The sequence below is a fragment of the Pseudomonas sp. FEN genome (assembly GCF_904067045.1).
Taxonomy (GTDB): Bacteria; Pseudomonadota; Gammaproteobacteria; order Pseudomonadales; family Pseudomonadaceae; genus Aquipseudomonas.
Genome location: NZ_CAJFDC010000001.1, coordinates 56,880 through 284,777 on the forward strand (window position 1 = coordinate 56,880; position 227,898 = coordinate 284,777).

Consider the following 227,898-nt stretch of genomic DNA (forward strand, 5'->3'; position numbering starts at 1 on the left):
CCGCCGCCGCGTTGGCGCGCCGCGCCGCTTCGGCGGCATCCAGCCCCGCCGCCAGCCCGGCCAGGAACACCCCGGCATGGGCATCGCCGGCGCCATTGCTGTCCACCGCTCGCACTTTGAAACCGGGAATGTGCCGGTGCCGCCCTGCCCGGCTGATCCAGCAGCCGCCCGGGCCGTCGCGCACCACCAGCAGCGCGTCGTCGGCCAGGCGCTCGGCCAGGCTGTCGAGGGAACCGACGATATCCGTCGCGCCGGTAAAGCACAGGGCTTCAACGCTGTTACTGGTCCAGATATCGATGCGCGGCAGCAAGGCCGCCATGGGCGCGGCCGCCGACGAGTTCACCAGCGGTCCCGGATCGAACACCACGGTCACCGCCTTCGGCAAGGCCAGCAGCCATTCCAGCAAGGCTTGCGCCTTGTCCGGATACTGCAGGCTGTAGCCGCTGACATAGACGTAGTCATCGTCCCGCACCGGCACCCGCGCCAGGTCTTCGGCCGAGAGGCCAGCTTCCGCGCCGATATGGGAAATGAAGGTGCGCTCGGTGCTGGCTTCGGTCAGGGCCACGCAGAGCCCGGTATCCTTCTCAGCATTGCGCTCGAGGACCACCTTGATCTCCTCCCGCGCCATCGCCTCGCGAGCCAGATCGCCAAAGCGGCCGTTACCGTGCCGACCGAGGTAGAGCACCGGCAAACCGTTGCGCCGGGCGGCGGCCATGACATTGAAACCACCGCCGGCTTCGAAGCTGGCGGAGTTCGCCAGCACGTCACCACCGCTGGCCGGCAGTTGCTCGAGAGACATGACCAGGTCAACCATGACCTGGCCGGTATGCAGCAATCTAGCCATTGGCATTCTCGACATCCGCGAAGGCCGCACGGCGATCCGCCGCGCCGCCGAGCAGGCCGTAGACACCGCCGGCAACCAGGAAGGTAACGATCCAGCCCAGGCCGTTGTGACCCAGCCAGGAGTCGGACAGGAAACCGCGGAACCAGATGGTCTCGGTGGTGGTGCCGATGGTGGTGAAGCTGAAACCCAGGACAATGGCCAGGGCCCAAGCCCCGAAGGCGCGCCATTCGATGCCGCCGCGATACCAGTAGGCACTGCTCGGGCTGACATCCAGCAGGTCCCTGGGACTGTAGTACTGGCGATGCAGCAGATCGACCACGAAGATCCCGACCCAGGCGGTGATCGGTACGGCCAGCAGCGAGATGAAGGTGATGAACGGACCGTAGAAGCTGTCGGCGATCAACATGAAGTAGATGGAGCCGACGAAGATCGCGACGATATCGACGATCACCGCATGCACGCGCTTGACCTTCAGGCCGAGGGTCAAGGTAGTCAGGCCCGCCGAGTACACCGACAGGTTGTTCGACAGCAGCAGGCCGCCGAACGCCGTGATCAGGTATGGCACGGCCATCCAGGTCGGCAGCATGTCGCGGATCGCGACGATCGGGTCGGTCGCCTGGGCCAGATCATGATTGCCCACCGACAGCAGGCCACCCAGAGTGATCAGCAGCACCAGCGGAATACCCGCGCCGAAAGCCGCCGAGGCCACCAGGCGGAGCGCCTTGACGCTCTTGTGCTGGTAGCGTGACATGTCGGCGCCGGCGTTGGCCCAACCGATCCCGGTGCCCGCCGCCATGGTGCCGATGCCGATGATCATCGCGCTCATCGGTGCCGGGGTGGCATTGAACACCGCGCTCCAGTCGATGGTCGCGCAGAGGAAACCGCCCACCAGCAGGTTCAGGGCACCGAAAACATAGGTCGCCCACTTCTGGATCACCAGCAAAGTGGCATGGCCCAAGCCCGAGACCGACAGGGTCAACAGCACGAAAATGGCGATGAACAGCAGCGTCAGCAGCGGCGCGCTCTTGGCCTCCACCGGCGAGTGGAACAGGATCGAGCACAGCGACAGCAACACGAACGCCGCCGTGGTGGTGTTGACGGTTTCCCAGCCAAGACGCGACATCAGCGAAACGACGGTCGGACCGATATTGCCGCGCACGCCGAAGATCGCTCGTGACAGCGTCAAGCTCGGCGCGTGCCCGCGACGCCCGGCGATGGAGATGATCCCCACCACGGCAAAGGAACCCGCCGCGCCGAGAATCGCGACGATGATTGCCTGCCAGATCGCCAGTCCGCGAAAGGCCACCAGGGTCGCCCCCAGCGGCAGGCCGAGAATACTGATGTTGGCCGCGAACCAGACCCAGAACAGTTGCAGCGGATGGCCGTTGCACTCGCCTTCCGGGACCGGTTCTATGCCGCGGGTTTCCAGTTGACCGGCGCTTTGCCCGGTGGTTGATGAGGTCATGGTGTTCAGCTCCTGATGCCATTTGTTGTGGTTGTTAGGCAGTACGGAAGGTTTAGAAACCCCCTTCGTCTGCAGTCCATTGCATGTGTTGTGGTGTGTCAGGCGTTGCGCAGGGCGATCAGCCCTTGGACCAATGGCACCAGCTCCAGCCCATTGACCTCGATGATTTTTGCAATCAGTTCGACAGGCCAGCAGTCCAGGCCGTCACAGGCGCCGAGCATGGCACCGAGGATACCGGCGATGGTGTCCGTGTCGCCACCGATGCTGGCGGCCAGACAGAGTGCGTCGAAAGCCTTGAGCTTGCCGAGTGCGACCCGTTGGGCCAGCGCGAAGGCGACGACCACCGACTCCTGGGACGCCACCGAGGTGCCGACCACGTCATACAGCAGGTCCACCAGCTCGGCCTCCGGGCAATCGCGACTGAGCTCACGCGCCCAGCAAATGCGTGGCCCCAGGCGCCCGCCGGCGACCCAGTGGCCACGCAGTTCGGCGGTAAAAGCCATCTCCGTACCGATATCCAGCGCCTGCTCCAGGCCCTGGCGGTTGATGCCACTGGAAATCACCGCGGCAACGGCGGCGGCACTGGAGATCCCCAGGCTGGTGTTGTGGGTGACCTGGCAGGCCTGGACCACCGCGTCGAGAAAGCGTCGCGGCTGGGCGATATCGGCGGCGATGCCCACCGGCGTGATACGCATGGCCGCACCGTTGGTGGTGCCGTAGCGCCCGGCTTCCTCGGGGCTGTGGCCGGCGAGGATCATTTCAATGGCGCGCTTGGTCGACGGTCCGAGCAAATCCTGCGAGCCCTTGGCCTGCATCGCCGCCTCCCAGGCGATCAAGCGTTCAGCCAGCAGCGCCGGCTCGATACGACCATTGCCGTCGATCAGCAACTGCGCCACCAGGATCGCCTGTTCGGTGTCATCGGTGATGGAACCGGCGGGCATGTTCGGGGCGATCGGCTGGTCGGGACCGGCGTCGAGCAGCGTGGTGATGCTGCCGAAGCGGGCCTGGATCTCGGCGCGGCTCAGGGATTGGGTCGGCATGCCCAGCGCGTCACCCAGGGCAAGGCCGTAGAAGGCGCCCAGGGCTCGATGGGTCGGGGTCATGTCGGCGTTCCAAACACCAGGTGCAGGCGGAAATGCAGGGGATCAAGCCAGCTTTCGACCTGCTCCATGAACCGTCCCTGTTTGTCGTAGGTGGTGCGCAGGGCCTTGAGAAAGACCGTGCCCGGCGGACGCCCGAGCAGTTCGGCATCTTCGGCGGACAAGGGCTCGGCGCCGATCCATTGATCGCCGCGCTCGCCGACGAAGCCGTAGGCCGCCAGGGTGATAGTCAGGGAATTGTCGATCAGACCAACATCGGGCAGGCCTTCCAGACCGCCGCTGGCCGGCATCAGCGAATGTTCGAGGGAGACCACGGTGCCTTCGGTATTGCGCCGACGCCGATCGAGGGCGATGAATTGCTCGGTACCATAGCGACTGAACAGGTCCGGACGCACCACCGCTTCCAGGCGCAACACCTCGGTATTGATCAGCGCGCCGCTATCCGCCAGGGCCTGGGCCCAGCCGGCGCGCTGGTCGAGGGCAATGCCATCGTAGGTGACGATGGAGCCCACGCCGCTCTGGGTGGCGATATAGTTGCGCCGCTTGAGCTCGGCCAGGGCCTCGCGCAGCGTGCCACGGCTCACCGAGAATTCTTCGGCCAACTGATGTTCACCCGGCAACAGCAAACCGTCTTCGAGAAGACCGCTTTCGATGCGCCGGATCAGCTCATCGACCACTCTTTTTTTCTTATCAAATCGGACATGTTTAATCATGTACAAGTTGATAACCGAAGCAGGCTCGGAGGTGCAAGGAGTTTATTTTCGGAGAGACGAGTGGTGGTGTTCTTCAGCACACCATCGCCGGCAAGCCAGCACCTACACAGGATCCGGGTACGACGACAATTCCATGGCGAGCCCGCCCGGTAGATATCGTCTTGGCGATCCGCCGGCAAGCGGAGATTCCTACAGGTTTTGGATTCGGCGATACTTTGCGCAGAGACATCAGACTTTGTAGGAGCAAGCTTGCTCGCGATCCGCCGGCAGGCGGAAACGACTCAGGGTTCCAGGCCAATGGGAAAGAACACTCCCCCACTCCAGACCCCCAGCCACGATTGCCCGTCGATCTCACGGCTGACCGCCAGTTCCACCATCTGATAGAACACATTGCGGTGAATCAGCGCCTCAAGGTTGACCCGCACATGCAGGTAAGGCGCCGGCTCCTGGGTCAGCGGATCGATGACCACGCGAATCGGGTGTTCGGCGCCGGCCACCACGGGTTCGTCGACATTGCTGGTGAAATGCAACAGTTGCCCCTCGCCCTCGCCCTCCACGGTCAAGGTCACGGCCACGAACGGCGCATCGTCGACCTTGATGCCGACCTTTTCCACTGGTGTGATCAGGAAATAATCATCGCCGTCACGGCGGATAATGGTGGAGAACAACCTGACCATCGGCTTGCGCCCAATCGGCGTGCCCAGGTAATACCAGGTGCCATCCCGGGCAATGCGCATATCAATATCGCCGCAGAATTGCGGATTCCACAGGTGAACCGGCGGCAGGCCCTTTTCCGTCTTGGGGATTTGCGCCAACAGGTCGTTGGCCTTGCCCGGCTCATTCATACTCAATTCGACATCCACTGATCACCCATGCCCAACAGACTACGCGCATATTCGGCCAAAGGCGCGGCGATCAGGTCTTCGGGCTTGTTGTTGTGGAACGTCAGCAAGCCGCCACGGCTTTTGATCCGCGCACTGTCGATCAGGTATTGGCTACCGGTTTCGATCAGCATGATCTGGATCACGCCGGTATCCACGCCCAGACGGTCGACGGCTTCCTGGTCAGCCCATTCGTCGGAGTTGCCGATGCGGTCATCAGCCTTGGCGAAGCGCGTGTACAGCAGGTAGTGCGCGCCGGCGGAACGGGCTTCGGCCATGGCCTGGTCCAGACCGAGGGGCGCGCGGGCACGGCGCACCATGGGGAAATACTCGATGAAGCCGTTGAAGGCTTCCTCGGCCACCACGTTGGGACGCGGGTAGGCACTGCCTGGCGGCGTGAAGGCGCCCTGGGCAATATAGATAAAGGAATCCGGCTGGATGCGGAACGAGCGGATCCGGCGCGTATCGCTATGGTCGAGCAGCCCCGCGTCACTCATCTGATAGCGAGCACCTTCTCCCATATCACTGACACTCATGCAGCCGCTCAGCGCCAACAACGCCAGCAGCACAACCAGGCTACGCATCCTACCCTCCAGAGGCCGGTGACGGAAAACCGGCGAATAATCGCGAGGATGCAGCTTCCGCGCCAGATCAGGCCAGAAGATGATGTCGGCACGGTGCTTGTGTGGGAGCGGTGCTTGCTCGCGAAGCTTTTGGCGGTCTCAAGGGCCTCTTCGCGGCGGTGCGGCGACCCGACAAGCTCCGCTCCCACACAAGCACCGCCCCCACACCCCAGTGTTCCCACACAAAAAACCTGCTGTGCTCTCGGAGGCAAGGTCACCCGCCGATGATTTTCATCACCGTCGCACCGCCCGAGAAAGCCACTTCCTGTTTGTCGCCCAAGGCTTTGACCAGCAGCCGCTGCAACGCCGGCAGTGCCTCGTGACGGGGCTTATCGAGCAGATCACCGACATAATGCCGGTTGCTTGACGACAGGCAACCATGCAGCCAGCCGGTGGACGACAGCCGCAAGCGCGAACAGGTCCGGCAGAACGGCACGCTTTCATTGGCGATCACCCCGAAGTGACCGCGCCCCGGAATGGCGTAGCGGACGGCGGTGGCATCCACCGGCGCATCGGCCTGCAGGTATTCGTAGCGCTCGCCGATCAGGTCGAGCAACTGCTGAAGACTGACGAACTGCTGGAGAAAGGCATTGCCATCACTGGCCAGGTGGCCCATGCGCATCAGCTCGATAAAGCGCAACTCGTAGCCGCGTTCAAGACAGTAATCCAACAGCGGTAGCACCTGATCCAGGTTCTGCCCGCGCAACGGCACCATGTTGACCTTGATCTTCAAGCCTGCCGCCCGCGCCTGCTGCATGCCGTCGAGCACGCTGGCCAGATCGCCACCACGGGCAATACGGCGAAAAGCGCCGGCATCCAGGGTATCGAGGGAAACGTTGATCCGCTTGATCCCGGCGTCCACCAGTAACGGTAGTTTGCGCGCCAGTAACTGACCATTGGTGGTCAGACTGATATCTTCCAACCCCATCTTGCCGATCGCGTCCATGAAGGCTTCCAGCTTGGGGCTGACCAGTGGCTCGCCGCCGGTAATGCGCAAACGCTCGATCCCCGCCGCCTCGATCAGGTAGGCCACGCCGCGCGCCATGGCTTGCGCCGACAATTCGTCCTGGGCCGCCACCAACCGCTTACCATTGGGCACGCAGTAGGTACAGGCATAGTTGCAGGCGGATGTCAGACTGATGCGCAGGTTGCGAAAACGCCTGCCTTGACGGTCAACGATCATGGAGCACTCCGGCAATGGACTGTGGAACGCGCAAAACCTGATCCACAAATCAAGTTTTGACAAGTCCTATTCCCGAGTATAAGCCCGAGGTCCCGCGCCATATAGTGGAACATGGCCTGATCAATCCGCCGAATGCCTTAAGTGACGGGCGTCTCGGGATCGCGCTTGCGCTTGTTGCCCATGCGCACGCCGATGTCCATCAGGAACTGGAAGAACCCTTCCTGATCCTCCAGCACATTACTCCAGAACGGCGAGTGGTACAGCGCCACGGCGCCATGCACCAGGGCCCAGGCCGCGCAGTAGTGGAAGTACGGGGGCACGTCCTCGAGCTTGCCTTCGCTGATACGGCCCTTGATCAGCAAGGTCAGGCGTTCGAAGTTGGAAGCACGGATCTTGTGCAGCTCCTCGACCATCTCCGGCACCTGGTGGCCCTTGACCACTTTCTCTTCCAGGCGGTCGAACAGCCGATAGCGCTGTGGATCGCGCATGCGGAACTCGAAGTAGGCCCGGGACAGGGCTTCCTTGTCTTTGTCGACATCCGCCGAATGCAACAGCTCGTTCAAGTCACGCTCGTAGTCGAGCATCAGGCGCAGGTAGATTTCCGCCTTGGATTTGAAATGCTTGTAGATGGTGCCTTTGCCGATACCGACGGCATCCGCGATCATCTCGACGGTGACACTGTCTTCACCTTGTTCGAGGAACAGCTTTAGCGCGGTATCGAGAATTTCTTGCTCGCGGCGACGAAACTCACGGACCTTACGGGGTTCTTTGTGCATAAGAAAAGGTCTGTAGGGGCAAAATCGAAGCCAAGTATTATGCCTGACTCGCGCCAAATTGCACGAATCATCCGAGGCCTTTCGTTTTCACTGTCGACGAATCAGCCCACCTTGGTCAGAAAGGCTTCGTCCGGGTCACGGATCGTCGCGGCAGACAGCTGGGGGAAAACGGTCTAACGCGAAGAGAACTCAACAGAAGCGCCTGTATTCCAAATCTGTTTAAAAAATGAGCAATAGTGACTGGACTCCGGGCGATCCTGACCAATACTTGAACTGTCGGCGCGACATCTCCCCCAAGTGGCGCGCTGATAAAGGTGCCAACGGACCGTGTACCTTTGTTTTACTCCTAATGGTCTTAACCCGGATTCACCCCCCAGAACCCGGGTTTTTTTTGCCCGCGATTTGCAGGAGCCCCACAAACTGTGGGAGCCGGCGTGTATGGGAGCGGAACTTGTCGCGATCAGGCTGAGCGCACACGGGCCAGCGGAAACAGGCGCTTGAAGTTCTCGGTGGTCTGTTCGGCGAACTGCTCATACGGCACCCCGCGCAACATCGCCAGGTAGTCGGCGACATCACGCACGTACTGTGGCAGGTTCGGCTTGCCGCGATGCGGAATCGGCGCCAGGTACGGCGAGTCGGTTTCCACCAGCAGGCGATCGGCCGGTACTTGTCGCGCCACGTCGCGCAAGGCGTCGGCATTGCGGAAGGTGACGATGCCCGACAGGGAAATATAGAAACCCAGGTCCAGCACGGCCTTGGCCATCGGCCAATCTTCGGTGAAACAATGCAGCACACCGGCCTGGGGCAGTTGCGCCTCGCGCAACAACGCCAAGGTATCGGCGCGCGCCCCCCGGGTGTGGACGATCAGCGGCTTGCCGGTCTGCCCGGCCGCCTGCAGGTGCAAGCGAAAGGACGCCTGCTGCAACTCGGCCGCTTCGGGCTCGTAGTGGTAGTCAAGGCCGGTTTCGCCAATGGCCACGACCCGCGGATGATTGAGCTCGCGCAGCAACCAATCGAGCGCCGGCGCGGCATCGGGCTTGACGTCCAACGGGTGCACACCGACCGAACAATCGACATCGGCATAGCGCTCGGCCAGGGCCTTCACGTCGGCCGCATTCTCGGCACTCACGCCGATACACAGGAAGTGCCCGACCCCGCGCTGACGCGCAGCGTCGAGCGCCGCATCGAGGGAACCCGAGTGCTCGGCGAGATCAAGACGGTCGAGGTGGCAATGGGAATCTACAAGCATAAAAAGGTGGCAACTACATCGTATGGGTGGGACGGTCGGACTTCAGGGCGCCGGCCAGATGGGTTTCGATCTTGCTGCGAGCGGTGTTGTCGCCATCGTTGAATTGCACGCCGACACCCGCCGCACGGTTGCCTTGGGCGCCCTTCGGGGTGATCCAGGCAACCTTGCCGGCGACCGGGATCTTTTCCGGCTCATCCATCAGGTTGAGCAACATGAACACCTCGTCGCCCAACTTGTAGCTCTTGCTGGTGGGGATGAACAGCCCACCGTTCTTGATAAAAGGCATATAGGCCGCGTACAGCACGGACTTGTCCTTGATGGTCAGGGACAGGATGCCGTTGCGCGGGCCGGGCCCAATGGGTTCGTTCATACTCGCTCCGGTCATGCAGATAGCCGATTCTAGGCCCATCGCCTCAGTGTTGGGTAGGTAAAGCTGCCCATTGCACCAACAGCGCCTCGAGCAACAACACCCGATTGAGGTTGGCCTTGCCCAGGACTTTCTGGCGCTGGGCGAGAATCCAGTCCTGGATCGACAAAACCTTGGCCCGAGCGGTTTTCTGCGCCAGGTACTGCACCACCTTGCGCATGTCAGCCAGGCCCAGGCCGCTTTCGTCCTCGGTCAGTTGATAGCGCAGGATCAGACTCGACCAATCGCAGAACCAGTCGAACAGCAGCAACAACGGAATCGCGTTCCAAGCTTCGGCCAGTTGGGTGGCCGACTGCTGTTGCTTGAGCAATTTCTTCACCCCGTCGACCACCAGCGCGCGCTGCTCGCGCACACCCTGGGCCCGGAGACTGACCGCGGCCAGGGGCGAGCCCGCCGCCAGGGTCAACAATTCGACACGTTCCTCTTCGCTGCTGTCCGGCAAGGCGGCGGCCAGCCATTGCAGGCTCATGGCCTCGCTCGGCAGCGGGCAGGCCTGCTGCACGCAACGGCTGCGGATGGTCGGCAGCAAACGGCTGGACTGGTGGCTGACCAGCAACAGCACGGTATCGCCGGAGGGCTCCTCAAGGCTCTTGAGCAAGGCGTTGGCGGCGTTGATATTCATCGACTCCACCGGTTCGATCAGCACCACCTTGCGCCCGCCCAGTTGCGCGGTCTGGACCACGAAGCCGACCAGATCACGGACCTGGTCGACCTTGATCGCCTTGTCGGCCTCTTCCGGCTCCAGGATGTAGTTATCCGGATGGCTGCCCGCAGCCAGCAACAGGCAGGACTTGCAGTGCCCACAGGCGTTGAGGTTGTCCGGGCTCCGGCACAACAACAACGCCATCAGGCGTTCGGCCAGGGCCCGCTTGCCAATGCCCTGCGGCCCGTGGAGCAGATAGGCATGAGCGTGCTGGGCACGTCCGGCCAGGTGCTGCCAGAGGCTGTCCTGCCACGGATAGGCTTCAGCCACGGTGCCGCTCCAGGATTTCCGGCAACAGGCGGTCGAGCGACTGTTGCACCTGGTCCAGCGGCAAGGCCGCATCCACCAACCGATAACGCGATGGATCGGCTTCGGCGCGCTTCAGGTAGGTGCTACGCACGGCGTCGAAAAACACCCGGCCTTCCTGCTCGAAACGATCCAGCCGACCACGGGCACTGGCGCGGGCCAGACCGACTTCCACCGGCAGGTCGAAGACCAGGATCAGGTCCGGGCGCAGTTCGCCCTGGACAAAATGCTCCAGGGTGGCGATACGCTCCGAGGACAGGCCGCGCCCCCCGCCCTGATAGGCATAGGTGGCATCGGTAAAGCGGTCGCAGAGCACCACCGCGCCGCGGGCCAGGGCCGGGCGGATCACCGTGGCCAGGTGCTGGGCGCGCGCGGCGAACACCAGCAGCAGTTCGGTGTCGGCACACATGGCTTCATCGCTGGTCGCCAGCAGCAGTTCGCGGATCCGTTCGGCCAGTGGCGTGCCGCCAGGCTCGCGGGTCAGCAACACATCGATGCCACGGGCCCGCAGGCACTCGGCCAGGTAGTCACGGTTGGTGCTCTTGCCGGCGCCTTCCGGGCCTTCCAGGGTGATAAACAAGCCAGTCACGGGCAGTCCTTAATCAGGGTCATTGCGAGTCTTTCGCCTCGGCGTCGGGTGCCGTCGGTGCCGCCGGTACAGGTTCGACAGCCGGCTCCGCCGCGCGCGCTGGCGCCGACTCCGGAGAGTCGGGCACCGGGCTCTGCGGCGGGGCATTCGCTGGCGCGGGACTGGAACGGTAGTCGGCCCGGCGCTTGAGCTGAAACTCGCGCACGGCGTTGTTATGGGAGTCCAGGTCGTCGGAGAAAACATGGCTGCCATCGCCACGCGCCACAAAGTACAGGCTGTTGCCCGGCGCCGGGTTCAACGCGGCATGGAGCGCCTCGCGCCCGACCATGGCAATCGGGGTCGGCGGCAGGCCGGCGTTCAGGTAGGTATTGTACGGGTTTGCCTCACGCAGGTGCGCGCGGGTCAGCTTGCCGGTATAGCGCTCGCCCAGGCCGTAGATCACCGTCGGATCGGTCTGCAGCAGCATGCCCTGCTGCATGCGCCGGACAAACACCCCGGCGATCTGGCCACGCTCCTGGGGCACGCCGGTTTCCTTTTCCACCAGCGAGGCCATGATCAGGGCCTGGTAAGGTTCGGTATAGGGCGCATCGGCGGAACGCTTCTGCCATTCCTGGGCCAGGACGCTATCCAGCCGGTCGTAGGCTTTCTCCAGCAGCTCGGCGTCGGTCATGCCACGCACGAAGCGGTAGGTGTCCGGGAAAAAGCGGCCTTCGGCGAACACATCCTTGTGCCCCAGCTTGGTCATGACCTCGCTGTCACTGAGACCGGTCAGGGTTTGCTGGAGCTTTTCATTCTTGGCCAGGGCATTGCGCACCTGACGGAAATTCCAGCCTTCGACCAGGGTCAGGCTGTACTGCACCACTTCGCCGCGCTGCCACAGGCCCAATAACGCACGCACATTCATGCCCGGCGTGAGCCGGTACTCACCGCTGTGCAATGGCACACCGGCGAGATTGAAGCGCCAGTAAAGGCGCAACCAGAAGGCATCCTTGAGCAAGCCGTCGGACTCGAGGCGATTGAAGGTGCCAGTCGGTGTCGCGCCGGCCGGTACGTCCAGCAGTTGTTCCTGCGTCAGGTTGAGGGGCTGCTCCAGTGCCGAATGCAACTTCCAGGCAGAGCCGCCCAGCAGCAAACCGGCCAGCACCAGAACGGCTTGCAGCAGCAGCAAGAATTTACGTCTCAATTCAAACTTCCAATAGCGCGCGGGCAATACCTTGCAGTTTACGGGTGAGCGGGCCAACCGACCAGCTCAGGTCGGCAAAAGCCCGAACGGGCCAGACGCCATAGACGCTATTACAGAGAAAGACCTCATCGGCCTGTCGGAACTGCTCCAGGCTGATGTCGGAAATATTGACAGGGACTGCCAGCGCCTTGGCCTCTTCCAACAGTTGCGCACGCATCACACCCGCCACGCCGCAACGGCTGAGATCGGCGGTGAAGAGCTCTCCCCGATGCACCAGGAACAGGTTGCTGAACACCCCTTCGATCACCCGGCCATGGGTATCGAGCATCAAGCCCTCGGCATGTTCGGCATCCTGCCACTCGGCACGGGCCAGGACCTGCTCCAGCCGATTGAGATGCTTGAGCCCGGCGAGCAAGGGCTGCTCGGCCAAACGCGTGGTACAAGGAAAAAGACCGATACCTTGTTGCTGGTAGGCCTGTGGATAAGTCGGCAGCGGACTGCCTTGCAGGATACGTCGTGGCAGTGCCTGCGCCGACGCCGCGTAGCCGCGCAGGCCATCACCGCGGGTGAGGATCAGCTTGAGCACGCCCTCGCCCAATGCCGCGGCGTAGGCGAGCAATTCGCGGCGAACCAACTCGGGATCCGCCGCGATGCCCAGGCGCCGACATCCCTCGGCCAGGCGTTGCAGGTGCCGCTCCAGCAGCACCGGCTGGCCGCCCTTCACGGCGAAGGTCTCGAACAGACCGTCGCCATAGGCCAGGCCACGGTCCCTGATGGACAACGAATCGCCCGGCTGACCGTCGACCCAGCTGTCCATCACTCGGCGAACCGGCGGAACACCAGGGAGCCGTTGGTACCGCCAAAGCCGAAGGAGTTGGACAGCACCACATCGATAGGCATGCGCCGGGCTTCGTGGGGCACGAAATCCAGGTCGCAACGTTCATCGGGCTCGTCGAGGTTGATGGTCGGCGGCGCCACCTGGTCGGCGATGGCCAGCACGCTGAAAATCGCCTCGATGGCACCGGCAGCGCCCAACAGGTGACCGGTCATCGATTTGGTGGAGCTGACCGCCAGCTTGTAGGCATGTTCGCCGAACACCCGCTTGATCGCCTCGACCTCGGCCAGGTCACCGGCCTGGGTCGAGGTGCCGTGGGCATTGATGTACTGCACCTGATCCACGTTCAGTTTCGCATCGCGCATCGCATTGGCAATGCAGCGCGCGGCACCGGCACCGTCCTCGGGTGGCGAGGTCATGTGGTAGGCATCGCCACTCATGCCGAAGCCGATCAGTTCGGCGTGGATGGTTGCGCCCCGGGCCTTGGCATGCTCCAGCTCTTCGAGTACCAGCGCGCCGGCACCGTCGGACAGCACGAAGCCGTCACGGCCCTTGTCCCACGGGCGGCTGGCGCGAGCCGGCTCGTCGTTGCGCGTGGACAAGGCACGAGATGCGCCGAAACCGCCCATGCCCAGGCCGCAGGCGGCCATCTCGGCGCCGCCGGCGATCATCACATCGGCTTCATCGTAGGCAATGTTGCGCGCCGCCATACCGATGCTGTGGGTGCCCGTGGTGCACGCCGTCGCGATGGCATAGTTCGGTCCCTGGGCCCCCAGATGGATGGACAGGAAACCGGAAATCATATTGATGATCGAACCGGGCACGAAGAACGGCGAAATGCGCCGTGGGCCCTGCTCGTGCAGCGTGCGGCAGGTTTCCTCGATATTGGTCAGACCGCCAATCCCCGAGCCCATGGCCACGCCGATGCGTTCACGGTTGGCATCGGTGACCTCAAGGCCGGCATTACGCACCGCCTGGAAACCGGCTGCCAGCCCGTATTGAATGAACAGGTCGAGTTTGCGGGCTTCTTTGGCCGACAAATATTCTTCGACATTGAAGCCTTTTACCGAGCCGCCAAAACGGGTGGTATAGGCAGAAAGGTCCGTGTGTTCGATCAGACCAATGCCACTGCGGCCAGCCAGAATACCCTGCCAGGTACTCGGAACATCGGTACCCAATGGCGACAACATCCCCATACCGGTGACTACGACGCGTCTACGCGACACAGCACTCTCCTTTATCCTGTTGACGACACTTTGTCTCACACCTAAAGAAAAAACCGCACGCCGTAATGGCAGTGCGGTTTTTCCATGACAGCAGGCAACGATTACAAACTATTACGCCTGATGGCTGGTAACGTAATCGATAGCGGCTTGTACGGTAGTGATTTTTTCAGCTTCTTCGTCAGGGATTTCGGTCTCGAATTCCTCTTCCAGAGCCATCACAAGCTCAACAGTGTCAAGGGAGTCGGCACCCAGGTCTTCAACGAACGAAGCAGTGTTGACCACTTCTTCTTCCTTGACGCCCAGTTGCTCGGCAACGATTTTCTTGACGCGCTCTTCGATGTTGCTCATACCTTGTTTTCACTCCTAATGGAAAAATTCAGGCAGCTGGCCGGTGGGTAAGTGTATAGAAAGGCTTTTCAGCTTTTCAACCGAAAGCTTCAGCCTTCGTCCCCCTTTTGCCCCCTGCCCGTGAATAAGTTGCAGCTTTATAACGGATTTTAGACAGCTGGTATGACATTTTTTTGAAGCAATCCGTCACATTTGAATTACATGTACATCCCGCCGTTCACCGGGATTGTAGCCCCAGTCACGTAAGCCGCACCGTCCGAGGCCAGAAAAGCGACCACTTGCGCGATCTCCTGAGCCTGGCCCAGACGGCCCAGCGGAATCTGCGTCAGCAAGGCTTCACGCTGCGCTTCAGGCAATTCGCGGGTCATATCGGTGTCGATGAACCCTGGAGCCACCGAGTTTACCGTAATCGAGCGCGAACCGACTTCACGCGCCAGCGCGCGACCGAAACCTTCGAGGCCGGCCTTGGCTGCCGCATAGTTTACTTGGCCTGCGTTGCCCATGGCACCCACAACCGAACCAATATTGATGATTCGGCCCCAACGGGCCTTGGTCATGCCGCGTAGAACGCCCTTGGACAGGCGGAACAGGCTGTTGAGGTTGGTATCGACCACGTCGTACCACTCGTCGTCTTTCATCCGCATCATCAGATTATCGCGGGTGATACCGGCATTATTGACCAGGATCGCCGGCGCTCCGAACTGCTCGCCAATGCTGGCCAATACCGCGGCAACCGATTCATCGTTGGTTACATTGAGCTCCAGGCCGGTGCCTTGAATCCCGTGTTCCTTGAGGGTTGCGGCAATCCGTTCGGCGCCCGCGGCCGAGGTCGCGGTGCCCACCACCACGGCACCGAGACGCCCCAGCTCGAGGGCGATGGCTTGGCCGATGCCACGGCTGGCGCCGGTGACCAGTGCAACTTTACCTTGCAGACTCATGCAGGCTTCTCCTGATTCAGGCCCGCGCCGCGCGCGTGGCGGCGAAGGCATCCGGGGTATTGAGGTTGGACGTGTTGACGCCGTCGGCGCAACGCTTGTTCAGGCCGGCCAGCACCTTGCCAGGGCCGCACTCGACCAGTTCGGTGGCACCGTTGGCCGCCAGGCACTGGACCGACTCGACCCAGCGTACGGGCTTGTAGAGTTGCTCCAGCAAGTCGCGCTTGAGGGTCGCCAGGTCAGCGGCCACCTGGGCGCTGACGTTCTGTACCAACGGGATTTGCGGAGCCTGCCAGTCGATGGCGGCGACGGACTCGGCGAAGCGCTCGGCGGCCGGGCGCATCAGTTCGCAATGCGACGGCACGCTGACCGGCAACGGCAGGGCGCGCTTGGCGCCCCTGGCCTTGCAGGCTTCCATGGCGCGCTCGACGGCCGCCTTGGCCCCGGCGATCACCACTTGGCCCGGGGAGTTGAAGTTCACCGCGCTCACCACTTCGCCCTGGGCGGATTCGGCGCACGCGGCAATCACATCGGCATCGTCCAGCCCAAGGATCGCCGCCATGGCGCCCTGCCCGGCCGGAACCGCCTCTTGCATCAACTGGCCGCGCCGCTCCACCAGCTTCACCGCATCGCCCAGGCTCAGGCTGCCAGCGGCGACCAGCGCGCTGTACTCGCCCAGGCTATGGCCGGCGACATAGGCCGGACGCGCACCGCCTTCGGCCAGCCACAAGCGCCACAAGGCAATGGAGGCGGTCAGGATGGCCGGTTGGGTCTTGTCGGTCTGGTTGAGCAGTTCTTCAGGACCCTGCTGGGTCAGGGCCCAGAGGTCATAGCCCAGGGCAGCGGAGGCTTCTTTGAAAGTCTCCAGGATCAGTGGGTATTGCGCGCCCAACTCGGCCAGCATGCCGAGGGACTGCGAACCCTGTCCTGGAAAGACGAATGCGAGGGATGTAGACATGTAACAAGCCCCTAATGATCTGGTCGTCGGAGAATTGACGTCCCGCCTTGGCGGACGCAAGAAACTGTCAGTTTGGATGGCTGATTGAACTGAGCGGTCACATTTAAGCATTCCCGCGGGAAAACGCCTAAAGCAATAGATCCTCCAGGCGACCGCGCAGGCGCTCGGGGAGGTTTTCCTGGATCTCGATCAAGGCCCGCGCAATCGCGCTCTGGAAGCCCTCGACCCCGGCGGAGCCGTGACTCTTGACAACAATGCCCTGCAGACCGAGAAAACTCGCGCCGTTGTGCCGCGCCGGGGCAAGATCGGCCTGCAGCCGCTTGAGCAACGGCATGGCCAGGGCACCGACCAGCCGCGATGCCAGGCCCTGCCTGAACAGCGCCTCGATCCGCGCGGCGATCATGGTCGCCAGGCCCTCGCTGGACTTGAGCAGGATATTGCCGACAAAACCGTCGCACACCACCACATCAGCCTCGCCGCGATACAGCCCGTCGCCCTCGATGAAGCCAATGTAGTTCAGCCCGCGCGCCTGTTGCAGCAGATTCGCCGCCAGCTTGACCTGCTGGTTGCCCTTGATGTCCTCGGTGCCGACATTGAGCAAGGCGACACGCGGCCGGACCACACCGAGAGCCTCGGCCGCCACCGCGCCCATCACGGCGAACTGGAACAGATGCTCGGCACTGCAATCGACATTCGCCCCCAGGTCCAGCAACTGGCAATAGCCGCGCTGGGTCGGAATGGCTGCGACCATGGCCGGGCGATCGATCCCCGGCAACGTCTTGAGCACATACCGCGACAGCGCCATCAAGGCACCGGTATTACCGGCGCTGACACAGGCCTGGACCTTGTTGTCACGCAACAACTGCAAGGCCACGCGCATCGACGAGTCCGGCTTGCCGCGCAGGGCCTGGGATGGACGCTCGTCCATGGTGATGACTTCGCTTGCAGGAGTAATGGTCAGGCGCGCGCGATCCGCAGCCGGGTAGCTGGCGATCAGGGGTTCAAGCTGGGAAGGTTGGCCGACAAGGGTCAGGTGCAGCGAAGGCGTGGCGGACAGGCAAGCAATACTGGCCTGGACAATGCTGCGGGGACCGAAGTCCCCGCCCATTGCGTCGATCGCGATGATCTGAGCGGACAAGATTTACTCGTCAGCGCCCTTGTCGATCACTTTACGGCCACGGTATACGCCTTCTGGCGATACGTGGTGACGCAGGTGAACTTCACCGGTGGTCTTTTCCACGGACAGGGTGCTAGCCTCGAGAGCATCGTGGGAACGACGCATGTCACGGGCGGAGCGGGATTTTTTGTTCTGCTGAACAGCCATAATTGATTAACTCCTAAACGTTTGGGTCACGCTTTAACTGCGCCAATACACTGAACGGGTTGGACCGCGTTACCTCGTCCTCGCTCGGTTCGGGCTCATCGAGCCCCGCCGGCTGCTGGCATTCTTCCGGATGATGAGCAGGCACAATGGGCAAGGCGAGCAGAAGCTCTTCCTCGATCAATGCCTGCAGATCCAAAGGATCTTCGCCCAGTTCCAGCACGTCATAACCTTTCGGCAACGACTGGGTATTCGCACCCTCCTTCACCACAGCATAACTGCATTCGCTATGGATCGGCAGGGTGACCAGCTCAAGACAACGCTGGCAAACCATTTTGACTTCAGTGTCGATAAAACTGTGAATCATCACGGCTTTACGTTCATCTCGCTCAAAAACGAATTTAGCCTGCACCGTACCGACAGTGTCGGAAAGCGAGTCGCAGAGTCTCTCCAAATCGGCCAGCAGCAGCTCACCTTGAAGGGTGGTGCCACGATCAGCCAATTTGCGCGGGTCAACGTGAGGTGGAATCGGGTCATTCAACATAGGCGCAGCATTCTAGGGATGCCCCCCGCCACTGTCAAAGGAAATTAGGCTCTGTCCGTCAGCTGACGGGCCGACTAGAATCGACGACCATCGTCAGGAGAAGCGCATGTTGCCTTTGTTACTTGCCTCAAGCTCGGCTTATCGCCGGGAATTGCTGACCCGCCTGCGCCTGCCCTTCACCTGCGCGGCGCCGGATATCGACGAAAGTCAGCGCCCTGGCGAAGCCGCCATCGAGCTGGTCAAACGTCTCGCCGAGGAGAAGGCCCGGGCCCTGGCCGTGCGTCATCCGGCACACCTGATTATCGGCTCCGACCAGGTCGCGGTACTCGACGGACGGATACTCGGCAAACCCCACTGCTTCGAGAAGGCCCGCGAGCAGCTGCTGGCCGCCAGCGGCGCGCGCGTCAGCTTCCTCACCGGGCTGGCCCTGCTCAATAGCCGGACCGGCGCCTGCCAGGTGGATTGCATCCCCTTCACCGTGCAGATGCGCCACCTGGAGATCGAGCGCGTCGAACGCTACCTTCACGCCGAACAACCCTACGACTGCGCCGGCAGTTTCAAAGCCGAGGGACTGGGCGTGAGCCTGTTCCAGAGCACCGAAGGGGCGGATGCCACCAGCCTGATCGGTTTGCCGCTGATCCGCCTGGTGGACATGCTGCTGGCCGAAGGCGTGCAGATCCCATAAGTCCTTTCAGCACAAAATACCGGCTCGACGCCCCAATAAAAAACCGGTCGTTCGCGACCGGTTTTTTATTGCCGCACGAATATCAGCGCAAGGTCGGCCCCTGGAAGCCCATCCACATCGCCAACTGCTCCGCGACACTGGCACCGAGCTTTTTCGAGAAGCGATCGAAAGGTGACTCCTGAACGGTAAAGTCCACCAGTTCCTTCTCACCAATCACATCCCGCGCCACCGAACTGGCACTGCCCAGGCCGTCTATCAAGCCCAACGGCAACGCCTGCTCGCCAGACCAGACCAGCCCGGAGAACAACTCGGGATGCTCCTTGTCCTTCAGGCGCTCACCACGCCCCTTCTTCACACTGGCGATGAACTGGTTATGAGTGGTATCCAGCACCCCCTGCCAGAACCGGGTCTCATCGGCCTTCTGCGGCTGGAACGGATCGAGAAACGCCTTGTGCTCGCCCGAAGAGTAGGCACGACGCTCCACCCCCAGCTTCTCCATGGTACCGACAAAGCCGTAACCGGCCGCCGTCACACCGATAGAGCCGACCAGACTGGACTTGTCGGCATAGATCTCGTCCGCCGCACTGGCAATGTAATAAGCCCCGGAAGCACCGATATCGGAAATCACCGCATAGACCTTGGTGTCCGGGTGCAGGCCACGCAGGCGACGAATCTCGTCATACACATAACCCGACTGTACCGGACTGCCGCCCGGGCTGTTGATGCGCAGGATGATCGCCTTGACCTTGGCATCCTCGAAGGCACTGCGCAGGCTGCCGACAATATTGTCGGCACTCGCCGACTCCTTGTCCGCAATCACCCCACGCACCTCGATCAGCGCGGTGTAGTGGGCACCACGACCGGCGCTCTTCTCGATATTGATCAGCGGCGAAAACATCACCAGCGCGCCAAACAGATACACAAAGGTCAACAACTTGAAGAAAATCCCCCAGCGCCGTGAGCGACGCTGCTCCTGCACACCGGCCAGCAAGGTCTTTTCCAGCAGCTTCCAGCTCTTGTCATCAGCCGAATCGGCATTTGCCTTGGGCGGCGCGCCCCACTCATCAGACATGCTTGCTCACCCCAACGAATTCAATTGACCCGGCCATCCAGCCAGGCGTGCAACTGTGGAAAACTGTCAATCGCCAAGCGCGGCTCGAATACCCGCAACTCATCCAGCGACAAGGCACCATAACCCACCGCCACCGAATCCATGCCAGCATTGCGCGCCATTTGCAAATCGAACGCCGAATCCCCGACCATCAAGGCCTGGGAAGCCGGGACAGCGCAATGGGCGAGAATCTGCTCGAGCATCAGCGGGTGCGGCTTGCTCGCGGTTTCATCGGCGGCGCGGGTGATATCGAAATAATCCAGCCAGCCATGGGCCTTCAACACCCGATCCAATCCGCGCCGGGCCTTGCCGGTCGCGACCGCCAGCTGGTAGCCGGCGGCGCGAAACGCCTCCATGGACTGCACAACGCCCGGAAACAGCGGCGAGGGTTCCGCCTCGAGGGCAATGTAGCTGTCGGCATAGTGCTGACGAAAGACGATCAATTCAGCATCGCCGATCGCCGGGTAGAGCGTGCGAATCGCCTCTGGCAAGCCAAGGCCGATAATGCCCTTGACCGCCGACTCATCGCGCGGGGCGAACCCCGAACGAGCAGCCGCCACTCCCATTGCCTCGACAATCCGACCAATGGAATCGGCCAAGGTGCCGTCCCAATCGAAAATCAGCAGCTTGTATTCAGACCGCACTCAGTCGCTCCACTGTCTTGGCCCACATTTCATCCACCGGCGCCTGCAACTTCAGCTCGCCGCCATCGGGCAACGGCACGGTCAGCATGTAGGCGTGCAGAAACAGGCGCTTGCCACCCAGGTCACGAATTTCCTTGGTGAAATCATCGTCGCCGTACTTGCTGTCACCGGCAATACAGTGCCCGGCATGCAGGGTATGCACGCGAATCTGGTGGGTACGACCAGTGACCGGCTTGGCTTCGATCATCGTCGCGAAATCACCGAAACGGCGCAGCACCTTGAACACGGTGAGCGCTTCCTTGCCCTCTTCGTTGACCTCGACCATGCGCTCGCCGGAACGCAGGTTGCTCTTGAGCAAGGGCGCGCGTACCTGCTTGATCGAGGCCGCCCAATTACCGCGGACCAGAGCCATATAGCGCTTGTCGACGCCATCACCGCGCAGCGCTTCGTGCAGATGACGCAACATGCTGCGCTTCTTGGCGATCATCAACAGCCCGGAGGTGTCGCGATCCAGGCGATGGACCAGCTCCAGCTCCTTGGTGTCCGGACGCAACTGGCGAAAGGCCTCGATCACGCCGAAATTCAGGCCACTGCCACCGTGTACGGCAATACCGGCCGGCTTGTTGATCACGATCAGCGCCTTGTCCTCGAACACAATCGAGGCTTCAAGGCGCTGCAACAGACCCTGGGCCAGGGGCACCGGCTCGTCGCGCTCGGGGACGCGCACGGGCGGGACCCGCACGATATCGCCGGCCTGGAGTTTGTACTCGGGCTTGATGCGCCCCTTGTTCACCCGCACTTCGCCTTTGCGCAAAATGCGGTAAATCAAGGTCTTGGGCACACCCTTGAGCCGGGCGAGAAGGAAATTGTCAATGCGCTGGCCGGCATATTCCGGCGAGACCTCAAGCAGTTGTACGCTTGGAGTCGGGGGGGTAGTCGTCGTCATGTCGGCGATGATAACAATTTTTTATGGAATTGAAGCACTTAATCATTACTGCTATAGTCGCGAACGCCGCCAAAAGCGGCTGGACAGAGGACCAACGGCCAACAGCCGGCCCTGACCAACGCAATTCATCAGGATGCGAGGCCGTCCTACGGGGCTTTCGCCGTTCGAGGAAAGGTTCGCGATCGTAACGAGCGCAGGTGACATGAGGCCTGAAGCGCGCCGGTAAACTGAGTCAACACTCGTTTCCCGAGCCGGTATTAACGGCCAGTTCACAAAGTGCAGTCGATCACGAATCACACCTGGGCGAAGGCTTCGGAAACAACGCCTAATTAGCCATGAGCGTGCTTTCCCCTTTCGGAGAACACGGTAAATGCCAACCCGCTGCGGATTCTGCGCGCGGCCGCACCCGAATTATCAGGGATACGTGTAGGGTGGAGATGCACAACCGTCGGACTGTGTAGCATTAGGCTTTATCAAGACGCTTCATATCGTCCACAGCCGCGGTTGATTCCTCCTCCTGACAGAGCTTTTGCTTGTGAGGTGTCTTTTGTCACCCCAAGAAGCAGGACGCGTGAGTCGCGACTTCGTCCCCTCTGGACGAACCTCGCCCGACACAGGAATGGCCAACCACTCCTGACGCACCTGACACCGACCGTGAGAAGTCGTGTGTGCCGAACGCCGTTTCCGGCAGCCCGGAAACCGACGGTACTACATGAAAAGAATGCTGATTAACGCAACTCAACCCGAAGAGTTGCGTGTTGCCCTGGTAGACGGCCAGCGCCTCTACGACCTGGACATCGAGTCCGGTGCCCGCGAGCAGAAGAAGGCCAACATCTATAAAGGCCGGATTACTCGCATCGAGCCAAGCCTTGAGGCTGCCTTTGTCGATTTCGGCTCCGAGCGCCATGGCTTCCTGCCGCTGAAAGAAATCTCCCGCGAATACTTCAAGAAAGCCCCCGAAGGCCGCGTCAATATCAAGGACGTCCTGAGCGAAGGCCAGGAAGTCATCGTCCAGGTCGAGAAAGAAGAACGTGGCAACAAGGGCGCCGCCCTGACCACCTTCATCAGCCTGGCCGGTCGTTACCTGGTACTGATGCCGAACAACCCGCGAGCCGGCGGTATTTCCCGGCGCATCGAAGGCGAAGAGCGCAACGAACTGCGTGAAGCGCTGAACGGCCTGGTTGCCCCGGCCGACATGGGCCTGATCGTGCGCACCGCCGGCCTTGGCCGCAGCAGCGAAGAAATGCAGTGGGACCTCGACTACCTGCTGCAACTCTGGACCGCGATCAAGGAAGCCTCCCTGGACCGTTCCGCGCCTTTCCTGATCTACCAGGAAAGCAACGTGATCATCCGCGCCATCCGCGACTACCTGCGCCAGGACATCGGCGAAGTGCTGATCGACAGCGTTGAAGCCCAGGACGAAGCCCTGACCTTCATCCGCCAGGTGATGCCGCAGTACGCCAGCAAGATCAAGCTGTACGAAGACAGCGTGCCGCTGTTCAACCGTTTCCAGATCGAAAGCCAGATCGAAACCGCCTTCCAGCGCGTCGTCGAACTGCCTTCCGGCGGCTCCATCGTCATCGATCCGACCGAAGCCCTGGTGTCCATCGACATCAACTCGGCCCGCGCCACCAAAGGCAGCGACATCGAAGAAACCGCGCTGCAGACCAACCTGGAAGCCGCCGAGGAAATCGCCCGTCAGTTGCGCCTGCGCGACATCGGCGGCCTGATCGTCATCGACTTCATCGACATGACCCCGGCCAAGAACCAGCGCGCCGTGGAAGAAAAAGTCCGCGAATGCCTGGAAGCCGACCGTGCCCGCGTGCAAGTCGGCCGTATCTCGCGCTTCGGCCTGCTGGAAATGTCCCGTCAGCGCCTGCGTCCATCCCTGGGCGAAAGCAGCGGCATCGTCTGCCCGCGTTGCAACGGCACCGGCATCATCCGTGACGTCGAATCCTTGTCCCTGGCGATCCTGCGCCTGATCGAGGAAGAGGCCCTGAAGGACCGCACCGCCGAAGTCCGCGCCCAGGTGCCGATCCCGGTCGCCGCGTTCCTGCTCAACGAAAAACGCAACTCGATCACCAAGATCGAACTGCGCACCCGCGCCCGTATCGTGATCCTGCCGAACGATCACCTGGAGACGCCGCACTTCGAAGTGCAACGTCTGCGCGACGACAGCCCGGAAGCCCACACCAACCAGTCCAGCTACGAAATCGCCGCGGCCGCCGCCGAAGTCGAAGATGTCCAGCCGGCCGCGGCCACCCGCACCCTGGTTCGCCAGGAAGCGGCGGTCAAGACCGCGCCGGTCCGCGCCAACGCGCCGGTTCCGACCGAAGAAGTGGCTGCGCCTGTCGCCGCCCCGGCACCGGTCGTGGCCGAACCAAGCCTGTTCAAGGGCCTGGTGAAGTCCCTGGTCAGCCTGTTTGCCAGCAAGGAAGAGCCGGTTGCCCCTGCCGTGGTTGAAAAACCGGCGGCCGAGCGTCCTGCCCGTAACGAAGAGCGTCGCAACGGTCGCCAGCAGAGCCGCAACCGTAACGGTCGCCGTGATGAAGAGCGCAAGCCGCGCGAAGAGCGTGCGCCACGGGAAGAACGCGCGCCGCGCGAGCCGCGTGAAGAACGCGCGCCACGGGAAGAGCGTGCACCGCGTGAAGAACGTGCGCCACGTGAAGTCCGCGAAGTGCGTGACGAAGCACCGGCCGTAGCTCGTGAGGAACGTGCCCCACGTGCCCCGCGTGAAGAACGCGCACCACGCGCCCCGCGTGAAGATCGCAAGCCACGTGGCGAACGTGAAGAACGCGTGCGTGAACTGCGCGAGCCGCTGGATGCCGCACCGGCTGTCGCCGCTGCCGCGACGGCTGGCGTAGTCGCCGAAGAACGTCCGGCCCGTGCGCCACGTGAAGAACGTCAGCCGCGTCCACCGCGTGAAGAACGCCAACCACGTGCCGAGCAGGCTGCCGTCGCCGCTGAAGAAGAAGTATTGCAGGGCGAAGAGCAACTGCAGGACGAAGGCCAGGACAACGCCGAAGGTGGCGATCGTCCCCGTCGTCGCTCCCGTGGTCAACGTCGCCGCAGCAACCGTCGCGAGCGTCAGCGTGACGCCAACGGCAATGTGATCGAAGGCTCGGAAGAAGGCAGCGAAGAACCTCACGAACCGGCTACCGCTGCCGAACTGGCTGCCGGCCTGGCCGTGACCGCCGCCGTCGCCAGCAGCGTGATCAGTGCTCCAGCCGAAGCCCAGGCGCATCAGCAGGCCGAACTGGCCACTGCCGCGACCCAGGAAGCACCCGCGGTTGAAGCTCCGGTCGTTGAAGCCACTACCCCGGTAGAAGCCCCGGCGGTACCGGAAGTGGAAGTTGCTCCGGTTCACGCGGTCGAGCCTGCGGTTGAAGCCCCTGCCGAACCGGTCGTTGTCGCGGAGCCGCCAGTATTCGTGGCGCCTGAACCGGCCATCGAAACATCGGCTGTCGCAGCGCCAGTGGTTGAAGAGCCAGCCGCTCAAGCGCCTGTCGCCGAAGCAGCTCCGGTCGCGCAAACAGCGCCAGAGCCGGCCCAGGAAGTCCAGGCCGCGTTCCAATGGTCCGAGCCCGCGGTCGCGCAACAGGCGCCCGTGACTGAACCTGTCGTGGCTGAAGAGCCAGCCGTGGTTGCCCAACCAGAGCCTGCTCCAGTGGCTGCCCCGGTAGTGGCTGAAGCCGCTGCGGTAGTTGTCGAGGCGGCTCCAGCCAGCGCCCTGACCAGCAACGGCCGCGCACCGAACGATCCACGTGAAGTGCGTCGTCGCAAGCGTGAGGAAGAGCGTCTGGCTCAGGAAGCCGCCGAGCGTGCCGCTGCCGCCCCGGCAGTAGAGGCCGTGGTCGCCGCCGAACCGGCCCCCGCGCCTGAAGCTGCTCCGGCGGCGCTGGCGCACAACGAAAGCGAAGCGGTTGCGCCGACCATCGACGAAAACCTGCAGTCCGCCGAAGAAGTGGTTGAACACAACCACAAAGCCCTGGAAGAAGCCCACGAGCCTAAACCCCTCGCCTGACTCTGACGGCTGTTGAAAAGCCCCGCCTGCAGTGATGCAGGCGGGGTTTTTTTGTCCGTTATTCAGGAGGCCCAGCGGATTTTTCCTGCCTATGGATAAAGCCGCCATACAACAAAGAAAAGTCCCACGCCACAAATTGAATCCAGCTGACTGAACTCAGCTTTTCACCAGTGCACAGTCGAGCCTCTCAGGGACAGGTGAGAGGGCAATGTTCATGACGGACGCAAACAAGAGACTAACCTGGTGCTTTCCTTTCAAGACAGCCGGCGCTCGCAGCCGGGAAGTCACTGATCCGCAAACCTGCTACGACGCCCTGGCCAAAGCCGTGGGCGGCACCTATCCGCTGGGGCAAGGCGGGCTCTGGCATGGTGGGGTACATTTCGACAAGAACACCGCCGCCCTCCTCGACCAGGAAGCCGTGCGCTGCATCGCCGATGGCGAAGTCATCGCCTACCGCATCGATCAGGCCTATCCGACCGCCCTCGGGGCCAACCGTGAGCCCGCGACCTATTCAACGGCGTTCGCATTGGTCAAGCACCGCCTGAGCCTGCCTGGCGAGCCACATGGCGCGATCCCCCTGCTGCCGTCACCGTCTCTGACCTTCTACAGCCTGTACATGCATTTGCTCAGCTGGGAGCACTACCAGCGCGAGCCCGACAGAGCCAGACCCTCGTTCTGGAGGGGCGCGCCTGAAGCCAAGGGCCAGGTCATCCTTCTCGACACCCCGCACGCCATCAAGGCCGGGGCCTTGATCGGCCATCCCGGCGCCTTCAGTACGCCCCGTCATCCGAATGGCGATGACCTGCTGCATCTGGAAATCTTCAGTTGCGACGACGTTCCAGCCTTTATCGAAAAGAGCCGGGCCCATGCCGTTCAGCTTCCCGCCAGTGAAAGAGGCCTGGTCAGCATCAGCAATATCGCCAGCGCGCTGGCCCCTCACACAGCACAGATCAACGCCGCCAATCCCCCGAGAATGGCCATGCGCAGCCTGCGAACGCTCCCCGGCCTGATCCTGCCCCGGGTGGTCCTCGACAACCTGCCTTCCGATCAGCGGATCCGCGATACCTTTGCCCCTCCTGGCCTGAAGCCCTACACCCAGAACTGGTGGCACCTCAAGAAGCGCATGGCCGACGCCAGCGGCCAGCGCGTCAGTGGCTGGCTGGGCGAGAGCGCGTTGTTCTTCGACGACTACAGCCCGTGGGATTGGGCGGGCTTTGATTGCCTGCGCGAAACCAGCTGCCATGGCGAACAGCTGGCCTGCCACTTCCAGGCGCTGGAGTTGCTGAGCAAGGCGCAGCAGGCCGACTACGACTTGCTGGTGCACAAGGCGAACAATGGCCCAATCAGGACCCGATTGCGCCAGATCATCCAGGGCAACGCCGACTCCATCGCGGTCAGCCCGCTGCTGACGCCGGCGCGAATTCGCACCGCGCTGGACAATCCCCATCACGCCCAGGCCATTTCGCAGTTGATTGTTCATTACGAAAGCGAGTGGTTCTGGAACCCCGCAAAATGGAATGAGCTGGATCACCTGCTGCGACATGGCGACAGCAGGCCCAATGAACGCTGGGAGGAAGAGAAAAAGCGTATTCGGAAACTGTCCTGGTGGGCCGAGCTGGCAGGTAAACATGGGATCAATCCGGACGGAAAAGCCTGGCATTTCCATCCCATTGGGTTACTGGCGAACTTTGTTGCCATCGAAGATGAAAACGACCTCAAGTGGCTCAAGGTGGAGCGAGGACAACTGACGTTTGATGTGGAAGGCAATGATATTGATGATCCGGCACATCCGCTGCATATCTACTTCAGTCGTAAAGTACATTGGCCGGGTGGTGCTTCGGGAATAACCATTGGTCGTGGATATGACTTAGGGCAGAACAAAAATGCCGAAGCCGATCTGCTAGCAGCCGATATTCCTGAGCCGTTGTATAGCTGGTTGATTGGGGCCAAAGGGCTTCGTGGTCAGGCGGCAAAAAACTATTTCAAGGCTGCCAGCCCGGAGATCAAGACGTTTTCCATTTCCAGAAAGCAACAGTACGAACTATTCCAACCGGTCTATGACTTTATGGAAAGCGAGGTCCTTCGAATTTCAGAAAAAATCGACACCACAGACAATTATGGGAAATTGAACTGGCATTCAACCCACAAAGCGATTAAAGATCTAATAGTCGACTTAAGGTACCGAGGCGACTACGACGCCCGATCCAGAGCACTGCTGCAACGGCACCTCATAAACAATGACATCGACAAATTGTATTCAATCATCAGCGCCCCAAAAAACTGGCCAAACGTACCCAACGACCGCTTCAACAGGCGCATAAGCTACCTAGATAAATCCAGGTGAAAAAATGAAGAGCAAAATCATTCTATTACTCATTTCCGCCGCCACCAACGCCAACGCAGCCAGTGAGAAAGCAAACTACAACACCATATACGAGGCTCACTCGAGAAGAATCGGCGAAGTAGTAGCCCGCTACATTAAAACCCATGACGACCCCTGCCTGACCATAGAAGTGCTAGATCCAGACAAAAAATGGAACATTCTATCCAGAAAGAAAATATGTTCTATAAACGGAAAATCCTTTATGAACCAGGTTTCCTACTCAGATTTCGAAAACATAACTTTTTCGGACAAAGGAATAGCTAGCAGCCTACTGGTGTTCCCTCTATTGCCCGCTGCACGTGAGAGATACGATTGCCTGATTCCAATCAAAGGCCCAAAAATAGGAGCGCTTGCCTGCTCAGAACCGACGTACGAGTATGATTAAACCCACGCCAATACCAACTAATAGCGAGGTCGCGTTGGTCTCGGAGGCAGCGTCTAACTAAAAAACTTCTACAAAAATATCAAGTGCTCAGGTCTATCAACATCCCAAAGCACACCCGGGTCTTCGACAGACGCCTCTCGTACGTTGCCGCCCACAAACAACGGCCTGGCCCCGCGATCCCCCGACAAGCCCATCAGAGCCGGCCCAAACGCACGCCCGAACCCCACCGGATGCCCATGTTCACCTTGAAAAACCGGCACACAAATGGCGTCGTCTTCAATCCCCGCCGTCACCCGCACAACCGTCTCCGGCAGGATAAACGGCATATCTCCCAGCAGCACCAGCCACCCCGCCTGATCGGCCGTCGCCGCCACGGCGGCGGCGAGGCTGTCGCCCATGCCCGTCGACTCGATCAGCAATACCCGACAGCCATACGCCCGTGCCAAGCGGATCACCTCCAAGCGATCCGCAGTCGTCACCAATAACCGGGTTGCAAGCCGCTGCGGTAAACTCAGCAGCACATGTTCCAACACCGCTCGCTCGACACCATCGCGGCCAACGCACGGCGCCAACAACTTGTCCTGATCGGCCCCGGCCGCCTGCCGGAAGCGGCTGCCCCGCCCCGCCGCCAGGACAATGGCCGCAACCGACTCACTCACGGGTCGCCAACTCCGGCTTTTTCTGCCGCAACCCAACACCGTTCTTGATCGCCACGACTTCCGCCATCAAGGACAAGGCAATCTCCGCGGGTGTATGGCTACCGATATGCAAACCAATCGGGCCATGCAACCGAGCGATGGCATTCGGGGCCAAGCCCAGCATTGCCAGATTGTCCCGGCGCTTCTGGCTGTTGACCCGCGAGCCCAATGCACCGATATAGAACGCCCTGGAACTCAATGCCGTGAGCAACGCCATGTCGTCCAGCCGCGGGTCGTGGGTCAGGGCGATGATGGCCGTGCGCTCGTCGGTCTGGATATTCAGCACGGCCTCATCGGGCATGCCCGGCACAAAACGCCCATGTTGCTCTTCCCAGCCATGGACGAATTCCTTGCGTGGATCGCAGATCAGTACTTCGAAATCCAGCAACCGGGCCATTTCCGCCACGTAGCGCGACAATTGGCCGGCACCGATCAACAACAAGCGCCAACGAGGACCGTAGATCGCCCGCAAGCGCTCACCGTCGAAGCTCAGGGTGTCGGTTTTGCCCGCGTCGCTCAAGGTCACTTCGCCAGTGGCCAGGTTCAGCTCCCGGGCGACAATCTCATGGGCCTCGCAGCGCGCCAGCAATTGCGCGACCCAACCTGGATCGGCGACCCGCTCCTCGGTCAGGCGCAAGGTGCCACCACAAGGCAGGCCAAAACGCGCGGCCTCGTCACGAGTCACGCCATAAGTCACCAGTCGCACCGGAGGCCCGTCTTCCGGCAAACGTCCATCCTGCATACGCTGGATCAGGTCATCCTCGATACAGCCACCGGACACCGAACCGATCACCATGCCGTCCCCGCGCAAGGCCAGCATCGCCCCCGGCGGACGCGGCGCGCTGCCCCAGGTCTGGACCACGCTGTACAGCACCACCCGCTGTCCCGCGCGGCGCCATTGCAGGACACTGCGCAGGACATTCAGATCAACGCTGTCCATCAGGCTTGCACCTGGTTCCAGCCTTTTAGCTGGTAACGCACCGGCAGGTTGCGAATACGCTTGCCGGTGGCGGCAAAGATCGCGTTGCACAGCGCCGGCGCGATCGGCGGCACGCCCGGCTCACCGACACCGCCCAAAGGCACTTCGCCCGGCGGCGTGACCAGATGCACCGCCACCTCCTTCGGCGCCAGGGACATGCGCGCCACTTCGTACATATGGAAATTGTCTTGCTGGACCTTGCCCTCCTTGAAGCTGATCTCGCCCAGCACAGCGTTGCCCAGGCCCATGACGCAAGCCCCTTCGAACTGCGAGCGAATCCGTTCCGGGTTGATCTGCGGACCGCAGTCCACGGCGATATCGGCCTTGTGCACGATCAGGCTGCCATCCTCCTTGACCTCCACCTCGATCACCGCCGCCACGTAGGTGACAAAACTGTAATGCACCGCCAGCCCCAGGCCGCGCCCTGGCGGTAGTTCGCGCCCCCAGCCGGCAGCCTTGGCCGCGGTTTCCAGGACCGCGCGCATCCGCCCGGTATCAATGGGATAGCGCTCGGGGGACTCACCGTAGTTCCACTGCTCGCTCAGGGTTCGCGGGTCGATCCGACGATCCGGCCCCAGCAACTTGAGCTGATAGGCCAAGGGGTCCTGGCCAGCCTTGTGCGCCAGCTCGTCGACAAAACTCTGGATGGCGAAACCATGGGGGATATTCGACACCGAGCGGTACCAGCCCACTCGCGTATGCACCTTTGCAGACGGATTTTCCAGGCGCACATTGGGAATGTTGTAGGCCATATTGGTAAAGCCCATGCCCAGCTCGAAAGCGCCCTCGTTGTTCATGTTGGGCGCGAACAGCGCGGTGATACTCGGCGCCACGGTACGGTGCAGCCAACCGGATGGCGTGCCGTCCTTGTTCAGGCTGGCCCGCAGGTATTCCGCCGACACGGTATGGAAATAGGAATAGTGGATGTCATCCTCGCGGGTCCACTGCACGCGCACCGCCTGGCCCGGCATCGCCTTGGCGAGAATGGCCGCCTCGATGATGTAGTCCGGCTTGGATTTGCGCCCGAAACCGCCGCCGAGCAAGGTCACGTTGACGGTCACCTGGTCGAAGCCGATCCCCAGGCGCTCGGCGATCCGCTCGCGGGTCACCTGGGGCGCCTGGGTCGGTGCCCAGGCTTCGCAGTGGCCATCGTTGAAGCGGGCGATAGCGACCATCGGTTCCATCGGCGACTGGGCCAGGTGCGGCAGGTAATAACCGGCTTCGAACTGGCTGTCGGCGCGTTTCAAGGCTTCGTCGACATTACCGGTATCGCGTACCACCTTGCCGGGCTGGCGCGCCGAAGCTTCCAGTTCCTGGCGGTAGGCAACGGAGTCATAACCGGCGTTGACACCGTCATCCCAGACGATCGTCAGCGCCTCACGGCCCTTGATCGCCGCCCAGGTGTTGCTGGCGATTACCGCCACCCCGCCCAGCGGCTGGAACTCGGAAGGCAACGGGCGACTTTCGATTTCCAGGACCTTGAGCACTCCCGGGACTTTCAGCGCGGCACCGGCATCGAAGGATCTGACCTTGCCGCCATACACCGGTGGCCGGGCCACGGTGGCGTAGAGCGTGCCCTCGAAATGCACATCGGCCCCGTACAACGCGCGGCCATTGACGATATCCGCGCCGTCGATGGCCCGGGAAGACTCCTTGCCGATATAGCGGAATTCCGAGGGTTGCTTGAGCTTCAGGCTGTCGCGGGCCGGAACGGCCAATGCCGCGGCCGCGGCCGCCAGGGCCGCGTAACCGAGCTCACGCCCGCTCGGGCTGTGGATAACCTTGTGCAACCGCGCCCGACACTCCGCCAGCGGGACTTTCCACTGCGCGGCGGCCGCCTGTTCGAGCATGCTCCGGGCCGCCGCGCCGCAACGCCGCATGGGTTCATACCAGTGCCGCATGCTGCGTGAGCCGTCGGTGTCCTGGTTGCCGAAACGCGCCTCGTCGCCCGGCGCCTGCTTGACCTTGACCCGCGCCCAATCGGCCTCGAGCTCATCCGCCACCACCATGCTCAGGCTGGTGCGCACGCCCTGGCCCATCTCGGCACGGTTGCAGATCACCGTCACGCTGCCATCGGTATCGATGCTCACATAGACCTTGGGATCATCGACCCAGCCATGGGGCATATGGTCGGCACCGTATTTCTGCTCACCTTCGGCAAAAGCCTCGGGCAGGCCCCAACTCGCCGCCAGGACCAGCGCGCCGGTGGCGCCGACGCCCTTGAGAAAGCCACGCCGGCTGAGATTGCTCAGGACGAAATCGTTCAAGGACGTATTCATGCCTTGGCCTCCTGCAGATGGGCGGCGGCCTGATGAATGGCGCTCTTGATGCGGTTATAGGTTCCGCAGCGACAAATATTGCCGAGCATGGCTTCTTCGATCTGGGCATCGCTGGGTTTGGGATTGACCTTGAGCAAGGCCGTGGCCGACATGATCTGCCCGCCCTGGCAGAAGCCGCACTGGGCGACGCCAGCGTCCAGCCAGGCTTGCTGCACCACCTGGCCGACCGGATCGCCGTGCAGGTTGTCGATCGTCGTGATGCCCTGCCCCGCCACTGAGCCAACGGGGGTGATGCAGGAGCGCACCGGTAACCCGTCGATGTGCACGGTACAGGTGCCGCACAGGCCCATGCCGCAGCCGAATTTGGTCCCGGTATAACCCGCCACGTCGCGGATGGCCCAAAGCAGCGGCATATCCTCGGTGACGTCCAGTTGATGGTCTTGACCGTTGAGTTTCAGAGTAATCATGGGCACGCCCGCATAGTTCAAGGTTATGGGGTCGAGCCATCCGTCATTGAGTGCCACGGTTCGACACGGGGCGGATCGACTCAGGCTAATAGGCTCTCTCATGAAGCGAACGCTTCATCGGGCCTTTCTTGGAATTTGTTTTTACGCCGTTGGCCGGCGCTGGAAAAGCCGTATTCGGAAAAATCCGTGTGTACGCTGGAGTGCTCTGAATCGGGCTTGTCCGTGATAACGGCGCTGAGCGCCGCATCGCCATCGGCGGCAAACCAGCGCCTGCAAGGTTTCACTGACGACGATAGAGGGCGGCGAAACACCGAGCAATGGCGATAGTGAATGTGGCAGCGCTATCGCCAAGAGCATAGCTTCAGTAGAGGTTCGGCTCCATTTCCAGCTCAACGCAAAAGCGTTGCAAAATGTCAGCCTGGATCCGCCGCGCCAACGCCAGCAATTGCCCGCCGCTCGCCGCGCCGTAGTTGACCAGCACCAGCGACTGCAAGCGATGCACCCCTGCGTCCCCGTCGCGAAAGCCCTTCCAGCCCGCCGCCTCGATCAGCCAGCCCGCCGCCAGCTTCACTTGCCCGTCAGGCTGTGGATAACTCACCAGGCCGGGATGAGCCAGCTTCAATTCACCAGCCAGGGCAGCCGACACCAGCGGGTTCTTGAAGAAACTCCCGGCATTGCCCAGCACCGCCGGATCGGGCAGCTTTTCACTGCGAATACTGCAAATGGCCCGGCTGACATCGCGGGCGCTGGGTTGGCTGACGCCCTGCTCGGTCAGGCGCTGGGCCACCGGGCCATAACCCAGGTGCAGGTGCTCGACACGACTCAAGGCAAAGCGCACCCGCAGGATCAGCCAACGCCCGGCGGCGTGCTTGAACAGGCTGTCGCGATAGCCGAACCGGCACTCTTCCAGGGAAAACTCGCGCAGCTCGCCGCTCTCACGATCCAGCGCGGTCAGTCCGGCGAACACGTCCTTGATCTCGACCCCGTAGGCACCGATGTTTTGCATCGGCGCCGCGCCCACGGTGCCGGGAATCAGGCTGAGGTTTTCCAGGCCGCTCCAGCCCTGGGCCAGGGTCGACAGCACAAAAGGATGCCAGGGCTCGCCGGCCTCGGCTTCGATCACGACATTGACACCGTCATCGCTCACCAACCGTATGCCCCGGGTGCCCATGCGCAACACCAGCGCCGGGATTTCCGCCGTCAACAGCAGGTTGCTGCCGCCCCCGATCACCAGCAACGGCAGTTGCTGGCGCGCCGCATAGGCCAGGGCCTCACGGACATCGGCATCGCTGTGGGCCTCGGCGAACCACTGCGCGCGGACATCGACGCCGAAGCTGTTATAGGGTTTGAGGGAGACCCCGGCTTGCAGTTGCAGGGTCATAGACGCCCCTTGAGTTCGATCACCAGCCGATCACTGGCCTGTTCGATCAGGTCCAGCACCTGCTCGAAACCCTGTTCTTCGTCGTAATACGGATCCGGCACTTCCTCCACCGCGCCGTCATAACGGCGCAGGAACAGGTCCAGTTCAGCCTTGCCCCGGGCTGGTTGCAGCAACTTGAGGTTACGCAGGTTGCTCTGATCCATGGCCAGGATCAGGTCGTAACGGTTGAAATCCGCCGCGCCGACCTGCCGCGCGCGCTGGGCCGACAGGTCATAACCCCGGATCCGCGCCGCCCGCTGGCTACGGCTGTCCGGCGGCTTGCCGACATGCCAGGGGCCGGTGCCGGCGGAGGCCACTTCGATCCGCTCGGCCAATCCGGCCTCGCGCAACTTGTGCCGCAGCACACCTTCGGCCGTGGGCGAACGACAGATATTGCCCAGGCAGACAAACAGAACCCGCATCAGGCCTCCAGCAAACGACGAACGCGATCGAGGTCTTCAGCCGTATCGACGCCGCCAGGTGGCGCCTCCAGGGCATCGGCGACGTGGATCCGCACGCCGTGCCACAGCGCCCGCAATTGCTCCAGGCGTTCGGTGGTTTCCAGCCAGCACGGGCCCCAACCGACGAAGTCATGCAGGAAGCCGGCACGATAGGCGTAGATGCCGATATGGCGGCGGAACGGCACGCCTTGCGGCATCTGCTCACGACTGATGGCAAAGTCATCCCGAGCCCAGGGCAGGGTCGCGCGGCTGAAGGTCAGGGCCAGACCGTTGATATCGCTGACCACCTTGACCACATTCGGATTGAACAGGGTTTCCAGGTCATGGATCGGCTCGGCCAGGGTCGCCATGCGCGCTTCGCCATGGGCCGCGAGGTTGGCCGCGACCTGATCGATCAGCAGCGGCGGAATCAGCGGCTCGTCGCCCTGGACGTTGACAACGATGGCATCCGCCGTCAGGCCCAGCAAGGTGGCAACTTCGGCCAAGCGATCGGTGCCGGACTCATGATCCTCGCGGGTCAGCAACACTTCGGCGCCAAAAGCCCGGCAGGCCTCGACGATGCGTGCATCGTCGGTGGCCACCAGCACCCGCTCGGCGCTACTTTTGCACGCCTGCTCCCAGGTGTGCTGGATCATCGGCTTGCCGGCAATCAATTGCAGCGGCTTGGCCGGCAGGCGGGTGGAGGAAAAGCGCGCCGGAATGACGACGACGAACGGGGTGGTCATTTGTCCAGGCGCTCATCGGTGCTCAGGGTACGGGCTTCGCTTTCCAGCATCACCGGGATGCCATCGCGGATCGGATAGGCCAGGCCGGCGCCCTTGCTGATCAGCTCGGTCTTGTCGGCGCTGAGTTTGAGGGGCCCCTTGCAGATCGGGCAGGCGAGGATGTCGAGCAGTTTGGTGTCCATGAAGGTTCCCTGGATAAAAACGGGTTTAGGGCAAGAGACGGTCGGGCAACAGACGCAGCAGCTGGGTGTCGAACCAGGCCACGAAGGCCTCGGACGGCGACGCATCCACCGCCAGGTACCACCAGTCCGGCGCCGCGAAGGCCCGGCATTTCACCGCATCCTTTTCGGTCATCACCAGCGGCAGCACCGGTTCGAAACTCAAGGCCCCGGCGCTGTACTCGGCATGGTCGGCAAAGGCATGGGGCACAGGCTGCCAGTGTAGCGTTTCAAGGGTGTCGAAGAAACGTTGCGGGTTACCGATGCCGGCGACCGCGTGTAGCACCTGCCCGGGTGGAAAGTGATCGACCGGCTGGCGTTCGCCGCTCAGCAGGTTGACCAGGGCCGTCGGCCGCAGGCGAAAGGCAAAGCCGTTGTCACGGTCCTCGTGGGCGCCGTTGTAGAGCACGCCATCGACGCTTTGCAGGCGTTCGACCGGTTCGCGCAGAGGCCCGGCGGGCAAACAGCGGCCATTGCCCAGGCCGCGGGCAGCGTCGATCAGCACCAGTTCCAGATCCCGGGCCAGGCGGTAGTGCTGCAGGCCATCGTCGGAGAGGATCAGGTCGAGTTTTTCCGTTGCCAGCAAGGCCTGGACCGCGCGACTGCGGTCCGGATCGATCATCAGTGGTACACCGCTGCGCCGGACGATCAACAACGGCTCGTCACCGGCCAGCGCCGCCGCCTGGTCGGGCTGCACCCGCCAGGGCAATTGCGGCGGCTTGGCGCCGTAGCCGCGACTGACCACGCCGACCCGCAGGCCGCGTCGCCGGCAATGCTCGATCAGCCAGAGAATCATGGGGGTCTTGCCGGTGCCGCCGACGGTGATATTGCCCACCACGATCAATGGCACCGGCGGCTGGTAGATCGGCCCCTGGCCCGCGACGAAGCGCGCGCGCTTGCCGTCGACCACCCGGCGATACAGCCACTCCAGCGGACGCAGCAGGGTCAGCGCCGGATGACCGTCGTACCAGGCGGCGAGCAGACGCTCGGAAAAACTCATCAGGGTGCCGGCGCCGCTTCGACAGTGGTCATGCGCAGATGGCTGAAGCCCAGCTTGCCGGCGGCATCCATCGCGGTGATCACGGCCTGGTGCTGGGTCTTGCCATCGGCGCTGATCGACAGCGGCAGGCTGGTATCGCCGCCGGACTCTTTCTGCACCGCTTCCATCAGGCTGGCCAGGTCATTGCTCGGCAGGCGCTGATTGTTCACCGTGTAGACGCCATCGGCGCTGATGGCGATATCCAACTGCTTGGGAATATGGTCTTCGGCCGGCGAACCGCTGACCGCCTGCGGCAGGTCGACCCGCAACTCGGTCTGGCGGGTAAAGGTGGTGGTGGTGACGAAAAACAGCAGCAGGACGAACACCACGTCGATCAACGACGTCACGTTGATATCCACGGGCTCCAGGGGCTTGCGGCGGAATTTCACGCTTTACCCTCTGGCATGTCGACGTCGCGATCGCCCTGCACCACCTCGACCAGCTTGATCGCTTCCTGCTCCATGCCCACCACCAGCTCATCGACCCGACGCAACAGGAAACGATGGAAGAACACCGCCGGAATCCCGACCATCAGACCCGAAGCCGTAGTGACCAGCGCCTTGGAGATCCCGCCGGCGAGCACCGTGGCATTGGTGGTCATGCCCGTGCTCATGAACGAACTGAAGATGTCGATCATGCCCAGCACCGTGCCCAGCAGCCCGAGCAAGGGCGACATGGCGGCGATGGTGCCGAGGGCGCTGAGGTAGCGCTCCAGTTCGTGGATGACCCGGGCGGCGGCTTCCTGAATACACTCCTTCATGATCTCGCGACCATGCTTGGAGTTCGCCAGGCCCGCGGCGAGGATCTCGCCCAGGGGGGAATCGGCGCGCAGCTGCTTGAGTTTTTCCTTGTCCAGTTGCTTGTCCCTGATCCAGAGCCAGACCTGCCCGAGCAGATGTTCCGGGGTCACGCGGCTGGTCCGCAGCGTCCACAGGCGCTCGGCGACGATGCCCGTTGCGGCGATGGAACTCAAAATGATCGGCAGCATCATCCAGCCGCCGGACTTGACCAATTCCCACACAGTGACAGTCCCCTCGAAAAAGTGCGCCACTCTAACATAGGGGTTGCGCGGGTCGAAGATCGTGATGTCGCAACCCGCAGCACTTTAATAACCCTGGGTTATTGAAAAATCCCAAGCTATTGCCGCCAGAAACGCCGCTCGGCTTGCAGGGCCCGCGGTTCGTCGAAACGTCCCAGCAGCAGGCGCAGCGCGCCCTGTTCCGCGCTGTCGAAGATCGCCATGTCCAAGGCTTTGTAACGTGCAATGACCTGCGGGTGCGGATGCCCGAAGGCATTGCCGCGCCCACGGGAAATCAGCACGCCACGGGGAGCCAGACGTTGCAGGAAGACCCGCGACGACGAGCTGCGGCTACCGTGATGGGGCGACTGCAGCCAGTCGCTGGCCATCGCCAGCGGGCTATCGAGGAAGGCCTGCTCGGCCTCGACATCGATATCGCCGGTCAGCAGCAGACGCTCGCCATTGGCCTCGATCCGCAGGACGCAAGAGGACTGATTGCTGTCCCGGGCCTGGGGCCAGCGCCACAGGGCAAAACGCACCCCATCCCACTGCCAGTGCCGGCCACTGACACAGGGTTGGGCCCGCAACGCCGTGGGCAAGCCCTCGACATCGCCGCCGAGCACCTCGCCCACCGGCAAGCCGCGCCGCACGGCCAGCGCCCCACCGGCATGATCGGCGTCGGCATGGCTGAGCAGCAGCGTATCGAGTCGCCGCACGCCCAGCTTGCGCAAGGATGGCAGCACCACCCGCTCGCCCTGATCGAACTCGCCAAAGCGCGGTCCGGCGTCGTACAACAGACTGTGCCGATGGGTACGCACGAGAATCGCCAGGCCCTGGCCGACATCCAGTTGCCAGACCTCGGCCTCGCCCGGCGCCACCTGTGCTGACGGCGCGAACAGTGCAAACAGCGCCAGCGGCCAGCCCAAGGGGCGCAGGGGGATACCGGCGGGCAGCAACAACAGCAGGACACCCAGGGCACTCAATGCCCAAGCCCATAAAGGAACGGCCGCCGGTACCCAGGCCGGCACTTGCGCGGCCAGCCATTCGAGACCTTGAAACAAGTAACCCAGCAGGCCGCCGGCCAACCACAGCAGCGCCTCTCCCAGCCAGGGCAGCGGCAACAGTAGTGTGCCGAGCAAGGCCAAGGGCAATACCAGCAGGCTGATCAGCGGAACGGCGACCCAGTTGGCCAGCGGCGCACTGAGACTGATCGGCAGGCCCAGGACCAGCAACCCGGGAAACAATCCGCAGGCGATCACCCATTGCGCACGGCTCCAGGTCTGCCAGAGGCTCCAGGCGCCCAGGCGAGCGCTGAACGTGAAGATCAGCACCGCCACGGCGGCAAAGGACAACCAGAGCCCCGCTTGCAGACTCGCCAGCGGGTCGGATAGCAGCACCAAGTCCAGGGCCGCCAACAACGGCAACATGGCCCCCAGGTGGCGATAACGCAGGCGCCACAGCAGCACCATGGCGAGCATCACACAGGCCCTGCGCACCGGTACGCCAAAACCGGCCAGCAGCGCGTAACCCAGCGCCGCCGCAAACGCCAGGCCACAGGCCCAGGGCAGCCAGGGCAACCGGCCCGGCCACAGGCCATAACGCGCCAACGCCACGATCAGGGCATAGACCAGCCCGGCGAACAAGCCGATGTGCTGGCCGGAGATCACCAGCAGATGCAGTGTCCCGGTGTCCTGCAGCACCCGCCAGGTCTGCGCCGACAGCCCCGAACCATCACCGAGGACCAGCGCCACCAGGGTTGCCGAGTGCCCTTGGGCATCGACTTGCAGCAAGCGACGCCTGAGCGCATCGCGCCAGGCAGCGCTGGCCGGCGCCAGCAACTGCCCGTCCTTGATCGTGCCGGTGGCGCCAATACCTCGGGCCAGCAACCAGGCTTCATAATCGAATCCAGCGGGATTGAGCAAGCCCTGGCCGCGCTTGAGCTTGACCGCCAGGCGCCAGCGCTCGCCGCTGCGCAGATCCGGCCCGCCGAACCAGGACAAGCGCAGACGTGCCGGCAGCCGTGCGCGGCGCGAGGTCGCGCCCTCCAGCTCGAAGCGCAGCACCCGTTCGTCACGTTGTGGCAACCCGGCCACCCGACCTTCCACCCACAGCGTCTGACCGTCCAGCCACGGCGCCAGCCGATCGTCCAGCGCCCGTTGCGCCTGGAAACAGGCCCAACTGAAGCCGAACAGAAACAAGGCCAGCGGATAAGTGCGGAACGGCAACAACATCAGCCCGATCACCGGCAGCAGCACCAGCAACCAGCCGGGTGGCAGCTGCGGCAAGAAACGCAAGGTCACAAGCCCCGCCGCCAGCGCCAACATCCCTGTACGCATAAAGCCCTCCTTGAGCCCGTTCAGCTCTTGGAATAGCCGGGGCCCGCGGACGGTGCTTTATTTATTGTCACAAAGTCTGAATCGGCTGCCCGTAGAATCCGGGCATACTGCCCGCCTGAACTGCCCGAGAAGCCTTATGCCGCGTCGCTTATTCAAACGCTACATGCCGGACCCGACCCGCATCAGGGAACACAAACACTTACGCTTTTTCGGTCCCCTGCTCCACGATCCGAACCTCTGGCACCTCAATCGGCACTCAGTGGCGCGGACCATGGCGGTGGGCTTGTTCGCGGCCTTGATGCCAATGCCCCTGCAAATGCTGCTGGCGGCATTCCTGGCGATTCTCGTGCGCGGCAATCTGCCGATTGCCGTCAGCCTGGTGTGGCTGACCAACCCGCTGACAATTCCGCCGATTTTCTATAGTGCCTACCAGCTCGGGGCCTGGTTGCTGCACGTGCCACCCCGCAGCCTGCCGGACGAACTGAGCTGGGAATGGATCAGCGGACAGCTGTCGACGCTCTGGCAACCGCTGTTGCTGGGTTCGCTGGTATTGGGAGTGGCGCTGGGCGCCTTGGGCTATTACCTGACCATGAGCTACTGGCGCTGGTGGGTGACCCGGCAGTGGAAACGGCGCCAGGAACAGCGCCGTCGTCCATGAAAGCGCTTACTGGCGCATACCGCGACCGCTGACCAGCAGCCGCGCGCAACCGATGTACAGCACCACCGTGGCAACGATCATGAAGGTGATGGCCACGCTGATACGGATGTCCGACACCCCGAGAATGCCGTAGCGGAAGGCGTTGACCATGTGCAGCACCGGGTTGGCCAGCGATACGGTCTGCCAGAACGGTGGCAGCAGGGTAATCGAATAGAACACCCCACCGAGGTAGGTCAGCGGAGTCAGCACAAAGGTCGGGATAATCGAGATATCATCGAAGTTGCGTGCAAATACCGCGTTGATGAACCCCAGCAGCGAGAAGATCGTCGCCGTCAGTATCACCACCAGCAGGGTCACGCCCAGGTGATGGACCTGCAAGTGGGTGAAGAACAGCGAGAGCAGGGTCACGATGATCCCCACCATCAACCCGCGCAGGACGCCGCCCAGGGTGTAGCCGATCAGGATGGTATGCGGCGAGACCGGCGACACCATCAGCTCTTCGATGGAACGCTGGAACTTGCTGCCGAAGAAACTCGACACCACGTTGCCATAGGAGTTGGTGATCACCGACATCATGATCAGGCCCGGAACGATGTACTCCATGTAGGTGAAACCGCCCATGCCGCCGATCTGCCGGCCGATCAGGTTACCGAAGATCACGAAGTACAGGACCATGGTGATGGCCGGCGGCAGCAAGGTCTGCGGCCAGATCCGGGTAAACCGCCGGACCTCGCGGTAGACGATGGTATTGAGGGCGACCAGGTTGGGTTGCAGTTCCGAACTCATACCGCCACCTTCGACAGGTTTTTTTCCACCAGGGACACGAACAGTTCCTCCAGGCGATTGGTTTTGTTGCGCAGACTCTGGACTTCGATCTGCTGCGTGGCCAGTTGCGCGAACAGCGCCGTGATCCCCACCGCCTTGTCGACCTGCACTTCCAGCGTGCGGCTATCCAGCAGCTTGCTCGGATAGCCGATCAACTGCGGTGCCTGGTACAGATCGTTCTTCAGGTCCAGAAGGAAGGTCTCCACATGCAGTTGGCTGAGCAACTGGCGCATGCTGGTGTTCTCGACGATGGTGCCGTGATCGATGATGCCGATATTGCGGCACAACTGCTCAGCCTCCTCCAGGTAGTGGGTGGTGAGGATGATCGTGATGCCTTTCTGGTTCAGTTCGGTGAGAAAGGTCCACATCGAACGACGCAGTTCGATATCGACCCCCGCGGTCGGCTCGTCGAGGATCAGCAGGCGTGGCTCATGCACCAGCGCCCGGGCAATCATCAGACGCCGCTTCATGCCGCCGGACAACGACCGCGATGGCACGTCGCGCTTGTCCCACAGGCCCAGCTGGGTCAGGTACTGCTCGGCGCGTTCCTTGGCGATTTTCGCCGGAATGCCGTAGTAGCCGGCCTGGGTCACGACGATATCGAAGGTCTTCTCGAACTGGTTGAAGTTGAACTCCTGCGGCACCACGCCAATGCAGCGCTTGAGCGCGGCGGGCTCGCGATCCAGATCGTGGCCGAAGACCTGCACCGTGCCGCTGGTCTTGTTCACCAGGGTCGAGAGAATGCCGATGGTGGTGGATTTGCCGGCACCGTTGGGGCCGAGCAAGGCGAAGAAATCACCTTCGGCGACATCCAGATCGATACCACTCAGGGCCTGGAAACCGTTGCCGTAGGTTTTGGTTAGCTGCCGGATGGACAGAGCGGAACTCATATCGGATTCATGCACCAAGAAGGGAGGAAAGAGCTAAATAAGGGCACGCCGTTTTGAACACAACGGCGGCGAACCGGGTTCATGTTGCTTGGGCTCGCCGCACAAGTACAGCAACCAGCGTTAATAGTGGCTATTAAGTCAACGCGGTCATCACCGCACGCTGGTAGGCCGGCCGCTGTTTCAGGCGCTCGTACCAGGCACTCAAATGGGGCATCGGCGGACGTTCGATGGGCATTTCGAACCAGGCATAGATGAAGCTGCCCAGGGGAATATCGCCCATGCCGATCTCGTCACCCGACAGGTAGGGTTTTTCCGCCAGCGCCGCATCGACCATCAGCAACAGCTCGACACAAGTATTCCGCGAAGCGTTGATCAGCGCCCAATCCCGTTGCTCGGCGGGCGTGCGCAACACGCCCCAGAAAACATCGCGAAACGGTATCGCCAAGGACGACGTGGTCCAGTCCATCCACTTGTCGGCGTTGGCCCGCACCTGCGGATCGCTGGGATACCAGTTGGAGCCGGGCGCATGCTTGGCGGTCAGGTAACGCACGATGGCGTTCGACTCCCAGAGGATGAAATCGCCGTCCTCGATCATCGGCACCCGTTTGTTAGGGTTTTTCGCACGAAACTCAGGAGTATCGACTACGCCAAACGCTCCCCCGGCATTCACGGACTCGTAAGGCAGGCCAAGCTCCTCGGCACACCATAAGGCTTTTCTGACGTTCGTCGAATTCTTCCTACCCCAGATTTTCAGCATGGCAGCCTCTCCATGGATAAATGTCGAAGCAGTCTACGCCCGAACCGAACCGACTCAAATCCTTGCGCCCGCGCAAGGTACCGGAGCGGATAGCGACTAAGCTCTGGTAGAACTTTGTCTGGGGTTTCACGGAGGATTGAATATGCTGTTGTTGTGGATACTGCTACTGGTGATCGGTATCGCCTGGCTCGCGCATCGCCGCGTCGCCGCGCTTCCCGTACTCGGCATCGTGGCCGTCTACCTCATCGCGATGCGCACCCTGGGCCACGCGCCGGGTAAACCGATGCTGGTGCTGTGGCTGCTGTTGGCGGCCGCCACCGCCACCCTGCTGCTAGCCGATCTGCGGCGCAAGCTGTTCAGCGCCCCGCTGTTCGCCTGGTTCCGCAAAGCGCTGCCGCCGATGTCCGAGACCGAGCGCGACGCCATCGATGCCGGCACCGTCTGGTGGGATGGCGAGCTGTTCAGCGGGCGTCCGGACTGGAGCAAGCTGCTGGCCTATCCCAAGGCCCAACTGAGCGAGGAGGAACAGGCGTTCATCGATGGGCCGACCGAAGAACTCTGCGCCATGGTCAGCGACTGGCGGATCGGCCAGGCCATGGATCTGCCGCCCGAGGCCTGGGCACACATCAAGCAGCACGGTTTCTTTGCCCTGATCATTCCCAAGGAATTCGGCGGCAAGGGCTTTTCCGCCTATGCCCACTCCCAGGTGGCGATGAAACTGGCCACCCGCAGCGGCGACCTCGCCTCCACGGTGATGGTGCCCAACTCCCTGGGGCCCGCGGAACTGCTGCTGCATTACGGTACCGATGAGCAACGCAATCACTACCTGCCACGCCTGGCCCGGGGCGACGATATTCCGTGCTTTGCCCTGACCGGTCCACTGGCCGGCTCCGATGCCGGCTCCATGCCGGACACCGGGGTCATCTGCAAGGGTCAATGGCAAGGCGAGGAAGTCCTTGGCCTGCGCCTGAACTGGGAAAAACGCTACATCACCCTGGGCCCGGTGGCGACCTTGCTCGGGCTGGCCTTCAAGGCCCATGACCCGGAGCACCTGCTGGGCGACGAGGAAGACCTGGGCATCAGCCTCGCGCTGATTCCCACCGACACCCCGGGGGTCGAGATCGGTCGGCGTCACCTGCCCCTCGGCGCGGCCTTCATGAACGGCCCGAACTCGGGCAAGGACGTGTTCATCCCGCTGTCGTTCCTGATCGGCGGCCAGGACATGCTCGGCAAGGGCTGGATGATGCTGATGAACTGCCTGTCGGTGGGCCGTTCGATCTCGCTGCCGGCGGTCGGCACCGGCGCGGCCAAGTTCACCAGCCTGGTGACCGGCCAGTACAGCCAGGTTCGCGAACAGTTCAACGTACCACTGGCCGCCTTCGAGGGCGTCCAGGAAGCCCTCGCCCGTATCGGCGGCAACGCCTGGCTGATGGACAGTGCGCGGATGCTCACGGCCAATGCCGTGGACCTGGGCGAAAAACCTTCGGTCCTCTCGGCGATTCTCAAGTACCACCTGACCGAACGCGGTCGCGAGTGCATCGCGCACGCCATGGACGTCCATGGTGGCAAGGGCATCATCATGGGCCCGAACAACTACCTGGGGCGCAGTTGGCAAGGCGCGCCGATCTTCATCACCGTGGAAGGCGCGAACATCCTCTCGCGCAACCTGATGATCTTCGGCCAGGGCGCGATTCGCTGCCACCCTTTCGTCCTCAAGGAAATGGCTTTGGCCGCACGCGAGGATCACGATCAGGCGCTGCTGGAGTTCGACAAGCTGCTGCTCGAACATATCGGCTTTGCCATCGGCAATGCCGCCAGCACCCTGGTCCTGAACCTCGGGCTCGGGCATTTCGAAGCCGCGCCGGGCAATCGCCTGAGCCAGGGCTATTTCCGCGCGCTGAACCGCCAGGCGGCGGCGTTCGCCCTGCTGGCGGACCTGTGCATGATGCTGCTGGGCGGCGAACTGAAGCGTCGCGAGCGGCTGTCGGCGCGCCTGGGCGATGTGCTCAGCCATCTGTACCTGGCGTCGGCGGCGCTCAAGCGTTACCACGATCTGGACTCCCCGACGTATTTGGAGCCGCTGCTCAGTTGGGCCATGGAGGAAAGTCTCGGACATTCGGAACGAGCGCTGGACGAGTTACTGAAAAACTTCCCGAACCGCGTGCTCGGCTGCCTGCTGCGGGTGGTGGTATTCCCCTTCGGTCGTCGGCACACCGGCCCTTCCGACGCACTGGATGCCGAAGTGGCCGCCGTGCTCGGTCGGGCCAAGGGCGATCCGGCGCTGGAAGCCGTGCTCGAAGGCTGCTATCGCCCGCTCTCGGCAAGCGATCCGGTCGGCGCCCTGCAACAGGCCCGCGACCTGTTGGGTGCCAGTCATGAGCTGCGGAAAAAGCTGCACACCGCGCTCAAGAGCGGCCAACTCAAGCCACGTGCCGAGGAGTCGGCCATCGATGCCGCCCTGGAAGCCGGCGTACTGCAACCGGCCGAAGCCGAGACCCTGCGCCAGGCCGAGGCGGCCCGGCGCAGGGTCATCGACGTGGATGATTTCAGCAAGACGGAACTGAGCCTTGGCAAAGGCAAGGTTCGCTAGGAAGCGGGCGCCGCTCGGGCAACCTGACACGACAACGGGCGCCGAGAGCCTTATACTCTCGCGCCCGTTTTACCCTTGAGGCCCCCTGTCATGTCCAACGTCGTTGCCGATCACCTGGTCCTGCTCGACCACCTGCGCAGCATCCTGGTTGCCGTCGGCGAAGCCGACCAGGTACCCGAAGAAAGTCACGCGCTGTTCCTTGAGCGTTTCGATGAGCTGCGTGCGCAACTACCGGTCGAGCCGGTCGAAAGCCAGTACCTGGGCCAGGACATGCTGTGCCAGGTCATTCAGCGTTATCCACAAATTGCTCACCTGGTGCCGCGCGACCTGCTGTGGTTCTTTGGCGGTGACTGTCTGCATTACATGCCGGATGAGGAGCTGGAACTGTACCAGGCGCTGGAAGAGCGCCGCTATGAAGCCGAACAGAACGACGAACCGTTCGACTGGAACCAGGAAAAGCAGTTGCTGGCGCTCTCGACCCAGGACAGCAAACACTGATCAAAACTTGCGCTTCAGGCTCGACGCCGCCCTTGTAGGCGCCAGCTTGCTGGCGCCTACAGAGTTCGTTCCGCATGCAGGCTTCCATGTCTACAGCCCCTTGCGCAACGTCGGCTCGCGGGCCAGGCACGCCACCAGGAAGTCGATAAACACCCGCAGCTTCGGCGACAGGTAGGGGGTCGGCGCATGCAGCAGCCAAAGGCCGCCGTGATAGGACGCCAGGAAGGTCCAGGCTGGCAACACCTGGACGATCAATCCCTGTTCCAGGGCATGCCGCGCGGTGAAATACGGCAGGCTGCCGATGCCGATATGCTGTAACACCGCATCCAGCCGCACCCCCGTGTGATTGGCCGCATAGCGCCCGCGCACACCGACGGTCACCGACTTGCTGCCTTGCCGGAACTTCCAGCGCGCGTCATTGGGCGTATCCCCCAGATAGATGCAACTGTGCTCCAGCAGATCATGGGGGTGCCGCGGCGTGCCATGCGCGGCCAGGTACTGCGGAGTCGCGCAGAGCAGATGCTCGATCGGCATCAACTGGCGCCCCACCAGCCCGACCGGCGGATGGTCGGTGATGCGCAGGATCAAGTCGACATTGTCCTCGATCAGGTCCACTGGACGGTCTTCGAGAATCATCTGCACATCCACCCGCGGATAGCACCGCAGAAACTCCGGCATGTGCGGATGCACGACAAAGCGTCCCACCGCCTTCGGCACGCTGACCCGCACCAACCCCTGGGCCTCATGAGTGTACTGACCGCTGATCTCCATCACCGAACGGGCCGCGCTGACCATTTCCCGGCAACGCTTGAAGGTCTCTTCACCACTGTCGCTCAAGCGTAATTTGCGCGTGGTGCGCTGCAGCAGCCGGGTCGCCAGGGCCTTTTCCAAGCGGGAAATCGACCGACTCACCGCTGACGGCGATGAGCCGAGCTGGCGCGCGGCTTCCGAGAAGCTGCCGGACTCGACCACCTTGACGAAAATCGCCATTTCGCCCAGCAACGCCAGGGGCGGATTTATGCTCATGACGCACAGGTCCATTGAGATTTGATCGGATTATCACAGGCTAACAGCCTTTTTATACTGGCAACACCCACTCGATCCGAACCTGAATCCGATCATTGATCCCTGGAACCCGCATGAATTCCCAATACCTGAACGAATTTATCGCCCTGGCGAGCATTCACTTTCTCGCCGTGGTCGCCCCCGGCCCGGATTTCGCCGTGAGCATCCGCCAGAGCGTGCGCTTCGGCCGGCTCATCGGTGTGATCACCGCCCTCGGCATCGGCGCCGGGATCTCGGTACACGTGCTCTACACGCTGCTCGGGGTCGGCGCGCTGATGCACAGCGCGCCCTGGCTGTTGAACGTCGCCAAGCTGATCGGTGGCGGCTATATCCTGTACCTGGGCATCAACCTGCTGCGCAGCAAAGCACAAACGGCGCGCGCGGATTTCGGCCAAGCCGCCGCCGGCCTCCCGCGGCAGAGCATTGCCAAGGCATTCATGATGGGTTTTCTGACCAACGCCACCAACCCCAAGGCCACGTTGTTCTTCCTGGCGATCTTCACCACCGTGGTCAGCGCCTCGACTCCACTGAAAATCCAGGCGCTGTATGGCCTGTGGATGTGTGGCGTGAATGCACTGTGGTTCATCCTGGTCAGCCTGCTGTTTTCCAGCGAACGGGTACGCCAGGCGTTTCTGAAGATGGGCCACTGGTTCGAACGCAGCATGGGCGTAGTGCTGATTCTGTTTGCCGGACGCCTGATGATGTCGCTATAAGAGGCACGACAAATCGCGCGCAAACAAAAACGCCGCTCGATTGAGCGGCGTTTTTGTTAAATATGGAGCGGGAAACGAGACTCGAACTCGCGACCCCGACCTTGGCAAGGTCGTGCTCTACCAACTGAGCTATTCCCGCAAATGGCGTCCCCTAGGGGACTCGAACCCCTGTTACCGCCGTGAAAGGGCGGTGTCCTAGGCCACTAGACGAAGGGGACACGCTAACTGAAACACATGGTGTGTGTTCCAGCGTCCAAATCCGTATCCGAAGATATCGGTTCTGGTTTCACTCAGCCCTGCCCGGAAGCAGTGCTGTTTAAAATTGGAGCGGGAAACGAGACTCGAACTCGCGACCCCGACCTTGGCAAGGTCGTGCTCTACCAACTGAGCTATTCCCGCAATGGCGTCCCCTAGGGGACTCGAACCCCTGTTACCGCCGTGAAAGGGCGGTGTCCTAGGCCACTAGACGAAGGGGACACACTACAACATTCACTCCCTGCCGCGCTTCGCTGTGTGCTTTACGCTGCAAGTGGCGCGCATTCTATGGATGGATCGAAGGGTCGTCAACCCCCAAGGATAAATTTATTTAAATCAATGACTTCGCCACCCTTTCCGGGCCTTTCCCAGGCTTCCTCGCGTCTGGCCCTTGGCGCCTATATTCTGGCGCCCAACAAGACGCTATAGTGACCTTGGGAAATAGTGGCGATGTGCTCTATCCCTGGCGCCGTGCAGCGCGTCGATCAATGCTATCGGCGAAAACGCCAAGCCACTACACTCGTTAGCATTACACCTTGAAGAGGTCTTAACGGTGACACCATTCATGATCACCCTGCTGGTCGCAGCCGGGATCTTTCTCTTGATCGCCATTGGCTTCCTCAATCATATGGCGGAAAACAGCAAATTGGAGAAGGCCCGATTCAAGGTCGAACTCAATGAGCGCCTGCGCCGCTGCGGCGAAATCACCGAGACCTTCCCTGGCCAACTGATGAGCCCGGCCCTCAAGCTGCTGCTGACACGCCTGGAACTCAACGTGACCCAGCGCCTGTTGAACATTGAAAAGACCAACGCCAAGCTCAAGACCCGTGTGGCCGAGCTCACGGGGCTGATCAGTCAGGGGCAGTCGATCCCGGTCAACAACCCGCCAAGCCCGATCCAGACCGAAGCCAAGGCCAAGGATGTGCGTTTCCTCCTCGAAGCCCTGCACAACCAGATCACCCGGGCGGCCCAGGACGGCTTCCTCCCCACCAACGAAGCCAAGCAGTGGATCCGCGAAGTGCGGCATATCCTGGTGTTGCTGCATATCGAGTTCTTCAACAACCTCGGTCAACATGCCCTGCAACAGGAACAACCGGGGCAGGCGCGCCTGGCCTTCGAACGCGGCGTGCAATACCTGCGCAAGCAACCGGAACCGGCGGTGTACAACGAACAGCTGATATTCATGGAGAAGCTGCTGGCCCGGGCCAACTCCATGGTGCTGACCAACATCAAGCCGACCGAGGAAGATGTCAACGCACTGACCCAGGGCCTGAAGGACGTCGAGGCCGACGCCGACTGGAAGAAGAAAGCCATCTACGATTGATGCAATCGCAGGCATAAAAAAACGGACAAGCCAGGCTTGTCCGTTTTTTTATCCGCTGGCAGGAAATCAGGCGACCGGATTGATCGGCTTTTCCGGGTACCAGACGTCCATCAGCGGGCTGACTTCAACGGAAGTCAGTTCACTGCGGGCCTTGAGCCAGGCTTCAACGTTGGCACGTTGTTCAGCGCTGACCGAGCCACGTTTCTGCAGGCAAACCAGACCGTAGTCGTCGCCGCCGACATAGCCCAAACCGTTGGCTTCCATCGCTTCTTTCAGGAATGCGTCGAGGAAAGCGTCGATAGCCTCTTCACTCAGGTCTTCTTTGAAATCCAGGTTCAGCTCGAAACCCAACTCCTGAAATTCATCGACGCACAGCTTTTTGCGCAGACGCTGGGAACGGTTAGTCGCCATGAAACAATCCTCAAAAGTAATAACGGGCGGCACTTTATCAGTTTAAGACTGCAATTGCCCGGTTCCGTGGCGACGCCTGGTCGATCCACGGAAAAAAATCAGGAATAGGCAGTCGCCCCAAGGCCAAAGCCTCCTTACCTTGGGGCATAATGCCGTCAATTTCACGACCATTGAGGGCTTTTTGTCGACATGCCCTCGTATTCCCCCCTCGACGGTAGGGTTCTACTTCATATGATCAAATCTTTACGTCCGCTGCTGCTCACCGGCCTTCTTCTTCCCCTGGCCCTCCCCACCTACGCGGCCCCCGTCAACAATACCCTCCCGCCCAAAGTCCAGAAGGCCCTCAGCGCCAGCAAGCTGCAAAACGATGCGCTGTCCCTGGTGATGCTGCCGCTCGACGGCCCCGGCACCCCCACCGTGGTCAATGGCGACGTGTCGGTGAACCCGGCCTCGACCATGAAACTGATCACCACCTACGCCGCCCTGGAAATGCTCGGCCCCAACCACCAATGGAAAACCGAGTTCTACACCGATGGCACCCTGAGCAACGGCGTCCTGCAAGGCAACCTGTATCTCAAGGGCGGCGGCGACCCGAAGCTGAACATGGAAAAGCTCTGGCTGCTGATGCGTGACCTGCGGGCCAACGGCGTCACCCAGGTCACCGGCGACCTGGTCCTCGACCGCAGCTTCTTCATCCAGCCGCAACTGCCGGAATTCAACGACGATGGCAACGACGAGAACAAACCGTTCCTGGTCAAGCCCGATGCGCTGATGGTCAACCTCAAGGCCCTGCGTTTCGTCGCGCGCAACGATTCGGGCAAGGTGCTGGTGTCGGTGGAACCGCCGATTGCCAGTATCCGCATCGACAACCAGATCAAAGTGCTCAATACCAAGCAGTGCGCCGGCGACGTGCGTTACAACCCGGTGGCCCAGGACGATGGCACGACCGTGGTCACCGTCAGCGGCCAGTTGGCCGAGGGCTGCAGCTCGCAGACCTACCTGTCGCTGCTCGACCACCCGACCTACGCCGCCGGTGCCGTGCGCGCCATCTGGCAGGAGCTGGGGGGCAGCATCCATGGCAAGGATCGCGCCGATGTGGTGCCCAAGAGCGCCAAGCTCCTGGCCCGGGCCTACTCGCCAGACCTGACGGAAATCATCCGCGACATCAACAAATACAGTAACAACACCATGGCCCAGCAACTGTTCTTGAGCCTGGGCGCGCAGTTTCGCAACGATGCCGACGGCGATGACGCCAAGGCGGCGCAACGGGTGGTCCGCCAGTGGCTGGCGAAAAAAGGCATCATCGCGCCGCACCTGGTGATGGAAAACGGCTCCGGCCTGTCCCGCGACGAGCGAGTCAGCGCGCGGGAAATGGCGAGCATGCTGCAATCGGCCTGGAAAAGCCCGTATGCCGCGGAGTTCATCAGTTCGCTGCCGATCGTCGGCACCGACGGCACCATGCGTAAACGCCTGAAGCAGACGGCCATGCGGGGCGAGGCGCATATCAAGACCGGAACCCTGAACACCGTACGCGCCATCGCCGGCTTCAGCCGCGACGATAACGGTACGACCTGGGCGGTGGTGGCGATTCTCAACGACCCCAAGCCTTGGGGCGCTTCATCGGTGCTCGATCAGGTCCTGCTGGACTTGTATCGCCAGCCCAGCGTGGCCGGCTCGGAAGAATAACCCCGGCCCCTGAAATCAGGGGCCGGGATCCGTTGTGATCAGCGGGCGCTGATTTTCCAGGCACGGTGGATCTTGCTGTTGCGGGCAAAATCCGGGTCCAGGGTCTGGGCGCTGATTTCCTCCACCGCATAACGTGTCGCCAAGTGCTCATCCAACTGGAACTTGCGGAAGTTGTTGGAGAAATACAGCACGCCACCCGGCGCCAGGCGGGCCACGGCCAGATCCAGCAACTGCACATGGTCACGCTGGACGTCGAACACGCCCTCCATGCGCTTGGAGTTGGAGAAGGTCGGCGGGTCGATGAAGATCAGGTCGAACTCATCGCGACAGCTTTCCAGCCAGGCCATCACATCACCCTGCTCCAGCCGGTTCTTGTCGGAGAAGCCATTGAGCGACAAGTTGCGCCGCGCCCAATCCAGATAGGTCTTCGACAGGTCGACGCTGGTGGTGGTGCGCGCACCGCCCTTGGCCGCGTGCACACTGGCGGTCGCGGTGTAGCAGAACAGGTTGAGGAAGCGTTTGCCGGCGGCCTCTTTCTGGATCCGCAGGCGCATCGGCCGGTGGTCGAGAAACAGACCGGTGTCGAGGTAGTCGGTCAGGTTGACCAACAACTTCACGCCGCCTTCGCTGACTTCGGTGAACTTGCCCTGGGCACTCTGGCGTTCATACTGCTTGGTACCGCTCTGGCGCTCGCGGCGCTTGATGATCACGCGGCTCTTGTCGACGTTCAACGCCTGCGGAATCGCCGCCAGGGCATCGAACAGACGGGCCTGGGCCTTTTCCGGGTCGATGGACTTGGGCGCGGCGTATTCCTGAACGTGCACCCAGTCGTGGTACAGGTCGATGGCCAGCGAGTATTCCGGCATATCGGCGTCATACACCCGATAGCAGTCGACCCCTTCGCGCCGGGCCCACTTGCCCAACTGCTTGAGGTTTTTCTGCAAACGGTTGGCGAACATCTGCCCACCTTCGCTCAGGCGTGCCTGCTCGACCACCGGTGCGGGAGCCGCTGCCGGCTTGATCGGGTTACCGTTCTTGTTGAATTTCGGCGCGTCGGCGACTTCCTGAGCCAGGACCTCGGCCTGTTCGCGTTCGATCTGCCGCTGTTCCGGGGTGCGCCGTTCGCCGGTGACGAACTGATCGGGCACGACCTTGATCAACAACAGCTTGCACGGCAAGGCACCGTTCCAGAACGAGTACTGCTTGTGGCTGCGAATCCCCATGCGCTTGCCCAGGTCCGGGGCGCCGGTGAACACCGCCGCCTCCCAGTTCAGGCAGGACTGGCGCAGGCGCTCGCCGAGATTCTGGTAGAGATAGAGCAGGCTGGCTTCATCGCCCAGGCGTTCACCGTAGGGTGGGTTGCAGATCACCAGGCCTTTCTGGTTCTGGTCCGGGCGCGGCTCGAAGGTCGCCACTTCGCCCTGGTAGACCTTGATCCACTCGCTCAGGCCGGCTCGCTCGATATTGTTGCGCGCGGGCTGGATCAGACGCGGATCGGCTTCATAGCCGCGAATCCACAATGGCGGCTTGGCCAGGCCGGCTTCGGCACGGGCGCTGGCCTCTTCGTGAAGTTTTTTCCACAGCGCCGGCACGTGCCCGAGCCAGGCGTCGAAACCCCAGTGCACGCGGTTGAGGTTGGGCGCCATGTCCGCCGCGATCATCCCCGCCTCCACCAGGAAGGTCCCGACACCGCACATCGGGTCGGCCAGGGCCCCACCTTCGGCGGCAATCCGCGGCCAGCCGGCACGAATGAGGATCGCCGCCGCGAGGTTTTCCTTCAGCGGCGCGGCGCCCTGCTGCAGACGATAGCCGCGCTGGTGCAGGCTGTGGCCGGACAGGTCAAGGGACAGGATCGCTTCGCCACGATCCAGGCGCAGGTGAATGCGCAGGTCCGGGCTGATCTTGTCGATGGACGGACGCTCGCCGGTCGGGGTGCGCAGCTTGTCGACAATCGCATCCTTGACCTTCAAGGCACCGAAATGGGTGTTGTCGATGCCCGAACCATGACCGCTGAACTCAACGGCCAAGGTCCCGTCGGCGACCATATGGTCCTGCCAGTCGACATCCAGCACGCCATGGTAAAGGTCCTCGGCGTCCTTCATCGGGAAGCGCTTGAGGACTAACAGCACGCGGTTGGCCAGGCGCGACCAGAGGCACAGGCGATAGGCGGTCTCCATATCGGCCATGCCACGAATAGCCGAGGTGTGCTCGCGCGCTTCCTCAAGGCCAAGCCCGACGGCTTCCTCAATGAGCAGGCCTTCAAGGCCTTTAGGGCAAGTGAGGAAGAGTTCGTAACGATCCGACATGGGAATTCCAGGGCTTCAAGCCTTCAAGGAACGGGCAAACGCATCGCCCGTTCGGTTTCGATCAAGCGCTTTTCTTGAAGAGCGCTCGTGTGGCGCACCATTGCGCCTGTCCATCCAGGCAGATCCTTCAACCCTTGGGCTGAAAGAACCTTGATGCCTGAACAGCTCAATTCTTGTAATAAAAACCTTTTTAACAAAAACCTTCGTAACAAAAAGTCACATCGTGACCCTTCGTCGAATAATACCTGAGCACAACAGGCCGGTATTCGCAGTAGAGAATGAAACTCATCATTCATCTAAGGGCTGATCATAGCTGGGTTTTCTCCAGCGACTCGAGCCAACGGCCATCACATCTTATGGCCTTAACACCATTATCGTTACGTCCTTATGACAAAACGATCATTCACACGTCCCTGCGCATTGGTTAGAACTCACAGCAGGTTGACGTCGCAATGGCGCCAACACCCCGCTCCAGCGCGAAACCGCCCAAGCGGCGTTCGTGCCAGAGCGGAGCTCGCCACGCCGGCAGCGAGCACCAACGGCAGATGCATTCTGCCCGACCTCGCCGAGAGGTCGACGGGACATATAACAGTCAACCAGTGAGGGCAACACCCTATGAGAAGACTTAAGCGTGATCCGTTGGAAAGAGCTTTTTTACGCGGATATCAATACGGCGTTCATGGCAAATCCCGTGAGCTTTGCCCCTTTACTCTACCGTCGGTACGCCAAGCCTGGATCAACGGCTGGCGAGAAGGACGCGGCGACAACTGGGACGGTATGACCGGCACTGCGGGAATCCACAGACTCAACGAACTTCACGCTGTCGGCTGATCAGGGCACATTCCGACATGACAATCTGAGCAAAAACCGATTTACCATGCACGCCCCATCCGGGCGGCGGGCTTCGGCCCAGGGGCTCCTTGAGGGAGCCCTTTTTAATGCCCGGGATTTCAGCGGCGCAACGCCGCGATGGCATCCACCGACTGGCGAATCAGCGCCGGCCCCTTGTAGATAAACCCCGAATACAGTTGCACCAGGCTCGCCCCAGCGGCAATCTTCTCGGCCGCGTGCTCGCCCTCGGTGATACCACCAGCCGCAATGATCGGCAAACGACCGGCCAGCTCAGCGGCCAGCACTTTGACGGTATGGGTACTTTTCTCGCGCACTGGCGCACCGGACAGGCCACCGGCCTCGTCGCCATGGGCCAGGCCCTCGACGCCGACACGACTCAGGGTGGTATTGGTGGCGATCACCGCATCCATGCCCGACTCCAGCAACGCCTGGGCCACCAACACCGTCTCTTCGTCGGTCATGTCCGGGGCGATCTTGATTGCCAGGGGCACGTGCTTGCCATGCTGCCGCGCCAACTGTGCCTGACGCCCCCGCAGGGCCTCCAGCAGTTGCTTGAGCGAGTCGCCAAATTGCAGGCTGCGCAACCCCGGGGTGTTCGGTGAACTGACGTTGACCGTCACATAGCTGGCATGGGCGTAGACCTTGTCCAGGCAGATCAGGTAGTCATCGACGGCCCGCTCCACCGGCGTGTCGAAATTCTTGCCGATATTGATACCCAGGATACCGCTGTAGCGGGCGGCCCGGACCCGCGACAGCAGGTTGTCCACGCCCAGATTGTTGAAACCCATGCGGTTGATGATCGCCTCGGCCTGCGGCAGGCGGAAGATCCGCGGTTTCGGGTTGCCTGGCTGCGGCCGTGGAGTCACCGTACCGATTTCGACGAAGCCGAAACCCAACTGGGCGAAACCGTCGATGGCCGCGCCGTTCTTGTCCAGGCCCGCGGCCAGGCCCACCGGGTTGGGAAAGTCCAGGCCCATGACCGTCACCGGACTCGACGCCGGGGCTTTGCACAACAGGCCGTTGAGCCCCAGGCGGCCGCCCGCGCCGATCAGATCCAGGGACAAGTCATGGGAGACTTCCGGAGAAAGTTTGAACAACAACTGGCGGGCCAGGTTATACATGGGCGGGCTTGACTCGGGTGGCGGCAATAGTGGCCGGCGATTATAGCCGGGCCCCGAGAAAAACCATAGGCGCACCATGATCGCGGCTCATCCGCAAGGCGGCAGCGCTGGCGCATCAGCGCAGCCTTGCAGGCTGGTGACCAGGGCCAGACGGGCCAGCGCCTGGTGATTGCCGGCTTCCAGTTCCAGGACCCGGGCCACCGCCGCCCGCGCCTGCTCGACCCCCGCCCCCCGATCACACAGCCCGAGCATCGACAACGCCAGCCAGGTATCGGCCAGTTGCAGTGCATTCCAGGGCTCGCGACAGGCGGCCATCAGCTCTGCCGGCAAGACGCTCAACCTGTCGCTCAACACGCTCGTCAGATGCCGGATCACCGCGTCCTGCGGCCCCCCTTCATCGGAATGACGAACAGGCACCGCCGCCAAGGCCGAGACGGCCGTCGGTTCGATCAGCGCAGGGAGTAACGGCACCACCGGACCGGTAAAGCGATAACCCTTGCCGTAGACGGTGGCAATGTAGCCTTTGCTCTCCTCGAGCAATTTGCGCAACACATAGATGCAGCGGGTCAGCGACTCCTCGGCAGCGTCCATGCCAGGCCAGACGGCATCGAGCAAACAATCCTTGGTCACCAGCCTTCCAGCCGACCCCAGCAGCAGGCGCAACACCTGTAATTCCTTGGGTGGCAGATGAATACCCCGACCGCGTGTCACCAGGTTTCCATCGCTTTGCAATATCCATTGACCAAAGACGAAGGCTTGTCTCGGAGCCTTTCCAGTGACGCTGTCCATAACCTCGAGGCAATCCTCTATAGAGATGTACGACCATTCAAAAATAAACCCGGGGAAAAGGTTTATTCACGAGGAACGCAACGACTATAGGAATTCGCACAGAGCCGTGTCGGTAGGATATTTCCTGCATAAAAAAGGAATATTCATCAAGGCTTCAGACTAGACAAAACCTACAGGTCTGAGATCAATTCCCTCACACAAACTGAGCCTAAAAGCAGGAATTATCATCGCTCCCCGCTTTCTCCCCGAATATTTCCTACAACTCGGCACATATCCGCCACGGTACGCCAGCGCCCAGCCTCATCCACTGAAAGCTCGATATGGAACGCAGCATTGAGCCGAGCCACCAGCTCGACCATCTCCGCGTCACCGATGCCCAGGTCTTCCAACGCCCTCGACTCGAAGCGGATCTTTCTACGCGGCAGCGAAAAATGCTCGGCCAGCAACACCATCACCTGCTGCTCGATAAAATAGTCACACCCTCCCGGAACCAGGTAACTCATGTTTTCATTTTTCCGAATACCCCGCCAGGACGTCACTGTATGGCGCCCGGCGTCAAATCCTCGAGATAGGCTCGCGCGCGCCGAGGCAACTCGCCGTGAGCCGTCTGCTTGAGCACATACTCAAAACAGTCCCGGGCCTTGGCGTGCGCCCCGAGCGCCAGCTGACACTCGCCGGTGTAGAACATCGGCCGATAGTCACCACGGTCCTGGGCAAACGCCACCGCATAGAGTTCGATGGCCTTGCGATACTGCCCGGAGAGCTGATAGACCGCCGCCAACCCCATCCAGTAATGACTGTTGTAAAAATCGTAGATACACAGGAAACGGAAGAGTTTTTCCGCCTCCTCCAGGCGTCCTTGCTCGTGGAACTGGCAGGCATGGCTATAGAGCCCTTGCACCTGCTCGTTACCGGTTTCGCTCATCTCCTTGAGCGCCTCTTTCGGGCCACTCATCGCCACACTCCCTGGAAACACGTCAATTGCTGACGCCTTGACTGTCACGAGACCATCGAGCCCATGGATGCCTGGATATCGCAGAGACGACTGGGGGCCACGCCCAGCAGCTCGCGCACCTCTTTGGAAAAGTGCGACGAAGAGGCATAACCGAACTCCAGCGCCACATCGGTCAACGAACACTCGCCGCCAATCATGCTCAGCAGGGCCTTGGCCGTGCGCCAATCGCGCAATTCGGGCTTGGCCGCACAACCCAGGGCCTGATGGCACAACCTTCGAAAATGCGAGACCGACACACCATAGCGCTTGGCCAGGCCGATCAGCTTCTCGTTGGCGGTACCCTGTTCAAGGAGAAAACGCACCAGCCAGTAGTTCGGACTTTGCCGCAAGACTTCGGCGAAGCGTTGATAGCCGGGGTCACCACGCAAGGCGCACTCGATATACCAGGGCTCCAACAGTGCCCTGCTGCCCGACACCCCGGCGGCCAGGGACAGGGCTGCCCAGGGCGCGGCGGCGGACCGTGCCCGCCCGAAGCTCATTCCCTGGTCGATAAACACCTGCAGCTTGACCAGGCTGGCCTCCACGGGGCGCTCAGCGAGCAGCTCACCACCAATGACCCGCAACATGCCCCGTGCCACCAGCAAGCCCTGCCAGCGCCCCGGCAGGCACCAGGACACGCTTGCCTCGGCGTGCCCCAGGCACGCGCCGGTTTCCCCTACCTGCACCTGCACGACCTGTTCGCCACATAGAAAGTCCGGACACCGGACCGCGGATGATTCATCAATCTGCACACTGCGCTCCGTCTCGTTCTTATTGAGCAGTGCGAGGATGATGGCCGGGCCGGGCCAGCCAATCATGATGAAAATCTGATGAACCCACCTGCGAAAGCGTCCGGGACCAGGTCAATAGCCGCGTCACGCCGTCAAATCGCAGGCAAGAAAAAGCCCGGCCTGAGCCGGGCTTTTTCCTAGCGCAAGCTAATTACTGAGCTTTGGCTTCTACTTTAGCTTCTACGCGACGGTTGATCGCGCGGCCAGCTTCAGTGGCGTTGTCAGCCACTGGACGGGATTTACCGTAGCCAACCGACTCGATGCGGTCAGCACGGACACCGTCTTTGACCAGAACTTGTTTCACAGCGTCAGCACGCTTCTGGGACAGCCTCTGGTTGTAAGCGTCTGGACCGACGCTGTCAGTGTGACCCTCAACCACGGTAGTGGTACTTGGGTACTGCTTCATGAAGTCAGCCAGGTTCTTCACGTCGCCGTAGCTGTTAGGCTTGACCACTGCCTTGTTGAAGTCGAACTTCACGTCCAGCTCAACACGCACGACTTCTGGAGCTGGAGCGGATTCGGCCACTGGAGCTGGAGCCGCTTCTACTGGAGCTGGAGCAGGAGCCGGAGCCTTGCCACCGCTGCCGCCGAAGTTAACACCCAGGCCGATCAGAGCCTGGTAGTCCCAACGACCGTTGTCCAGCTTGTAGTCAGCTTCACCGCCGGCACGAGCGTACAGGTTGTCGGTGATGTACATCTTCACACCGGCACCGGTGGTCAGGTAGGTCGAACCGTCACGGCCAGTGTGGCCATCAGCAGCTACGTTGGTCATGCTGCCGTGGGACACGCCGCCTTCAACATAAGGACGGAACATGTCGCCGACCTGGCCGAAGTGGTACTGGGATTTCAGGCCGAAATGGTCACCGCGGATACGCTGGTTGCCAGTGTCGGTGTCCGAACGAGTGTAGTCGTCCTTACGGTAGGTCAGGTTCACCGAAACGTCGTCGGTCAGGAAGTAGCCGATCGAGACGCCAGGAGTGCGACCGTTCTGGTAGGAATCGACGCTGTGGTTCCAGGTCTTGCCCCAGAACGCTTCACCTTCGACCGCGCCTTGGCCTTGTGCCAGTGCGCCGAACGAAGTAGCGGCAATGAGAGAACCAATGGCCAAGCCCAAGGTGTTTTTCAGTTTCATCCGTTAAATCCCCATCTGGTGATTGTAAAGCAGTCCCACAAACCGGGGGACAACTCGGCGGCAAGTGTAGCAGAACTTGCCTACACGTAAGAGACATTTGCGCTGAACTAAGTTTCAGCGATACCCGCAAATTTCTCACGCAATTTGTCCAAGGCCCGTTTATAGCGCATCTTCGTGGCGCTCAAGCCCATGTGCATGATGTCTGCAATTTCCTGAAACTCCAGCTCTGCGACAAATCGTAGCACCAGAATTTCCCGGTCAATCGGGTTCACATGCACTAACCATCGATCTAGTCCGCCCTTCTCCTCAGGTGTCGGCGTCTTCTCTTCAGACGCTTCCTCGAGGGGGTCGAGACTCAACGCATCCATCAAGCGCCGCTTTCTGCGCTCTTTGCGATACTGCGTAATGCACTCGTTGTACGTGATGCTATATAGCCATGTCTTGAACTTCGATTTACCCTCAAAGTTCTTGAGGCCATACAACACCTTCAACATCACTTCCTGACAGACATCGTCGGCATCGCGTTCGTTCCCCAAATATCTTGAACAAACGCTGAACAAGGTACGTTGATAGCGGCGCATCAACTCTTCATAAGCGCGCGTCACATGAAACAGCTCCGCATGGGCACGCGCCACCAACTCTTCATCGGTGAGTTCGCGGGGGTCGTAGCGCATGGAGAGCGATTGAGCTTTATTCAAAACGAGTCGGGCCGACAGTCAGGTCAATGTCCGCCGCAACCCATGGCTGCGGGCTCTTTTGCGGCGGCATAGATTAGCAGGGTTTGCCGGGTTAGCGGCTGCTCACATGCTGCTCCAGCAGGATCCGGTTGGAGAGAGAGACCAGCTCACCCTCGTCGGTCAGCAATGTGGTCTTGACCGTGCCGATCTCTTCGATCTGCCCTTCGACCTCACCCACTCGCACTTGTTGCCCAACTTGATACAACTCACGCACATAAATTCCCGCAAGAATCTGCCCGGCGATTTCCCGGCTGCCCAACCCCATGGCCAGTGCAACGGCCAGACCAACGGTAATGAGCACGATGACAATCACATGGTTCAGCAGGTCGGTCTTGACCTCCAACTGACTGATCGCCACCGAAATACTGATGATAATCACCAGGCCCTGGGCGATTCTCCCCAGGCCCGAAGCGTAATCCAGACCAACCCCTTCGGCCGCGCCGCGCACCAGCCCGCTGACCAGTTGCGCCAGCAATACACCCACCAGCAGCACCAACGCGGCACCGAATACCTTGGGCAAATACAGGGCCAGCATGTCGAGCGTAGCTGAAACCCGCTCAAGTCCAAGGGATTCAGCCGCTGAAACCAGGAAAATCAGCAAAATGAACCAATAGACAATCTTGCCGACCAGCGTCGAGATCGGTACCTGGATGCCGGCACGGCTCAGCAGCTTGGTCAGGCCCGTGCCGCCCATCAACCGATCCAGCCCCAGCTTGGCCAACAGCTTGGACAGCAGGGTATCGAGCAGCTTGGCCACCACGAACCCCAGCAATACTACCACCAACGCCCCGAACAGGTTGGGAATGAAGTTTGCGACTTTGGTCCACAAGGCGGTCATTGCCGTGACGAGGCTCTGGGTCCAGAGGTCAAGTTCCATATTCAGTCAGCCTTATCCGTAGAGCGAGCAATAGGGGTGCGACGGGAAACCGGCGAAACATGCGCCGATCCGTTGTTCAAGGCAATCATCAGCGCCTGCAGCCAATGGCCGAGCAACGTGAAGAGATCACCGGCGCCAACCTGTCGGTTGGCGGTTTTCAAGACACGCCCGAGACAGGCGTCATCGTCACGGGTGGACGGCGAGGCCTTGAGCATGTCACGCAGAGACTGTTCGAACGGATCGTGCATACGCACCTCTCGGTATATCTGTGAAAGACGCGATCAGTTTTTTGCAGGTCACATGAAACATGTTTCAAACCCAACGCAAACGTCGGAAAAGCCACCATTGTCCGGCGGCAACGGCGACGATCAGCAGGCACGCGATGACAAAACCATAGGGGTCGCCGGACCACGGAATACCACCGACATTGATCCCCAGCAGACCGGTCAGGAAGCTCATCGGCAGGAAGATCCCGGTGATGATCCCGAAGCGGTACATGGTCTTGTTCATGCGCACGTTCAGACGCCGGTCCTCGGCCTCAAGCACAAGCCCCACGCGCTCGCGAGTCAATTCGAGCTCTTCGAGGTAACGGGTCAGGCTGTTGTTCAATTCGTTCCAATAACCGGCATCTTCATCGGCGAACCAGGGCAGCTTGATCCGGCTCAACTGGCCGAAAATATCCCGCTGCGGCGCGAGGAAACGCTTCAGCCCGGCAGCTCGACGACGTATCTGCACGATGTCGCCATGTTCGGGACTATACCGTTCGTCGGCGTCTATCTTTTCTTCTTCGTCATCGACCACTTCCGAGAGGTCGCTGACCAGATCCTGCACCTTCAAGGTGAGGTATTGCGCGATGTAAAGAATCAGTTCGGCAGCGTTTTTCGGGCCCTTGCCCTGCTCCAACTGCACCAGCAACTCATCGGTCGCGCGCAATGGCCGCAAGCGCAGGGAAATCACCCGCTGGTGCGCGGCAAAGACTCGCACCGAGACCATGTCTTCAGGCTCGGCACCAGGATTGAGATTGACCCCGCGCAGAAACAGCAGCAGCTCGCTTTCGGGCAAGGGCAACAGGCGCGGCCGGGTATTTTCTTCCAGCAGCAGATCACAGTTGAACTCGCTCAAGCCGCTGGACTGGCGCAACCAGGTATGGGTTTGCGGATGGCTACGATCCCAGTGCAGCCAGAGACTTTCCTCCGACCGCAACTGCAGGCCATCCAAGTCCGTACGAGCAATCGAGCGCGCGCCGCCCTTACCATCCAGAACCAGGGCATGGACCAGCCCCCACTGCGCGTTTTCTTCCTCGAACATCCTTACCCCAATGCGTTGCAAAAATTTACTCAGGCATCTTCAGCGGGCTCGGTGCAACGATCACACCGTTGTTGTCCGCATAGACATACTCGCCAGGGCGAAAGGTCACGCCGGCAAAGGTGACAGGGACATTGAGGTCGCCGATACCACGCTTGTCGGTTTTCATCGGATGGCTGGCCAAGGCCTGCACCCCCAGATCGGTCTGGGCAATCACGTCGACATCACGGATGCAACCGTAGATCACCAGCCCCTCCCAGCCGTTCCTCGCCGCCTTCTCGGCGAGCATGTCGCCGAGCAGGGCACGGCGCAGGGAACCACCACCATCGACCACCAGCACCTTGCCCTGGCCACTCTGCTCAACCTGGTCCTTGACCAGGGAGTTGTCCTCGAAGCACTTGATGGTCACGATCTGACCACCGAAGGAATCGCGACCGCCGAAGTTACTGAACATCGGCTCAAGCACCTGCACCAACTCCGGATAGGCGTCGCACAGGTCGGGAGTGACGTAATGATCCATGGGTAAACTCCTGCTGATGGAATTGAAAATGCCAGACTTCACCGGTTGCGCGACAAAGATGAAACGCTTGCCCCGGCTGAATGTTTAGACAATGACCCAAAACGCTCAACGCGTCATATCTTAGCCTTTACCACTCGTCAGCGGAATGCCCTTGTCAGGGCGTTTCCTGAACGACGCCTGACTCACGCGACAAGAAAGCCTGTTGGTCGCGCAGCCAATCGGCCACCCGCGGCCAGACTTCGGCCTGGGCCGGCTTGCTGACCAGCATCTCGACATGGCCGAAATCAGAGCTGAAACCCTGTTCGCGCGCCAGGCAGAGGAAGTGTTTGGCCGGCGAGCCGATCTGTTCGAACAGCTTGCGACAGGCCCAGGCCGGGTCCTGATGATCGCCGGTCGCGGTGACCGCGAGCACCGGCACCCGCACCTCGGCCAAGCCGGCCCACCAGTCCCGCTCGGCATCCCGGAAACGCCCGAACAGGCCGTGCCAGCGCAAGCTTTCCAGGGCCAGGCCAATGGGTTCGTCCTCCGGGCCACGCTTGAGACGCGAACCGGACAAATGCGCGAAACGCCTGAGCAGCAAGCGGCCGCCCCACTCCACCGGTGGAATCTTCAAAGGCCAGTAGGTGCGACTGACCTGGCAACCGAAAAACGCCGCCGAGGCGACTGCCGGCTCCCCCAGGTATTGACCGCCCAACGCGGCAGCCAGAGTGGTGCCACCGAGGGAGTGGCCAAGCCAGTGGGGAATCTGCCCACTCTGCTCACGCACGAACGCGGCGATGGCCGGCAGGTCGTAGCGAGCGTAATCGGCCACGCGATTGCGTCGATAGCCGTGATTGCGCACCGACAGTCCGTGACCGCGCATCTCCGGGATCCACACGTCGAACCCGGCACGCGCCAGGTAGGCACCCAGGCCAATACCCTTGGCGGAATACCAGAAACGCCGATTGGAGAAGCTGCCATGCAGCAGGATCACCGGCACGCCACGTGCCTCGGGCTCGTCAGCAAGGCCCAGGCGGGTGACCGCCAGTTCGACCGTGCCATCAGGACTGTTACCCGGTTTCAAACGATAGACGTCTTCGCAGAGATCGCCACGACGCTCGGCGCTGATCAAGGCCACCGGAAATAGATTGCTGCTGCTTTGCATAAGACTCTTGCACAAAAAAGGGCGACCCACGTGGGCTCGCCCTGAAAATAAGATTTTACAACATCGAGCACGGATTCTGCTTACGACATAAGTCGGTAGGAGCATGACTTTCCAGCGAAGCTTTTAGCGCCCTCGAGGACGCCTTCGCGAGCAAGCTCTGCTCCTACAGTACAGCGTTGTACGCAGTTTTTGCGCATAACCCTGAGGAGCACGGCTTGCCGGGACGCCGCACCGCAGCGAAGCCTTTAGCGCCCTCGAGGACGCCTTCTCCGGCAAGCCACCTCCACCAAGGTCAGGCCTGCGCCTGCCCTTCGGCCAGGAAGAACCAGGTCTCCAGTACGGAGTCCGGGTTCAGCGACACGCTTTCAATGCCCTGCTCCATCAACCAGCGCGCCAGGTCCGGATGATCGGAAGGCCCCTGACCGCAGATGCCGATGTACTTGCCAGCCTTGTTGCAAGCCTGGATGGCATTGGACAACAGTTTCTTCACCGCAGGGTTACGCTCGTCGAACAGGTGCGCAATGATCCCGGAGTCACGATCCAGGCCCAGGGTCAACTGGGTCAGGTCGTTGGAACCGATGGAGAAGCCATCGAAGTACTCGAGGAACTCGTCGGCCATGATCGCGTTGGACGGCAACTCGCACATCATGATCACGCGCAGGCCATTATCGCCACGGGCCAGGCCATTGGCGGCGAGCAGGTCGACCACCTGGCTGGCTTCGCCAAGGGTACGGACGAAGGGCACCATGATCTCGACGTTGGTCAGGCCCATCTCGTTGCGCACGCGCTTGAGGGCACGGCATTCGAGCTCGAAGCAGTCACGGAAGGCCTCGCTGATGTAGCGCGACGCCCCGCGGAAACCCAGCATCGGGTTTTCTTCTTCCGGCTCGTAGAGCTTGCCACCGATCAGGTTGGCGTACTCGTTGGACTTGAAGTCCGACAACCGCACGATGACCTTCTTCGGCCAGAAGGCCGCCGCCAGGGTACTGATGCCCTCTACCAGTTTCTCGACATAAAAACCGACCGGATCGTCGTAACCGGCGATGCGCTTGTCGACGCTGTCCTTGATTTCCGACGGCAGACCGGCGTAGTTCAGCAGCGCCTTGGGGTGCACGCCGATCATGCGGTTGATGATGAATTCCAGGCGGGCCAGGCCGACGCCGGCGTTCGGCAACTGCGCGAAGTCGAAGGCGCGGTCCGGGTTGCCGACGTTCATCATGATCTTGAACGGCAGCTCCGGCATGGCATCGACGGAGTTTTTCTTGATATCGAAGCCCAGTTCGCCTTCGAAGATGTAGCCGGTGTCGCCTTCGGCACAGGAAACGGTGACGCCCTGGCCTTCCTTCAACAGTTGGGTGGCGTTGCCGCAGCCCACCACCGCCGGGATCCCCAGCTCACGGGCGATGATCGCCGCGTGACAGGTACGCCCGCCACGGTTGGTAACGATGGCGCTGGCGCGCTTCATCACCGGCTCCCAGTCCGGATCGGTCATGTCGGAGACCAGCACGTCGCCCGGCTGGACCTTATCCATCTCGGAGACGTCGTGGATGATCCGTACCTTGCCGGCGCCGATGCGCTGGCCGATGGCACGGCCTTCCACCAGCACGGTACCGGTTTCCTTGAGCAGGTAGCGCTCCATGACGTTGGCCTGGGTGCGACTCTTCACGGTTTCCGGACGAGCCTGGACGATGTACAGCTTGCCGTCGTCACCATCCTTGGCCCACTCGATATCCATCGGGCACTTGTAGTGTTTCTCGATGATCATTGCCTGCTTGGCCAGTTCGCTGACTTCGGCATCGCTGAGGCAGAAACGCGCGCGCTCGGCCTTGTCGACATCGACGGTCTTGACCGAACGACCGGCCTTGGCTTCGTCGCCGTAGATCATCTTGATCGCCTTGCTGCCCAGGTTGCGGCGCAGGATGGCGGGACGACCGGCTTCGAGGGTGCCCTTGTGCACGTAGAACTCATCCGGGTTCACCGCGCCTTGCACGACGGTCTCGCCCAGGCCGTAGGCGCCGGTGATGAACACCACGTCACGGAAACCCGACTCGGTGTCGAGGGTGAACATCACCCCGGCGGTGCCGGTTTCCGAACGCACCATGCGCTGCACGCCAGCGGACAGGGCCACCAGCTTGTGGTCGAAGCCCTGGTGCACGCGGTAGGAGATGGCGCGGTCATTGAACAACGAGGCGAACACTTCCTTGGCCGCGCGAATGACGTTTTCCACGCCGCGGATATTCAGGAAGGTTTCCTGCTGGCCGGCGAAGGACGCGTCCGGCAGGTCTTCGGCGGTCGCCGAGGAACGCACGGCCACGGCCATGTCCGGGTTGCCCGCCGACAGCGTGGCGAAGGCCGTGCGGATCTCGGCGTTGAGCTTCTCGGGGAACTCGGCCTCCATGATCCACTGGCGAATCTGCGCGCCGGTTCTGGCCAGGGCGTTGACGTCATCCACATCCAGCGCATCCAGCGCCGCGTGGATCTGGTCGTTCAGGCCACTGAGTTCGAGAAAATCACGATACGCCTGAGCCGTAGTGGCAAAGCCGCCGGGGACCGACACACCGGCACCCGCGAGGTTACTGATCATCTCGCCGAGGGATGCGTTCTTGCCCCCTACGTGCTCTACATCATGGACGCCGAGCTTATCGAGGGAAACTACGTACTCTACCAAGGTGATCTCTCCACTAACTGTATCTGTATTGGAAAAGCTCAGGAGCGGGCTGCTCTGTGGCAGGTTGATCCGCCATGTGGCCTGGACCTGGAAAATAAGTGAGAATGCAGGCCACACCGGGCCGGCAAACCGCGCCTATCATATCCAAGATTCGTCATCAGCTTAAGGCCCAAGGTGCAAATGAAACGATCTGCGTTCTTTATCTCCGATGGAACCGGCATCACCGCCGAAACCCTGGGTCAAAGCCTGCTCGCGCAGTTCGAGAACATTACCTTCGCCAAATTCACCCGCCCTTATATCGACAACGCCGACAAGGCGCGGGCCATGGTACAACAAATCAATATCGCCGCCGAAAAGGACGGATTCCGTCCGATCATCTTCGATACCATCGTCAACCAGGACATTCGTGAGATTCTCGCCACCTCCAATGGTTTCATGATCGACATTTTTTCTACCTTTCTTGCCCCACTGGAGCAGGAACTGAGCGAGCATTCGTCCTACTCGGTGGGCAAGTCCCACTCCATCGGCGGCAACTCCAACTACATGGAGCGCATCGAGGCGGTGAACTTCGCCCTGGACAACGACGACGGCGCCCGCACCCACTATTACGACAAGGCCGACCTGATCCTGGTCGGCGTGTCGCGCTGTGGCAAGACCCCGACCTGCCTGTACATGGCGATGCAATTCGGCATCCGCGCGGCCAACTACCCGTTGACCGAAGAAGACATGGAGCGCCTGCAACTGCCTACCGCCCTGCGCGCCCACCAGCATAAGCTGTTCGGCCTGACCATCGACCCCGACCGCCTCACCGCGATCCGCAACGAGCGCAAGCCCAATAGCCGCTACTCCAGCTATGCCCAGTGCGAGTTCGAAGTGCGCGAGGTGGAAAACCTGTTCCGCCGGGAAAATATTCCCCATATCAATTCCACGCATTTTTCCGTGGAAGAGATCTCGGCGAAGATCCTCGTCGAAAAAGGCGTGGAGCGGCGTTTCAAGTAACACCGCCGGGTAAAACCTTCTGCTTGTGCGGGGCCTGTGCCCGCGAAGAGGCCGGCACAAGCCACCTAGATCACGAACAGATCGACGAACCGCTGCACCGGCGTCGCCTCCAGGCGCGCCGGATCCGTGCACAAGGCGAAGATCCCGGCGCTACGCTGGCTGCTGAAGCGCGTCGCCAGATTCGCCCTGAACTTGTCCTCCAGCAATGGAATACCCTCGACCCGGCGACGACGATGGCCGATCGGGTATTCGACCACCACCTGCTCGGTACTCGTGCCGTCCTTGAAAAATACCTGCACGGCATTGGCGATCGAACGCTTGTCGGGCTCCAGGTACTCACGGGTGTAACGCGGTTCCTCGACAATCACCATCTTCTCGCGCAGCACATCGATGATCGGATGGCTCGCGTGGAAATCATCCTCATAGTGCTCGGCCACCAGATTGCCGAAGGCCAGCGGCACCGCCGTCATGTACTGGAGGCAGTGGTCACGGTCGGCGGCGTTGGCCAGTTTGCCGACCTTGGAAATGATCCGAATCGCCGACTCGTGGGTGGTAATCACGATCCGGTCGATCTGCCCCAGACGGTTTCTGACCTGAGGATGCAACGTCACCGCGGCTTCACAGGCGGTCTGCGCGTGGAACTCGGCTGGAAAACTGATCTTGAACAACACGTTTTCCATGACGTAGCTGCCGTACGGCTGGGAAAGCCTGAAGACGCGCTTGTCCGCGGGCTTGAGCGCCAGGTCCTTGCTGGTGTGACTGAACAGCACGTCATAGAAGCCCCATTGCGGCGCGCTCAACACCCCCGGAATGCCCATCTCTCCACGCAAGGCGATATCCGCCAGGCGTACACCGCGACTGCTCGCATCGCCCGCCGCCCAGGATTTGCGCGAACCGGCATTCGGCGCGTGACGATAGGTCCGCAGGGCCTGACCATCGACAAAGGCATGGGACAGCGCCGCCAACAGTTGTTCACGGTTGGCCCCCATCAGTTTGGCGGTGACCGCGGTCGAGGCGACTTTCACCAGCAACACATGGTCCAGGCCGACCCGATTGAAGGAGTTTTCCAGGGCGATCACGCCTTGAATCTCGTGAGCCATGATCATTGCTTCCAACACCGTTCGCACGCTCAACGGTGCCTCGCCGTTGGCCACGCGCTTCTGCGACAGATGATCGGCAACCGCGAGAATCGCGCCGAGGTTATCCGAGGGATGCCCCCACTCGGCCGCCAACCAGGTGTCGTTGTAATCAAGCCAGCGCACGATGCAGCCGATGTCCCAGGCGGCCTTGACCGGGTCGAGGCGAAAGCGGGTCCCCGGCACGCGCGCGCCGAACGGCACCTCGGTGCCCTCGACCAGCGGCCCCAGGTGCTTGGTGCACTCGGGGAAACGCAGCGCCAACAAACCGCAGCCGAGGGTATCCATCAGGCAATGACGAGCGGTATCCAACGCCTCCGTGGACTCGATTCGGTACTCGAGGACGTAGTCGGCGATATCCTGCAAGACCTGGTCGTAATCAGGACGCTCATTCAGATCGACGTTGGCGCTCATCTTCGCTTCACTCCCCTGGCACGCGAACCCAACCTTCCATCAAGACTCTGGCACTGCGGCTCATGATGGCCTTGACCACGGTCCATTCGCCGTTGACCTGGGTGGCCTCGGCCCCCACCCGCAAGGCACCCGACGGATGCCCGAAACGCACCGCGCTGCGGGCGCCACCACCCGCCGCCAGATTCACCAGCGTGCCGGGGATCGCCGCCGCCGTGCCAATGGCCACCGCGGCGGTGCCCATCATGGCGTGGTGCAACTTGCCCATGGACAAGGCCCGCACCAGCAGATCCAGATCCGCCGCCACCACCGGCTTGCCGCTCGACGCGGTGTAGCTCGCCGGCGGCGCCACGAACGCCACCTTCGGCGTGTGCTGACGCGTGGCAGCCTCGTCGATACGCTGGATCAGGCCCATGCGCACCGCACCGTAGGCGCGGATCGTTTCGAACATCGCCAGGGCCTTGGGATCAGCGTTGATATCGCCCTGCAACTCGGTGCCGGTATAGCCGATATCCGCCGCATTGACAAAGATCGTCGGGATCCCGGCATTGATCATCGTCGCCTTGAAGGTGCCGACACCCGGTACTTCCAGATCATCCACCAGATTGCCGGTGGGGAACATCGAACCACCCGCGCCCTCCTCCTCGGCCGCCGGATCCATGAACTCGAGCTGTACTTCCGCGGCGGGAAAGGTCACGCCGTCAAGTTCGAAGTCACCGGTTTCCTGCACCTGCCTCTCGGTGATCGGCACGTGGGCAATAATGGTCTTGCCGATATTCACCTGCCAGATCCGCACCACCGCCACGCCATTGCGCGGGATCCGGGCGGCATCCACCAGGCCAGCACTGATGGCAAACGAACCGACTGCCGCCGACAGGTTGCCGCAGTTGCCGCTCCAGTCGATAAACGGCTTGTCGATGGATACCTGGCCGAACAGGTAGTCGACATCGTGATCGGCCTTGATGCTCTTGGACAGGATCACCGTCTTGCTGGTGCTGGAGGTGGCTCCACCCATGCCGTCGATCTGCTTTTCGTAGGGATCGGGGCTGCCGATCACCCGCAGCAACAAGGCATCCCGCGCCACGCCGGGCAATTGCGCCGCCTCGGGCAGATCGCTGAGCTTGAAAAACACCCCTTTGCTGGTACCACCACGCATGTAGGTGGCGGGAATCCTGATTTGCGCTGCGTAAGCCATGAAATCTCCTGCAAGGTCTGGGCGCGATGGTAGTTCGCGGCGAGACACGAATGTGTAGGAGCCGGCTTGCTGGCGATGGCGGCACAAAATCTTGCCCCTCAATCACCGGCAGACCGACTGCTCATGAACAAGGCCGGGGCTTCGCTCACCGCCCCGGCGACACCTTCAACCCGCCGTGGCCGATTGGAGGAAGTCCTGGGCAAAGCGTTGCAACACACCGCCAGCTTCATAAATCGAGACTTCTTCGGCGGTGTCCAGACGGCAGGTCACCGGCACCTCGACACACTCGCCGTTCTTGCGCTGGATCACCAGGGTCAGGGTCGCCCGCGGCGTGCGCTCGCCGATCACGTCGAACGTCTCGGTACCGTCGATGCCCAGGGTCTTGCGATCCGTGCCCGGCTTGAACTCCAGCGGCAACACGCCCATGCCCACCAGGTTGGTGCGGTGGATACGCTCGAAGCCTTCGGCGGCAATCGCCTCGACACCGGCCAAGCGCACGCCCTTGGCCGCCCAGTCACGGGACGAACCCTGGCCGTAGTCGGCACCGGCGATGATGATCAGCGGCTGCTTGCGTTCCATATAGGTTTCGATGGCTTCCCACATGCGCATGACCTGGCCTTCCGGCTCGACTCGCGCCAGGGACCCCTGTTTGACCTTGCCGTTTTCCACGACCATTTCGTTGAACAGTTTCGGGTTGGCGAACGTGGCGCGTTGCGCGGTGAGATGGTCACCCCGATGCGTCGCGTAGGAGTTGAAGTCCTCTTCCGGCAGGCCCATCTTCGCCAGGTACTCGCCGGCGGCGCTATCGAGCATGATGGCGTTGGACGGCGACAGGTGGTCGGTGGTGATATTGTCCGGCAGCACCGCCAGCGGGCGCATGCCCTTGAGCGGCCGGGCACCGGCCAGGGCACCTTCCCAGTAGGGTGGGCGGCGGATATAGGTACTCATCGGCCGCCAGTCGTACAACGGCGTGACCTTGGGCCCAGTGTCTTCGTGGATGGCGAACATCGGGATGTAGACCTTGCGGAACTGCTCCGGCTTCACCGAGGCCTTGACCACCGCGTCGACTTCCTCATCGCTTGGCCAGATGTCCTTGAGGCGAATTTCCTTGCCGTTGGCGTCCAGGCCCAGCACATCCTTCTCGATATCGAAACGGATGGTCCCGGCGATCGCGTAGGCCACCACCAACGGTGGTGAAGCAAGGAACGCCTGCTTGGCGTAGGGATGGATACGCCCGTCGAAATTGCGGTTACCGGACAGCACGGCCGTGGCGTACAGGTCGCGGTCGATGATTTCCTGCTGGATCAGCGGATCCAGCGCGCCGGACATGCCGTTGCAAGTGGTGCAGGCAAAAGCCACGACGCCAAAGCCCAGTTGCTCCAGCTCTTCGGTCAGCCCGGCTTCATCCAGGTACAGCGCCACAGTCTTGGAGCCCGGTGCCAGCGATGACTTGACCCATGGCTTGCGCGTCAGGCCGAGCTTGTTCGCGTTACGCGCGATCAGGCCGGCGGCGATGACATTGCGCGGGTTGCTGGTGTTGGTGCAACTGGTGATGGCGGCGATGATCACCGCGCCGTCGGGCATCTGCCCTGGTACGTCGTCCCACTGACCGGCAATGCCCTTGGCCGCCAGGTCGCTGGTGGCGACCCGCGCATGCGGGTTGCTCGGACCGGCCATGTTGCGCACCACCGAGGACAGGTCGAACCGCAAGCCGCGCTCGTACCGCGCGCCCTTGAGGCTGTCGGCCCACAGGCCGGTCTGCTTGGCGTAGGTTTCCACCAGCTTGACCTGCTCGTCTTCACGCCCGGTGAGTTTCAGGTAGTCGATGGTTTGCTGGTCGATGTAGAACATCGCCGCCGTGGCGCCGTACTCCGGAGCCATGTTGGAAATGGTCGCGCGATCGCCGAGGGTCAACGCCTGTGCGCCTTCGCCGAAGAACTCCAGCCATGCACCGACCACTTTCTGCTTGCGCAGGAACTCGGTCAATGCCAACACCATGTCGGTGGCGGTGATCCCAGGTTGCAGCTTGCCGGTCAATTCGACACCGACGCTTTCCGGCAGGCGCATCCAGGACGCCCGGCCGAGCATCACACTCTCGGCTTCCAGGCCACCAACACCAATGGCGATGACGCCCAGCGCATCGACATGCGGGGTGTGGCTGTCAGTGCCGACACAGGTGTCGGGGAAGGCCACGCCGTCACGCGCCTGGATCACCGGGGACATTTTCTCCAGGTTGATCTGGTGCATGATGCCGTTGCCCGGCGGGATCACATCGACGTTCTTGAAGGCTTTCTTGGTCCAGTCGATGAAATGGAAACGGTCTTCGTTGCGACGGTCTTCGATGGCCCGGTTCTTGGTAAAGGCATCCGGGTCAAAGCCACCACACTCCACGGCCAGGGAGTGGTCGACGATCAGTTGGGTTGGCACCACCGGGTTGACCTGGGCCGGATCGCCGCCCTGGGAAGCGATGGCGTCACGCAGGCCGGCCAGGTCCACCAGCGCGGTCTGGCCGAGAATGTCATGGCAGACCACGCGGGCCGGGAACCAGGGAAAGTCCAGGTCGCGCTTGCGCTCGATCAGTTGCTTCAGGGACTCGCTCAGGGTGCTCGGGTCGCAGCGCCGCACCAGGTTCTCGGCGAGGACCCGGGAGGTGTAAGGCAGGGTGTCATAGGCTCCGGCCTGGATGGCATCGACCGCCGCACGGGCGTCGAAGAAATCCAGGCGGCTGCCGGGCAGCGATTTACGGTATTGGCTATTCATGGTCTGGGACTCGATCACGGTAAGGTCAACGGCAGACGGAAATCCTCTGGAGCCGGACAGCGACCTGTGGCGAGTGGGCTTGCCCACGCTCGACTGCGCAGCAGTCGCAAAACCATTGAACGCGTGTGTTCTGATACACCGCGCTGCCTGGATTCAGGGTTGCTTCGCAACCCAACGGGGGCAAGCCCCCTCGCCACAAATCAGGCCAGTCAAAGCCCCTGAACAGTTCCCGCCTTTCTGTCAGCGACGTTCGATTGGCACGAACTTGCGTTGATCAACGCCGATGTATTCGGCGCTTGGACGGATAATGCGGTTATTGGCACGCTGTTCGAACACGTGCGCCGCCCAGCCGGTCAGGCGCGAGCAGACGAAAATCGGCGTGAACAGCTTGGTCGGGATGCCCATGAAGTGGTACGCCGAGGCATGGTAGAAGTCGGCGTTGGGGAACAGCTTCTTCTGTTCCCACATGGTCTTGTCGATGGCTTCGGAGACCGGAAACAGCACGGTATCACCGACTTCATCGGCGAGTTTCTTCGACCAGCCCTTGATCACTTCATTACGTGGATCATTGTCTTTGTAGATCGCATGGCCGAACCCCATGATCTTGTCCTTGCGCGCCAGCATGCCGAGGGTGCCTTCGACGGCCTCCTGCGGCGAACTGAAGCGCTCGATCATCTCCATCGCCGCCTCGTTGGCGCCGCCGTGCAACGGACCGCGCAGGGAACCGATGGCGGCGGTGACGCAGGAGAACAGGTCGGACAGGGTCGAAGCACAGACCCGCGCGGTAAAGGTCGAGGCGTTGAATTCGTGTTCCGCGTAGAGGATCAGCGACACATCCATCACCTTGCGGTGCAGCTCGCTCGGCGCCTTGCCATGCAGCAGGTGCAGGAAGTGCCCGCCGATGGAGGCTTCATCGGTCACGCAGTCGATGCGCTTGCCTTCATGACTGAAGCGATACCAGTAGCACATGATCGCCGGGAACGCGGCCAGCAGCCGGTCGGTGGCTTCATGCTGGCGGGAGAAGTCGCCTTCGGGTTCGATATTGCCCAGGAAGGAACAGCCGGTACGCATCACATCCATCGGGTGGGCGTCGGCGGGAATGCGCTCCAGCACTTCTTTCAATGCCTGGGGCAAATCACGCAGGGTCCGCAGCTTGCCCATGTAGGCCGCCAGCTCGGTGGCCGTGGGCAGGTCGCCGTACAGCAGCAGGTAGGCGACTTCTTCGAAACGTGCCTCGGCGGCCAGTTCACGCACATCGTAGCCACGGTAGGTCAGACCGGCACCGGCCTGGCCGACGGTGGACAAGGCAGTTTGTCCGGCGACCTGGCCACGCAGGCCGGCACCGCTCAGTACTTTTGCTTCAGCCATTGCTCTCTCCAATTCTTGATGTTGTCAGGGACTCGGCAATTCAATCAATGGGCGTTCGCCGCAAGAGGCTGCACACCCAAACCGTGGGAGCGGAGCTTGCCCGCGAAGCTTTTTGGCGCTCTCAGGGGCCCCTTCGCGGCGGTGCGGCGATCCGACAAGCTCCGCTCCCACCAAAAACCATCAGCCCTTCTTCTGGGCAAACAACGCATCGAGCTTCTGCTCGAAGGTGTGGTAGTCGATACGATCATAAAGCTCCATGCGGGTCTGCATGGTGTCGATCACATTGGCCTGGGTGCCGTCGCGGCGAATCGCGGTGTAGACGTTTTCCGCAGCCTTGTTCATGGCGCGGAACGCCGACAGCGGGTACAGCACCAGGGACACATCGGCGGACTTCAACTGTTCGGTGGTGTACAGCGGCGTCGCGCCGAACTCGGTGATGTTGGCCAGGATCGGCGCCTTCACCCGGCTGGCGAACAACTTGTACATTTCCAGTTCCGTAATGGCTTCCGGAAAAACCATGTCGGCGCCGGCCTCGATGCACGCGGCGGCACGCTCCAGGGCCGATTCCAGGCCTTCCACGGCCAGGGCATCGGTGCGCGCCATGATCACGAAGCTGTCGTCGGTGCGGGCATCCACCGCCGCCTTGATACGGTCGACCATTTCCTGCTGGGTGACGATTTCCTTGTTCGGACGGTGGCCGCAACGCTTGGCGCCGACCTGGTCTTCGATATGGATCGCCGCCGCGCCGAACTTGATCATCGACTTGACTGTCCGCGCGACGTTGAACGCCGAGGAACCGAAGCCGGTGTCAACATCCACCAGCAGCGGCAGGTCGCAGACGTCGGTGATGCGCCGCACGTCGGTGAGCACGTCATCCAGGCCGGTGATGCCCAGGTCCGGCACCCCGAGGGAGCCGGCCGCGACACCGCCACCGGACAGGTAGATGGCCTTGAAGCCGGCGCGCTTGGCCAGCAAGGCGTGGTTGGCGTTGATCGCGCCGACCACTTGCAAGGGATGTTCGCTGGCGACCGCATCGCGGAAACGTTGACCGGGCGTGCTCTTGTTGGAACCCTGACTCATGACTCACCTCGCTTGGTAGCTGTCGGTTTGGCGGCGTCCTGGTAATGACGCGCAATATTGCGTTTCGACGCGCCAATATGGCGGCGCATCAACAGTTCGGCCAACTCGCCATCGCGATCGGCAATCGCATCGAGAATCCGATGGTGCTCGGCGAATGCCTGACGTGGCCGGTTGGGTGTGACGGAAAACTGGATGCGGTACATGCGCACCAGTTGGTACAGCTCACCGCAGAGCATCTGGGTCAGGGTGCGGTTGCCGGCCCCCTGGATGATCCGGTAGTGGAAGTCGAAATCGCCTTCCTGCTGGTAATAGCCGACACCGGCCTGGAAAGCCGCGTCGCGCTCATGGGTATTGAGAACCTGGCGCAACTCCTCGATTTCTTCGACGGTCATGCGCTCGGCCGCCAGGCGACAGGCCATGCCTTCGAGGGACTCGCGGATCTCGTAGAGTTCGATCAGTTCGGCTTGACTGAGGGATACCACCCGGGCCCCGACATGGGGAATGCGCACCAGCAGGCGCTGCCCCTCCAGACGGTGAATGGCCTCGCGCAGCGGGCCGCGGCTGATGCCATAGGTGCGCGCCAGTTCCGGCTCGGAGATCTTGCTGCCAGGGGCGATCTCACCCTTGACGATCGCCGCCTGAATACGCCGAAAGACGTTCTCGGACAAGGTTTCCGAATCGTCCTGGACAGTCACGGGCAGTTCCAGCTCATGCAACATATTGTCGACACCTTACCCATCAATGGCGCTAAAACTAGCCAATATGAGCAAACCAGTCAAAGAATTAATTGATATTGTCGACAATAGTCTAAGACCTTTGCCTATGGGCAACACGCATCAGGTGGTAGATACCGGCCTATCCGACAGGGGGGGCAGCCGATGCTGGCGCCATAAAACCAGCATGCTAGAATGCCGCGCGCATCCGCCGATGCGCTGCCTGTCATGGTTTTCTGACAGACGTACGAGGATGCTTGCGCGATATTGCCAGTCCCCTTGAATCAAGATTGCCCGATACGCGCCAGGATTTATGAGACTCAAGCCTTTCCCCCCACTGCTTCTCTGCCTGTTTTGTCTGCCTGGCGTGAGCCTCGCGACAGAGAAGACGGTGTACGGCCTGAACGAGTACGCCCACCTGACCGGGATCGATCTGCAAGTGCCGGCCAAACTCGACACCGGCGCCAAGACCGCCTCGCTCAGTGCCCGCGATATCCACCGGTTCAAGCGCAACGGCGAGAGCTGGGTGCGCTTCTACCTGGCGATCGACGCCGCGCATTCGCACCCGATCGAACTGCCCCTGGCCCGCGTCAGCAAGATCAAGCGCCGCGCCGGCGACTACGATCCGGATGAGGGCAACGCCTACACCGCGCGCCCGGTGATTACCCTGGATATCTGCATGGGCAGCGCCTTGCGCAGTATCGAAGTGAACTTGACCGACCGCAGCAGCTTCCAATACCCGCTGTTGATCGGCTCCGAGGCCCTCAAGCGCTTCGATGCGCTGGTCGACCCCAGCCTCAAATACGCTGCCGGCAAACCCGCCTGCGCCAACGACGCTCAAACCGCCGAGTAATCCGAATGCGCGCTCTAACCCTTCACCTGAAAATCCTGATCGCCGTGCTGGTGTTGCTCGGTGCTTCGGTCACGGCCTATCAGATTTTCGTGCTGGGTATTCCGGTCACCGAGGATGCCACGGACGACTTGTGGAACATCGACGCCAAGGTCGAGTTCGTCGCCAGCACCAAGGAGCCGGTGAAGGTCCAGATGTTCGTGCCGCCCCTGAGCCGCGACTACGTCAGCCTCAACGAAAGCTTCATTTCCAACAACTATGGGGTGAGCGTCAATCGCGCCGACGGCAACCGCAAGGTGACCTGGTCGGCGCGGCGGGTCAGCGGCAAGCAGACGCTGTATTACCGCCTGGTGCTGACCAAGCGCTATACCGGCGAAAAACCCAAGGTCAAGGGCCCGACCTTCCGCGACAGCATGGCCATCGAAGGGCCGGAAAAAATCGCCGCCGAGGCCTTGCTCGCACCGATCCGCCAACACTCGGCGGACGTCGAGACCTTCATCGGCGAAACCATCAAGCGGGTCAACAACCTTGCCGATGACAACGTCAAGCTGCTGCTGGCGGGCGACTCGTCAACCCCGCACAAGGCGCAGATCATCGAGTTGCTGCTGTCCATCGCCCATGTGCCGCTGGAGAAAGCCCACACCATTCGCCTGCTGGCCGATCAACCACAGACCCCGGAACTCTGGCTGCGCAGTTTCAACGGCAGCGACTGGTTGTACTTCAACCCGGACACCGGCGAACAGGGCCTGCCATCCGACCGCCTGCTCTGGTGGACCGGTGCCGACAACCTGATCACCGTCGATGGCGGCAAGAAGGCCGGCGTCACCTTCAGCCTGAACAATAGCGAGATGAACGCGATCCGCCTGGCCAAGTTGACCGACGAGAACTCCGACGCGAACTTCCTCGAATATTCACTCTACGGCCTGCCACTGCAAACCCAGCAGACCTTCATGATCATGATGATGATCCCCATCGGCGTGCTGGTGATCCTGATCCTGCGCAACCTGATCGGCCTGCAGACCCTCGGCACCTTCACCCCGGTGCTGATTGCCCTGGCTTTCCGCGAAACCCAGTTGGGCTTCGGTATCGTGCTGTTCACCATCATTACCGCCCTGGGATTGTCGTTGCGTTCGTACCTGGAGCACCTGAAGCTGCAGATGCTGCCGCGCCTGTCGGTGGTGCTGACCTTCGTCGTGGTGCTGATCGCCGCCATCAGCCTGTTCAGCCACAAGCTGGGCCTGGAGCGCGGCCTGTCGGTGGCGCTGTTCCCGATGGTGATCCTGACCATGACCATCGAGCGCCTGTCCATCACCTGGGAAGAGCGCGGCGCCAACCATGCGCTGAAAGTCGCCATCGGCACGCTGTTCGCGGCGTCCCTGGCGCACCTGATCATGACGGTGCCGGAGTTGATCTACTTCGTCTTCACCTTCCCGGCGATCCTGCTGATCCTGGTGGGTTTCATGCTGGCGATGGGGCGTTATCGCGGTTACCGACTGACCGAATTGATGCGTTTCAAGGCCTTCCTGAAGGAACAAGCCTGATGTTCGGCCTGTGGAAAACCTGGAAGGCCCTGGAAGCCCAGGGCATCATGGGGATCAACCGGCGCAACGCGGACTATGTGCTCAAGTACAACAAGCGCAGCCTCTACCCCATCGTCGACGACAAGATCCTCACCAAGGAACGGGCCATCGCCGCCGGCATCCAGGTGCCGCAAATGTATGGGGTGATTTCCACGGAAAAGGAAATCGACCAGCTCGAAGCAATCATCGGCGGGCGCCGTGATTTCGTCATCAAGCCGGCTCAAGGCGCCGGCGGCGATGGCATCCTGGTGATCGCCGACCGCTTCGAGGGCCGCTATCGCTCGATCTCCGGGCGCATCATCAGCCATGCCGAAATCGAGCACCAGATCTCCAGCATCCTGACCGGCCTGTACTCCCTGGGCGGACACCGGGACCGTGCGCTGATCGAATACCGGGTCACCCCCGATCCGATCTTCAAGAGCATCAGCTACGAAGGCGTGCCGGACATTCGCGTCATTGTACTGATGGGCTATCCGGTCATGGCCATGCTGCGCCTGCCGACCCGCCAGTCCAACGGCAAGGCCAACCTGCACCAGGGCGCCATCGGCGTGGGCGTGGACCTGGCGACCGGTATCACCCTGCGCGGCACCTGGTTGAACAACATCATCCGCAAGCACCCGGACACCACCCACCCGGTGGATGGCGTGCAATTGCCGAACTGGGACGCTTTCATGGAGCTGGCGGCCGGTTGCTTCGAGCTCTGCGGCCTGGGCTATATCGGCGTGGACATGGTCCTGGACCAGGACAAGGGCCCGCTGATCCTTGAGCTCAACGCCCGTCCCGGGCTGAATATCCAGATCGCCAACGACTGCGGCCTGACCCACCGCACCCATGCCGTGGAGGCGCACCTGGCGGAGCTTGCCGCCGAGGGCCGCGGCGAGACGCCGGCGCAACGGGTGCGCTTTGTCCAGGAACTGTTCGGGCACGTACCCGCGATCGAAGCCTGACCCATCTCCTGGTGCCGATATCCCCATCTGTGATCTGTGGTGGCCGGCTGGCCGGGCCCCGCACCGTGGCGACGAGGCCAGCAGTTCTTGCACTGCCCTTGGGGACGCCATCGCCAGCAATCGAGCGTCGACCGGCTGCTCCTACAAAGTTGACAGACCGTTCCTCAATCCTACGACATCCCTCTAGGAGCAACGCCCGCGGGGGACTACAATCGCGCACCGCGCTCCCATGGCTGACCCGCCCCCCATGTTGACCTGCACCGTATATCCGTTGCCCTATCACGCCAATCCCGCTCATTACTTCGCGGCGATTCGTCATGCGCCCGGGGCCGTGCTGCTCGACAGCGGCCGCCCCGAGGCCGAGCGTGGGCGCTACGATCTGCTCAGTGCCTGGCCGCTGGAGCAACTGGCGGTGTTGCCGGAGGAACGTGGCGCGGCATTCCTGCAACGCTTGCGGGACAACCTGGCCCGACTCGGCGCCGCCCAGCTCCCCAGGTCTTGCGAACTGCCCTTTGCCGGTGGCCTGATCGGCTACCTGAGCTACGATTTCGGTCGACACCTGGAAAGCCTGCCCGAACAGGCCCGCGATGACCTGCATCTGCCCGATGCGCGCTTCGGCCTGTACGCCTGGGCACTGATCAGCGATCACCAGCAAGGCAGCAGCCAGTTGGTCTTCCACCCCAGCGTCGAACCCCGCGAGCGCGAACGGCTGATCCAGCTGTTCAGCCAGCCGGCCGGCCAGGACAGCGCCGAGTTTCACCTGAGCGGTCCGCTGAGCGCGGACCTCACGGCCGAGGACTACCGCCAGGCCTTGGAACGTATCCAGCACTATATCCAGGCCGGCGACTGCTATCAGGTCAACTTTGCCCAACGTTTCCGCGCCACCTGCCAGGGCGATCCGTGGATCGCTTATTGCGCCCTGCGCGCCGCCTGCCCGACACCCTTCTCGGGCTTTCAGACGCTGCCCGAGCACGGCGCGGTGCTGAGTCTGTCGCCGGAACGCTTCGTCAAGGTCAGCCAGGGCCAGGTCGAGACGCGCCCGATCAAGGGCACCCGCCCGCGCGGCCGCGACACCCGCGAGGACGCGGCCAACGCCGCCGAACTGCTGGCCAGCAGCAAGGACCGGGCGGAGAACCTGATGATTGTCGATCTGCTGCGCAACGACCTGGGGCGCACCTGCCGGATCGGTTCGGTGCGGGTGCCGGAGTTGTTCAGCCTGGAGAGCTACCCCAATGTGCACCATCTGGTGAGCAGCGTGACCGGGACCCTGGCCGCCGAGCGCGACGCCCTCGACCTGATCGCCGGCAGCTTCCCCGGCGGTTCGATCACCGGCGCACCGAAGATCCGCGCCATGCAGATCATCGATGAGTTGGAACCGACCCGACGGGCGCTGTATTGCGGTTCGCTGCTGTACCTGGATGTGCGCGGCGAGATGGACAGTTCCATCGCCATCCGCAGCCTGCTGGTCAAGGATGGGCAGGTGAGCTGCTGGGGCGGTGGCGGCATCGTCGCCGACTCCGACTGGCAGGCGGAATACCAGGAGTCCATCACCAAGGTGAAGGTGTTGCTCGATACCCTGCAAAACCTCTGAAGCCCCGAGCGCCCCGCGGAACAACACAAAACCGGTAGGAACCCGCTTGCCGGCGATGCGGCCGGCACGCCGGCGCCCACAAGGGGCCGCGTTCGGACATGGGGCCGCTGCCGACGGATTTTGTTACTATTGGCTTATTCGAGCGCAAAGCGCCACTGACTTTAGGAACCGCCTGATGAGCCAACCGTTCGACGTCGCCGAACTCGCCGCGACATACGCCAACAAGTCCGCCCAGGACATCCTCAAACTGGCCTTTGCCCAGTTTGGCGACGACCTGTGGATATCTTTCAGCGGCGCGGAAGACGTGGTGCTGGTGGACATGGCCTGGAAACTGAACAAGAACGTCAAGGTCTTCAGCCTCGACACCGGGCGCCTGCACCCGGAAACCTACCGCTTCATCGATCAGGTGCGCGAGCACTACAAGATCGATATTGAACTGATATCGCCGGATCACAACGAGCTTGAGCCGTTCGTCAAGGCAAAAGGTCTGTTCAGTTTCTACAAGGACAACCACGGCGAATGCTGCGGCATCCGCAAGATCGCACCACTGCGCCGCAAGTTGTCCGGCGTCAGCGCCTGGGCCACCGGCCAGCGTCGCGACCAGAGCCCGGGCACCCGCAGCCAGGTGGCGGTACTGGAAATCGACAGCGCCTTCTCCACCCCGGAGCGCACCCTGTACAAGTTCAACCCGCTGGCGCAGATGAGCAGCGAAGAGATCTGGGGTTATATCCGCATGCTCGAACTGCCGTACAACAGCCTGCACGAGCGCGGCTTCATCAGCATCGGCTGCGAGCCCTGCACCCGTCCGGTACTGCCGAACCAGCACGAGCGCGAAGGCCGCTGGTGGTGGGAAGAAGCCACACAGAAGGAATGCGGCCTGCACGCCGGCAACCTGATCGCCAAGAGCTGAAGGTCAACACGCAACCTGTAGGAGCAGTGCTTGCTCGCGAAGGCGTCCTTGAGGGCGCTAAAAGCTTCGCTGCGGTGCGGCGTCCCCACAAGCCAGGCTCCAGGTTGTGTGTAGCCTTCAAGGTTGTGTTCCAACACAGACAAAAAAGCCCCGAACCAGTCGGGGCTTTTTCACATTCGGGCGACTCAGTGCACCGGTAGCTCGACACCGTCGAACAGCTCTTCCAGCTCCTGCTTGTTGTGGCACTGAATGGCCTTGGCCATGACTTCGCGGGTCAGGTGCGGCGCGAACTTCTCGATGAAGTCGCACATGAAACCACGCAGGAAGGTGCCACGGCGGAAACCGATCTTGGTCACGCTGGATTCGAACAACTCGCTGGCATCAAGCACTACCAGGTCCTTGTCGAGCACCGGGTCGACCGCCATCTTGGCAACGATACCGACACCCAGGCCCAGGCGCACATAGGTCTTGATCACGTCGGCGTCCGCCGCGGTGAACACCACCTTGGGGGTCAGGCCGCGATGGCTGAAGGCCTCGTCCAGCTTGGAACGCCCGGTAAAACCAAACACATAGGTGACGATCGGGTATTCGGCCAGGGTTTCCAGGGTCAGCTTCGGCAGCTTGGCCAGCGGGTGCCCCTGGGGCACGACCACGCAACGATTCCAGCGGTAGCACGGCATCATCACCAGATCGCCAAACAGCTCCAGGGCTTCGGTGGCAATGGCGAAATCCACCGTGCCGTCGGCGGCCATCTCGGCGATCTGCATCGGCGAACCCTGGTGCATGTGCAGGGCCACGTCCGGGTATTGCTTGATAAAGCTGCTGATCACCGGCGGCAAGGCATAGCGTGCCTGGGTGTGAGTGGTGGCGATCGACAGGGTGCCTTTCTTCTCGTTGGAAAACTCCTGGGCGATCTGCTTGATGCTCTCGACCTTGCGCAGGATCTCACCGGCCGTGGTGATGATACGCTCACCGGCTGGCGTGACGCGGGTCAGGTGTTTGCCGCTACGAGCGAAGACTTCGACCCCCAGCTCGTCTTCGAGCAGGCGGATCTGTTTGCTGATACCCGGCTGAGAGGTGTACAGGCTTTGGGCGGTGGCGGAAACGTTGAGGTCGTGGTGCGCCACTTCCCAGATGTAGCGCAGTTGCTGAAGCTTCATATGTATCCCTCAAAGCAGGTAGACGCCACGGGCAGCTGCGGCGATATATAACTATATGAATGGTTTGAAGAATAAATCTAGAACTTTTTTATCAAACCGCTGACTTTCCAGCTCAGATATCGCCATAGCGACGGCGTTGCAGAAGCGGCACCAGGTAAACCGGCACCTGGGCCAACTGCAGAACCCGTGCGGCGGTACGCCCCAGGTGCCCCTCGCCACCGGCGCCATGGCTGTGACTGCCGACAATCAACAGATCGACCGAGAGGGTCCGGGCTTGTTCGAGAATGACCTGCGAGGGATCGCCCTGGAGGACCTTGACCGACTGGATCATGCTCAGGTCCTGCTGTCCGTCCGCGCACTCCTCGCGAAAGCTGTCCAGCACCCGCTGCTCGATCGTCGCCATCACGGTGTTAAGACCCTGGCTGTGCAATTCGTTCAATGCCTGCTCATCCAGATAGCTCTGCAACACCGACTCGGCAAACAGGCCCATGGGCTCGACCGCATGCACCACATACAAGTCGGCCTTGAAAGTTCGTGCCAGCTCCAAGGCATGCTGCATGACATAAGGGGCATACAGACCTAGGTCGGTGGCGTACAGCATCGAACGGATCATGGGGCCTCCTCGATTGCCAGAATGGCGGAGCTCAGTTGAGCTTAGCAGCGCCCCGAAGACCGCGGAGCGCGGCTGGTCGGGCCGGCCCCGTTGCCCGTCCTTGAAGGAGCACGATCTTGAACCTCCCACGAAACCTGTAGGAGCCAGCTTGCTGGCGATAGCGGTTTACCAAGCGACGAACATGTTGACCGTCAGATCGCAATCGCCGGCAAGCCGGCTCCCACAGGGCTGCATTATTTCTCAGTGATTGTTCGCGTCGATGAACGCCAGGGCCTGATACAGGGCGCGGATCTTCGGCAACTCGCAACCGGCGGCACTCGCCGCGGCCAGCGGACGGGCATAGACAGCGTCCAACTCCAGCACCCGCTTGTACACGAAGTCGTGGTACATGCTCGGCCAGTAGTCCGGCATCTTTTCCGTCACCTTGAACAACTGCTCGGCATAGCCGGCCGGCAGCTCATGGCCACAGGCCTGGGCCCCCCGCACCACCTCGGTCATCAACGCCTGGACCAGCTCGCGACTGCTGTCATCGGTCATCAGCGCCGTGGTACTGGCCCGCAGCAACACCGACAGACCGTTATAAGGCACGTTCCACACCAACTTCTGCCAGCGCGCCTGCTGCAGGTTGGCCATGGCCTGGGACTCGACACCCGCCCGATGGAACAAGCCGGCCGTCTCCTCGACCAGGGCCTGGCGGGCCGCGGCGGCATGCAACAGCGGACCACTGTGATAGCCGACGTTCACCGCGCCGAAGGCCTGGTGCACGATGACGCCGGGCCCCGCGCGGTGCACGCAGATAAAACACAAACCGCCCAACAGGTGCAGGGAGTCGGGCAACCGCGCGCGTAAATCGTCCTCCACCTCCAGGCCGTTCTGCAGCACCAGCACCTTCGCCCCCGGCGCGGCGGCCTGGACGATCAGCGGCGCGAGACTGGCATTGCTGGTGGTCTTGGTCCCCACCAGCAGCCAGTCGCAGGGGGGCATGTCCGCGGCCTGAGCATAGGCCTGCGGCGCCTTCAAATGCAGGGGGCCGTGAACCGCACTGTCAATATGCAAGCCCCCCTCGGCCACCACCGCAAACTCGCTGCGCAACAAGAAATGCACGTCGAAGCCGGCCCGCGCCAGCATGACGCCATAGTATCCGCCGATCGCACCGGTACCGATGATGCCGATACGCGGCCGGCTGACTGAACCCGTCATGGCAACTCCTCTGGTCCAAGACTCAAGGCCCGCCGAACATTTTCGGCAAGCTCGCTCACGGTCAAGCGTGACTGCACCGCTCCGTGAAACCTGCCGTCCTTGACCACAAACAACGCGGGCAGATGAAACACTTCGTAACGCTGTACCGCCCCGCCGTTATGGCCGGCATCGATCCAGCACAAGCGTTCGACCGGCAACGCCAGGCTTGGCAATACCTCCCTGGCGAAACGGCAGGAGGCACAGCCGACACTGGTGAAAATCAGCAATGAAACGCCCGGCAGGTCCAATAGACTCCGGTCGATATCAAAATCCGTCAACTCCAGGCTGTTCACTATACTGTTTGAAAGTTTTTCCACTGACCGACGCGGGGAGTCGTTGTTCATGGCGCGCTTTCTTCCTCATCCCGATGACGTTCCCGTCACATTGACCCTGCTTGAACATTCCTGCATTTCCCTGCACCGACTCGCCAGCATCAGTCTGGGTGGTGTCTCCTGCCACTCGCCCCGCGGCTGGCGCAAAGGCTCGGCGCTGCGAATGTGCATTCCCAGCCTTGGTGAAACCGCCTGCTATCCCGGCTACGTGGCCTGGTGCCTGAAACGCAAGCACGGCTACCGGGTCGGCATTGCCTTTGTCGACGAGCAAATCCTGTTCGGCGCCCGCATGGGTGAGCAGGTCTGCCAGATCGAACGCTACCAGCGAACACGCGAACGACAAAGCGAAGATCGGCAAAACATCGAAGCCATCGCCCGGGAATGGGTCCGGCAACACGCCGATGACTTCTCCCGAGCCAGCCTGGAGCGCCCCTATGCGCGGGCTTTGCTCGATTAAACCTACTTTACGCACGGATTAAACCCGCCAGGCCATTGCCCGCCCCCCGCCTAACGCGCTAAGGTTCCGCTCCCCGACGCGCTCAAATCCGCTGTGCTCCGCCGCGCGGGGATCGCTGGCGGCCGGCACCCGTGACCTGACGAGTAACACGATGGCTGATTTACCGATCAACGACCTTAACGTCGCTTCCAACGAGACGCTGATCACTCCCGATCAGCTCAAGCGTGAGCTTCCCCTGAGCGAGACCGCTCTGCGCACCGTGACCAAGGGTCGCGAGGTGATCCGCAATATTCTCGATGGCACCGACCATCGCCTGTTCGTTGTCATCGGGCCCTGCTCGATCCACGACATCAAGGCCGCCCACGAATACGCCGAGCGCCTGAAGGCCCTGGCCGCCGAAGTGTCCGACAGCCTGTACCTGGTGATGCGCGTGTACTTCGAGAAGCCGCGCACCACCGTGGGCTGGAAAGGTCTGATCAACGACCCTTACCTGGATGACTCCTTCAAGATCCAGGATGGCCTGCACATCGGCCGCCAGTTGCTGCTGGACCTGGCGGAAATGGGCCTGCCCACCGCCACCGAAGCCCTCGACCCGATCTCGCCGCAGTACCTGCAGGACCTGATCAGCTGGTCGGCCATCGGCGCGCGCACCACCGAATCCCAGACCCATCGCGAAATGGCCTCGGGCCTGTCCTCGGCCGTGGGTTTCAAGAACGGTACCGACGGCGGCCTGACCGTGGCGATCAACGCCTTGCAATCGGTATCCAGCCCGCATCGCTTCCTCGGCATCAACCAGGAAGGCGGCGTGTCCATCGTCACGACCAAGGGCAATGCCTACGGCCACGTGGTCCTGCGTGGCGGCAATGGCAAGCCGAACTACGACTCGGTCAGTGTCGCCGTCTGTGAACAGGCGCTGGCCAAGGCCAAGATCAAGGCCAATATCATGGTCGATTGCAGCCACGCCAACTCCAACAAGGACCCGGCCCTGCAACCGCTGGTAATGGAGAACGTCGCCAACCAGATCCTCGAAGGCAACCAGTCGATCATCGGCCTGATGGTCGAGAGCCACCTGAACTGGGGCTGCCAGGCCATTCCGAAAGACCTCGCCGACCTGCAATACGGCGTATCGATCACCGACGCCTGCATTGACTGGAGCACCACCGAAAAAACCTTGCGCAGCATGCACGCCAAACTCAAGGACGTGCTGCCCAAGCGCCAGCGCGGCTGATCGAGGCACGCACACACAAGAACGCCGGGCATTGCCCGGCGTTCTTGTGTGTGGAATCACTCAGATCTTCGCGGCGTGCCGCTGATGACGCTCCATGTAACGCTCGACATAGGAGCAGGAAGGAATCACCGTATAACCCATCTGATCGGCATAGGCCAATGCCTGCTCGGTCAGTGCCGCCGCAATGCCCCGGCCGCGCAAGGCGTTGGGCACGAAGGTGCGGTAGATATCCAGGGTCTGCTTACCCAGGTCCATATAGGTCAGGTAGGCACGATGACCGTCCACATTGGTCTCGAATTGATGACCTGCCTGGTCATGGTGGATGGACAACGCCTCGCTCATCGCTACTCCTCGCGGGTCTTGGATTCTGACCCTACCTTACATGTTTTTCCGGCGAAGGAACCACCTGGCCATGTAGGAAAAATCACCACAACAGCCAAATAATCACAAAATACTACGCCACCCCGTGCCTGGTTGGACGACGAGAAGAGCCGAAAGCTCCTGAACAAGTAGGCACCCGACAGATAGTAGGCGCCCAGCTCTCCTTGCTCAAGACACGCTCGTCATGTGGTCCGCCAGGCTCATGGTAGCCCGCTCGAACAGGCCCTTTCGCTGAAAAGCCTGAACAGCGGCTGAAGATTGCCGGAATGTTATTTTGTGAGACGAACAGTGCTTCTTAAAGTCACTTTTCAATTGGCAAAGATGCCTCCCCCGCCCTGGCGACGGTTGAAGCGAAGAGTCACTCGCCGCACTAGCGAGACGCGTGTATCAGCAGCCGACAGTCCACATGCCTGGCACACTAGTGCAGATCGGATTTGTCCAAAGCACCCGGATCCGGCCCTGTTGCTGCACATTTTTTATACAAAATCATGAAAAGTTAGCCGAAAATATTCTCTACCAAAAAATTTTTTTGCTTCTTGCGCTACGTCAGTTTACTTACTACAAGTAATGGGTAGTATGTACGCCGACTATATCCCCACTCTGGGGAGATGGTTATTAATAGAAAGTCCTTGAAGGGGAACACGATGAACAACGTTCTGAAATTCTCTGCTCTGGCCCTGGCCGCAGTTCTGGCCACCGGTTGCAGCAGCGCATCCAAAGAAACCGAAGCTCGTCTGACTGCTACTGAAGATGCTTCTGCTCGTGCCCAGGCTCGTGCTGACGAAGCGTACCGCCATGCCGATGAAGCTCTGGCTGCTGCTCAAAAAGCACAACAGACTGCTGATGAAGCTAACGAGCGCGCTATGCGTATGCTCACTAAGGCAAGCAAGAAGTAATAATCCTTCGGGGTTGTTATCAAGCCGATCCATTACTGGATCGGCTTTTTTGTGCTCATCGGAAAAATCCGCCAGGCACAAAAAACCCGCCTGGACCGCAAGGCCCAGGCGGGTCGTCAGAGCCGCGCCTACTGTTGTAGATCGGGCGCGTTGGACACCATCGACGGTGCCCCGGGTATCGCGATTTCCGTCGGCAGGCCGTCTTCGGCGGCTACGACGTCACGCACTTCATCCCAATTGACCCGCAGGTTGTTCGCCAGATCTTCACGCTTGAGCAGCGCATTGATCACCGCGGTGTGCTTGTCGACCACCGAAGGATTGCCATTGTCGTCCAGCGGCGTATGGGCTTCGAGGAACACCTTGCCGCCGCTCACGCCGAACTTGTAGGCCTCGTTGATAATCCGTACCGAAGTGCCCACCGGCACCATGCCGGCCATTTCCAGCACGTTGTTGTTGTACATGCGGAAGCAGCCATGGCTGGTCCGGGTACCGATGCCGAACTTCATGTTCGAACCATGGATCAGATACCCCGGCGTGCCCAGGGTGAACTTGAACGGGCCCAGCGGGTTGTCCGGACCGGCCGGCACCACGTTGGGCAGCGGATCACCCTCGGCCGCGTGCTCGGCCTTGATCGAGGCCGGCGGAGTCCAGGTTGGATTCGGTATCTTGGCGGTAATGGTGGTGTGGGCGACCGGCGAGCCCCAGCCCTCGCGACCGATCCCCAGCGGGAAGGTGTAGACCACATTGCGCCCCTTGGGGAAGTAGTACAGGCGATACTCGGCCAGGTTGATCACGACGCCTTCGCGCGGTCCCGGCGGCAGGATGAAACGGGTCGGCAGGACGATATCGGTACCCGCGCCCGGCAACCAGGCATCGACGCCCGGGTTGGCCGCGACCATTTCCGAATAGCCCAGGTCGTAGGTGGTGCCCAGGTCGGCGAAGGTATCTTCGTATTTGGCCTTGATCACCTGGACCTGGCCGACGATATCCTCGCCCGCTGGTGGCAACGGCAGCTCCAACGCCGAGACGGGACCCACCACACAGAGGGCGGCAACAGACAGGCAACGGGTAACGGCGGGAAAGCGCGACAACATCCGGGACATCCTTCGCATGATCGACGTAAGTAAATAGACAGCGATTGTACACCTACACCGCGCCCGCAAGGGAGACGGCAGGCCGGGACATTCGTAACGAGACAGCGACGGTACAGGTTGCCGGTGGTGTAGGAGCGAGCTTGCTCGCGATGGTAGTCAGGGCAACGCGGGGGATCAGGCTTTTCGCGGCAACGTTGAGGTCCATCGCGAGCAAGCTCACGCCTACAACTCGAAGCGCAGCTCCGGCCAGATCGGTGGCGTACCACGCTTTTGCGATTCGAGAATCGCCCGGCACAGAGGGCATAGGCGCTGGTCGCGAAAGATCGAGCGGTCCACCCCCGACCAACGCGGCTGGGCCGGCAACAAGGTGCCGCACAGCGTCCGATCGGCCGAACCGCCCAGTTCCAGCTGCCGCGTGACCAGGTGCACGCGCACTTCCTGACAGGCGAACAGATCGAGCTGCTCGTCGGGTTCGATCAGTTGGTAGGCAAACAAGGACCAGGCGGGACGCTGCATCGGGGGCTCCAAATCGGGGGCGCCACCTTAGCCCAAAGACCGCCGCTAGAAAAGCTCAAAGCAGCGGTTTCAGCCTCGGCCAGACGTTATCGAGCAACTTGTCCTGACCAGCGGGCGCCGGGTGAATGCCATCGGCCTGCATCAACTCGGGATGCCCGCCGACGCCCTCGAGGAAAAACGGCACCAGCGCGATGTTTTTTTCCTGCGCCAGTTCGCTGTAGACCCGGGCGAAGGCCTGGGTGTAGCGCGGACCATAATTGGGTGGAATCTGCATCCCGAGCAGTAGGACTTTTGCACCCGCCGCCTGAGACTTGTCGATCATTGATGCAAGATTTTGTTTCAATTGCGTCGGCAGTTGCCCACGCAAGCCATCATTGCCGCCCAATTCGAGCACCACCACCTGCGGCTTGTGCTCCGCAAGCAGTGTCGGCAGCCGCGCCTGGCCGCCCGCACTGGTGTCACCACTGATGGATGCATTGACCACCTGGTCGGCAAAACCTTCGGCCTTCAGGCGCTTTTCCAGCAGGGCGACCCATCCCACACGGGTATCCAGGCCGAAACCCGCACTGATACTATCGCCAACGATCAGCACGGTACCCGCCGCCGCGTTCTGGACCATGCACATCAAGGCCAGGCCGGCACTCAAAAACCACACTCGCATCGGATTCTCCATGGGCGAAAGTATTCTCACCGCGCAGAACCTTAGCAAAGTGGTTCCCAGCGCGGAAGGTGAACTGACCATCCTGCACCCTTTGAGCCTGACCTTGAAGAAGGGTGACAGCCTGGCCATCGTCGGCGCTTCCGGTTCCGGCAAATCGACCCTGCTCGGCCTGCTCGCCGGTCTCGACCTGCCCAGCGGCGGCGAAGTCACTCTGGCCGGGCGGGCCCTGAGCGCCCTGGACGAAGACCAGCGCGCGCGCATCCGTGCCGAGCACGTCGGCTTCGTGTTCCAGAGCTTCCAGCTGCTGGACAGTCTCAACGCCCTGGAAAACGTCATGCTGCCCCTGGAGCTGGACGGCCGCGACGATGCCCGCGAACGCGCCCGCGACCTGCTGGAACGCGTCGGCCTGGGCCAGCGCCTGAGCCATTCGCCACGCCAACTGTCCGGCGGCGAGCAGCAACGGGTGGCCATCGCCCGGGCCTTCGCCGCCGAACCGGATGTGCTGTTCGCCGATGAACCCACCGGCAACCTCGACAGCCACACCGGCGAGCGCATCAGCGACCTGCTGTTCGAACTGAACCAGGAACGCGGCACCACCCTGGTGCTGGTGACCCATGACGAACGCCTGGCCCATCGCTGCCGGCGCCTGATCCGTCTTGACGCCGGCCATCTGGTCGGCCCCCTGGAGCCTTGATGGCACGCCTGCCGCTGTTGCGCCTGTTCAGCCTCGCCACCCGCCAGCTCCTGCGCGACGCTCGCGCCGGCGAACTGCGGGTGCTGTTCTTCGCCTTGCTGGTGGCGGTCGCGGCCAGTACCGCCATCGGCTACTTCGGCGCGCGCCTGAATGGTGCGATGCTGCTGCGGGCCACTGAATTCCTCGCCGCCGACCTGGTACTCGACGGCACCTCCGCTGCCCACCCGGAACAGCTCCAGACCGGCCGCGACCTGGGCCTGGCACATGCGCGAGCGGTCGAGTTCTCCAGCGTGATCGCCACGGACACCGGCATCCAGCTGTCGAGCATCAAGGCGGCGGACGAGCACTACCCGTTGCGCGGCGAACTCAAGAGCGCCGCGGCCCCTTTCGCTGCCGAGACCGCTGGCGGCGGGCCGGCGCCTGGCGAAGCCTGGGTCGAGGCGCGGCTGTTGACCGCGCTGGACCTGAAGATCGGCGACAGCATCGATGTCGGCGTCAAGAGCCTGCGCCTGGCCCGGGTCCTGACCTATGAACCGGACCGCGCCGGCAACTTCTACAGCCTGACCCCACGGGTACTGATCAACCTTGCCGACCTGGACGCCACCGGTGTGGTCCAGCCCGGCAGCCGGGTCGACTATCGCGAACTGTGGCGCGGTTCGGCGAACGCCCTGGCAACCTATCACGAGTTGATCAAGCCGGGCCTGGCGCCAAACCAGCGCCTGCTCGACGCCCGTGACGGCAACCAGCAGATCGGCGGTGCCCTGGGCAAGGCCGAGCGTTACCTGAACATGGCCAGCCTGGTCGCGGTGCTGCTCTCCGGCGTTGCCGTGGCCCTCAGTGCCAGCCGTTTCGCCGCCCGCCGCTTCGACGCCAGCGCGCTGTTGCGCTGCCTGGGCCTGTCGCGCCGGGAAACCATGAGCCTGTTCAGCCTGCAACTGGCGATCCTCGGCATGCTGGCGAGTGTCAGCGGTGCCGTGCTCGGCTGGCTCGCCCAGTTGGGCCTGTTCTATCTGCTGCATGACCTGCTGCCCGCCGACGTTCCGCCGGGAGGACTGATGCCCGCGCTCGCCGGTATCGGCACCGGATTGGTGGCGCTGGCCGGGTTCGCCCTGCCGCCCCTGGCCGCCCTGGGCCGGGTGCCGCCGCTGCGGGTACTGCGTCGGGACCTGCTGCCAATTCCGGCCAGCACCTGGCTGGTCTATGGCGCCGCCTTGCTCGCGCTGGGCCTGATCATGTGGCGTCTGAGCCTGGACCTGCTGCTGACCTTCGCCCTGCTCGGTGGCGGCGTGATTGCCGCGCTGGTGCTCGGCGGCCTGTTGCTGCTCGGGCTGCAAAGCCTGCGCCGGCTGCTGGCCAGGGCCTCATTGCCCTGGCGCCTGGGCCTCGGCCAGTTGCTCCGGCATCCGCTGGCCGCGGCCGGACAATCCCTGGCATTCGGCCTGATCCTGCTGTCCATGGCGCTGATCGCGCTGTTGCGTGGCGAGTTGCTCGACACCTGGCAGAACCAGTTGCCGAAGAACGCCCCCAACTATTTCGCGCTGAATATCCTGCCGGCGGACAAGGACGGCTTCCGTGACCACCTGATCCAACTCGCGGCCCAGTCGGCACCGATCTACCCGGTGGTACCCGGTCGACTGATCAGCATCAACGGCACGCCGGTACAGGAGATCGTCAGCAAGGATTCCGGCGGCGATCGCGCCACCCAGCGCGACCTGAGCCTGACCTGGGCCGCCGACCTGCCGCCCGGCAACAGCCTGACCGCCGGCAGCTGGTGGCCGGACAAGCCCAGCGGGGACATTCCCGGCGTATCGGTGGAAACCAAGGTTGCCCTGAGCCTGAAGCTCAAGCTTGGCGACCACCTGGTGTTCAGTGTCGGCGGGGTCAACCGCGAGGCCGTGGTCAGCAGCCTGCGGACCATCAACTGGGACAACTTCCAGCCGAACTTCTTCATGATCTTCCAGCCCGGCACCCTGCAGGACCTGCCGGCAACCTACCTGACCAGCTTCTACCTGGCAGCGGGTCACGACAAGGACATCGTCGAGCTGTCCCGGGCCTTCCCGGCGGTGACCATCCTGCAAGTGGAAGCCCTGCTGGAGCAGCTGCGCAGCATCCTGGCGCAGGTCACCATCGCCGTGGAATACGTGTTGCTGTTCGTCCTCGCCGCGGGCATGGCCGTGCTGTTCTCCGGCTTGCAGGCGACCCTGGATGAACGCATCCGCCAGGGTGCGCTGTTGCGCGCCCTGGGGGCCGAACGGCAACTGCTGGTCAAGGCACGGCGAATCGAGTTCGGCCTGCTCGGCGCGGTCAGCGGCCTGCTCGCCGCCCTCGGCGCGGAACTGGTGAGCTGGGTGCTCTACCGATTCGCCTTCGATCTGCCGTGGCACCCCCATGCCTGGCTGTTGCTGCTGCCGCTGATCGGCGCGGTGATGGTCGGCGGCGCGGGGGTGTTCGGCACCCGCCGGGCACTGAATGTCAGCCCACTGACAGTGCTGCGCGAGGGCTGATAGACTCAACGCCTTGTTTCGCCAAGGGTTTGCAGATGAGTCGTTACCGTCCACCGCGCACTGCCGGCACCGCCCTGATCACCCCCGAGGGCGAGGCCCGCATGCGCGCCGAGCTGCACGAGCTGTGGCATGTGCGCCGCCCCCAGGTCACCCAGTCGGTGAGCGAAGCGGCGGCCCAGGGTGATCGCTCGGAGAACGCCGAGTACACCTACGGCAAGAAGATGCTCCGCGAGATCGACAGCCGCGTGCGCTTCCTGACCAAGCGCCTGGAAAGCCTGAAGGTGGTCGGCGAACGACCCAGCGACCTGAACAAGGTGTATTTCGGTGCCTGGGTCACCATCGAGGACGAGGACGGCAAGGAGTCGCGCTATCGCATCGTCGGGCCTGACGAACTGGACCTCAAGCAGAACCTGATCAGCATCGATTCGCCACTGGCCCGGGCCCTGATCGGCAAGGCGCTGGATGCGGAGATCCGGGTCATGGCCCCCACCGGCGAGCAACGGGTGTACATCATCGCCATCGACTATCCCTGAGCCTGCGAACGGTCACCTCACTTGAGCGGCAGCCGACCTTAGCGGCGTGTGATCAACCCCTGCCGCGCAACGCGGGTAAGTTGTCGAATCACCGCTTCGGCATGCTCGGCATCCGGCGCCTGGATCACCGCCAGGTCGAAGCTGTCATCGGCAAAGCGCGCCAGGGAATCGCCGTCCTCGACGAACTGGATCAGGAACGCCGAGGCGCGCCCCTTGCGTCGTGGCCAGCCGTCGAGATAGCGCAGCAGCGTGGGCTGATGTTTGCCGCCAAGGAGGATTTTGGGGTTGCGAAAAGGAAGGCTCGCCGTGATCGGCGCAAGACGTACAACGGGGCGTGGATTGTTCAACGTGCGTGTCTCCGCCTCAACGATCTGCCGGGCAGGTGTGAGGCAACACCGAACCAGCGCTTTAGCGGTATTTCGAAGCCTGTCTCAGGCTTCTGTCGGCGATCTTTCGACCGGCCTGGCGCCCCGCAAGTAGCTGTTTAAATCGGCGCATGTATTTATCCTAGAGAAGCCGGTAGCAAGCTGTCAAGAATCTCCCACAATGAAAAAGCCCGCAAAGATGCGGGCTTGTTTCATTCTGTGGATCGGAACAAATCCATCAACTGCGCCCCGACAAGCCTGCCCCTACCGGGTGGGCGCCGCCATCTGGATTCTACGAGCGGGCGATGACAGCATCCGCCGAAAGTTTGCCCGCGCCCTCGATCATTACCGCGATGCTGCCGCCCAACAGGGCCAGGGCGAACTCATAACCGTTGTTGGCCATGAACAGGCCGTTGTGGATATGTACCGAGAAGATCGCCACCAGCAGGGTGAAAGTCAGCCCCAGTGCGGCTGGACGCGCCAACAGGCCGATGATCAGGGCCAGGCCGGCGAAGAACTCGGTGCCGCCCGCCAACAGGGCCATCAAGTGACCCGGGGCCAAACCGATGCTTTCCATCCATTGCGCGGTGCCAGCCAGACCATAACCGCCGAACAGGCCGAAAAGCTTCTGTGAGCCGTGGGCGGCGAAGATGATCCCGACAAAAATCCGCAGGACAGTCAGGCCATAGCCAGCGCGGGTGCTCAGGACGCGGTTGATCAAGGTGCTCATCGGTGAATCCTTTTCAATATGGGGTTGATGGGCCTCATATTAATCAGTTATTGAAATACAAAAAGCGCAAAAAACCCAACAAAACAATCGATTTATTCGATCATTTGCGCGAGGCAATCTTGCGTTCATTCGGTTCCAGGGAATCACGCTCCCGGTCGAATGCCAGGTAGTACTTGTTCACGCTGTTCACATAGTTCACGGCATTCATCCCCACCTGTTCCATGGCAATGCGTTCGACCTGGAAGAACCACTGGTTGGGGTTCAGGCCACGGCGACGGGCCTCGGCGCGCATGCCCTGGACCCGCTCCGGGCCCATGTTGTAGGCCGCCAGGACAAAGGCCATGCGTTCGCGCTCGTTGAGCTTGGGGCTGGCAAAGAACTTGCGCCGGATCAGCGCCAGGTACTTGGCTCCGGCCTGCACATTGTTATCGACATTCTGGATATTGCTCACGCCGACCCGTTGCGCCGCCGAGGGAGTCATCTGTAACAGCCCCGTCGCGCCGCTGGCGCCCCGGGCGCCGGGATCCAGGGCCGATTCCTTGAAGGCCAGCGCCGCCAGGTTCAACCAGTCGAGGCCCTGGGCCCGGGCATACCGCTGCAACACCGGACGCAGTTTTTCCAGTTTCTGCCGATCCCCCTGACTCAACGGGTAATGCACCTGGTACAGGCGTCGATAGATCCGCAGGAACGCCGTGTCCTGGTCCGAAGGGGCCTTGTAGGTCTTGAGGAAGCGGTCGATGCTCGCCCGCAGCATCGACGCATTGTCACGCACGAACCAGTGCAGTTGCCCCGGCTCGCTGACCAGCACCTGCTTGTCGAAACGCAGTTTGGGCATGATCCTGGCCCAGCGTTCGGCAATCGGCTGCTCGACAATGGTCAGGTGAAAGATCCCGCCCTGGACCATTTCCAGCACATCCTCCACCGCCAGGCTCGGATCGACCCACTCGACCTTGACCGGCGGCAGCTTGCGCAATGCCAGTTTCTGGTTGATCTGGTTGACCGCCTCGCCCGCCGCGCTGCCCGGGGTCAGGGCGAGGGTCCGACCGGAAAGTTGTTCGAAACGACTGAAGCGCTTCTCGCCCTTGAGCCCCACCAGCAACAGCGGCACCGTACTGCCGAGCGGGTCGCTGGCGATCACCGCATGGCCCGGTTGGGCTTCGAGCAACTCTCCCGGGGCCACCAGATCACCCTCCCCGCGCTGCAAAGCACCCAGCAATTGGTCCTTGGCCTTGGGGATGATCTTGAGGGTGATTTCCTGATTGTCGTGGGCCTGGCTGTTGAGGAACTGCTCAAAGGCGCGCAAGCGATGGTATTCGACACCAATGGTCTCGCCCTGGACCTCGCCGCTGCTGTTGCGACTCTGGTTGACCAGCACGCGCAGGACGCGGCTGCCGCGGATTTCCGCCAGGTCGCGGAGCTTGCCGGGCTGGGCGATTTCCAATGGCCCGGCCAAACGCGCAACCGCCGGCAACGGCAGCAGCAGGGACAGGCACAGCAGGAGCAACAGCGAGGGTCGCTTCATCCGTTCTCCGGAAAGAATACTGCCCAGTCTCAGGCCAGGTGACCTGAAGTCGGACGACTGAAATCGAGCGTTTTTTGAACGCGAAAAGTGCGGAAGGTTGGCGCGGCATCGGGGCTCATGGCGACCGATGCGTACTTCCGGCTTTAAGAGACAGTCATAACTCGTTGTAGTTCTTGATTTTTATTATAAATCTACAGCTCTGGTATGCTTTTCGGCCTGTGGCCTGAGGTAGCACCATGCAACTCATCGATATCGGCGTCAACCTGACCCATGCCAGTTTTGCCGGCAAACAACAGGAAATACTGGAGCGTGCCTATGCCGCCGGAGTCTGCCAACTGATAGTGACAGGCACCAGTCTGGCGGGCAGCGAACAGGCGCTGGAGCTATGTCGGGAGCGGGATCAGAGCGGCCAGAGGCTGTTTGCCAGCGCCGGCATTCATCCTCACTCCGCCAGCGAGTGGACGGCCGATAGCGCCGTTCGTCTGAAAGCCCTGCTTATGCAGCCGAATGTTTGCGCGGTCGGCGAGTGCGGGCTGGATTTCAACCGGGATTTCTCCCCGCGCCCGCAACAGGAAAAAGTCCTCGAGGAACACCTGGCCCTGGCCGTGGAGCTGCAGCGGCCAGTATTCCTCCATGAGCGCGACGCCAACATCCGCTTGCTGGAGATTCTGCGCGACTACCGCGACCGCCTGCCCGCCGCCGTGGTGCATTGCTTCACCGGTGAGCAAAAGGCCTTGTTCGGCTACCTGGACCTGGACCTGCATATCGGCATCACCGGCTGGATCTGCGATGAACGCCGTGGCAGCCACCTGCATCCGCTGGTGCGGGAGATTCCCCGCGGCCGCCTGATGCTCGAAAGCGACGCCCCCTACCTGTTGCCGCGCAGCCTGCGGCCCAAGCCGAAAAACGGGCGCAACGAACCGGCCTACCTGGGCGAAGTGCTGCGCGAAGTGGCCCTGCACCGCGGCGAAAGCCAGGAGCAACTGGCCGCCCATGCCACGGACTGCGCCCGAGCATTCTTCAACTTGCCGAATATCGACTGAAGCGGTATTGATACATATCAACTATCGTTTTCTGGCTAGCGGCACAATACTGGCACCTTGCCAATACTGTTTCCGCTCAATCAGAGAAGACCTTACATGGGTGCCTGGCTTAGCAACATCTCGCTGAAGTACAAATTCTGGGCTGTGAACGCGGTCGCTTTCGTCACCACCTTGCTCCTGGTGTTGTACGCCGTGCAGCTTGAACAACAGGCCCGCACCGAGGCCGCGCGCGGCGCGGTCCAGGCCCAGGTCCGCCTGCTCAGCGCCTGGCCCGAAGGCAAGGCCTGGCCCGAGGCCGACAACCTGCTGCCGTTCAAGGCCGGCGAAACACCGACCCTCAAGGGCCAGATGTTGCCACGCCTCAAGGACGCCAAGGGCTGGGTCGATTACGACTACATGCCCCTGTTCGGCGAAAATCCACTGCTCGGCGCCCAGGTGCTCAGCCATGGCGACCAGCAGGTGGCTGTACTCGCCTATGCGCCAAGCCTGGCCCAAGTATTCAGCGAACGATTCGTCAACTATGCCGTGGCGGTGTTCATCCTGATGCTGGCGATGCTCTGCGCGTCCCAACTGCTGATCCGTTTCCTGCTCAGCCAGCTCAATACCCTCAAGGACGTGATGCTCCATGTGGAGAAGACCGGCGACCTCTCGGCCCGTGTCCCACTGGCGGGCAAGGATGAAGTCGGACAGATGGCCAGTGCCTTCAATGCGATGCAGGCCGGTTATCAGCGGGTCGTCGGCACGGTCGCCCGCACGGCGGCGCAACTGGATGTCGGTGCCGCGCGCCTGGCCTCGAGCATGAACGACGTGCGCCACGGCATGCTCGGCCAGCAGAGCGAAACCGACCAGGCCGCCACGGCCATCAACGAGATGTCGGCCACGGTCTATCACATTGCCCAGCACGCCGGTGCCACCCGTGACCTGTCGCAAACCGCCGACGGCCTGGCCGGCAGCGGGCAGGCGGTGGTCAGTCGGGTCCAGCAATCCATCACCGGGCTGTCCAGCGGCGTGCAACAGACCGCCGTGATGATCCAGCAACTGGCCGAGGACAGCCAGAAGATCAACAGCGTGGTCAACGTGATCCACAGCATCGCCGAACAGACCAACCTGCTGGCTTTGAACGCCGCCATCGAAGCGGCCCGGGCCGGGGAAATGGGCCGTGGTTTCGCGGTGGTCGCCGATGAAGTACGCAACCTGGCCAAGCGGGTGCAGGCCTCCACCGACGAAATCACCACCATGGTCTCCGCCTTGCAGGCTGGCACCCGCGATGCGGTGGACTTCATGCAGGAAAGCTCGTTCAAGGCCGACGACTGCGTGCAACAGGCCCGGGAAGCCGGGGAGGCGCTGGCCCAGATCACCGGCGCGGTGGCCCAGATGCGTGAAAGCAACACCCAGATCGCCGTGGCCGCCGAACAGCAGAGCCAGGTGGCGGAGGAAATGAACCGGGCGGTGGTAAGCATCCGCGACGTGACCGAGAACACCGTGCAACAGACCGTCGACTCGGCCACCACCAGCCATGAGCTGGCCAAGCTGGCGGGAGAGCTGAGCAAAGCCATTGGCCAGCTCAAGCTATAGGATCGATAGGAAGAGTTGATTCGCGCGCCATCCTGGCTGGGCTTAATCTCTGTTCACCGACTACACGAACAGAGGACACGATCATGGGTCAACGTCATCCCAACTTCCCCGCCTGGCAATGGCGGGTTGCACCACAAGCCTCGAACGATGGCACCGGCGAAGGCATGCAAGTGCTGGCGGTGATCCTCTTCGCGCTGTCCTTCCTGCTGGTGAGTTCCGGCGTATTCGCCCAGGACCCAACCGACTTCGCCGTCGGCGTACTGGGCCTGGTGGCAGCGTTCAGCCTGCGCAGCAAAGGCCAGCGCCTGGCATTGGAAGCCTGAGCTATAGCAGCGGTTTTGCATAGAGACCGGCTTGCTGCAATACAAGGCCAAACACGATCCCTGTAGGAGCAACCGCCGCGAAGAGGCCCTTTAGGCCGCCAAAAAGCTTCGCGGGCAAGCCCTGCTCCTACAGGATGGCGATGCAACAGCCAGCGCCGGTCTCAGCCGAACACGGTAACGGTCTGCCGGCTCAACGCAATCAAGCGCCCATCCGCACTCCACAACGCCGCCGCGACATGACCATAGCCGTCGCGGGCATGCTCGATCACCGCGCGATATTTGCACCAATCCAGGGTATCAAGCTCCAGCAAAGGCTGGACGAACTCCACCGTCCAGGTCAGGGTACTGCCCGCCGCCGGTTTGCTCAGATGCGGCAGCACGGCCGGCGGCCAGGCATCCACCAGCGCCAGCAGGTGCGCCTCGGTCAACGGTTCCTGCCGGACATCGCCGCGCAGGCGTACCCAACCACCCATCTCACGCGACGTATTGTGAGTGAAAGGCATGCCGCCAATCCCCCAGCGCAGCGCCAGATGACGCATGAACTCCGGCATCACCCCTGGGATATAGGGCGCCTCCGGGCATTCGTCCCAGTGTTTGATCGAGGGCGCCGGCTCAGCCAGCACCTCCACCACCGATTCACGCGAAGCACCGAAGCTGCCCTGCACCAGCGTCACCACCTGGCCATTCTGCACCGCCCGGCCCAGCACCTGGCTGACCGCCTTGCCCTCGCGCAGCACATCCACCTCGAAGTCGATGGGCACCCCCGGCTCGGCCGGCCCGACAAAGGTGACCGCCAGCGAACGCAACGGGCGCTCAACCGACACCCGGGCCCGCATCGCTTCGTACTGCAGCGCCACCACCAGACCACCGAAACCGGCCCGCCCCTGCGCCCACTCGGCGGGAATGGAAAGCCCCTTGGGCTCACGACGAACCGCATCGAGCAAATCTGAAAAGCGCATGCCTACCTCGGCTGAAAAGAGTCCTGCACAATAGTACTCAGTTCATCCAGGCCACACAGCACTCATACCGGCCAAAGCAGCCGTCGAACAGGCCGCTGTCACTTGGCGAAACAAACCTCGCTCAAGCGGTCCAGCACCCGGTCGGCCTTGCTCTCGGCCAGGCTCATGGTCCTGCGCCACCCCGTTACACAGGCTTGCAGGTCCGGCTCCTGTTCCGCCCGAAGCAGCCATTGCCAGCAATCGTGCCAGTCACCCAGCGCTTCCTGGGCCGACTTCAGGCATTTCAAGGCCGGGGCCGGCAACCGGTTCAGTTGCGGATAGGCTTCGGCGGCGTAACGCACGCGCTTGATCAACAGGCGCAGCCGATGGCGATCATGCAGCGGGTCGTGCAAGGCTTGATCCAACGCGTCCCACTGTTTTTCCAGGCGTTTTTCGATGCGTCTGTGCAGCCGCCTCAACAGGCCCTGGTGCTGCGAAGCACGCAAGAACCGGGGGAAAACGTCGAGTACAGCGAACAATTGCGTCAACTCGGCACTGCGCGCCACGGCCCAATAATCCTCGGACAGCTGCGCCGTACGCCGCGCCGCCGCCACATGATGCCCCTGCCGGTGCAGGTAGGCGGCCAGCACTTCGCGGTCGCGGATCGGCGTGGTCAGGCGCCCGACCTGAGCCGCCGCCTGCTCGACCTGCTCGACCCCCGGCAAGCCGCGCAACGGACGCAACAGGCTACGCAAGCGGCGTACCGTGGTGCGCAAGTCATGCAGCCCCTCCTCGTCGGTCAGCGCGTCCACCCGCGCATGACAGGCGAACAAGCGCACTTCCAGACTCACGACCTGAGCCACCAATTCATCTATCAGGGCAGACATTCGACACTTACTCCCAAATCGACCTTCCAAGACTGCGACGCAATGACCGCAACGCCCGTTGCAATGCATCCATCGACGGGGTCTGCCCAGCATAGCGCTGGGCCATGAAGCTCTGGATGAATGCATGGATATTTTCTGCCTGGCGCGGCAACTGCCGGGCGGCCCGCTCGCCGAAAGCCTGCGGTCCTTCGCCCGGTTCACGCACCAGCCCACGCCGACGCAACAGCTTTTCAAAGGCCGCGAACAAGCGCAATGACGGGTCGCTCCGGTTCCGCCAAGGGCGCAGCAACAGCAGCGAGAGCAGCCCCAGGATCAGCACCAACCCGACCGGCAGCACCCAATCGACCAGATCGCCGAACCAGCGTCCCAGCAGTTGCAACTGCTGTTCGCCCTGATAACCCAGCACCCAGCGCTGCCAAGCGTAATTGAGATTATCCCAGCCCAGGCGCAGGTTATTGAGCCAGATCAGATGACGGTAACGCAGCGGCGACAGCGGCGTCGCGTCCAACAGGTCTTCATCGGTCGCCAGGCTCTGCTCCAACCCCTGGTCGATCCGTTGCGGGGCCACCGCGTAGGTCGGATCGACACTGCGCCAGCCCTGCCCCTCCTGCCAGTATTCGACCCAGGCGTGGGCATCGAACTGGCGCACGGTGAGAAAATGGCCCGCCGGATTCAGCTCACCGCCTTGATAGCCGGCCACCATCCGCGCCGGTATCCCCGCCGCCCGTAGCACATAGGTCATGGCCCCGGCGTAATGCGCGCAAAAGCCCTGGCGGCTGTCGAACAGGAAGCCATCGACGCTGTCGGCGCCCAGGGTCGGCGGCTTGAGGGTGTAGTGATACGGTTCGTCATGGAAGTGCTTGAGCAAGGCCGCCACCAGCGCCTCGGGCTGTGGATAACGTTGCCGTAATTGCGCGGCCCACTGGCGGCTGCGTGGATCGCCCTGGGCCGGCAACTGCAAGGCCTGGTGCCAGGCCCGCTCATTGAGTTGCGGATCGCGCGGCACTTGCGGCCAGGACTCGACCCGATACAACAATGCCTGCCGCACCGGACGCAGGCGCTGCACACGATAGTCCGCCAATTGGCGTACATCAGCCTGATCGGTGCGGGCCACATCCAGCGCCGGCAACCAGGGTTTGCCGCTGGGCTGGAGGATGATGTTGTAGCGCCAGGACTCGCCAGCGGCCTGCCATTTCGGCGCCTGACTGTAGGTAACCGTCGCGGCCTGGCTCCAGCGGCGGCCGTCGAATTGCTCCAGGGTCAGCGCCCGCCAGTAGAGGTCGCGACGCGCCGGCATGGGACCGTCGAAGCTGGCGCGAAAGGCCAGTTCCGCGGAGCGCCCAAGCTCGGCCACATCCCCCGGCGACATGCTCTCGGACAGACCGCTCTGCGCCTTGTCCACGGGCAACGGCAGCGACCACAGCGGTGCAATACGGGGAAAGAACAGGAACAGCAGCAACATCAGCGGCAAGGCTTGCAGCAACAAGCTCGTGGCCAGGCGCAGGGTCGTCAGGGGGCGGGTCGTCGGCCCCTGCTGCAAACCGATCAAAGCCGCCAGCAACGCCCCCAGCGGTAACAGGCTGTAGAACGCCCAGGGCAGGCTGTCCTCGAACAGATAGGCCACCGCGACACAGAACAGCCCAAGGTAAATCAGCACCAGGGCATCGCGGCGGGTGCGGGTCTCCACCAGCTTGAGCATGAACATCGCCACCAGCAGCACCGCCCCGGCGTCCAGTCCGATCAGGCTGCTGCGCGAAAGCCAGATACCGCCGATGGTCCCCAGCAGCAGAATCAGCTCCATCAGGCGTCCGGGAAAACGCGCCCGCATGCGATAGACCTGGATCCGCCAGACAGTACACCCCAGCCACAGCGCCGGCATCCACGGCGGCACATGCAACCAGAACGGCACCATCACCAGGGTCTGGGCCACCAGCAGCCAGATCAGGCTCGCGCGGGAGATCAGCGGCGTGGCATTCATGGGCTTTTCCCGAACAACGCAAGCGCCCGCAGGCAGGCCTGGCAATGAGCGGCACCGCTGTCGCTGGTCAGCAGGCGGTCGGGCAGCCGCAAGGAGAACGCCGTCTCGCGACGGGACAACTCCAGCACCCAATAGCACAAGCGCGACAGCCGCTGCTCGACATCCCCACCCAGGGCGAGGAAGTCCAGGCACAGCTCGCGGCCGTCGAGCCGGGCGAACTCCTTGATCAGCAGCCCCTGCCCCCGGGAGTAGGCTTTCCAGTGCAAGCGCCGCCATGAGTCGCCGGGCTGGTAGGCCTTCAACCCCTGATAGTCATCGACCCCCTGGCCGTGAGCCCGCGCGCCCTCCTCGCGTTCATCACTGATGAGACTGGCCGGGGTCGGTAGCTCGCCTTCCAGGGGCTGTGGATAAACCAGTACTTTCTGGCCCAGATCGACCCGGCTCCAGGTCCGCAGGAGGCCCAGCGGAAAACTGCTTTCGACGCCGATCCGCGGCGCGTGCAGCCAGCCGCGGACCAGGCTTGGCCGATTCAACTCCAGTTCGCAAAAGCCCGCGGCCGGCACATCCACGTTGTGCAGCGTCTGCGCCGACCAGCCCAGGCCAATCGATTGATGGGCCTTGCCGGCACTTTCCAGGCGCACGACAAACCGCGCCTGCTCGCCGACAAACACCGCGGGACCGGGACCGGCACTGAGCACCAGCCCCTGCAGGTTGCGCCAGGTGTGCAGGATCGCCACCACGAACAGCGAAAGCAACAGGAAACACAGGGCATAGGCCAGGCTGTTCTGGTAGTTGATCGCGACCATCAGGATCAATGCCAGCAGGACGGCAAATACACCGCCGGCGCGATTGGGCATGATGAAAATCTGCCGCTGGGTCAGTTGAATCCGCGTCGCCGGCGGCAGGCGCCGCACCAGCCAGGCCTGCCAGAACCCGCGCAGGCGCCGGATCAAAGCGCCGGCACCTCGCGCAGCAACCATTGCACCAAGGCGCCACCGCCCTGCCCGGCGGGATCGGCACGCTCGCGCAAACGATGGCTGACCACCGAGGGCAATACCGCCTGGACGTCTTCCGGGATCACATAGTCGCGTCCGGCCAACAGCGCCCAGGCCCGGGCGGCGGCGAGGATCGCCAGGCTGGCCCGGGGCGAGAGGCCCCAGGCAAATTGCGGCTGATCGCGAGTCGCGCCGACCAGGCGCAGCACGTAGTCCACCAACGGATCGCTGGTACGCACCTGTTTGGCCTGCTGTTGCAACACTGACAACTCGGCGTGGCTGAGGATCGGCTGCAGGCGCGGCAGCAAGTCACGCCGCGACACGCCTTGCAGCAGGGCCTTTTCCGCGGCCCGGGCCGGATAACCGAGAGACACCCGCATCAGGAAGCGATCGAGCTGCGACTCCGGCAGGGCAAAAGTACCGCCCTGGCTGCTGGGGTTTTGCGTGGCGATCACGAAAAACGGCGACGGCAAGGGCCGGGTGGCGCCTTCGATGGTCACCTGCCCTTCCTCCATGGCTTCGAGCAATGCGCTCTGGCTCTTGGGGGTGGCCCGGTTGATTTCGTCGGCCAGCACCAGTTCGGCGAAGATCGGTCCCGGGTGGAACACGAACAACCCGCTGTCCTTGTCGAACACCGAGGTACCGAGAATATCGCTGGGCAACAGGTCGGAGGTGAACTGGATACGCTGGAAGCTCAGGCCCAGGACCTTGGCCAGGGTGTGGCTGAGGGTGGTCTTGCCCATGCCGGGCAGGTCTTCGATCAGCAGATGACCGTTGGCCAACAAACAGGTCAGGGCCAGGCGAACCTGCGCGTCCTTGCCCAGCACCACCTGGTTGACGGCCTGCAGGCAGGCTTCCAGCTTACTGCTCATGGGCAGACATCCGAACTTGGGAGATGCCGAGGATACTACCGTGTTTCTACTGCAACGCAGATTTGTGAAATAACGCTATTTTCTACAATGACACCGAACCTGTGGAGCCTGGCTTGCCAGCGAAGCCTTTAGCGTTCTCGTGGGCCTCTTCGTGAGCAAGCTCTGCTCCTACAGGGACTGTGTCTGACCGATAAACCGTGGTCCTGCAAGAGACCGCATGCGGCAGGCTCAACGCCCGGCGCGGGACTCACGGATGTAGAAACGCGCCTTCTCGGCCTTGTTCGTGCAGCCCTCGTAGGCTTCGAACTGCTGCTGGGTCTTGGCCCCGGTCAACAGCGAAAGCGCCTTGGAGTAACTCACGGTCCCGGCAAACCCCTCGGCCTTGGCCAGGTCCAGTTCATGCCAGGCGGCATCCAGCTGGCTACCACAACTTTCGCGGTAGGCTGATTTACCCGCGCAACCGGCCAAGGCCAACGCAATCAATGGCACACAGATCCAGGCTTTCATCGATGACACCTCAGGAAAAATAAATAATCGTGCAGGTTAAGACGGCGTGCCGGGCAAAAAGTGCCTTGGCCTCGCTCAAGCTTAACCAATCAAGATGAATATTAGTGCAACCGACCGATTCCCTACACAAAGAACAGCCCAAGCCATGATTGTACCCGCCTCCCTGTAGGTGCATTGTTAGCAATAGCTTGTTCAAGGATTCGAGTCATGAAAAAACGTGTCGCGTTGGTCCTGGGCTCGGGAGGGGCCCGAGGTTATGCCCATATCGGAGTCATCGAGGAAATCGAGAGACGCGGTTATGACATCGCCTGCATCGCCGGCTGTTCGATGGGCGCGGTGGTGGGCGGCATCTATGCCGCCGGCAAACTCGACCAGTATCGCCAGTGGATCGAGAGCCTGGACTACCTGGATGTGCTGCGCCTGGTGGACGTGAGCTTTCGCCTCGGCGCCATTCGTGGCGAAAAGGTCTTCGGGCAGATCCGCAAGATCGTCGGCGAAGTCAATATCGAAGACTTGCGCATTCCCTACACCGCCGTCGCCACCGACCTGACCAACCAGCAGGAAATCTGGTTCCAGGAAGGCTGCCTGCACCAGGCGATGCGCGCCTCGGCGGCGATTCCCAGCCTGTTCACCCCGGTGATGCAGGGCAACCGCATGCTGGTGGACGGCGGCATTCTCAACCCCCTGCCGATCGTGCCGGTGGTCTCCAGCCACTGCGACCTGATCATTGCCGTCAACCTCAACGCCACCAATCAGAAGCAGTACCAGTTGCCGGTGATCCAGCGCCCGCCGGCGTTCAAGAGCCGCTTCAACAACCTGCTCAGTTCCATGGGCTCGCGCTTGCCGTTCCGACGCAAACAGGCCGAGGAACTGCTACGCCTGGAGCAGCAGACCCTCGCCAGCGAGGCCGCCCAGGTGAGTAATCCCTGGCTCGACGACTCGGAACTGCAGGCCCGCCAGTCCGTACCACAAGGTGATGGCGCACCGAAGTCCGCCACCGGCTCGTTCATCATCGACAACGTCGGCCCGGCCTCGCTGCTGGACCTGATCAACCAGAGTTTCGAGGTGATGCAGACCTCGCTGGCGCAATACAAGATCGCCGGCTACCCGCCGGATATCCTGATCAACGTACCGAAAAGGGTGTGCCGCTTCTTCGAGTTCTACAAGGCGCCGGAACTGATCGCCCTGGGACGCGAGATTGCCAGCGATACGCTGGATCGCTACGAGGAGGAAGGCCGTTAGGTTACCCCCTTGTGGCGAGCGGGCTTGCCCGCGCTGGGGTGCGAAGCCCCCCAAAGCCAGAAACGCGGTGTATCAGGCTAACCGAGATGAGCGGTTTACGACTGCTTCGCAGCCGAGCGCGGGCAAGCCCGCTCGCCACTAGGTGACAGCCTCTCAGACCTAATTATCCAATAGGCGGTAACCGACCCCCGCCTCGGTCACGATAAACCGCGGCGCGGTCGGATCGTCCGCCAGCTTCTGGCGCAGATGCCCGACCACGATCCGCAGGTAGTGACTGTCTTCGGTATGGGTCGGTCCCCAGATATCCTTGAGCAACTGCTGCTGGGTGATCACCCGCCCGGGATGCCGCGCCAGTTGCGCCAATACCGCATACTCCTTGCGGGTCAGCGCTACTTCGGTACCGTCGAGCAGCACCCGCCGATAGGCCAGGTCGATGGTCAGCGGACCGAAGTTCAACGCCGCCTCCTGGGCTTCGCCGCTGGGTGCCTGGCGCAACAGGGCACGTATCCGCGCCAGGAACTCCTGGATCCCGAACGGCTTGGTCACGTAGTCGTTGGCCCCGCCGTCCAGCGCCTCGACCTTCTGCTCCTCACCGGCCCGCACCGAGAGCACCAGCACCGGCGCGGTGGACCACTCGCGAAACTCACGCAACACCTGCTGGCCGTCCATATCCGGTAAGCCGAGGTCGAGCACCAACAGGTCCGGTTTGTTCAAGGCGGCGTGGGCCAGGCCCTCGCCGCCGGTAGCGGCCTCCAGCACCTTGTAACCCTGGGAAACCAGGCTGATCCGCAGAAACTTGCGAATCTGCGGCTCGTCGTCGATGACCAGGATGGTCGCAATCTGGGTCATGGTCTTAGCATCGTGGCAATCGGTAGCTCAAGCATATCAGGCTTCATTTTCAATGCCCGGCTGCTCCTGCAAAGGAAGGAACAAGGTGATGCAAGTGCCGTGGCCGTCGATACCGTCATCCACGCCGATATGCCCACCATGTGCGCCGACCATGCCCTGGCAGATCGCCAGGCCCAACCCCGTGCCCTGCCCGCCGCGATCACCGCGGGCCGCGGTGTAGAACATGTCGAAGATCTTGTGGCGTTCCTCCGGCGGAATACCCGGGCCTTCGTCACTGACGGAAAAGAACAGCTCCTTGTCGGTGGTACCGACACGCAGTTGCAGGCGCCCTCCGGGCGGTGAGAAACGCGCGGCGTTCTCCATGACATTGATCAGCGCCTGTTCGATCAGCGCCGCGTGCACATAGAGCAACGGTAACTGCGCCGGCAGCTCGGTGCTGACCTGCAAGGGCGCCAGTACCGCCCGCAGCCGGTTCAGCGCACTGCCGATGATATCCGCCGGCGCGACCCAGTCGCGGGCGAGCTTCAGTGCGCCGTGGCCCAGACGGGTCATGTCCAGCAGGTTCTGGATATAGCGGTCCAGGCGCTCGGCTTCGTCGCGGGTGCCTTCCAGAAGCTCCCGGCGATCCGCCAGGGGAATCGCCTCGCCCAAGGCCAGCAAGCTGTCGATGCTGCCGCGCATGGAGGTCAGCGGGGTGCGCAGGTCGTGGGACACCGAGGCCAGCAAGGCACTGCGCAGCTGTTCGGTTTCGCCGTGCAGGCGCGCGGCCTCGAGGTCATCGGCCAACTGCGCCCGGGCCAACGCCTGGGCCAGCGGCTGGCTGAGGGCGGTCAACAGGCGCCGACGCTGTCCACTCAGGGTCTGGCCTTCCTTGGGGCGAACGCCGAGCAGGGCCAAGGGGCCCTCTTCCACCGACAACGGCCACCACCACCAACGCCCGAACGGCAAGGTCCCGGTGCCCATGCCCGCCGGCTGGTCGTGCTGCCAGGCCCAGTCGGCGGCGGCCCGCTCGGACTCGGAGAAGGTCTGCGGGCCGCCGGTCTCGACCTTCCAGTCGCCCTGGCCGTCGCGATTGAGCAGGCACACTTGCAGTTCCTCCCAACCACTGAGGTGCTGGGAAGCGGCGCTGATCACCGCTTGGCGATCCGTGGCCGCCGTCAGTTTGCGCGACAGGTCGAGCAATTCACTGGTTTCTTCCTGGGTATCGCGCAGCGCCTCCAACTGCCGCCGCTGGCGGGCCGCCAGGTTGCCGGTGAGCGCTGCCATCAAGAGGAAAAACAGCAGCGTCAGGACATCCTCCTCGCGCTGGATGGCAAAGGAGAATTTCGGCGGGATGAACAGGAAGTCGTAACTCAGGAACGACAGCACCGCACAAGCCAGCGAGGGCCCCAGGCTGCTGCGCACCGCCACCAGCAACACCGCGGCGAGAAACACCAGGGAGATATTCGGCAGCGGCAGGACACTGGCCACGCCCCAGGCCAGGGCCGTGGCCAGGATCGTCGCCAGCAGCGCCATCACGTAGTCGAACCAGACCACCGCCTGTGGGGCGCGGGTCCGCGCCACCTGTTGCTCTTCATCACGGTCCAGGACGTTGATTTCCAGCCCGTGGGCGTTGCGCAACAAACGCGCCGCCAGGCCCGCGCCAAACAGGTGCCGATACCAGCGCTGGCGCGACTGTCCCACCAGCACCAGGCTGGCGCGGCGTTCGGCGGCATGTTGAATCAGGGTCTTGGCCACTTCCCCGGCGCGCAGCAAGACCACTTCGCCCCCCAGACGCTCGGCCAGTTGCTGGGCGTTTTGCAGGCGCAGGCGCGATGGCTCGTCGCGGACACTGCCGTTATCCACATGCACCAGGCTCCAGGGCAGATGCCGGCGCTGGGCGACCCGACTGGCATGGCGCACCAGGCGCTCGGCCTGGGCATCGCCGTCGACCCCCACCAGCAGCCGTCCGCGCAGGGCCGGCGCCGACTGACCGAGGGTCCGGTAGCCGAGGGCCAGATCATTGTCGACCTGGGCCGCGGCCGTCTGCATGGCCAACTCACGCAAGGCGGTCAGGTTGGTCTGGGTAAAGAACGCGTCGATGGCGGCGCGGGCCTGCTCCGGCACATAGACCTTGCCGTCGCGCAGGCGCTCCAGCAGCTCACGGGGTGGCAGGTCGATCAGCAGCAACTCGTCGGCCTCTTGCAGGACCCAGTCCGGCAGGGTTTCACGGACCTGCACGCCGGTGATGCCGCGCACCTGGTCATTGAGGCTTTCCAGATGCTGGACATTGACCGTGGTGAACACGTCGATGCCGGCGGCCAACAATTCCTGGACATCCTGCCAGCGTTTGACGTGACGGCTGTTGGGCGCGTTGCTATGGGCCAGTTCATCGACCAGCACCAGTTTCGGCTTGGCCTTGAGCAAGCCGTCGAGGTCCATTTCCTCCAGCACGACACCGCGATACTCGGAGCGCACCAGCGGCTGCTGCGGCAAACCGCTGAGCAGCGCCTCGGTTTCCGCGCGGCCGTGGGTTTCCACCACCCCGGCCAGGAGCTTCACGCCCTGGCGCAGTTGGCTGTGGGCGGCCTGCAACATGGCGTAGGTCTTGCCGACACCGGGCGAGGCGCCAAGGAATACCTTGAGCCGGCCACGACCGTCGCGGGGCAGTTCTGCTAGGAGCGCGTCGGCGCGACCGGAATCACTCATGTCGGGGGTTCTCACTTATGGAACTGACACCACCGTTCCGTGCAGGAGCAGAGCTTGCTCGCGAAAGCGCTGAATCAGCCGACACCTGAGTCGGTGGTGAAATCCATTCGCGAGCAAGCTCTGCTCCTACAAGATGACGGTGTTTATTTCGAGACTTCGGCCAAGGCCGCGTTCAATGCAAACACATTGACCACCGGTGGGCCAATCAGCGGTTGCTCGATATGCATTTCAACCAGTCTCTCGACATCGGCCGCCGGCAGGTGGCGCGCCTGTGCGACCCGCGCCAGTTGATAGCGAATTGCCTCAGGTGGCAAGTGCGGATCGAGGCCGCTGGCCGAAGTGGTCAGCGAAGCCAAGGGCACCGGCCCCTGGCCAGGTACCGCCTGCTGGGTCGCATCGTCAAAGATCCGCTTGGCCAGGGCCGGGTTGCTCGGGCCCAGGTTGCTGGACGAGCTCGATACGGTGGCGAAGGCCCCCGCCGAAGGTCGCGGGTGGAACCAGGTGTCACCGGTGAAATCCTGGGCAATCAGGGTCGAGCCACGGACCTTGCCGTCGGCATCGCGCACCAGGCTGCCATTGGCCTGGTGCGGGAATACGACCTGGGCCACGCCGGTCACCACCAGGGGATAGGCAACACCGGTAATCAGGGTCATCAGGACCAACAGGCTCAAGGCCGGACGCACTACACTGGACATGTTCAATTCCTCGAATTCAGGGGTACGTAACCTGTAGGAGCAGCCGCTCGACACTCGATTGCCGCGGGCGGCGTTCCGACGATGAGACCAGTGAAGCTTGTATCGCCTGATCGGCCGCCATCGCCAGCAAGCTGGCTCCTACAGTTTTCATATGCTTGCCAGCGGCATCGCGGGCAAGCTCGCGACGTCACACCAGATGCAACGCCGTCAGCAGCAGGTCGATGGCCTTGATCCCCACGAACGGCGCCACGATCCCACCCAGCCCGTAGATCAGCAGGTTGCGCCGCAACAGGTGTGCGGCACTCGCCGCCTGCACCCGCACGCCACGCAGGGCCAGCGGGATCAGCACGACGATGATCAGCGCGTTGAACACGATCGCCGAGAGGATCGCGCTCTGCGGGCTGGCCAGGTGCATGATGTTGAGCACGCCCAGCTGTGGATAAATCGAAGCGAACAGCGCCGGCAGGATGGCGAAATACTTGGCCACATCGTTGGCAATCGAGAAGGTGGTCAGGGCGCCTCGCGTCACCAGCAACTCCTTGCCGATCTGCACCACGTCCAGCAGCTTGGTCGGATCGCTGTCGAGATCGACCATGTTCGCCGCCTCGCGCGCCGCCTGGGTACCGTCGTTCATCGCCATGCCGACATCGGCCTGGGCCAGGGCCGGGGCGTCGTTGGCACCGTCACCGCACATCGCCACCAGACGACCATCGTTCTGTTCCAGGCGAATCCGCGCCAGCTTTTTCTCCGGGGTGGCCTCGGCCAATACATCGTCAACCCCCGCCTCCGCCGCAATCGCCGCCGCGGTCAGCGGGTTGTCGCCGGTCACCATCACGGTGCGGATACCCAGCTTGCGCAACTCGGCGAAACGATCACGAATGCCCGGCTTGACCACGTCCTTCAGATGAATGACGCCAAGCAATTTGCCGTCGGCGCAGACCAGCAAGGGGGTACCGCCGCTCTGGGCGATCCGGTCGACCTCCCGGGACAGCACCGGCGACAGCTCACCGCGCTGCTGGCCGACAAAGGCCAGCAATGAATCCACCGCGCCCTTGCGATAGACCCGGCCCTGGTAGTCGACACCCGACAGACGCGTTTCGGCGCTGAACGGCACGGCGGTCAATTCGGCCGCCGCCGGTTCATTCTGCGGATGCAGTTCGCGCAGGTACTCGACAATCGACTTGCCTTCGGCGGTATCGTCCGCCAACGAGGCGAGCAAGGCGCCCTCGGCCAGTTCCTTGGCGCTGACGCCGGGGGCGGCATGGACCGCCGTGCAGCGCCGGTTACCGAAGGTGATGGTGCCGGTCTTGTCCAGCATCAGCACATGCACGTCACCCGCCGCTTCCACCGCGCGGCCGGATTTGGCGATCACGTTCAAGCGCACCAGGCGGTCCATCCCGGCAATACCGATGGCCGAGAGCAGGCCGCCGATGGTGGTCGGGATCAGGGTCACCAGCAGTGCCACCAGGAACACCAATGGCAGGCTGCCCCCGGAGAAACGCGCGAACGGCTGCAGGGTCACCACCACCAGGAGGAAGATCAGGGTCAGGCCGATCAGCAAAATGTCCAGTGCCACTTCGTTGGGAGTCTTCTGCCGCTTGGCACCTTCCACCAGGGCGATCATGCGGTCCAGGGTCGACTCGCCGGGGTTGGCGGTGATACGCACGACCAGCCAGTCGGACACCAGGCGGGTGTTGCCGGTGACCGCCGAACGGTCACCGCCGGACTCACGGATCACGGGTGCCGACTCGCCGGTGATCGCCGCTTCGTTGACCGCGGCGATCCCTTCGATCACCTCGCCGTCGCCGGGAATCATTTCCCCGGCGGACACGCGCACCACGTCGCCTTTGCGCAGATTGGCGGCCGGCACCGACTCGAAGCTGCCATTGGCTTTCTTGCGATGAGCCACCAAGCCTTCACTGCCAGCCTTCAGGCTGTCGGCGCGAGCCTTGCCGCGGCCTTCGGCCAGGGCCTCGGCAAAGTTGGCGAACAACACGGTGAACCACAGCCAGAGGGCGATCTGGGCGGCGAGGAAGGTCGAGACGGCGGTGTCCGGCACAAAGCACAGGATCGTGGTCAACACCGCTGTCAGTTCGACCACCAGCATCACCGGCGCACGTTGCAACTGGCGCGGGTCGAGCTTGACGAAGGCCTGCACCAGGGCCGGGCGCCACAGGGCGGAGATCGCGGTCTTGGCTTGTTCGGCCACTTTGGCTTGCGCCGTTTTTGTTGCGGGAAGAGGCATATTCATCATCAAATCCTCAGAAGCCCATGCTCAGATGTTCGGCAATCGGTCCCAGCGCCAGCGTCGGCAGGAAGGTCAGGCCCCCCACCAGCAGGATGGTCACGGTCAACAGCGTGACGAACAGCAGGCCATGGGTCGGGAAGCTGTTCTGGCCGATCGGCGCGGTCTTCTTCATCGCCAGACTGCCGGCCAGGGCCAGTACCGGGAGGATGTAGCCGAAGCGGCCGAGCAACATGCTCAAGCTCATCATCAGGTTGTGAAACGCGGTGTTGGCGCTGAAACCGCCAAACGCCGAACCGTTGTTGGCACTGGCCGAGGTGTAGGCGTACAGCAGTTGGCTGAACCCATGCGGACCTGGATTGCTGATCGCTGCCGCCGGACCCGGCAGGCTGGCTGCAAGCGCCCCCAGCACCAGGGTGCCCACCGGCATCACCAGCAAGGTCACCACCAGCAGTTGCACTTCCTTGGCCTGGAGCTTCTTGCCCAGGTATTCCGGGGTACGACCGATCATCAGGCCGGCGAGGAACACGGCGATCAGCACGTTCAACAACATGCCGTAGAGGCCGGCGCCGACACCGCCGAAGATCACTTCACCGACCATCATGTTGACCAGCGCGACCATCCCGCTCAGGGGGTTGAGGCTGTCATGCATGGCGTTGACCGAACCGTTGGAGGCCGCCGTGGTGGTCACCGCCCAGAGTACGCTGGCGGTGGTGCCGAAACGCGCCTCCTTGCCCTCCAGCGGCGCGGTCTGCTCCACCAGCGGATTGTTCAAGGTCGGGTTCGGCTGATACTCGGCATACAGCGAGACCGCGCCGCCGATCAGCAGCAGGGCCAGCATACAAGCCATGATTGCCCGACTCTGACGCAGGTCCTTGACGTAGTGACCGAAGGTGAAGACCAGCGCCGCCGGAATCAGGATGATCGACGCCAGTTCGATCAGGTCGCTCAGGGCGGTCGGGTTTTCGAACGGATGGGCCGAGTTGACGCCGAAGAAACCGCCGCCATTGGTGCCCAACTGCTTGATCGCGATCTGACTGGCCGCGGGCCCCAGGGGAATAACCTGGTCCACGCCCTGCAGGGTCACGGCATTGACGTAATGGGCGAAGGTTTGCGGAACCCCCTGCCAGACCAGGAACAGTGCCATCACCAGGCACATCGGCAGCAAGCCGTAGAGCGTGGCACGGGTCATGTCGACCCAGAAGTTGCCCAGGGTCGCCGCTGAACGCCGACTGATGCCACGACACAGCGCGACCAATACGGCCAGGCCGGTGGCGGCACTGGCAAAGTTCTGCACGGTCAGGCCGGCCATCTGGCTCAGGTAGCTCAGCGAAGCTTCACCACTGTAGTTCTGCCAGTTGGTGTTGGTCATGAAACTGACGGCGGTGTTGAACGACAGGGTCCATTCCAGGCCCGGCAGATTCTGCGGGTTGAGCGGCAGGTATTGCTGGAACAGCAGGATCGCGAACAACACCAGGAAGCCCGCCAGGTTGAAGGCGAGCAAGGCCAGGGCGTATTTCTGCCAGCTCTGTTCACTGCTGGCATCCACGCCGGACAGGCGATAACAAGCCCGCTCCAGCGGCCCGAACAGCGGCGTCAGCCAAGTCCGCTGGCCCTCCATCACCTTGTAGTAGAAGCGGCCCAATGCAGGTGCTGGCGCTAGCACCAGTACGAGAAAGGCCAGGATCAGCAAATAGTCATAACTGTGCATGTCTGCCGCTCCTAGTTCCGATCCGCGCGCAACAGCGCAACCAGTAGATAAATGAACAGCGCCACAGCCAGCAGCAGTGACACCCCGTCCAGAATGCTCATGGAATTTTCCCCTTGGTACGGCAATAGCCGCGTGTGGGGTTCATTGTCGTGAGGGAGGCCGTAAAGGAACGAGAGCGACGCCTGGGGTGATGCGTAAAGAAGGCGTAAAGAGTGAGTTTACGGAGGCGTTACACCCTAGAATCCACTCCAGTTCCAAGGAAACGGATGATTCAAAGGGCTTTTGTATCGATCACGATACACAGCCGACAAGCGGCCAACATGCGCTGTCTGTAGCTTCTTGCACAGCTACACTTGAAGGGGACTCTCGCCTTCGGGCCAAGTACCTATCCCGCACCAACCTCGCGGCCCCTCTTTAATAGTGGTTGGCGGCTTACCGGTAGATAATCGCACGCATGCAGAATCCTCTCGCTCCTCTGGCTGATGTCAACAAATCGCTTCAAACGAGCGATGACAAGCGCTGGAACGTCCGCGCGCTGATCGTCGACGACGACGTTCCCATCCGCGAACTGCTGATCGACTACCTGGCGCGCTTCAGCATCCAGGCCACCGGTGTCACCGACGGCGCCGGCATGCGCCACGCCTTGCAGCTCGAAACCTTCGACGTGGTGGTCCTCGACCTCATGCTCCCGGGTGAAGACGGCCTGTCGCTGTGTCGCTGGCTGCGCGGCGAATCGGACATCCCGATCCTGATGCTGACCGCGCGTTGCGAACCCACCGACCGGATCATCGGCCTGGAACTGGGCGCCGACGATTACATGGCCAAGCCCTTCGAGCCCCGGGAGCTGGTGGCCCGGATCCAGACCATCCTGCGTCGGGTACGCGACGACCGTACCGAGCAGCGGGCCAACATCCGCTTCGACAACTGGCGCCTGAACAGTGTGCTGCGCCAGCTGATCGCCGACGACGGGCTGGTGGTGCCACTGTCCAACGCCGAGTTCCGGCTGCTCTGGGTCTTTATCGAACGCCCGCGCCGGGTGCTCAGCCGCGAGCAATTGCTCGATGCCGCCCGCGGGCGCTCCATCGAGGCCTTCGATCGCAGCATCGACCTGCTGGTCTCGCGCCTGCGCCAGAAGCTCGGCGACGACCCGAAATCGCCGCAACTGATCAAGACCGTGCGGGGTGAAGGCTACTTGTTCGATGCGAGAGAAATCGGCTGATGCGCCTACGCTTCGACACGCTGTTCGCTCGCCTGTTCGGTGTGTCGTTGCTGGCGATCATCCTCGCCCATCTGCTTGCGTTTCTTTGGTTTCATCACTACGGCGGCCCGCCTCCGCCGCCACCACCACCTCCCGGCATGACGGAGAACTTCGACCCCAATCATCCGCCACCCCCTGCGCGCCGCCCGCCACGGCCCTGGTTTGGCGGGCCGCTGGTGCCGTTGACGTTCCAGATGATTTCCCTGGTGATTGCCGCCTGGTATGGCGCCAAGCTGCTGTCCCGACCGATCCAGCGCCTGAGCGACGCCGCCGCACGCCTGAGCGAAGATCTCAACAGCCCACCGCTGGATGAAACGGGCCCGCGTGAAGCACGACTGGCGGCCGCCACCTTCAACCTGATGCAGCAACGCATCCTCGAACAGGTGCAACAACGCGGACGCATGCTCGGGGCCGTGTCCCACGACCTGCGTACCCCGCTGTCACGCCTCAAGCTGCGCCTCGAACAGATCGACGACATCAAACTCCAGGGGCAGATGCGCCAGGACCTGAACGATATGATCGGCATGCTCGACGCCACCCTCAGCTACCTGCATGAACAGCGCACCAGCGAAGCGATGCAATGGCTGGACGTTCAGGCCCTGGTGGAGTCACTCTGCGAAAACGCCCAGGACCAAGGCTCGCGCGTCCAGGCCAGGGGCCATTGCGCGCCCTTGCTGGTGCAACCGATGGCGCTGCGCTCGTGCCTGAACAACCTGCTGGACAATGCCCTGCGCTACGCCGGGGATGCCCTGATCACCCTGGAAGACAGCCGCCGGCAATTGCTGATCAGGGTCATCGACCATGGCCCGGGGATTGCCACGGAAAAGCGCGAGGCGGTGTTCGAACCGTTCTATCGCCTGGAAGGCTCGCGCAATCGCAATTCCGGCGGTGTCGGCCTGGGCATGACCATTGCCCGAGAAGCCGCCCAGCGCCTGGGCGGCGAACTGACCCTGGAAGAAACCCCGGGCGGCGGCCTGACCGCCGTGGTGCGCCTGCCCCGGGCCTGAACGCTCTGTGTGGCAACCGGTACAAAGCCCACACACCCTCGACACCTTGGCCTTGGAGTCTGCACAAGCCGATGCACCGTCATCGGCTTTGCCAACACTTAGGGAGTGTGCACATGAGCACGATCAGTAGCGTCAGCAACTACTCGAGCTATACCGGTTACAACACCAGCAGCACGACGGCCACGCAACGTCAGCAACAGTTCCAGAAGCAACTGCTGGCCAAGCTCGACACCAATGGTGACGGCTCCATCAGCAAGGACGAACTGAACTCGGCCCTGTCGCAGAACAGCGACAGCAAATTGCTCAATAACCTGAGCCAGAATTTCAGTTCACTGGACACCGACGGCAGCGGCAGCATCAGCGCCAGTGAACTGTCGGCGATGAAGCCACCCGCCCATGGCGATCACGCGCCCGATACCCAGCTGGCCGATGCCCTGCTCAAGGCCCTGGACAGTAACGGCGACGGCTCCGTGAGCAGCAGCGAACTGGCCGCCGGGCTGAGCAATGCTGGCAGCACGGCCGACAGCGCCTCGATGTTCAGCGCCCTGGACACCGACAACAGCGGCAGCATCAGCACCAACGAGTTGGCCACGGCGCTGTCGGCGAACCAACCGCCGCCACCACCTTCGGTGTCCAGCAGTGATCTGTTCAGTGCACTGGACGCTAATGGCGATGGCAGCATCAGCCAGGCCGAATTGACCAGCGCCTTGCAGGGCACCTCGACCAGCGCCTCGACCACTGGCAGCAGCACCAGCAGCACTAGCGGCACCAGCACCAGCGCCAGCCTCAACGCCACGACGTTGCTGCTCCAGGCCCTGGCCAGTGCCAGCGGTAGCAGCAACACCGGTGCCGGCACGGGTACAGGTTCGGGCACCAACAGCCAGACCGCCCAGGAAAACATCGCCGAGGCGTTGAGCCGGTTGATGGTCAACCTCAAGAGTCAGACCGTGGCACAGAGCAGCAGCGTCGTCGCCGCCGCGGCCTGATTCAGAGTTTGAAAGAACGCCACGTAACCTGTAGGAGCAGGGCTTGTCGGGACGCCGCATCGCCGCGAATGAGCCGTCAAGACCGCTAAAAGCTTCGCGAGCAAGCTCTGCGCCTACAGGTCTGTGTCGTGCCCTCGATTTGTGTCCGGCGCGGTTCGGTAGCGTCCGAACAGACGATACGCGACTCAAGGGCCTCATCGCCGGCAAGCCGGCAGCCACGGCATCGCGTTCAACCGCGACACCTCCGCGCCCTGGAATCAGGACTTCTCCTCGCGCCGCGACTGGCTCGCACTCCAGTCGATCAACAGGCTGTAGGCTACCGCCAGCAAGGTCGGGCCGATAAACAGGCCGATAAAGCCGAAAGCGATCAAGCCGCCGAACACCCCCAGCAACACGATCACCAGCGGCAGGTTGCCGCCGCGGCTGATCAGGTACGGCTTGAGCACGTTGTCCACGCCGCTGATGATGAAGGTGCCCCAGATCCCGAGGAACACCGCCATCCCGTACTCGCCCTTCCAGGCCAGCCAGGCCGTGGCGGGAATCCATACCAGCGGCGGCCCCATGGGAATCAGGCTGAGCAGGAAGGTCGCGATCCCCAGCACCAACGCCCCCGGAATACCGGCGATCAGGAATCCGATCAGGGCCAGCACGGCCTGGGCCGCCGCCGTGCCGATCACACCGTTGACCACCCGCTGCACCGTGCCCGCCACCAGTTCCTGGTAGTAATCGGCCCGCTCTCCGATCAGCCGCTCCAGCAAGCCGTGGATAAAGGCCGCCAGCCGCGGGCCGTCACGATAGAAAAAGAACACGAAGACGATACTCAGGGTCAGCTCGAGGATCCCGCCACCGATCTGCGCACTGCGCGCCAGGAGCCAGTTGCCGACCTGCCCCAGATAAGGCTTGATCGCCACCAGCATGGCCGCGCCCTGCTGGTCGATGGTGTTCCAGATACCCACCAACCGTTCGCCGACGAAGGGCAACGTGCCCAGCCAGGCCGGCGCCTCGGGCAAGCCGTCGACCTGGGCATCCTTGATAAAGGTCACCGCATCACGCACATGGTCGGCCAGGTTGAGCCCCAGCCATACCAGGGGCCCGGCCACCAGCAACATCCAACCCAGGGTCAACAACCCCGCCGCCAGGGATTCACGGTGGCCGAGCAGGCGGGTCAGCAGACGCATCAGTGGCCAACTGGCAAACGCCAGCACGGCGCCCCAGAACAGCGCCGACCAGAACGGTGCCAGCACCCACAAGGTGGCACCGAAAAGTACCAGGAGCAGTATCTGCACCAGCAGACGATCATCATTGGGCATGGGTATTCCAGACAAAGTTGGGCAATGAAAGCGTAGGCGAACCCTGGGGCGGGCGCTGACCGGGAAACGATCCGGGTTCAACCGGAAAATCAGATGATCGTCTCTCGGTGGCTGTTCGTACAGTCGCTAACGCAGCAATTCGATGTGCAAACCGCTGGCGGCGGCATTCCCCACCTCCAGGCGCGCGGCCCTCACGCCCTGAGCCATCAGCGCCTGGCGCCAGGCTTCGGCGGAAGCCCCCGAGAGGCTGACCCGCAGGGTCGTGTCGAGGTTCAGGCCCCGGGAAATCAGGGTGACCCAGGTATTCTGAGGAGCACCGGCCAACGTCGGGAAATCGAGCTTGCCGGTATCGCGCAGTTCGCGCAGCAAGGTCGCCGAGGTAGGCAGTAACTCCCCCAGCGGCGAGGCCGACGCGAACTGTTCCACATGCAGGTAGGCCCGGCGATTGCCGCGGGTGATGCTATACAGAGCCACCAGCGAATTGTCCGTGGGGGCCGCCAGGCGCAGCAGCAGGTAAGCCTGCTGATCGTCCGCGCCGGACAAGGTGGCATTGCCGAACACTTCATTGGCCCACAGGCTGTTTTCCCCGCAATCGCGGGCCTGGCACCAGAACAGCAACTGCGCGCCCTGCTTCTGCAAAGCTTCGCGCGCCGCGGTGAAGGCCTCGTCGGCGCCGTGTTCGGGGGGCAGCTCGTAGGTTACCGAAGTCATCTGCCCACGGGCACTGACCTGGGCATCGGTGCGCAGGCGGTTGCTGATCTTGCGGATCGCGCTCTGTGGATAAATCCGCTCCAGCTCGGCCGGCGCCCGATAATCGACGATCTGCGCATCGGCCAGACGCGGCACCAGCGCCAGATCGTGGCTGCCCGGTACATCGGCGGCCAGCAGCCGCGCACTGAAACAGGCCAGTACAATGGCGCAGCCCAAGGGTGTGGATAACTTCGTCATCGGATGGACAGGGCCTGAACAATAAGCACTATGGCCGGAACAGGACGTGCCGGAACAGGACGACTCGAGGTCGCGTGGAAGTTGAGGTCTGGCATGGTTGTCTCCCTTTCAACCCGCCAAGCCTCGACAGTTGCAGGCGACAAGTCAAGGCATGGAGAAAAAGCGATTGAAACAGTCTGCAACAAGGGTCGCGCCGGCCTCATCGTTCAGGTGCAGATGATGCCCGCCCGGCAGGTGTGTCAAGCTGAAGGGTAGTCGATCGAGCAACGTTTTGTGTTGGGCCAGCATGCCTTGCTCGGCCACCACCAGTTGCGCCGGACAGGCAATGCGGCGGATAAAGGCCATGGCCTGCTCCTCGGTCAGACGCAATGGCGACGGCAGGGTCAGGCGGTTGTCGCTGCGCCAGGTGTAACCGCCGGGCACCGGCATCAGGCCGCGCTGGGCCAGTAGCTCGGCGGCTTCGCGGCTGACCGCCACCAGGCCCTTCATGCGCGCCTCGATGGCGCGGTCCAGGGTCGGGTGCACCGACTTGCGCTTGTTCTGTAACCCAAGCTGCGCCTGCAAGGCCATGCCCAGGCGTTCGGCGGCATTTTCGCCACTGGCGGTGGGTGGCATCACTCCGTCGATCAGCGCCAGGCGCGTCACCCGCTCCGGCAAGGCACCGGCCAGCACGATCGAGACAATCGCGCCCAGCGAATGCCCCAACAGGCTGAAGCGCTTCCAGCCCAACTGCTCGGCGACCTGCAAGACATCGTGGACATAGTCCCATAGCGCGTAACCCGCCCCCACCGGTCGATGCCCGGAATGCCCGTGGCCGGCCATGTCCAGGGCGACAATGCGCAGGCCGTGCAGTTTCGGCGCCAGGCGCGCGAAGCTGTTGGCGTTGTCCAGCCAGCCGTGCAGGGCAATCACCGGCTGCCCGTCCTCAGGCCCGAACAGATGGGCCGCCAACTCGATATGCGGCAGGCTCAGGCGCACTTCTTCCACCGGGTGACTCATGCGCAACGCTCCTGTGCGGCCTGGTGTTGCCAGCGGGCGAAAATAACCTTGAGCAACTGCGCGGTGTCCTGCGGACGCTCCAGGGGAAACATGTGGCCGCCGGGCATGCTCAGGGATTCGCCATGGGGCAGGCGGTCGACGCTACGGGTGTGATGCCGCATGACCACCCGGCTCTGCTGGCCGCGAACCACCGCCAGCGGCACTTTCAAATGCCGGGCCAGCCCCGGGCTGGTATGGGGGACGCCGCGATAGATGCTGATTTCCGTGGCCGGATCGAAGCTCAGGCGCAGCTGCTCGCCGTCCTGGCGCAGACCGTGTCGCAGGTACGCGTCGAAACAGTCCGGGTCGAAGTCGCGAAACAGGCTCTTGCCGGCAAAGTAGCGGCGAGCGCTTTCAAGGTCGGCGAACTGTTCCCGACGCCCCAGGGTACGGCCAGCCGGCGTCAGCCGATCAATAAAGCCCAAGCGCTTGGCCGCGTGGATCACCCACTGGTCGGTGCGGGTCAGCACCGGCGAATCGAGCATCACCACGCCCTTGTAGAACTGCGGGCAACGCAACGCCGCGTGCAGGTGCAGGACACCGCCCAGGGAATGGCCGACACCCCACACCGGCTCGGGTTGCTGCTCCAGGTGATGGATCAGCTCATCGACCAGGTTGTACCAATTGTCGTCTACCGGGAAACGCGGGTCGTGGGCATGCTGTTGCAGATGCGCCACCTGATACTCCGGGGCCAGGGCGGCGAACAGTTTGCCGTAGGTGCCCGAAGGGAAACCGTTGGCGTGGGCGAAGAACACGTGCTTCGACATACCGGAAACATCTCGAAAAAAACTGATGTCCATTGTCGGCAGGCGCCGGCCCGACGGCAATGACCGTAACTGCCAGGAATGATGACAGTCCGGCCATGCCCATGACCCGACTCAGCGGGGCGGCGGTGTCTGCCCCAACGGCACCACGGCCATGGTCAGGCGTGACACGCAACTGGCCTTGCCTTCATCACTGCTCAGGCGGATATCCCAGACATGGGTGGTGCGACCGATATGGATGGCTTTGGCCACGGCCGTGACCCGCCCGCTGCGCAGGCCCCGCAGGTGGTTGGCGTTGATTTCCAGGCCCACGCAATAGAACTTGCTCGCATCGACGCACAGGTAGCTGGCCATGGAACCGACGCTTTCGGCCAGTACCACCGAGGCGCCGCCGTGCAGCAGCCCGTAGGGTTGGTGGGTGCGATGATCGACGACCATGCTGGCGGTCAGCGACTCGTCATCAAAGGCTTCGAAGCGAATGTCGAGCAGTTCGCCGATGGTGTTTTTTTGCGAGGCATTGAGCTGTTCGAGATTCGGTGCGGTGCGCCACAAAGCCATTGTTGATTCCCCAAGGTCATTATTCGTCATGCCTGCGGCCATACGCTGAATCCGTATTCGCGCCGGGGGGCCATGCGGCTGGAACCCGACAAACCCAGCAGGTGCTCGGTTGACTATTTCATGGAAGAACAGAAGCTCGCAAGCTGAAAAAGGCCTCGCCAACCGCAGGCGCCAACACTCTGCACCTGGAAAGCCGGGCGGAATCTGATAGTCGTCGAGGAGCATATCGCGTCGAATTTCCGCCCCCAGCCCTTGCAAGAGATCGCCATGGCAACGATAGGCCGCCTTCTTCGTAACTTCATGTCCTCGGGCAACGCCCAGGCCAGGTTCCAGGCCCCGGCCCCCCCGGCACACGCCAGTCCGGGTGTGCCCCACGGCGGTGCGATCCGCAGGCCTGCGCCAGACGACCTCTCGCAGATCGAAAGGGACCTGACCCTGTTGGGCTTGAAAGACTCGCTGGCCCAGGCCCGGGCGTTTCTCGGCAGTGCGCCGTCCCTGCGCCAGTATCCGCTGGCCGACCTGCTGGAGCTGATGGTGGCCGCCGCCGCCCGATTTACCGGGATCCTGCACAGTTGGGACGGCGTGCACCTCGACGGTGGCGGACGGGTTTCCCTGCATGTGCAGAAGAAACTGTTCGACTTGCGGGTGCCACCTTCCCTGTCACCGCAACTGACCAATGCCCTGAAGCGCTGTGCCCTGAACATCGCCGCCGCGGATCACCAGGCGGTCCAGTGCCTGCCATTCCAGGATGCCGAAACCCGCAGTGCCTTCCGCTACTGGAGCAAGGCGTCCATCTGCCAGGCCTTGCGAACCTTGCAGGTGACCAATGTGAACATGATCGGCGTTGACCTGAGCGGCGGCGATTTAAGAGGGGTGAGATTTTTCGGGCAATACCAGGAGGCCGACTTCAGGGCGGCCAACCTCAATGGAGCGCTGCTGTCGAGCGGTTTCAAAAACAACGACTTCAGCCATTGCGACCTGCGCAATACCGTACTCTCCGGTCACTTTGAGGCCTGTCTGTTCAAGGGCGCCAGGGTCAACGCCGCGACCCTGAAAAACACCCGGACCGATCTGCTCGGCGCCGTGTTGAGCCACTGAACTTCAGGGGTGCCTGAGGTTCAACAGCGTCATCGCCCCAGCCAATGGCAACTCCCCTTCCAGCTCGGCGAGGCTGGCCGTGCCCATGGGGTCTGGCTGATGCAGATGCCCGTGCTGCAAAAAGCTGAGCAGATTACCCACCAGCGGCTGATGACTGACCAGCAACAGGTCATGGGCACCGTCCAGCCGCCGGCTGACATCCTGCGGATTGCTCTCGGGTGTCAGCCAGGGCACGGTAATGATCTCGGCCTCGAAGCCCAGCACCTCGCGCACCAGCTCGGCGGTTTGTTGCGCCCTCAGGTAAGGGCTGGCGTAGATCGCCGACAACGGCTGGCCGATCAGGTGGGCGGCACTGCGCAGGACCTGCTGGCGTCCACGGGTCGTCAGTGCCCGCTCGGCATCGCTACGGGCCTGGGGTTCGGCTTCACCGTGCCGCAGAACCCAGACCCTCACAGCTTGGGCTCCTCGTCACGGGCCGGGTGCGGCGCCGGTGGCACCACATGCGCGGCCTCCCCATCCGGAACCCGCGGTGCCGGCCAGTCGGCGAACGGCCAGGGCTTCTGTTCGGTATGGAAACTGCCGAAGCGACCGATCTGGGCAAGGAACTGGCTCAGGCTGTCGCCGAAGTTCATCAGGTTGGCACTCGGCGCGCCATAGAACAGCCGATAGACCAACTGCACCAGCACTACCCCGCCGAGGATGAACTGGGCGACCTGCCAGACCAGCAGGAACACCAGCATCCAGACAATGCGCAACACAATGGATTCGTACTTGGACTCGCTCATGACTCGCTCCCGTGGCGCTGAGATTCAGTTGAAACCGCTGGTGGAAATGAAATCGACATCGGTTTTCGGCTCGCCGCGCATCAGCAGCTCGATCACCTGGTTCAGGGTCCGCCCTTCAAACAGAATGGCATGCAAACCGGCCACCAGGGGCATATAGACCCCGACTTCCTGCGCCTTGACCTTCAAGACCTTGAGCGTATTGACCCCTTCGGCGACCTCGCCCAGGCGGGTAACGGCCTCTTCCAGGCTCAATCCCTGCCCCAGGGCAAACCCGACCTGATAGTTGCGGCTCTTGGGCGAGGAGCAGGTGACGATCAGATCACCGACCCCAGCCAGGCCCAGGAAGGTCATGGGGTTGGCGCCCTGGCTGACGGCAAAGCGGGTCATTTCCGCCAGGGCCCGGGTAATCAGCATGCTCTTGGTGTTCTCGCCCATGCCCAACGCCACCGCCATACCGGCAATGATCGCGTAGACGTTCTTCAATGCGCCACCGAGTTCGACACCAAAGCGGTCGGCACTGGCATACACGCGGAAGGTCCGGCCATGCAGCGCGGCCTGGACACGGCTGCAGAGTTCCTCGTCTTCACTGGCCACCACCGTGGCGGTCAGCGCGTGCTCGGCCACCTCGCGAGCCAGGTTCGGCCCGGACAACACGCCGATCCGTGCGCGCGGCGCGATATCTTCGAGGATCTCGCTCATCAGCTTGAAGGTCTGCGCCTCGATGCCTTTGGTCAGGCTCACCAGCAGCTTGCCGTCCAGGCGCCCGGCATGGGGCGCCAGCACATCGCGCAAGGCACTGGAAGGCAAGGCGACAAAAAACAGCTCGCAGTCGTCGAGAGTCGCGACCAGGTCGGTGACCGGCTCGACCGCCGGATGCACCTTGATACCCTTGAGGTAACGCGGATTTTCGCGATTGACGCGAATGGACTCGGCCTGCTCGGGGTCACGCATCCATTGGCGCACCCGGTGCCCGTTCTCGGCCAGCAGATTGGCGATGGCGGTACCGAAACTTCCGCCACCCAGAACCGCGATTGGGTACTGTTCAGTCATATGTAACCCGTCTATCCCTACCAATGGCGATGGCTGCATTATACGGAGCGCGCCACCGGCGGCCAGCCCCAATGCAAATCCCCTGGACTGAGCGCTTGACCGATTCAGCCTATACAATGACGGCCATACGCCATGGCAAACCCGCCAAGCTCGGTTAACATGCACGGCTATTATTGTTTTCAAGGCTGTGCCGTGTCTTTTGGCCCTCCCATCGCTCGCACCTCCGTCGTCCTGGTCCTGATGTTCAGCGGCCCGTTGCTGGCTGACGACCTGTTCCTGGAAAACCAGCCCCTGCCCGAGGTGCTCACCGCCACCCGGCTGAAACAATCGCCGGCCGCGGTACCCGGCAGCATGACGGTGATCGACAATGAACTGATCAAGGCCAGCGGCGCCCGCGATATCAGCGAACTGCTGCGCCTGGTGCCGGGCATGATGGTCGGCTACACCAACGGCAACCAGGCCAGCATCAACTACCACGGCACCGATGCCAGCAACGCCCGACGCATGCAAGTCCTGATCGATGGCCGTTCGGTCTATCGCGCGGGCCTGGCGACCGTGGACTGGAGCGATATCCCGGTGGCCCTGGAGGATATCGAGCGTATCGAGGTCTTTCGCGGCCCCAACACCGTCAGTTATGGCGCCAATGCACTGATGGCGGTGGTCAACATTCTCACCAAGTCACCTGGCAGTACCCACGGTTCAACCCTGAAGATCACCCGCGGCGAACGCGGCATCAACGACTGGTACGCCAGCCAGGGCACCGGCTGGGGTACTGGCGACCTGCGCCTGTCGATGTCCGGCCAGGAGGACGAGGGTTTCCAGAGCGACCACCTGGGCGCGGACTACCGCGACGGTCGGCGCGTCACCCGGGTCAATCTCTCGGTCAGCCAGACGCTCAACGAACAACAGAGCATCGATTGGCAATTGAACGTCAAGGACGGCACCAACCAGCGGCCCTACACCTACAAGGCCGTATTTCCCGATATCACCGCGGCTGGCGACAACTCCGATGTGGTGGCCAAGGACTACGCCGGCTCGCTGCGCTGGAACCTCGACCTCAATCCCCAGCACAGCCTGTATATCCAGGGTTCGGCCCAGCACTGGGATCGCCAGCAGGTCTGGCGCGCCTGCGATGCCAAGATTTCCTTCAGCCCGCAACTGACCCAACTGTGGCAGTTGAATCCCAACTATGCCGAGAATCTGGCCCGCAACATGACTCAGTACGCCGTCGGCAGGCCACCTTCGGGGGGTGTCGCGGAACAGGCACTGGCCAATCAGGTGCTCGACCAATGGTTCAACCAAGGCGCCAGCCAGCCGGTCTGCGGCAATATCGACCAAAGCACCCGCGAGACCCGCTACGATCTCGAACTGCAGGACACCCTGAGCCTGTCGGACAGCCTGCGCCTGGTCAGCGGCATGAACTACCGGTATGACAAGGCCGACTCCGAGACCTACTTCAACGGCACTGTCGACGACAGCACCTGGCGCCTGTTCGGCCAGCTCGAATGGCGCGCCAGCGAACATTGGCTGGTCCAGGGCGGCACGATGTACGAAGACGCGCAACTGACCGGCAGTTCCCTGACCCCGCGCTTTGCCGTCAACTACCTGATCAATCCCCGGCACGGCTTGCGCGCGGTCTATTCCGAAGCCATTCGCTCGCCGGACATGTTCGAGAACAATGTCAACTGGAGCTACCGGGTCACCAACCTGGACTCTCCCACCTACGGCCAGAACAGCGGCCAGTATTTCGTCCAGACCCGTGGCCCGGGAAACCTGGACAAGGAGCGGATGCGCTCGCGCGAACTGGGTTATAACGGTTTCTTCGCCGAGATCGGCCTGAGCCTCGACGTGAAACTGTTCCATGACGAAATCAGCGACATGATCAGCACGCCGCTGCGCAACAACCAGTACATCGCCAGCAACGCCAACAGCTCACGTTTCACCGGCAGCGAAGCCCAGTTCGACTGGCGCCTGGACAGCGCCGACCGCCTGCGCCTGACCTATGCCTATGTCGATGTCCAGGCCAGCAACCCGGTCGACGAGCAGTTCACCGCCCGCAACAGCGGCTCGGCCGGCTGGATGCGCGACTGGGGCGCCGGCTGGTCGAGTTCGGTCTTCTACTATGGCGACGATGCCATCAACCAATATCGCTTCGAACGGGTCGACCTGCGCCTGGCCAAGCGCATTCCCTTTGGCAAGGCCAGCCTGGAACTGGCCGGGATGCTGCAACAACGCCTGGACAACCAACCCATCACCTGGATCGACAACAACTACAACCAGCGCCGCGCCGTCTACTTCAGCGCAGAACTGGAATTCTGACAATGAGCAACCTGGGTTCAAGGATGACATCGGCATGCGCCCGGCGCCTGAAGACGCTGGGCCTGGCTCTGCTCGTCCTGCTGTCGAGCTTCCAGGCCCGGGCGGCCGAAGTACTCTTGACCGGCGTCGAGGACAGCCCCGGGGTCCAGGCCTTTACCGCCGCGCTGGCGCAACAGCGCCCGAACGACCGGATACGTTTCGTCACCCTGGCCCAGATGCCCGAGCCCAGCCACCTGCCGCCCAGCACCCGGTTGATCCTGCTGGACCCACCCAGCCTCGACTGGCGACTGAAGGATAAGCAAGGGCCGGCGACCCTGGTCCTGCGTATCAGCCGCCTGCAAGCGATGCAGCGCCTGGGCAACGCCCCGAGCGCCAATCTCAGCCTGCTGTGGAGCGACCCGCCGCTGTCCCGCCAGTTGCGTCTGATCCGCGAGGTCATGCCCCAGGCCCGGAGGATCGGTGTGCTCTATACCCGGGGCAGCGAGTTCCTGCTGACCGAACTGAACCGGGCGGCCCGCCCCCTGGGCCTGGAAATCGTTCCCCAGCGCTGGGACGACACCACCGACAGCCGGCCCTTGCAAACCCTGCTCAAGAGCAGCGACGTACTGCTGGGGCTGGACGATCCGACCTTGTATAACCCCAGGACCGCGAAGAACCTGTTGCTCAGCAGCTATGCCCGGCAACTGGCGCTGATCGGCCCCAACGCCGGCTTCGTCAAGGCTGGCAGCCTGGCCAGCACCTACAGCGACCAGAGCGACTGGCTGGCGATCCTCGACGATCTGCTCGACCGGCCCCCCTCCAGTTGGCCGAGCAGCCAGTATCCGCAACGCTTCAAGGTTCTGAGCAACCCGCAAGTCGCCCGTTCCCTGGGTATCGAACCGATCGACGAAGCCTCGCTCGCCATCCGGCTGGCCGAAGGAGAGACCCACCCATGACCCAGCGACGGTATTGGGGCATCAGCGCCCGGACCCAGATGATCAGCCTCGGCCCCGCGCTGTTGCTGACCTTGCTGCTGATCAGTTTCTTCACCTTCGTGCGGATCCAGGACCTGCGCCAGGAACTCGACCACACCGGTCAACTGATCGCCAACCAGTTGGCTCCGGCGACTGAATACGGGGTGATTTCCGGCAACAATGAAGTCCTCGAAAGCCTGATGCGGGCGACCCTGGCCACCCCCCACGTGCGCTCCCTCGAGGTCCAGGACCGCGGCAACAACATTCTGGTCTACGTCGAGCAACCCTCGCCCGAGTCTGCCCGGCCACAGTCGGTCAAACTGTTCCAGGCACCGGTGCGCCTGCAACGCATTCCGCTGGGCAACGATTTCCTGCAGGACCACGGCACAGTGGCGGCGACACCGAGCGAGGACTATCTGGGACGGGTGATTGTCGGTATGTCCAACGACGCCTTCAGCCAACGGCAACAGGAAATCCTGCTCAAGGCCGGCATCCTGGCGCTGTTCGCGCTGTTGTTCACCTTTCTCCTGGCCCGACGGCTGGCGGCCAGCCTGTCGCAACCGATCAGCGCCATGGGCCATGCGGTCAAGGCGATTCAACAAGGCGACTACAAGACACAACTACCGGTGGTGGACGATACCGAGCTCGGTGCCCTGTCACGGCACATCAACAACCTCGCCGGCGCCCTCGACCAGGCCAGTCGCGAACAGCACCAGGCCATTGCCCAGTTGATCCAGACCCGGGAAGAAGCGGAACGGGCCAACAATGCCAAGTCGGACTTCCTGGCCATGATGAGCCATGAATTGCGCACGCCGATGAACGGTGTACTGGGCATGCTGCAGCTGCTCGAAACCACCGAAATGACCGAGGAACAGAGCGAATACGCGGCCCTGGCCTCTGAGTCCACCGAACACCTGCTCAAGGTCATCAACGATATCCTCGACTTCTCGCGGATCGAGCGTTCGGCCCTGGAACTGGAACACATTCCGTTCCACCTCGCGGAGCTGATCAGCAGTTGCGCCCAGGCGTTCCAACACAACGCGAGCCAGCGCGGCCTGCGTCTGGACCTGCGGATTCCGGCGGACATGCAGGCCTTGCAGGTCAAGGGCGACCCGACGCGGATCCGCCAGATCCTGGTCAACCTGATCGGCAATGCGCTGAAATTCACCGAGCACGGCAGCGTCGGCATCGAGCCGCACTGGCAGGCCCTGGACGAAGACGTGCTGTGGTTCACCTGTACGGTCCGCGACAGTGGCATCGGCATTTCCAGCGAACGCCTGGAACTGATGTTCGATGCCTTCCAACAGGCCGACAGCTCGATCTCCCGGCGCTACGGCGGCACCGGCCTGGGCCTGCCCATTGCGCGGACCCTGGCCGAACGCATGGGCGGCACCCTGCACGCCCACAGCGAAGAGGGCCAGGGCTCGGTCTTCACCCTGGAAATCCCCCTGGCCCGCCATCATCAGGCCGAATCCGCCGCGCTCTCGCCAACGCCCTCCGGCCATGGCGAAGGGCGCAAGGTGCTGCTGGTGGAGGACAACCCGGTCAACCAGACCGTTATCGAGGCGATGTTGCGTGGCCTGGGCTTCGACGTCAGCCTGGCCACCGACGGTGCGCAGGCCATCGACAGAGCCAGGAATGGCCTGTTCGCGGCGATCCTGATGGACTGCCGGCTACCGATCGTCGACGGCTACGAAGCCACCCGGCAAATCCGCCAACTGCCCGAATACGCCCAGGTGCCGATCATCGCCCTGACCGCCAACGCCTTGCAGGGCGACCGCGAAAACTGCCTGCGGGCAGGTATGAACGACTACCTGTCCAAGCCCTTCAAACGCATGGATCTGCAGCAGATTCTCCAACATTGGCTGCCCTGAATACGATGTGCGACTGGCGTGAAAGACGAAAGTGCGGCAGTCTTAGACACCCGAACGGGCTGGAAAACCGGCTTGAATAAAAATTTCAGTGCACAAGTGTACATTCATGTCCTTGGTGCTGTGACTTTCACCACAACGCAATAGTCTATGAGTAGGCTGTCGAATCGAGGCGTGAACGCGTCGATCGGCCGGGAAGATTCGCCCCACCTGCCGCATGGGATTATTGAGGAGCTCGCATGACCAAACAAAACGCCTTTACCCGGGAAGATCTGCTTCGCTGCAGTCGCGGTGAGCTGTTCGGCCCAGGTAACGCGCAACTGCCCGCCCCGAACATGCTGATGGTGGATCGCATCACCCATATCAGCGAAGAGGGTGGCAAGTACGGCAAAGGTGAATTGGTCGCCGAGCTGGATATCAACCCGGACCTGTGGTTTTTCGCCTGCCACTTCGAAGGCGATCCGGTGATGCCGGGCTGCCTGGGCCTGGATGCCATGTGGCAACTGGTCGGATTCTTCCTTGGCTGGCAGGGTCTGCCGGGCCGTGGTCGCGCGCTGGGCTCGGGCGAAGTGAAATTTTTCGGCCAGGTGCTCCCGACCGCCAAGAAAGTGACCTACAACATTCAGATCAAGCGCGTCCTCAAAGGCAAGCTGAACCTGGCCATCGCCGACGGTTCGGTGACTGTCGACGGTCGCGAAATCTACACCGCCGAGGGCCTTCGGGTCGGCGTATTCACCTCCACTGACAACTTCTAAGGGTTATCCGCATGCGCCGCGTCGTTATCACTGGTCTGGGCATCGTTTCGTGCCTGGGCAATGACAAAGAGACCGTCTCCGCTAACCTGCGTGCAAGCCGCCCTGGCATCCGCTTCAACCCGGAATATGCCGAAATGGGTCTGCGTAGCCAGGTTTCCGGCTCCATTGACCTCAATCTCGAAGAGTTGATCGATCGCAAGATCTATCGCTTCGTCGGCCACGCGGCGGCTTACGCCTACCTGGCCATGAAGGACGCCATCGCCGACTCCGGCCTGACCGAAGAGCAGGTGTCCAACCCGCGTACCGGCCTGGTGGCCGGCTCCGGCGGCGCCTCGACCCTGAACCAGATGGAAGCGCTGGACATCCTCCGCGAAAAGGGCGTGAAGCGCGTTGGTCCGTACCGTGTGACCCGGACCATGGGCAGCACCGTTTCCGCGTGCCTGGCCACGCCATTCAAGATCAAGGGCCTGAACTACTCGATCTCCTCCGCCTGCGCCACCAGTGCTCACTGCATCGGTACCGCCCTGGAACAGATCCAGATGGGCAAGCAGGACATCGTCTTCGCCGGTGGCGGTGAAGAAGAGCATTGGAGCCAGTCGTTCCTGTTCGACGCCATGGGCGCCCTGTCCACCCAGTACAACGACACACCGGAAAAGGCTTCGCGTGCCTATGACAAGAACCGTGATGGTTTCGTCATCGCCGGCGGTGGCGGCATGGTGGTGGTCGAGGAACTGGAACACGCGCTGGCTCGCGGAGCGAAGATCTATGCCGAAATCGTCGGCTACGGTGCCACTTCCGATGGCTACGACATGGTCGCGCCAAGCGGCGAAGGCGCCGTGCGTTGCATGCGCATGGCGATGTCCACCGTTGACGGCCCGATCGACTACCTGAATACCCACGGCACCTCGACCCCGGTCGGCGACGTCGCGGAAATGAAAGGTGTGCGTGAAGTCTTCGGCGACAAGGCCCCGGCCATCAGTTCGACCAAGAGCCTGTCCGGTCACTCCCTGGGCGCTGCCGGCGTTCATGAAGCGATCTACTGCCTGCTGATGATGGAAGGCAAGTTCATCGCCGGTTCCGCCAACATCGAAGAGCTGGACCCGGAAGTCGCTGACCTGCCGGTCCTGACCAAGACCCGCGAAAACGTCGAGTTGAACAATGTGATGAGCAACAGCTTCGGCTTCGGTGGCACCAACGCCACCCTGGTCCTGAAGCGCTGGCAGGGCAAGTAAGCCCGGCTTGATATGAAAAAACGCCCCGACTGGTTCGGGGCTTTTTTTTGCGCGTGTGTTTGGCGTGGATCGTTCCTGCAGGAGCAATCATAAACATTGAAACCAGGCGCAGACTTGTGGCGAGCATTGTAACCGGCTCCCGCCAGGGCCGAGCGCGAAAAAAGCTGAACATCACTCAGGTGTAGTGTTCTATAAAGTTCTGGGTCTTTTCCCGTCACTCTTCATGAGGTTTGTCATGACCATTACCGTCAACACCGAATCCAGCGAAGGTTTTCGTCACAGTGTGCAGATCGACGATCACCAGTTGTTCGCCGATATGCCCAAGGCCTTGGGTGGCGAAGGCTCCGCCCCGGAGCCCCACGACTACTTCGACGCCGCCCTGGGAACCTGCAAGGCCCTGACCCTCAAGCTTTATGCACAGAGGAAAGGCATTCCGTTGACCGGCGTCACCGTCGAGGTCAAGCGCGACAACAGCCAGGAACAGAAAGGCAAGTACGGCTTGCAGGTCAAGCTGACCCTCAAGGGCGTGCTGAGCGATGCCCAGCGCGAAGAGCTGCATAAAATCGCCGACCGCTGCCCGGTCCACAAGCTGATGACCAGCACTGAAGTCAGCATCGAAACCCTGCTGGCCGAAGGTGCCTTCAGTCAGTAAGGGCAATGGCGAAAAAGCGGGTTATGCTTTGCGCATTGCCCGCTGAGCCAGGAAGCCCCATGAACACACCACTGGTGATCCGTCCTCGCGCCGAGGATGTCGAAGGTCAACCGATCCTGCGTCCCCTGCCCTCGGCCCAGTGCCGCAGCGTCGGCCCCTTCGTGTTTTTCGACCATATGCTGGAAACCCACTATCCGCCGGGACACGGGATGAATGTGCGCCAGCACCCGCATATCGGCCTGTCGACCCTGACCTACCTGTTCGACGGCGAAATCGTGCACAAGGACAGCCTTGGCTCCAACCAGCAGGTCAAGCCCGGCGATGTCAGCTGGATGACCGCCGGCAGCGCCATCGCCCATGTCGAACGCACCCCGGCCGCACTCGTCGCCAGTGGCTCCAGCCTGCACGGCCTGCAGATCTGGCTGGCGGCGCCCAAGGCCCTGGAACAGGGGCCCGGCCATTACAGCCATCACCCTGCCGCCAGCCTGCCGTACAGCGACAATCTGGGAGTGAAGATCCGCCTGGTCGCTGGCAGCGGTTTTTGCCTGACATCACCGGTGCCGGTACTGTCGCCGACGCTGTATGCCGACATACGGATGGAAAGCGGGACAACCCTGCTGATTCCGGATGAGTATGCCGAGCGCGCGGTCTATGTGCTGGAGGGTGAGGTGCAGTTGGAAGGCCAAGCGCTGGAACCGTGCAGCCTGGTAGTGCTGTCGGCGGGAGCAACCCCGACACTGTTCGCCGAAGGCGAGAGTCATCTGGTGGTGATTGGCGGTGCGCCGCTGGACGGGCCACGGCGGATGAACTGGAACTTCGTCGCCAGCGATCCGGCGTTGATCGACAGTGCGCGCCAGCGTTGGGCGGCTGGGGATTGGCCGAAGGTGCCGGGAGAAAGCGAGCGGATCGAGTTGCCGCAGAAGCCTGCAGTGGGAAAATCCTGAATCAGCCGGGAGGCCTGCGCTGTGCTTGAGGGCGCTTTCGCGGGCAAGCCCTGCTCCTACAGGGGAGTGACGAGCACAAATGCTGTGAACGACGAAGAACTGTAGGAGCAGGGCTTGCCCGCGAAGAGGCCCTCAAGACCGCCAGAAGGCTCAGCCCTTGAACACTTCTTCCAGCAGGTTGTGCATCGACGCGAACGCACGGCCAGCCGTCTTCGCGTCATACATCATCATGCCTGGCACATTGGCATGCGGGTCGGTGAACGAATGCACCGCGCCGCCATAGCTCAACAGTTGCCAATCGACGCCCGCCGCATTCATTTCGTCTTCGAATGCCGGCAGTTGCTCTTTCGCCACCAGCGGGTCGGAGGCGCCGTGCAGCACCAGCACCGAGCCCTTGATGTTCTTCGCATCCGCCACATTCGGCGTGTCCAGTGTGCCGTGGAACGACACAGCGGCTTTCAACGGCGCGCCGGTACGGGCCAGCTCCAGCGAGCAGCAACCGCCGAAACAGAAACCGAAGGTCGCCAGCTTCGTCGCATCCACCGCCGCCAGCTCCTGGCTTTGCAGTGCGTCGAGCGCCGCCTGCATGCGCTTGCGCAGCAGAGCGCGGTCATTTTTCAACGGCATCATTGCCGCGCCGGCTTCATCATTATTGCTCGGGCGAACCGACTGGCCGTAGAGGTCGGCGATCAACACCACATAGCCCTTGGCGGCGACCGCCTCGGCGATCTTCTCGGCGCCGGTGCCGACCCCCATCCAGTTCGGCGCCATCAACAGGCCCGGACGCGCGCCCTTGTGGCCAGCATCAAAGGCCAGGCGGCTCTCGTAGGTCAGGCCATCGATCTGATAAACCACCGAACTCACAGTAACTTGGCTCATTTCGGACTCCGATAAAATATCCAAGGATAAAAAAACCCGCCGAAGCGGGTTTTCGTACAACCAGTTTAAACCGACAACTCAACCAGCAACTTGTTCAGACGGCGCACGTAAGCCGCCGGATCCTTCAAGCTGTCGCCAGCCGCCAGAGCCGCCTGGTCGAGCAGGATGTGCGACAGATCGCCAAAGCGGTCTTCGTCCGGCTCGGCATCGAGCTTCTCGATCAGCGGGTGCCCTGGGTTGAATTCGAAGATCGGCTTGGAGTCCGGCACCTTCTGGCCACTCGCTTCGAGGATCTGGCGCATCTGCAGGCCCAGGTCCTGCTCACCGATGGCCAGGATCGCCGGGGAGTCGGTCAGGCGGTGGGAAACCCGCACTTCACTGACGGCATCGCCCAGGGCGGTCTTGATCCGCTCCACCAGGCCTTCCTTGGTCTTGGCGACTTCCTCGGCAGCCTTCTTGTCTTCTTCCGAATCCAGGTTGCCCAGGTCCAGGTCACCACGCGCCACATCGACAAAGCTCTTGCCGTCGAACTCGTTGAGGTAGCTCATCAGCCACTCGTCGATACGATCGGTCAGCAGCAGCACTTCGATGCCTTTCTTGCGGAAGACTTCCAGGTGCGGGCTGTTCTTGACCTGGGCGTAGGTTTCGCCGGTCAGGAAGTAGATCTTGTCCTGACCTTCCTTGGCACGGGCCAGGTACTCGGCCAGGGACACCACTTGCTCGCCGTCTTCAGCCAGGGTGGAAGCGAAACGCAGCAGACCGGCGATTTTTTCCTTGTTGGCGAAATCTTCCGCCGGGCCTTCCTTCATGACCTGGCCGAAGTTTTTCCAGAAGCCCTTGTATTGCTCAGGCTCGTTCTTCGCCAGTTTTTCCAGCATGTCGAGGACACGTTTGGTCAGCGCCGACTTCATCGAGTCGATGATCGGGTCTTTCTGCAGGATTTCCCGCGACACGTTCAGGGACAGGTCATTGGAGTCGACCACACCCTTGATGAAGCGCAGGTACAACGGCAGGAAGGACTCGGCCTGGTCCATGACGAACACACGCTGCACGTACAGCTTGAGGCCCTTCGGCGCTTCACGCTGGTACAGGTCGAACGGCGCGCGGGCCGGCACGTAGAGCAACGAGCTGTATTCCAGCTTGCCTTCGACCTTGTTATGACTCCAGCTCAGCGGGTTCTCGAAGTCATGGGCGATGTGCTTGTAGAACTCCTGATACTCCTCGTCCTTCACTTCGGTGCGCGGACGGGTCCACAGGGCACTGGCGCGGTTGACGGTTTCCCATTCCGGCGCGGGCTTGTCCTCGCCTTCGACAGCGGCCACTTCTTTCGGCAGCTCGATCGGCAGGGCGATATGGTCGGAGTACTTCTTGATGATGTTGCGCAGACGCCAGCCATCGGCGAACTCGTTCTCACCGGACTTCAGGTGCAGGACGATGCGGGTACCGCGGTCGGCCTTGTCGACGGTGGCGACTTCGAACTCGCCCTCGCCCTTGGACGACCAGTGCACGCCTTCGCTGGCGGCCAGGCCGGCGCGACGGCTGAACACGTCAACCTGGTCGGCGACGATAAAGGCCGAGTAGAAGCCCACGCCGAACTGACCGATCAGGTGCGAGTCCTTCTTCTGGTCGCCAGAAAGATTCTTCATGAAGTCGGCGGTGCCGGACTTGGCGATGGTCCCCAGGTGGGTGACCACATCGTCGCGGCTCATGCCGATACCGTTGTCTTCGAGGGTGACGGTATTAGCGTCCTTGTCGAAGCTCACGCGGATTTTCAGTTCCGCGCCACCTTCCAGCAACTCGGGCTTGGACAGGGCTTCGAAACGTAATTTGTCGACAGCGTCGGAGGCGTTGGAGATCAATTCGCGAAGGAAAATTTCCTTGTTGGAATACAGCGAATGGATCATGAGGTGCAGCAGTTGCTTCACCTCGGTCTGGAAGCCCAGGGTTTCCTTTTGAGTTTCCACACTCATGGTCATCAAACTCCAATTGGATGGCAGTGGCCGCGCCCAAAAGGGTTGGCGGCGGGTTGTCATCAAAGTTGGGGGCGGTGACGGCGATTTCAAGAGCCCGGGAGTGTTTCCTCGATCTTGAAGTGGGCCCGGGCAGTGGCAATCGGCTCGGCCTCGGTACTCTGCCAGGCCGTGATCGCCACGTTCGCCACCCGCCGCCCCTGGCGACAGAGCTGGCATCGGGCGTAGGTATCGCGATATTGCCCGGCGCGCAGGTAATCGAGGGAGAAGTCGATGACCTTGGGCACCCCCGGCGAGCCGGTGAACACCAGCAGGTGCAGGGCCGCGGCCAGTTCCATGAAGCCGGCGAGCACACCGCCGTGAATGGCCGGGAGCAAAGGGTTACCGATGTTGTCCTTGTTCGCCGGCAGGCAGAACAACAATTCATCCCCCAGCCGCGAGCACTGGATGCCGATCAACTTGGCATAGGGGATACGCTGCAACAACTGCCCATAGTCGCCCTGCTGGTGGGCCTGCTGCAGCATCTTCTTGAAGTCGGCGCTCATGCCGCACCGCCGTTGATCGAGCCGCTGAAGCCGTGGGCGCCCTTGATCCCCTTGCCCATGCGCATGAAAGTACCGACCACATGGGCGATGGGCTGCTCGGGGTCATCCTGATAGGCAAAACCACGGGCAAAGATGATATCGCGGGTCACCCGATAGCACTCGGCAAAACCGTAGACATCCTGCAAGGGCGTCGCCGGATGCATGTAGTCGATGCGCAGATCCAGTGTCGGACACACCTCGAACTCGGGAAGCACGCACAAGGTCGCCATGCCACAGGCGGTGTCCATCAAGGTCGTCAACGCCCCGCCGTGGATGACCCCGGTTTGCGGATCACCCACGATATCGGCGCTATACGGCAGGATCACGGTCAACCCCGCGGCATCGGCGCTGTGCAGGCGCAGCCCGAGGACCTGGCAATGTCGGATGGCGCTGAGAAAGCGTGTGGCGCGCTCAAAAATGGGGTTCTGGGTCATGAACTGATGGCTCTCATCCGGAGGAAAGTGTCCGAAAAAACGAAACACCAGGAAAAAGTTCCGTTCATCCGGTACTTATATATCTTTTGAAATCAAGGAACTTAACCCTTGGGAGCGTGTTCTGAAGGCCAGTAGTCAGTGATATTCACACAGGAGCAACACCCCCATGCGTAAGACTTTAGCTATTGCCTTGATGTTGACCGCTTCCCTCGGTCTCGCCGCCTGCGATAAAAAACCCGAGGACAAAGCTCAAGGCGCCAACCAGCAGGCCGAGCAAGCTCAGAAAAGCATGACCGAGGCTCAGGATAAGGTGAATGCCGCCGCCAAGGAAAACGTCGATGCTGCCAAAGCTCAGACTGATTCCAACAAAGCGACTGCCGAAGAAGGCACCAAAGCCGCCACCGGTTCTTGAGTCTCGAAACTCACCGGAGAACACCTGGCAACCCAAAGGAAGCCCGCCTTGTGCGGGCTTTTCTTTGCGCATTGATTTTACCCCCCCTTCAACCACCTGCGTAACACCCTCCCCCTCCTGATCAGCCCCTGACAATCATCCTCACGACAGCAAGGTTTATCGGATCAGTCTCTCCCAACGCGCCTTGACATATTGAATGATCAGTCAAATAATATTAAAAAATAATAAGAATTCATTCAATAAATTACTTGTCGACACCAGCCAACGCGAGTGCTGAGCACAGGAGTATGGGGATGCACACTCGCCGCTGCGGCACTCCAGGCAATAAAGCTTCTCCCGAATTCTTTGGCTGAAACGCACACAATCAAAAGCGCGAAGCGCTGAGTCGCTTCGTGCTGTCGTCAAATTTTTATCCGCACTCTGGATCAATCTCGATTTTCGTGATTCGACAATTGCAAGGAGCTTGTCTGTGCCCTATTCCAACCGTTCAAAAAATCGGATCGCATTAGCGGCCATCTGCTTGGCTTCTTTGATGTTCGGCCTGGAGATATCCAGTGTTCCGGTCATCCTGCCTGGACTGGAAACAGTACTGCGGGCCGACTTCAAACAAATGCAATGGATCATGAATGCCTACACCATTGCCTGCACAACCATCATGATGGCGACCGGCACGCTGGCCGATCGATTTGGCCGGCGCCGTGTGTTCATTATCAGCATCCTGGCTTTTGCTATCACTTCATTGATCTGCGGCATGGCACAGGATGTCTCGGTACTGATCGCCAGCCGCTTCCTTCAGGGCCTGGCGGGCGGTGCGATGCTGATTGCACAGGTCGCCATCCTGTCTCATCAGTTCCAGGAAGGGCGTGAGAGAAGCAAGGCCTTTGGGGCTTGGGGAGTCGTGTTCGGCATGGGTCTGGGCTTCGGCCCGATCATTGGCGGCCTGATCATGACCATTTCCAGCTGGCAATGGGTGTTTCTGGTTCACGTGTTGATCGCCGCCGTAACCCTGTTCCTGGTGCTTGCCGGTGTCGAAGAGTCACGCGACCCACAAGTCAGGAAACTCGACACCCTGGGTATAGTGACCCTGTCCCTGGCGGTTTTCGGTTTGGCCTACTACATCACCCAGGGACCTGACCTGGGCTTTGGCAGCTCGCGGGCTCTCTGCATCCTGGCCGCCACTGCCGCCAGCTTCATATTGTTCCTGTATGCGGAAAAGAAACACGCCCATCCCATGTTCGACTTTTCGGTATTCAGAATCCGGAATTTTTCCGGCGCACTGCTGGGTTCGATGGGCATGAACTTCAGCTTTTGGCCATTCATGATTTACCTGCCCATCTACTTCCAGAGCGGGCTGGGCTACGACCCGATCACCGCCGGCCTGTCCTTGCTCGCCTATACCTTGCCGACTCTGGTATTCCCTCCCGTCGGTGAACGGCTCGCCCTGCGCTACCGCCCCGGCATCGTGATTCCTTGCGGGCTCTTTACCATCGGCCTGGGCTTCATGCTGATGAAATATGGTAGCAGCCTGGAACAGGCCAGTTGGCTGACCCTGCTACCAGGCTGCCTGATCGCCGGTATCGGCCTGGGAATCACCAATACCCCGGTCACCAATACCACCACCGGGTCCGTGGACAGCAGTCGCGCCGGCATGGCCTCGGGCATCGACATGAGTGCCCGGATGATTTCGCTGGCGATCAATATTGCGTTGATGGGGCTTATTCTTGCACAAGCCGTGTACACACAACTGAAGCAACAGTTGCCCGATACGATCAACAGTGTGCAATTACGTTCGCTGGCTGAATCCATTGCTTCAGGCAATACACTTATCAACCCGGCCTTCAACACGCTCGTATCATCGACCGCTCTACACGACGCCCTGACCCATGCCTTCGGCATCTTGATGTTATACGGTGGAATCGCTGCCTGGTTACTCGCGGCCATCAGCCTGGTGATATTTGCGCCACAATCCAAACGCTACCTGGCGACAAACTGAAGAGCTGTACCGCTGACCATCCCAACCAGGGTGGTCAGCGCTTGGCAATGGTCGTCATGGACATATCGACAATGGCCGTCAGGCGAGACTCTTCGTGGACCATTTTGCCGAATACACGCAGCCCTTGAATCATGCACAACAGGAAGTCCCCTACCGCCCGCTCATCCAGGTTCGAGTTGAACACCCCTTCGGACTGACCGCGAATGACCGCTGCCGTCAGCAAGGTCAGGGTCCGCTTCATGAACGATTCGATTCGCCCATGCAACTGAGTGTCTTCCGGCATCATTTCCAGCGTGGTGTTGACGATGAAACAACCGTCCAGCCCCTCCAGCGCCGAAGCGGAACGGGTGTAATGCATCAACGCTGCCCTGAGCGATTGATCGGCAGGCTCGCTGGAATTGAGTCGAGCCGCCAACTGGGCAATCGAACCGTCACTGTAATGCTCGATCGCGGCCAGCAACATGCCGTGCTTGTCGCCGAAGGCACCGTACAGGCTACCGCGCATCAATCCTGTTGCCTTGCAGATTTCGTCCAGCGAAGTGCCACGATATCCGCGCGCCCAAAAAACCTGAGCAACGACCTCGCAAATAGCATCGACATCGAACTCGCGAGGGCGTCCACGCACCGGCGGGTTGGCGGTTTTTCTGGAAAAATCGGTATTTGACATGATCGCAATAATACATTGACTGGGTGACATGAAGGCAAAAAAAGCCCCATGTCGCGATCCGACACGGGGCACTTTCATTTATCCACAATCCAGCCTCAACGGACTAACACCTCAGGCCATAGCTTCGCTGCGCTTGCCGAGCAAGCGGTCGATCAGCACCACAATCGCCAGCATCACCACCGATGGCACCAGCCACGCCAGGCCCTGCTCGCTCAATGGCAAGTGCGATAACTGCGCCGGCATCCAGTCCGCCAGCCCGGCGCCCTTGAGGGCATCGATAATACCGAACAGCAACGACACCAGCATCACCGGCCCGACGATACGCCCCTGCGCATGCCAGAACGACTGGCAGAAGCTCAGGGCCACCAAGGCGATGCATGGCGGGTAGATAGCGGTCAGGACCGGGATCGAGAACGCGATCAGCTTGGTCAACCCGAGGTTCGACACCAGCAGCGAGAACCCCGCCAGGATGATCACCAGACTCTTGTAGGACAGCGGCAGGACGCGGCAGAAGTACTCGGCGCAGGCGCAGGTCACGCCCACCGCTGTCACCAGGCACGCCAGGGAGATCAACACCGCGAGGAAACCACTGCCCAGGGAGCCGAAGGTATGTTGCACATAACCGTGCAGCACCGCCGCGCCGTTGCTGGCACCGACCGCCACTTCGTGACTGCCCGAACCCAACCGGAACAGGCTGATATACACCAGTGCCAGGCCGACCCCGGCAATCAACCCGGCCATGATCGCGTAGCGGGTGATCAGCCGTGGCGAATCGACACCACGGGAACGGATGGCATTGACGATGACGATGCCGAACACCAGGGCGCCCAGGGTATCCATGGTCAAGTAGCCATTGATGAAGCCCTGGGAGAACGGCGCCGCGACGTACTCAGGGGTAGCCGTGCCGATAGGGCCGGCCGGCAGGACAAAGGCCGCGATTCCCAGGGTCGCCAAGGCAATGATCTTCAGCGGTGCGAGAAAACGACCGACGGTATCCAGCAAGCGCCCGGGGTACAGGGAGATGATGAACACCAGCAGGAAGTACACCGAACTGTAGAGCAGCAGCGCCAACGGGCTGTCACCGGTCAATGGCGCCAGGCCGACTTCGAAGGACACCGTGGCAGTCCGCGGCGCGGCGAACAGTGGGCCGACCGCCAGGTAGCAGACGGCGGCCAACAAGCCGCCAGCGGCCTTGCCGATGGGACTGCTCAGGGCATCCATGGCGCCGCCGACCTTCGCCAGCGCGATCACGGTGATGACCGGCAGGCCGACCGCGGTGATCAGGAAGCCCAGCGCCGCCATCCAGACATGAGGGCCGGACTGCAAACCGACGATCGGCGGAAAGATGATATTACCGGCCCCGACGAACAAGGCGAAGGTCATAAAGCCAAGCGCCAGGATGTCCTGGCCTTTCAATACTTTCATTTTAAGGAAATACCACACTGCTGAATCGGAATTTAGAGAGGGATTTCCCGTAGGGTGAGGGAAATGCTGTCGACCCGTATGGGGTTGACCCGTTTAGCGCGCCGCGCCCTTTTGGGGAGCAAACGCAAAATGGCTGCCAGACTAACGAATTTGGGCTGAAAACGCACTGTTAGAGGGCAAATTGTCCGATAAGCGACATTTCCGTGTCGTGTTTCAATATGAAATCGTTGTTGCCTGGACTGACGCCTTCGTGGCGTTGCGGCGTCAGTCCAGATTGCATAAAACTTCCTGATACCCAGAAAGCACAAAGGCCACCCGAAGGTGGCCTTTGCTGGTGGAGCATCAGCTAAGCGCGAAGCTTACTTGACGGTCCAACCGGTCAGCTCGGCCAGGGCCTTGCCGATGTCTGCCAGGGAACGCACGGTTTTCACGCCAGCGTCTTGCAGGGCAGCGAATTTCTCGTCCGCAGTGCCTTTGCCGCCGGAGATGATTGCGCCCGCATGGCCCATGCGCTTGCCCGCAGGGGCAGTCACACCAGCAATGTAGGAAACAACCGGCTTGGTCACGTGAGCCTTGATGTAGGCCGCCGCTTCTTCTTCAGCCGAACCGCCGATCTCGCCGATCATGACGATCGCTTCGGTCTTCGGGTCTTCCTGGAACAGTTTCAGGATGTCGATGAAGTTCGAACCCGGGATCGGGTCACCGCCGATGCCGACGCAAGTCGACTGACCGAAACCGGCGTCAGTGGTCTGCTTCACAGCTTCGTAGGTCAGGGTGCCGGAACGGGAAACGATACCGACCTTGCCTGGCAAGTGAATGTGACCTGGCATGATGCCGATCTTGCATTCGCCTGGAGTGATCACGCCTGGGCAGTTAGGCCCGATCAGGATCACGCCCAGTTCGTCGCACTTGACCTTGGCGTCCAGCATGTCCAGGGTAGGAATGCCTTCGGTGATGCAGACGATCAGCTTGATGCCGCCGAACGCTGCTTCCAGGATCGAGTCCTTGCAGAAAGGAGCTGGAACGTAGATCACGCTGGCGGTGGCGCCAGTGGCGGCCACAGCGTCTTTCACGGTGTTGAACACGGGCAGGCCCAGGTGCTCGGTGCCGCCTTTGCCCGGAGTCACGCCACCGACCATCTTGGTGCCGTATTCGATGGCTTGCTGGGTGTGGAAACTACCTTGCGAACCGGTAATACCCTGGCAGATAACTTTGGTGTCTTTATTGATCAGGACGCTCATTATTTGCCCTCCGCAGCTTTGACAACTTGTTGAGCAGCGTCGGTCAGGCTGGTAGCAGCGATGATGTTCAAGCCGCTTTCTGCCAGTACTTTAGCGCCCAGTTCAGCGTTGTTGCCTTCAAGGCGAACAACAACCGGGATTTTCACGCCGACTTCTTTCACCGCGCCGATGATGCCTTCGGCAATCATGTCGCAGCGAACAATGCCGCCGAAGATGTTGACCAATACTGCGGCGACGTTGGTGTCGGACAGGATGATCTTGAACGCTTCGGTAACGCGTTCCTTGGTTGCACCACCACCTACGTCGAGGAAGTTGGCTGGCTTGCCGCCATGCAGGTTGACGATGTCCATGGTACCCATGGCCAGGCCGGCACCGTTGACCATGCAGCCGATATTGCCTTCCAGGGCCACGTAGTTCAGTTCGAACTTGGCGGCGTGCGCTTCGCGCGGATCGTCCTGGGACGGATCGTGGAAGGTTTTCAGCTTAGGCTGACGGTACATGGCGTTGGCATCGATGTTGATCTTGGCATCGAGGCAATGCAGATCGCCGTCGGCCTTGATCACCAGCGGGTTCACTTCCAGCAGGGCCAGGTCGTGATCCTTGAACAGCTTGGCCAGACCGACGAAGATCTTGGCGAACTGAGTGACTTGCTTGCCTTCCAGACCCAGCTGGAATGCCAACTCGCGACCCTGGAATGGCTGAGCGCCAACCAGTGGATCGATAGTGGCCTTGAGAATTTTCTCAGGGGTGTCGTGTGCGATTTTCTCGATGTCCACGCCACCTTCGGTGGAAGCCATGAACACGATGCGACGGCTCGAACGGTCAACGACAGCGCCCAGGTACAGCTCTTTAGCGATATCAGTGCACGATTCAACCAGGATCTTGGTGACTGGCTGGCCATTGGCATCAGTCTGATAGGTCACCAGACGCTTGCCCAGCCACTGTTGGGCGAAGGCTTTGGCGTCTTCTTTGCTGCGAACCAGCTTGACGCCGCCCGCTTTACCGCGACCACCGGCGTGGACCTGGGCTTTTACAACCCATTCGGTACCACCGATCTTGTCGCAAGCTTCTGCTGCTGCTTCCGGGGTGTCTACCGCGAAACCCTGGGATACTGGCAGGCCGTATTCAGCGAACAGCTGCTTACCCTGATACTCGTGAAGATTCATGCTTTTTACCGTCTTCGTTAGGTACTGCGCATTCGGTGCTGCACTGATTGCAGTGCCGCACCACCTGTGACTGCTGCTTGCATGGCTTTGCCGGTCGCCCGGTAAAACCACGCAAGACTGCGTCCGGCGGACGTTCCGCGGTGAGTCTTGCGCGCAAGGCTCACGACGGGCAAACCGCCGTGGTTTCTTATTATCCAACGGACAGCGTGAAAACTACTGCGCTCAAAAATACTGCGTTAAAAACAGGTTCGGAATGCTCATTGACTAAAGTCAACTGTGCTTCCTCACCTGTTTTCGCCTTGTCTTTTTTTCGCTCGCTACGTTTTCACGCAGTCCTTTAGCGTTTTTTCTTATTGGCAATGTGGATGGCGCCGCCATTCACTGCCAGTGCCGCTTCGTGCAACGCTTCGGACAGGGTCGGATGGGAGAAGACCATCATGCCGATGTCCTCGGCGCTGGTGCCGAATTCCATACCGATCGCGCCTTGCTGTACCAGCTCGGCAGCGCTTGGGCCAATTACGTGGACGCCCAGGACACGGTCGGTCTTGGCATCGGCGATGACCTTGACGAAACCACCGGTATCGTTGGCTGCCATGGCACGGCCACTGGCGGCGAACGGGAAAGTGCCGATGTTAACTTCAACGCCTTCGGCTTTCAAAGCCTGTTCGGTTTTACCGACCCATGCAATTTCCGGGTGGGTGTAGATAACCGAAGGGATCAGGTCGTAGTTCATCTGGGCTTTATGGCCCTTGATGCGTTCGACAACCATGATGCCCTCTTCCGAGGCCTTGTGTGCCAGCATCATGCCGCGAACCACGTCACCGATGGCGTAGACGCCCGGCACGGTGGTGGCGCAATGATCGTCAACATGCACGAAACCGCGCTCGTCGAGGGTCACGCCGCAATCAGCCGACAGCAGGTCGGTGGTCACTGGGCGACGGCCGACGGCAACGATCAGTTTGTCGAAGGTGATGGTCTGTTCGCCGGCGGAGTCGGTGTAGGTCACCACCACTTCCTTGCCCTTGTTGACCTTGGAACCGGTCACGCGAGCGCCCAGCTTGATGTCCAGACCTTGTTTGGTCAGGGTTTTCAGCGCTTCCTTGGAGATGGCGGTGTCGGCAGCCATCAGGAAAGTGTCCAGGGCTTCGAGTACAGTCACTTCAGCGCCCAGACGCGACCAGACGGAACCCAGTTCCAGGCCGATCACGCCCGCGCCGATCACGCCCAGGCGCTTCGGTACGGCTTGGAACTCCAGGGCGCCGGTCGAATCGACGATCACCTTCTGGTCAACCGGAGCCGGTGGAATGTCGATCGGACGCGAACCTGGAGCCAGGATCACGTTCTCGGCTTCGATCACTTCAACCGTGCCGTCAGGCTTGGTCACTTCGACTTTCTTGCCAGCCAGCAGCTTGCCGTGGCCTTCGATCGAAGTCACGCCATTGGCCTTGAACAGCATGGCCACGCCGCCGGTCAGGTTCTTGACGATATTGGCCTTGCGACCCACCATCGCCGGCACGTCCATTTTCACGGCACCGGTGGAGATACCGTGGATGGCGAACCCTTCGGTGGCTTCATGGAACTTCCAGGAGCTGTCCAGCAGCGCCTTGGACGGAATGCAGCCAACGTTCAGGCAAGTACCGCCGAGGGCCAGCTTGCCCTCTTTATCCTGGTACTTCTCGATGCAGGCAGTCTTGAGACCAAGTTGCGCTGCCTTGATGGCGGCTACATAGCCGCCAGGGCCGGCGCCAATCACTACCACGTCGAATTTCTGAGTCATGTGTCATTCCTTATCGAATCAAACCGGACGGCCCCTCGTGGGGACCGTCGTGGGACGAAGCTGATCGTTTAAGCGGGCAAGGCGCAAGCGCCCTGCCCCTTGGGTGCAATCAGATATCCAGCAGCAGACGCGCCGGGTCTTCCAGCAGGTTCTTGATGGTCACCAGGAAAGACACCGCTTCCTTGCCGTCGATCAGACGGTGATCGTAGGACAGCGCCAGGTACATCATCGGCAGGATCACCACTTCACCCTTGACCGCCATCGGGCGCTCATTGATGTTGTGCATGCCCAGGATGGCGGCTTGTGGCGGGTTGACGATCGGAGTCGACAGCAGGGAACCGAATGTACCACCGTTGGTGATGGTGAACGTACCGCCGGTCATTTCGTCGATGGACAGCTTGCCGTCACGGGCTTTCTTGCCATAAGTGGCGATGCCGTTTTCGATTTCGGCCAGGCTCATCAGCTCGGCGTTACGCAGTACCGGAACCACCAGGCCACGGTCGCTGGACACCGCGACACCGACGTCGGAGTAGCCGTGGTAGACGATGTCGCCGCCGTCGATCGACGCGTTGACCGCTGGGAAGCGTTTCAGCGCTTCGGTGGCCGCTTTCACGAAGAACGACATGAAGCCCAGGCGCACGCCGTTGTGGGTCTTCTCGAACAGGTCCTTGTACTTCGAACGCAGGTCCATGATCGGTTTCATGTTCACTTCGTTGAAGGTGGTCAGCATCGCCATGTTCGACTGTGCTTCAACCAGGCGCTTGGCCACGGTGGCCCGTACACGGGTCATCGGTACGCGCTTCTCGACGCGGTCGCCGGCAGCGAACACAGGCGCGGCGGCAGCCGGCGCGGCAGCCTTGGCCGGTGCGGCGGCTGGCGCGGCTTTCTTGGCGGCAACAGCAGCCACCACGTCTTCCTTGGTCACCCGGCCGCCTTTGCCGGTACCGGCAACGGAAGCGATGTTGATGCCATTTTCTTCAGCCAGCTTGCGCGCCGCCGGTGCTGCCACCGGATCGTCTTCGCCAGCAGCGGCAGGCGCGGCAGCCTGGGCGGCCACTGCTGGAGCAGGAGCGGCGGCAGGAGCAGCGGCGGCAGCGCCGCCTTCGACGATGGAGCCCAGGACTTCGTCGGACAGAACGGTGTCGCCTTCGTTCTTGACGATAGCGCCCAACACGCCATCAGCGGTAGCCAGTACTTCCAGGACCACTTTGTCGGTTTCGATGTCGACGATCAGTTCGTCACGCTTGACAGCATCGCCCGGTTGCTTGTGCCAGGTGGCAACGGTGCCATCGGCAACCGATTCCGGGAAAGTGGGGGCTTTGATCTCGATAGCCATTATCTGTGGTTCCTTAAATTCGGTTTCAGGTGCGCGAAGGCGTTAAACAGTAAAGGCATCTTGCAGCAGTTTTTCCTGCTGCTCAGCGTGCATCGATGCATAGCCACACGCCGGTGCGGCAGAGGCGTCACGGCCGGCGTACTCAAGTACCAACGACTTGTTGTGACCGGCGACGATGCGACGCATGTGATGCTGGCTGCTGTACCAGGCGCCCTGGTTCATCGGTTCTTCCTGACACCAGACGATGTGCTTGAGGTTCTTGTACGGTGCCAGGACTTCGATCAGATCGTCTTCCGGGAACGGATACAGTTGCTCGATACGCACCACGGCGATGTCATCGCGGCCTTCGGCACGACGTTTTTCCAGCAGGTCGTAGTAGACCTTGCCGCTGCACAGGATCAGACGACCGACCTTTTTCGGGTCCTGGACGTCGATTTCCGGGATAACGGTCTGGAACGAACCTTCGGCCAGATCTTCCAGCGTGGAGATTGCCAGTTTGTGACGCAGCAGCGACTTCGGAGTCAGCACAATCAGCGGCTTGCGCAGCGGACGGATGACCTGGCGACGCAGCAGGTGGTAGATCTGCGCCGGGGTGGTCGGCACGCAAACCTGGACGTTGTGCTCGGCGCACAGCTGCAGGTAGCGTTCCAGACGGGCCGAGGAGTGCTCCGGGCCCTGACCTTCATAACCATGCGGCAACAGCATGGTCAGACCGCACAGACGACCCCACTTGTGCTCGCCACTGGTGATGAACTGGTCGACAACCACCTGGGCACCGTTGGCGAAGTCGCCGAACTGGGCTTCCCAGATCACCAACGCTTCCGGCGTGGTGGTCGAGTAACCGTATTCGAACGCCAATACCGCTTCTTCCGACAGGAACGAGTCATACAGGTCGAAACGTGGCTGACCGGCGAACAGGTTCTGCAACGGAATGTAGGTGCCCGCGTCTTTCTGGTTGTGCAGCACGGCATGACGGTGCGAGAACGTACCGCGGCCGATGTCCTGGCCGGTCATGCGGATCGGGTGACCTTCGAACGCCAGGGTCGCGTATGCCATGGTTTCGGCATAACCCCAGTTGATCGGCAGGCCGCCGGCTTGCATCTTCTGACGGTCCTCGTAGATCTTCGCGACCTGGCGCTGGACCACGAAGCCTTCCGGGATCTCCAGCAGCTTGGCGGACAGTTCCTGCAGGGTCTTCAGATCGAAGCGGGTGTCGTGACGTGCGGTCCATGCGTGACCCAGGTATGGGCGCCAGTCGACGAACAACTCCTTGTTCGGTTCCTTGACCAGGCTTTTTACCACATGCAGACCGTTGTCCAGGGCGTTGCGGTATTCGTCGACTTTCGCCTGAACGCGCGCTTCATCCAGCACCTTGGCCTGAACCAGGCGCTCGGCATACAGCTCACGGGTGGTGCGCTGCTTGGTGATCTGCTGATACATCAGCGGCTGGGTGCCGCTAGGCTCGTCGGCCTCGTTGTGGCCACGACGACGGTAGCAGACCAGGTCGATCACCACATCGCGCTTGTACTGCATGCGGTAGTCGATGGCCAGCTGGGTCACAAACAGCACGGCTTCCGGATCATCGCCATTCACATGAAGGATCGGCGCCTGGATCATCTTCGCAACGTCGGTGGCGTACTCGGTGGAACGCGAGTCCAGCGGGTTGCTGATGGTGAAACCAACCTGGTTGTTGATCACGATGTGCACGGTACCGCCGGTCTTGAAACCGCGGGTCTGCGACATCTGGAAGGTTTCCATGACCACGCCTTGACCGGCGAACGCCGCGTCACCGTGGAGGGAAATCGGCAGCACCTTGTCACCGGTCGCATCGTTGCGACGGTCCTGGCGAGCCCGTACCGAACCTTCGACCACCGGGGAAACAATTTCCAGGTGGGACGGGTTGAACGCCATGGCCAGGTGGACTTCGCCACCGGTGGTCATCACGTTGGACGAGAAGCCCTGGTGGTATTTCACGTCACCGGAGCCCAGCTCGACCTTCTTCTTGCCTTCGAACTCGTCGAACAGCTCACGCGGGTTCTTGCCGAAGGTGTTGACCAACACGTTCAGGCGACCACGGTGGGCCATGCCGATGACGATTTCCTTGGTACCGTAGGAACCGGAACGCTGGATCAACTCGTCGAGCATCGGAATCAGGCTCTCGCCACCTTCCAGGCCGAAACGCTTGGTGCCCGGGTATTTGGTGCCCAGGTATTTTTCCAGGCCTTCGGCGGCGGTGACGCGCTCGAGCAGGTGGCTCTTGATGTCCGCGGAGAAGGTCGGACGGCCGCGCACGCTTTCCAGACGCTGCTGGAACCAGTGGCGTTGCTCGGAATCGACGATGTGGGTGAACTCGGCGCCGATGGTGCGGCAATATGTCTGCTGCAACGCTTCGTGAATTTCGCGTAGGCTCGCTTCCTCTTTGCCGATGAACAGGTCGCCGGCACGGAAGGTCGTATCAAGATCGGCATTGGTCAAGCCGTAATGATTGATCGACAGGTCTGCGGGTGCAGGACGCTGCCACAGTCCCAGCGGGTCGAGCTGGGCTGCTTGGTGGCCACGCATCCTGTAGGCCTGGATCAATCGCAGCACTTCAACCTGCTTCTTTTCGTGCTCACTGCTCACGCTGCCGGCGGAAACCGGTTGGGCGCGGCGCTGGTTCTTTGCCAGCAAGACGAAATGATCGCGGATTGTCGAGTGCGAAACATCGGTGGCAGCGTTGCCGTCAGCGGGCAACGTCTGAAATTTGGTGCGCCACTCTTCTGGCACAGCGTTAGGGTCGTGCAGGTAGAGCTCGTAGAGCTCTTCCACATAGGCAGCGTTACCACCTGAAAGATAGCCGCTGTTCCACATGCGCTGCATCACGCTTTCTTGCATGCTTGGTCACCCTCGGTTAGGGGACACCACCGGCGAAAACACCGCGCGAGCTTGCAACAGTCCGAATGCAGCGACCAAAACAAGCCACTTGGGATCACGCTGATAGTCCGGGTACCAGCCCGGATGCCCCTGCTGGTCTCATTTCTTCAAAAATAAGAGCCACAGCTTTATGAGCCGTTGCTCTGGTTATAGCCGGGGCGCGGGTTGAAGCCCGGGCCCTGGCCTTTCTACGGTTACAGCGGTGCCACTATTTACAACTGCCGATTTACAACAGCCAGGTTACAGCCGCTGAATCACACGCCGCTTTGCAGCAGCATGTTACGGATGTGACCGATGGCCTTGGTCGGATTCAGGCCTTTCGGACAGACGTTGACGCAGTTCATGATCCCGCGGCAGCGGAAGACGCTGAACGGGTCATCCAGCGAAGCCAGGCGCTCGCTGGTCTGGGTGTCGCGGCTGTCTGCCAGGAAGCGATACGCTTGCAGCAGGGCGGCCGGGCCCAGGAACTTGTCGGGGTTCCACCAGAAGGACGGGCAGGAGGTCGAGCAGCAGGCGCACAGGATGCACTCGTACAGACCGTCGAGCTTCTCGCGCTCTTCCGGAGATTGCAGACGCTCGATGGCCGGAGCCGGCGTGTCGTTCTGCAAAAATGGCTTCACCTTCTCGTACTGCTTGTAGAAGATGCTCATATCGACGACCAGGTCACGGATCACCGGCAAACCAGGCAGCGGACGCACCACCAGCTTGTTGCCCTTGACCACGGCGGACAGCGGCGTGATGCACGCCAGGCCGTTCTTGCCGTTGATATTCATGCCATCGGAACCGCACACGCCTTCACGGCAGGAGCGACGATAGGAGAAACCTTCGTCCTGCTCTTTGATCAGGGCCAGTACGTCCAGCACCATCAAGTCCTTGCCACCGGTGTTGACCTGGAAAACCTGGGTTTTCGGCGCCGAGTCGGTGTCAGGGTTGTAACGATAAACTTCGACTTGCAACATATCGATCACCCTTTAGTAAGTCCGGACTTTTGGTTCGAAAGTCGGAACGGTCTTCGGCGAGAAGTTGACGGCACGCTTGGTCACGCGCTTCTCACCCGGGAAGAACAGGGTATGGCACAGCCAGTTTTCGTCGTCGCGCTCTTCGAAGTCTTCACGGGCGTGAGCGCCGCGGGACTCTTTGCGATGCTCGGCGGCAATCGCCGTGGCCTCGGCCACTTCCAGCAGGTTCTGCAGCTCAAGGGCTTCGATACGCGCGGTATTGAAGGCCTGGGACTTGTCGTTGATCTTGACGTTGGCGATACGCTCGCGCAGGCCAGCCAACTGGGCGATACCCTTCTGCATGTATTCGCCGGTACGGAATACACCGAAGTAGTTCTGCATGCAGCTTTGCAGCTCGCGACGCAGGGTGGCGACATCTTCACCGTCGGTGCGCTCGTTGAGCTTGGCCAGACGGTTCAGGGCTACATCGATGTCGGTGTCGCTGGCGTTGCGGTATTCGACACCTTCGGACAGCGCCTTTTCCAGGTGCAGGCCGGCCGCGCGGCCGAAAACCACCAGGTCGAGCAGCGAGTTGCCGCCCAGGCGGTTGGCACCGTGGACCGATACGCACGCCACTTCACCGACCGCGAACAGGCCAGGGATGATGGTGTCGACGCCGTTGGCATCCTGGGTGATCGCCTGACCATGGATGTTGGTGGGAACGCCACCCATCATGTAGTGGCAGGTTGGAACGACCGGAACCGGGGCAACGACCGGGTCAACGTGGGCGAAGGTCTTGGACAGCTCGCAGATACCTGGCAGGCGGCTGTGCAACACTTCCTCGCCGAGGTGGTCGAGCTTGAGCAGCACGTGGTCGCCATTCGGGCCACAGCCGTTGCCGGCGATGATTTCCTTGACCATCGAACGTGCTACCACGTCGCGACCGGCCAGGTCTTTCGCGTTAGGAGCATAACGCTCCATGAAACGCTCGCCATGCTTGTTGATCAGGTAACCACCTTCACCGCGGCAACCTTCGGTGACCAGTACACCGGCGCCGGCGATGCCGGTCGGGTGGAACTGCCACATTTCGATGTCCTGCACCGGCACGCCAGCACGCAGGGCCATGCCGACGCCGTCACCGGTGTTGATCAGGGCATTGGTGGTGGACGAGTAGATACGACCCGCACCGCCCGTCGCCAGTACGGTGGCATTGGCGCGGATATAGGACGTTTCACCGGTTTCGATGCAGATCGCGATCACACCGACGAACACGCCATCCTGGTTCTTCACCAGGTCAACCGCGTAGTACTCGTTCAGGAAGGTGGTGCCCGCCTTCAGGTTGCCCTGATAGAGGGTGTGCAGCAGGGCGTGGCCGGTACGGTCGGAAGCCGCGCAGGTACGCGCCGCCTGGCCGCCCTTGCCGAAGTCCTTGGACTGGCCGCCGAACGGACGCTGGTAGATACGACCGGTTTCGGTGCGGGAGAACGGCAGACCCATGTGGTCCAGTTCGAAAACCGCGGCCGGGCCTTCCTGACACATGTATTCGATGGCGTCCTGGTCACCGATGTAGTCGGAACCCTTGACGGTATCGTACATGTGCCAGCGCCAGTCGTCGTTCGGATCGGCGGACGCGATGGCGCAGGTGATGCCGCCCTGGGCCGATACGGTGTGCGAACGGGTCGGGAACACTTTGGTGACCACGGCGGTCTTGTGACCACCCTGGGCCAGTTGCAGTGCGGCACGCATACCCGCACCGCCGCCGCCAATAATGATGGCGTCGAAAGAAATCGTTGGAATGTTAGCCATGAATCAGATACCCCAGAGAATCTGCACACCCCAGACGAAGTACGCGAACATCGCAACGCCGCACACTGCCTGGAAAAGGAAACGCACTGCCGTCGCCGACTTGCCCAGCGCCATTTGCGTCAGGTAGTCGGTCGAAATGGTCCACATGCCGACCCAGGCGTGAGCGCCCAGGGCCACCATGGCCAGCAGACTGAAGATGCGCATCCCGTTGTGGGCGAACAGCCCGTGCCACTGGGCATAGCCCATGCCCGGGTTCGCGATGACATATCCGATCAGGAAAATGAAGTAAGCCGCGAGAACGACCGCCGACACGCGCTGTGCCATCCAGTCATAGAGGCCCGAACGCGATAGGTTTGTGACGTTGGTTACCATATCCAGACTCCTGCCAGCACGATGATCACCACGGAAACGGCGATAACGATTTTCGAGCCCAGCTTGCCGCCTTCCAGCGTTTCACCGATGCCCATGTCCATGATCAGATGGCGCACACCGGCAACCAGGTGATACAGCAAGGCGGACAGGATGCCCCAAATCACTAGCTTGGCTAGCGGACTGGTCAGACACGCTTTCACCTGACCGAAGCCTTCCTCGGAGCTCAGCGACTTGTCCAATGCGTAGAGCATGATGGCCAGGCTGACAAAGAGGATGACACCGGAAATACGGTGAAGAATGGACGTGTAAGCAGTGACTGGGAGTTTGATGGTCCTTAGGTCTAGGTTTACAGGTCGTTGGCTTTTCACGGCTTTTTTTTCACTGATGAGCCCTAACGATCAGGGCAAAGTTGTTGGGCAAGTGCACTGGTCAGGTACCCACCACCCAGGGAGTGACGCCCCCCAGTAAAACAGGCCCAAAAGCCCCTGGCGGTCGGCTGCCGAGTATAGACAGTTAGGCTACTAATGACAACGCAAAGGACTACCCCTAATAGCGCATTGCGCTAGTCGGATAAAAGGCGTAAATAGCCGTCATTTTCGAGGAAAAGCACTGCCCAAAGCCGCCTACGACAAGACTTTTGGCAAATTGACATTCGAATTTATCTCACTATAGTGGTGCGGGCCCTGCGTGGGGGGCCTGTCTGATGATTTCAAGCATAAATAGGAGGCCACATGGCTGACAAAAAAGCGCAGTTGATCATCGAGGGCGCAGCCCCCGTCGAGCTGCCCATTTTAACCGGCACCGTTGGTCCCGATGTAATCGACGTGCGGGGCCTGACGGCCACGGGCCGGTTCACATTCGACCCAGGCTTCATGTCGACCGCTTCCTGCGAGTCGAAGATCACCTATATTGACGGCGATAACGGCATCCTGCTGCATCGCGGCTACCCGATCGAGCAACTCGCCGAGAAATCGGACTACCTGGAAACCTGCTACCTGCTGCTCAACGGCGAACTGCCGACGGTCGAGCAGAAGGCCCAGTTCGTCAGCACCGTGAAGAACCACACCATGGTGCACGAGCAGTTGAAGACCTTCTTCAACGGCTTCCGTCGCGACGCCCACCCGATGGCCGTCATGTGCGGCGTGGTTGGCGCCCTGTCGGCGTTTTACCACGACTCGCTGGACATCAATAACGCCCAGCACCGCGAGATTTCCGCCATTCGTCTGGTCGCCAAGATGCCGACCCTGGCGGCGATGGTGTACAAGTACTCCATGGGCCAGCCCATGATGTACCCACGCAACGACCTGTCGTATGCGGAAAACTTCCTGCACATGATGTTCAACACCCCGTGCGAGATCAAACCGATCAGCCCGGTACTCGCCAAGGCCATGGACCGGATCTTCATCCTCCATGCCGACCACGAGCAGAACGCCTCGACCTCCACCGTGCGTCTGGCGGGCTCCTCGGGTGCCAACCCGTTCGCCTGTATCGCCGCCGGTATCGCCGCGCTCTGGGGCCCTGCCCACGGCGGTGCCAACGAAGCAGTGCTGACCATGCTCGATGAAATCGGCGATGTTTCGAACATCGACAAGTTCATCGCCAAGGCCAAGGACAAGAACGATCCGTTCAAACTGATGGGCTTCGGTCACCGGGTCTACAAGAACCGCGACCCACGCGCCACCGTGATGAAGCAGACCTGCGACGAAGTACTCAGGGAACTGGGTATCAATAACGACCCGCAGTTGGAGCTGGCCATGCGTCTCGAAGAGATCGCCCTGACCGATCCGTACTTCATCGAGCGCTCGCTGTACCCGAACGTCGACTTCTACTCGGGGATCATCCTCAAGGCGATCGGCATTCCAACCAGCATGTTCACCGTGATCTTCGCCCTGGCGCGGACCGTGGGCTGGATCTCCCACTGGAAGGAAATGCTCTCCAGCCCGTACAAGATCGGCCGTCCGCGCCAGTTGTACACCGGCTATGAGTCGCGTGACATCACCAAGCTGGAAGACCGCAAATAAGACCCGCCTTGCAATAGTGTTCCAGCTGCAGCGGAAACGGCCTCTTGATAGAGGCCGTTTCTGTTTGTGGCGCCCTGCTGGCCCCTGCGCCGCCCATCAGGACGCCTTCGCGGGCAAGCCCTGCTCCTACAGGTTTCGCGTCGATCACCTGACCTGCGTACGACACAGGACCTGTAGGAGCAGGGCTTGCCCGCGCAGAGGCCCTGACAGACAACACAAGACTCAACGAGTCTCATCGTCAGCAAGCCACCGCAGTGACAGCCCAACAAAAATGCCCCGGTCTCTCGACCGGGGCATTTCGTTTCAACACAGCTTATATACAAGCGTCGATACAAGCCTTAGTGCGACACCGCCCCACTCGCCCCCAGACCAGTCTGCGAACGCACGAACTGCGGGAAGAACAGCGCCCGTTCATTCGCGCCCGCCGTCGACTTGTCGGTGATCGAGAAGAACCAGATCCCGACGAACGCAATGGCCATCGAGAACAACGCCGGGTACTCATACGGGAAAATGGCTTTCTCGTGATGCATGATCTGCACCCAGATGGTTGGCCCCAGAACCATCAGGCCTACCGCACTGACCAGGCCCATCCAGCCACCGATCATCGCGCCACGGGTGGTCAGCTTCTTCCAGTACATGGAAAGCAGCAACACCGGGAAGTTGCAACTGGCGGCAATCGAGAACGCCAGGCCGACCATGAACGCAATGTTCTGGCTTTCGAACAGGATACCCAGGACGATCGCCAGCGCGCCGAGGGCGATGGTGGTGATCTTCGAAACGCGGATCTCATCCTTTTCGTTGGCCTTGCCCTTCTTGATCACGCTGGCATACAGGTCATGGGACACCGCCGAGGCACCGGCCAGGGTCAGACCGGCCACCACCGCGAGAATGGTGGCAAAGGCTACCGCCGAGATAAAGCCGAGGAAGATGTTGCCGCCCACCGCGTTGGCCAGGTGCACCGCCGCCATGTTGTTACCGCCCAGCAATGCCCCCGCCGCATCCTTGAACGCCGGATTGGTGCTGACCAGCAGGATCGCGCCAAAACCGATGATGAAGGTCAGGATGTAGAAGTAACCGATGAACCCCGTGGCATACAACACGCTCTTGCGCGCTTCCTTCGCATCACTCACGGTGAAGAAGCGCATCAGGATGTGTGGCAGGCCGGCGGTACCGAACATCAGCGCCAGACCCAGCGAGAAGGCCGAGACCGGATCCTTCACCAAGCCGCCCGGGCTCATGATCGCCTCACCCTTGGGGTGAACCTTGATCGCTTCGGAAAACAGCGTATTGAAGTCGAAGTTGACGTGCTTCATCACCATCAGCGCCATGAACGAGGCACCGGACAGCAACAGCACCGCCTTGATGATCTGCACCCAGGTGGTGGCCAGCATGCCGCCGAACAGCACATAGAGGCACATCAGGATGCCCACCAGGATCACCGCCACATAGTAGTCCAGGCCGAACAGCAGCTGGATCAACTTGCCGGCACCGACCATCTGGGCAATCAGGTAGAAGGACACCACCACCAGCGAACCGCAAGCCGACAGCGAGCGGATCTGGGTTTGCCCGAGGCGATAGGACGCCACGTCGGCAAAAGTGTACTTGCCCAGGTTGCGCAGGCGCTCGGCGATCAGGAACAGAATGATCGGCCAGCCCACCAGGAAACCGATGGAGTAGATTAGACCGTCGTAGCCCGAAGCATAGACCAGCGCGGAAATCCCCAGGAAAGACGCCGCCGACATGTAGTCGCCGGCAATCGCCAGACCGTTCTGCAAACCGGTGATCTTGCCGCCCGCCGCATAGTAGTCGGCGGCCGACTTGTTGCGCTTGGAAGCCCAGTAGGTGATGCACAGGGTCGCACCGACAAACACCACGAACATCGCGATGGCCGACACATTGAGAGGTTGCTTGTGCACTTCGCCGGTCAGGGCGTCAGCCGCCAGGACCAGGGGCGCGAAGGCCGAGCCAGCCAATACTGCCAATAGACGCCGGATCATTGCTGGGCCTCCTTGAGAATCTCGTTGTTCAGGTCGTCGAACTCGCCATTGGCGCGACGCACATAGATGGCCGTCAGGACGAACGCCGAGACGATCAATCCGACACCCAACGGGATGCCCCAAGTAATGGAAGAGCCGGGACTGAGCTTGGCGCCCAGCAGCTGCGGTCCATAGGCGATCAGCAAAATGAAAGCCGAGTAAAGCCCAAGCATGATCGCCGAGAGTATCCAGGCGAATCGTTCCCGTTTCCTGACCAGCTCCTTGAAGCGGGGGCTGTTCTGGATCGAGAGGTAAATGCTGTCGTTCATTGTTTTTATCCTCGCAGCACAGATGAGTTGGAACATATTCCACTTTAGGCGGCTATCGGATAGATTCCAGACGACCTTAGTATTAGAACGACATTACCATTTCGCCAGTTTTTGGCCGAATTAACCCTTGAAACCACAACTCCACAGTGACCGTGTCGAGCGTCATTGCAAGTTCAGGGTCAAACCGGTATCGACAGACAGGGCGCATCACCTGGCGTCAAGACGCAAAAAGGCCGCATGACACAAGGTCATGCGGCCTTTTTTGCCAGCATTACGCCGTTAGAGGGATTACTTGACCCACTCAGCTACACGATCCGGGTGCTTGGTAACCCAGTCCTTGGCCGCGGCATCCGGCTTGGCGCCGTCCTGGATGGCCAACATGACTTCGCCGATCTCATCCTTGGACGCCCACTGGAACTTCTTCAGGAACGCCGCCACTTCCGGCGCCTTGGCCTCCAGGCCCTTGCTGCCGATGCTGTTGACGGTCTCGGCCGCGCCGTAGACGCCTTTCGGGTCATCCAGGAAGCGCAGTTTCCACTTGGCGAACATCCAGTGCGGCACCCAACCGGTCACGGCGATGGATTCGTGCTTCTCTTCGGCACGGGTCAACTCAGCAATCATCGCCGCGCCCGAACTGGCTTGCAGCTTGTAATCCAGAGCATAGTCCTTGATCGCCTGGTCGGTCTTGAGCATTACGCCCGAGCCCGCATCGATACCCACGATCTTGTTCTTGAAGGTGGTGTCGGTTTTCAGGTCGGCAATCGATTTGGCCGCAACATACTCCGGCACGATCAGGCCGATCTTGGCATCCTTGAAGTTGGGGCCGTAGTCGACCACCTTGTCCTTGTTCTTGGCCCAGTATTCACCGTGGGTCACCGGCAGCCAGGCCGAGAGCATGGCATCGAGCTTGCCGGTGGCAACGCCCTGCCACATGATCCCGGTCGCCACGGCCTGCAGTTTCACGTCGTAACCCAACTTCTGCTTGATCACCTCGGCCGCCACGTTGGTGGTGGCAACGCTGTCGGACCAGCCATCGACATAACCAATGGTCACTTCCTTGCCAGCGGCACTCACCTGGGTGGAGCCGATCGCCAGCGCCAGAACAGCACCCGCGCCTAAGAGTCGTCGCATCTTCATCGTTACTTCCCCGAAATGCTGCACCCGACGAGTGCCGGGCGACGTCAACGTATTGTTATGGTGCACAGCGCCCCCATCACGCCTCACCGCCAAACCCGTTCGATCATCAGCGGAGTACTGACGCGCTGATCATCAACCCGCCTCGCCCATCGACCTGCTCTGACAGCGACCTCAAGGCAACGAGAAACGACATCAGAACGCCAGCAATCGGGGGACTGAAAAATCCCTTCATTTATTGCGCTCGAACTTTGCATGACAAAATACTGCGCGGGCCCAAGACCGGGGAAAATCCGGGTAATATGCGCGGCTTTGTTCCCATACGGCCCGACCATGTCCGCCACTCCCCGTTTCCCGCTCCGCCCCTATGTGTTCGCCTGCCTGCTCGGCCTCCTCGCACTGGGCGGCTTCTGGTATGGCCTCGGCCAGCCGGTGATCCTGCCCGATGCGGCGACGCCGACCCACAAGCTGCAATGTGCCTCCTATACTCCGTTCGCCAAGGACCAATCGCCCTTCGACCAGCCGTTCACCCCGCGCCTGGAACGCATGGATGCCGACCTGGCGCTGCTGGCCACGCGCTTCGAGTGCATTCGCACCTACTCCATGACCGGCCTCGAAGCCCTGCCGGAGCTGGCACGCAAGCACGGTATGAAGATGATGATCGGCGCCTGGGTCAGCAGCGACCCGGTGGCCACCGAGCAGGAAGTCGACGCCCTGATCGCCTCGGCCAACGCCAATGCCGATGTGGTCAGCGCGGTGATCGTCGGCAACGAAGCCCTGCTGCGCAAGGAAGTCACTGGCGACCAACTGGTCAAGTTGATCCATAAGGTCAAGGCCCATGTGAAGCAGCCGGTGACCTATGCCGACGTCTGGGTGTTCTGGCTCGAACATCCGCAGGTCGCCCCCGCCGTGGACTTCCTGACCATTCACCTGCTGCCCTACTGGGAAGACGATCCCTCCGCCATCGACCACGCGCTCGAGCATGTCACCCAGGTGCGCGAAGTGTTCGGCAAGCGGTTCGCGCCCAAGGATATCCTGATCGGTGAAACCGGCTGGCCGAGCGAAGGCCGCCAGCGCGAAACCGCGCTACCGAGTCGGGTCAACGAAGCCAGGTTCATTCGCGGCTTTGTCACCCTGGCCGAACAGAAGGGCTGGCACTACAACCTGATCGAGGCCTTCGACCAACCCTGGAAACGCGCTAGCGAAGGGGCCGTTGGCGGCTACTGGGGCCTGTTCGATGCCGACCGTCAGGACAAGGGCGTATTGGCCGGTCCCGTCTCGAACCTGCCACAGTGGCCGTGCTGGCTGGGCTTGGGCGCGGTGATATTCCTCGGCACATTGCTGCTGGGCGGACGGGTAGGCAACACGCGGGCGGCGCTGCTGTTACCGCTGCTGGGGGCGCTGGCGGGCTGTACCCTCGGCGCCTGGGGCGAGTTGACGCGGGTCACCAGCCGGTTTACCGGCGAATGGGTCTGGGCCGCTTTGCTACTGGCGCTGAACCTGCTGGTGCTGGCCCATGCGGCGCTGGCCCTTGGCAGCCGGGCCGGCTGGCGCGCCGGTCTGTTCCACTGGCTGGAACAACGCGCTGGCTGGCTGCTGGCGGGTGCCGGCTTTGCCGCGGCGGTGATGATGCTGGAGCTGGTGTTCGATCCGCGCTACCGCAGCTTCCCGAGCGCGGCCTTGTTGTTGCCGGCACTGGTGTTCCTGGTGCGTCCGGCGCGTGGTCCACGTCGGGAGATAGGTTTGCTGGCGTTGATCATCGGCGCTGGCATTGCCCCGCAGTTGTACCGCGAGGGCCTGGAAAACCAGCAAGCCTGGGCTTGGGCGCTGGTCAGCGTACTGATGGTTGCCGCGTTGTGGCGCAGCGTGCGGCTGCGCAAATAACAACTCCAGTCCCTGTAGGAGCTGGTTCGGTGAGCGCTCAAACATGCAGTCAAGCCGCTCGCACCAGCCGCAACCCGGCAATCACCAGCGCAAACACCGCGAGGCTGGTGTTGTATAGCGCCAGGGCCGGAAATCCGGCCAACAGCGCCAGCACCGCCAAGCCCCGCCCCAAACGCCCCGGAGCCACAAAAGCCAGCAGCGCCGCGACCACCGCCGTCCAGCCCAGCACCTTGAAGTGGACCAACCACCCCAGGCTGGAACGCGCCTGGCACTGCCAGCGCAGCGCCTCATCCACGCACAGCCCGACCCACTGGCCGTCCTCCATCAACCCGTAACGCACGCCATAACTGGCAGCCAGCCACAAGGGCAGGACAATAAGCAGCAGGACCAGCGGCAAACGGCGAGACATGGACAACTCCGATAGGCAAAAACGGCGCCCAGCATAATCGCCGGAACCGCCTATGCAAGCATTCACAACACTTAACTGTCCGGCAAACTGAAGCAAAGTGTATCGTGGCGAGGAAAATACCCCTGGCGACCCCGCCAAAATGCATTTTTAGTGTTGGGACATGGCACTTCGGCAGTACCCCGGTGGTCATAGCCTGCGAACCTTATTCAGCGCTTTCCTTCAAAGGGATGTAGTCATGCTCCGTTCTCTGCGCCTCGCTGCCTTTCTCGGCGGTCTCATTTTGAGTGCGTCCGCTCTGGCAGTCGATGTCGACGCCGCCAGCTATGGCTATCCGTTGACCAACCCGTTCGAAGCGACGATCGCCACCACGCCGCCGGCGCTGCGCCCGACCTTGCCCGACGACGACGCCATCCACCAGGCGGACTACAGCCTCAAGCTGCGCCCCGAACGCGACTTCATCCTCCCGGACAACTTCTGGGCAGTAAAGAAGCTCACCTACCGCCTGGCCCGGCAGGATCACCCGGCGCCACTGATCTTCCTGATCTCCGGCACGGGCGCACGTTACGACAGCAGCATCAATGAATACCTGAAGAAGCTCTATTACCAGGCCGGCTACCACGTCGTGCAGTTGTCCTCGCCCACCAGCTTCGACTTCATGAGCGCCGCCTCACGCTTCGCCACCCCCGGCATCAGCCAGGAGGACGCCGAGGACATGTACCGGGTGATGCAGGCCGTACGGGCCCAGCACCCGAACCTGCCGATCACCGACTACTACCTCAGCGGCTACAGCCTCGGCGCCCTCGACGCGGCCTTTGTCAGCAAACTGGATGAAACCCGGCGCAGCTTCAACTTCAAGAAAGTCCTGCTGCTCAACCCGCCGGTCAACCTCTACACCTCGGTCACCAACCTGGACAAACTGGTCCAGACCGAGGTCAAGGGCATCAACAACACCACCACCTTCTACGAGCTGGTGCTGGCCAAGCTGACCCGCTACTTCCAGCAAAAGGGCTATATCGACCTCAACGACGCCCTGGTCTACGACTTCCAACAGTCCAAACAGCACCTGAGCAACGAACAGATGGCCATGCTGATCGGCACGACCTTCCGCTTTTCGGCGGCGGACATCGCCTTCACCTCGGACCTGATCAACCGCCGCGGGCTGATCACTCCACCGAAATACCCGATCAGCGAAGGCACCAGCCTCGAGCCCATGCTCAAGCGCGCCCTGCAATGCGATTTCGACTGCTACCTGACCGAACAGGTGATTCCGATGTGGCGCGCCCGCAGCGATGGCGGCAGCCTGTTGCAACTGATCGACCAGGTCAGCCTCTATGCCCTCAAGGACTACCTGCACAACAGCCCGAAAATCGCCGTGATGCACAACGCCGACGACGTGATCCTCGGCCCCGGCGACCTCGGTTTCCTGCGTAGCACCTTTGGCAACCGTCTGACGGTCTACCCCCATGGCGGCCACTGCGGCAACCTCAATTACCGCGTCAACGCCGACGCCATGCTGGAGTTCTTCCGTGGCTAAATCTCTCCTGCTGATCGCTGCGTTACTCTGCGCATGCCCTGCCCTGGCCGACAACAGCAAGGCACACGATCCAGTGGTAACGGACCCGGACGGTTTCACCGAGCCGCTGAAACGACTCAAGTTCAATCCGGGCCTGGACCAGCGTGAATTCGAACGCTCGACCCTCAACGCCCTGAGCGTCTATGACCCGATGGAGTCCTGGAACCGCAGGGTCTACCACTTCAACTACCGTTTCGACGAGTGGGTATTCCTGCCGGCGGTCGACGGCTACCGCTACGTGACACCGACCTTCCTGCGCGAGGGCGTAAGCCACTTCTTCAGTAACCTGGGGGATATCTCCAACCTGCTCAACAGCCTGTTCCAGTTCAAGGGCAAGCGGGCGCTGGAAACCACTGGGCGCTTGCTGCTCAACACCACTATCGGCGTCGCCGGCCTGTGGGACCCAGCGACCAAAATGGGCCTGCCGCGGCAGGCCGAAGACTTCGGCCAGACCCTTGGTTTCTACGGCGTGCCGGGCGGCGCCTACGTGGTGCTGCCATTCTTCGGCCCGTCGAACCTGCGCGATACCGGCGGCCTGGTATTCGACTTCGCCGCCGAATCGCAGATCAACTTCCTCAACGTTTCGCAGGTCAGCTCGGACCATCCGGAAATCTATCTGCTGGAGGCCATCGACAAGCGCTACACCACCAGCTTCCGCTATGGCCAGTTGAACTCGCCGTTCGAATACGAGAAGGTCCGCTACGTGTATACCGAAGCGCGCAAATTGCAGATCGCCGAGTAAACCCGCACGTTGAAACGCTGCCCCCTCTGTAGGAGCAAGCAAGCTCGCTCCTACAGAGGGGGCGGTGTTCTCGGGGCCGAGGCCTAGAACACCGACGCCGCCTGCGCCACCAGCGAAGCCTGGGGCAAGCCGAGGAATCGGCACAGCTCCTCGCGCTTGGCCAGGGCATCGCGACGCCCCAGCTCAATCAATTCGCTGCAATAGGCCGCCTCGAACAGCAGGTAACTCAGCACCCCGGCGCCACTGGTGCGGGTCGCGCCCGGACCACGCAGGAAAAAGCGCAGCGCCGCGGGCAACTCGTGGCGATGGCGCGCGGCAATTTCATCGATCGGCTGACTGGGCGCGATCACCAGCACATCCACCGGAGCCAGGCCCAGGCTGCGCGGTTGCGGCGGCAACAGCCGACTGAACTGATTCAAGCGCTGCAACAGCTCGATATCGCTTTCCAGGCTGTCAATGAACGTACTGTTGAGCATATGCCCACCGATCTGCGCCAGACTCGGCTGCTGCCCGCCATAGGTCCGCTCGCTGCCGGCATCGACACCCCGAGGGTTGCCGCTGACGCCCACCACCAGTACCCGGGTCGCACCCAGGTGCAACGCCGGGCTGATCGGCGCCGACTGGCGCACCGCCCCGTCACCGAAATACTCCTGGTCCAGCTTGACCGGGGCGAACAGCAACGGAATCGCCGAACTGGCCAGCAAATGCTCGACGGTCAATCGGGTTGGCACGCCGACCCGGCGGTGGCGCAACCAGGAGTCGATGGCCCCCCGGCCCTGGTAGAAGGTGATCGCCTGGCCGGACTCATAGCCAAAGGCAGTCACCGCCACCGCCCGCAACTGCTGTTGCTCGATGGCGTGGTCGATACCCGGCAAATGCAGCTTCTCATTGAGCAGGTCGCGTAAGGGCGTGCTGTCGAGCAGCGCCACCGGCACCGGCGCGCCGAGGCCCAGCAGGCTGTGGCTGACGAAGCGACTGGCCTGGCGGATCACCCCTGGCCAGTCGCTACGCAGCACCAGATGGCTGCGAAAGCCCTGCCAGAACGCGGTCAGGCGTTCGATGGCCGCGGCGAAGTCCATCGCCCCGCTGGCCAGGCTGACCGCATTGATCGCCCCCGCCGAAGTGCCGACGATCACCGGAAACGGATTGGCCGCCCCCGCTGGCAGCAGCTCGGCAATCGCCGCCAGCACACCCACCTGATAAGCCGCGCGCGCGCCCCCTCCGGAAAGAATCAGACCGGTGACCGGTTCAGCTGGGCTCATCGCGACACTCCATCAATCAGGTAATATCCTGATACACCACCCCCGGCCCCTGCCGCAACACCCGGGTGGGTTTATCCGCGTTTCGGGTAGAGTTTCGGCTCACCCGGTGGCCGGCTCTTGAACCGGCGATGGGCCCAAAGGTACTGCTCCGGGCATTCGCGCAGCGCCACTTCGACCCATTGGTTGATCCGCAGGCAGTCCGCCTCTTCGCTTTCCCCCGGGAAATCGTTCAGCGGCGGATGAATCACCAACCGATAGCCGCTGCCGTCGGCCAGGCGTTCCTGGGTAAACGGCACCACCAGCGCCTTGCCCAGGCGGGCGAACTTGCTGGTGGCGGTCACGGTCGCCGCCTGGATGCCGAACAATGGCACGAACACGCTCTGCTTGATGCCGTAGTCCTGGTCCGGCGCATACCAGATCGCCCGACCGGCGCGCAGCAACTTGAGCATGCCGCGCACATCGTCACGCTCCACCGCGAGGGAATCGAGATTGTGCCGTTCACGGCCACGCCGCTGGATAAAATCGAACAACGCATTGTTGTGCTCACGGTACATGCCGTCGATGGTGTGTCGCTGGCCGAGCAAGGCCGCGCCGATCTCCAGGGTGGTGAAGTGCAGGGCCATCAGGATCACGCCCTTGCCTTCGCGCTGGGCGTTTTGCAGGTGTTCGAGGCCCTCGATATGGGCCAGGCGCGCCAGGCGCGGTTTCGACCACCACCAGCTCATGGCCATCTCGAAGAAGGCGATCCCGGTGGACGCGAGATTCTTGCGCAGCAATTGGTCGCGCTCGGCATCGGACAATGCCGGGAAGCACAGCTGCAGATTGCGCGCGGCGATCATCCGTCGGTCGGCGGACACCCGATACATCACGGCGCCCAGGAAGCGCCCGAGAAACAGCAGGCAGCCATAGGGCAACTGGACAATCAGCCACAGCAAGCCCAACCCCAGCCATAGCAGCCAGTAACGGGGATGAAAAAAAGCAGCTCGAAAACGCGGGCGATCCATGGATGATTCCGGACAGACAACAAGGCCGCGCATTCTACAACGGTTCGCGGCGGCTTGCGGCCCGAGGGCGTTCTCGTTATAAGTCTCGGCACTTTTAGTGACAAGCTGCGTTATCCCGACCATGAGCCAAACCGAACTGCTAGACCAGGATCCCGTGTTCCAGCTGAAGGGCAGCATGCTTGCCATCACGGTGCTGGAACTGGCGCAGAACAACCTCGACGCCCTCGACCGGCAATTGGCGGCCAAGGTCGCCCAGGCCCCGAACTTTTTCAGCAACACTCCACTGGTGCTGGCGCTGGACAAACTGCCGGAAGGCCAGGGCGCCATCGACCTGCCCGGCCTGATGCGTGTCTGCCGCCAGCACGGCCTGCGCACCCTGGCGATCCGCGCCAACCGTATCGAAGACATTGCCGCCGCGATTGCCATTGACCTCCCGGTGCTGCCACCGTCCGGCGCCCGGGAGCGACCGGTCGATCCGAGCGAAGGCCTGGAAAAGAAAAAGCCGGAAAAGCCCGCGGAACCGCTGATAAAGCCGACGAAGATCATCACCACGCCGGTACGCGGCGGCCAGCAGGTTTATGCCCAGGGCGGCGACCTGGTGGTGATCTCTTCCGTCAGCCCCGGCGCGGAACTTCTGGCCGATGGCAACATCCATGTTTATGGCCCCATGCGGGGGCGCGCCCTGGCTGGCATCAAGGGGGACACCAAGGCACGGATTTTCTGCCAGCAACTGAGCGCCGAACTGATCTCGATCGCCGGCCAGTACAAGGTTTCCGAGGATTTGCGCCGTGACCCGCTGTGGGGCGCCGGTGTTCAAGTCAGCTTGTCCGGTGACGTGTTGAACATCATCCGGCTTTAACGGATACTTGCCGCCATTTCCAAAATGTCACCTTCTCGTAGCGAAAACAGCTCGAACAGTGTGGGAAATCGCGAAAGGTAAGAATAACCCGAGGTACTTCAGACTTTTCCTCGATTTCCAACCGACGCTGCACGACTACAGTTATTTTTTTAGTGACGTTCTTCAGGGGCTGAAAGTCCTTTATTCCTTAGGGGTGATACACCTTGGCCAAGATTCTCGTGGTTACATCCGGCAAGGGTGGTGTGGGTAAGACCACCACCAGCGCCGCCATCGGTACCGGCCTCGCGCTGCGGGGCCACAAGACAGTGATCGTCGACTTCGACGTCGGCTTGCGTAACCTCGACCTGATCATGGGCTGCGAGCGTCGCGTGGTGTACGACTTCGTCAACGTCGTCCAGGGCGAAGCCAACCTGCAACAAGCCCTGATCAAGGACAAGCGCCTGGAAAACCTCTACGTGCTGGCCGCCAGCCAGACCCGTGACAAGGAAGCGCTGACCAAGGAAGGCGTGGAAAAGGTCCTGATGGCCCTCAAGGCCGACTTCGAGTTCGTCGTCTGCGACTCCCCGGCGGGTATCGAGACCGGTGCCCACCTGGCCATGTACTTCGCCGACGAAGCCATCGTCGTGACCAACCCCGAAGTGTCCTCGGTGCGTGACTCCGACCGTATGCTTGGCCTGCTGGCGAGCAAATCGCGCCGCGCCGAGAACAACGAAGAGCCGATCAAGGAACACCTGCTGCTGACCCGCTACAACCCCGAGCGCGTGAGCAACGGCGAGATGCTTGGCGTCGAAGACGTCAAGGAAATCCTCGCAGTGACCCTGCTGGGCGTGATTCCCGAATCCCAGGCGGTGCTCAAGGCCTCCAACCAGGGTGTGCCGGTGATTCTCGACGACCAGAGCGATGCGGGCCAGGCCTACAGCGACGCGGTCGACCGCCTGCTGGGCAAGACCGTGGAACATCGCTTCCTCGATGTGAAGAAGAAAGGACTCTTCGAGCGCCTGTTTGGAGGCAACTAAGCAATGAACCTTTTTGACTTCTTTCGTGCCAGCAAAAAAGTAAGCACCGCGTCGGTCGCGAAAGAGCGTCTGCAGATCATCGTGGCGCACGAACGCGGCCAACGCAGCACCCCGGATTACCTGCCGGCCTTGCAGAAGGAGTTGGTGGAGGTGATCCGCAAGTACGTCAATATCGGGTCCGACGACGTGCACGTGGCGCTGGAAAACCAGGGCAGCTGTTCGATCCTGGAACTCAATATCACCCTGCCCGATCGTTGATCGATCCGGCCGGAGCCACGGCGGCCCGGAGCCTGTGCTTTTTGTAGGAGCAGAGCTTGCTCGCGAAAGCGGTCAATCAGTCGACACTTGAGTCGGCTGTGAAATCCATTCGCGAGCAAGCTCTGCTCCTACAGGAAGGCGTGGGGTCCGGGCCGCCGTTGGCGTTTGTTACGAGACTGTTTCAATGCCGCTGTCCAATATCCGCATCATCCATCAGGACGCCGCCGTGCTGGTGGTGGACAAACCGACCCTGTTGCTTTCCGTCCCGGGCCGGGCCGATGACAACAAGGACTGCCTGATTACCCGCCTGCAGGAAAACGGCTACCCCGAAGCCCGTATCGTCCATCGCCTGGACTGGGAAACCTCGGGAATCATCCTGCTGGCCCGCGACCCGGACAGCCATCGCGAACTGTCACGACAGTTTCATGACCGGGAAACCGAAAAAGCCTACACCGCACTCTGCTGGGGCCAACCAGAACCGGACAGCGGCAGCATTGACCTGCCATTACGCTACGACCCGCCGACCAAGCCGCGCCACGTGGTCGACCATGAATTCGGCAAGCACGCGCTGACCTTCTGGAAGGTACTGGAGCGCCGTGGCGACTGGTGCCGGGTGGAACTGACCCCGATCACCGGGCGTTCGCACCAGTTGCGCGTGCATATGCTGTCCATCGGTCATCCGTTGCTGGGCGATGGCCTGTACGCGCATCCGCAGGCGTTGGCCGCCTGGCCAAGGCTGTGCCTGCACGCCAGCATGCTGAGTTTCACCCACCCGCAAAGCGGCGAACGCTTGCGCTTCGAGTGCCCGGCACCGTTCTGATCCTCGGCGCGAGGGTTTATCTGTAGCAGGCTCGCTCCTACACGACAATAGGGCAAGCCCGCTCGCCAGAAAGGATTACGCCGCTATCGAGTCCTCCGCAAAACTGCCAACCAATACGGTAAACTCGCGGCACTGCTGTCTGGAGCTACTTATGCGCGAAGAGTTGAACCAAGGCCTGATCGACTTCCTCAAGGCCTCCCCCACCCCGTTCCATGCCACCGCCAGCCTGGTTCAACGCCTGGAAGCGGCGGGCTACCAGCGTCTCGACGAGCGCGAAACCTGGCACACCGAAGCCAACGGTCGCTACTACGTCACCCGCAATGACTCTTCGATTGTCGCCATCAAGCTCGGCCGTGCCTCGCCGTTGCTCGGCGGCATCCGCCTGGTCGGCGCCCACACCGACAGCCCGTGCCTGCGGGTCAAGCCGCAACCGGAACTGCAACGCCAGGGTTTCTGGCAACTGGGTGTCGAAGTCTACGGCGGCGCGCTGCTCGCGCCCTGGTTCGACCGCGACCTGTCGCTGGCCGGACGCGTCACCTTTCGGCGCGACGGCAAGGTCGAGAGTCAACTGATCGACTTCAAGCTGCCCATCGCCACCATCCCCAACCTGGCGATCCACCTCAACCGCGAGGCCAACCAGGGCTGGGCGATCAATGCCCAGAACGAACTGCCACCGATCCTGGCCCAGTTCGCCGGTGACGAACGGGTGGACTTCCGCGCCGTACTGACCGAACAACTGGCCCGCGAGCACGGCCTCAACGCCGACGTGGTGCTTGATTACGAGTTGAGTTTCTACGACACCCAGGCGGCCGCGATCATCGGCCTGAACGGAGACTTCATCGCCGGTGCGCGCCTGGACAACCTGCTGTCCTGCTACGCCGGCCTGCAGGCCCTGCTTGGCGCCAACAGCGAGGAAACCTGCGTGCTGGTCTGCAACGACCATGAAGAAGTCGGTTCATGCTCCGCCTGCGGGGCCGATGGCCCGATGCTGGAACAGACCCTGCGACGCCTGCTGCCGGAAGGCGATGAGTTCGTCCGGACCCTGCAGAAATCCCTGCTGGTCTCGGCGGACAACGCCCACGGCGTGCATCCCAACTATGCCGACAAGCACGACGCCAACCACGGGCCGAAACTCAACGCCGGCCCGGTGATCAAGGTCAACAGCAACCAGCGCTACGCCACCAACAGCGAAACCGCCGGATTCTTCCGTCACCTGTGCATGGCCGAGGAAGTACCGGTACAAAGCTTCGTGGTGCGCAGCGACATGGGCTGCGGCTCGACCATCGGCCCGATCACCGCCAGCCACCTGGGAGTGCGTACCGTGGACATCGGCCTGCCGACCTTCGCCATGCACTCGATTCGCGAACTGGCCGGCAGCCACGACCTGGCGCACCTGGTGAAAGTCCTGAGCGCGTTCTATGCCAGCCGCGAGTTACCCTGACACCTGAGAGCGACACAAAACCTGTAGGAGCGGCCGGTCGACGCTCGATTGCCCGCGAAGCTTTTAGCGGCCTCAAGGGCCCCTTCGCGGCGGTGTGGCGATCCGACAAGCTCTGCTCCCACAGGCGCTGTGTCAGACCTCGACTGACCGGTAATAGCGCAAGCCCGCTCCCCACAAGGTTTCACTCACAAGCTTATTCACCCCGCATATTGCGTCTGATACACATCAACCCCGCCCCGCCAAACCGACCTAGACTTAAGGTATCCCCTCGACCAGGTCGTCGTCATGATCACACCCTTCGCTTTCCACACCATGCTCATTCCCATCGTGGGCGGTATGTTGATGTTGGCCATCGGCTTCAATTTTCGCGAACGCAACGCCGGCGTTCTGCTGCTCTGGGTCGGCATGCTGCTGATCCTCGGTACCGTGGTCTACAAGATCCTGGCCCAACTGAGCGATTAAATGCATCGGCCCCGCGCCTGACGTACACTTCGTCGACCCGTATCGTTCATGGTTGACTGACTAGTGTTCGCCCGCCTTTTCGCCCTGCCTGCCCTGTTATTCATTTGCCTGCTGACGCTGATGCCGTTGGCCAGCGCCGAAGCGGTCGGCCTCCCGAGCCTGTTGGCCAGCGCGGAAAAAGCCCAGCCGACAGCCAGCGAACCCCTGGCGCAATCGCTGGATGAAGTGATCAAGAACCTGGAGAACGACCAGCAACGCGCCAAACTGCTGAGCGACCTGAAAAAGCTCCGTGACAGCACCAGGAAAGCCCAGCCGCCTGTCGAGGAAGGTGTCCTGGGGCTGATCGGCGGTACCCTCGCGGGCTTCGAAAAACAGTTTTCCGGTGACGACAGCCCACTCAATCGCTGGTCGGAGGAATTCGACCAGGCCAAGAGCGAGTTGATCGACCTGATACTGCCGGCCAACGAGTGGCTGCCGATCATTTTCGCCTTCGCCCTGATCCTGGCGCTCTGGAGTTTCCTTGCCTGGGCCATGATCTGGCTTGGGCGCCAGGTTCGCCTGCGCTTCGGCCTGAGCGAGGAACTGCCACAGCACCCGCGCACCGTCGACCTGCTGCGTTTCGCCCTGCGCAAGCTCGGCCCCTGGCTGATTGCCTTGTTCATCACCGTGTACATGAGCTACGCCCTGCCCTCGTCGCTGGGCAAGAACCTGGCAATGGTACTGGCCTACGCCCTGGTGGTCGGCACCTGCTTCTCGGCCATCTGCGTGATTGCCTTCTCCGTGCTCGATGGCCAGCATCGCCATCAGGCCCTGTACATCCTGCGACGCCAGGCCTTCCGACCGCTGTGGCTGATCGGCAGCTTCGCCGCCTTTGGCGAGGCACTCAGCGACCCGCGGATGATCGCCAGCCTCGGCAGCCACCTGGCCCACACCGCGGCCACGGTCGCCAACGTCATGGCGGCACTGTCCAGCGGACTGTTCATCCTGCGCTTCCGCCGCCCCATCGCCCACCTGATCCGCAACCAGCCGCTATCGCGGCGCCTGAATCGTCGCGCCTTGAGCGACACCCTGTCGATCCTCGGCACCTTCTGGTTTGTCCCGGCGCTGGTCCTGGTGGCGATCTCGTTGTTCGCCACCTTCATCTCCGCCGGGGATACCAGTACCGCCCTGCGCCAGTCGCTGATCTGTACCGTGCTGGTGGTGCTATGCATGGTGATCAACGGGCTGGTGCGCCGTCACGCCCTCAAGCCCAACCGCGGGCACAAACGCCATGCCCTGTACTCCGAACGCCTGACCAACTTCGGCTACACCCTGGTGCACCTGGCGGTGTGGCTGGTGTTCATCGAGTTGGGCCTGCGGGTCTGGGGCATGTCGCTGATCCGCTTCACCGAGGGCGAGGGCCATGACGTCAGCCTCAAGCTGTTCAGCCTCGGCGGCACGCTGATCTTCGCCTGGCTGGTATGGATTCTCAGCGACACCGCCGTGCACCACGCCCTGACCCGCTCGCGCAAGGGCCTGGCGAATGCCCGGGCGCAGACCATGATGCCGTTGATCCGCAACGTGCTGTTCGTGGCGATCTTCATCATCGCCTTGATCGTCGCCCTGGCGAACATGGGCATGAACGTCACGCCGTTGCTGGCCGGTGCGGGTGTGATCGGCCTGGCCATCGGTTTCGGCGCGCAGTCGCTGGTGGCGGACCTGATCACCGGGTTGTTCATCATCATCGAGGATTCCCTGGCCATCGACGACTACGTCGACGTCGGCGGCCACCTCGGCACGGTGGAGGGGCTGACTATCCGCACGGTGCGGCTACGGGATATCGACGGCATTGTCCACACCATTCCGTTCAGCGAGATCAAGAGCATCAAGAACTACTCGCGGGAATTCGGCTATGCGATCTTCCGGGTGGCGATCCCATTCAACATGCCCATCGACAACGCGATCAAGCTGATGCGCGATGTCGGTCAGAAGATGCGCAGCGATCCGTTGCAACGGCGCAATATCTGGTCGCCGCTGGAGCTCCAGGGGGTGGAGAGTTTCGAATCTGGCAGCGCGATCCTGCGCGCCCGTTTCAAGACCGCGCCGATCAAGCAGTGGGAGGTTTCCCGCGCCTTCAACCTGGCGCTCAAGCGCACCATGGACGAGGCCGGGCTGGACCTGGCGACGCCGCGTTTGAGTGTGCAGGTAGTCACGGCGGGCGGCGGACCAGAGAAAGAATGAGACTTTTTGGCGGTCCTGATATCTGAAGCCGGATGCGGTCCTGTGGCGAGCGGGCTTGCCCGCGCCGGGGCGCGAAGCGGCCCTAAAATCAGCCACCTCATTGTGTCAGATAGAACGCAGTCACAGGTTTTGGGGTTGCTGCGCAACCCAGCGCGGGCAAGCCCGCTCGCCACAAGATTGCGCCCGGCCTCAGCCGCCCCGTCAGATCCTCCTACGGACTACATCACATCCACCCCGACATGAATCGCATCATGGCGCCAGAACTCCAGGTCGCAGTCGATCAACCGTCCATGCTGGTCGTAGTTGACCCGGGCAATCCGCAACCCCGGGCTGCCCACCGAGACCCGTAACGCCGCGGCCGCCTCGACCTGCAACGAAGTCGGCACGATCTCGAACCTGACCCGGCCGTAATGCAGGTCGTAATGTCGGGCGTACAGTTCGGTGATCGACTGGGTCAGGTCGAACTCCAGGATCCCCGGAAAATACTGCGGATTGAGGTAATGCTCGACGTACAGCACCAGCCGCTCGTCGATCCGCCGCGCCCGGCAGATCTGAATCACGCTGGACAACGCCGGTAGCTGCAGCCAATCACACACCGCCGCCGACGCCGGTTGCAGGCGCGCCGAAATCACCTGGGTCGACGGTACCCGCCCCTGGGCACTGACCATCGCGTGAAAGTGGCTACGCTGCATCAGGTTATAGGCCAGTCGTGGTGGCGAGATAAACCAGCCCCGGCGCTCCTCGCGATAGATCAGCCCCTGGGCCTCCAACTGCAGCAAGGCCTCGCGCACGGTGATCCGGGTGGTGCCGAACAACTCACTGAGCTTGCGCTCGGCAGGCAACTTGCTGCCGGGTGGCAACAGGCCATGTTCGATCTGCTCATGGAGCGCCTGACCGATGGCTGTCACCGCTTTTGGTGCCTCTTCGCGCATCAACGTTACCTATCTGGACTAGTCCAGCACTGTTTGAGGGCAGAACCGCACAGGATAGCGGTCTCCAGTTGTAGCGCTCAGCCTAGGCAATGCAGATGACTGATATGTGACAAAGCGACGAAATGGTGCATCTGGACGGTCGTCCCATAAAAATAAAATCCATAAATATCAGTAATTTATAAATAGTCTACGCTTAACTCGGCACCCCTGATCGCTGCCGAGAAAAAACCTTGCAGGACTGATGCCGACATCAAAGTGTCATCCAGCAGGCTTAAATTGGCTCAGGTATTGCTGACCTAGACCAAACGACCCAAACCACCGCGTTACTTTTTATAAAAACCATCGATAAAAATCGCCGCGTTGAAAACGCCCAAAGGAGCTTCGGATGAAACAGCTTTTCCTGGCATCACTGTTAGGCTCGACCATTGCCCTGTGCACCTCCGCCATGGCCGCTGACACCGATTTGAAAGCACTTGAAACCGCCGCCAAGAAAGAAGGCGCAGTCAACAGCGTCGGCATGCCCGATGACTGGGCGAACTGGGCCGGCACCTGGAAAGATCTGAGCGACAAATACGGCCTCAAGCACATCGACACCGACATGAGCTCGGCCCAGGAAGTGGCCAAGTTCGCCGCCGAGAAAGACAACGCCAGCGCCGATATCGGCGACGTCGGTGCCGCGTTTGGTCCGATCGCGGTCAAGCAGGGCGTGACCCAGCCATACAAGCCCAGCACCTGGGAGCAGGTCCCGGCCTGGGCCAAGGACAAGGACGGCAACTGGGCGCTGGCCTACACCGGCACCATCGCTTTCATCGTCAACAAGAAGCTGCTGCACGGCTCCGAAGCGCCGAAAAGCTGGTCTGATCTCAAGACCGGCAAATACAAGGTTTCCATCGGTGACGTGAGCACCGCCGCCCAAGCCGCCAACGGCGTACTGGCTGCGGCCCTGGCCAACGGTGGGGACGAGAAGAACATCCAGCCGGCGCTGCTGATGTTTGCCGAGATCGCCAAGCAGGGTCGCCTGTCGCTCGCCAACCCGACCATCGCCACCATGGAAAAGGGTGAAGTCGAAGTCGGCGTGGTCTGGGATTTCAACGGCCTGAGCTACAAGGCCAAGATGACCAACCCGGACGACTACGTGGTGCTGATTCCAGCGGACGGCTCGGTGATCTCCGGCTACACCACTATCATCAACAAATACGCCAAGCACCCGAACGCCGCCAAACTGGCGCGTGAGTACATTTTCAGCGACGCTGGCCAGACCAACCTGGCGCGTGGCAACGCGCGTCCGATTCGTGCCGAGCACCTGACCCTGCCGGAAGACGTGAAGGCCAAGCTGCTGCCGAACGAGCAGTACAAGAAAGTCACGCCGATCAAAGATGCCGATGCATGGGAAAAAACTTCCAAGGCACTGCCGCAGAAGTGGCAGGAAGAAGTCATCATCAACATGCAATAACCCACAGCCATTGTTCCCGCACACTGGCGGGAACAATGGACTCTCTTGTAGGAGCGAGCTTGCTCGCGATGGACGTCAACGATAACGCCGGGCGCCTGATGCTCCGCGGCGCCCTGACCACCATCGCGAGCAAGCTCGCTCCTACAGGAGGGATGCTGTTCCTTTTATGATGAGGCCCGGCTTATGCAGCACAACGTTATCCTGGTCGTGCTCGATGGCCTGAACCATGAGGTCGCCCGGCATGCCATGGGCCATCTCCAGGCCTATGCAGGCGCAGGACGCGCGGCGCTGTACAAACTGGAATGCGAGTTGCCCTCGCTATCAAGACCGCTCTACGAATGCATTCTTACCGGTGTGGCTCCGATCCGCAGCGGCATCGTGCACAACCACGTTTCGCGCCTGTCCAACCAGCGCAGCGTGTTCCATTACGCCCGCGACGCCGGCCTGCGCACCGCCGCGGCGGCCTATCACTGGGTCAGCGAACTCTACAACCGCTCGCCCTTCGTCGCCGCCCGCGACCGGCATACCCGGGATGAAACGCTGGCGATCCAGCACGGCCATTTCTACTGGGTCGACCACTACCCCGACTCCCATCTGTTCGCCGACGCCGAAAGCCTGCGCCTGCAACACGCGCCGAACTTCCTGCTGGTGCACCCGATGAACATCGACGACGCCGGCCACAAACACGGCCTCGACAGCGCGCAATACCGCAACAGCGCGCGTTCGGCCGACATCCTCCTGGCCGACTACCTGCAAACCTGGCTCGATGCCGGCTACCAGGTACTGGTGACCGCCGACCACGGCATGAACAACGACCGCTCGCACAACGGCCTGCTCGCCGAGGAACGCGAAGTGCCGCTGTTCGTCCTCGGCGACGCCTTCAGTTTCAATCCCGACGCCACGCCCCGGCAGACGCAGCTCTGCGGCACGATCTGCGAGTTGCTGGGCGTCCCCCATGACAAACCTGTATGCCGGGAGTTGTTGAAGTGAATTCACTCACCCGAGGCAAATGGCTCGCCGTGCTCTGCCTGGTGCCCTTTGCCCTGTTCTTTATCGTGTTCGAGATCGCGCCGCTGGCGTGGGTGCTGATCAACAGCCTGCAATCGGAAGAAAACGGCTGGGGCGTGGCCAACTTCAGCAAGATCTTCAGCTCGAAGTTCTACTTGCAGGCGATCCAGTACAGTCTGGAAATCAGCTTCTGGTCGAGCGTGTTCGGCATGCTGATCGCGGTGCTCGGTGCTTATTCGCTGCGGCGGGTCGACTCGCGCCTGCGGGATTTCGTCAACGCCTTCGCCAACATGACCAGCAACTTCGCCGGCGTGCCATTGGCCTTCGCGTTCATCATCCTGCTGGGCTTCAACGGCACCATCACCATCATGCTGAAACAGGCCGGGATCATTCAGGATTTCAACCTGTACTCGAAAACCGGCTTGATCATCCTCTACACCTACTTCCAGATTCCCCTCGGCGTGCTGCTGCTCTACCCGGCCTTCGACGCCCTGCGCGAAGACTGGCGCGAGTCCGCCGCGCTGCTCGGCGCCGACAGCTGGCAGTTCTGGCGGCATATCGGTCTGCCGGTGCTGACCCCGGCGCTGCTGGGCACTTTCGTGATCCTGCTGGCCAACGCCCTCGGCGCCTACGCCACGGTGTATGCCTTGACCACCGGCAACTTCAACGTGCTGCCGATCCGTATCGCCGCCATGGTCTCCGGCGACATCAGCCTCGACCCGAACATGGCCAGCGCGCTGGCGGTGGTGCTGGTGGGACTGATGACCTTCGTGACCGTGATCCACCAGTGGCTGTTGAAGAGGAGCTACCATGTCGCGCGCTGAACCTGGCTCCGCCGTCTTGTACCACCGCGTGGTGGTCTACCTGTTGTTCCTGATCCTGCTGCTACCGCTGGCCGGTACCCTGGTGTATTCGATTGCCAGCAGTTGGTCGGCGACCATCCTGCCCAGCGGTTTCACCTTCAAGTGGTACCTGCAACTGTGGAGCGATCCACGCTTCCTCAATGCTTTCGGCCAGTCGCTGATCGTCTGCGTCGGTTCGCTGGTGTTGTCGGTGGTGTTGATCCTGCCGTTGCTGTTCGTGGTGCACTACCACTTCCCCAAGCTCGACGCGCTGATGAACATCCTGATCCTGCTGCCCTTCGCGGTGCCGCCGGTGGTGTCCTCGGTGGGGCTGTTGCAGTTGTACGGTTCCGGGCCATTCGCCATGGTCGGCACACCGTGGATCCTGATCGGCTGCTACTTCACCGTGGCCTTGCCGTTCATGTATCGGGCCATCACCAACAACCTGCAGGCGATCAACCTGCGCGACCTGATGGACGCCGCCCACCTGCTCGGCGCCAGCACCTGGCAGGCGGCCTTCCTGGTGGTGCTGCCGAACCTGCGCAAGGGCCTGATGGTCGCGTTGCTGCTGTCGTTCTCCTTCCTGTTCGGCGAGTTCGTGTTCGCCAACATCCTGGTCGGTACCCGCTATGAAACCCTGCAGGTGTACCTGAACAACATGCGCAATAGCAGCGGCCACTTCACCAGTGCGCTGGTGATCTCCTATTTCCTCTTCGTGCTGGTGCTCACCTGGGTCGCCAACCACTTGAACAAGGACAAGAGCCAATGAGCTTCATCAGTGTCCAGAACCTGAAAAAGACCTATGCCGGCACCACGGTGTTCAGCGACATCAACTGCGAAATCGCCAAGGGTGAGTTCGTCACCCTGCTCGGCCCGTCCGGTTGCGGCAAGTCCACGCTGCTGCGTTGCATCGCCGGCCTGACCCCGGTGGACAGCGGCAAGATCCTCCTCGACAGCCAGGATATCGTCCCGCTGAGTCCACAGAAACGCGCGATCGGCATGGTGTTCCAAAGCTACGCGCTGTTTCCCAACATGACCGTGGAGCAAAACGTCGCCTTTGGCCTGAAGATGCAAAAGGTCAATCCCGACGACAGCCACAAGCGGGTGATCGAAGCCCTCAAGCTGGTGGAGCTGCACGACTTCGCCGCGCGCTATCCGCACCAGCTGTCCGGCGGCCAATGCCAGCGCGTGGCCCTGGCCCGTTCACTGGTCACCCGCCCGCGCCTGCTGCTGCTCGATGAGCCGCTGTCGGCCCTGGATGCGCGGATTCGCAAACACCTGCGCGAGCAGATCCGGGCGATCCAGCGCGAGTTGGGACTGACCACGATTTTCGTCACCCACGACCAGGAGGAAGCCCTGACCATGAGTGACCGGATCTTCCTGATGAACCAGGGCAAGATCGTCCAGAGCGGCGACGCCGAATCGCTCTACACCGCGCCGGTGGACGTGTTTGCCGCCGGCTTCATCGGCAACTACAACCTGCTCGATGCCGACGCGGCCAGCCGCCTGTTGCAACGACCGATCAACAGCCGTATCGCCATTCGTCCGGAAGCCATCGAGTTGCGGGCCGAGGGCGAACTGGATGCGCTGATCCGCGGGCACAGTTTGCTGGGTAACGTCATTCGCTATCGGGTCGAGGCCCGGGGCGTGGAACTGGTGGTGGACGTGCTCAACCGCTCGGCCGCCGATCTGCATCCCGAAGGCCGGCGTTTGTCGCTGTCTATCGATCCCAGTGCCCTGTGTGAGGTAGCCTGATGTCCTTGGAGCGTTTGAAGAGAGAGCTGTACTGATGGCCCTGGCAATTTTTGATCTGGACGACACCCTGATCCACGGCGACTGCGCCACCCTCTGGAGCGAACAGATGGGGCGCCTGGGTTGGGTCGATCCGGAGTCGTTCATGCAGCGCAACAACGAACTGATGGACGCTTACAGCCGAGGCGAACTGGCCATGGAAGACTACATGCTGTTCAGCCTCGAACCGATGGCCGGGCGTACCCCGGAAGAAATCGCCCACCTGGTGGAGCCCTGGGTCGAGGACGTGATCGAGCCACTGATCTACAGCGATGCGTGCAAGGCGATTGCCGCCCACCGCGCGGCGGGTGATCGGATCCTGGTGATCTCGGCGTCCGGCATTCACCTGGTCAAGGCCATCGCCGAGCGCGTCGGCATCGACGAGGTGCTGGGCATCGACCTGGACGTGCTGCACGGCGTTTATACCGGTCATACCGTCGGCACCCTCACCTACCGCGAAGGCAAGATCGCGCGCTTGTTGGAGTGGCTGGATGCCGAAGGCGAGAACCTGGAAGGCGCGAGTTTCTACTCGGACTCACGCAACGACCTGCCGTTGCTGCTCAAGGTGGATTACCCCCATGTGGTCAACCCTGACCCGGTGCTGCGCGAGCAGGCGGAAAAGGCCGGCTGGCTGATCCATCACTGGAAATAGGCGCCCCTTGCGAAAGCGGGCTTGCGTGGGAGCGGAGCTTGCCCGCGAAGGGGCTCGCGAGATCGCTAAGAGCTTCGCGGGCAAGCTCCGCTCCCACAGTCTATCCCTCAAGCTCTACTCCCACTGCTTATCCATCAAGCTCAGCTCCCACGGCCTCCCCATCGCCGAACGGCAGCGGCTCACACCAGCGTTTCGTCGATCACCAGCACCAGCTTGCCTGCCACCTGGTTGCTCGCCAACGCCTCGAACGCCGCCTCGGCATCCCTGATCGGGAAGGTCGCGGACAACTGCGGGCTCAGGCGCTTCTCGGCGAACAACGGCCAGACATGCTCACCCAGATCCCGTAGCAGATCGGCCTTGAACTGATCATCGCGACTGCGCAAGGTCGAACCGAGCAACTGGATCCGTTTGGCGAGGATCCTGGCCAGGTCCAACTGGGTTTCCCGACCGCCCATCAGGCCGATCAGCACCCACCGTCCGTCAGCTGACAAAAGTTTCACGTTCAGCGCGGCGTAGTTCGCCCCCACCGGATCGAGGATCACATCGAAGGGCCCGAAGTCGCTCAACCCCTCGATATCGTCACCCCGCACCACCCCACCCTGGGCCCCCAACGCCTCGCAATAGGCCAGCCGCTGAGCCGAACCGACACTGACCCAGCAGGGATTGCCAAAGGCCTTGCACAGTTGGATCGCCGCCGAACCGACACCACTGGCACCGGCATGCAGCAACACTTTTTCACCGGGCTTGAGCCCCGCCAACTGGAACAGATTCAGCCACGCCGTGGCGTAGACCTCAGGCAACGCGGCGGCTTCAGCCAGGCTCAGGCCCTCCGGCACCGGCAGCACATGCCGTCCGTCGACGACCACTTCCTCGGCCATGCCACCACCAGCCAGCAGCGCACAAACACGATCGCCAACCTGCCAGGACACCCCTGGCCCGACTTCGCTGATCACCCCGGAACACTCAAGGCCCAATACCTGGCTGGCCCCCGGCGGCGGCGGATAGAGCCCGGCTTTCTGCAACAGATCGGCACGATTGAGCCCCGCTGCCGCCACCCGGATCCGTACCTGCCCCACATCGCAGGCCGGACTTGGCTCTTCAACCCACTCCACTTGACCTTCAACGCCTTGCAATGCTTTCACAGTGCCTCCATAGTGAGTCTGGACTGAGCCCGTAGCTGTAGCACCGGGCTTTTTGCATTATGCGACCGGCCCGAGGCTTGCACGAAAACTCGCAAACGCGGTTTTGGTACACGGCCCCACGGAACCGGCGACTTTAAAGACGGCCTAATATGCGTTATCAATTGCCCCCGCGTCGAATCAGCATGAAGCATTTGTTCCCCAGCACCGCACTTGCTCTTTTCATTGGCCTTGGCTTTTCCGCGCTGTCGGCCAATACGTTCGCAGCCAATAGCTGGGACAATCTTCAGCCAGACCGCGACGAGGTGATTGCCAGCCTGAACGTCGTCGAGTTGCTCAAGCGTAATCACTACAGCAAGCCGCCGCTGGACGACGCGCGCTCGGTGATCATCTACGAGAGCTATCTCAAGCTGCTCGACCCGTCGCGCAGTTATTTCCTGGCCAGTGACATCGCCGAATTCGACAAATGGAAAACCCAGTTTGACGATTTCCTCAAGAGCGGCGACCTGAATGCAGGGTTCACCATCTATAAACGATACCTGGACCGGGTCAAGTCGCGTCTGGACTTCACCCTTGCCGAGCTGAACAAGGGCGTCGACAAGATCGACTTCACCACCCAGGAATCCTTGCTGATCGATCGCAAGGACGCTCCGTGGCTGAAGACCACCGCCGAGCTCGACGACCTGTGGCGCAAACGCGTCAAGGACGAAGTGCTGCGCCTGAAAATCGCCGGCAAGGATCCCAAGGCGATCCAGGACCTGCTGACCAAGCGCTACAAGAATCAGCTGGCGCGCCTGGACCAGACCCGTTCCGAAGATATCTTCCAGGCCTACATCAATACCTTTGCGATGTCCTACGACCCGCACACCAACTATCTGTCACCCGATAGCGCGGAAAACTTCGACATCAACATGAGCCTGTCCCTGGAAGGTATCGGCGCCGTGCTGCAAAGCGACAATGACCAGGTCAAGGTCGTGCGCCTGGTGCCGTCCGGCCCGGCGGACAAGACCAAGCAGGTCGCCCCGGCCGACAAGATCATCGGTGTCGCCCAGGGCGACAAGGAAATGGTCGACGTGATCGGCTGGCGCCTGGACGAAGTGGTCAAGCTGATCCGCGGTCCGAAAGGCTCGGTGGTGCGCCTGGAAGTGATTCCGGCGAGCAATGCACCGAACGACCAGACCAGCAAGATCGTCTCCATCACCCGCGAATCGGTGAAGCTGGAAGACCAGGCGGCGAGCAAGTCGATCCTGCACATCAAGCAGGATGGCAAGGATTACAAGCTGGGGGTTATCGATATCCCGGCCTTCTACCTGGACTTCAAGGCGTTCCGCGCCGGCGATCCGAACTACAAGAGCACCACCCGCGACGTCAAGAAACTGCTGGGCGAACTGCAGAAGGAAAGCGTCGACGGCGTGGTCATCGACCTGCGCAACAACGGCGGCGGTTCCCTGCAGGAAGCCACCGAACTGACCAGCCTGTTTATCGACAAGGGCCCGACCGTGCTGGTGCGTAACGCCGAAGGCAAGGTCGATGTGCTGGAAGACGAAAATCCCGGTGCCTTCTACAAAGGCCCGATGGCGCTGCTGGTCAACCGCTTGTCCGCCTCGGCCTCGGAGATCTTCGCTGGCGCCATGCAGGACTATCACCGCGCCCTGATCATTGGTGGCCAGACCTTCGGCAAAGGCACCGTGCAGACCATCCAGCCGCTCAACCATGGCGAGCTGAAACTGACCCTGGCGAAGTTCTACCGGGTTTCCGGGCAGAGTACCCAACACCAGGGCGTATTGCCGGACGTGGATTTCCCGTCGATCATCGACACCAAGGAAATCGGCGAGAGCGCGCTGCCGGAAGCCATGCCGTGGGACACCATCCGTCCTTCGATCAGGCCGGCAATGGATCCGTTCAAACCGTTCCTGGCCCAGCTCAAGGCTGACCACGAGGCTCGCGCCTCGAAAGATGCGGAGTTCATCTTCATTCGCGACAAACTGGCCCTGGCCGAGAAGCTGATGAAGGAAAAAACCGTGAGCCTGAACGAGGCCGAGCGTCGTGCCCAGCGCACCGATATCGACGCCAAGCAGTTGGCCATGGAGAACGCCCGTCGCAAGGCCAAGGGCGAAGACCCACTCAAGGAACTGAAGAAAGAGGACGAGGACGCCTTGCCGGCGGACCCGGACAAGAAAACCAAGCCCGAAGACGACGCCTACCTGAGTGAGACCGGGCGTATTCTGCTGGACTACCTGCGGTTGAACACGGCGATCGCGAAACACTGAAGATGATGGCAATTTAATGTAAGGCTGTTTCTGAGCGTCATCAAACAGTCATCATTCTGTCGTGAAATAAAGGACTGGGCACTGCTCTTATAGCAAGGGTGGCACCCGGTCCTTTTTTTATCGATCGAGACAGCCATGACCATGACCGAACAGCTGAACGCCTTGAGTTCAATCCTGGCTCAGAATGGTCTGCACAGCTTGTTCCAACCGATCATCTCACTGTCCGAACGACGGATTATCGGCTATGAGGCGCTCAGCCGCGGACCGTCCAACAGTCCATTGCACTCGCCGATCAATCTGTTTGCCGTGGCCCGCCAGGCCGGCCGCCTCAGCGAACTGGAAATGCTCTGCCGCCTCAGCGCCTGTCGACGCTTCAGCGAACAGAAACTACCGGGCAAACTCTTTCTCAACGTCTCGCCGGAATCCTTGCTGGAGCCAAGCCACCAGCCCGGGCGCACGCTGAAACTGTTGCAGGACTTCGGCATCGATCCCAGCAATGTGGTGATCGAACTTACCGAGCAGACCCCGACCGACGACTTCCAACTGCTGCAAAACGCCCTGCACCACTATCGCGCCATGGGCTTCTCCATCGCCCTGGACGATCTGGGGGCCGGCTACTCCAGCTTGCGCCTGTGGTCGGAACTGCGCCCGGACTATGTGAAGATCGACCGGCACTTTATCGACGGCATCCACCAGGACGGACTCAAGCGCGAATTCGTCGGTTCCATCCTGCAAATCGCCAAGGCCTCCCGGGCCCTGGTGATCGCCGAAGGCATCGAACTGCCAGAGGAACTGGCGGTGCTCACGGAAATGGGCGTCGACCTGATCCAGGGCTATCTGCTCTGCCGCCCCCAGGAACATCCGCCACGGGAGGCCCGCGCACTCCTGCCCAAGCTCGAAACCACCTCGATGGCCCTCAACGAAGACGCCAGCGACCTCAGCGCCCTGCTCAACGAACAACCGGCGGTCGCCCTGGGCACCCCCACGGCGGCCGTGCTGGAAGCTTTCCGCCGCCAGGCCAACCTCAACTCCCTGGCCGTCCTCGACGAGCACTGCCACCCTTGCGGCATCGTCCACCGCCATTCGCTCTCGGACGTCCTGCTCAAGCCCTTTGCCACCGACCTCTTCGCCCGTAAGCCGATCAGCCGGCTGATGAGCGATGACTTCCTCGCGGTGGAGTTGAGCCAGTCCTTGCAACAGGTCAGCCGCTTGCTCACCAGCCGGGCCCGGCAGCGCATCGAAGAGGATTTCATCATCACCCAGCATGGCCAATACCTGGGTCTGGGGCGGGTCATCGACGTGCTGAAACTGATTACCGAACTGAAAATCCAGCAAGCCCGCTATGCCAATCCGCTGACCTTGCTACCGGGCAACGTGCCGATCCAGCAATGCCTGACGCGGCTGCTGCAACAGGCCCGGGAGTCGGTGATCTGCTACGTGGATATCGACAGCTTCAAGCCGTTCAACGATATCTACGGTTATGGCCGCGGCGATGAGGTACTGCTGTGCCTGGCGCAATGCCTGAACGATCGCGTCGACCCGAGCCGGGATTTCGTCGGGCACATCGGCGGCGACGACTTCCTGCTGGTGCTGGGCGAGGGAGATTGGCGCAAGCGCCTGAACCAGTTGCAGGAGGACTTCCAGAACCAGTGCCGGCGCTTCTACCGCGCCGAGCACCTGGAGGCCGGCTGCTTCATCGCCTCGAACCGGCAGGGCCAGCGCCAGGAGTTTCCGTTGTTGTCACTGTCCATCGGCGTGGTGCACCTGAAGCCTGAATCCTGCGCGCTGATGGATGCCGCGCAGTTGGCCGAGCTGGCTTCCCAGGCCAAGCATCACGCGAAGAATGTGCCGGGCTACAGCATTCATGTGCTCGACAGCCATGAACTCAACCCGCTCGAAGACAGCGCCTGATCTCGAATACGCCACCTAATCTGTAGGAGCAGAGTTTGTCGGATCGCCGCGAAGCTTTTAGCGATCTTGCGGGCCTCTTCGCGAGCAAGCTCTGCTCCTACAAGTCGATGTCGTATACGAAATTTGTGTTCGACACCAAACTGTAGGAGCAGAGCTTGCTCGCGAAGAGGCCCTCCAGCCCGCCAGAAACTTCGCGGCGGTGCGGCGATCCGACAAGCGCCCCTACAGTTTCGCCGTGTTTTCAAGATCCCATTCCAGCAATGAGGCGTCTCAGGCCTCGGCCGACTCGGGGTAATCGTACTCGAACACCCGCACCACTTCCGAAGCATGCCAGGACGCCGCCGCCACGCCGTCGGACGGGCCGGAAAAGCGCCCGAGGCGCTCGACACACTCGAAGAACCCCGTCCGTGGCAAGCGACTGGCGCCCTGGCTGATCACCAGAGAACTGCGCAGCGGTTGTTCGGCCTTGGCATCCAGGGCCGCCAGGTGCTCCAGCGCCGCGGTCAGGGTTTGCATGGCCGGGCTGGGCAACTGCAAGCGCTCCAACAACGCACGATAAGTCAACAGATGACGCTGGCGACGCGCCTGGTCGAGTTCACCCAGCAACCCATCCCAATGCTGACGACTGATACGCACGCTCACGATGCATCCCTCCAGCCGGTAACCCCCAGCTCCCAGGCCAGGCTACGGCGAATCGCGGCGTCAGGCTCGCGTTCGCCGCTTTCGATCAACCCCAGGTACGAAGGACTGATGCCCACTGTACGCGCCAGGCTCTCCAGGGCCAGGCCCTTGGCTTCGCGCAGGCTGCGCAACTGATCGAAGGCCGGCAGCTCGGCGGTCGACGGCGGCGGGCTGGCGGCGGGAGATGATATAGGTTGCTGGCGGCTCAGGCCGGCGGCCTTGAGCAAGGACTGGTATTGAGCCCAAGGTAGAACCGCATATTCCGGTTCTCCGTCACGTGTAATTATTTGAAGATCCATTACCACACCCCGTAGGACTTTTACACATAGCGAGTCGGCGCTTTCCTTGTAGCTTAATCTTAACAGCCGCCAAGGTCGCTAGTGAGTCTGTTGTTCAACGGAACGGTGGGATCAGTCCTTTTTGTTGTGTTGCAGTTGCAACTGCTCGGGGGTATCCGGCAAGTGTTCAATTGCCCGCAGCTGTTCAGGCGCCTGACGTTCGAGCCAGGCGCGGAAGGCATTCAACTCCTGGTCCAGGGTATTCATCACCCAGGCCAGTACCGCAATGTCGTCGAGCATGCCGAACACAGGGATGAAATCGGGAATGGCGTCGATCGGGCTGAGGAAATACATCAAGCCCGCCACCACGGTGATCATCGACTTGACGCTGATGGCCCGATACTCACCGCGCCAATAAGCCAGGCACAGGACCTGCAACAGTTTCAGGTCCTCCTTGAGCTTGCCCAGCCGGCCGCCTTGATGCGCGCTCTTGCTCGCCACGGCGAACAGCAGCGTGGGCAGACGCCCCCGCAGCAGCACACGTTGTGCCAAGGGCAGGAAGCGCGCGAAATTCCAGGGTGCTTTCATTATTACTCCACTCAGCCGCCGCGCGAGGTTATCCACACAAATTGTGGATAACCTTGTGAACAGAGCCACTTTTCAACGCTGAAAGCCCCGCTTTACAAGGGCCCAGCTCAGATCGGGCGTTTTTTACTCACTGAAAAAAAGCCATAATTTCATTGACTTGGCAGCAGTCTACGATTAGGTCGATTAGCTGAATATTAAGACTATACCTACCTACATATGTTCGTTTTCTTACAGCTTACACCCCATAGAAACGACAACGCCCCGATAACGGGGCGTTGTCATTGAGCGCGCGCCTTACTTGGTGGCGTCTGCCTTGGCTGGATCCTTGATGGCCAGCAGTTCCAGGTCGAAGACCAGGACCGAGTTGGCCGGGATCGCCGGGCTTGGGCTTTGTGCGCCGTAGGCCAGGTCACTCGGGATGTACAGCTTGTACTTCTCGCCAACGTGCATCAGTTGCAGGCCTTCGACCCAACCTGGAATCACACCGCTGACCGGCAGGTCGATCGGGCTGCCGCGCTCCACGGAGCTGTCGAAGGTGGTGCCATTGGTCAGCTTGCCGGTGTAGTGAACGGTCACTACGTCGGTCGGCTTGGGCTGGGGACCGTCGGCTTTCTTGACGACTTCATACTGCAAGCCCGAAGCGGTGGTCACGACACCTGGCTTCTTGGCGTTTTCTTCGAGGAATTTCTTGCCGGCGGCCGCCGACTCTTCGCTCAGCTTGGCCATGCGCTCTTCAGCACGTTTCTGCAGAGCAGCAAAGGCTTCGACCAGTTCGTCGTCCTTGAGCTTCTGTGGTTTCTTGCCGACGGCATCTTCGATGCCCTGGGCCACGGCCTTGGAGTCCAGGTCATCCATGCCTTCCTGGGCCAGGCTCTTGCCCATGTTCAGGCCGATACCGTAGGAAGCTTTTTGCGCCGGGGTTTTCAGCTCTACGCTGGAATGCGAGTCGCAACCCGCAAGTACCAGGCCAACCAGGGCCACCGCCGCCGCCAACCGATGCTGTTTCATGCTATTTCCTTGTTCATGCGCCTAAAGGGCAATCGTATAAAGCCGCGAGCTTATCAGGCCGCCACGACCAATGGCTACCGGCATGAGAGGGGCAAATCGCCAATAAGTTCAGGTGTTTTGGGCATTTTACAAAACCCTGACAGTCTGCTTACGTCTGCACGGACACGGCCGAAGCGCCACGAGCCAGCAGTCACGGCCATCATGGCTACTTGATGCCAGGCAACGGCTCAGGCATAAGAAGGAAACAACTCGACAAGGATGGTTATCTTGCGCATTTTTTACCGTGTATTACTGGCCGCGATTCTCCTGCTTTGCCTCGGCATCGCGGTGATCCTGTATTACATCATCAATCCGAAATTGCCGACTTACGTACCGGCCCAGGTGCGCTACTTGGAGCAATGGAGCGAAGCCGACCGCCAGACCTACTACTACACAGCGCAGGGCACCCAGGTCAAAGGCCTGCGTTATGAGTGGTTCACGGCCCTGGAGTTGCCGTTTTCCGAACAGCGTTTTGCCGAGCCCGGGTATCTGGCGCGCTTCGGCTTCCTGATCGATCCAGGCCGGCAGGCCACGGCGAACAACCCCGGCAACCTGCCGGTGGGTTTTGCTCGCCATCAGAACCCCGGTAGCAACGAGCAGTACCTGGACATCACCTGTGCGGCCTGCCATACCGGCGAATTACGCTACAAAGGCCAGGCCCTGCGGATCGACGGTGGCTCGGCCCAGCATGTGCTGCCCTCCAGCGTGCCGACGGTCCGCGGCGGCAGTTTCGGCCAGGCCCTGGTGGCGAGCCTGGCCGCCACCTATTACAACCCCTGGAAGTTCAAGCGCTTTGCCCACAACGTACTCGGCGCCAACTATGACGCCCAGTACGAGCAGTTGCGCGGGGACTTCAAAAAGTCACTGGACACTTTCCTCCGGGTGGCCTGGAACGATACCCATCGTGGCCTCTATCCGACCCAGGAAGGCCCCGGCCGCACCGATGCCTTCGGGCGAATCGCCAATGCCAGCTTCGGCGATGCCATTTCCGAGAAAAACTACCGCGTCGCCAATGCCCCGGTGGATTACCCGCAGCTCTGGGACATCTGGACCTTCGACTGGGTGCAGTGGACCGCCTCCGCCCAGCAACCCATGGCGCGCAATATCGGCGAAGCGCTGGGCGTCGGCGCGACCCTGAACTTTTTCGACGCCAATGGCCAACCGCTGCAAGGTGCCGAGCGCTACCCCTCCGGCGTGCGCGTGCGTGACCTGCAACGGATCGAGGACACCCTCAAGCACCTCCGGCCGCCCAGTTGGCCGGAGGATCTGTTCGGTAAGGTCGACCTGGCGCTGGCGGCCAAAGGCCGTGGGCTGTTCGCGGAAAACTGCGCCGGCTGCCATGTGCCGTCGGTAACCGTGGAGAACGATCGTCCGGTGCAACACCTGGTCTCGATCCCGGTCGCGGCGATTGGCACCGACCCCAATACCGCCAACAACATCGCCGACAATCGTTACGACCTGAGCGCACTGCAATGGAACCCGGCCGAGCTGGCGAAACTGCCGGTCCATCTGCATCCCACGCCCGAGGCGCCGCTGGACATGACGCAACTGTCGGTGGCCAAGGGCCTGGCCTACGTCACCGCCTTCGTCGAAGAGCGCGCCTACCGCGAAGCCAAGGTCACGCCTGAAGAGCGCCCGGCGCTGGACGGTTTCGGCCTGCCCATCGGCGTGCTCGAACAACGTGCCTACAAAGCCCGGCCGCTGGCTGGCGCGTGGGCCACCCCGCCGTTCCTGCACAACGGTTCGGTACCTTCGCTGTATCAGTTGCTCTCGCCCCAGGACGAGCGCGCCAGCAGTTTCTATCGCGGCACCTTCGAATACGACCCGCGCCACCTGGGTTATCGCCCGGAAGCCTTCGCCAACGGTTTCCTCTACGACACCCGGATCAGTGGCAACCACAACAGCGGCCACGAATTCCGCGCCGGCAAGCGCGGCAATGGCGTTATCGGTCGTTTGCTGCAACCCGAAGAACGCTGGGCCCTGCTGGAGTACCTGAAGGTGCTCGGCGGCCCGCTGGAGAAACAACTGCCATGACCCCGTGCCTCCACCTTGAAAGGATGTCCACATGCTGACCCGACTCTGGCTGCGCCTCGGCGCCTTTCTGGGCAAGAGCCTGCTGATCCTGATCGGCCTCGGGCTGGTCGGCTGGGCCCTGGCCAGTGGCTGGTACGCCTGGCGCCACAGCGGCCCGGTGTCCGCCGAGGAACAGATACCGCCCGGAGAGGCGGCGATGACCCAGGACATCATCCAGACCGCGGTACGTATCGTCGACCAGCACCGCGAGGGTACCCGCTACCTGCGCGACGCCCATGCCAAGGCCCATGGCTGTGTGAAGGCCGAGGTCCAGGTGCCGAGTGATCTGAGCAGCGATCTGCGCCAGGGTGTTTTTGCCGAACCGGGCAAGACCTGGCAGGCGCTGATCCGGCTGTCCAATGGCAACGCCTATCCGCAGTTCGACAGTATTCGTGACGCCCGCGGCATGGCGTTGAAATTGCTCGATGTACCGGGCAAGCAATTGCTACCGGGGCAGCAGGGGCGCAATGAGCAGGACTTCGTGATGTTCAGCCATCCGAACTTTTTCGTCAGTGACGTCGCCGAGTACCAGCAGAACATCGGGGCCCAGGCGGACGGCAAGCAGGTGCTGGCATTTTTCCCGAGCTGGAATCCGACCACCTGGCAGGTACGCCATCTGTTTATTGCCCTGGCGACCTTGGCCCCGGCGCCGGTCAGTCCGACGCAGACCACTTACTTCTCGGTCTCGCCGTACAAGTTCGGCAATGACAACGCCAAATTCCGTGTAGCTCCCGATCCGCAGAGCTGCCCGGAATATGTCTTGCCGAAGCAGAATGAAGACCTGCCGAACTTCCTGCGCGGCGCCCTGGGCCAACAGTTATCCACAGACCGCGTCCCGGCCTGTTTCGTCTTGCAGATCCAGCGGCAGAACGCCCATTTGTATATGCCGATCGAAGACACCAGCATCGAGTGGAAGGAGAGCGACGCGCCGTTCCAGACCGTGGCGCGGATTCGGATTCCGGCCCAGGACTTCGATACGCTGGAACAGAACATCGCCTGTGACAACCAGTCGTTCAGCCCCTGGCATGGGCTGGAGGCACACCGACCGATTGGTGGGATCAACCGGCTGCGTAAAGCGGTGTATGACGCGGTCAGCGATTACCGGCATAGCCGCAACGCCGAGCAATGAAAGCCTCCCTGCAGACACGTCCCTGTGGCGAGCGGGCTTGCCCGCGCTCGACTGCGCAGCAGTCGCAAAACCGGCTATCTCGGTTTACCTGATGCACCGGATTCGCCGGTTTTGGGGCCGCTTCGCGGCCCAGCGCGGGCAAGCCCGCTCGCCACAAATGGTGTTCGCCGGATGCCCTCTACAAACCCCAGACGACAAAAAGCCCGCACAAGGCGGGCTTTCTGTGATGACCTGGCGTTCAGTGCTCCAGATCACTTGAAGATGGCGCAGCGGACGGGACTCGAACCCGCGACCCCCGGCGTGACAGGCCGGTATTCTAACCGACTGAACTACCGCTGCGCGTAGCGTTGAAGCGAAATGGTGGGTGATGACGGGATCGAACCGCCGACCCTCTGCTTGTAAGGCAGATGCTCTCCCGGCTGAGCTAATCACCCTTTCGTTTCGGTGCGGGCGCATTATGCCACAAAAATTCCATAACGCACTGATTTAGATAATCTTTTTTCAGTACATGGTTTTCTCGAGGCCCACGGAACAAAAAGCCAGCGGGGAATCGCTGAAATACGGCGGCCAACAGCCTGCTGGCGTTGGCCCGCAATGAGCTATTTCAATGCGACCGAAGGACTCGCGCGATGCCGCTCAACACCAGGCTGAGCATGCCCGCGTACCGCCAGGATGACAACCAGCATACCCAACCCGCACACACCGGCGGTGATCACGAATGCGACATTGTAACCGCCACCATACTGCACCACCAAGCCGGTCAACGACGGCGCGATAATGCCCGCGAGGTTGGCCAGCAAATGAACAAAACCACCGGTACCACCCACCCGATTCTTCGGCACGATGTCCTGAATCAGCGCCCAGCAGATCTGTGGCGTGACGAACAGGAAAACACTCGACACCGTGATGCAGGTCACCGCCAAGCTCAACGACGAGACCTGGGTGGTGATCATCACGCAAGCCGCCGCGACCCCGAGGCCAACAATCAATACGCACTTGCGCGCCAAGATGACATTACCCAGCTTCCTGGCCAAAGCATCGGTGACAAAACCACCCCCCAGAAAGCCCAACGCCGCGCCCAACCAGGGGATTACGGCAATGATACTCATGTGCTTGATATCCAGATGCTGATAGTCCATCAGATAGCTGGGCAGCCAAGTCAGAAAGAAATACAGCACGTAGTTGAAGCAGAAAAACGCGGTCGCGACGGCCAGCACCGGCGCGGAGAAAATGTAGCTGAGCAGGCTGCGGCCTTCCTGCACCCCGTCTATCAACACCTCGGCACGGCTGACACGAATCAACTCACGCTCGGCCTCGGACACCTTGGGATGCTGCTCGGGCGTGTCCTTGAACATCAACAGCCAAGCCAGCAGCCAGAGCGCGCCCAACAAGGCGATCACCACAAACGACACTCGCCAGCCATAATTGAAAGCCACCAGACCGACGATCGGCCCAGCCAGGGCGGCGCCCAGCGGCTGACCGCAGTTGGTGAAACCCAGCGCCCGCCCGGCCTCTTCCCGAGGGAACCAGTTGGTGATCGCCTTGTTGGTGGTGGTGCCCATCGGCCCCTCGCCCATGCCGAACAACACCCGAAAAATCAGCAGATGAACGTACCCGGTAATGATCGCCGTCAAACCACAAAACAGCGACCAGACGCCCGCAGCCCAGGCAAAGACCTTTTTCGGGCCATAGGTATCGGCAGCCCAACCACCGATAAAGCACAGGGCGCAGTAGCCGATGAAAAAACTGCTGAAGATAAAGCCCATCTGGGCATCGTCTATATGCAGCTCGGTTTTCAACAGCGGCGCCACCACCGACAGGGCGGCGCGGTCCAGGTAATTGAGCATGCCGGCAAAAAACAGCAGTCCGGCGATTCTCCAGCGATAGTTGCCTTTCATTTTTCATGACCTTTATTATTTTTGGAAGGTGACAGCATGTGGTGGCTCAACTGACCAGCGCGTGGTCCGTGCAATAGGCCCGCAACACCTCGACGTCAGGCACAAAGCCAAGGCCCGGCACGTCGGGCAGGCTCATGCGCGGCTTGAAGGCGAGTTCGGGATAGAGCAAGCGCTCGAACTCGATGAATGGGACTTCCAGCGCCACGTCCGCCGGCAACAGCGTGCACAGGTGCGCGACGGCGAGTAACCCGGGGCCGAAATAGAAGCAGTGCGGCACCACGCCGACAGCGTGCTCGCGGGCAATCGCGAAGATCTCCAGCATCGCGCTGATGCCTCCGACCTTGGCGACGCTGGGCTGCAAGACATCGACCGCGCCCTGCTCAACCAAGGCGCGCAGACCGTTCACCCCCGCGGCGTTTTCACCGGCGGAAACCGCCACGCCATGGCGTCGCACCTGGGCCAGACCGCGGAGATCATCGGGCGGCCAGACAGGCTCCTCGAGCCAACCGAGCGCAAGCTCGCGTAACTGCTCAGCCATGTCGCACGCCTGGGCAACGGTCCACGGGCAATTGACATCCACCATCAACTCACCCGCCGCCAGCGGCAGCGCCGCACGGGCCGCGGCGATGGCCGCATAGCTGGTTTCATGCAGTTTGATCTTGCGAAAGCCTTGCTGCTGGGCGCGTCTGACCTGAGCAAACACTTCGTCAGGATCGCCGCCATAACTGACCAGGCTTGCATACAGCTCGAGTTCGCGCGGCGTGCCGCCCAGCAACCGGTACAACGGCTGGCCGGCCACCTGCGCGGCCAGGTCCCACAGGGCGATGTCGATGCCGGACAAGGCGTACACCATTGGTCCGGTCGAGCCAAAACCATGCAGGGCGCGACGCGCGACTTCCAGGGTCTGTTCGCGATCGGCCAGCGCGGTACCGATGAACATCGGTGCCACCACTTCAGCCAAGGCCTTGAAGGTCACCGGGTTGCAGCCGTGGCCAAAAGCCTCGCCCCAACCGCTCAGGCCCGTGTCGGTGGTGACCTTGAGCATCAGGCTTTCCATGCGCCGATGCCGGGGCGATGCGGCATTGAAGGCATCGTCATCCTTGGCCGGCCCGAGGCTCTTGCGCTCAGTGGTGCCGGCCAAGAACGGAATGCTCAGGCGGATGATCTCGATACTGCGAATAATCACAGGCAGGTCTCCAAAAGCTTTGTTGATGTTATAAACCGATGAAAAACACTGTTACGTTATCGTACAACATCAACACATGAGGAAGAAATGAATCCTGCCTGCTATCTGATTACTCGTTAAAATTTTCCATTCACAAAAAGCATATGACCGCTCTATTACAGTACTTTCATGCATAGATAAGGCTGGCCAAGCAGTACCTGCGGGTGACCGTCGCCATCCCCCGCGCGATTCGCCGCAGCAGGTAGAGGTCTGACCACATAAGATCAGCCGGTATCAAGGACCGAACGAGATTCGCCTCTCTACTGGCGATGGAGTCGGAAATGCCAGCGTTGCGACCGACCAGGATTGATCGCGATGGCGTCGGGGTATTTGAATGCGTAGACACGCACATTGCGAGATGGGAGCCGAATTTACCGGGGCATCGGACCGCCGCAAAAGAACGCTGCCCGGCTCCGGCAGCGCCTGACAAAATCAACACCCACAAAAAAGCCCGCACAAGGCGGGCTTTCTGTGATGAGCTGGCGTTCAGTGGTCCAGATCATCGAATATGGCGCAGCGGACGGGACTCGAACCCGCGACCCCCGGCGTGACAGGCCGGTATTCTAACCGACTGAACTACCGCTGCGCGTAACACTGATCACGAATGGTGGGTGATGACGGGATCGAACCGCCGACCCTCTGCTTGTAAGGCAGATGCTCTCCCGGCTGAGCTAATCACCCTTCGCTTTCGGTGTGGCGCGCATTCTACGGAGCACTCCCCACTCTGGCAAGCACTTTCTTTAATATTTTTCTCAGGTCTTCCAAAGACTTAGCGGAGGGTTGGCCTATGGGTCCATGAAGAGAATAATGCCCTCCTTTGTATAAAGGAGAGATGCACCCCATGTGGTTCAAGAACCTGCTGATCTACCGCCTGACCCAAGATCTGCCTTTTGATGCCGAGGCGCTGGAGACCGCACTGGCGAGCAAACCGGCTCGCCCCTGTGCGAGCCAGGAGTTGACCACCTATGGTTTCGTCGCGCCCTTCGGCAAAGGCGAGGACGCGCCGCTGGTTCACGTCAGCGGCGACTTCCTGCTGGTGGCCGCGCGCAAGGAAGAGCGCATTCTGCCGGGTAGCGTAGTGCGCGATGCACTGAAGGAAAAGGTCGAGGAGATCGAAGCCGAACAGATGCGCAAGGTCTACAAGAAGGAGCGCGACCAGCTCAAGGATGAAATCATCCAGGCGTTCCTGCCGCGGGCCTTTATCCGGCGTTCCTCGACCTTCGCCGCCATCGCGCCGAAACAGGGCCTGATCCTGGTCAACTCGGCCAGCCCGAAACGCGCCGAGGACCTGCTGTCGACCCTGCGCGAAGTGCTCGGCACCCTGCCGGTGCGGCCGCTGACCGTGAAGACCGCGCCCAGCGCGATCATGACCGACTGGGTGAAGACCCAGGCCGCCGCGGAGCATTTCTTCGTCCTCGACGAATGCGAACTGCGCGACACCCATGAAGACGGCGGTATTGTGCGCTGCAAGCGCCAGGACCTGACCAGCGAGGAAATCCAGCTGCACCTGAGCACCGGCAAGGTGGTTACCCAACTGTCCCTGGCCTGGCAGGACAAATTGTCCTTCGTGCTCGACGACAAAATGGTGGTCAAGCGCCTGAAGTTCGAAGATCTGTTGCAGGATCAGGCCGAACAGGACGGCGGCGAGGAAGCCCTGGGCCAATTGGACGCCAGCTTCACCCTGATGATGCTGACCTTCGGCGAGTTCCTGCCACAGCTGTTCGAGGCCCTGGGTGGCGAGGAAATGCCGCAGGGCATCTGATCGCACGCGGTAAGCTCCGCTCCCACTGAGACCCAGTCGGTCGATAAGGAAATCTGAAACCGAGCGCGGTCTTGTGGCGAGCGGGCTTGTCCGGACGCCGCACTGCCGCTCTCGGCTGCGAAGCAGTCGTAAACCGGTTATCTCGGTCTACCTGATAGATCGCATTCGCCGGTTTTAGGGCCGCTTCGCGCCCCAGCGCGGGCGAGCCCGCTCGCCACAAATTTCGGCCTGGCTTGAGATCGGGTGGTTGGAAAAAATTCGCTCAGCACCGTACACATAACAAGGAAAACACCATGCGCGCACTGGCCACCCTCAGCCGCTTCGTCGGCAATACCTTCGCCTACTGGGTGCTGATTTTCGCCGTGCTGGCGTTCCTGCAACCCGCCTGGTTCATCGCCCTGAAAATCGCCATCGTGCCGCTCCTCGGCCTGGTCATGTTCGGCATGGGCCTGACCCTGAAACTCGACGATTTCGCCGAAGTCGCCCGCCATCCCTGGCGCGTGGCCCTGGGCGTGGTCGCCCACTTCATTATCATGCCAGGCGTCGCCTGGCTGCTCTGCCGGGCCTTCCAGCTGCCGGCGGAAATCGCCGTCGGGGTGATCCTGGTCGGCTGCTGCCCCAGCGGTACCGCCTCGAATGTCATGACCTGGCTGGCCCGCGGCGACCTGGCGCTGTCGGTGGCCATCGCCGCCGTCACCACTCTGCTCGCCCCGCTGCTGACCCCCGCGCTGATCTGGCTGCTGGCCTCGGCCTGGCTGCCAGTGTCGTTCGGCGAACTGTTCTGGTCGATCCTGCAAGTGGTGTTGCTGCCGATCGTGCTGGGGGTCGTCGCGCAACGACTACTGGGCCAGCGAGTCCGGCACGCGGTGGAGGTCCTGCCACTGGTTTCGGTGCTGAGCATCGTGATCATCGTCGCCGCCGTGGTCGCGGCCAGCCAGGCGAAGATCGCCGAATCCGGCCTGCTGATCATGGCCGTGGTGATGTTGCACAACAGCTTCGGCTACCTGCTGGGCTACTTCACCGGCCGCCTGTTCAAGCTGCCACTGGCCCAGCGCAAATCACTGGCGCTGGAAGTCGGCATGCAGAACTCAGGCCTCGGCGCCGCCCTGGCCAGCGCGCACTTCTCGCCGCTGGCAGCGGTGCCCAGCGCGCTGTTCAGTGTCTGGCACAATATTTCCGGTGCCCTGCTCTCCACCTGGTTCCGGCGCATGAGCGAAAAACAGGACCGTGAACGGGCCGCCGAGCAAGCCCTGGACTGAGGCAAACTTGATCGTCAGATCAAGAGTGGGCAATATAGTGCGCAGCGCCGGGACGACCCAGCGGCTTGAGCACAGCATCCATCCGGGGACGACCCCAGCCATAGATGGAGGTTTTCATGTCCTGGATCATTCTGTTTTTCGCCGGTCTCTTCGAAGTCGGTTGGGCCGTTGGCCTCAAGTACACCGACGGCTTCAGCCGCCCGCTGGCCACCGCACTCACTGTCGCCGCCATGGCGATCAGTCTTGGCCTGCTGGGCCTTGCCATGAAGGAGTTGCCGCTGGGCACCGCTTATGCGATCTGGACCGGTGTCGGTGCGGTGGGCACGGTGATCGCCGGGATCATCCTGTTCGGTGAGTCCATGGCGTTGTTCCGCCTGGCGAGCGTCGCCTTGATCATTGCCGGGTTGATCGGCTTGAAGGTCTCGGCGGCCTGACCCCCTCCTCGATCCAACACCCCCCGGTAGGAGCCAGCTTGCTGGCGATGAGGCCAGTGGGCCTTGCACCGCCTGGTCGATCGTAATCGCTGGCACGCCAGGCTCCCACAAAGACCGCGTTCAGTCGCAAGGGATGAGGGAGATCCCTTGTAGGAGCCAGCTTGCTGGCGATGAGGCCAGTGGGCCTTGCACCGCCTGATCGATCGTAATCGCTGGCACGCCAGGCTCCCACAAAGACCGTGTTCAGCCGCAAGGAATGAGGGCGATCTCTTGTGGGAGCAGGATTTATCCGCGAAGAGGCCCGCAAGACCGCCAAAAGCCTGGCGGCGGTGCGGCGATCCGACAGGCAGCGCTCCCGCACACGTCTACCGACGTGCCATCCCCCGCAACTGCAACACCTGTTCACGCAACTGCGCCGGCACCGCCACTTCGGCCCCGACCGGGCTCCCCGCCACCAGGGTCACCCGCGACCACAGGCGCCGGAACAGCCCCTTGCCCGGATCGCGACTGAAGAAACTGCCCCACAAACCTTGCAGCGCCAGCGGAATCACCGGCACCGGGGTCTCCTCCAGCACGCGGGTCATGCCACCTTTGAACTCGTTGATCTCGCCATCGGTGGTCAGCTTGCCTTCGGGGAAGATGCACACCAATTCGCCATCCTTCAGATACTCGGCGATTTTCCTGAACGCGCGCTCGTAGATCTCCAGGTCCTCACCGCGCCCGGCAATCGGAATGGCCCCGGCCGTGCGGAAGATGAAGTTGAGTACCGGCAGGCGGTAGATCTTGTAATACATCACGAAGCGAATCGGCCGCCGCACCGCTCCACCGATCAGCAGCGCATCGACAAACGACACATGATTGCAAACCAGCAAGGCCGCGCCCTCATCGGGAATCAGTTCCAGGTTGCGGTGCTCGACGCGGTACATGGAATGGCTGAGCAGCCAGATCATGAAGCGCATGCTGAACTCGGGCACGATCTTGAAGATGTAGGCGTTGACCGCGACATTCATCAGCGACACCACCAGGAACAACTCGGGAATCGACAGCTTCACCACACTGAGCAGCAGGATCGAGACAATTGCCGAGACCACCATGAACAGCGCGTTGAGAATGTTGTTCGCGGCAATCACCCGGGCCCGCTCGTTCTCGGCGGTACGCGACTGGATCAACGCATACAGCGGCACGATGTAGAAACCGCCGAACACGCCCAGCCCGAGAATATCCACCAACACCCACCAGGCCTGGTGATAACCGAGCAGCGCCAGCCAGTCGTAGGCCTGCACATTCTGCGGGAGGTTACCGGAGTGCCACCACAGCAACAGGCCGAACAGGCTCAGTCCGAACGAACCGAAGGGCACCAGGCCGATTTCCACCTTGCGCCCCGACAGCCGCTCGCAAAGCATCGAACCGGCGGCGATACCAACCGAAAATACCGTGAGGATCAGCGTCACCACGGTCTCATCGCCGTACAGCCACTCCTTGGCGTATGCCGGAATCTGCGTCAGGTAGATCGCCCCGACGAACCAGAACCAGGAGTTGCCGACAATCGAGCGCGACACCGCCGGCGTCTGCCCCAGGCCCAGGCGCAAGGTGGCCCAGGACTGGCTGAAAATATTCCAGTTCAGCCGCAACTGCGGGCTCGCCGCCGACGCCCGGGGAATACCGCGACTGGCCAGGTAGCCGAGCACCGCCACCAGCACAATGGCGCTGGACACGATCGGCGCGTAGTGCGCCGAAGACATCATCACCCCGGCACCGATGGTCCCCGCCAGGATCGCCAGGAAGGTGCCCATCTCCACCAGGCCGTTGCCACCGACCAGTTCCTCTTCATGCAGGGCCTGGGGCAGGATCGAGTATTTGACCGGGCCGAACAGCGCCGAGTGGGTGCCCATGGCGAACAGCGTCACCAGCATCAATGACAGGTGATCGAACACAAAGCCCACGGCACCGACCGCCATGATGGCAATTTCGCCCAGCTTGATCACCCGGATCAGCGCATCCTTGGCAAACTTTTCGCCAAACTGTCCGGCCAGGGCCGAGAACAGGAAGAACGGCAGGATGAACAGCAAGGCACAGAGGTTGACCCAGATGCCGCGATCCCCGGTGAGGGCAAGTTTGTAGAGGATGGCGAGGATCAACGACTGCTTGAACAGATTGTCATTGAACGCCCCGAGGGACTGCGTCACGAAGAACGGCAGGAAGCGCCGTGTACGCAGCAGATTGAACTGTGAGGGGTGACTCATCTTCCCTGTACCTGAGTGGCGCCGAGAGCGGCTTTCTTGTTGGAAGGCGGATCACCACCCCCGGGCCACAACCTTACCTAATATCGGGCAACTATTTCGCTATTCCCGCCAGGCAAGGTGAAACAAAAAGCTCGCCTTTATAAGCACCGCGCAAGGTCCGCGAACCGACTATCAGCCACAGCACCGCCAGCAAGACCACCAGGACCAGGCCGAAGCCACTGAAAAAGCCCAGGTGCAAGGTGCTGCCCAACTTCAAGGTCGCCAGCGAATAGACCCCCAAGGGGAAAGTGAAGCCCCACCAGCCGAGATTGAACGGCAGCCCCTGACGCAGATAGCGCAGGGTGATCAACACGGCCATCAGCATCCACCACAGCCCAAAGCCCCAGAGAATGATCCCGGCGACCAGGCCCAGGCCACTGGCGATCTCGCCCATCCCCGACAGGCCGATGCTGGCAAAAATCGCCGGCGAGTCCGCCCCCAGCAGCAACATGCCCAACGCACCGGTGCCGATCGGCCCCAGGGCCAGCCAGCTCGAGGCCGCCATGTTTTCATGGGGCAACTTGTGCAACGCCATGCGCAACAACAGGATACTCAGGATGCTGAATGCTACCGGCACCGAGAACGCCCAGAGCACATAGCTGGTGACCAGCACGTTGAACTGCTGCTGGGCATCGAGCAGATGCGGCGCCAACAGGCCTCCGCTGGCCGCGGCGACCTCCGCGGCCACCACCGGCAACAGCCAGACCGCCGTCATCTGGTCGATACTGTGCTCCTGGCGGGTGAACATCAGGTAAGGAATCAGCACGCCACAGGCCAGGGACATGGCCACGTCGACCCACCACAGCACTTCGGCGACCCGCACCGCGCTGACGCCCCAGCGCGACACGCCAAACAGCAGGAAGCCATTGATGATGGTCGCCAACCCCATGGGAATGGTGCCGAAGAACATCGAGACCGTGGAATGCCCGAAAATCCGCCGCGCCTCATGGAAGAACAACACCCAGCGCGCGCCGTAGAGCAGGCTGAACGCGGCGAACAACAGGATATTGAACAACCACAGAGCTTCGCCCAAGGTCCGCAGTCCCGGCACGGCTATCGGCAACTGTGCCAGGGCCAGCGCCAGGACCCCGGTGCCCATGGTTGCGGCGAACCAGTTGGGAGTGAACTGGCGAATGACTTCACGGGGGTGCTGCAAATGGCCCAGGGGCCGGATTCCGGGTTTGACGCTGTTAAGGCATGTTTGCATGACTGACTCCTGTCCTCGGGTGAGGTTGCAGCCATCATAGAACCGGATCGAATATCTATATAACGGGTAATATCTCTATATGTTATCTGTTTCATAGATAATAAATCAGAGACTGCCTTCAGCCTCGATCACCAGCACTCGCGCCTCTCCCAAGGGCTCAGCCAGGTGTTCACAGCCGATTTCGGCATAGAAGATATCGCCGACCTCCAGCACCACGGCCTGCTCGATTCCGTCCTTGCGATAGCGCATGCGCACCCGGCCATCCAGCACTGCAAACACTTCCTGCCCGTCATTGATGTGCCAGATATAGGGTTGGTCGGTCCAGTGCAGGCGAACGCCGATGCCCTTCATGCTGGCGATATCCAGCGCCGCCCAAGGGCGGTCGCCGGTAAATTCGCGGCTGCGGATGATCGTCATGAGCGTTGCCGCGCCTGTTGATTGGAAGCCGGAATCGAAGAACGGGACAAGGTCACGCCCTCCTCCACGGCAGACAGCCAACGCGCCGTGCTGACCACGGCGGCAAAGCGCGTATGGAAGACCACGCTGAAGACCCGGTGGATCTCTTCGGCGCTGGCCTGTCCCGCTTCATTGGCATACGGCAGCGAGCCACTGGCATCGCTGAGAAATTCGACCGCCAGGCCACGATGGGTGGCCTCGTAGATAGTCGAGGCATCGCAGTTGTGGGTCATGTAGCCCACCACGCTCAAGGTGTCGATATGGCGCGCGGCCAGCCATTGGCCAAGGTCGGTTTCGCTAAAGGCGCTGGGCAGTGTCTTGTGGATAAGGTGATCGTATGGCCGTGAACCGACCACCGAATGCAGCTCCCAGCCCGGCGAGCCAATGGCAAACAGCGGCGAGCCCGCCGGGCTGTCGTTCTGCACGATCACTACCGGAATACCGGCGGCATTCGCCACATCGATAGCCCGGCCGATATTGACCAGCGACTCATCCACTGGCGGGTATTCGATCAGCAGATTGCCACTGACGTATTCATTCTGTACATCGATGACGATCAGCGCACGGCGCGGGGACTGGGACATGATCTGGCTCCGGGTGAATATGTTTGAGGCCCCCATGATCGCGCGGCGTCCGGAAAACTCTAAGTGGCCCGAAAGACAATATACGATAATATCAGGCCAAATCGCAGCCCGAGTACCCCGCGGATGACCACGATCGACATCGCCGTGATCGCCTTCAACGGCATCAGCCCTTTTCACTTGTCCGTACCGACGCTGGTGTTCGCCGAGCAGCACGAAGGTCTCGAGAGGCCACGCTTTGCCCTGAAGGTCTGCGGATTCGAGCCCGGCCCGCTGAGCACCAGCGCGGGGTTCGATATTCAGGTTCACCATGGCCTGGAAGCCCTCGGCCAGGCCGACGTGATCATCATGCCGTCCTGGCGCGACACTGAAGAACGCCCGCCCGAGCCGTTGCTTGAAGCACTACAGCAGGCGCACCAGCGGGGCACCCGCATTGTTGGCCTGTGCCTGGGGGCTTTTGTCCTCGCCGAAGCAGGACTGCTGGACGGACGCAAGGCCACCACGCACTGGAACTGGGCGACTGAATTCGCCCGCCGATACCCCCGGGTACTGCTCGATGCCGACGTGCTGTATGCCGAGTCCGACCACCTGCTGACCTCGGCCGGTACCGCCGCCGGCCTGGATTGCTGCCTGTACCTGATGCAACAGTTGTGCGGTGCCGAGGTTACACACAAGGTGGCCCGGCGCCTGGTGGTCGCGCCCCATCGCTCGGGTGGCCAGGCGCAGTTCATCGAGCGACCGCTGCCCATGGCCGGCGAGCAGGATCGCATGGGGTTGCTGTTGCAATGGCTGGGGCGCAACTTCACCCGCAGCCACTCCCTGGATGAACTGGCGGACCGGGCGGCGATGAGTCGCCGGTCCTTTACCCGGCACTTCAAGCAACTGACCGGGACCACGGTCGGCCAGTGGCTGTTGGGACAACGCTTGAGCCATGCCCAGCGTCTGCTGGAAAGCAGCAGCCAGAATATTGAAGCCATTGCCCTGGAGGCGGGTTTCGGCACCGCCCTGTCGTTGCGCCAGCATTTCAACGCCTCACTGCGGATCTCTCCGTCGGCTTACCGGGCGCAGTTTGTCGGACGCGAAACCTAGCGCCGCCCGGCCAATGCCGAACACGGTCCCCGTGTCGGCGCCAGCTTGCTGGCAATTGCGCGCTGATGCTCGACATCGCCGTCGCCTGGAGAATCGCCATCGCCAGCAAGCCGGCGTCTACAAGTGACCTAACCGGCGCAAGCCAGCGAAAGCAACGCGTGCCTGTGGGAGCAGAGCTTGCTCGCGAAGGGGCCCGTGGGAGCGCTAGAAGCTTCGCGGCGGTGCGGCGATCCGACAAGCTCCGCCGCCACAGAAAGCGTGTTCATCCGCCTCTCGCTCCAGAGGATAAAGATCCAGCTGCGCCTCCCTGCGCAGCCAACCGGCATCCAGCACCCGCTCCATACTCGACGCTGGCCGCTGGATTTCATCGCCCCGCACCAGCGCACCGCGCAAAATGGCAAAACGCGCCCGGTTGATATGCCCGCCGGAGCCATAGGTAGCCACCTTGCCCAGCTTCGCGGCAACCCCGGTGTCAGCGCCAAACCAACCGACACCGATACCCAGACGCGCCATGACAAATGCATGATCGTGAAGAGTCGCCGCACAGGCCTGGATCAGCTCAATAAACGCCTGGGTCGTGACATCCATGGCCTCCAGGCCATGCAACTGGGCAATGCGCTTGCCGATCCATACCCCTCGGGTTTTGAGCAGCAGCGCATCGATGCTGTCATGGGCCAGCTCGACCCGGCGCCGCGGATCGGGCTCATGCAACATCGCCCGCCTCAGCGTCTGCAGGGCAAAAGCCATGGGCACCGCGCCCTGGGGCCGCATCCGGCGCGTGGGCAGCACGTGGGTCAGCAAGCGATGCAAGCCGAACAGGCTCTCGGCTTGCAGGAACAGGCCGGCCTGGGCAGACAGCGGTTGCCAGGCCACCTCCTGCAACAGGCTCAGCGCTTGCGTCAGGTCGGCGGACTGAAGCTTCGAGGCCAACTGGGCGGATGCTGGCAATGGCGTCCGAATTCGAGGGCGTGTGGGAGTCATCATGGCGCGCCGTGGTCATTCCGGTAAAAGTCCCCAGTCTGACCGCCACCCCGCCGTCGATCTTGCAATAACCGATCAGCCGGCCCACCGGCTCAGACCACCAGGTCCCGCGCCGGACGCCGCCACAACAACATCGACAAAGCCCCCAGGGACAGCATGATCAGCACCGCAGCGTAGCCATCCGTCGTGGCGATCAGACCGAAAGAGCGGCTCAGATTGCCCGCCAGCAATGATGGCAGGCAGAACGCCAGGTAGCTCAGTGCATAAAAAGCCGACATCAACCCCGCCCGCTCATGGGGCAAGGCCAGCGGCACCACGCTGCGCAACGCCCCCAGAAAGCCCGCGCCGAAGCCGCTGCCCGCCACCAGGGTGGCAAATAAAAACAGCGCGAGGCTGGCGCTGTGCACGGCCAGTAGAATCAGGCTGACACCGGTCGCCAGCAGCGCCGCGCCCAAGCGCAGGATCATATGCGCGGGACGATTGCGCAGGGTGAAGATCGCCAGCGCTCCGCTGAGGGTCAGCACCGCCACCAGAACGCCGCCGATCAGGTTGGAAGTCGAACCGGTCGCGGCCCGCACCAGCGACGGTGCGAGCGACAGGTAGAAACCGCCCATGGCCCAGACCGCGACATCCACTGGCAACGACAGCCACAGGGCCCGGCGCGCTTGCGGTGGCACGTGCAGGGTCGGGCGCAGCGACGCCAGGGCACCCGGCAATCTACTGACCGTTTCCGGCAAGCGCCAGACAGACAGCGCCTGCACCAGCAGCAGGCCGAACAGAATCCAGTACACCAACTGCAGGGGGCGTGGCGCGAACTCCACCAGCAAACCGGAGCCCAGACCACCGCAGGCCATCCCCAGCAGAGGCGCGATACTGTTGATCAGTGGTCCCTTGCGGTTGTCGTTGTCCAGCAGGGCCGCACCCAGTACGCTGGTCGCCATGCCGGTGGCAAAGCCCTGCAATGCCCGCGCGGCGATCAGCAATGCGGCGCTGTCGGCCGAGATGAACAGCAACATCGCGCCGATATCCAGCAACAGTGCGACAAAGATCACCGGCCGGCGCCCCAGATGGTCGGACAGCGAACCGACCGTCAGCAGGGCCGCCAGCAGGCTCAGGGCATACACGCCGAAGATCAGCGTCAAGGTCGCCGCGGAAAATTGCAGGGTTTCCTGATACAGGTGGTACAAGGGCGTCGGCGCGCTGGAGGCGGCCAGAAAAGTCAACAAGCCGATCGACAGGAACAGCAGGCTGGCGCGATTGGAAACAGGTATTTCGACGCTATTGGACATGGGCACGCTCCACATGGAAACCGCAAAAGCTAATATATTGCTTTTGCAGCAGTGTGCTACCGCGCTCATCTTAAAGCAAATTCTTTGTGTTAAGGTTTTGGCATGGCGATCAAAGAAAGCATACGTCCGGGCGGCCGCAGTGCCCGGGTACAGGAATCGATTCATCGGGCGGTCCGCGGGCTTCTCGAAGAGCAGGATCGCTCGACCCTGACCGTCCCGCAGATCGCGGCACGGGCCGGGGTCACGCCCTCGACCATCTATCGACGCTGGGGCGACCTGGCGGTATTACTGGCGGATGTGGCCTTTGCCCGCATGCGTCCGGAAGTCGAACCGGCCAATACCGGCAGCCTGCGCGGCGACCTGCGGGCCTGGGCCGAGCAGTATCTGGATGAAATCAGCTCGGAACCGGGCCGACAGATGATGCGCGATGTGCAATGCAGCGCCACGACCGGCTATTGCACGACCATTCTCGGCGGGCAGTTACAGACCATTCTGGATCGTTACCCGCAGGCAACGCTACCCAGCGTCGAGCGCCTGCTCGACCTGGTCGTCGCACCGACGGTGTTCCGGGTGCTGTTCGCGGAAAAGCCGTTGAGTGTCGAGGCTTTGCACCGGCAGATAGAGATCGCCCTGCAAGGCTGAACAGCCACCCGCGACACTCCACCACGCTGCGACCTTGGTCGACACTGACGCCGCCCCGGCCATCGTGCGAGACTGTAGCGCCAGGGCTTGGCTGTCCTGGGGATGTTTTTTGCCGGGAGTTTCCATGTCGCTGTCCAGCGGGCTGATCGCCGCCGTTGCCCTGGCCTATATGGCCATCATGTTTGCCATCGCCTTTTATGGCGACCGTCGTGGCACGCCCCTGCCGCCGCGCGTGCGAGCCTGGGTGTACAGCCTGTCGCTGGCCGTCTATTGCACCAGCTGGACCTTCTTCGGCGCGGTCGGCCAGGCCGCCGACCAGCTCTGGGCCTTCCTGCCGATCTACCTGGGGCCCGTGCTGTTGCTGGTATTGGCGCCCTGGGTCCTGCAAAAGATGGTGCTGATCAGCAAACAGGAAAACATCACCTCCATCGCCGACTTCATCGCCGCCCGCTATGGCAAGTCGCAGTCTCTCGCGGTGGTGGTGGCGCTGATCTGCATGGTTGGCGTGCTGCCGTATATCGCCCTGCAACTCAAGGGCATTGTCCTGGGCGTCAACCTGCTGATCGGTGCCGGCGCCGATGCCATGGGCGTGCGGGCCCAGGACACGGCACTGATCGTGTCGCTGATCCTGGCGCTGTTCACCATCGTCTTCGGCACCCGCAACCTCGACGCCACCGAACACCACCGGGGCATGGTCCTGGCGATCGCCTTCGAAGCCCTGGTCAAGCTGTTTGCCTTTCTCGCGGTCGGTGCCTTCGTCACCTACGGCCTGTACGACGGCTTCAACGACCTGTTCGACCAGGCCCGCACCTCGGCCCTGTTGACGCAATACTGGGAGGAAACGGTCAACTGGCCGTCCATGGTGGTACAGACCGGCGTGGCGATGATGGCGATCATCTGCCTGCCCCGGCAGTTCCACGTCACCGTGGTGGAAAACATCGAGCCGCATGACCTGCGTCTGGCCAAGTGGGTGTTCCCCGCCTACCTGATCCTCGCGGCATTGTTCGTGGTGCCCATTGCCCTGGCCGGGCGCATGATGCTGCCCGTGGACGTATTGCGCGATTCCTACGTCATCAGCCTGCCCCTGGCCCAGGCCCATCCGGCGCTGGCCTTGCTGGCCTTTATCGGCGGCGCGTCGGCGGCCACCGGCATGGTGATTGTCGCCAGTGTCGCACTGTCGACCATGGTCTCCAACGACATGCTGCTGCCCTGGCTGCTGCGGCGCCAGAATTCCGAGCGGCCATTCGAGGCGTTCCGCCACTGGATGCTCTCGGTGCGGCGGATCAGCATCGTCGCCATTCTGCTGCTGGCCTACGTCAGCTACCGCCTGCTGGGCTCGACCGCGAGCCTGGCGACCATCGGCCAGATCGCCTTCGCCGCCGTCACCCAGCTGGCGCCGGCGATGCTCGGCGCGCTGTACTGGAAACAGGCCAACCGCCGCGGCGTGTTCGCCGGGATCGCCGGGGGCACGTTCCTCTGGTTCTACACCCTGGTCCTACCGATCGCCGCCCGCAGCCTGGGCTGGTCACTGAGCAGTTTTCCGGGTCTGGCCTGGCTGCACGGCAACCCGCTGAACCTGCCGATCAGCCCCCTGACCCAAGGCGTGGTGCTGTCGCTGGCGGGCAACTTCACCCTGTTCGCCTGGGTCTCGGTGCTCTCGCGCACACGGGTCTCCGAGCACTGGCAGGCCGGACGCTTTATTGGCCAGGAGCTCAACGCCCGACCCAGTGCGCGCTCGATGCTGGCGGTACAGATCGAAGACCTGCTGACCCTCGCCGCGCGCTTTGTCGGCGAGGAACGCGCGCGCCAGAGCTTCATCCGTTTTGCCTACCGCCAGGGCAAGGGTTTCAACCCGAACCAGAACGCCGACAGCGACTGGATCGCCCACACCGAGCGCCTGCTGGCCGGGGTACTCGGAGCGTCCTCGACCCGGGCGGTGGTGAAAGCCGCCATCGAAGGGCGGGAGATGCAACTCGAAGATGTCGTCCGAATCGCCGACGAAGCCTCCGAAGTGCTGCAATTCAACCGTGCCTTGCTGCAAGGCGCCATCGAAAACATCACCCAGGGTATCAGCGTGGTTGACCAGTCCCTGAAGCTGGTGGCCTGGAACCGGCGCTATCTGGAGCTGTTCAACTACCCGGACGGCCTGATCAGCGTCGGCCGGCCGATTGCCGATATCATTCGCTACAATGCCGAACGCGGCCTGTGCGGCCCCGGCGAAGCCGAAGTACACGTCGCCCGGCGCCTGCACTGGATGCGCCAGGGCCGCGCGCACACCTCGGAACGCCTGTTCCCCAACGGACGGGTGATCGAACTGATCGGCAATCCGATGCCCGGTGGCGGCTTCGTCATGAGCTTCACTGATATCACCGCGTTTCGCGAGGCCGAACGGGCCCTCACCGAAGCCAACGAGGGCCTGGAGCAACGCGTCGCCGAGCGGACCCGCGAATTGTCGCAATTGAACCTGGCCCTGACCGAGGCCAAGAGCACGGCGGAAGCGGCCAACCAGTCCAAGACCCGTTTCCTCGCGGCGGTCAGCCACGACCTGATGCAACCGCTGAACGCCGCCCGCCTGTTCTCCGCCGCCCTCTCCCACCAGGACGACAGCCTGTCCCGGGAAGCCAAGCAACTGGTCCAGCACCTGGATAGCTCGCTACGCTCGGCCGAAGACCTGATCAGCGACCTGCTGGACATCTCACGCCTGGAGAACGGCAAGATCACGCCCAATCCGCAGCCCTTTGCCCTCAACGAACTGTTCGACACCCTCGGCGCGGAATTCAAGGCCCTGGCCCAGGAACAGGGCATGAGCTTCCGGGTCCGCGGCAGCCGCTTGCCGGTGAACAGCGACATCAAGCTGTTGCGCCGGATCCTGCAGAATTTCCTCACCAATGCCTTTCGCTATGCCAAGGGACCGGTCCTGCTGGGAGTGCGGCGCCATGGCGGACAGCTGTCGCTGGAAGTCTGGGACCGTGGGCCGGGCATCCCCGAGGATAAGCGCCAGGTGATTTTCGAGGAATTCAAACGCCTGGACAGTCACCAGACCCGTGCCGAAAAGGGCCTCGGCCTGGGGCTGGCAATCGCCGACGGGTTGTGCCGGGTGCTCGGGCATCACCTGCAAGTGCGCTCCTGGCCCGGGCGCGGCAGCGTCTTCAGCGTCAGCGTGCCGATTGCCAGTCATCAGGCCAACGCGGCCGGCAACAGCGCCCCGGTCAACGGCCATGCGCTGAGTGGGGCGCAGGTGTTATGCGTGGATAACGAGGACAGTATCCTGATTGGCATGCACAGCCTGCTGACCCGCTGGGGCTGCCGGGTCTCGACCGCGCGCAATCGCGAGGAATGCGCCGCCTTGCTCGATGGCGGCCTGCGTCCGCAACTGGCGCTGGTGGACTATCACCTGGATAACGGCGAGACCGGTACCGGCTTGATGACCTGGATGCGCACGCGTCTGGCGGAACCGCTGCCCGGCGTGGTCATCAGCGCCGACCTGCGCCCGGAAACCATCGCGCAGGTGCATGGCGCCGGGTTGGAGTACCTGGCCAAGCCGGTGAAGCCGGCGGCGTTGCGAGCGTTGTTGAGTCGGCATTTGCCCCTCTGAACACTTCACCGACGCTTTCGCTGCGATGCGGCGTCCCGATGATCGTGCCCGACCTGACGGATTACTCCGGCATTTGCATCACGCCGTCCTCATCGGTCATCGCCCGCTCCAGCAGCTCCGCCGGCAGGCTCTTGCTGGCCCGCGCGCCCAGCAGCTTGAGCTGTTCGCTGCGGCTGACCAGGTTGCCACGTCCCTCCGTCAGCTTGTTCCGTGCCGCGGCGTAGGCCTTGTCCAGTTGCTGGAGGCGATTACCGACCTCGTCCAGGTCCTGGATGAACAACACGAACTTGTCATACAGCCAACCGGCGCGCTCGGCGATTTCCCGGGCGTTCTGGCTCTGGCGCTCCTGCTTCCAGAGGCTGTCGATCACCCGCAAGGTAGCGAGCAAGGTGGTCGGGCTGACAATCACGATATTGCGGTCGAAAGCTTCCTGGAACAGGTTCGGCTCGGCCTGCAAGGCCGCCGAAAACGCCGCTTCAATGGGCACGAAGAGCAGGACGAAATCCAGGCTGTGCAGACCCTCCAGGCGCTTGTAATCCTTGCCGGCCAAGCCCTTCACATGATTGCGCAGCGACAGCACATGCTGCTTGAGCGCCGCCTGGCCGATGACCTCATCATCGGCCCCCACGTATTGTTGATAAGCCGTCAGGCTGACCTTGGAGTCCACCACCACCTGCTTGTCACCCGGTAGCAGGATCAGCACATCCGGCTGGAAACGCTCGCCATCCGGCCCCTTCAGGCTGACCTGGGTCTGGTACTCGCGGCCCTTTTCCAGCCCGGCATGTTCCAGCACGCGCTCAAGAATCAGCTCCCCCCAGTTGCCCTGGGTCTTCTGGCCCTTGAGTGCCCGGGTCAGGTTGGTCGCCTCATCACTCAGGCGCAGGTTCAGCTGCTGCAGACGCTCCAGCTCCTTGCCCAGGGAGAAGCGCTCGCGGGCCTCCTGTTGATAACTATCTTCCACGCGTTTTTCGAAGGACTGGATACGTTCCTTCAGCGGATCGAGCAATTGTCCGAGGCGTTGCTGGCTGTTTTCGGCAAATCGCGCCTCGCGCTCGTCGAAGATCTTTCCGGCCAGTTCGGCAAACTGCGCGCGCAACTCATCCCGCGAACCCTGCAGGTCGTCCAGGCGTTGCTGATGACTGTCCTGCTGCTCGCGCAACTCGGCGCTCAACGAGGCCGCCTGGGCATCCAACCGGCGCAGCTCGGCCTCCTTCTGGGCGCGCTCGAGGTTCCAGGCATGGGCGGCGTCGCGGGCGTTGTCACGCTCGATCTGCAGCAATTCGACTTCCCGGCGCAACGCCGCCAGTTCCGCCTGCTTGACGGCATTGGCCTGACTCAGGTCGCTGACCTCGTCACGGCTGGCATCCAGCTGTGCGCCGAGACCGTCCAACCCCAACCGGGCACCGCTCAAACGCTCGTCCAACAGCAGCAACTCGGCCTGGGCGACGCTCGCCCGGCGCTGTAACTGCCAGGCCAACGCCAGTAACGGCAGCGCCGCGCCCGCCAAGCCGAGCAAGAGACTGGTCAGATCCAACGCCATAAGGACTCCCAAGGTGCCAACCCAGTGTAAAGAATCAAGGGTAACGAACGTGACCGGCCACGGACAGCTCGACCAGAGTAGAAATCGTATCGGCCGTGGACGGCGGCAAGGAACCTGACCGAAGTTTCATGTGGCATTGCACGCCAGATCGCGGGGCGCGCCACTCTACGCTGTTTTTCGTACAGGTAAAGTCGAAAAAACGCCGCATGCCCGTGCTAGAGCAAGCGCGTGGGACAATCCACAGAAGCTGTGGATAACTCAGTGGACAACCCCTCTCCAACCCTCGCAAAGCCGCATGGAATGGGGCTCGCAGTCAAACTGTCGATTTTTTCACCAATAAAAAAAGACGATATTTTTCATTGACTTGTATTGGCGATACAGGCATTCGGGCGACAGATTGCGTGGATGACAGTCCGGTGACAAGCCGTGCCGTAATTGTGCACAAGTAGTGCGACAACGGTTATATCGACGCACCTTTTTTGCACAGAGCGGGCAAGCCGTCTTTTTTATCAGCCCTGGCGCTCGCACATAATCCCCCTCGCGCCAGAGGCTTCGCAGCCCCGTCGATGAGTCCTCGGCGCGACGGAAGGCGGCGCCCTGAAGCAGTTTTTTTGCTAAGACACTTCCCTTATCCATTTCAATGCGCTACTATCCGCCTCGTTAGTACCAAGCTGAAAGTCAATTCTGGTCGAACATATCCCTCCAGGCGCTTTCCAAATGGATCAGCCGCTTGAAAAAGGAATCGACCCCTCGATGGTTTCCAGGTAAATCTTCCCACAGCCCAAATGTTGAAGGCTGCTGCGGAACGTTATTACTCTGACCGAACCAACCTGCAAGATTGATCAGGATCTTCACCCCGGGCCCAGAACCTTTGCCCTTGTCGTGATTGCCTGCCCTCCTGAGTACCTACCTGCCAGCCCAAGCGCCACTTATCTCATGCGCTTCAAACTGGCTGCTTTGTTCCAGTCAGGTTCTTCGTCCGCCCCAAGATGGTTCGACGCTACTGGAACGTTTTAACGTTGCACGGATCAGATTCCGTGTCATTTGCAGGAACACCTAATAATCATGTCGACTCAAATCCATACCCAGGATGCCATTCGCACCCTGACCAACGCCTTCGCACCGATGAACTGCCTGATCATGGCCGCTCGCAAAGGCTGCTTCAGCTTCACGCTGGTCAACGAACACGGTATCGCCCGTCATAGTGAACGCCTGTATCCGGACCAGTACTCCAGCGCCGAGCCGCTGCAAGCGGTCATCGACCGTACTCGCCAGGCCCTGGTTGCCTGAAGCTCGGCGGCCCACTGAAGCTCGACTGAGTGAGCTTCGAAACAAGCCGTAACCCAAAAGCCCGGCCCGCGCAGCCGGGCTTTTTATTGCCTGAAGTTTCGCGATTTTGCCGGTATTACTCAGTACGAATGAATATATAAGCCACGTGCTCACGGCTTAAATATTTTAAAAACAGTCCTTTACAACAAAGATATGACACTACACTTCAACTCAAGCGGCCCGGGCCGCTTCCGGCGGGCCTGAACGCCTCCACCGCTGCCAGGGGCCAGGCCACGCCGACCAATAAAAATTGCCGATCACGGCAGGAGCATCGAGGGTGTCATGGGTATCGCCGCCAGGGAACTGCGCCTTTATGTGATTCGTCCGACCCTGATGTACCTGGGCCGCCACAGCCCGAGCGCCGAAGCGCTGCTGCTGGGCGTCGCCGCCAGCCAGTCGGACCTGGGCTCGGCCCTGCACGATCGTCACGGCCACGGCCTGTATTGCATCGACGAAAATCGCCACGCCGCGCTCTGGGACCGCTACCTGGCCACGGACCCCGAACTGGCCAGCCTGGTTCGCGGTCTTGCCAGCCAGCACGCGTTTTTAAGCAGCCCGCACCTGGAACTCGCCGTGAACCTGCGCTACGCCACCGCCATTGCCTGGCTGCTGGTGGAGGAACAACACCCCGACCTGCCCGCCATCGACGATCTGCTCGGCATGGCCCGGATCTGGCGACAGACTTTCCAGCCCCAGGGACGCTTACGCGACTTCACTCGCGCCTGGCAAAGTTGTGACTCATCAGTCACTCCGATGGTCTGCTAGAGCAAATGATCAATATCTGAAAAAACCCAGCCATCTTGGTCGGATTGTCCTACAAAACCGCTCTATCTCCTGCAATACAGCCTATAGCGCCGAAGCGAAAATGTTGGTAGTTTTCGCCACGGTGATCACCACGGAGTTCTAATAATGAAAAAAGTAATGCTCAAGACCACACTCAGCCTCGCCGTTGCTTTGGCATCCACCCAGTTGTTCGCGAGTGGCTTTGCCCTCAACGAACAGAGCATCAGCGGGATGGGGACCGGTTATGCGGGTCGATCTTCTTCTGCCGAAGATGCAAGCACCGTCTACGGTAACCCTGCCGGTATGTCCCGCCTCAAGGGCCAGCAAATCACCGTCGGCGCCGCGGCCATCGATGCTTCGACCGACATCAAGAACGTCAGCGGCCGCTCAAGCGGCCAGAACGATGGCGATATGGTTCCGTTCACCACGGTGCCAATGGCGTTCTATACCAACCAGCTCAACGATCAATGGTCGATCGGCTTCGGTGCCTATGCCCCCTTCGGGCTAATCACCAACTACGGCTCCAACTTCCAGGGCCGTGCCTTCGGCAGCAAGAGCGAAGTCAAGGTCGTGACCGTCCAGCCAACCATCAGTTATGCCTTCAACGATAAGGTATCGATTGGTTTCGGTCCTACCTTCAACCGTATTTCCGGTGAGCTGCAATCGGACCTGGCGGTGCCTCTGGCTTCCGGCGATACCAATGTCAGGGTCAAAGGCGACGATACGGCCTGGGGCTACAACATCGGTCTCCTGGTCCAAGCCACCGACACCACCCGCGTCGGCCTGACCTACCACTCGAAAGTCGACTACAAGCTCGACGGCCACACGGACGTCACTTCCGGTGGCAGCCCCCTGGTACAGACCAATCGCTACGATGCCTCGCTGAAAATCGCGACACCAGAATCGTACGACCTGTCGGTCACCCAGAATCTGACCGATGCCTGGAACCTGTATGCCGGTACGACCTGGACACGTTGGAGCCGCCTGAAAGACATTACCATCAACAACCAGGGCGTGAGCGGCGGGCTCTCTCCAGCACTCTTCAGCACGATCACCGAACCGCAGAACTGGCACGATACCTGGGCCTACGCCTTGGGGACCTCCTACCAATTGGACAAACAGTGGGTCTTGCGGGCCGGCTTGAGCTTCGATCAGTCGCCAACCAACAACAAGGATCGTTCGCCGCGTATCCCAACGGGTGATCGGAAAATCTTCAGTGTGGGTGCCGGCTATGCCATCACCAATGATCTGACTATCGATGCAGCACTTTCCTACCTCAAGGAAGAAGATATCTCGGTCAGCAAAAGCAATCCACTGGGCAGCAGCTACAGCGCCACTTACAAGAACAGCGCATGGGGCTACGGCCTGGGCGCTACGTACAAGTTCTGATCCACGACAGGCCTGAACCGCTCGTCAGCTGGATAGAAAAAACCCGCATCGTCTGATGCGGGTTTTTTATTGCACGCTATTTATCAGAGCCTCGACCCGTACCCGTCTCCAGCCCCTCGATCAGGACCGAGCCCCGGCTGGCCGACCGCTAACAACTGCCCATCCCCAGTTGCATCAACGCCAGACCACCCTGGCGCCACCCCCACCAGGCCAGCGCCAGTAGCAAGGCGATCACAGTCAAGGCCAGGAGCCGCGACCAGAAGGCCCTCATGCCACGCCCACCTGCGTCTGCAAGCGTGCCACGGGCCGCTCACGCACCGGCCAGTTCAAGGCGGCCGCCAGCAGGCTCAGCAGGATGGAAACCTGCCAGATCAGCTCGTAGCTGCCGGTACGGTCATACACCACTCCACCCAGCCAGCCACCGAGGAAAGCCCCCAACTGGTGGAACAGGAACACGATGCCGCCGAGCATCGAAAGATTCCGCACCCCGAACAGGGTCGCCACGGTGCCATTGGTCAGGGGCACCGTCGACAGCCAGAGAAAGCCCATCGTCATGCCGAACAGGTAGGCACTGAACTGCGTGACCGGCACCCAGAGAAACACCACGATCACCACCGCCCGCGCCAGGTACAAGGCCGTCAGCAGGCGTGGCTTGGAGATCCGTCCGCCGAGCCAACCGGCGGTGTAGGTACCGAAGATATTGAACAGGCCGATCAGCGCCAGCACCGTGGTCCCGACGCTGGCGGGCAAATGCTGGTCCACCAGGTAGGCCGGCAGGTGCACACCAATGAACACCACCTGGAAACCACAGACAAAAAAACCGAACGCCAGCAGCCAGAAGCCGGAATGGGAACAGGCCTCACGCAGTGCCTCGGACAAGCTCTGCTCGCCCGCAAGCTTGGGCAACGGTGTGTCCTTGAGCAGGCTCACCAGCGGCACGATCAGCGCCACCAACACGCCCAGCACCAGTAACGCTGTCGACCAGCCGAGCCAACCGATCAGACCCAAGGTGCCCGGCAACATGGCGAACTGACCGAAGGACCCGGCGGCACTGGCGATGCCCATGGCCATGCTGCGCTTCTCTGGTGGCACGGCGCGCCCGACCACACCGAGGATCACTGAAAACGAGGTGCCCGACAGACCGATACCGATCAGCAGGCCGGCACTCAGGGACAGGCTCAGCGCCGAGTCGGAAAGGCCCATGAACACCAGCCCGACGGTGTACAGCACGCCACCGACCATCACCACCTTGGCGGCACCGAAGCGATCGGCCAGGGCTCCGGTAAACGGCTGGGCCAGCCCCCAGATCAGGTTCTGCAAGGCGATGGCAAAGGCAAATACCTCGCGGCCCCAGCCGAACTGTGCGCTCATGGGTGGCAAAAACAATCCGAAACCATGCCGTACCCCCAGGGACAGCGCCAGAATCAGCGCACTCCCAAGCAGAATCCAGCCACTTGCACGCCACATCGATGTCATTGTTATTCCTCATTTACAGGTATATACCCGCTTTATTCGAATAAAACGGCGATTACTCGCCGTCTGCCAACTCTTCCAGCAAGGCCAGCAGCGTCGCGCGCTTTTCCTCCCCAAGACGCTCCACCAGACGCTGCTGCGAGGCTTCCCAAGCGGGCTGGGCGGCCACCAGTCGCTCAACCCCGGCGTCGGTGAGCCGGACCAGGCGATTACGCTGGTCGGCGCCTTCGGTCAGGCTTACCAGGCCATCGCCTTCCAGTACCCGCAGGTTGCGCCCCAGGGTACTGCGATCCAGGCCCATGGCTTCGGCCAGGCTGGAAATGCTCGGCTGGTCCAGGCGCTTGAGATTGCACAGCAGAGAATACTGGGCAACATTGATCCCGAAGCCGTCGAGAGCGCCGTCGTAATGCCTGCTGACGCCACGAGCGGCGCGACGCAGGCTGATGCACAAGCAGTCGGTTGATAACATGATGTGTGTATATACCCGTAACACCTTGAAAACAAGTTTTGAGCAATATTCAGTGGGATCTGGCTTGCCGGCGATAATCTTCGCCAGGTCGCCGAAGAGCCGTCAGACCAACGCCAATCCCACCAACACCAGCACTTCCAGCAGTTCCAGCAACGCCCCCGCCGTATCGCCGGTCGTGCCACCCAGACGGCGCATCATCAACTGTCGCAGCCAGCAGAAGCCCACCACCGCCAACCCGACCGCCCAGACGCCCTTGAGCCCGGCCAGCAGTCCACAGAACAGCGCGCTCGCCAGCAGCACATACCATCCGCCCCGACGTGGCAGGTGATCGGCCAGTGCCTGGCCCAAGCCGCCAGCACGGACATAAGGCGTGGTCAGGAACAGCCCCAGCAGCGCACTACGACCGATCAGCGGCGCAAGCAACAGTGCCAGCATCTGCCGCTGCTCGATCAAGGCGAGCAAGGCACAGAACTTCAACAGCAGCACCAGCACCAGCGTGACCACCGCAATCGGTCCGCTACGCGGGTCCTTCATGATCAGCAAGGTCCGCTCGCGGTCGCCAAAGCCACCCAGCCAGGCATCCGCGCTATCGGCCAGACCGTCCAGGTGCAGGCCGCCGCTGAGCAGCACCCAGGCCGTCAGCAACAAAGCGCCGTGCAGCAACAGCGGCGCCCCCGCCAACACCCCGTCGAGAACATACAGCACGACGCCGAACAGCAACCCCACCAACGGATAACACAGCAACGAGCGCCCCATTTCCCGAGGCTCCGGCATCCCCGCCAAGCGAATCGGCAAGCTGCTGAGAAACTGCAAGGCGATCCAGAACGGCAGCCGGCTCACGCGACCTCCCTCAACCCACCGTCGGCCCGTACCTGCAAGGAAAACAAGGCACCATGGGCCACCTCGACCTGCAGCAACTGTTCACGCGGCAAACCGCGAGCCCGGGCCAGCAGGACCTTCATCACCCCGCCATGGCTGACCAGCAGCACGCGCTGGCCGGCATAACGTTGCCGCAGACGCGATACCGCCGCCAGGACCCGCTCGGCAAACTGCTCCACCGGCTCGCCTGCAGGCGGTGTAAAGCCATAGGGATCGGACCAGAACCGGCCCAGAGCGTCGGCGTCCGTCTCCATCAACGCCGCCGCGCTCCGCCCTTCCCAGGCACCGAAATGCAACTCTCGCAGGTCGCTCTCGAGTTCGACCGGCACCCCCAGGCCCGCCCCCAGCGCTTCGGCAAACCGCGCGCAACGCTGCAAGGGCGAACTGATTACACAGTCCCACGGCCCTTGCCGTGCCACCCCGGCGCGCATCTGCTCCCAACCCGCGGGCGTCAAGGCGTCGTCCAGGCTGCCGCGCAAGCCGCCGCCCAGCTCGGTTTCGCCATGCCGCAACAGGTCCAGGCACAAGGTCATGCCGGACGATCCGCCACGGCCGCCTCGGCAAAGGTCGCCATCTGCCCGTGCAGGTCGCAGGCCAGGCGCACCAGCGGTACCGCCAACGCCGCGCCGCTGCCCTCGCCCAGGCGCAGGCCCAGATCGAGCAAAGGTTCGGCCAACAGACTCTCCAGAATGTGCCGATGGCCGCGCTCGGCGCCACGGTGAGCGAAGATCAGCCACTGCCGGCACTCGGGATTCAGGCGCACCGCGAGCATCGCCGCGACGGTGCAGATAAAACCGTCGACCAACGCCGCCACACCTTCCTGGGCACAGGCCAGATAGGCCCCGGCCAGCGCCGCGATCTCGAAACCACCGAGGCGGAACAAGGCCTGCAACGGATCATCGGTGTGTCCGGCATGCAGCGCCAGCGCCCGCTCGATGACCCGCGCCTTGTGGCTGACACCGGCCGGGTCGAGCCCGGTGCCGGGGCCTGCCAACAGCGCCGCCGGGCATTTCAACAGGGCACAAGCCACCGCGCTGGCCGAGGCCGTGTTGCCGATGCCCATTTCGCCGCCGATAAACAACTCAGTGCCCGCCGTCACCGCGCGCCGCACGCTGTCACGCCCGGCTTCCAGCGCCAACCGGCCCTGGGCTTCGCTCATCGCCGGCCCCTGGGCAAAGTTCGCGGTGCCAGCAGCGATCTGCAGATGACGCACACCCGGCAGGTTGAGCATCGGCGTAACGGTACCGAGGTCGTTGACATCCAGGCGCGCGCCCAACTGCCGGGCCAGCACGCTGATCGCCGCGCCACCGCCGACGAAATTGGCGAGCATCTGCCCGGTCACTTCCTGCGGGTAGGCCGATACCCCTTCAGCCACCACGCCATGGTCGCCGGCAAAAATCGCGATCCACAGCGTATCGACCCGCGGTTTGAGCCGCCCTTGCAAACCCGCCAGTTGCACCGCGACCTGCTCCAACTGGCCCAGGGACCCGGTTGGTTTGGTCAGTTGCTGCTGACGCTGGAACGCCGCATCTTGCGCCTGCGCATCAATCGCCTTGCACGGATTCAGCCACCACGATTCACTCATAACGCAGTTCCTTTCAAAGTCAGGGGCAAACCGGCGACCGTCAGCACCACACGCTGACAACGCTCGGCCAGAGTTTGATGCAGCCAACCGGCTTCATCGACATAACGGCGAGTCAACTCGCCCAGCGGCACGATACCCAGACCGGTCTCGTTGCTGACAAAAATGATCTCTCCCGGCAACTGCGCCAGGCTTTGCAACAGGGCTTCGCGCTCGACCTTCAGGCGCTCGGCGTCGTCCAGCATCAGCAGGTTGGTCAACCACAGGGTCAGGCAATCCACCAGCAGACAGGCGTCGGGGGCCGCGTTCTCGCGCAGCACCCGGGCCAGTTCCAGCGGCTCTTCGATCAAATGCCACTGGGCCGGACGCCGTTGACGATGCAGGGCAATCCGCTCATTCAACTCGCCGTCCAGCGGCTGGCTGGTGGCAATATAAGTCACCCGCAGCGCGCTTTCGGCCGCCAGGCGTTCGGCCAGGCGACTTTTGCCGGAGCGGGCCCCACCGAGGATCAGTTGCAACATGCTAGGCCGATGTCCTTATTCAAGACCGCAGAGCTGACGCAGGCGGTCGGTATCCAGATGATTTTCCACCAGGTCGGCCAGGCGCTCGATATCGCGCTCGCGCAGGGCGTGATAATCGACCTCCCGCACCTGCGCCAAGCCAGCCCAGCGCAGCAGCGCGGCGCAGGCCCGAGGCGACTCGAACAAGCCGTGCAGGTAAGTCCCGAGCACCTGTCCGTCGGCGCTTCGAGCACCGTCGCAACGGCCGTCGTCCAGGTACACCGCGGGCTGTTCCAGCGCCGCGCCGACGGTCACCCCGGCATGGATTTCATAACCACTGACCGCGGCGTCTTCCAGCACCAGGCGACCGCGTACATTGCGCAATTGTTTCTCCTGCTCAAGCGCGGTGCTCAGGGCCAGCAAGCCGAACCCCGCACTTGTGCCCGGTGTCCCTTCCAGCCCCAGGGGGTCATGCACCTGCTCACCGAGCATCTGCAGGCCGCCGCAGATCCCCAGCACCTTGCCGCCATAGCGCAAGTGACGCTGGATGGCCGTGTCCCAGCCCTGCTCGCGCAGGTAGGCCAGGTCGCCGCGCACGCTCTTGGAGCCGGGCAGGATGATCAGGTCCGCGGCCGGAATCGCCTGGCCAGGACCGATGAACCGCAGGTCTACCTGCGGATGCAGGCGCAAGGGATCGAAATCGGTATGGTTGCTGATGCGTGGCAGTACCGGCACCACCACGTTCAACACCTGGTCGGCCTTGTCGACCTGGCGTTGATCGAGGCCGTCCTCGGCTTCCAGATGCAGGTCCGACACATAGGGCAACACGCCGATCACCGGCTTGCCGGTACGCTGTTCCAGCCAGTCCAGCCCGGACCGCAACAGCGCGAGATCACCGCGAAAACGGTTGATGATGAAGCCCTTGATCCGCGCCTGCTCGCTGGGCGACAGCAGCTCCAGGGTGCCCACCAGATGGGCGAAAACCCCGCCGCGATTGATATCGGCAATCAACAGCACCGGGCAGTCCACTGCCTCGGCGAAGCCCATGTTGGCGATATCGCCAGCGCGCAGATTGATCTCCGCCGGCGACCCCGCGCCTTCGACCATCACCACGGGATACGCGGCGCTCAGACGTTGGTGCGAAGCCAGCACCGCCTGCATGGCGATGGCCTTGTAGTCGTGATAGGCCACGGCGTTCATGCTGGTCACGGCGCGACCGTGGATGATCACCTGGGCGCCGGTGTCGCTATTGGGCTTGAGCAACACCGGGTTCATGTCGGTGTGGGGCAGCAGGCCCGCCGCCTGGGCCTGGACCGCCTGGGCCCGGCCGATCTCGCCACCGTCGGCGGTCACCGCGCTGTTGAGCGCCATGTTCTGCGGCTTGAACGGCACCACGCGCACGCCCTGGCGGCTAAGCCAGCGACACAGAGCGGTCACCAGCGTGCTCTTGCCGGCATCGGAGGTGGTGCCTTGGACCATCAGGGTGCTCATGACTGTTCCTCGGCAAAGGCGCGCAATGCCTGCTCCAGGCGCAACCAATCGGTGTCATTGGCGGGCAGACCGAAACGCAGGCTGCTGTTCTGGGCGAACAGCCGCAGCAGAATGCCCCGGCGTGCCATGAACTCATACAACCGCTCGGCCCGCGAAGTCATCAGCCACTGAAACAGCGCGCAACCCCCCTGGGGCGCCAGGTCGAAACGCGTCAACAACTCCACCAGGCGCTGGCTGGCCTGTTCGCTGCGCACACGCTGGCGCTCGTGCCCGGCGGTATCGCCGAGGCACACTTGCCCCACTACCCGCGTCGGCCCGCTGACCGCCCACGGCCCGACCTGTTCAGCGAGCAATTTGAGCAACTTGCCTTCCGCCAGGACAAACCCCAGGCGCGCACCGGCCAGGCCGAAGAACTTGCCGAACGAACGCAGGACAATCAGGCCGACCTTGTGACTGTGGGCCGCCAGGCTGCGCTGCGGCGTGTTGTCCATGAAGGCTTCGTCCACCACCAGCCAACCACCGCGCTGGGCCAGTCGAGCATGCCACTGCAGCAACTGCTCCGGGGTCAGGCTCAGGCCCGTGGGATTGTTCGGGTTGACCACCACCAACACGTCGAGGCTGTCGAGAAAAAACTCGACCTCGTGCTCCAGCACTTCACGCACGATATAACCATTGCGCCGCCAGGCCTCGGCATGTTCGGCGTAACACGGGGAAAGCACACCGACCTTGCCCGAACGGCGCAGGCGCGGCAGCAACTGGATCGCCGCCTGGGAGCCGGGTACCGGCAACACCCGAGGCGCGCCGTAATAGGTACAGGCGGCCCGCTCCAGGCCGTCATCGGTTTCCGGCAGGCGTGCCCAGGCACGCTCGGGGATCGGCGGGATCGGCCAGGGCCAGGGCGCCAGGCCACTGGACAGATCCAGCCAATCGGCCTCGGCAATCCCATAGTGTTCCACCGCCTTGCGCAAGCGTCCGCCGTGCTCAAGCATAGATCTCAGCTCCCAGACAGAGAATCAGCAACCACAACCACACACCCCGTTGTACCAACTGCCAGCCACGGTCGATGGAGTCGGCGCTGGCCGGCTCCCCCTCGCCCAGTTGCGGACGCAGATGCAATTCACCGTGATAAATCGCCGCGCCCCCCAACTCGACCCCCAGTGCCCCGGCGCCGGCCGCCATCACCGGCCCGGCATTCGGGCTGTCCCAGGCCGGTCCCTGGCGGCGCCAGCACTGCAACGCCAACCCGGTCTTGCCGAGCAGGGCGTAGGTCAGGGCTACCAACCGTGCAGGAATATAGTTCAAGACATCGTCGATCCGCGCCGCCGCCCAGCCAAAACGCTCGAAACGCTCGTTGCGATAACCCCACATGGCGTCCAGGGTATTGCTCAGGCGATACAGCACCACGCCGGGCGCCCCGGCGACCACAAACCAGAACAGCGCGGCGAACACCGCATCGCTGCCGTTTTCCAGGACCGACTCGGTGGCCGCGCGGGCCACTTCGGTGTGATCGAGCTCCGTGGTCTGGCGACTGACCAGGTAGCTCACGCGCTGACGCGCGCGCGCCAGGTCATCGCTGCGCAACGCCTGGGCCACGGGGATCACGTGCTCGCCGAGACTGCGCAAGCCGAGGGCACAGTAGAGCGCGAGGATGTCGACGCTCCAGCCGACATAGGGCGCCCACGACAAGGCCGTGGCCAGGAGCGTCAGCGGCAGCACCGCCAACACCCAGGCGGTGACCCCATGACTGCGCCAGCCTCGTCCGCCGGCGTTGAAACGTTGCTCGATACGCTCCGCCAGACGGCCGAACGCCACCAGCGGATGCCAGCGTTTAGGTTCACCCAGCAGCGCATCCAGCGCTACCCCGGCGACACTCAACAACGCCACACTCATTGACTCACTCCCCAATAATTCTCATACAACAGTTCACTCAAGGGGCGCGGTTGCGCCCAACCTTCCAGCACCAGCATCGGTGCCGGATAGAACGCCTCGACCGGTCCCAGGCAGAGCACCGCCAACGGCTTGGCCCCCGCCGGCAGACCCAGCAGTTGCGCCAGGGCCCGCGGCTCGAACAGCGAGACCCAGCCCATGCCCAGGCCTTCGGCGCGGGCGGCCAGCCAGAGATTCTGGATGGCGCAGGACAAGGAGGCCATATCCATTTCCGGCAAGGTGCGACGGCCGAAGATATGACGCTCACGATCATCCATCAGCGCGGCAACCAGGACCTCGGCACAGTCGTTGATCCCTTCGACTTTCAATTTCATGAATTCATCGGAACGCTCGCCCAGGGCCTCGGCGGTGCGTACCCGTTCTACTTCCACCAACTGCTGGATCTGGCCGCGCAAGCCGCGGTCGCTGATGCGAATAAACCGCCAGGGCTGCATCAGCCCGACGCTGGGTGCCTGGTGCGCCGCTTCGAGCAGGCGCGAGAGCAACTCGGGCGCTACGCCGCCACCGATAAAATGGCGCATATCGCGGCGCTCGCCGATGACACGGTAGACCGCCGCGCGTTCTTCAGGGCTAAAAGCGTTGTTGGTCATGGCCTCCGCGCGGTTGAATCCGCGCGCTCCGAGAGTGCGCCGGCCTTGGCAAGGTGAATATCAGGCGCCAGCAGCGCGGCAATCGCCCGCGGGTTGGACGGAAAATAGAAGTGCACATAAGAGGCGGTCATCCGCCCCTGGCGATACACCGCCTCGGCACCGCGCCCGCCATTGGGGCTCAGGCCCCGAGCAATCGGCTCGAGCACCGTGGTGGTCAGCGAATGGTGATAGGTGTGACCGCGCAACAGCCCTTCCGGCAAGGTCACCGCCTGCAGGGCCAGGGCCGCCAGGCGCTTCTGCATCACCGCCTCTCCCGCCAGCAGGCCCAGTAACTCGGCGCGTTGCCCGTCGACATCGGTCAGCGCCTCGAGCAGATAAAGCATTCCGCCGCATTCGGCGAGCAAGGGTTTGCCGGCCTGATGGTGGGCGCGAATCGCGGTCAGCATCGGGGTATTGCGCGCCAGGGCCAAGTGATGCAGCTCGGGATAACCGCCGGGCAGGTAAAGACTGTCCGCCTCGGGCAAGACCTGATCGTGGATCGGCGAGAAGAAGCGTAATTCGGCGCCCATGGCCCGCAGCAGGTCCAGGTTGGCGCCATAGATGAAGGCAAAGGCCTCGTCATGGGCGACAGCAATCCGCACGCCGGCCAGCAGCGGTTCGACGACTGGCGGTTCGGGCGCGGCAAACGCCACCGGCGGTGGCAATGCCACCTCGCAACTGCCGGCCAGCGCCTCGGCGGCCGCGTCCAGGCGCTTGTCCAGGTCATTCAATTCACTGGCCTGTACCAGGCCAAGATGGCGGCTCGGCAACTCGATCCCGGTTTCCCGGGAGAGCGCGCCGTACCAGCGCAAGCCTTCGGTCAGGCTACCTTCGAGCAACTGCGCGTGACGCAGGGTGCCGACGCGGTTGGCCAGCACCCCGGCGAACGGCAGGTCCGGTTGGTAACGCGCCAGTCCCAGGGCCAGGGCGCCGAACGTCTGGGCCATGGCGGTACCGTCGATGACCCCGAGCACCGGCACACCGAAATGCCGGGCCAGATCGGCACTCGATGGCGTGCCGTCAAACAGTCCCATGACCCCTTCGATCAGGATCAGGTCGGCCTCGCCCGCCGCTTCCCAGAGCAGCCGGCGACTATCCTCGGCGCCGACCATCCACAAATCCAGCTGATAGACCGGCGCACCGCTGGCACGCTCATGGATCATCGGGTCGAGAAAATCCGGGCCGCACTTGAAGACCCGAACCTTGCGCCCCTGATTGCGGTGCAGGCGCGCCAGGGCCGCCGTCACCGTGGTCTTGCCCTGGCCGGAAGCCGGCGCGGCGATCAGCACCGCCGGGCAATGCCGGGTTTGCTTCATAGCTCGATGCCCTTCTGGGCCTTGATCCCGGCCTGGAACGCATGCTTGAGCAGGCCCATTTCGGTCACGGTATCGGCCAGTTCGATCATTTCCGGCTTGGCGCCGCGTCCGGTGACCAGCACGTGCTGCATTGGCGGACGGGCTTGCAGGTCGGTCAACACCTGGTCGAGGTCCAGATAACCGTGCTTGAGGGCGATATTCAGTTCATCGAGGACCACCAGGCCGATGCCCGGGTCACGCAGCATTTCCCGGGAGACGGCCCAGGCGGCTTCGGCGGCGGCGATATCGCGCTGGCGATCCTGGGTTTCCCAGGTAAAGCCTTCCCCCATCACATGGAAGCGCACCTGCTCGGGAAAGCGCCGGAAGAACAGTTCTTCGCCGGTGCTGTTGCGGCCCTTGATAAATTGCACCACGCCGCACTGCATGCCATGGCCCATGGCCCGGGCGAGCATGCCGAAGGCCGAGCTGCTCTTGCCCTTGCCGTTGCCAGTGAGCACCAGCAACAGACCGCATTCGTTCGGGGCGCTGGCGATACGCTCGTCGATCACCGACTTTTTGCGCAGCATGCGCGCCAGATGGCGTTCGTCGCGGTCGGGGGATTGGTTCATGGCAGCTCTCCGTTGGGGCTGGATAAGGCAAACGGGGGGCAGGGACAAGCGCGGCCGGGGCCGTCCAGCATCGCCCGCCGTGACGCTGTGGGATGGATCAGGCCGGTCTCCGGGCTCATGAGCGCGTATCCGCGGGACCGCGCGCCTTCCCATGTCGGCTGGACACAGTGGCTCAAGGCGCGGTCTTGACTCATTTACCGTTGCGGGGGCAGCGCCGGAATCACACCTGTCGAAGGGCTCACCGGCTTCCCTGTTTCACCCTGTCGGCGGTTCGCCACAGAGCACCTGAAACAATCGGCGAAGGTTAGAGGGTTGGGGGTGGAGCGTCAAATAAAGCCGCCATTGCAAAAGCAAACGCCCCGGACCGGCCGGGGCGTTTGCGGACAATGTGCGAAGGTTTTTTGCCAAATCCGAGCATTCTTCCAAATCACGACCAGTTCAAAAAGCTGACGCCAGAATTTGTGCTACTTTGATAATCGCGATATCAAATAGCCATAACCCAATCAAGAATAAAAAGGGAAGCCCCATGCAAGGCCTGATCATCAGCAATCCGAAACTGGAATTCTTGCGCCCCGCCCTGGAGCGCTGGCCCGAATGCATCGATCGCTACAACCAACTCCTCGGTGACGGGCAGGCGCCCTACTGGTTCAACGAACGGGCCAACCTGGGG

Annotated in this window: 214 protein-coding genes, 8 tRNA genes and 1 riboswitch (2 of these 223 running past the window's edge); of the genes, 71 read left to right on the forward strand and 151 right to left on the reverse strand. The window is 62.0% G+C overall.

Features of this window, described 5'->3' with window-relative positions; genetic code table 11:
• The 21 genes from PFEN_RS00270 to PFEN_RS00370 form a co-directional block, all read right to left on the reverse strand.
• Positions 1-844, reverse strand: the 5' portion of a protein-coding gene (locus PFEN_RS00270; RefSeq protein ID WP_191485056.1) for a PfkB family carbohydrate kinase. The gene continues 80 nt to the left of window position 1, outside the view; the window shows 844 of its 924 coding nt (coding positions 1-844); its start codon is at positions 842-844; its stop codon lies beyond the left edge, outside the window.
• Positions 837-2,309: a purine-cytosine permease family protein gene (locus tag PFEN_RS00275; RefSeq protein WP_191485057.1), complete on the reverse strand. Its 1,473-nt coding sequence runs from the start codon at positions 2,307-2,309 to the stop codon at positions 837-839. The genes PFEN_RS00270 and PFEN_RS00275 overlap by 8 nt, the downstream gene beginning before the upstream one ends.
• Positions 2,310-2,407: 98 nt before the next feature.
• A complete protein-coding gene (locus PFEN_RS00280) occupies positions 2,408-3,412 on the reverse strand; it encodes an ADP-ribosylglycohydrolase family protein (protein ID WP_191485058.1) in 1,005 nt (334 codons plus the stop codon).
• Entirely contained in the window at positions 3,409-4,122 is a 714-nt protein-coding gene (locus PFEN_RS00285; protein WP_191485059.1) for a GntR family transcriptional regulator, read from the reverse strand. The genes PFEN_RS00280 and PFEN_RS00285 overlap by 4 nt, the downstream gene beginning before the upstream one ends.
• A 281-nt stretch (positions 4,123-4,403) precedes the next feature.
• The gene (locus PFEN_RS00290; RefSeq protein WP_191485894.1) at positions 4,404-4,967 is read right to left on the reverse strand and encodes a DUF1285 domain-containing protein; all 564 of its coding nucleotides are present in this window, start codon (positions 4,965-4,967) and stop codon (positions 4,404-4,406) included.
• Between the two features lie 2 nt (positions 4,968-4,969).
• The gene (locus tag PFEN_RS00295; protein ID WP_191485060.1) at positions 4,970-5,587 is read right to left on the reverse strand and encodes a DUF4823 domain-containing protein; all 618 of its coding nucleotides are present in this window, start codon (positions 5,585-5,587) and stop codon (positions 4,970-4,972) included.
• A gap of 253 nt (positions 5,588-5,840) precedes the next feature.
• Complete coding sequence (locus PFEN_RS00300) at positions 5,841-6,809, reverse strand: GTP 3',8-cyclase MoaA (protein ID WP_191485061.1); 969 nt, start codon at positions 6,807-6,809, stop codon at positions 5,841-5,843.
• A gap of 137 nt (positions 6,810-6,946) precedes the next feature.
• Positions 6,947-7,585: a TetR/AcrR family transcriptional regulator gene (locus PFEN_RS00305; protein ID WP_191485062.1), complete on the reverse strand. Its 639-nt coding sequence runs from the start codon at positions 7,583-7,585 to the stop codon at positions 6,947-6,949.
• Positions 7,586-8,045: 460 nt separating this feature from the next.
• Positions 8,046-8,834, reverse strand: a complete 789-nt coding sequence (locus tag PFEN_RS00310) for a TatD family hydrolase (protein WP_191485063.1) — start codon at positions 8,832-8,834, stop codon at positions 8,046-8,048.
• Between the two features lie 13 nt (positions 8,835-8,847).
• The gene (locus tag PFEN_RS00315; protein WP_103496781.1) at positions 8,848-9,204 is read right to left on the reverse strand and encodes a PilZ domain-containing protein; all 357 of its coding nucleotides are present in this window, start codon (positions 9,202-9,204) and stop codon (positions 8,848-8,850) included.
• A gap of 43 nt (positions 9,205-9,247) precedes the next feature.
• Positions 9,248-10,234 carry a DNA polymerase III subunit delta' gene (locus PFEN_RS00320; RefSeq protein ID WP_191485064.1) on the reverse strand — a complete coding sequence of 329 codons (987 nt, stop codon included), beginning with the start codon at positions 10,232-10,234 and terminating at the stop codon, positions 9,248-9,250.
• Entirely contained in the window at positions 10,227-10,859 is a 633-nt protein-coding gene (gene tmk, locus PFEN_RS00325; RefSeq protein WP_191485065.1) for a dTMP kinase, read from the reverse strand. Before tmk ends, PFEN_RS00320 begins: the two co-directional genes overlap by 8 nt.
• Before the next feature lie 19 nt (positions 10,860-10,878).
• Positions 10,879-12,042, reverse strand: a complete 1,164-nt coding sequence (gene mltG / locus PFEN_RS00330) for an endolytic transglycosylase MltG (RefSeq protein WP_191485066.1) — start codon at positions 12,040-12,042, stop codon at positions 10,879-10,881.
• Between the two features lies 1 nt (position 12,043).
• A complete protein-coding gene (gene pabC / locus PFEN_RS00335; RefSeq protein ID WP_191485067.1) occupies positions 12,044-12,859 on the reverse strand; it encodes an aminodeoxychorismate lyase in 816 nt (271 codons plus the stop codon).
• Positions 12,859-14,103 (reverse strand): beta-ketoacyl-ACP synthase II, encoded by a 1,245-nt coding sequence (gene fabF / locus PFEN_RS00340; RefSeq protein ID WP_191485068.1) that lies wholly within the window; start codon positions 14,101-14,103, stop codon positions 12,859-12,861. Before fabF ends, pabC begins: the two co-directional genes overlap by 1 nt.
• Positions 14,104-14,214: 111 nt before the next feature.
• Positions 14,215-14,451 carry an acyl carrier protein gene (gene acpP / locus PFEN_RS00345; protein WP_191485069.1) on the reverse strand — a complete coding sequence of 79 codons (237 nt, stop codon included), beginning with the start codon at positions 14,449-14,451 and terminating at the stop codon, positions 14,215-14,217.
• A gap of 197 nt (positions 14,452-14,648) precedes the next feature.
• Positions 14,649-15,389: a 3-oxoacyl-ACP reductase FabG gene (gene fabG, locus PFEN_RS00350; protein WP_191485070.1), complete on the reverse strand. Its 741-nt coding sequence runs from the start codon at positions 15,387-15,389 to the stop codon at positions 14,649-14,651.
• A 16-nt stretch (positions 15,390-15,405) separates the two neighbouring features.
• Entirely contained in the window at positions 15,406-16,344 is a 939-nt protein-coding gene (fabD, locus tag PFEN_RS00355; RefSeq protein ID WP_191485071.1) for an ACP S-malonyltransferase, read from the reverse strand.
• A 127-nt stretch (positions 16,345-16,471) separates the two neighbouring features.
• Positions 16,472-17,482, reverse strand: coding sequence for a phosphate acyltransferase PlsX (gene plsX, locus PFEN_RS00360; protein WP_191485072.1), 1,011 nt, complete (start codon positions 17,480-17,482; stop codon positions 16,472-16,474).
• A gap of 3 nt (positions 17,483-17,485) precedes the next feature.
• Positions 17,486-17,668, reverse strand: coding sequence for a 50S ribosomal protein L32 (gene rpmF / locus PFEN_RS00365; RefSeq protein WP_003179396.1), 183 nt, complete (start codon positions 17,666-17,668; stop codon positions 17,486-17,488).
• Between the two features lie 13 nt (positions 17,669-17,681).
• Complete coding sequence (locus PFEN_RS00370; RefSeq protein WP_100940760.1) at positions 17,682-18,209, reverse strand: YceD family protein; 528 nt, start codon at positions 18,207-18,209, stop codon at positions 17,682-17,684.
• Between the two features lie 106 nt (positions 18,210-18,315).
• On the opposite strand from PFEN_RS00370, the gene PFEN_RS00375 reads away from it, so the two are divergent.
• Positions 18,316-18,894 carry a Maf family protein gene (locus PFEN_RS00375; RefSeq protein WP_191485073.1) on the forward strand — a complete coding sequence of 193 codons (579 nt, stop codon included), beginning with the start codon at positions 18,316-18,318 and terminating at the stop codon, positions 18,892-18,894.
• Positions 18,895-18,976: 82 nt separating this feature from the next.
• On the opposite strand, the gene PFEN_RS00380 is transcribed toward PFEN_RS00375, so the two are convergent.
• From PFEN_RS00380 to rluC, 3 genes are read right to left on the reverse strand one after another with little or no spacing between them, the layout of a single operon-like run.
• On the reverse strand, positions 18,977-19,966 hold the full coding sequence (locus PFEN_RS00380) for a S49 family peptidase (protein WP_191485074.1): 990 nt from the start codon (positions 19,964-19,966) through the stop codon (positions 18,977-18,979).
• 20 nt (positions 19,967-19,986) lie between these two features.
• A complete protein-coding gene (locus tag PFEN_RS00385) occupies positions 19,987-20,649 on the reverse strand; it encodes an HAD-IA family hydrolase (RefSeq protein ID WP_191485075.1) in 663 nt (220 codons plus the stop codon).
• Positions 20,639-21,595 (reverse strand): 23S rRNA pseudouridine(955/2504/2580) synthase RluC, encoded by a 957-nt coding sequence (gene rluC / locus PFEN_RS00390; RefSeq protein ID WP_191485076.1) that lies wholly within the window; start codon positions 21,593-21,595, stop codon positions 20,639-20,641. The genes PFEN_RS00385 and rluC overlap by 11 nt, the downstream gene beginning before the upstream one ends.
• Positions 21,596-22,307: 712 nt before the next feature.
• Here rluC and rne point away from each other — a divergent pair.
• The 3 genes from rne to PFEN_RS00405 all read left to right on the forward strand — a co-directional run bounded on the left by rne (position 22,308) and on the right by PFEN_RS00405 (position 28,387).
• Positions 22,308-25,619: a ribonuclease E gene (gene rne, locus PFEN_RS00395; protein WP_191485077.1), complete on the forward strand. Its 3,312-nt coding sequence runs from the start codon at positions 22,308-22,310 to the stop codon at positions 25,617-25,619.
• A gap of 208 nt (positions 25,620-25,827) precedes the next feature.
• Positions 25,828-27,963 (forward strand): hypothetical protein, encoded by a 2,136-nt coding sequence (locus PFEN_RS00400; RefSeq protein WP_191485078.1) that lies wholly within the window; start codon positions 25,828-25,830, stop codon positions 27,961-27,963.
• A 4-nt stretch (positions 27,964-27,967) separates the two neighbouring features.
• Positions 27,968-28,387 (forward strand): hypothetical protein, encoded by a 420-nt coding sequence (locus tag PFEN_RS00405; RefSeq protein WP_191485079.1) that lies wholly within the window; start codon positions 27,968-27,970, stop codon positions 28,385-28,387.
• Between the two features lie 68 nt (positions 28,388-28,455).
• On the opposite strand, the gene PFEN_RS00410 is transcribed toward PFEN_RS00405, so the two are convergent.
• From PFEN_RS00410 to PFEN_RS00465, 12 genes are all read right to left on the reverse strand, one after another.
• Positions 28,456-29,046, reverse strand: a complete 591-nt coding sequence (locus tag PFEN_RS00410; RefSeq protein ID WP_191485080.1) for a nucleotidyltransferase family protein — start codon at positions 29,044-29,046, stop codon at positions 28,456-28,458.
• Complete coding sequence (locus tag PFEN_RS00415; protein ID WP_191485081.1) at positions 29,039-30,025, reverse strand: XdhC family protein; 987 nt, start codon at positions 30,023-30,025, stop codon at positions 29,039-29,041. Before PFEN_RS00415 ends, PFEN_RS00410 begins: the two co-directional genes overlap by 8 nt.
• Positions 30,025-32,343 carry a xanthine dehydrogenase family protein molybdopterin-binding subunit gene (locus tag PFEN_RS00420; protein ID WP_191485082.1) on the reverse strand — a complete coding sequence of 773 codons (2,319 nt, stop codon included), beginning with the start codon at positions 32,341-32,343 and terminating at the stop codon, positions 30,025-30,027. Before PFEN_RS00420 ends, PFEN_RS00415 begins: the two co-directional genes overlap by 1 nt.
• Entirely contained in the window at positions 32,340-32,810 is a 471-nt protein-coding gene (locus PFEN_RS00425; protein ID WP_191485083.1) for a (2Fe-2S)-binding protein, read from the reverse strand. The genes PFEN_RS00420 and PFEN_RS00425 overlap by 4 nt, the downstream gene beginning before the upstream one ends.
• Before the next feature lie 361 nt (positions 32,811-33,171).
• Positions 33,172-34,191, reverse strand: coding sequence for a UDP-N-acetylmuramate dehydrogenase (murB, locus tag PFEN_RS00430; RefSeq protein ID WP_191485084.1), 1,020 nt, complete (start codon positions 34,189-34,191; stop codon positions 33,172-33,174).
• Positions 34,188-34,652 (reverse strand): low molecular weight protein-tyrosine-phosphatase, encoded by a 465-nt coding sequence (locus PFEN_RS00435; RefSeq protein ID WP_191485085.1) that lies wholly within the window; start codon positions 34,650-34,652, stop codon positions 34,188-34,190. The genes murB and PFEN_RS00435 overlap by 4 nt, the downstream gene beginning before the upstream one ends.
• Entirely contained in the window at positions 34,652-35,416 is a 765-nt protein-coding gene (gene kdsB, locus PFEN_RS00440) for a 3-deoxy-manno-octulosonate cytidylyltransferase (RefSeq protein ID WP_191485086.1), read from the reverse strand. The genes PFEN_RS00435 and kdsB overlap by 1 nt, the downstream gene beginning before the upstream one ends.
• Entirely contained in the window at positions 35,413-35,598 is a 186-nt protein-coding gene (locus PFEN_RS00445) for a Trm112 family protein (RefSeq protein ID WP_007931663.1), read from the reverse strand. Before PFEN_RS00445 ends, kdsB begins: the two co-directional genes overlap by 4 nt.
• 25 nt (positions 35,599-35,623) lie before the next feature.
• Positions 35,624-36,634 (reverse strand): tetraacyldisaccharide 4'-kinase, encoded by a 1,011-nt coding sequence (gene lpxK, locus PFEN_RS00450; protein ID WP_191485087.1) that lies wholly within the window; start codon positions 36,632-36,634, stop codon positions 35,624-35,626.
• Positions 36,634-37,062: an ExbD/TolR family protein gene (locus PFEN_RS00455; RefSeq protein ID WP_191485088.1), complete on the reverse strand. Its 429-nt coding sequence runs from the start codon at positions 37,060-37,062 to the stop codon at positions 36,634-36,636. Before PFEN_RS00455 ends, lpxK begins: the two co-directional genes overlap by 1 nt.
• Complete coding sequence (locus tag PFEN_RS00460) at positions 37,059-37,694, reverse strand: MotA/TolQ/ExbB proton channel family protein (RefSeq protein WP_191485089.1); 636 nt, start codon at positions 37,692-37,694, stop codon at positions 37,059-37,061. The genes PFEN_RS00455 and PFEN_RS00460 overlap by 4 nt, the downstream gene beginning before the upstream one ends.
• A gap of 116 nt (positions 37,695-37,810) precedes the next feature.
• Positions 37,811-40,027, reverse strand: a complete 2,217-nt coding sequence (locus tag PFEN_RS00465) for a DNA internalization-related competence protein ComEC/Rec2 (protein WP_191485090.1) — start codon at positions 40,025-40,027, stop codon at positions 37,811-37,813.
• Between the two features lie 136 nt (positions 40,028-40,163).
• On the opposite strand from PFEN_RS00465, the gene PFEN_RS00470 reads away from it, so the two are divergent.
• Positions 40,164-40,685 carry a DUF2062 domain-containing protein gene (locus PFEN_RS00470; protein WP_191485091.1) on the forward strand — a complete coding sequence of 174 codons (522 nt, stop codon included), beginning with the start codon at positions 40,164-40,166 and terminating at the stop codon, positions 40,683-40,685.
• 6 nt (positions 40,686-40,691) lie between these two features.
• On the opposite strand, the gene PFEN_RS00475 is transcribed toward PFEN_RS00470, so the two are convergent.
• The 3 genes from PFEN_RS00475 to PFEN_RS00485 form a co-directional block, all read right to left on the reverse strand.
• Positions 40,692-41,471 (reverse strand): ABC transporter permease, encoded by a 780-nt coding sequence (locus PFEN_RS00475; protein ID WP_191485092.1) that lies wholly within the window; start codon positions 41,469-41,471, stop codon positions 40,692-40,694.
• Positions 41,468-42,400, reverse strand: a complete 933-nt coding sequence (locus PFEN_RS00480; RefSeq protein ID WP_191485093.1) for an ABC transporter ATP-binding protein — start codon at positions 42,398-42,400, stop codon at positions 41,468-41,470. Before PFEN_RS00480 ends, PFEN_RS00475 begins: the two co-directional genes overlap by 4 nt.
• 133 nt (positions 42,401-42,533) lie before the next feature.
• On the reverse strand, positions 42,534-43,157 hold the full coding sequence (locus tag PFEN_RS00485) for a glutathione S-transferase family protein (protein ID WP_191485094.1): 624 nt from the start codon (positions 43,155-43,157) through the stop codon (positions 42,534-42,536).
• 142 nt (positions 43,158-43,299) lie between these two features.
• Here PFEN_RS00485 and PFEN_RS00490 point away from each other — a divergent pair, with 142 nt between their 5' ends.
• Complete coding sequence (locus PFEN_RS00490) at positions 43,300-45,747, forward strand: acyl-CoA dehydrogenase (RefSeq protein WP_191485095.1); 2,448 nt, start codon at positions 43,300-43,302, stop codon at positions 45,745-45,747.
• A 90-nt stretch (positions 45,748-45,837) separates the two neighbouring features.
• Positions 45,838-46,245 (forward strand): PA2817 family protein, encoded by a 408-nt coding sequence (locus tag PFEN_RS00495; RefSeq protein ID WP_191485096.1) that lies wholly within the window; start codon positions 45,838-45,840, stop codon positions 46,243-46,245.
• Between the two features lie 90 nt (positions 46,246-46,335).
• Here the strand turns inward: PFEN_RS00495 and PFEN_RS00500 are convergent, their stop codons facing one another.
• On the reverse strand, positions 46,336-47,271 hold the full coding sequence (locus PFEN_RS00500; protein WP_191485097.1) for a LysR family transcriptional regulator: 936 nt from the start codon (positions 47,269-47,271) through the stop codon (positions 46,336-46,338).
• A 113-nt stretch (positions 47,272-47,384) separates the two neighbouring features.
• Between PFEN_RS00500 and PFEN_RS00505 the strand changes: the two genes are divergently transcribed.
• A complete protein-coding gene (locus PFEN_RS00505) occupies positions 47,385-48,023 on the forward strand; it encodes a LysE family translocator (RefSeq protein WP_191485098.1) in 639 nt (212 codons plus the stop codon).
• Between the two features lie 63 nt (positions 48,024-48,086).
• Here the strand turns inward: PFEN_RS00505 and PFEN_RS00510 are convergent.
• The 4 genes from PFEN_RS00510 to PFEN_RS00525 form a co-directional block, all read right to left on the reverse strand.
• A tRNA-Gly gene (locus PFEN_RS00510) sits at positions 48,087-48,162 on the reverse strand.
• Positions 48,163-48,165: 3 nt separating this feature from the next.
• Positions 48,166-48,241: transfer RNA gene (locus PFEN_RS00515), tRNA-Glu, on the reverse strand.
• A gap of 105 nt (positions 48,242-48,346) precedes the next feature.
• A tRNA-Gly gene (locus PFEN_RS00520) sits at positions 48,347-48,422 on the reverse strand.
• A 2-nt stretch (positions 48,423-48,424) separates the two neighbouring features.
• A tRNA-Glu gene (locus PFEN_RS00525) sits at positions 48,425-48,500 on the reverse strand.
• A 331-nt stretch (positions 48,501-48,831) separates the two neighbouring features.
• Between PFEN_RS00525 and PFEN_RS00530 the strand changes: the two genes are divergently transcribed.
• Positions 48,832-49,602, forward strand: a complete 771-nt coding sequence (locus PFEN_RS00530; protein WP_191485099.1) for a hypothetical protein — start codon at positions 48,832-48,834, stop codon at positions 49,600-49,602.
• Positions 49,603-49,668: 66 nt separating this feature from the next.
• Here the strand turns inward: PFEN_RS00530 and PFEN_RS00535 are convergent, their stop codons facing one another.
• Positions 49,669-50,013: a YggL family protein gene (locus PFEN_RS00535; protein ID WP_191485100.1), complete on the reverse strand. Its 345-nt coding sequence runs from the start codon at positions 50,011-50,013 to the stop codon at positions 49,669-49,671.
• A gap of 231 nt (positions 50,014-50,244) precedes the next feature.
• On the opposite strand from PFEN_RS00535, the gene dacB reads away from it, so the two are divergent.
• On the forward strand, positions 50,245-51,699 hold the full coding sequence (dacB, locus tag PFEN_RS00540; RefSeq protein WP_191485101.1) for a D-alanyl-D-alanine carboxypeptidase/D-alanyl-D-alanine-endopeptidase: 1,455 nt from the start codon (positions 50,245-50,247) through the stop codon (positions 51,697-51,699).
• 38 nt (positions 51,700-51,737) lie between these two features.
• On the opposite strand, the gene rlmKL is transcribed toward dacB, so the two are convergent.
• Positions 51,738-54,005 (reverse strand): bifunctional 23S rRNA (guanine(2069)-N(7))-methyltransferase RlmK/23S rRNA (guanine(2445)-N(2))-methyltransferase RlmL, encoded by a 2,268-nt coding sequence (rlmKL, locus tag PFEN_RS00545; protein WP_191485102.1) that lies wholly within the window; start codon positions 54,003-54,005, stop codon positions 51,738-51,740.
• Positions 54,006-54,028: 23 nt separating this feature from the next.
• Positions 54,029-54,301: a hypothetical protein gene (locus PFEN_RS00550; RefSeq protein ID WP_191485103.1), complete on the reverse strand. Its 273-nt coding sequence runs from the start codon at positions 54,299-54,301 to the stop codon at positions 54,029-54,031.
• Between the two features lie 319 nt (positions 54,302-54,620).
• Here PFEN_RS00550 and rmf point away from each other — a divergent pair, with 319 nt between their 5' ends.
• Positions 54,621-54,836 (forward strand): ribosome modulation factor, encoded by a 216-nt coding sequence (gene rmf / locus PFEN_RS00555; RefSeq protein ID WP_002553055.1) that lies wholly within the window; start codon positions 54,621-54,623, stop codon positions 54,834-54,836.
• 119 nt (positions 54,837-54,955) lie between these two features.
• Here rmf and PFEN_RS00560 read toward each other — a convergent pair whose 3' ends face one another.
• The 13 genes from PFEN_RS00560 to ppsA form a co-directional block, all read right to left on the reverse strand.
• On the reverse strand, positions 54,956-55,978 hold the full coding sequence (locus tag PFEN_RS00560; protein WP_191485104.1) for a quinone-dependent dihydroorotate dehydrogenase: 1,023 nt from the start codon (positions 55,976-55,978) through the stop codon (positions 54,956-54,958).
• An 87-nt stretch (positions 55,979-56,065) separates the two neighbouring features.
• The gene (locus PFEN_RS00565; RefSeq protein WP_224770865.1) at positions 56,066-56,689 is read right to left on the reverse strand and encodes a winged helix-turn-helix domain-containing protein; all 624 of its coding nucleotides are present in this window, start codon (positions 56,687-56,689) and stop codon (positions 56,066-56,068) included.
• Between the two features lie 302 nt (positions 56,690-56,991).
• Positions 56,992-57,270 (reverse strand): acyl carrier protein, encoded by a 279-nt coding sequence (locus PFEN_RS00570; RefSeq protein ID WP_191485106.1) that lies wholly within the window; start codon positions 57,268-57,270, stop codon positions 56,992-56,994.
• Between the two features lie 32 nt (positions 57,271-57,302).
• Positions 57,303-57,722, reverse strand: coding sequence for a SycD/LcrH family type III secretion system chaperone (locus PFEN_RS00575; RefSeq protein ID WP_191485107.1), 420 nt, complete (start codon positions 57,720-57,722; stop codon positions 57,303-57,305).
• Positions 57,723-57,766: 44 nt separating this feature from the next.
• Positions 57,767-58,579: a helix-turn-helix domain-containing protein gene (locus PFEN_RS00580; RefSeq protein WP_191485108.1), complete on the reverse strand. Its 813-nt coding sequence runs from the start codon at positions 58,577-58,579 to the stop codon at positions 57,767-57,769.
• Positions 58,580-58,703: 124 nt separating this feature from the next.
• Positions 58,704-59,684: an OmpA family protein gene (locus tag PFEN_RS00585; RefSeq protein WP_191485109.1), complete on the reverse strand. Its 981-nt coding sequence runs from the start codon at positions 59,682-59,684 to the stop codon at positions 58,704-58,706.
• 107 nt (positions 59,685-59,791) lie between these two features.
• Complete coding sequence (gene sigX / locus PFEN_RS00590; RefSeq protein WP_191485110.1) at positions 59,792-60,382, reverse strand: RNA polymerase sigma factor SigX; 591 nt, start codon at positions 60,380-60,382, stop codon at positions 59,792-59,794.
• Between the two features lie 91 nt (positions 60,383-60,473).
• On the reverse strand, positions 60,474-61,298 hold the full coding sequence (locus tag PFEN_RS00595) for a mechanosensitive ion channel family protein (protein ID WP_191485111.1): 825 nt from the start codon (positions 61,296-61,298) through the stop codon (positions 60,474-60,476).
• A 2-nt stretch (positions 61,299-61,300) separates the two neighbouring features.
• A complete protein-coding gene (locus tag PFEN_RS00600) occupies positions 61,301-61,546 on the reverse strand; it encodes a CrfX protein (RefSeq protein WP_191485112.1) in 246 nt (81 codons plus the stop codon).
• Positions 61,547-61,610: 64 nt separating this feature from the next.
• Positions 61,611-62,606 (reverse strand): zinc transporter ZntB, encoded by a 996-nt coding sequence (locus PFEN_RS00605; RefSeq protein WP_191485113.1) that lies wholly within the window; start codon positions 62,604-62,606, stop codon positions 61,611-61,613.
• A 25-nt stretch (positions 62,607-62,631) separates the two neighbouring features.
• Positions 62,632-63,123, reverse strand: a complete 492-nt coding sequence (gene rraA / locus PFEN_RS00610) for a ribonuclease E activity regulator RraA (protein ID WP_191485114.1) — start codon at positions 63,121-63,123, stop codon at positions 62,632-62,634.
• Positions 63,124-63,277: 154 nt separating this feature from the next.
• On the reverse strand, positions 63,278-64,267 hold the full coding sequence (locus PFEN_RS00615) for an alpha/beta fold hydrolase (RefSeq protein ID WP_191485115.1): 990 nt from the start codon (positions 64,265-64,267) through the stop codon (positions 63,278-63,280).
• A 292-nt stretch (positions 64,268-64,559) separates the two neighbouring features.
• A complete protein-coding gene (gene ppsA, locus PFEN_RS00620) occupies positions 64,560-66,935 on the reverse strand; it encodes a phosphoenolpyruvate synthase (protein ID WP_191485116.1) in 2,376 nt (791 codons plus the stop codon).
• A 180-nt stretch (positions 66,936-67,115) separates the two neighbouring features.
• Between ppsA and PFEN_RS00625 the strand changes: the two genes are divergently transcribed.
• Positions 67,116-67,934 carry a pyruvate, water dikinase regulatory protein gene (locus PFEN_RS00625; RefSeq protein WP_191485117.1) on the forward strand — a complete coding sequence of 273 codons (819 nt, stop codon included), beginning with the start codon at positions 67,116-67,118 and terminating at the stop codon, positions 67,932-67,934.
• Between the two features lie 65 nt (positions 67,935-67,999).
• Here the strand turns inward: PFEN_RS00625 and prpD are convergent, their stop codons facing one another.
• The 6 genes from prpD to PFEN_RS00655 all read right to left on the reverse strand — a co-directional run bounded on the left by prpD (position 68,000) and on the right by PFEN_RS00655 (position 76,603).
• Positions 68,000-69,484 carry a 2-methylcitrate dehydratase gene (gene prpD / locus PFEN_RS00630; RefSeq protein ID WP_191485118.1) on the reverse strand — a complete coding sequence of 495 codons (1,485 nt, stop codon included), beginning with the start codon at positions 69,482-69,484 and terminating at the stop codon, positions 68,000-68,002.
• Positions 69,485-69,491: 7 nt separating this feature from the next.
• Positions 69,492-70,676: a 2-methylaconitate cis-trans isomerase PrpF gene (gene prpF, locus PFEN_RS00635; protein WP_191485119.1), complete on the reverse strand. Its 1,185-nt coding sequence runs from the start codon at positions 70,674-70,676 to the stop codon at positions 69,492-69,494.
• A gap of 165 nt (positions 70,677-70,841) precedes the next feature.
• The gene (gene acnD / locus PFEN_RS00640) at positions 70,842-73,436 is read right to left on the reverse strand and encodes a Fe/S-dependent 2-methylisocitrate dehydratase AcnD (protein ID WP_191485120.1); all 2,595 of its coding nucleotides are present in this window, start codon (positions 73,434-73,436) and stop codon (positions 70,842-70,844) included.
• Between the two features lie 240 nt (positions 73,437-73,676).
• Positions 73,677-74,804 (reverse strand): 2-methylcitrate synthase, encoded by a 1,128-nt coding sequence (gene prpC, locus PFEN_RS00645; protein WP_191485121.1) that lies wholly within the window; start codon positions 74,802-74,804, stop codon positions 73,677-73,679.
• A gap of 180 nt (positions 74,805-74,984) precedes the next feature.
• Positions 74,985-75,884, reverse strand: a complete 900-nt coding sequence (gene prpB / locus PFEN_RS00650) for a methylisocitrate lyase (protein ID WP_191485122.1) — start codon at positions 75,882-75,884, stop codon at positions 74,985-74,987.
• Positions 75,881-76,603 (reverse strand): GntR family transcriptional regulator, encoded by a 723-nt coding sequence (locus tag PFEN_RS00655; RefSeq protein WP_191485123.1) that lies wholly within the window; start codon positions 76,601-76,603, stop codon positions 75,881-75,883. The genes prpB and PFEN_RS00655 overlap by 4 nt, the downstream gene beginning before the upstream one ends.
• A gap of 307 nt (positions 76,604-76,910) precedes the next feature.
• Between PFEN_RS00655 and PFEN_RS00660 the strand changes: the two genes are divergently transcribed.
• The 5 genes from PFEN_RS00660 (at position 76,911) to PFEN_RS00680 (ending at position 82,475) form a co-directional block, all read left to right on the forward strand.
• The gene (locus PFEN_RS00660) at positions 76,911-77,450 is read left to right on the forward strand and encodes an ATP-dependent zinc protease (RefSeq protein WP_191485124.1); all 540 of its coding nucleotides are present in this window, start codon (positions 76,911-76,913) and stop codon (positions 77,448-77,450) included.
• 5 nt (positions 77,451-77,455) lie between these two features.
• Positions 77,456-78,988 carry an inactive transglutaminase family protein gene (locus PFEN_RS00665; protein WP_191485125.1) on the forward strand — a complete coding sequence of 511 codons (1,533 nt, stop codon included), beginning with the start codon at positions 77,456-77,458 and terminating at the stop codon, positions 78,986-78,988.
• Positions 78,988-79,974, forward strand: coding sequence for an alpha-L-glutamate ligase-like protein (locus tag PFEN_RS00670; protein WP_191485126.1), 987 nt, complete (start codon positions 78,988-78,990; stop codon positions 79,972-79,974). The genes PFEN_RS00665 and PFEN_RS00670 overlap by 1 nt, the downstream gene beginning before the upstream one ends.
• A gap of 247 nt (positions 79,975-80,221) precedes the next feature.
• A complete protein-coding gene (pabB, locus tag PFEN_RS00675; protein WP_191485895.1) occupies positions 80,222-81,565 on the forward strand; it encodes an aminodeoxychorismate synthase component I in 1,344 nt (447 codons plus the stop codon).
• A 175-nt stretch (positions 81,566-81,740) separates the two neighbouring features.
• Positions 81,741-82,475: a phosphoadenylyl-sulfate reductase gene (locus tag PFEN_RS00680; protein WP_191485127.1), complete on the forward strand. Its 735-nt coding sequence runs from the start codon at positions 81,741-81,743 to the stop codon at positions 82,473-82,475.
• Between the two features lie 185 nt (positions 82,476-82,660).
• Here PFEN_RS00680 and cysB read toward each other — a convergent pair whose 3' ends face one another.
• The 4 genes from cysB to PFEN_RS00700 all read right to left on the reverse strand — a co-directional run bounded on the left by cysB (position 82,661) and on the right by PFEN_RS00700 (position 85,831).
• Positions 82,661-83,635 (reverse strand): HTH-type transcriptional regulator CysB, encoded by a 975-nt coding sequence (gene cysB / locus PFEN_RS00685; protein ID WP_191485128.1) that lies wholly within the window; start codon positions 83,633-83,635, stop codon positions 82,661-82,663.
• Positions 83,636-83,747: 112 nt separating this feature from the next.
• Positions 83,748-84,248 carry a universal stress protein gene (locus PFEN_RS00690; protein ID WP_191485129.1) on the reverse strand — a complete coding sequence of 167 codons (501 nt, stop codon included), beginning with the start codon at positions 84,246-84,248 and terminating at the stop codon, positions 83,748-83,750.
• A gap of 240 nt (positions 84,249-84,488) precedes the next feature.
• Positions 84,489-85,448: a putative 2-dehydropantoate 2-reductase gene (locus tag PFEN_RS00695; protein WP_191485130.1), complete on the reverse strand. Its 960-nt coding sequence runs from the start codon at positions 85,446-85,448 to the stop codon at positions 84,489-84,491.
• Entirely contained in the window at positions 85,445-85,831 is a 387-nt protein-coding gene (locus tag PFEN_RS00700) for a thioredoxin family protein (protein ID WP_191485131.1), read from the reverse strand. Before PFEN_RS00700 ends, PFEN_RS00695 begins: the two co-directional genes overlap by 4 nt.
• On the opposite strand from PFEN_RS00700, the gene PFEN_RS00705 reads away from it, so the two are divergent.
• Together PFEN_RS00705 and PFEN_RS00710 are read left to right on the forward strand one after the other, a co-directional pair.
• Positions 85,830-86,276 (forward strand): PilZ domain-containing protein, encoded by a 447-nt coding sequence (locus PFEN_RS00705; RefSeq protein ID WP_191485132.1) that lies wholly within the window; start codon positions 85,830-85,832, stop codon positions 86,274-86,276. The genes PFEN_RS00700 and PFEN_RS00705 overlap by 2 nt on opposite strands.
• 151 nt (positions 86,277-86,427) lie before the next feature.
• A complete protein-coding gene (locus PFEN_RS00710) occupies positions 86,428-87,504 on the forward strand; it encodes a 3-deoxy-7-phosphoheptulonate synthase (RefSeq protein WP_191485133.1) in 1,077 nt (358 codons plus the stop codon).
• A 60-nt stretch (positions 87,505-87,564) separates the two neighbouring features.
• Here the strand turns inward: PFEN_RS00710 and PFEN_RS00715 are convergent, their stop codons facing one another.
• A complete protein-coding gene (locus tag PFEN_RS00715) occupies positions 87,565-87,846 on the reverse strand; it encodes a GNAT family N-acetyltransferase (protein ID WP_040065473.1) in 282 nt (93 codons plus the stop codon).
• A 683-nt stretch (positions 87,847-88,529) separates the two neighbouring features.
• Here PFEN_RS00715 and PFEN_RS00720 point away from each other — a divergent pair.
• Entirely contained in the window at positions 88,530-88,781 is a 252-nt protein-coding gene (locus tag PFEN_RS00720; protein ID WP_191485134.1) for an Lpp/OprI family alanine-zipper lipoprotein, read from the forward strand.
• Positions 88,782-88,909: 128 nt separating this feature from the next.
• Here the strand turns inward: PFEN_RS00720 and PFEN_RS00725 are convergent, their stop codons facing one another.
• The 3 genes from PFEN_RS00725 to PFEN_RS00735 all read right to left on the reverse strand — a co-directional run bounded on the left by PFEN_RS00725 (position 88,910) and on the right by PFEN_RS00735 (position 91,052).
• Positions 88,910-89,875 (reverse strand): L,D-transpeptidase family protein, encoded by a 966-nt coding sequence (locus tag PFEN_RS00725; protein WP_191485135.1) that lies wholly within the window; start codon positions 89,873-89,875, stop codon positions 88,910-88,912.
• Between the two features lie 222 nt (positions 89,876-90,097).
• Positions 90,098-90,391: a hypothetical protein gene (locus PFEN_RS00730; RefSeq protein ID WP_191485136.1), complete on the reverse strand. Its 294-nt coding sequence runs from the start codon at positions 90,389-90,391 to the stop codon at positions 90,098-90,100.
• 55 nt (positions 90,392-90,446) lie between these two features.
• Positions 90,447-91,052, reverse strand: coding sequence for an arylesterase (locus PFEN_RS00735; RefSeq protein WP_191485137.1), 606 nt, complete (start codon positions 91,050-91,052; stop codon positions 90,447-90,449).
• Between the two features lie 10 nt (positions 91,053-91,062).
• On the opposite strand from PFEN_RS00735, the gene PFEN_RS00740 reads away from it, so the two are divergent.
• Genes PFEN_RS00740 through greB form a run of 3 tightly spaced genes read left to right on the forward strand, consistent with a single transcriptional unit; the run spans position 91,063 to position 94,783 of the window.
• Entirely contained in the window at positions 91,063-91,746 is a 684-nt protein-coding gene (locus PFEN_RS00740) for an ABC transporter ATP-binding protein (RefSeq protein ID WP_191485138.1), read from the forward strand.
• A complete protein-coding gene (locus PFEN_RS00745) occupies positions 91,746-94,250 on the forward strand; it encodes an ABC transporter permease (RefSeq protein WP_191485139.1) in 2,505 nt (834 codons plus the stop codon). The genes PFEN_RS00740 and PFEN_RS00745 overlap by 1 nt, the downstream gene beginning before the upstream one ends.
• Positions 94,251-94,285: 35 nt before the next feature.
• Positions 94,286-94,783 (forward strand): transcription elongation factor GreB, encoded by a 498-nt coding sequence (gene greB / locus PFEN_RS00750; RefSeq protein ID WP_191485140.1) that lies wholly within the window; start codon positions 94,286-94,288, stop codon positions 94,781-94,783.
• 38 nt (positions 94,784-94,821) lie between these two features.
• Here the strand turns inward: greB and PFEN_RS00755 are convergent, their stop codons facing one another.
• The 3 genes from PFEN_RS00755 to PFEN_RS00765 all read right to left on the reverse strand — a co-directional run bounded on the left by PFEN_RS00755 (position 94,822) and on the right by PFEN_RS00765 (position 97,400).
• Positions 94,822-95,130, reverse strand: a complete 309-nt coding sequence (locus PFEN_RS00755) for a class I SAM-dependent methyltransferase (RefSeq protein WP_191485141.1) — start codon at positions 95,128-95,130, stop codon at positions 94,822-94,824.
• Positions 95,131-95,440: 310 nt separating this feature from the next.
• Entirely contained in the window at positions 95,441-95,878 is a 438-nt protein-coding gene (locus PFEN_RS00760; protein WP_191485142.1) for a DoxX family protein, read from the reverse strand.
• Between the two features lie 100 nt (positions 95,879-95,978).
• Entirely contained in the window at positions 95,979-97,400 is a 1,422-nt protein-coding gene (locus tag PFEN_RS00765; protein WP_191485143.1) for a transglycosylase SLT domain-containing protein, read from the reverse strand.
• Between the two features lie 236 nt (positions 97,401-97,636).
• Here PFEN_RS00765 and PFEN_RS00770 point away from each other — a divergent pair, with 236 nt between their 5' ends.
• The 3 genes from PFEN_RS00770 (at position 97,637) to PFEN_RS00780 (ending at position 100,341) form a co-directional block, all read left to right on the forward strand.
• Positions 97,637-98,443 carry a TatD family hydrolase gene (locus PFEN_RS00770; RefSeq protein WP_191485144.1) on the forward strand — a complete coding sequence of 269 codons (807 nt, stop codon included), beginning with the start codon at positions 97,637-97,639 and terminating at the stop codon, positions 98,441-98,443.
• A gap of 96 nt (positions 98,444-98,539) precedes the next feature.
• Entirely contained in the window at positions 98,540-100,018 is a 1,479-nt protein-coding gene (locus tag PFEN_RS00775; protein ID WP_191485145.1) for a methyl-accepting chemotaxis protein, read from the forward strand.
• An 83-nt stretch (positions 100,019-100,101) separates the two neighbouring features.
• Entirely contained in the window at positions 100,102-100,341 is a 240-nt protein-coding gene (locus tag PFEN_RS00780) for a terminase (RefSeq protein WP_191485146.1), read from the forward strand.
• Positions 100,342-100,502: 161 nt separating this feature from the next.
• Here the strand turns inward: PFEN_RS00780 and PFEN_RS00785 are convergent, their stop codons facing one another.
• The 6 genes from PFEN_RS00785 to PFEN_RS00810 form a co-directional block, all read right to left on the reverse strand.
• Positions 100,503-101,300 (reverse strand): acyl-CoA thioesterase, encoded by a 798-nt coding sequence (locus PFEN_RS00785; RefSeq protein ID WP_191485147.1) that lies wholly within the window; start codon positions 101,298-101,300, stop codon positions 100,503-100,505.
• A gap of 98 nt (positions 101,301-101,398) precedes the next feature.
• A complete protein-coding gene (locus PFEN_RS00790; RefSeq protein ID WP_191485148.1) occupies positions 101,399-102,166 on the reverse strand; it encodes a CHAD domain-containing protein in 768 nt (255 codons plus the stop codon).
• Positions 102,167-102,173: 7 nt separating this feature from the next.
• Entirely contained in the window at positions 102,174-104,144 is a 1,971-nt protein-coding gene (locus tag PFEN_RS00795; RefSeq protein WP_191485149.1) for a DUF3488 and DUF4129 domain-containing transglutaminase family protein, read from the reverse strand.
• Entirely contained in the window at positions 104,141-105,124 is a 984-nt protein-coding gene (locus tag PFEN_RS00800; RefSeq protein WP_191485150.1) for a DUF58 domain-containing protein, read from the reverse strand. The genes PFEN_RS00795 and PFEN_RS00800 overlap by 4 nt, the downstream gene beginning before the upstream one ends.
• Positions 105,094-106,011: an AAA family ATPase gene (locus PFEN_RS00805; RefSeq protein ID WP_191485151.1), complete on the reverse strand. Its 918-nt coding sequence runs from the start codon at positions 106,009-106,011 to the stop codon at positions 105,094-105,096. The genes PFEN_RS00800 and PFEN_RS00805 overlap by 31 nt, the downstream gene beginning before the upstream one ends.
• Positions 106,012-106,239: 228 nt before the next feature.
• Positions 106,240-106,518 (reverse strand): hypothetical protein, encoded by a 279-nt coding sequence (locus PFEN_RS00810; RefSeq protein ID WP_191485152.1) that lies wholly within the window; start codon positions 106,516-106,518, stop codon positions 106,240-106,242.
• 207 nt (positions 106,519-106,725) lie between these two features.
• Here PFEN_RS00810 and PFEN_RS00815 point away from each other — a divergent pair, with 207 nt between their 5' ends.
• On the forward strand, positions 106,726-107,760 hold the full coding sequence (locus PFEN_RS00815) for a patatin-like phospholipase family protein (protein WP_191485153.1): 1,035 nt from the start codon (positions 106,726-106,728) through the stop codon (positions 107,758-107,760).
• Between the two features lie 159 nt (positions 107,761-107,919).
• Here the strand turns inward: PFEN_RS00815 and PFEN_RS00820 are convergent, their stop codons facing one another.
• From PFEN_RS00820 to kdpF, 6 genes are all read right to left on the reverse strand, one after another.
• Positions 107,920-108,609 carry a response regulator gene (locus PFEN_RS00820; protein WP_191485154.1) on the reverse strand — a complete coding sequence of 230 codons (690 nt, stop codon included), beginning with the start codon at positions 108,607-108,609 and terminating at the stop codon, positions 107,920-107,922.
• Between the two features lie 36 nt (positions 108,610-108,645).
• Positions 108,646-111,297: a sensor histidine kinase gene (locus tag PFEN_RS00825; protein WP_191485155.1), complete on the reverse strand. Its 2,652-nt coding sequence runs from the start codon at positions 111,295-111,297 to the stop codon at positions 108,646-108,648.
• A 143-nt stretch (positions 111,298-111,440) separates the two neighbouring features.
• Positions 111,441-111,992, reverse strand: coding sequence for a potassium-transporting ATPase subunit KdpC (kdpC, locus tag PFEN_RS00830; protein ID WP_191485156.1), 552 nt, complete (start codon positions 111,990-111,992; stop codon positions 111,441-111,443).
• Between the two features lie 187 nt (positions 111,993-112,179).
• The gene (gene kdpB, locus PFEN_RS00835) at positions 112,180-114,243 is read right to left on the reverse strand and encodes a potassium-transporting ATPase subunit KdpB (protein ID WP_191485157.1); all 2,064 of its coding nucleotides are present in this window, start codon (positions 114,241-114,243) and stop codon (positions 112,180-112,182) included.
• 10 nt (positions 114,244-114,253) lie between these two features.
• Entirely contained in the window at positions 114,254-115,948 is a 1,695-nt protein-coding gene (gene kdpA, locus PFEN_RS00840) for a potassium-transporting ATPase subunit KdpA (protein ID WP_191485158.1), read from the reverse strand.
• An 11-nt stretch (positions 115,949-115,959) separates the two neighbouring features.
• Positions 115,960-116,049: a K(+)-transporting ATPase subunit F gene (gene kdpF / locus PFEN_RS00845; RefSeq protein ID WP_017128001.1), complete on the reverse strand. Its 90-nt coding sequence runs from the start codon at positions 116,047-116,049 to the stop codon at positions 115,960-115,962.
• 353 nt (positions 116,050-116,402) lie between these two features.
• Here kdpF and PFEN_RS00850 point away from each other — a divergent pair, with 353 nt between their 5' ends.
• The 3 genes from PFEN_RS00850 to xopAW all read left to right on the forward strand — a co-directional run bounded on the left by PFEN_RS00850 (position 116,403) and on the right by xopAW (position 119,199).
• On the forward strand, positions 116,403-117,167 hold the full coding sequence (locus PFEN_RS00850; protein WP_191485159.1) for a response regulator: 765 nt from the start codon (positions 116,403-116,405) through the stop codon (positions 117,165-117,167).
• Complete coding sequence (locus tag PFEN_RS00855) at positions 117,167-118,213, forward strand: sensor histidine kinase (protein ID WP_191485160.1); 1,047 nt, start codon at positions 117,167-117,169, stop codon at positions 118,211-118,213. Before PFEN_RS00850 ends, PFEN_RS00855 begins: the two co-directional genes overlap by 1 nt.
• A gap of 113 nt (positions 118,214-118,326) precedes the next feature.
• Complete coding sequence (xopAW, locus tag PFEN_RS00860) at positions 118,327-119,199, forward strand: XopAW family type III secretion system calcium-binding effector (RefSeq protein WP_191485161.1); 873 nt, start codon at positions 118,327-118,329, stop codon at positions 119,197-119,199.
• 257 nt (positions 119,200-119,456) lie between these two features.
• Here the strand turns inward: xopAW and PFEN_RS00865 are convergent, their stop codons facing one another.
• The 5 genes from PFEN_RS00865 to PFEN_RS00885 all read right to left on the reverse strand — a co-directional run bounded on the left by PFEN_RS00865 (position 119,457) and on the right by PFEN_RS00885 (position 123,817).
• Entirely contained in the window at positions 119,457-120,509 is a 1,053-nt protein-coding gene (locus PFEN_RS00865) for an AI-2E family transporter (RefSeq protein WP_191485162.1), read from the reverse strand.
• A gap of 126 nt (positions 120,510-120,635) precedes the next feature.
• Positions 120,636-121,457, reverse strand: coding sequence for a DUF4892 domain-containing protein (locus PFEN_RS00870; RefSeq protein ID WP_191485163.1), 822 nt, complete (start codon positions 121,455-121,457; stop codon positions 120,636-120,638).
• A gap of 144 nt (positions 121,458-121,601) precedes the next feature.
• Positions 121,602-122,456: an alpha/beta hydrolase gene (locus tag PFEN_RS00875; protein WP_191485164.1), complete on the reverse strand. Its 855-nt coding sequence runs from the start codon at positions 122,454-122,456 to the stop codon at positions 121,602-121,604.
• On the reverse strand, positions 122,453-123,262 hold the full coding sequence (locus PFEN_RS00880; protein WP_191485165.1) for an alpha/beta fold hydrolase: 810 nt from the start codon (positions 123,260-123,262) through the stop codon (positions 122,453-122,455). Before PFEN_RS00880 ends, PFEN_RS00875 begins: the two co-directional genes overlap by 4 nt.
• A 111-nt stretch (positions 123,263-123,373) precedes the next feature.
• Positions 123,374-123,817 carry a hotdog fold thioesterase gene (locus PFEN_RS00885; protein ID WP_191485166.1) on the reverse strand — a complete coding sequence of 148 codons (444 nt, stop codon included), beginning with the start codon at positions 123,815-123,817 and terminating at the stop codon, positions 123,374-123,376.
• Positions 123,818-124,084: 267 nt separating this feature from the next.
• Between PFEN_RS00885 and PFEN_RS00890 the strand changes: the two genes are divergently transcribed.
• On the forward strand, positions 124,085-124,915 hold the full coding sequence (locus PFEN_RS00890; RefSeq protein ID WP_224770866.1) for a pentapeptide repeat-containing protein: 831 nt from the start codon (positions 124,085-124,087) through the stop codon (positions 124,913-124,915).
• Between the two features lie 3 nt (positions 124,916-124,918).
• Here PFEN_RS00890 and sixA read toward each other — a convergent pair whose 3' ends face one another.
• The 3 genes from sixA to PFEN_RS00905 are packed head-to-tail and all read right to left on the reverse strand — an operon-like array spanning position 124,919 to position 126,750.
• Positions 124,919-125,368 carry a phosphohistidine phosphatase SixA gene (sixA, locus tag PFEN_RS00895; protein WP_191485167.1) on the reverse strand — a complete coding sequence of 150 codons (450 nt, stop codon included), beginning with the start codon at positions 125,366-125,368 and terminating at the stop codon, positions 124,919-124,921.
• Entirely contained in the window at positions 125,365-125,700 is a 336-nt protein-coding gene (locus tag PFEN_RS00900; protein ID WP_191485168.1) for a DUF4389 domain-containing protein, read from the reverse strand. Before PFEN_RS00900 ends, sixA begins: the two co-directional genes overlap by 4 nt.
• Before the next feature lie 24 nt (positions 125,701-125,724).
• On the reverse strand, positions 125,725-126,750 hold the full coding sequence (locus PFEN_RS00905) for an NAD(P)H-dependent glycerol-3-phosphate dehydrogenase (RefSeq protein WP_191485169.1): 1,026 nt from the start codon (positions 126,748-126,750) through the stop codon (positions 125,725-125,727).
• Positions 126,751-126,990: 240 nt separating this feature from the next.
• Between PFEN_RS00905 and PFEN_RS00910 the strand changes: the two genes are divergently transcribed.
• The 7 genes from PFEN_RS00910 to PFEN_RS00940 all read left to right on the forward strand — a co-directional run bounded on the left by PFEN_RS00910 (position 126,991) and on the right by PFEN_RS00940 (position 135,476).
• Positions 126,991-129,069 carry a TonB-dependent receptor plug domain-containing protein gene (locus PFEN_RS00910; RefSeq protein ID WP_191485897.1) on the forward strand — a complete coding sequence of 693 codons (2,079 nt, stop codon included), beginning with the start codon at positions 126,991-126,993 and terminating at the stop codon, positions 129,067-129,069.
• A 23-nt stretch (positions 129,070-129,092) separates the two neighbouring features.
• On the forward strand, positions 129,093-130,004 hold the full coding sequence (locus tag PFEN_RS00915; protein ID WP_412071381.1) for an ABC transporter substrate-binding protein: 912 nt from the start codon (positions 129,093-129,095) through the stop codon (positions 130,002-130,004).
• Positions 130,001-131,896 carry an ATP-binding protein gene (locus PFEN_RS00920; RefSeq protein WP_191485171.1) on the forward strand — a complete coding sequence of 632 codons (1,896 nt, stop codon included), beginning with the start codon at positions 130,001-130,003 and terminating at the stop codon, positions 131,894-131,896. The genes PFEN_RS00915 and PFEN_RS00920 overlap by 4 nt, the downstream gene beginning before the upstream one ends.
• A 236-nt stretch (positions 131,897-132,132) precedes the next feature.
• Positions 132,133-132,648 (forward strand): 3-hydroxyacyl-[acyl-carrier-protein] dehydratase FabA, encoded by a 516-nt coding sequence (gene fabA / locus PFEN_RS00925; protein ID WP_027898655.1) that lies wholly within the window; start codon positions 132,133-132,135, stop codon positions 132,646-132,648.
• A gap of 11 nt (positions 132,649-132,659) precedes the next feature.
• The gene (gene fabB / locus PFEN_RS00930; protein WP_191485172.1) at positions 132,660-133,880 is read left to right on the forward strand and encodes a beta-ketoacyl-ACP synthase I; all 1,221 of its coding nucleotides are present in this window, start codon (positions 132,660-132,662) and stop codon (positions 133,878-133,880) included.
• 235 nt (positions 133,881-134,115) lie between these two features.
• Positions 134,116-134,532, forward strand: coding sequence for an OsmC family protein (locus tag PFEN_RS00935; protein ID WP_191485173.1), 417 nt, complete (start codon positions 134,116-134,118; stop codon positions 134,530-134,532).
• Positions 134,533-134,591: 59 nt separating this feature from the next.
• Complete coding sequence (locus PFEN_RS00940; protein WP_191485174.1) at positions 134,592-135,476, forward strand: pirin family protein; 885 nt, start codon at positions 134,592-134,594, stop codon at positions 135,474-135,476.
• 150 nt (positions 135,477-135,626) lie between these two features.
• On the opposite strand, the gene PFEN_RS00945 is transcribed toward PFEN_RS00940, so the two are convergent.
• The 4 genes from PFEN_RS00945 to PFEN_RS00960 form a co-directional block, all read right to left on the reverse strand.
• A complete protein-coding gene (locus tag PFEN_RS00945) occupies positions 135,627-136,355 on the reverse strand; it encodes a dienelactone hydrolase family protein (RefSeq protein WP_191485175.1) in 729 nt (242 codons plus the stop codon).
• Between the two features lie 65 nt (positions 136,356-136,420).
• Positions 136,421-138,325 carry a molecular chaperone HtpG gene (gene htpG / locus PFEN_RS00950; protein ID WP_191485176.1) on the reverse strand — a complete coding sequence of 635 codons (1,905 nt, stop codon included), beginning with the start codon at positions 138,323-138,325 and terminating at the stop codon, positions 136,421-136,423.
• A gap of 89 nt (positions 138,326-138,414) precedes the next feature.
• Entirely contained in the window at positions 138,415-138,870 is a 456-nt protein-coding gene (locus PFEN_RS00955) for a PaaI family thioesterase (RefSeq protein ID WP_191485177.1), read from the reverse strand.
• Positions 138,867-139,343, reverse strand: coding sequence for a PaaI family thioesterase (locus tag PFEN_RS00960; protein WP_191485178.1), 477 nt, complete (start codon positions 139,341-139,343; stop codon positions 138,867-138,869). Before PFEN_RS00960 ends, PFEN_RS00955 begins: the two co-directional genes overlap by 4 nt.
• Positions 139,344-139,509: 166 nt before the next feature.
• Between PFEN_RS00960 and PFEN_RS00965 the strand changes: the two genes are divergently transcribed.
• Both PFEN_RS00965 and PFEN_RS00970 read left to right on the forward strand, forming a co-directional pair.
• Positions 139,510-139,755 (forward strand): hypothetical protein, encoded by a 246-nt coding sequence (locus PFEN_RS00965; RefSeq protein ID WP_191485179.1) that lies wholly within the window; start codon positions 139,510-139,512, stop codon positions 139,753-139,755.
• Positions 139,756-140,224: 469 nt separating this feature from the next.
• Positions 140,225-141,748, forward strand: coding sequence for an MFS transporter (locus PFEN_RS00970; protein ID WP_191485180.1), 1,524 nt, complete (start codon positions 140,225-140,227; stop codon positions 141,746-141,748).
• Between the two features lie 34 nt (positions 141,749-141,782).
• Here the strand turns inward: PFEN_RS00970 and PFEN_RS00975 are convergent, their stop codons facing one another.
• The 11 genes from PFEN_RS00975 to sdhC form a co-directional block, all read right to left on the reverse strand.
• A complete protein-coding gene (locus tag PFEN_RS00975; protein ID WP_224770867.1) occupies positions 141,783-142,493 on the reverse strand; it encodes a TetR/AcrR family transcriptional regulator in 711 nt (236 codons plus the stop codon).
• Between the two features lie 33 nt (positions 142,494-142,526).
• The gene (brnQ, locus tag PFEN_RS00980) at positions 142,527-143,840 is read right to left on the reverse strand and encodes a branched-chain amino acid transport system II carrier protein (RefSeq protein ID WP_191485181.1); all 1,314 of its coding nucleotides are present in this window, start codon (positions 143,838-143,840) and stop codon (positions 142,527-142,529) included.
• 359 nt (positions 143,841-144,199) lie between these two features.
• A complete protein-coding gene (gene sucD, locus PFEN_RS00985) occupies positions 144,200-145,081 on the reverse strand; it encodes a succinate--CoA ligase subunit alpha (protein ID WP_191485182.1) in 882 nt (293 codons plus the stop codon).
• Positions 145,081-146,247: an ADP-forming succinate--CoA ligase subunit beta gene (gene sucC, locus PFEN_RS00990; protein ID WP_103498765.1), complete on the reverse strand. Its 1,167-nt coding sequence runs from the start codon at positions 146,245-146,247 to the stop codon at positions 145,081-145,083. The genes sucD and sucC overlap by 1 nt, the downstream gene beginning before the upstream one ends.
• Positions 146,248-146,584: 337 nt before the next feature.
• On the reverse strand, positions 146,585-148,024 hold the full coding sequence (lpdA, locus tag PFEN_RS00995) for a dihydrolipoyl dehydrogenase (RefSeq protein ID WP_191485183.1): 1,440 nt from the start codon (positions 148,022-148,024) through the stop codon (positions 146,585-146,587).
• A 109-nt stretch (positions 148,025-148,133) separates the two neighbouring features.
• Positions 148,134-149,360: a 2-oxoglutarate dehydrogenase complex dihydrolipoyllysine-residue succinyltransferase gene (odhB, locus tag PFEN_RS01000; RefSeq protein ID WP_191485184.1), complete on the reverse strand. Its 1,227-nt coding sequence runs from the start codon at positions 149,358-149,360 to the stop codon at positions 148,134-148,136.
• 42 nt (positions 149,361-149,402) lie between these two features.
• Positions 149,403-152,234, reverse strand: a complete 2,832-nt coding sequence (locus PFEN_RS01005; RefSeq protein ID WP_191485185.1) for a 2-oxoglutarate dehydrogenase E1 component — start codon at positions 152,232-152,234, stop codon at positions 149,403-149,405.
• Between the two features lie 293 nt (positions 152,235-152,527).
• Entirely contained in the window at positions 152,528-153,232 is a 705-nt protein-coding gene (locus PFEN_RS01010; RefSeq protein ID WP_191485186.1) for a succinate dehydrogenase iron-sulfur subunit, read from the reverse strand.
• 12 nt (positions 153,233-153,244) lie between these two features.
• Entirely contained in the window at positions 153,245-155,017 is a 1,773-nt protein-coding gene (gene sdhA, locus PFEN_RS01015; protein ID WP_191485187.1) for a succinate dehydrogenase flavoprotein subunit, read from the reverse strand.
• A 3-nt stretch (positions 155,018-155,020) separates the two neighbouring features.
• Positions 155,021-155,389 carry a succinate dehydrogenase, hydrophobic membrane anchor protein gene (gene sdhD, locus PFEN_RS01020; protein WP_191485188.1) on the reverse strand — a complete coding sequence of 123 codons (369 nt, stop codon included), beginning with the start codon at positions 155,387-155,389 and terminating at the stop codon, positions 155,021-155,023.
• Positions 155,383-155,757, reverse strand: a complete 375-nt coding sequence (gene sdhC / locus PFEN_RS01025; protein WP_040065285.1) for a succinate dehydrogenase, cytochrome b556 subunit — start codon at positions 155,755-155,757, stop codon at positions 155,383-155,385. Before sdhC ends, sdhD begins: the two co-directional genes overlap by 7 nt.
• Positions 155,758-156,120: 363 nt before the next feature.
• On the opposite strand from sdhC, the gene gltA reads away from it, so the two are divergent.
• Positions 156,121-157,410, forward strand: coding sequence for a citrate synthase (gene gltA, locus PFEN_RS01030; RefSeq protein WP_191485189.1), 1,290 nt, complete (start codon positions 156,121-156,123; stop codon positions 157,408-157,410).
• A gap of 338 nt (positions 157,411-157,748) precedes the next feature.
• On the opposite strand, the gene PFEN_RS01035 is transcribed toward gltA, so the two are convergent.
• The 3 genes from PFEN_RS01035 to PFEN_RS01045 form a co-directional block, all read right to left on the reverse strand.
• Positions 157,749-159,407, reverse strand: a complete 1,659-nt coding sequence (locus PFEN_RS01035; protein WP_191485190.1) for a cation acetate symporter — start codon at positions 159,405-159,407, stop codon at positions 157,749-157,751.
• Positions 159,404-159,715 (reverse strand): DUF485 domain-containing protein, encoded by a 312-nt coding sequence (locus tag PFEN_RS01040; RefSeq protein WP_191485191.1) that lies wholly within the window; start codon positions 159,713-159,715, stop codon positions 159,404-159,406. The genes PFEN_RS01035 and PFEN_RS01040 overlap by 4 nt, the downstream gene beginning before the upstream one ends.
• 288 nt (positions 159,716-160,003) lie before the next feature.
• Positions 160,004-160,852 (reverse strand): glycine betaine ABC transporter substrate-binding protein, encoded by an 849-nt coding sequence (locus PFEN_RS01045; protein WP_191485192.1) that lies wholly within the window; start codon positions 160,850-160,852, stop codon positions 160,004-160,006.
• A 330-nt stretch (positions 160,853-161,182) separates the two neighbouring features.
• On the opposite strand from PFEN_RS01045, the gene PFEN_RS01050 reads away from it, so the two are divergent.
• The gene (locus tag PFEN_RS01050; protein ID WP_191485193.1) at positions 161,183-162,733 is read left to right on the forward strand and encodes a beta (1-6) glucans synthase; all 1,551 of its coding nucleotides are present in this window, start codon (positions 161,183-161,185) and stop codon (positions 162,731-162,733) included.
• Between the two features lie 49 nt (positions 162,734-162,782).
• On the opposite strand, the gene PFEN_RS01055 is transcribed toward PFEN_RS01050, so the two are convergent.
• The gene (locus PFEN_RS01055; protein WP_191485194.1) at positions 162,783-163,142 is read right to left on the reverse strand and encodes a hypothetical protein; all 360 of its coding nucleotides are present in this window, start codon (positions 163,140-163,142) and stop codon (positions 162,783-162,785) included.
• A 235-nt stretch (positions 163,143-163,377) separates the two neighbouring features.
• On the opposite strand from PFEN_RS01055, the gene PFEN_RS01060 reads away from it, so the two are divergent.
• Together PFEN_RS01060 and PFEN_RS01065 are read left to right on the forward strand one after the other, a co-directional pair.
• Positions 163,378-164,676 (forward strand): serine/threonine protein kinase, encoded by a 1,299-nt coding sequence (locus PFEN_RS01060; protein ID WP_191485195.1) that lies wholly within the window; start codon positions 163,378-163,380, stop codon positions 164,674-164,676.
• Positions 164,669-165,457 (forward strand): VacJ family lipoprotein, encoded by a 789-nt coding sequence (locus tag PFEN_RS01065; RefSeq protein WP_191485196.1) that lies wholly within the window; start codon positions 164,669-164,671, stop codon positions 165,455-165,457. Before PFEN_RS01060 ends, PFEN_RS01065 begins: the two co-directional genes overlap by 8 nt.
• Before the next feature lie 83 nt (positions 165,458-165,540).
• Here the strand turns inward: PFEN_RS01065 and PFEN_RS01070 are convergent, their stop codons facing one another.
• Positions 165,541-166,719, reverse strand: a complete 1,179-nt coding sequence (locus PFEN_RS01070; protein ID WP_191485197.1) for a patatin-like phospholipase family protein — start codon at positions 166,717-166,719, stop codon at positions 165,541-165,543.
• A 71-nt stretch (positions 166,720-166,790) separates the two neighbouring features.
• Positions 166,791-167,723 (reverse strand): lipid A biosynthesis lauroyl acyltransferase, encoded by a 933-nt coding sequence (locus tag PFEN_RS01075; protein ID WP_191485198.1) that lies wholly within the window; start codon positions 167,721-167,723, stop codon positions 166,791-166,793.
• Positions 167,724-167,844: 121 nt separating this feature from the next.
• Here PFEN_RS01075 and minC point away from each other — a divergent pair, with 121 nt between their 5' ends.
• The 7 genes from minC to PFEN_RS01110 all read left to right on the forward strand — a co-directional run bounded on the left by minC (position 167,845) and on the right by PFEN_RS01110 (position 174,799).
• Positions 167,845-168,582 carry a septum site-determining protein MinC gene (minC, locus tag PFEN_RS01080; RefSeq protein WP_191485199.1) on the forward strand — a complete coding sequence of 246 codons (738 nt, stop codon included), beginning with the start codon at positions 167,845-167,847 and terminating at the stop codon, positions 168,580-168,582.
• A 203-nt stretch (positions 168,583-168,785) separates the two neighbouring features.
• Entirely contained in the window at positions 168,786-169,598 is an 813-nt protein-coding gene (minD, locus tag PFEN_RS01085) for a septum site-determining protein MinD (RefSeq protein ID WP_191485200.1), read from the forward strand.
• 3 nt (positions 169,599-169,601) lie between these two features.
• Positions 169,602-169,856 (forward strand): cell division topological specificity factor MinE, encoded by a 255-nt coding sequence (gene minE, locus PFEN_RS01090; protein WP_007898843.1) that lies wholly within the window; start codon positions 169,602-169,604, stop codon positions 169,854-169,856.
• A gap of 184 nt (positions 169,857-170,040) precedes the next feature.
• Positions 170,041-170,676, forward strand: coding sequence for an RluA family pseudouridine synthase (locus tag PFEN_RS01095; protein WP_191485201.1), 636 nt, complete (start codon positions 170,041-170,043; stop codon positions 170,674-170,676).
• 151 nt (positions 170,677-170,827) lie between these two features.
• Positions 170,828-172,117, forward strand: a complete 1,290-nt coding sequence (locus tag PFEN_RS01100; protein ID WP_191485202.1) for a M18 family aminopeptidase — start codon at positions 170,828-170,830, stop codon at positions 172,115-172,117.
• A gap of 285 nt (positions 172,118-172,402) precedes the next feature.
• Positions 172,403-172,579 (forward strand): hypothetical protein, encoded by a 177-nt coding sequence (locus PFEN_RS01105; protein ID WP_191485203.1) that lies wholly within the window; start codon positions 172,403-172,405, stop codon positions 172,577-172,579.
• Positions 172,580-172,642: 63 nt separating this feature from the next.
• On the forward strand, positions 172,643-174,799 hold the full coding sequence (locus PFEN_RS01110) for a mechanosensitive ion channel family protein (protein WP_191485204.1): 2,157 nt from the start codon (positions 172,643-172,645) through the stop codon (positions 174,797-174,799).
• Between the two features lie 218 nt (positions 174,800-175,017).
• Here the strand turns inward: PFEN_RS01110 and phnR are convergent, their stop codons facing one another.
• Positions 175,018-175,731 (reverse strand): phosphonate utilization transcriptional regulator PhnR, encoded by a 714-nt coding sequence (gene phnR / locus PFEN_RS01115; protein WP_191485205.1) that lies wholly within the window; start codon positions 175,729-175,731, stop codon positions 175,018-175,020.
• Positions 175,732-176,116: 385 nt separating this feature from the next.
• On the opposite strand from phnR, the gene PFEN_RS01120 reads away from it, so the two are divergent.
• The 6 genes from PFEN_RS01120 to PFEN_RS01145 all read left to right on the forward strand — a co-directional run bounded on the left by PFEN_RS01120 (position 176,117) and on the right by PFEN_RS01145 (position 181,477).
• Positions 176,117-177,184, forward strand: a complete 1,068-nt coding sequence (locus tag PFEN_RS01120) for an ABC transporter substrate-binding protein (RefSeq protein WP_191485206.1) — start codon at positions 176,117-176,119, stop codon at positions 177,182-177,184.
• A 183-nt stretch (positions 177,185-177,367) separates the two neighbouring features.
• Positions 177,368-178,174 (forward strand): alkaline phosphatase family protein, encoded by an 807-nt coding sequence (locus PFEN_RS01125; protein WP_191485207.1) that lies wholly within the window; start codon positions 177,368-177,370, stop codon positions 178,172-178,174.
• Positions 178,153-179,016 carry an ABC transporter permease gene (locus PFEN_RS01130; protein WP_191485208.1) on the forward strand — a complete coding sequence of 288 codons (864 nt, stop codon included), beginning with the start codon at positions 178,153-178,155 and terminating at the stop codon, positions 179,014-179,016. The genes PFEN_RS01125 and PFEN_RS01130 overlap by 22 nt, the downstream gene beginning before the upstream one ends.
• On the forward strand, positions 179,003-179,803 hold the full coding sequence (locus PFEN_RS01135) for an ABC transporter permease (protein WP_191485209.1): 801 nt from the start codon (positions 179,003-179,005) through the stop codon (positions 179,801-179,803). The genes PFEN_RS01130 and PFEN_RS01135 overlap by 14 nt, the downstream gene beginning before the upstream one ends.
• On the forward strand, positions 179,800-180,789 hold the full coding sequence (locus PFEN_RS01140) for an ABC transporter ATP-binding protein (protein ID WP_191485210.1): 990 nt from the start codon (positions 179,800-179,802) through the stop codon (positions 180,787-180,789). The genes PFEN_RS01135 and PFEN_RS01140 overlap by 4 nt, the downstream gene beginning before the upstream one ends.
• Positions 180,790-180,823: 34 nt before the next feature.
• Positions 180,824-181,477: an HAD family hydrolase gene (locus tag PFEN_RS01145; protein ID WP_191485211.1), complete on the forward strand. Its 654-nt coding sequence runs from the start codon at positions 180,824-180,826 to the stop codon at positions 181,475-181,477.
• 179 nt (positions 181,478-181,656) lie between these two features.
• On the opposite strand, the gene PFEN_RS01150 is transcribed toward PFEN_RS01145, so the two are convergent.
• A complete protein-coding gene (locus PFEN_RS01150) occupies positions 181,657-182,619 on the reverse strand; it encodes an NAD(P)H-quinone oxidoreductase (protein ID WP_191485212.1) in 963 nt (320 codons plus the stop codon).
• Positions 182,620-182,801: 182 nt separating this feature from the next.
• Here PFEN_RS01150 and PFEN_RS01155 point away from each other — a divergent pair, with 182 nt between their 5' ends.
• Positions 182,802-184,886 carry a carboxy terminal-processing peptidase gene (locus PFEN_RS01155; protein WP_191485213.1) on the forward strand — a complete coding sequence of 695 codons (2,085 nt, stop codon included), beginning with the start codon at positions 182,802-182,804 and terminating at the stop codon, positions 184,884-184,886.
• A gap of 135 nt (positions 184,887-185,021) precedes the next feature.
• Entirely contained in the window at positions 185,022-186,797 is a 1,776-nt protein-coding gene (locus PFEN_RS01160) for a bifunctional diguanylate cyclase/phosphodiesterase (RefSeq protein ID WP_191485214.1), read from the forward strand.
• 270 nt (positions 186,798-187,067) lie between these two features.
• Here PFEN_RS01160 and PFEN_RS01165 read toward each other — a convergent pair whose 3' ends face one another.
• The 4 genes from PFEN_RS01165 to PFEN_RS01180 form a co-directional block, all read right to left on the reverse strand.
• Entirely contained in the window at positions 187,068-187,439 is a 372-nt protein-coding gene (locus tag PFEN_RS01165; protein ID WP_040065236.1) for a hypothetical protein, read from the reverse strand.
• Positions 187,436-187,777, reverse strand: coding sequence for a helix-turn-helix domain-containing protein (locus PFEN_RS01170; RefSeq protein ID WP_191485215.1), 342 nt, complete (start codon positions 187,775-187,777; stop codon positions 187,436-187,438). The genes PFEN_RS01165 and PFEN_RS01170 overlap by 4 nt, the downstream gene beginning before the upstream one ends.
• A 111-nt stretch (positions 187,778-187,888) precedes the next feature.
• The gene (locus PFEN_RS01175) at positions 187,889-188,344 is read right to left on the reverse strand and encodes a YkvA family protein (protein ID WP_191485216.1); all 456 of its coding nucleotides are present in this window, start codon (positions 188,342-188,344) and stop codon (positions 187,889-187,891) included.
• A gap of 294 nt (positions 188,345-188,638) precedes the next feature.
• Positions 188,639-189,352 carry an FKBP-type peptidyl-prolyl cis-trans isomerase gene (locus PFEN_RS01180; RefSeq protein WP_191485217.1) on the reverse strand — a complete coding sequence of 238 codons (714 nt, stop codon included), beginning with the start codon at positions 189,350-189,352 and terminating at the stop codon, positions 188,639-188,641.
• A 258-nt stretch (positions 189,353-189,610) separates the two neighbouring features.
• Between PFEN_RS01180 and PFEN_RS01185 the strand changes: the two genes are divergently transcribed.
• Both PFEN_RS01185 and PFEN_RS01190 read left to right on the forward strand, forming a co-directional pair.
• Positions 189,611-191,425, forward strand: a complete 1,815-nt coding sequence (locus tag PFEN_RS01185; RefSeq protein WP_412071370.1) for a di-heme-cytochrome C peroxidase — start codon at positions 189,611-189,613, stop codon at positions 191,423-191,425.
• A 31-nt stretch (positions 191,426-191,456) separates the two neighbouring features.
• Complete coding sequence (locus tag PFEN_RS01190) at positions 191,457-192,593, forward strand: catalase family protein (RefSeq protein WP_191485219.1); 1,137 nt, start codon at positions 191,457-191,459, stop codon at positions 192,591-192,593.
• A gap of 262 nt (positions 192,594-192,855) precedes the next feature.
• Here the strand turns inward: PFEN_RS01190 and PFEN_RS01195 are convergent.
• The 6 genes from PFEN_RS01195 to PFEN_RS01220 form a co-directional block, all read right to left on the reverse strand.
• Positions 192,856-192,932, reverse strand: a tRNA-Asp gene (locus tag PFEN_RS01195).
• A gap of 19 nt (positions 192,933-192,951) precedes the next feature.
• A tRNA-Val gene (locus PFEN_RS01200) sits at positions 192,952-193,027 on the reverse strand.
• Positions 193,028-193,192: 165 nt separating this feature from the next.
• Positions 193,193-194,491 (reverse strand): MFS transporter, encoded by a 1,299-nt coding sequence (locus PFEN_RS01205; protein ID WP_191485220.1) that lies wholly within the window; start codon positions 194,489-194,491, stop codon positions 193,193-193,195.
• 46 nt (positions 194,492-194,537) lie between these two features.
• A complete protein-coding gene (locus tag PFEN_RS01210; protein WP_191485221.1) occupies positions 194,538-195,677 on the reverse strand; it encodes a mandelate racemase/muconate lactonizing enzyme family protein in 1,140 nt (379 codons plus the stop codon).
• Between the two features lie 548 nt (positions 195,678-196,225).
• A tRNA-Asp gene (locus PFEN_RS01215) sits at positions 196,226-196,302 on the reverse strand.
• 19 nt (positions 196,303-196,321) lie between these two features.
• A tRNA-Val gene (locus PFEN_RS01220) sits at positions 196,322-196,397 on the reverse strand.
• Between the two features lie 160 nt (positions 196,398-196,557).
• On the opposite strand from PFEN_RS01220, the gene rdgC reads away from it, so the two are divergent.
• The 3 genes from rdgC (at position 196,558) to sugE (ending at position 199,171) form a co-directional block, all read left to right on the forward strand.
• A complete protein-coding gene (rdgC, locus tag PFEN_RS01225; protein ID WP_191485222.1) occupies positions 196,558-197,478 on the forward strand; it encodes a recombination-associated protein RdgC in 921 nt (306 codons plus the stop codon).
• Positions 197,479-197,771: 293 nt separating this feature from the next.
• The gene (locus tag PFEN_RS01230; RefSeq protein WP_191485223.1) at positions 197,772-198,737 is read left to right on the forward strand and encodes a bile acid:sodium symporter family protein; all 966 of its coding nucleotides are present in this window, start codon (positions 197,772-197,774) and stop codon (positions 198,735-198,737) included.
• Positions 198,738-198,853: 116 nt separating this feature from the next.
• Positions 198,854-199,171 (forward strand): quaternary ammonium compound efflux SMR transporter SugE, encoded by a 318-nt coding sequence (sugE, locus tag PFEN_RS01235; RefSeq protein ID WP_191485224.1) that lies wholly within the window; start codon positions 198,854-198,856, stop codon positions 199,169-199,171.
• A 365-nt stretch (positions 199,172-199,536) separates the two neighbouring features.
• On the opposite strand, the gene PFEN_RS01240 is transcribed toward sugE, so the two are convergent.
• The 4 genes from PFEN_RS01240 to PFEN_RS01255 form a co-directional block, all read right to left on the reverse strand.
• Complete coding sequence (locus PFEN_RS01240) at positions 199,537-201,414, reverse strand: MFS transporter (RefSeq protein ID WP_191485225.1); 1,878 nt, start codon at positions 201,412-201,414, stop codon at positions 199,537-199,539.
• Positions 201,415-201,505: 91 nt separating this feature from the next.
• Positions 201,506-202,660: a TDT family transporter gene (locus PFEN_RS01245; RefSeq protein ID WP_191485226.1), complete on the reverse strand. Its 1,155-nt coding sequence runs from the start codon at positions 202,658-202,660 to the stop codon at positions 201,506-201,508.
• Positions 202,661-202,765: 105 nt separating this feature from the next.
• Positions 202,766-203,077 (reverse strand): cupin domain-containing protein, encoded by a 312-nt coding sequence (locus PFEN_RS01250; protein ID WP_191485227.1) that lies wholly within the window; start codon positions 203,075-203,077, stop codon positions 202,766-202,768.
• Positions 203,074-203,700: a cysteine hydrolase family protein gene (locus PFEN_RS01255; protein WP_191485228.1), complete on the reverse strand. Its 627-nt coding sequence runs from the start codon at positions 203,698-203,700 to the stop codon at positions 203,074-203,076. Before PFEN_RS01255 ends, PFEN_RS01250 begins: the two co-directional genes overlap by 4 nt.
• 123 nt (positions 203,701-203,823) lie before the next feature.
• Here PFEN_RS01255 and PFEN_RS01260 point away from each other — a divergent pair, with 123 nt between their 5' ends.
• Positions 203,824-204,786, forward strand: coding sequence for a GlxA family transcriptional regulator (locus PFEN_RS01260; RefSeq protein WP_191485229.1), 963 nt, complete (start codon positions 203,824-203,826; stop codon positions 204,784-204,786).
• A 204-nt stretch (positions 204,787-204,990) separates the two neighbouring features.
• On the opposite strand, the gene PFEN_RS01265 is transcribed toward PFEN_RS01260, so the two are convergent.
• A complete protein-coding gene (locus PFEN_RS01265; protein ID WP_191485230.1) occupies positions 204,991-205,716 on the reverse strand; it encodes a hypothetical protein in 726 nt (241 codons plus the stop codon).
• A 143-nt stretch (positions 205,717-205,859) separates the two neighbouring features.
• Complete coding sequence (locus PFEN_RS01270) at positions 205,860-207,056, reverse strand: MFS transporter (protein WP_191485231.1); 1,197 nt, start codon at positions 207,054-207,056, stop codon at positions 205,860-205,862.
• A gap of 102 nt (positions 207,057-207,158) precedes the next feature.
• Here PFEN_RS01270 and PFEN_RS01275 point away from each other — a divergent pair, with 102 nt between their 5' ends.
• On the forward strand, positions 207,159-207,698 hold the full coding sequence (locus tag PFEN_RS01275; RefSeq protein WP_191485232.1) for a TetR/AcrR family transcriptional regulator: 540 nt from the start codon (positions 207,159-207,161) through the stop codon (positions 207,696-207,698).
• Between the two features lie 124 nt (positions 207,699-207,822).
• The gene (locus PFEN_RS01280; protein ID WP_191485233.1) at positions 207,823-211,293 is read left to right on the forward strand and encodes a hybrid sensor histidine kinase/response regulator; all 3,471 of its coding nucleotides are present in this window, start codon (positions 207,823-207,825) and stop codon (positions 211,291-211,293) included.
• A gap of 61 nt (positions 211,294-211,354) precedes the next feature.
• On the opposite strand, the gene rmuC is transcribed toward PFEN_RS01280, so the two are convergent.
• Positions 211,355-212,719 (reverse strand): DNA recombination protein RmuC, encoded by a 1,365-nt coding sequence (gene rmuC, locus PFEN_RS01285; RefSeq protein WP_191485899.1) that lies wholly within the window; start codon positions 212,717-212,719, stop codon positions 211,355-211,357.
• A 792-nt stretch (positions 212,720-213,511) separates the two neighbouring features.
• On the reverse strand, positions 213,512-213,688 hold the full coding sequence (locus tag PFEN_RS01290; RefSeq protein WP_191485234.1) for a hypothetical protein: 177 nt from the start codon (positions 213,686-213,688) through the stop codon (positions 213,512-213,514).
• 210 nt (positions 213,689-213,898) lie between these two features.
• On the opposite strand from PFEN_RS01290, the gene PFEN_RS01295 reads away from it, so the two are divergent.
• The 3 genes from PFEN_RS01295 to PFEN_RS01305 all read left to right on the forward strand — a co-directional run bounded on the left by PFEN_RS01295 (position 213,899) and on the right by PFEN_RS01305 (position 216,334).
• Entirely contained in the window at positions 213,899-214,123 is a 225-nt protein-coding gene (locus tag PFEN_RS01295) for a hypothetical protein (protein ID WP_003214941.1), read from the forward strand.
• A gap of 321 nt (positions 214,124-214,444) precedes the next feature.
• On the forward strand, positions 214,445-214,927 hold the full coding sequence (locus PFEN_RS01300) for a hypothetical protein (protein WP_191485235.1): 483 nt from the start codon (positions 214,445-214,447) through the stop codon (positions 214,925-214,927).
• A 144-nt stretch (positions 214,928-215,071) separates the two neighbouring features.
• Complete coding sequence (locus PFEN_RS01305; RefSeq protein WP_191485236.1) at positions 215,072-216,334, forward strand: OmpP1/FadL family transporter; 1,263 nt, start codon at positions 215,072-215,074, stop codon at positions 216,332-216,334.
• A gap of 148 nt (positions 216,335-216,482) precedes the next feature.
• Here PFEN_RS01305 and PFEN_RS30935 read toward each other — a convergent pair whose 3' ends face one another.
• From PFEN_RS30935 to cobO, 13 genes are all read right to left on the reverse strand, one after another.
• Complete coding sequence (locus tag PFEN_RS30935) at positions 216,483-216,605, reverse strand: hypothetical protein (RefSeq protein ID WP_263596578.1); 123 nt, start codon at positions 216,603-216,605, stop codon at positions 216,483-216,485.
• Positions 216,602-217,801 carry an MFS transporter gene (locus PFEN_RS01310; RefSeq protein ID WP_191485900.1) on the reverse strand — a complete coding sequence of 400 codons (1,200 nt, stop codon included), beginning with the start codon at positions 217,799-217,801 and terminating at the stop codon, positions 216,602-216,604. The genes PFEN_RS30935 and PFEN_RS01310 overlap by 4 nt, the downstream gene beginning before the upstream one ends.
• A gap of 61 nt (positions 217,802-217,862) precedes the next feature.
• Positions 217,863-218,276: a MarR family winged helix-turn-helix transcriptional regulator gene (locus tag PFEN_RS01315; RefSeq protein ID WP_191485237.1), complete on the reverse strand. Its 414-nt coding sequence runs from the start codon at positions 218,274-218,276 to the stop codon at positions 217,863-217,865.
• Positions 218,277-218,378: 102 nt separating this feature from the next.
• Positions 218,379-219,116 (reverse strand): adenosylcobinamide-GDP ribazoletransferase, encoded by a 738-nt coding sequence (locus tag PFEN_RS01320; protein WP_191485238.1) that lies wholly within the window; start codon positions 219,114-219,116, stop codon positions 218,379-218,381.
• Positions 219,113-219,688, reverse strand: coding sequence for a histidine phosphatase family protein (locus tag PFEN_RS01325; protein WP_191485239.1), 576 nt, complete (start codon positions 219,686-219,688; stop codon positions 219,113-219,115). Before PFEN_RS01325 ends, PFEN_RS01320 begins: the two co-directional genes overlap by 4 nt.
• A complete protein-coding gene (gene cobT, locus PFEN_RS01330; protein WP_191485240.1) occupies positions 219,685-220,740 on the reverse strand; it encodes a nicotinate-nucleotide--dimethylbenzimidazole phosphoribosyltransferase in 1,056 nt (351 codons plus the stop codon). Before cobT ends, PFEN_RS01325 begins: the two co-directional genes overlap by 4 nt.
• Positions 220,737-221,258, reverse strand: a complete 522-nt coding sequence (cobU, locus tag PFEN_RS01335; protein ID WP_191485241.1) for a bifunctional adenosylcobinamide kinase/adenosylcobinamide-phosphate guanylyltransferase — start codon at positions 221,256-221,258, stop codon at positions 220,737-220,739. The genes cobT and cobU overlap by 4 nt, the downstream gene beginning before the upstream one ends.
• Before the next feature lie 15 nt (positions 221,259-221,273).
• On the reverse strand, positions 221,274-222,728 hold the full coding sequence (locus PFEN_RS01340) for a cobyric acid synthase (RefSeq protein WP_191485242.1): 1,455 nt from the start codon (positions 222,726-222,728) through the stop codon (positions 221,274-221,276).
• The gene (gene cobD, locus PFEN_RS01345) at positions 222,725-223,717 is read right to left on the reverse strand and encodes a threonine-phosphate decarboxylase CobD (RefSeq protein WP_191485243.1); all 993 of its coding nucleotides are present in this window, start codon (positions 223,715-223,717) and stop codon (positions 222,725-222,727) included. Before cobD ends, PFEN_RS01340 begins: the two co-directional genes overlap by 4 nt.
• On the reverse strand, positions 223,710-224,618 hold the full coding sequence (cbiB, locus tag PFEN_RS01350; RefSeq protein WP_191485244.1) for an adenosylcobinamide-phosphate synthase CbiB: 909 nt from the start codon (positions 224,616-224,618) through the stop codon (positions 223,710-223,712). The genes cobD and cbiB overlap by 8 nt, the downstream gene beginning before the upstream one ends.
• Complete coding sequence (gene bluB / locus PFEN_RS01355; RefSeq protein ID WP_191485245.1) at positions 224,615-225,265, reverse strand: 5,6-dimethylbenzimidazole synthase; 651 nt, start codon at positions 225,263-225,265, stop codon at positions 224,615-224,617. Before bluB ends, cbiB begins: the two co-directional genes overlap by 4 nt.
• Positions 225,262-226,620 (reverse strand): cobyrinate a,c-diamide synthase, encoded by a 1,359-nt coding sequence (locus PFEN_RS01360; protein WP_191485246.1) that lies wholly within the window; start codon positions 226,618-226,620, stop codon positions 225,262-225,264. Before PFEN_RS01360 ends, bluB begins: the two co-directional genes overlap by 4 nt.
• On the reverse strand, positions 226,617-227,228 hold the full coding sequence (gene cobO / locus PFEN_RS01365; RefSeq protein WP_191485247.1) for a cob(I)yrinic acid a,c-diamide adenosyltransferase: 612 nt from the start codon (positions 227,226-227,228) through the stop codon (positions 226,617-226,619). The genes PFEN_RS01360 and cobO overlap by 4 nt, the downstream gene beginning before the upstream one ends.
• Positions 227,229-227,310: 82 nt before the next feature.
• Positions 227,311-227,532: riboswitch (cobalamin riboswitch) on the reverse strand.
• A gap of 222 nt (positions 227,533-227,754) precedes the next feature.
• On the opposite strand from cobO, the gene PFEN_RS01370 reads away from it, so the two are divergent.
• A protein-coding gene (locus PFEN_RS01370; protein ID WP_191485248.1) for a hypothetical protein crosses the window boundary here: on the forward strand, positions 227,755-227,898 show its beginning. The gene runs 435 nt beyond the window's last position; the window shows 144 of its 579 coding nt (coding positions 1-144); the start codon lies at positions 227,755-227,757; the stop codon falls past the right edge of the window.

Coding starts and splice junctions, on each gene's coding strand:
- PFEN_RS00275 (WP_191485057.1), bottom strand. CDS start 2,309: ATGACCTCATCAACCACCGGGCAAAGCGCCGGTCAACTGGAAACCCGC.
- PFEN_RS00280 (WP_191485058.1), bottom strand. CDS start 3,412: ATGACCCCGACCCATCGAGCCCTGGGCGCCTTCTACGGCCTTGCCCTG.
- PFEN_RS00285 (WP_191485059.1), bottom strand. CDS start 4,122: ATGATTAAACATGTCCGATTTGATAAGAAAAAAAGAGTGGTCGATGAG.
- PFEN_RS00290 (WP_191485894.1), bottom strand. CDS start 4,967: ATGAATGAGCCGGGCAAGGCCAACGACCTGTTGGCGCAAATCCCCAAG.
- PFEN_RS00295 (WP_191485060.1), bottom strand. CDS start 5,587: ATGCGTAGCCTGGTTGTGCTGCTGGCGTTGTTGGCGCTGAGCGGCTGC.
- PFEN_RS00300 (WP_191485061.1), bottom strand. CDS start 6,809: ATGATCGTTGACCGTCAAGGCAGGCGTTTTCGCAACCTGCGCATCAGT.
- PFEN_RS00305 (WP_191485062.1), bottom strand. CDS start 7,585: ATGCACAAAGAACCCCGTAAGGTCCGTGAGTTTCGTCGCCGCGAGCAA.
- PFEN_RS00310 (WP_191485063.1), bottom strand. CDS start 8,834: ATGCTTGTAGATTCCCATTGCCACCTCGACCGTCTTGATCTCGCCGAG.
- PFEN_RS00315 (WP_103496781.1), bottom strand. CDS start 9,204: ATGAACGAACCCATTGGGCCCGGCCCGCGCAACGGCATCCTGTCCCTG.
- pabC (WP_191485067.1), bottom strand. CDS start 12,859: ATGGACAGCTGGGTCGACGGTCAGCCGGGCGATTCGTTGTCCATCAGG.
- acpP (WP_191485069.1), bottom strand. CDS start 14,451: ATGAGCAACATCGAAGAGCGCGTCAAGAAAATCGTTGCCGAGCAACTG.
- fabG (WP_191485070.1), bottom strand. CDS start 15,389: ATGAGTCTGCAAGGTAAAGTTGCACTGGTCACCGGCGCCAGCCGTGGC.
- fabD (WP_191485071.1), bottom strand. CDS start 16,344: ATGTCTACATCCCTCGCATTCGTCTTTCCAGGACAGGGTTCGCAGTCC.
- rpmF (WP_003179396.1), bottom strand. CDS start 17,668: ATGGCTGTTCAGCAGAACAAAAAATCCCGCTCCGCCCGTGACATGCGT.
- PFEN_RS00370 (WP_100940760.1), bottom strand. CDS start 18,209: ATGTTGAATGACCCGATTCCACCTCACGTTGACCCGCGCAAATTGGCT.
- PFEN_RS00375 (WP_191485073.1), top strand. CDS start 18,316: ATGTTGCCTTTGTTACTTGCCTCAAGCTCGGCTTATCGCCGGGAATTG.
- PFEN_RS00380 (WP_191485074.1), bottom strand. CDS start 19,966: ATGTCTGATGAGTGGGGCGCGCCGCCCAAGGCAAATGCCGATTCGGCT.
- rluC (WP_191485076.1), bottom strand. CDS start 21,595: ATGACGACGACTACCCCCCCGACTCCAAGCGTACAACTGCTTGAGGTC.
- rne (WP_191485077.1), top strand. CDS start 22,308: ATGAAAAGAATGCTGATTAACGCAACTCAACCCGAAGAGTTGCGTGTT.
- PFEN_RS00400 (WP_191485078.1), top strand. CDS start 25,828: ATGTTCATGACGGACGCAAACAAGAGACTAACCTGGTGCTTTCCTTTC.
- PFEN_RS00405 (WP_191485079.1), top strand. CDS start 27,968: ATGAAGAGCAAAATCATTCTATTACTCATTTCCGCCGCCACCAACGCC.
- PFEN_RS00415 (WP_191485081.1), bottom strand. CDS start 30,025: ATGGACAGCGTTGATCTGAATGTCCTGCGCAGTGTCCTGCAATGGCGC.
- PFEN_RS00420 (WP_191485082.1), bottom strand. CDS start 32,343: ATGAATACGTCCTTGAACGATTTCGTCCTGAGCAATCTCAGCCGGCGT.
- PFEN_RS00425 (WP_191485083.1), bottom strand. CDS start 32,810: ATGATTACTCTGAAACTCAACGGTCAAGACCATCAACTGGACGTCACC.
- murB (WP_191485084.1), bottom strand. CDS start 34,191: ATGACCCTGCAACTGCAAGCCGGGGTCTCCCTCAAACCCTATAACAGC.
- PFEN_RS00435 (WP_191485085.1), bottom strand. CDS start 34,652: ATGCGGGTTCTGTTTGTCTGCCTGGGCAATATCTGTCGTTCGCCCACG.
- kdsB (WP_191485086.1), bottom strand. CDS start 35,416: ATGACCACCCCGTTCGTCGTCGTCATTCCGGCGCGCTTTTCCTCCACC.
- PFEN_RS00445 (WP_007931663.1), bottom strand. CDS start 35,598: ATGGACACCAAACTGCTCGACATCCTCGCCTGCCCGATCTGCAAGGGG.
- lpxK (WP_191485087.1), bottom strand. CDS start 36,634: ATGAGTTTTTCCGAGCGTCTGCTCGCCGCCTGGTACGACGGTCATCCG.
- PFEN_RS00465 (WP_191485090.1), bottom strand. CDS start 40,027: ATGCGTACAGGGATGTTGGCGCTGGCGGCGGGGCTTGTGACCTTGCGT.
- PFEN_RS00470 (WP_191485091.1), top strand. CDS start 40,164: ATGCCGCGTCGCTTATTCAAACGCTACATGCCGGACCCGACCCGCATC.
- PFEN_RS00475 (WP_191485092.1), bottom strand. CDS start 41,471: ATGAGTTCGGAACTGCAACCCAACCTGGTCGCCCTCAATACCATCGTC.
- PFEN_RS00480 (WP_191485093.1), bottom strand. CDS start 42,400: ATGAGTTCCGCTCTGTCCATCCGGCAGCTAACCAAAACCTACGGCAAC.
- PFEN_RS00485 (WP_191485094.1), bottom strand. CDS start 43,157: ATGCTGAAAATCTGGGGTAGGAAGAATTCGACGAACGTCAGAAAAGCC.
- PFEN_RS00490 (WP_191485095.1), top strand. CDS start 43,300: ATGCTGTTGTTGTGGATACTGCTACTGGTGATCGGTATCGCCTGGCTC.
- PFEN_RS00495 (WP_191485096.1), top strand. CDS start 45,838: ATGTCCAACGTCGTTGCCGATCACCTGGTCCTGCTCGACCACCTGCGC.
- PFEN_RS00500 (WP_191485097.1), bottom strand. CDS start 47,271: ATGAGCATAAATCCGCCCCTGGCGTTGCTGGGCGAAATGGCGATTTTC.
- PFEN_RS00505 (WP_191485098.1), top strand. CDS start 47,385: ATGAATTCCCAATACCTGAACGAATTTATCGCCCTGGCGAGCATTCAC.
- PFEN_RS00535 (WP_191485100.1), bottom strand. CDS start 50,013: ATGGCGACTAACCGTTCCCAGCGTCTGCGCAAAAAGCTGTGCGTCGAT.
- dacB (WP_191485101.1), top strand. CDS start 50,245: ATGATCAAATCTTTACGTCCGCTGCTGCTCACCGGCCTTCTTCTTCCC.
- rlmKL (WP_191485102.1), bottom strand. CDS start 54,005: ATGTCGGATCGTTACGAACTCTTCCTCACTTGCCCTAAAGGCCTTGAA.
- PFEN_RS00550 (WP_191485103.1), bottom strand. CDS start 54,301: ATGAATGATGAGTTTCATTCTCTACTGCGAATACCGGCCTGTTGTGCT.
- rmf (WP_002553055.1), top strand. CDS start 54,621: ATGAGAAGACTTAAGCGTGATCCGTTGGAAAGAGCTTTTTTACGCGGA.
- PFEN_RS00560 (WP_191485104.1), bottom strand. CDS start 55,978: ATGTATAACCTGGCCCGCCAGTTGTTGTTCAAACTTTCTCCGGAAGTC.
- PFEN_RS00570 (WP_191485106.1), bottom strand. CDS start 57,270: ATGAGTTACCTGGTTCCGGGAGGGTGTGACTATTTTATCGAGCAGCAG.
- PFEN_RS00575 (WP_191485107.1), bottom strand. CDS start 57,722: ATGAGTGGCCCGAAAGAGGCGCTCAAGGAGATGAGCGAAACCGGTAAC.
- PFEN_RS00580 (WP_191485108.1), bottom strand. CDS start 58,579: ATGATTGGCTGGCCCGGCCCGGCCATCATCCTCGCACTGCTCAATAAG.
- PFEN_RS00585 (WP_191485109.1), bottom strand. CDS start 59,684: ATGAAACTGAAAAACACCTTGGGCTTGGCCATTGGTTCTCTCATTGCC.
- PFEN_RS00595 (WP_191485111.1), bottom strand. CDS start 61,298: ATGGAACTTGACCTCTGGACCCAGAGCCTCGTCACGGCAATGACCGCC.
- PFEN_RS00600 (WP_191485112.1), bottom strand. CDS start 61,546: ATGCACGATCCGTTCGAACAGTCTCTGCGTGACATGCTCAAGGCCTCG.
- PFEN_RS00605 (WP_191485113.1), bottom strand. CDS start 62,606: ATGTTCGAGGAAGAAAACGCGCAGTGGGGGCTGGTCCATGCCCTGGTT.
- rraA (WP_191485114.1), bottom strand. CDS start 63,123: ATGGATCATTACGTCACTCCCGACCTGTGCGACGCCTATCCGGAGTTG.
- PFEN_RS00615 (WP_191485115.1), bottom strand. CDS start 64,267: ATGCAAAGCAGCAGCAATCTATTTCCGGTGGCCTTGATCAGCGCCGAG.
- PFEN_RS00625 (WP_191485117.1), top strand. CDS start 67,116: ATGAAACGATCTGCGTTCTTTATCTCCGATGGAACCGGCATCACCGCC.
- prpD (WP_191485118.1), bottom strand. CDS start 69,484: ATGAGCGCCAACGTCGATCTGAATGAGCGTCCTGATTACGACCAGGTC.
- prpF (WP_191485119.1), bottom strand. CDS start 70,676: ATGGCTTACGCAGCGCAAATCAGGATTCCCGCCACCTACATGCGTGGT.
- acnD (WP_191485120.1), bottom strand. CDS start 73,436: ATGAATAGCCAATACCGTAAATCGCTGCCCGGCAGCCGCCTGGATTTC.
- prpC (WP_191485121.1), bottom strand. CDS start 74,804: ATGGCTGAAGCAAAAGTACTGAGCGGTGCCGGCCTGCGTGGCCAGGTC.
- prpB (WP_191485122.1), bottom strand. CDS start 75,884: ATGAGTCAGGGTTCCAACAAGAGCACGCCCGGTCAACGTTTCCGCGAT.
- PFEN_RS00655 (WP_191485123.1), bottom strand. CDS start 76,603: ATGTTGCATGAGCTGGAACTGCCCGTGACTGTCCAGGACGATTCGGAA.
- PFEN_RS00660 (WP_191485124.1), top strand. CDS start 76,911: ATGAGACTCAAGCCTTTCCCCCCACTGCTTCTCTGCCTGTTTTGTCTG.
- PFEN_RS00665 (WP_191485125.1), top strand. CDS start 77,456: ATGCGCGCTCTAACCCTTCACCTGAAAATCCTGATCGCCGTGCTGGTG.
- PFEN_RS00670 (WP_191485126.1), top strand. CDS start 78,988: ATGTTCGGCCTGTGGAAAACCTGGAAGGCCCTGGAAGCCCAGGGCATC.
- pabB (WP_191485895.1), top strand. CDS start 80,222: ATGTTGACCTGCACCGTATATCCGTTGCCCTATCACGCCAATCCCGCT.
- PFEN_RS00680 (WP_191485127.1), top strand. CDS start 81,741: ATGAGCCAACCGTTCGACGTCGCCGAACTCGCCGCGACATACGCCAAC.
- cysB (WP_191485128.1), bottom strand. CDS start 83,635: ATGAAGCTTCAGCAACTGCGCTACATCTGGGAAGTGGCGCACCACGAC.
- PFEN_RS00690 (WP_191485129.1), bottom strand. CDS start 84,248: ATGATCCGTTCGATGCTGTACGCCACCGACCTAGGTCTGTATGCCCCT.
- PFEN_RS00695 (WP_191485130.1), bottom strand. CDS start 85,448: ATGACGGGTTCAGTCAGCCGGCCGCGTATCGGCATCATCGGTACCGGT.
- PFEN_RS00705 (WP_191485132.1), top strand. CDS start 85,830: ATGGCGCGCTTTCTTCCTCATCCCGATGACGTTCCCGTCACATTGACC.
- PFEN_RS00700 (WP_191485131.1), bottom strand. CDS start 85,831: ATGAACAACGACTCCCCGCGTCGGTCAGTGGAAAAACTTTCAAACAGT.
- PFEN_RS00710 (WP_191485133.1), top strand. CDS start 86,428: ATGGCTGATTTACCGATCAACGACCTTAACGTCGCTTCCAACGAGACG.
- PFEN_RS00715 (WP_040065473.1), bottom strand. CDS start 87,846: ATGAGCGAGGCGTTGTCCATCCACCATGACCAGGCAGGTCATCAATTC.
- PFEN_RS00720 (WP_191485134.1), top strand. CDS start 88,530: ATGAACAACGTTCTGAAATTCTCTGCTCTGGCCCTGGCCGCAGTTCTG.
- PFEN_RS00725 (WP_191485135.1), bottom strand. CDS start 89,875: ATGTTGTCGCGCTTTCCCGCCGTTACCCGTTGCCTGTCTGTTGCCGCC.
- PFEN_RS00730 (WP_191485136.1), bottom strand. CDS start 90,391: ATGCAGCGTCCCGCCTGGTCCTTGTTTGCCTACCAACTGATCGAACCC.
- PFEN_RS00735 (WP_191485137.1), bottom strand. CDS start 91,052: ATGCGAGTGTGGTTTTTGAGTGCCGGCCTGGCCTTGATGTGCATGGTC.
- PFEN_RS00740 (WP_191485138.1), top strand. CDS start 91,063: ATGGGCGAAAGTATTCTCACCGCGCAGAACCTTAGCAAAGTGGTTCCC.
- PFEN_RS00745 (WP_191485139.1), top strand. CDS start 91,746: ATGGCACGCCTGCCGCTGTTGCGCCTGTTCAGCCTCGCCACCCGCCAG.
- greB (WP_191485140.1), top strand. CDS start 94,286: ATGAGTCGTTACCGTCCACCGCGCACTGCCGGCACCGCCCTGATCACC.
- PFEN_RS00760 (WP_191485142.1), bottom strand. CDS start 95,878: ATGAGCACCTTGATCAACCGCGTCCTGAGCACCCGCGCTGGCTATGGC.
- PFEN_RS00765 (WP_191485143.1), bottom strand. CDS start 97,400: ATGAAGCGACCCTCGCTGTTGCTCCTGCTGTGCCTGTCCCTGCTGCTG.
- PFEN_RS00770 (WP_191485144.1), top strand. CDS start 97,637: ATGCAACTCATCGATATCGGCGTCAACCTGACCCATGCCAGTTTTGCC.
- PFEN_RS00775 (WP_191485145.1), top strand. CDS start 98,540: ATGGGTGCCTGGCTTAGCAACATCTCGCTGAAGTACAAATTCTGGGCT.
- PFEN_RS00780 (WP_191485146.1), top strand. CDS start 100,102: ATGGGTCAACGTCATCCCAACTTCCCCGCCTGGCAATGGCGGGTTGCA.
- PFEN_RS00785 (WP_191485147.1), bottom strand. CDS start 101,300: ATGCGCTTTTCAGATTTGCTCGATGCGGTTCGTCGTGAGCCCAAGGGG.
- PFEN_RS00790 (WP_191485148.1), bottom strand. CDS start 102,166: ATGTCTGCCCTGATAGATGAATTGGTGGCTCAGGTCGTGAGTCTGGAA.
- PFEN_RS00795 (WP_191485149.1), bottom strand. CDS start 104,144: ATGAATGCCACGCCGCTGATCTCCCGCGCGAGCCTGATCTGGCTGCTG.
- PFEN_RS00800 (WP_191485150.1), bottom strand. CDS start 105,124: ATGGTTGCTGCGCGAGGTGCCGGCGCTTTGATCCGGCGCCTGCGCGGG.
- PFEN_RS00805 (WP_191485151.1), bottom strand. CDS start 106,011: ATGAGCAGTAAGCTGGAAGCCTGCCTGCAGGCCGTCAACCAGGTGGTG.
- PFEN_RS00810 (WP_191485152.1), bottom strand. CDS start 106,518: ATGAAAGCCTGGATCTGTGTGCCATTGATTGCGTTGGCCTTGGCCGGT.
- PFEN_RS00815 (WP_191485153.1), top strand. CDS start 106,726: ATGAAAAAACGTGTCGCGTTGGTCCTGGGCTCGGGAGGGGCCCGAGGT.
- PFEN_RS00820 (WP_191485154.1), bottom strand. CDS start 108,609: ATGACCCAGATTGCGACCATCCTGGTCATCGACGACGAGCCGCAGATT.
- PFEN_RS00825 (WP_191485155.1), bottom strand. CDS start 111,297: ATGAGTGATTCCGGTCGCGCCGACGCGCTCCTAGCAGAACTGCCCCGC.
- kdpC (WP_191485156.1), bottom strand. CDS start 111,992: ATGTCCAGTGTAGTGCGTCCGGCCTTGAGCCTGTTGGTCCTGATGACC.
- kdpB (WP_191485157.1), bottom strand. CDS start 114,243: ATGAATATGCCTCTTCCCGCAACAAAAACGGCGCAAGCCAAAGTGGCC.
- kdpA (WP_191485158.1), bottom strand. CDS start 115,948: ATGCACAGTTATGACTATTTGCTGATCCTGGCCTTTCTCGTACTGGTG.
- kdpF (WP_017128001.1), bottom strand. CDS start 116,049: ATGAGCATTCTGGACGGGGTGTCACTGCTGCTGGCTGTGGCGCTGTTC.
- PFEN_RS00850 (WP_191485159.1), top strand. CDS start 116,403: ATGCAGAATCCTCTCGCTCCTCTGGCTGATGTCAACAAATCGCTTCAA.
- PFEN_RS00855 (WP_191485160.1), top strand. CDS start 117,167: ATGCGCCTACGCTTCGACACGCTGTTCGCTCGCCTGTTCGGTGTGTCG.
- xopAW (WP_191485161.1), top strand. CDS start 118,327: ATGAGCACGATCAGTAGCGTCAGCAACTACTCGAGCTATACCGGTTAC.
- PFEN_RS00865 (WP_191485162.1), bottom strand. CDS start 120,509: ATGCCCAATGATGATCGTCTGCTGGTGCAGATACTGCTCCTGGTACTT.
- PFEN_RS00870 (WP_191485163.1), bottom strand. CDS start 121,457: ATGACGAAGTTATCCACACCCTTGGGCTGCGCCATTGTACTGGCCTGT.
- PFEN_RS00875 (WP_191485164.1), bottom strand. CDS start 122,456: ATGAGTCACCCGGTGGAAGAAGTGCGCCTGAGCCTGCCGCATATCGAG.
- PFEN_RS00880 (WP_191485165.1), bottom strand. CDS start 123,262: ATGTCGAAGCACGTGTTCTTCGCCCACGCCAACGGTTTCCCTTCGGGC.
- PFEN_RS00885 (WP_191485166.1), bottom strand. CDS start 123,817: ATGGCTTTGTGGCGCACCGCACCGAATCTCGAACAGCTCAATGCCTCG.
- PFEN_RS00890 (WP_224770866.1), top strand. CDS start 124,085: ATGGCAACGATAGGCCGCCTTCTTCGTAACTTCATGTCCTCGGGCAAC.
- PFEN_RS00900 (WP_191485168.1), bottom strand. CDS start 125,700: ATGAGCGAGTCCAAGTACGAATCCATTGTGTTGCGCATTGTCTGGATG.
- PFEN_RS00905 (WP_191485169.1), bottom strand. CDS start 126,750: ATGACTGAACAGTACCCAATCGCGGTTCTGGGTGGCGGAAGTTTCGGT.
- PFEN_RS00910 (WP_191485897.1), top strand. CDS start 126,991: ATGTTCAGCGGCCCGTTGCTGGCTGACGACCTGTTCCTGGAAAACCAG.
- PFEN_RS00915 (WP_412071381.1), top strand. CDS start 129,093: ATGACATCGGCATGCGCCCGGCGCCTGAAGACGCTGGGCCTGGCTCTG.
- PFEN_RS00920 (WP_191485171.1), top strand. CDS start 130,001: ATGACCCAGCGACGGTATTGGGGCATCAGCGCCCGGACCCAGATGATC.
- fabA (WP_027898655.1), top strand. CDS start 132,133: ATGACCAAACAAAACGCCTTTACCCGGGAAGATCTGCTTCGCTGCAGT.
- fabB (WP_191485172.1), top strand. CDS start 132,660: ATGCGCCGCGTCGTTATCACTGGTCTGGGCATCGTTTCGTGCCTGGGC.
- PFEN_RS00935 (WP_191485173.1), top strand. CDS start 134,116: ATGACCATTACCGTCAACACCGAATCCAGCGAAGGTTTTCGTCACAGT.
- PFEN_RS00940 (WP_191485174.1), top strand. CDS start 134,592: ATGAACACACCACTGGTGATCCGTCCTCGCGCCGAGGATGTCGAAGGT.
- PFEN_RS00945 (WP_191485175.1), bottom strand. CDS start 136,355: ATGAGCCAAGTTACTGTGAGTTCGGTGGTTTATCAGATCGATGGCCTG.
- htpG (WP_191485176.1), bottom strand. CDS start 138,325: ATGAGTGTGGAAACTCAAAAGGAAACCCTGGGCTTCCAGACCGAGGTG.
- PFEN_RS00955 (WP_191485177.1), bottom strand. CDS start 138,870: ATGAGCGCCGACTTCAAGAAGATGCTGCAGCAGGCCCACCAGCAGGGC.
- PFEN_RS00960 (WP_191485178.1), bottom strand. CDS start 139,343: ATGACCCAGAACCCCATTTTTGAGCGCGCCACACGCTTTCTCAGCGCC.
- PFEN_RS00965 (WP_191485179.1), top strand. CDS start 139,510: ATGCGTAAGACTTTAGCTATTGCCTTGATGTTGACCGCTTCCCTCGGT.
- PFEN_RS00975 (WP_224770867.1), bottom strand. CDS start 142,493: ATGAAAGTGCCCCGTGTCGGATCGCGACATGGGGCTTTTTTTGCCTTC.
- brnQ (WP_191485181.1), bottom strand. CDS start 143,840: ATGAAAGTATTGAAAGGCCAGGACATCCTGGCGCTTGGCTTTATGACC.
- sucD (WP_191485182.1), bottom strand. CDS start 145,081: ATGAGCGTCCTGATCAATAAAGACACCAAAGTTATCTGCCAGGGTATT.
- sucC (WP_103498765.1), bottom strand. CDS start 146,247: ATGAATCTTCACGAGTATCAGGGTAAGCAGCTGTTCGCTGAATACGGC.
- lpdA (WP_191485183.1), bottom strand. CDS start 148,024: ATGACTCAGAAATTCGACGTGGTAGTGATTGGCGCCGGCCCTGGCGGC.
- odhB (WP_191485184.1), bottom strand. CDS start 149,360: ATGGCTATCGAGATCAAAGCCCCCACTTTCCCGGAATCGGTTGCCGAT.
- PFEN_RS01005 (WP_191485185.1), bottom strand. CDS start 152,234: ATGCAAGAAAGCGTGATGCAGCGCATGTGGAACAGCGGCTATCTTTCA.
- PFEN_RS01010 (WP_191485186.1), bottom strand. CDS start 153,232: ATGTTGCAAGTCGAAGTTTATCGTTACAACCCTGACACCGACTCGGCG.
- sdhA (WP_191485187.1), bottom strand. CDS start 155,017: ATGGCTAACATTCCAACGATTTCTTTCGACGCCATCATTATTGGCGGC.
- sdhD (WP_191485188.1), bottom strand. CDS start 155,389: ATGGTAACCAACGTCACAAACCTATCGCGTTCGGGCCTCTATGACTGG.
- gltA (WP_191485189.1), top strand. CDS start 156,121: ATGGCTGACAAAAAAGCGCAGTTGATCATCGAGGGCGCAGCCCCCGTC.
- PFEN_RS01035 (WP_191485190.1), bottom strand. CDS start 159,407: ATGATCCGGCGTCTATTGGCAGTATTGGCTGGCTCGGCCTTCGCGCCC.
- PFEN_RS01040 (WP_191485191.1), bottom strand. CDS start 159,715: ATGAACGACAGCATTTACCTCTCGATCCAGAACAGCCCCCGCTTCAAG.
- PFEN_RS01045 (WP_191485192.1), bottom strand. CDS start 160,852: ATGAAGATGCGACGACTCTTAGGCGCGGGTGCTGTTCTGGCGCTGGCG.
- PFEN_RS01050 (WP_191485193.1), top strand. CDS start 161,183: ATGTCCGCCACTCCCCGTTTCCCGCTCCGCCCCTATGTGTTCGCCTGC.
- PFEN_RS01055 (WP_191485194.1), bottom strand. CDS start 163,142: ATGTCTCGCCGTTTGCCGCTGGTCCTGCTGCTTATTGTCCTGCCCTTG.
- PFEN_RS01060 (WP_191485195.1), top strand. CDS start 163,378: ATGCTCCGTTCTCTGCGCCTCGCTGCCTTTCTCGGCGGTCTCATTTTG.
- PFEN_RS01070 (WP_191485197.1), bottom strand. CDS start 166,719: ATGAGCCCAGCTGAACCGGTCACCGGTCTGATTCTTTCCGGAGGGGGC.
- PFEN_RS01075 (WP_191485198.1), bottom strand. CDS start 167,723: ATGGATCGCCCGCGTTTTCGAGCTGCTTTTTTTCATCCCCGTTACTGG.
- minC (WP_191485199.1), top strand. CDS start 167,845: ATGAGCCAAACCGAACTGCTAGACCAGGATCCCGTGTTCCAGCTGAAG.
- minE (WP_007898843.1), top strand. CDS start 169,602: ATGAACCTTTTTGACTTCTTTCGTGCCAGCAAAAAAGTAAGCACCGCG.
- PFEN_RS01095 (WP_191485201.1), top strand. CDS start 170,041: ATGCCGCTGTCCAATATCCGCATCATCCATCAGGACGCCGCCGTGCTG.
- PFEN_RS01100 (WP_191485202.1), top strand. CDS start 170,828: ATGCGCGAAGAGTTGAACCAAGGCCTGATCGACTTCCTCAAGGCCTCC.
- PFEN_RS01105 (WP_191485203.1), top strand. CDS start 172,403: ATGATCACACCCTTCGCTTTCCACACCATGCTCATTCCCATCGTGGGC.
- phnR (WP_191485205.1), bottom strand. CDS start 175,731: ATGCGCGAAGAGGCACCAAAAGCGGTGACAGCCATCGGTCAGGCGCTC.
- PFEN_RS01120 (WP_191485206.1), top strand. CDS start 176,117: ATGAAACAGCTTTTCCTGGCATCACTGTTAGGCTCGACCATTGCCCTG.
- PFEN_RS01125 (WP_191485207.1), top strand. CDS start 177,368: ATGCAGCACAACGTTATCCTGGTCGTGCTCGATGGCCTGAACCATGAG.
- PFEN_RS01130 (WP_191485208.1), top strand. CDS start 178,153: ATGCCGGGAGTTGTTGAAGTGAATTCACTCACCCGAGGCAAATGGCTC.
- PFEN_RS01135 (WP_191485209.1), top strand. CDS start 179,003: ATGTCGCGCGCTGAACCTGGCTCCGCCGTCTTGTACCACCGCGTGGTG.
- PFEN_RS01140 (WP_191485210.1), top strand. CDS start 179,800: ATGAGCTTCATCAGTGTCCAGAACCTGAAAAAGACCTATGCCGGCACC.
- PFEN_RS01145 (WP_191485211.1), top strand. CDS start 180,824: ATGGCCCTGGCAATTTTTGATCTGGACGACACCCTGATCCACGGCGAC.
- PFEN_RS01155 (WP_191485213.1), top strand. CDS start 182,802: ATGAAGCATTTGTTCCCCAGCACCGCACTTGCTCTTTTCATTGGCCTT.
- PFEN_RS01160 (WP_191485214.1), top strand. CDS start 185,022: ATGACCATGACCGAACAGCTGAACGCCTTGAGTTCAATCCTGGCTCAG.
- PFEN_RS01170 (WP_191485215.1), bottom strand. CDS start 187,777: ATGGATCTTCAAATAATTACACGTGACGGAGAACCGGAATATGCGGTT.
- PFEN_RS01175 (WP_191485216.1), bottom strand. CDS start 188,344: ATGAAAGCACCCTGGAATTTCGCGCGCTTCCTGCCCTTGGCACAACGT.
- PFEN_RS01180 (WP_191485217.1), bottom strand. CDS start 189,352: ATGAAACAGCATCGGTTGGCGGCGGCGGTGGCCCTGGTTGGCCTGGTA.
- PFEN_RS01185 (WP_412071370.1), top strand. CDS start 189,611: ATGGTTATCTTGCGCATTTTTTACCGTGTATTACTGGCCGCGATTCTC.
- PFEN_RS01190 (WP_191485219.1), top strand. CDS start 191,457: ATGCTGACCCGACTCTGGCTGCGCCTCGGCGCCTTTCTGGGCAAGAGC.
- PFEN_RS01205 (WP_191485220.1), bottom strand. CDS start 194,491: ATGAAAGGCAACTATCGCTGGAGAATCGCCGGACTGCTGTTTTTTGCC.
- rdgC (WP_191485222.1), top strand. CDS start 196,558: ATGTGGTTCAAGAACCTGCTGATCTACCGCCTGACCCAAGATCTGCCT.
- PFEN_RS01230 (WP_191485223.1), top strand. CDS start 197,772: ATGCGCGCACTGGCCACCCTCAGCCGCTTCGTCGGCAATACCTTCGCC.
- sugE (WP_191485224.1), top strand. CDS start 198,854: ATGTCCTGGATCATTCTGTTTTTCGCCGGTCTCTTCGAAGTCGGTTGG.
- PFEN_RS01240 (WP_191485225.1), bottom strand. CDS start 201,414: ATGAGTCACCCCTCACAGTTCAATCTGCTGCGTACACGGCGCTTCCTG.
- PFEN_RS01245 (WP_191485226.1), bottom strand. CDS start 202,660: ATGCAAACATGCCTTAACAGCGTCAAACCCGGAATCCGGCCCCTGGGC.
- PFEN_RS01250 (WP_191485227.1), bottom strand. CDS start 203,077: ATGACGATCATCCGCAGCCGCGAATTTACCGGCGACCGCCCTTGGGCG.
- PFEN_RS01255 (WP_191485228.1), bottom strand. CDS start 203,700: ATGTCCCAGTCCCCGCGCCGTGCGCTGATCGTCATCGATGTACAGAAT.
- PFEN_RS01260 (WP_191485229.1), top strand. CDS start 203,824: ATGACCACGATCGACATCGCCGTGATCGCCTTCAACGGCATCAGCCCT.
- PFEN_RS01270 (WP_191485231.1), bottom strand. CDS start 207,056: ATGTCCAATAGCGTCGAAATACCTGTTTCCAATCGCGCCAGCCTGCTG.
- PFEN_RS01275 (WP_191485232.1), top strand. CDS start 207,159: ATGGCGATCAAAGAAAGCATACGTCCGGGCGGCCGCAGTGCCCGGGTA.
- PFEN_RS01280 (WP_191485233.1), top strand. CDS start 207,823: ATGTCGCTGTCCAGCGGGCTGATCGCCGCCGTTGCCCTGGCCTATATG.
- PFEN_RS01295 (WP_003214941.1), top strand. CDS start 213,899: ATGTCGACTCAAATCCATACCCAGGATGCCATTCGCACCCTGACCAAC.
- PFEN_RS01300 (WP_191485235.1), top strand. CDS start 214,445: ATGGGTATCGCCGCCAGGGAACTGCGCCTTTATGTGATTCGTCCGACC.
- PFEN_RS01305 (WP_191485236.1), top strand. CDS start 215,072: ATGAAAAAAGTAATGCTCAAGACCACACTCAGCCTCGCCGTTGCTTTG.
- PFEN_RS30935 (WP_263596578.1), bottom strand. CDS start 216,605: ATGAGGGCCTTCTGGTCGCGGCTCCTGGCCTTGACTGTGATCGCCTTG.
- PFEN_RS01310 (WP_191485900.1), bottom strand. CDS start 217,801: ATGTGGCGTGCAAGTGGCTGGATTCTGCTTGGGAGTGCGCTGATTCTG.
- PFEN_RS01315 (WP_191485237.1), bottom strand. CDS start 218,276: ATGTTATCAACCGACTGCTTGTGCATCAGCCTGCGTCGCGCCGCTCGT.
- PFEN_RS01325 (WP_191485239.1), bottom strand. CDS start 219,688: ATGACCTTGTGCCTGGACCTGTTGCGGCATGGCGAAACCGAGCTGGGC.
- cobT (WP_191485240.1), bottom strand. CDS start 220,740: ATGAGTGAATCGTGGTGGCTGAATCCGTGCAAGGCGATTGATGCGCAG.
- cobU (WP_191485241.1), bottom strand. CDS start 221,258: ATGTTGCAACTGATCCTCGGTGGGGCCCGCTCCGGCAAAAGTCGCCTG.
- PFEN_RS01340 (WP_191485242.1), bottom strand. CDS start 222,728: ATGAGCACCCTGATGGTCCAAGGCACCACCTCCGATGCCGGCAAGAGC.
- cobD (WP_191485243.1), bottom strand. CDS start 223,717: ATGCTTGAGCACGGCGGACGCTTGCGCAAGGCGGTGGAACACTATGGG.
- cbiB (WP_191485244.1), bottom strand. CDS start 224,618: ATGAGTGTGGCGTTGTTGAGTGTCGCCGGGGTAGCGCTGGATGCGCTG.
- bluB (WP_191485245.1), bottom strand. CDS start 225,265: ATGACCAACAACGCTTTTAGCCCTGAAGAACGCGCGGCGGTCTACCGT.
- PFEN_RS01360 (WP_191485246.1), bottom strand. CDS start 226,620: ATGAAGCAAACCCGGCATTGCCCGGCGGTGCTGATCGCCGCGCCGGCT.
- cobO (WP_191485247.1), bottom strand. CDS start 227,228: ATGAACCAATCCCCCGACCGCGACGAACGCCATCTGGCGCGCATGCTG.